The sequence below is a fragment of the Actinoallomurus vinaceus genome, assembly GCF_039542055.1.
In the GTDB taxonomy this organism is placed as follows: domain Bacteria; phylum Actinomycetota; class Actinomycetes; order Streptosporangiales; family Streptosporangiaceae; genus Actinoallomurus; species Actinoallomurus vinaceus.
In genome coordinates this window covers 1-230,686 of the sequence record NZ_BAABHK010000016.1, presented here as the reverse complement: position 1 = coordinate 230,686, position 230,686 = coordinate 1, and the positions used below count along the sequence as shown (strand labels likewise).

General features: G+C 69.7%; 205 protein-coding genes, 2 tRNA genes and 1 rRNA gene (1 of these 208 cut by a window edge). 121 read left to right on the top strand and 87 right to left on the bottom strand.

Features of this window, described 5'->3' with window-relative positions; genetic code table 11:
• The 3 genes from ABEA24_RS41535 to ABEA24_RS41525 all read left to right on the top strand — a co-directional run.
• Positions 1-465, top strand: the 3' portion of a protein-coding gene (locus ABEA24_RS41535; RefSeq protein ID WP_345439016.1) for an alkene reductase. The gene continues 609 nt to the left of window position 1, outside the view; 465 of the gene's 1,074 nt are visible here — the last part of the coding sequence; its start codon lies beyond the left edge, outside the window; the stop codon is at positions 463-465.
• A gap of 130 nt (positions 466-595) precedes the next feature.
• The gene (locus tag ABEA24_RS41530; RefSeq protein ID WP_345439014.1) at positions 596-1,030 is read left to right on the top strand and encodes a hypothetical protein; all 435 of its coding nucleotides are present in this window, start codon (positions 596-598) and stop codon (positions 1,028-1,030) included.
• Positions 1,031-1,197: 167 nt separating this feature from the next.
• Positions 1,198-2,145: a phosphotransferase gene (locus ABEA24_RS41525; RefSeq protein ID WP_345439012.1), complete on the top strand. Its 948-nt coding sequence runs from the start codon at positions 1,198-1,200 to the stop codon at positions 2,143-2,145.
• A gap of 6 nt (positions 2,146-2,151) precedes the next feature.
• Here the strand turns inward: ABEA24_RS41525 and ABEA24_RS41520 are convergent, their stop codons facing one another.
• On the bottom strand, positions 2,152-2,931 hold the full coding sequence (locus ABEA24_RS41520; protein WP_345439010.1) for a putative protein N(5)-glutamine methyltransferase: 780 nt from the start codon (positions 2,929-2,931) through the stop codon (positions 2,152-2,154).
• A gap of 363 nt (positions 2,932-3,294) precedes the next feature.
• On the opposite strand from ABEA24_RS41520, the gene ABEA24_RS41515 reads away from it, so the two are divergent.
• From ABEA24_RS41515 to ABEA24_RS41465, 11 genes are all read left to right on the top strand, one after another.
• On the top strand, positions 3,295-4,236 hold the full coding sequence (locus ABEA24_RS41515) for a glycosyltransferase family 2 protein (RefSeq protein WP_345439008.1): 942 nt from the start codon (positions 3,295-3,297) through the stop codon (positions 4,234-4,236).
• Positions 4,233-5,471, top strand: coding sequence for a GNAT family N-acetyltransferase (locus tag ABEA24_RS41510; RefSeq protein ID WP_345439006.1), 1,239 nt, complete (start codon positions 4,233-4,235; stop codon positions 5,469-5,471). Before ABEA24_RS41515 ends, ABEA24_RS41510 begins: the two co-directional genes overlap by 4 nt.
• A complete protein-coding gene (locus ABEA24_RS41505) occupies positions 5,468-6,385 on the top strand; it encodes a glycosyltransferase family 2 protein (protein ID WP_345439004.1) in 918 nt (305 codons plus the stop codon). The genes ABEA24_RS41510 and ABEA24_RS41505 overlap by 4 nt, the downstream gene beginning before the upstream one ends.
• Before the next feature lie 198 nt (positions 6,386-6,583).
• Positions 6,584-7,351: a polysaccharide deacetylase family protein gene (locus ABEA24_RS41500; protein ID WP_345439002.1), complete on the top strand. Its 768-nt coding sequence runs from the start codon at positions 6,584-6,586 to the stop codon at positions 7,349-7,351.
• 50 nt (positions 7,352-7,401) lie between these two features.
• A complete protein-coding gene (locus ABEA24_RS41495; protein ID WP_345439000.1) occupies positions 7,402-10,866 on the top strand; it encodes a hypothetical protein in 3,465 nt (1,154 codons plus the stop codon).
• Positions 10,797-11,279 carry a hypothetical protein gene (locus ABEA24_RS41490; RefSeq protein WP_345438998.1) on the top strand — a complete coding sequence of 161 codons (483 nt, stop codon included), beginning with the start codon at positions 10,797-10,799 and terminating at the stop codon, positions 11,277-11,279. Before ABEA24_RS41495 ends, ABEA24_RS41490 begins: the two co-directional genes overlap by 70 nt.
• Before the next feature lie 334 nt (positions 11,280-11,613).
• Positions 11,614-11,976 carry a hypothetical protein gene (locus ABEA24_RS41485; protein WP_345438996.1) on the top strand — a complete coding sequence of 121 codons (363 nt, stop codon included), beginning with the start codon at positions 11,614-11,616 and terminating at the stop codon, positions 11,974-11,976.
• A 153-nt stretch (positions 11,977-12,129) separates the two neighbouring features.
• Positions 12,130-12,663: a hypothetical protein gene (locus ABEA24_RS41480; protein WP_345438994.1), complete on the top strand. Its 534-nt coding sequence runs from the start codon at positions 12,130-12,132 to the stop codon at positions 12,661-12,663.
• Positions 12,664-12,706: 43 nt separating this feature from the next.
• Positions 12,707-13,102 (top strand): hypothetical protein, encoded by a 396-nt coding sequence (locus ABEA24_RS41475; protein WP_345438992.1) that lies wholly within the window; start codon positions 12,707-12,709, stop codon positions 13,100-13,102.
• A 315-nt stretch (positions 13,103-13,417) separates the two neighbouring features.
• Positions 13,418-13,852 (top strand): hypothetical protein, encoded by a 435-nt coding sequence (locus tag ABEA24_RS41470; protein ID WP_345438990.1) that lies wholly within the window; start codon positions 13,418-13,420, stop codon positions 13,850-13,852.
• Positions 13,853-14,224: 372 nt separating this feature from the next.
• Positions 14,225-14,557 carry a hypothetical protein gene (locus tag ABEA24_RS41465; RefSeq protein ID WP_345438988.1) on the top strand — a complete coding sequence of 111 codons (333 nt, stop codon included), beginning with the start codon at positions 14,225-14,227 and terminating at the stop codon, positions 14,555-14,557.
• A gap of 18 nt (positions 14,558-14,575) precedes the next feature.
• Here ABEA24_RS41465 and ABEA24_RS41460 read toward each other — a convergent pair whose 3' ends face one another.
• The gene (locus ABEA24_RS41460) at positions 14,576-15,886 is read right to left on the bottom strand and encodes a xylan 1,4-beta-xylosidase (RefSeq protein WP_345438986.1); all 1,311 of its coding nucleotides are present in this window, start codon (positions 15,884-15,886) and stop codon (positions 14,576-14,578) included.
• A 23-nt stretch (positions 15,887-15,909) separates the two neighbouring features.
• On the bottom strand, positions 15,910-17,166 hold the full coding sequence (locus ABEA24_RS41455; RefSeq protein WP_345438984.1) for a cytochrome P450: 1,257 nt from the start codon (positions 17,164-17,166) through the stop codon (positions 15,910-15,912).
• Positions 17,167-17,582: 416 nt separating this feature from the next.
• On the opposite strand from ABEA24_RS41455, the gene ABEA24_RS41450 reads away from it, so the two are divergent.
• The gene (locus ABEA24_RS41450; protein WP_345438982.1) at positions 17,583-18,095 is read left to right on the top strand and encodes a hypothetical protein; all 513 of its coding nucleotides are present in this window, start codon (positions 17,583-17,585) and stop codon (positions 18,093-18,095) included.
• A 227-nt stretch (positions 18,096-18,322) separates the two neighbouring features.
• Here ABEA24_RS41450 and ABEA24_RS41445 read toward each other — a convergent pair whose 3' ends face one another.
• Together ABEA24_RS41445 and ABEA24_RS41440 are read right to left on the bottom strand one after the other, a co-directional pair.
• Positions 18,323-18,805 carry a hypothetical protein gene (locus ABEA24_RS41445; protein ID WP_345438981.1) on the bottom strand — a complete coding sequence of 161 codons (483 nt, stop codon included), beginning with the start codon at positions 18,803-18,805 and terminating at the stop codon, positions 18,323-18,325.
• A 457-nt stretch (positions 18,806-19,262) separates the two neighbouring features.
• Positions 19,263-19,730 carry a hypothetical protein gene (locus tag ABEA24_RS41440; protein WP_345438980.1) on the bottom strand — a complete coding sequence of 156 codons (468 nt, stop codon included), beginning with the start codon at positions 19,728-19,730 and terminating at the stop codon, positions 19,263-19,265.
• 442 nt (positions 19,731-20,172) lie between these two features.
• Here ABEA24_RS41440 and ABEA24_RS41435 point away from each other — a divergent pair, with 442 nt between their 5' ends.
• Positions 20,173-21,111 (top strand): hypothetical protein, encoded by a 939-nt coding sequence (locus ABEA24_RS41435; protein WP_345438978.1) that lies wholly within the window; start codon positions 20,173-20,175, stop codon positions 21,109-21,111.
• A gap of 252 nt (positions 21,112-21,363) precedes the next feature.
• On the opposite strand, the gene ABEA24_RS41430 is transcribed toward ABEA24_RS41435, so the two are convergent.
• Positions 21,364-22,071, bottom strand: coding sequence for a glycoside hydrolase family 16 protein (locus ABEA24_RS41430; RefSeq protein ID WP_345438976.1), 708 nt, complete (start codon positions 22,069-22,071; stop codon positions 21,364-21,366).
• Between the two features lie 171 nt (positions 22,072-22,242).
• On the opposite strand from ABEA24_RS41430, the gene ABEA24_RS41425 reads away from it, so the two are divergent.
• A complete protein-coding gene (locus ABEA24_RS41425; RefSeq protein ID WP_345438974.1) occupies positions 22,243-23,037 on the top strand; it encodes a mechanosensitive ion channel family protein in 795 nt (264 codons plus the stop codon).
• Between the two features lie 168 nt (positions 23,038-23,205).
• Here the strand turns inward: ABEA24_RS41425 and phoA are convergent, their stop codons facing one another.
• The 4 genes from phoA to pabB form a co-directional block, all read right to left on the bottom strand.
• Positions 23,206-24,564 carry an alkaline phosphatase gene (gene phoA, locus ABEA24_RS41420; protein WP_345438972.1) on the bottom strand — a complete coding sequence of 453 codons (1,359 nt, stop codon included), beginning with the start codon at positions 24,562-24,564 and terminating at the stop codon, positions 23,206-23,208.
• Positions 24,565-24,799: 235 nt separating this feature from the next.
• Positions 24,800-26,083, bottom strand: coding sequence for a serine/threonine-protein kinase (locus ABEA24_RS41415; RefSeq protein ID WP_345438970.1), 1,284 nt, complete (start codon positions 26,081-26,083; stop codon positions 24,800-24,802).
• Between the two features lie 818 nt (positions 26,084-26,901).
• Entirely contained in the window at positions 26,902-29,625 is a 2,724-nt protein-coding gene (locus ABEA24_RS41410; RefSeq protein ID WP_345438968.1) for a helix-turn-helix transcriptional regulator, read from the bottom strand.
• Positions 29,626-29,742: 117 nt separating this feature from the next.
• Positions 29,743-32,328 carry an aminodeoxychorismate synthase component I gene (gene pabB / locus ABEA24_RS41405; protein WP_345438966.1) on the bottom strand — a complete coding sequence of 862 codons (2,586 nt, stop codon included), beginning with the start codon at positions 32,326-32,328 and terminating at the stop codon, positions 29,743-29,745.
• 139 nt (positions 32,329-32,467) lie between these two features.
• Here pabB and ABEA24_RS41400 point away from each other — a divergent pair, with 139 nt between their 5' ends.
• Together ABEA24_RS41400 and ABEA24_RS41395 are read left to right on the top strand one after the other, a co-directional pair.
• Positions 32,468-33,079 carry an RNA polymerase sigma factor gene (locus ABEA24_RS41400; RefSeq protein ID WP_345438964.1) on the top strand — a complete coding sequence of 204 codons (612 nt, stop codon included), beginning with the start codon at positions 32,468-32,470 and terminating at the stop codon, positions 33,077-33,079.
• Positions 33,076-34,071, top strand: a complete 996-nt coding sequence (locus tag ABEA24_RS41395) for a CU044_5270 family protein (protein WP_345438962.1) — start codon at positions 33,076-33,078, stop codon at positions 34,069-34,071. Before ABEA24_RS41400 ends, ABEA24_RS41395 begins: the two co-directional genes overlap by 4 nt.
• Positions 34,072-34,287: 216 nt before the next feature.
• On the opposite strand, the gene ABEA24_RS41390 is transcribed toward ABEA24_RS41395, so the two are convergent.
• Positions 34,288-35,196: a helix-turn-helix domain-containing protein gene (locus ABEA24_RS41390; RefSeq protein WP_345438960.1), complete on the bottom strand. Its 909-nt coding sequence runs from the start codon at positions 35,194-35,196 to the stop codon at positions 34,288-34,290.
• Between the two features lie 216 nt (positions 35,197-35,412).
• Here ABEA24_RS41390 and ABEA24_RS41385 point away from each other — a divergent pair, with 216 nt between their 5' ends.
• Positions 35,413-36,177, top strand: a complete 765-nt coding sequence (locus ABEA24_RS41385; RefSeq protein ID WP_425551300.1) for an SAM-dependent methyltransferase — start codon at positions 35,413-35,415, stop codon at positions 36,175-36,177.
• A 12-nt stretch (positions 36,178-36,189) separates the two neighbouring features.
• Here ABEA24_RS41385 and ABEA24_RS41380 read toward each other — a convergent pair whose 3' ends face one another.
• Positions 36,190-36,984: an SAM-dependent methyltransferase gene (locus ABEA24_RS41380; RefSeq protein ID WP_345438956.1), complete on the bottom strand. Its 795-nt coding sequence runs from the start codon at positions 36,982-36,984 to the stop codon at positions 36,190-36,192.
• Between the two features lie 125 nt (positions 36,985-37,109).
• Between ABEA24_RS41380 and ABEA24_RS41375 the strand changes: the two genes are divergently transcribed.
• From ABEA24_RS41375 to ABEA24_RS41340, 8 genes are all read left to right on the top strand, one after another.
• Positions 37,110-38,093: an SMP-30/gluconolactonase/LRE family protein gene (locus ABEA24_RS41375; protein ID WP_345438954.1), complete on the top strand. Its 984-nt coding sequence runs from the start codon at positions 37,110-37,112 to the stop codon at positions 38,091-38,093.
• Between the two features lie 127 nt (positions 38,094-38,220).
• Positions 38,221-38,640 carry a UDP binding domain-containing protein gene (locus ABEA24_RS41370; RefSeq protein WP_345438952.1) on the top strand — a complete coding sequence of 140 codons (420 nt, stop codon included), beginning with the start codon at positions 38,221-38,223 and terminating at the stop codon, positions 38,638-38,640.
• An 882-nt stretch (positions 38,641-39,522) separates the two neighbouring features.
• Positions 39,523-40,710 (top strand): WXG100 family type VII secretion target, encoded by a 1,188-nt coding sequence (locus ABEA24_RS41365; protein WP_345438950.1) that lies wholly within the window; start codon positions 39,523-39,525, stop codon positions 40,708-40,710.
• Between the two features lie 125 nt (positions 40,711-40,835).
• Positions 40,836-41,900: a S8 family serine peptidase gene (locus ABEA24_RS41360; RefSeq protein WP_345438948.1), complete on the top strand. Its 1,065-nt coding sequence runs from the start codon at positions 40,836-40,838 to the stop codon at positions 41,898-41,900.
• A gap of 29 nt (positions 41,901-41,929) precedes the next feature.
• Entirely contained in the window at positions 41,930-42,238 is a 309-nt protein-coding gene (locus tag ABEA24_RS41355; RefSeq protein WP_345438946.1) for a hypothetical protein, read from the top strand.
• Positions 42,239-42,473: 235 nt separating this feature from the next.
• The gene (locus ABEA24_RS41350; RefSeq protein ID WP_345438944.1) at positions 42,474-42,989 is read left to right on the top strand and encodes a hypothetical protein; all 516 of its coding nucleotides are present in this window, start codon (positions 42,474-42,476) and stop codon (positions 42,987-42,989) included.
• Positions 42,990-43,022: 33 nt separating this feature from the next.
• Positions 43,023-43,391 (top strand): YbaB/EbfC family nucleoid-associated protein, encoded by a 369-nt coding sequence (locus tag ABEA24_RS41345; protein ID WP_345438942.1) that lies wholly within the window; start codon positions 43,023-43,025, stop codon positions 43,389-43,391.
• A gap of 202 nt (positions 43,392-43,593) precedes the next feature.
• On the top strand, positions 43,594-43,956 hold the full coding sequence (locus tag ABEA24_RS41340; RefSeq protein ID WP_345438940.1) for a hypothetical protein: 363 nt from the start codon (positions 43,594-43,596) through the stop codon (positions 43,954-43,956).
• Positions 43,957-43,970: 14 nt separating this feature from the next.
• On the opposite strand, the gene ABEA24_RS41335 is transcribed toward ABEA24_RS41340, so the two are convergent.
• The 3 genes from ABEA24_RS41335 to ABEA24_RS41325 form a co-directional block, all read right to left on the bottom strand.
• Entirely contained in the window at positions 43,971-44,804 is an 834-nt protein-coding gene (locus ABEA24_RS41335; RefSeq protein ID WP_345438938.1) for an NmrA family NAD(P)-binding protein, read from the bottom strand.
• A 361-nt stretch (positions 44,805-45,165) separates the two neighbouring features.
• Positions 45,166-46,119 carry a penicillin acylase family protein gene (locus tag ABEA24_RS41330; RefSeq protein ID WP_345438936.1) on the bottom strand — a complete coding sequence of 318 codons (954 nt, stop codon included), beginning with the start codon at positions 46,117-46,119 and terminating at the stop codon, positions 45,166-45,168.
• A 281-nt stretch (positions 46,120-46,400) separates the two neighbouring features.
• Positions 46,401-46,814 (bottom strand): hypothetical protein, encoded by a 414-nt coding sequence (locus ABEA24_RS41325; RefSeq protein WP_345438934.1) that lies wholly within the window; start codon positions 46,812-46,814, stop codon positions 46,401-46,403.
• 324 nt (positions 46,815-47,138) lie between these two features.
• Here ABEA24_RS41325 and ABEA24_RS41320 point away from each other — a divergent pair, with 324 nt between their 5' ends.
• Positions 47,139-47,615, top strand: coding sequence for a hypothetical protein (locus ABEA24_RS41320; protein ID WP_345438932.1), 477 nt, complete (start codon positions 47,139-47,141; stop codon positions 47,613-47,615).
• A 276-nt stretch (positions 47,616-47,891) separates the two neighbouring features.
• On the opposite strand, the gene ABEA24_RS41315 is transcribed toward ABEA24_RS41320, so the two are convergent.
• From ABEA24_RS41315 to ABEA24_RS41305, 3 genes are all read right to left on the bottom strand, one after another.
• A complete protein-coding gene (locus ABEA24_RS41315) occupies positions 47,892-49,019 on the bottom strand; it encodes an NAD(P)/FAD-dependent oxidoreductase (RefSeq protein ID WP_345438930.1) in 1,128 nt (375 codons plus the stop codon).
• Between the two features lie 245 nt (positions 49,020-49,264).
• Positions 49,265-50,158 carry an RNA polymerase sigma factor SigJ gene (gene sigJ, locus ABEA24_RS41310; protein ID WP_345438928.1) on the bottom strand — a complete coding sequence of 298 codons (894 nt, stop codon included), beginning with the start codon at positions 50,156-50,158 and terminating at the stop codon, positions 49,265-49,267.
• 121 nt (positions 50,159-50,279) lie between these two features.
• On the bottom strand, positions 50,280-51,866 hold the full coding sequence (locus ABEA24_RS41305; protein WP_345438926.1) for an alpha/beta fold hydrolase: 1,587 nt from the start codon (positions 51,864-51,866) through the stop codon (positions 50,280-50,282).
• Between the two features lie 280 nt (positions 51,867-52,146).
• Between ABEA24_RS41305 and ABEA24_RS41300 the strand changes: the two genes are divergently transcribed.
• Together ABEA24_RS41300 and ABEA24_RS41295 are read left to right on the top strand one after the other, a co-directional pair.
• On the top strand, positions 52,147-52,857 hold the full coding sequence (locus tag ABEA24_RS41300; protein ID WP_345438924.1) for a hypothetical protein: 711 nt from the start codon (positions 52,147-52,149) through the stop codon (positions 52,855-52,857).
• 119 nt (positions 52,858-52,976) lie between these two features.
• Complete coding sequence (locus ABEA24_RS41295) at positions 52,977-54,218, top strand: hypothetical protein (protein ID WP_345438922.1); 1,242 nt, start codon at positions 52,977-52,979, stop codon at positions 54,216-54,218.
• Here ABEA24_RS41295 and ABEA24_RS41290 read toward each other — a convergent pair.
• Entirely contained in the window at positions 54,193-54,819 is a 627-nt protein-coding gene (locus ABEA24_RS41290; protein WP_345438920.1) for a LysE family translocator, read from the bottom strand. The two genes, ABEA24_RS41295 and ABEA24_RS41290, sit on opposite strands and share 26 nt — an antisense overlap.
• A gap of 106 nt (positions 54,820-54,925) precedes the next feature.
• Here ABEA24_RS41290 and ABEA24_RS41285 point away from each other — a divergent pair, with 106 nt between their 5' ends.
• The 4 genes from ABEA24_RS41285 (at position 54,926) to ABEA24_RS41270 (ending at position 58,552) form a co-directional block, all read left to right on the top strand.
• Positions 54,926-55,495, top strand: a complete 570-nt coding sequence (locus ABEA24_RS41285; protein WP_345438918.1) for a CGNR zinc finger domain-containing protein — start codon at positions 54,926-54,928, stop codon at positions 55,493-55,495.
• Positions 55,496-55,751: 256 nt separating this feature from the next.
• The gene (locus ABEA24_RS41280) at positions 55,752-56,636 is read left to right on the top strand and encodes an ABC-three component system protein (protein ID WP_345438916.1); all 885 of its coding nucleotides are present in this window, start codon (positions 55,752-55,754) and stop codon (positions 56,634-56,636) included.
• Complete coding sequence (locus tag ABEA24_RS41275) at positions 56,620-56,871, top strand: ABC-three component system middle component 6 (protein WP_345438914.1); 252 nt, start codon at positions 56,620-56,622, stop codon at positions 56,869-56,871. The genes ABEA24_RS41280 and ABEA24_RS41275 overlap by 17 nt, the downstream gene beginning before the upstream one ends.
• Entirely contained in the window at positions 56,861-58,552 is a 1,692-nt protein-coding gene (locus ABEA24_RS41270) for an ABC-three component system protein (RefSeq protein ID WP_345438912.1), read from the top strand. Before ABEA24_RS41275 ends, ABEA24_RS41270 begins: the two co-directional genes overlap by 11 nt.
• Here ABEA24_RS41270 and ABEA24_RS41265 read toward each other — a convergent pair.
• Positions 58,546-59,754, bottom strand: coding sequence for an exonuclease domain-containing protein (locus ABEA24_RS41265; RefSeq protein WP_345438910.1), 1,209 nt, complete (start codon positions 59,752-59,754; stop codon positions 58,546-58,548). The two genes, ABEA24_RS41270 and ABEA24_RS41265, sit on opposite strands and share 7 nt — an antisense overlap.
• A gap of 411 nt (positions 59,755-60,165) precedes the next feature.
• Between ABEA24_RS41265 and ABEA24_RS41260 the strand changes: the two genes are divergently transcribed.
• Positions 60,166-60,453: a hypothetical protein gene (locus ABEA24_RS41260; RefSeq protein WP_345438908.1), complete on the top strand. Its 288-nt coding sequence runs from the start codon at positions 60,166-60,168 to the stop codon at positions 60,451-60,453.
• A 116-nt stretch (positions 60,454-60,569) separates the two neighbouring features.
• Positions 60,570-61,271, top strand: coding sequence for an alpha/beta hydrolase (locus tag ABEA24_RS41255; protein WP_345438906.1), 702 nt, complete (start codon positions 60,570-60,572; stop codon positions 61,269-61,271).
• Positions 61,272-61,358: 87 nt separating this feature from the next.
• Here ABEA24_RS41255 and ABEA24_RS41250 read toward each other — a convergent pair whose 3' ends face one another.
• Positions 61,359-61,847: a GNAT family N-acetyltransferase gene (locus ABEA24_RS41250; protein WP_345438904.1), complete on the bottom strand. Its 489-nt coding sequence runs from the start codon at positions 61,845-61,847 to the stop codon at positions 61,359-61,361.
• A 160-nt stretch (positions 61,848-62,007) separates the two neighbouring features.
• Here ABEA24_RS41250 and ABEA24_RS41245 point away from each other — a divergent pair, with 160 nt between their 5' ends.
• The 6 genes from ABEA24_RS41245 to ABEA24_RS41220 all read left to right on the top strand — a co-directional run bounded on the left by ABEA24_RS41245 (position 62,008) and on the right by ABEA24_RS41220 (position 72,922).
• The gene (locus tag ABEA24_RS41245) at positions 62,008-62,625 is read left to right on the top strand and encodes a hypothetical protein (protein WP_345438902.1); all 618 of its coding nucleotides are present in this window, start codon (positions 62,008-62,010) and stop codon (positions 62,623-62,625) included.
• 139 nt (positions 62,626-62,764) lie between these two features.
• Positions 62,765-64,564, top strand: coding sequence for a hypothetical protein (locus ABEA24_RS41240; RefSeq protein ID WP_345438900.1), 1,800 nt, complete (start codon positions 62,765-62,767; stop codon positions 64,562-64,564).
• A 75-nt stretch (positions 64,565-64,639) separates the two neighbouring features.
• Entirely contained in the window at positions 64,640-66,139 is a 1,500-nt protein-coding gene (locus ABEA24_RS41235; protein ID WP_345438898.1) for a TIGR02677 family protein, read from the top strand.
• A 170-nt stretch (positions 66,140-66,309) separates the two neighbouring features.
• Positions 66,310-67,434, top strand: a complete 1,125-nt coding sequence (locus ABEA24_RS41230; protein WP_345438896.1) for a TIGR02678 family protein — start codon at positions 66,310-66,312, stop codon at positions 67,432-67,434.
• A complete protein-coding gene (locus ABEA24_RS41225; RefSeq protein ID WP_345438894.1) occupies positions 67,431-71,594 on the top strand; it encodes a TIGR02680 family protein in 4,164 nt (1,387 codons plus the stop codon). Before ABEA24_RS41230 ends, ABEA24_RS41225 begins: the two co-directional genes overlap by 4 nt.
• Positions 71,591-72,922 (top strand): TIGR02679 family protein, encoded by a 1,332-nt coding sequence (locus ABEA24_RS41220; RefSeq protein ID WP_345438892.1) that lies wholly within the window; start codon positions 71,591-71,593, stop codon positions 72,920-72,922. Before ABEA24_RS41225 ends, ABEA24_RS41220 begins: the two co-directional genes overlap by 4 nt.
• A gap of 5 nt (positions 72,923-72,927) precedes the next feature.
• Here ABEA24_RS41220 and rho read toward each other — a convergent pair whose 3' ends face one another.
• The 4 genes from rho to ABEA24_RS41200 all read right to left on the bottom strand — a co-directional run bounded on the left by rho (position 72,928) and on the right by ABEA24_RS41200 (position 76,526).
• Positions 72,928-74,727 carry a transcription termination factor Rho gene (gene rho / locus ABEA24_RS41215; protein ID WP_345438890.1) on the bottom strand — a complete coding sequence of 600 codons (1,800 nt, stop codon included), beginning with the start codon at positions 74,725-74,727 and terminating at the stop codon, positions 72,928-72,930.
• A 178-nt stretch (positions 74,728-74,905) separates the two neighbouring features.
• Positions 74,906-75,262: an SH3 domain-containing protein gene (locus ABEA24_RS41210; RefSeq protein ID WP_345438888.1), complete on the bottom strand. Its 357-nt coding sequence runs from the start codon at positions 75,260-75,262 to the stop codon at positions 74,906-74,908.
• Between the two features lie 203 nt (positions 75,263-75,465).
• Positions 75,466-75,879: a hypothetical protein gene (locus ABEA24_RS41205; RefSeq protein ID WP_345438886.1), complete on the bottom strand. Its 414-nt coding sequence runs from the start codon at positions 75,877-75,879 to the stop codon at positions 75,466-75,468.
• A 56-nt stretch (positions 75,880-75,935) separates the two neighbouring features.
• On the bottom strand, positions 75,936-76,526 hold the full coding sequence (locus ABEA24_RS41200; protein ID WP_345438884.1) for an ATP-binding protein: 591 nt from the start codon (positions 76,524-76,526) through the stop codon (positions 75,936-75,938).
• Between the two features lie 349 nt (positions 76,527-76,875).
• Between ABEA24_RS41200 and ABEA24_RS41195 the strand changes: the two genes are divergently transcribed.
• Together ABEA24_RS41195 and ABEA24_RS41190 are read left to right on the top strand one after the other, a co-directional pair.
• On the top strand, positions 76,876-78,570 hold the full coding sequence (locus ABEA24_RS41195; RefSeq protein WP_345438882.1) for an SWIM zinc finger family protein: 1,695 nt from the start codon (positions 76,876-76,878) through the stop codon (positions 78,568-78,570).
• Between the two features lie 640 nt (positions 78,571-79,210).
• A complete protein-coding gene (locus tag ABEA24_RS41190) occupies positions 79,211-81,634 on the top strand; it encodes a lamin tail domain-containing protein (protein ID WP_345438880.1) in 2,424 nt (807 codons plus the stop codon).
• Positions 81,635-81,833: 199 nt separating this feature from the next.
• Here the strand turns inward: ABEA24_RS41190 and ABEA24_RS41185 are convergent, their stop codons facing one another.
• Positions 81,834-83,843: a hypothetical protein gene (locus ABEA24_RS41185; protein ID WP_345438878.1), complete on the bottom strand. Its 2,010-nt coding sequence runs from the start codon at positions 83,841-83,843 to the stop codon at positions 81,834-81,836.
• Positions 83,844-84,088: 245 nt separating this feature from the next.
• Between ABEA24_RS41185 and ABEA24_RS41180 the strand changes: the two genes are divergently transcribed.
• A complete protein-coding gene (locus ABEA24_RS41180) occupies positions 84,089-84,214 on the top strand; it encodes a hypothetical protein (protein WP_345438876.1) in 126 nt (41 codons plus the stop codon).
• 103 nt (positions 84,215-84,317) lie between these two features.
• Here ABEA24_RS41180 and ABEA24_RS41175 read toward each other — a convergent pair whose 3' ends face one another.
• Positions 84,318-85,913, bottom strand: a complete 1,596-nt coding sequence (locus tag ABEA24_RS41175; protein WP_345438874.1) for a phosphodiester glycosidase family protein — start codon at positions 85,911-85,913, stop codon at positions 84,318-84,320.
• A 308-nt stretch (positions 85,914-86,221) separates the two neighbouring features.
• Here ABEA24_RS41175 and ABEA24_RS41170 point away from each other — a divergent pair, with 308 nt between their 5' ends.
• The gene (locus tag ABEA24_RS41170) at positions 86,222-87,418 is read left to right on the top strand and encodes a phosphorothioated DNA-binding restriction endonuclease family protein (RefSeq protein ID WP_345438872.1); all 1,197 of its coding nucleotides are present in this window, start codon (positions 86,222-86,224) and stop codon (positions 87,416-87,418) included.
• 15 nt (positions 87,419-87,433) lie between these two features.
• Here ABEA24_RS41170 and ABEA24_RS41165 read toward each other — a convergent pair whose 3' ends face one another.
• Both ABEA24_RS41165 and ABEA24_RS41160 read right to left on the bottom strand, forming a co-directional pair.
• Positions 87,434-87,604, bottom strand: a complete 171-nt coding sequence (locus ABEA24_RS41165; protein WP_345438870.1) for a hypothetical protein — start codon at positions 87,602-87,604, stop codon at positions 87,434-87,436.
• Positions 87,601-88,143, bottom strand: a complete 543-nt coding sequence (locus tag ABEA24_RS41160; protein WP_345438868.1) for an ATP-binding protein — start codon at positions 88,141-88,143, stop codon at positions 87,601-87,603. The genes ABEA24_RS41165 and ABEA24_RS41160 overlap by 4 nt, the downstream gene beginning before the upstream one ends.
• A 315-nt stretch (positions 88,144-88,458) precedes the next feature.
• On the opposite strand from ABEA24_RS41160, the gene ABEA24_RS41155 reads away from it, so the two are divergent.
• From ABEA24_RS41155 to ABEA24_RS41130, 7 genes are all read left to right on the top strand, one after another.
• Positions 88,459-89,325: a helix-turn-helix domain-containing protein gene (locus ABEA24_RS41155; RefSeq protein ID WP_345438866.1), complete on the top strand. Its 867-nt coding sequence runs from the start codon at positions 88,459-88,461 to the stop codon at positions 89,323-89,325.
• Between the two features lie 10 nt (positions 89,326-89,335).
• Positions 89,336-89,503, top strand: coding sequence for a DUF397 domain-containing protein (locus ABEA24_RS53830; protein WP_425551298.1), 168 nt, complete (start codon positions 89,336-89,338; stop codon positions 89,501-89,503).
• Between the two features lie 2,148 nt (positions 89,504-91,651).
• Complete coding sequence (locus tag ABEA24_RS41150) at positions 91,652-92,257, top strand: restriction endonuclease (RefSeq protein WP_345438864.1); 606 nt, start codon at positions 91,652-91,654, stop codon at positions 92,255-92,257.
• Positions 92,258-92,742: 485 nt separating this feature from the next.
• Positions 92,743-93,579 carry a vWA domain-containing protein gene (locus ABEA24_RS41145; protein ID WP_345438862.1) on the top strand — a complete coding sequence of 279 codons (837 nt, stop codon included), beginning with the start codon at positions 92,743-92,745 and terminating at the stop codon, positions 93,577-93,579.
• A 4-nt stretch (positions 93,580-93,583) separates the two neighbouring features.
• Positions 93,584-94,369, top strand: a complete 786-nt coding sequence (locus ABEA24_RS41140) for a hypothetical protein (protein ID WP_345438860.1) — start codon at positions 93,584-93,586, stop codon at positions 94,367-94,369.
• Positions 94,370-94,371: 2 nt separating this feature from the next.
• Complete coding sequence (locus tag ABEA24_RS41135; protein ID WP_345438858.1) at positions 94,372-96,474, top strand: AarF/UbiB family protein; 2,103 nt, start codon at positions 94,372-94,374, stop codon at positions 96,472-96,474.
• A 562-nt stretch (positions 96,475-97,036) separates the two neighbouring features.
• Positions 97,037-98,041, top strand: a complete 1,005-nt coding sequence (locus ABEA24_RS41130) for a hypothetical protein (protein ID WP_345438856.1) — start codon at positions 97,037-97,039, stop codon at positions 98,039-98,041.
• A gap of 89 nt (positions 98,042-98,130) precedes the next feature.
• On the opposite strand, the gene ABEA24_RS41125 is transcribed toward ABEA24_RS41130, so the two are convergent.
• Positions 98,131-100,032, bottom strand: coding sequence for a DNA/RNA helicase domain-containing protein (locus ABEA24_RS41125; RefSeq protein WP_345438854.1), 1,902 nt, complete (start codon positions 100,030-100,032; stop codon positions 98,131-98,133).
• Positions 100,033-100,333: 301 nt separating this feature from the next.
• Between ABEA24_RS41125 and ABEA24_RS41120 the strand changes: the two genes are divergently transcribed.
• A complete protein-coding gene (locus ABEA24_RS41120; RefSeq protein WP_345438852.1) occupies positions 100,334-102,205 on the top strand; it encodes a DNA/RNA helicase domain-containing protein in 1,872 nt (623 codons plus the stop codon).
• 79 nt (positions 102,206-102,284) lie between these two features.
• On the opposite strand, the gene ABEA24_RS41115 is transcribed toward ABEA24_RS41120, so the two are convergent.
• The 6 genes from ABEA24_RS41115 to ABEA24_RS41090 form a co-directional block, all read right to left on the bottom strand.
• Positions 102,285-102,992: a hypothetical protein gene (locus ABEA24_RS41115; RefSeq protein WP_345438850.1), complete on the bottom strand. Its 708-nt coding sequence runs from the start codon at positions 102,990-102,992 to the stop codon at positions 102,285-102,287.
• Positions 102,989-104,941 carry a hypothetical protein gene (locus tag ABEA24_RS41110; RefSeq protein WP_345438848.1) on the bottom strand — a complete coding sequence of 651 codons (1,953 nt, stop codon included), beginning with the start codon at positions 104,939-104,941 and terminating at the stop codon, positions 102,989-102,991. The genes ABEA24_RS41115 and ABEA24_RS41110 overlap by 4 nt, the downstream gene beginning before the upstream one ends.
• On the bottom strand, positions 104,941-105,738 hold the full coding sequence (locus ABEA24_RS41105; RefSeq protein ID WP_345438846.1) for a hypothetical protein: 798 nt from the start codon (positions 105,736-105,738) through the stop codon (positions 104,941-104,943). The genes ABEA24_RS41110 and ABEA24_RS41105 overlap by 1 nt, the downstream gene beginning before the upstream one ends.
• Positions 105,739-105,842: 104 nt before the next feature.
• Entirely contained in the window at positions 105,843-106,544 is a 702-nt protein-coding gene (locus tag ABEA24_RS41100; RefSeq protein ID WP_345438844.1) for a Crp/Fnr family transcriptional regulator, read from the bottom strand.
• Positions 106,545-106,712: 168 nt separating this feature from the next.
• Positions 106,713-107,744 carry a G1 family glutamic endopeptidase gene (locus ABEA24_RS41095; protein ID WP_345438842.1) on the bottom strand — a complete coding sequence of 344 codons (1,032 nt, stop codon included), beginning with the start codon at positions 107,742-107,744 and terminating at the stop codon, positions 106,713-106,715.
• A 963-nt stretch (positions 107,745-108,707) separates the two neighbouring features.
• Positions 108,708-111,350: a hypothetical protein gene (locus tag ABEA24_RS41090; RefSeq protein ID WP_345438840.1), complete on the bottom strand. Its 2,643-nt coding sequence runs from the start codon at positions 111,348-111,350 to the stop codon at positions 108,708-108,710.
• A 214-nt stretch (positions 111,351-111,564) separates the two neighbouring features.
• On the opposite strand from ABEA24_RS41090, the gene ABEA24_RS41085 reads away from it, so the two are divergent.
• Complete coding sequence (locus ABEA24_RS41085; protein WP_345438838.1) at positions 111,565-113,886, top strand: hypothetical protein; 2,322 nt, start codon at positions 111,565-111,567, stop codon at positions 113,884-113,886.
• 211 nt (positions 113,887-114,097) lie between these two features.
• Positions 114,098-114,703 carry a hypothetical protein gene (locus ABEA24_RS41080; protein WP_345438836.1) on the top strand — a complete coding sequence of 202 codons (606 nt, stop codon included), beginning with the start codon at positions 114,098-114,100 and terminating at the stop codon, positions 114,701-114,703.
• A gap of 3 nt (positions 114,704-114,706) precedes the next feature.
• Here ABEA24_RS41080 and ABEA24_RS41075 read toward each other — a convergent pair whose 3' ends face one another.
• The gene (locus tag ABEA24_RS41075; RefSeq protein ID WP_345438834.1) at positions 114,707-115,228 is read right to left on the bottom strand and encodes a hypothetical protein; all 522 of its coding nucleotides are present in this window, start codon (positions 115,226-115,228) and stop codon (positions 114,707-114,709) included.
• 291 nt (positions 115,229-115,519) lie between these two features.
• Between ABEA24_RS41075 and ABEA24_RS41070 the strand changes: the two genes are divergently transcribed.
• Both ABEA24_RS41070 and ABEA24_RS41065 read left to right on the top strand, forming a co-directional pair.
• A complete protein-coding gene (locus ABEA24_RS41070) occupies positions 115,520-116,914 on the top strand; it encodes an MFS transporter (RefSeq protein WP_345438832.1) in 1,395 nt (464 codons plus the stop codon).
• A gap of 88 nt (positions 116,915-117,002) precedes the next feature.
• Positions 117,003-117,743 (top strand): NADP-dependent oxidoreductase, encoded by a 741-nt coding sequence (locus ABEA24_RS41065; protein ID WP_345438830.1) that lies wholly within the window; start codon positions 117,003-117,005, stop codon positions 117,741-117,743.
• Between the two features lie 57 nt (positions 117,744-117,800).
• Here ABEA24_RS41065 and ABEA24_RS41060 read toward each other — a convergent pair whose 3' ends face one another.
• Entirely contained in the window at positions 117,801-118,391 is a 591-nt protein-coding gene (locus ABEA24_RS41060) for an HD domain-containing protein (protein ID WP_345438828.1), read from the bottom strand.
• A 337-nt stretch (positions 118,392-118,728) separates the two neighbouring features.
• On the opposite strand from ABEA24_RS41060, the gene ABEA24_RS41055 reads away from it, so the two are divergent.
• Positions 118,729-119,217 (top strand): cupin domain-containing protein, encoded by a 489-nt coding sequence (locus ABEA24_RS41055; protein ID WP_345439125.1) that lies wholly within the window; start codon positions 118,729-118,731, stop codon positions 119,215-119,217.
• Positions 119,218-119,338: 121 nt separating this feature from the next.
• Here the strand turns inward: ABEA24_RS41055 and ABEA24_RS41050 are convergent, their stop codons facing one another.
• Together ABEA24_RS41050 and ABEA24_RS41045 are read right to left on the bottom strand one after the other, a co-directional pair.
• Entirely contained in the window at positions 119,339-120,364 is a 1,026-nt protein-coding gene (locus ABEA24_RS41050; protein WP_345438826.1) for a CU044_5270 family protein, read from the bottom strand.
• Entirely contained in the window at positions 120,361-120,909 is a 549-nt protein-coding gene (locus tag ABEA24_RS41045) for an RNA polymerase sigma factor (protein WP_345438823.1), read from the bottom strand. Before ABEA24_RS41045 ends, ABEA24_RS41050 begins: the two co-directional genes overlap by 4 nt.
• A gap of 183 nt (positions 120,910-121,092) precedes the next feature.
• Here ABEA24_RS41045 and ABEA24_RS41040 point away from each other — a divergent pair, with 183 nt between their 5' ends.
• From ABEA24_RS41040 to ABEA24_RS41030, 3 genes are all read left to right on the top strand, one after another.
• Entirely contained in the window at positions 121,093-121,620 is a 528-nt protein-coding gene (locus ABEA24_RS41040; protein WP_345438821.1) for a hypothetical protein, read from the top strand.
• A gap of 262 nt (positions 121,621-121,882) precedes the next feature.
• Complete coding sequence (locus ABEA24_RS41035) at positions 121,883-122,395, top strand: hypothetical protein (protein WP_345438819.1); 513 nt, start codon at positions 121,883-121,885, stop codon at positions 122,393-122,395.
• Between the two features lie 155 nt (positions 122,396-122,550).
• A complete protein-coding gene (locus ABEA24_RS41030) occupies positions 122,551-123,288 on the top strand; it encodes an SAM-dependent methyltransferase (protein ID WP_345438817.1) in 738 nt (245 codons plus the stop codon).
• Positions 123,289-123,343: 55 nt separating this feature from the next.
• Here ABEA24_RS41030 and ABEA24_RS41025 read toward each other — a convergent pair whose 3' ends face one another.
• Entirely contained in the window at positions 123,344-123,844 is a 501-nt protein-coding gene (locus ABEA24_RS41025; protein ID WP_345439124.1) for a TetR/AcrR family transcriptional regulator, read from the bottom strand.
• 36 nt (positions 123,845-123,880) lie between these two features.
• Here ABEA24_RS41025 and ABEA24_RS41020 point away from each other — a divergent pair, with 36 nt between their 5' ends.
• Entirely contained in the window at positions 123,881-124,978 is a 1,098-nt protein-coding gene (locus ABEA24_RS41020) for an MFS transporter (RefSeq protein ID WP_345438815.1), read from the top strand.
• A 4-nt stretch (positions 124,979-124,982) separates the two neighbouring features.
• Here the strand turns inward: ABEA24_RS41020 and ABEA24_RS41015 are convergent, their stop codons facing one another.
• A complete protein-coding gene (locus ABEA24_RS41015) occupies positions 124,983-126,494 on the bottom strand; it encodes a glycoside hydrolase family 76 protein (RefSeq protein ID WP_345438813.1) in 1,512 nt (503 codons plus the stop codon).
• Positions 126,495-126,604: 110 nt separating this feature from the next.
• Between ABEA24_RS41015 and ABEA24_RS41010 the strand changes: the two genes are divergently transcribed.
• Entirely contained in the window at positions 126,605-127,903 is a 1,299-nt protein-coding gene (locus ABEA24_RS41010) for a hypothetical protein (RefSeq protein ID WP_345438811.1), read from the top strand.
• A 160-nt stretch (positions 127,904-128,063) separates the two neighbouring features.
• The gene (locus tag ABEA24_RS41005; RefSeq protein ID WP_345438809.1) at positions 128,064-128,219 is read left to right on the top strand and encodes a hypothetical protein; all 156 of its coding nucleotides are present in this window, start codon (positions 128,064-128,066) and stop codon (positions 128,217-128,219) included.
• An 84-nt stretch (positions 128,220-128,303) separates the two neighbouring features.
• Here the strand turns inward: ABEA24_RS41005 and ABEA24_RS41000 are convergent, their stop codons facing one another.
• Positions 128,304-129,506 (bottom strand): FAD-binding oxidoreductase, encoded by a 1,203-nt coding sequence (locus ABEA24_RS41000; RefSeq protein WP_345438807.1) that lies wholly within the window; start codon positions 129,504-129,506, stop codon positions 128,304-128,306.
• Between the two features lie 293 nt (positions 129,507-129,799).
• Here ABEA24_RS41000 and ABEA24_RS40995 point away from each other — a divergent pair, with 293 nt between their 5' ends.
• Together ABEA24_RS40995 and ABEA24_RS40990 are read left to right on the top strand one after the other, a co-directional pair.
• The gene (locus ABEA24_RS40995; protein ID WP_345438805.1) at positions 129,800-131,182 is read left to right on the top strand and encodes a vanadium-dependent haloperoxidase; all 1,383 of its coding nucleotides are present in this window, start codon (positions 129,800-129,802) and stop codon (positions 131,180-131,182) included.
• A gap of 7 nt (positions 131,183-131,189) precedes the next feature.
• Positions 131,190-131,738, top strand: coding sequence for a DUF6529 family protein (locus ABEA24_RS40990; protein WP_345438802.1), 549 nt, complete (start codon positions 131,190-131,192; stop codon positions 131,736-131,738).
• A gap of 68 nt (positions 131,739-131,806) precedes the next feature.
• On the opposite strand, the gene ABEA24_RS40985 is transcribed toward ABEA24_RS40990, so the two are convergent.
• Positions 131,807-132,382 (bottom strand): hypothetical protein, encoded by a 576-nt coding sequence (locus ABEA24_RS40985; protein WP_345438800.1) that lies wholly within the window; start codon positions 132,380-132,382, stop codon positions 131,807-131,809.
• Between the two features lie 71 nt (positions 132,383-132,453).
• Positions 132,454-135,834 carry a phosphodiester glycosidase family protein gene (locus tag ABEA24_RS40980; RefSeq protein WP_345438798.1) on the bottom strand — a complete coding sequence of 1,127 codons (3,381 nt, stop codon included), beginning with the start codon at positions 135,832-135,834 and terminating at the stop codon, positions 132,454-132,456.
• Positions 135,835-136,239: 405 nt separating this feature from the next.
• Between ABEA24_RS40980 and ABEA24_RS40975 the strand changes: the two genes are divergently transcribed.
• Positions 136,240-137,703, top strand: coding sequence for an FG-GAP-like repeat-containing protein (locus ABEA24_RS40975; RefSeq protein WP_345438796.1), 1,464 nt, complete (start codon positions 136,240-136,242; stop codon positions 137,701-137,703).
• A gap of 106 nt (positions 137,704-137,809) precedes the next feature.
• Here ABEA24_RS40975 and ABEA24_RS40970 read toward each other — a convergent pair whose 3' ends face one another.
• The gene (locus ABEA24_RS40970; protein WP_345438794.1) at positions 137,810-139,693 is read right to left on the bottom strand and encodes a sensor histidine kinase; all 1,884 of its coding nucleotides are present in this window, start codon (positions 139,691-139,693) and stop codon (positions 137,810-137,812) included.
• A gap of 148 nt (positions 139,694-139,841) precedes the next feature.
• On the opposite strand from ABEA24_RS40970, the gene ABEA24_RS40965 reads away from it, so the two are divergent.
• The 5 genes from ABEA24_RS40965 to ABEA24_RS40945 all read left to right on the top strand — a co-directional run bounded on the left by ABEA24_RS40965 (position 139,842) and on the right by ABEA24_RS40945 (position 144,784).
• Entirely contained in the window at positions 139,842-140,447 is a 606-nt protein-coding gene (locus ABEA24_RS40965) for a response regulator transcription factor (protein ID WP_345438792.1), read from the top strand.
• 188 nt (positions 140,448-140,635) lie between these two features.
• The gene (locus ABEA24_RS40960) at positions 140,636-141,529 is read left to right on the top strand and encodes an alpha/beta hydrolase (protein WP_345438790.1); all 894 of its coding nucleotides are present in this window, start codon (positions 140,636-140,638) and stop codon (positions 141,527-141,529) included.
• The gene (locus tag ABEA24_RS40955) at positions 141,529-142,551 is read left to right on the top strand and encodes an aldo/keto reductase (RefSeq protein WP_345438788.1); all 1,023 of its coding nucleotides are present in this window, start codon (positions 141,529-141,531) and stop codon (positions 142,549-142,551) included. Before ABEA24_RS40960 ends, ABEA24_RS40955 begins: the two co-directional genes overlap by 1 nt.
• Before the next feature lie 27 nt (positions 142,552-142,578).
• Positions 142,579-143,829: an alpha/beta hydrolase gene (locus tag ABEA24_RS40950; RefSeq protein ID WP_345438786.1), complete on the top strand. Its 1,251-nt coding sequence runs from the start codon at positions 142,579-142,581 to the stop codon at positions 143,827-143,829.
• Between the two features lie 127 nt (positions 143,830-143,956).
• Positions 143,957-144,784, top strand: coding sequence for an SAM-dependent methyltransferase (locus tag ABEA24_RS40945; protein ID WP_345438784.1), 828 nt, complete (start codon positions 143,957-143,959; stop codon positions 144,782-144,784).
• Positions 144,785-144,808: 24 nt separating this feature from the next.
• Here ABEA24_RS40945 and ABEA24_RS40940 read toward each other — a convergent pair whose 3' ends face one another.
• Entirely contained in the window at positions 144,809-145,732 is a 924-nt protein-coding gene (locus tag ABEA24_RS40940) for a CU044_5270 family protein (RefSeq protein WP_345438782.1), read from the bottom strand.
• Positions 145,725-146,297 (bottom strand): RNA polymerase sigma factor, encoded by a 573-nt coding sequence (locus tag ABEA24_RS40935; RefSeq protein ID WP_345438780.1) that lies wholly within the window; start codon positions 146,295-146,297, stop codon positions 145,725-145,727. The genes ABEA24_RS40940 and ABEA24_RS40935 overlap by 8 nt, the downstream gene beginning before the upstream one ends.
• 170 nt (positions 146,298-146,467) lie before the next feature.
• Between ABEA24_RS40935 and ABEA24_RS40930 the strand changes: the two genes are divergently transcribed.
• The 6 genes from ABEA24_RS40930 (at position 146,468) to ABEA24_RS40905 (ending at position 151,374) form a co-directional block, all read left to right on the top strand.
• The gene (locus ABEA24_RS40930) at positions 146,468-147,214 is read left to right on the top strand and encodes a hypothetical protein (RefSeq protein WP_345438778.1); all 747 of its coding nucleotides are present in this window, start codon (positions 146,468-146,470) and stop codon (positions 147,212-147,214) included.
• Positions 147,211-148,164 (top strand): J domain-containing protein, encoded by a 954-nt coding sequence (locus ABEA24_RS40925; protein WP_345438776.1) that lies wholly within the window; start codon positions 147,211-147,213, stop codon positions 148,162-148,164. The genes ABEA24_RS40930 and ABEA24_RS40925 overlap by 4 nt, the downstream gene beginning before the upstream one ends.
• Positions 148,165-148,241: 77 nt before the next feature.
• The gene (locus tag ABEA24_RS40920; RefSeq protein WP_345438774.1) at positions 148,242-148,637 is read left to right on the top strand and encodes an ArsR/SmtB family transcription factor; all 396 of its coding nucleotides are present in this window, start codon (positions 148,242-148,244) and stop codon (positions 148,635-148,637) included.
• Positions 148,612-149,091, top strand: coding sequence for an SRPBCC family protein (locus ABEA24_RS40915; protein WP_345438772.1), 480 nt, complete (start codon positions 148,612-148,614; stop codon positions 149,089-149,091). The genes ABEA24_RS40920 and ABEA24_RS40915 overlap by 26 nt, the downstream gene beginning before the upstream one ends.
• Positions 149,092-149,104: 13 nt before the next feature.
• Positions 149,105-149,851: an SDR family NAD(P)-dependent oxidoreductase gene (locus ABEA24_RS40910; protein WP_345438770.1), complete on the top strand. Its 747-nt coding sequence runs from the start codon at positions 149,105-149,107 to the stop codon at positions 149,849-149,851.
• Between the two features lie 116 nt (positions 149,852-149,967).
• Positions 149,968-151,374, top strand: a complete 1,407-nt coding sequence (locus ABEA24_RS40905; RefSeq protein WP_345438768.1) for a S41 family peptidase — start codon at positions 149,968-149,970, stop codon at positions 151,372-151,374.
• Positions 151,375-151,450: 76 nt separating this feature from the next.
• Here ABEA24_RS40905 and ABEA24_RS40900 read toward each other — a convergent pair whose 3' ends face one another.
• The 7 genes from ABEA24_RS40900 to arfA all read right to left on the bottom strand — a co-directional run bounded on the left by ABEA24_RS40900 (position 151,451) and on the right by arfA (position 160,105).
• Entirely contained in the window at positions 151,451-152,119 is a 669-nt protein-coding gene (locus tag ABEA24_RS40900) for a TIGR04222 domain-containing membrane protein (protein WP_345438766.1), read from the bottom strand.
• A gap of 131 nt (positions 152,120-152,250) precedes the next feature.
• Entirely contained in the window at positions 152,251-153,303 is a 1,053-nt protein-coding gene (gene galT / locus ABEA24_RS40895; RefSeq protein ID WP_345438764.1) for a galactose-1-phosphate uridylyltransferase, read from the bottom strand.
• A 27-nt stretch (positions 153,304-153,330) separates the two neighbouring features.
• Complete coding sequence (locus ABEA24_RS40890; RefSeq protein WP_345438762.1) at positions 153,331-154,365, bottom strand: LacI family DNA-binding transcriptional regulator; 1,035 nt, start codon at positions 154,363-154,365, stop codon at positions 153,331-153,333.
• A gap of 16 nt (positions 154,366-154,381) precedes the next feature.
• Positions 154,382-155,626 carry a multiple monosaccharide ABC transporter permease gene (mmsB, locus tag ABEA24_RS40885; protein ID WP_345438760.1) on the bottom strand — a complete coding sequence of 415 codons (1,245 nt, stop codon included), beginning with the start codon at positions 155,624-155,626 and terminating at the stop codon, positions 154,382-154,384.
• On the bottom strand, positions 155,623-157,170 hold the full coding sequence (gene mmsA / locus ABEA24_RS40880; protein WP_345438758.1) for a multiple monosaccharide ABC transporter ATP-binding protein: 1,548 nt from the start codon (positions 157,168-157,170) through the stop codon (positions 155,623-155,625). The genes mmsB and mmsA overlap by 4 nt, the downstream gene beginning before the upstream one ends.
• A gap of 65 nt (positions 157,171-157,235) precedes the next feature.
• Entirely contained in the window at positions 157,236-158,369 is a 1,134-nt protein-coding gene (chvE, locus tag ABEA24_RS40875) for a multiple monosaccharide ABC transporter substrate-binding protein (RefSeq protein WP_345438756.1), read from the bottom strand.
• Positions 158,370-158,563: 194 nt separating this feature from the next.
• Positions 158,564-160,105, bottom strand: coding sequence for an arabinosylfuranosidase ArfA (arfA, locus tag ABEA24_RS40870; RefSeq protein ID WP_345438754.1), 1,542 nt, complete (start codon positions 160,103-160,105; stop codon positions 158,564-158,566).
• A gap of 177 nt (positions 160,106-160,282) precedes the next feature.
• Here arfA and ABEA24_RS40865 point away from each other — a divergent pair, with 177 nt between their 5' ends.
• The 9 genes from ABEA24_RS40865 to ABEA24_RS40825 all read left to right on the top strand — a co-directional run bounded on the left by ABEA24_RS40865 (position 160,283) and on the right by ABEA24_RS40825 (position 170,634).
• On the top strand, positions 160,283-161,332 hold the full coding sequence (locus ABEA24_RS40865) for a LacI family DNA-binding transcriptional regulator (RefSeq protein ID WP_345438752.1): 1,050 nt from the start codon (positions 160,283-160,285) through the stop codon (positions 161,330-161,332).
• Positions 161,333-161,484: 152 nt separating this feature from the next.
• Entirely contained in the window at positions 161,485-162,642 is a 1,158-nt protein-coding gene (locus ABEA24_RS40860) for a mandelate racemase/muconate lactonizing enzyme family protein (RefSeq protein WP_345438750.1), read from the top strand.
• Entirely contained in the window at positions 162,639-163,643 is a 1,005-nt protein-coding gene (locus ABEA24_RS40855) for a zinc-dependent alcohol dehydrogenase (RefSeq protein WP_345438748.1), read from the top strand. Before ABEA24_RS40860 ends, ABEA24_RS40855 begins: the two co-directional genes overlap by 4 nt.
• 11 nt (positions 163,644-163,654) lie before the next feature.
• On the top strand, positions 163,655-164,611 hold the full coding sequence (locus ABEA24_RS40850; RefSeq protein ID WP_345438746.1) for a PH domain-containing protein: 957 nt from the start codon (positions 163,655-163,657) through the stop codon (positions 164,609-164,611).
• Entirely contained in the window at positions 164,611-166,008 is a 1,398-nt protein-coding gene (locus ABEA24_RS40845) for an aldehyde dehydrogenase (NADP(+)) (protein ID WP_345438744.1), read from the top strand. The genes ABEA24_RS40850 and ABEA24_RS40845 overlap by 1 nt, the downstream gene beginning before the upstream one ends.
• Positions 166,009-166,055: 47 nt before the next feature.
• Positions 166,056-166,128 (top strand) — tRNA-OTHER (locus ABEA24_RS40840).
• Between the two features lie 16 nt (positions 166,129-166,144).
• On the top strand, positions 166,145-168,877 hold the full coding sequence (locus tag ABEA24_RS40835; protein ID WP_345438742.1) for a transcriptional regulator: 2,733 nt from the start codon (positions 166,145-166,147) through the stop codon (positions 168,875-168,877).
• A 183-nt stretch (positions 168,878-169,060) separates the two neighbouring features.
• On the top strand, positions 169,061-169,660 hold the full coding sequence (locus ABEA24_RS40830; protein ID WP_345438740.1) for an RNA polymerase sigma factor: 600 nt from the start codon (positions 169,061-169,063) through the stop codon (positions 169,658-169,660).
• Positions 169,657-170,634 carry a CU044_5270 family protein gene (locus tag ABEA24_RS40825; RefSeq protein WP_345438738.1) on the top strand — a complete coding sequence of 326 codons (978 nt, stop codon included), beginning with the start codon at positions 169,657-169,659 and terminating at the stop codon, positions 170,632-170,634. Before ABEA24_RS40830 ends, ABEA24_RS40825 begins: the two co-directional genes overlap by 4 nt.
• A gap of 310 nt (positions 170,635-170,944) precedes the next feature.
• On the opposite strand, the gene ABEA24_RS40820 is transcribed toward ABEA24_RS40825, so the two are convergent.
• Positions 170,945-171,487, bottom strand: coding sequence for an SMI1/KNR4 family protein (locus ABEA24_RS40820; protein ID WP_345438736.1), 543 nt, complete (start codon positions 171,485-171,487; stop codon positions 170,945-170,947).
• 94 nt (positions 171,488-171,581) lie between these two features.
• Here ABEA24_RS40820 and ABEA24_RS40815 point away from each other — a divergent pair, with 94 nt between their 5' ends.
• Positions 171,582-172,451: a YwqG family protein gene (locus ABEA24_RS40815; RefSeq protein ID WP_345438734.1), complete on the top strand. Its 870-nt coding sequence runs from the start codon at positions 171,582-171,584 to the stop codon at positions 172,449-172,451.
• A gap of 50 nt (positions 172,452-172,501) precedes the next feature.
• Here ABEA24_RS40815 and ABEA24_RS40810 read toward each other — a convergent pair whose 3' ends face one another.
• The 3 genes from ABEA24_RS40810 to ABEA24_RS40800 all read right to left on the bottom strand — a co-directional run bounded on the left by ABEA24_RS40810 (position 172,502) and on the right by ABEA24_RS40800 (position 175,295).
• Positions 172,502-173,407 (bottom strand): FAD-dependent monooxygenase, encoded by a 906-nt coding sequence (locus tag ABEA24_RS40810; RefSeq protein WP_345438732.1) that lies wholly within the window; start codon positions 173,405-173,407, stop codon positions 172,502-172,504.
• A complete protein-coding gene (locus tag ABEA24_RS40805) occupies positions 173,337-173,687 on the bottom strand; it encodes an FAD-dependent oxidoreductase (protein WP_345438730.1) in 351 nt (116 codons plus the stop codon). Before ABEA24_RS40805 ends, ABEA24_RS40810 begins: the two co-directional genes overlap by 71 nt.
• A 132-nt stretch (positions 173,688-173,819) precedes the next feature.
• Complete coding sequence (locus ABEA24_RS40800; RefSeq protein ID WP_345438728.1) at positions 173,820-175,295, bottom strand: MFS transporter; 1,476 nt, start codon at positions 175,293-175,295, stop codon at positions 173,820-173,822.
• 58 nt (positions 175,296-175,353) lie between these two features.
• On the opposite strand from ABEA24_RS40800, the gene ABEA24_RS40795 reads away from it, so the two are divergent.
• The 7 genes from ABEA24_RS40795 (at position 175,354) to ABEA24_RS40765 (ending at position 181,942) form a co-directional block, all read left to right on the top strand.
• A complete protein-coding gene (locus ABEA24_RS40795) occupies positions 175,354-176,007 on the top strand; it encodes a TetR/AcrR family transcriptional regulator (protein ID WP_345438726.1) in 654 nt (217 codons plus the stop codon).
• A 275-nt stretch (positions 176,008-176,282) separates the two neighbouring features.
• Complete coding sequence (locus ABEA24_RS40790; protein ID WP_345438724.1) at positions 176,283-177,545, top strand: alginate lyase family protein; 1,263 nt, start codon at positions 176,283-176,285, stop codon at positions 177,543-177,545.
• A 90-nt stretch (positions 177,546-177,635) separates the two neighbouring features.
• Complete coding sequence (locus ABEA24_RS40785) at positions 177,636-177,866, top strand: hypothetical protein (RefSeq protein ID WP_345438722.1); 231 nt, start codon at positions 177,636-177,638, stop codon at positions 177,864-177,866.
• Positions 177,867-177,961: 95 nt separating this feature from the next.
• Complete coding sequence (locus ABEA24_RS40780) at positions 177,962-178,807, top strand: dolichyl-phosphate beta-glucosyltransferase (RefSeq protein ID WP_345438720.1); 846 nt, start codon at positions 177,962-177,964, stop codon at positions 178,805-178,807.
• Between the two features lie 71 nt (positions 178,808-178,878).
• Positions 178,879-180,915 (top strand): glycosyltransferase family 39 protein, encoded by a 2,037-nt coding sequence (locus tag ABEA24_RS40775; protein WP_345438718.1) that lies wholly within the window; start codon positions 178,879-178,881, stop codon positions 180,913-180,915.
• A 143-nt stretch (positions 180,916-181,058) separates the two neighbouring features.
• The gene (locus ABEA24_RS40770) at positions 181,059-181,478 is read left to right on the top strand and encodes an SRPBCC family protein (protein ID WP_345438716.1); all 420 of its coding nucleotides are present in this window, start codon (positions 181,059-181,061) and stop codon (positions 181,476-181,478) included.
• A complete protein-coding gene (locus ABEA24_RS40765) occupies positions 181,475-181,942 on the top strand; it encodes a MarR family winged helix-turn-helix transcriptional regulator (protein ID WP_345438715.1) in 468 nt (155 codons plus the stop codon). The genes ABEA24_RS40770 and ABEA24_RS40765 overlap by 4 nt, the downstream gene beginning before the upstream one ends.
• Here ABEA24_RS40765 and ABEA24_RS40760 read toward each other — a convergent pair.
• Positions 181,923-183,236: an alpha/beta hydrolase family protein gene (locus ABEA24_RS40760; protein WP_345438713.1), complete on the bottom strand. Its 1,314-nt coding sequence runs from the start codon at positions 183,234-183,236 to the stop codon at positions 181,923-181,925. The two genes, ABEA24_RS40765 and ABEA24_RS40760, sit on opposite strands and share 20 nt — an antisense overlap.
• Before the next feature lie 414 nt (positions 183,237-183,650).
• Between ABEA24_RS40760 and ABEA24_RS40755 the strand changes: the two genes are divergently transcribed.
• Both ABEA24_RS40755 and ABEA24_RS40750 read left to right on the top strand, forming a co-directional pair.
• The gene (locus ABEA24_RS40755) at positions 183,651-184,196 is read left to right on the top strand and encodes a hypothetical protein (RefSeq protein WP_345438711.1); all 546 of its coding nucleotides are present in this window, start codon (positions 183,651-183,653) and stop codon (positions 184,194-184,196) included.
• Positions 184,197-184,285: 89 nt separating this feature from the next.
• Complete coding sequence (locus ABEA24_RS40750; protein ID WP_345438709.1) at positions 184,286-185,059, top strand: L,D-transpeptidase; 774 nt, start codon at positions 184,286-184,288, stop codon at positions 185,057-185,059.
• Between the two features lie 59 nt (positions 185,060-185,118).
• Here ABEA24_RS40750 and ABEA24_RS40745 read toward each other — a convergent pair whose 3' ends face one another.
• From ABEA24_RS40745 to ABEA24_RS40715, 7 genes are all read right to left on the bottom strand, one after another.
• The gene (locus ABEA24_RS40745) at positions 185,119-186,162 is read right to left on the bottom strand and encodes a trypsin-like serine peptidase (protein WP_345438707.1); all 1,044 of its coding nucleotides are present in this window, start codon (positions 186,160-186,162) and stop codon (positions 185,119-185,121) included.
• A gap of 35 nt (positions 186,163-186,197) precedes the next feature.
• Positions 186,198-187,823, bottom strand: coding sequence for an ABC transporter ATP-binding protein (locus ABEA24_RS40740; RefSeq protein WP_345438705.1), 1,626 nt, complete (start codon positions 187,821-187,823; stop codon positions 186,198-186,200).
• Between the two features lie 542 nt (positions 187,824-188,365).
• Positions 188,366-189,808, bottom strand: a complete 1,443-nt coding sequence (locus ABEA24_RS40735; protein WP_345438703.1) for a serine hydrolase — start codon at positions 189,806-189,808, stop codon at positions 188,366-188,368.
• A gap of 225 nt (positions 189,809-190,033) precedes the next feature.
• A complete protein-coding gene (locus tag ABEA24_RS40730) occupies positions 190,034-190,843 on the bottom strand; it encodes a hypothetical protein (RefSeq protein WP_345438701.1) in 810 nt (269 codons plus the stop codon).
• Positions 190,844-190,845: 2 nt separating this feature from the next.
• On the bottom strand, positions 190,846-192,135 hold the full coding sequence (locus ABEA24_RS40725; protein WP_345439123.1) for a VWA domain-containing protein: 1,290 nt from the start codon (positions 192,133-192,135) through the stop codon (positions 190,846-190,848).
• 144 nt (positions 192,136-192,279) lie between these two features.
• Complete coding sequence (locus ABEA24_RS40720; protein WP_345438699.1) at positions 192,280-194,307, bottom strand: protein kinase domain-containing protein; 2,028 nt, start codon at positions 194,305-194,307, stop codon at positions 192,280-192,282.
• Positions 194,308-194,438: 131 nt separating this feature from the next.
• Complete coding sequence (locus tag ABEA24_RS40715; RefSeq protein ID WP_345438697.1) at positions 194,439-195,410, bottom strand: DUF5954 family protein; 972 nt, start codon at positions 195,408-195,410, stop codon at positions 194,439-194,441.
• Between the two features lie 196 nt (positions 195,411-195,606).
• Between ABEA24_RS40715 and ABEA24_RS40710 the strand changes: the two genes are divergently transcribed.
• The 4 genes from ABEA24_RS40710 to ABEA24_RS40695 all read left to right on the top strand — a co-directional run bounded on the left by ABEA24_RS40710 (position 195,607) and on the right by ABEA24_RS40695 (position 198,647).
• Complete coding sequence (locus ABEA24_RS40710; protein ID WP_345438695.1) at positions 195,607-196,035, top strand: protein-tyrosine phosphatase family protein; 429 nt, start codon at positions 195,607-195,609, stop codon at positions 196,033-196,035.
• Positions 196,036-196,144: 109 nt separating this feature from the next.
• Positions 196,145-197,086, top strand: coding sequence for a hypothetical protein (locus tag ABEA24_RS40705; protein ID WP_345438693.1), 942 nt, complete (start codon positions 196,145-196,147; stop codon positions 197,084-197,086).
• A 222-nt stretch (positions 197,087-197,308) separates the two neighbouring features.
• On the top strand, positions 197,309-197,710 hold the full coding sequence (locus tag ABEA24_RS40700; RefSeq protein WP_345438691.1) for a hypothetical protein: 402 nt from the start codon (positions 197,309-197,311) through the stop codon (positions 197,708-197,710).
• 46 nt (positions 197,711-197,756) lie between these two features.
• The gene (locus ABEA24_RS40695) at positions 197,757-198,647 is read left to right on the top strand and encodes an SCO6745 family protein (protein ID WP_345438689.1); all 891 of its coding nucleotides are present in this window, start codon (positions 197,757-197,759) and stop codon (positions 198,645-198,647) included.
• A gap of 29 nt (positions 198,648-198,676) precedes the next feature.
• Here the strand turns inward: ABEA24_RS40695 and ABEA24_RS40690 are convergent, their stop codons facing one another.
• Entirely contained in the window at positions 198,677-200,053 is a 1,377-nt protein-coding gene (locus tag ABEA24_RS40690) for a serine/threonine-protein kinase (protein WP_345438687.1), read from the bottom strand.
• A gap of 334 nt (positions 200,054-200,387) precedes the next feature.
• Between ABEA24_RS40690 and ABEA24_RS40685 the strand changes: the two genes are divergently transcribed.
• The 4 genes from ABEA24_RS40685 to ABEA24_RS40670 all read left to right on the top strand — a co-directional run bounded on the left by ABEA24_RS40685 (position 200,388) and on the right by ABEA24_RS40670 (position 203,387).
• On the top strand, positions 200,388-200,990 hold the full coding sequence (locus tag ABEA24_RS40685; protein WP_345438685.1) for an RNA polymerase sigma factor: 603 nt from the start codon (positions 200,388-200,390) through the stop codon (positions 200,988-200,990).
• 2 nt (positions 200,991-200,992) lie between these two features.
• Positions 200,993-201,985 (top strand): CU044_5270 family protein, encoded by a 993-nt coding sequence (locus tag ABEA24_RS40680; RefSeq protein ID WP_345438683.1) that lies wholly within the window; start codon positions 200,993-200,995, stop codon positions 201,983-201,985.
• Between the two features lie 460 nt (positions 201,986-202,445).
• Positions 202,446-202,898, top strand: a complete 453-nt coding sequence (locus ABEA24_RS40675; RefSeq protein ID WP_345438681.1) for a hypothetical protein — start codon at positions 202,446-202,448, stop codon at positions 202,896-202,898.
• A gap of 9 nt (positions 202,899-202,907) precedes the next feature.
• A complete protein-coding gene (locus ABEA24_RS40670) occupies positions 202,908-203,387 on the top strand; it encodes a hypothetical protein (protein WP_345438679.1) in 480 nt (159 codons plus the stop codon).
• Positions 203,388-203,534: 147 nt separating this feature from the next.
• On the opposite strand, the gene ABEA24_RS40665 is transcribed toward ABEA24_RS40670, so the two are convergent.
• The 3 genes from ABEA24_RS40665 to ABEA24_RS40655 all read right to left on the bottom strand — a co-directional run bounded on the left by ABEA24_RS40665 (position 203,535) and on the right by ABEA24_RS40655 (position 205,877).
• Positions 203,535-204,791 (bottom strand): MFS transporter, encoded by a 1,257-nt coding sequence (locus ABEA24_RS40665; RefSeq protein ID WP_345438676.1) that lies wholly within the window; start codon positions 204,789-204,791, stop codon positions 203,535-203,537.
• A gap of 6 nt (positions 204,792-204,797) precedes the next feature.
• Entirely contained in the window at positions 204,798-205,265 is a 468-nt protein-coding gene (locus ABEA24_RS40660) for an iron chaperone (RefSeq protein WP_345438674.1), read from the bottom strand.
• Positions 205,266-205,421: 156 nt separating this feature from the next.
• The gene (locus ABEA24_RS40655) at positions 205,422-205,877 is read right to left on the bottom strand and encodes a carboxymuconolactone decarboxylase family protein (protein ID WP_345438672.1); all 456 of its coding nucleotides are present in this window, start codon (positions 205,875-205,877) and stop codon (positions 205,422-205,424) included.
• Between the two features lie 181 nt (positions 205,878-206,058).
• Between ABEA24_RS40655 and ABEA24_RS40650 the strand changes: the two genes are divergently transcribed.
• Positions 206,059-208,542, top strand: coding sequence for a tetratricopeptide repeat protein (locus tag ABEA24_RS40650; RefSeq protein ID WP_345438670.1), 2,484 nt, complete (start codon positions 206,059-206,061; stop codon positions 208,540-208,542).
• Between the two features lie 75 nt (positions 208,543-208,617).
• On the opposite strand, the gene ABEA24_RS40645 is transcribed toward ABEA24_RS40650, so the two are convergent.
• A complete protein-coding gene (locus tag ABEA24_RS40645) occupies positions 208,618-209,241 on the bottom strand; it encodes a DUF6199 family natural product biosynthesis protein (RefSeq protein WP_486303934.1) in 624 nt (207 codons plus the stop codon).
• A 247-nt stretch (positions 209,242-209,488) separates the two neighbouring features.
• On the opposite strand from ABEA24_RS40645, the gene ABEA24_RS40640 reads away from it, so the two are divergent.
• Entirely contained in the window at positions 209,489-209,950 is a 462-nt protein-coding gene (locus tag ABEA24_RS40640; RefSeq protein ID WP_345438666.1) for a hypothetical protein, read from the top strand.
• Positions 209,951-210,038: 88 nt separating this feature from the next.
• On the opposite strand, the gene ABEA24_RS40635 is transcribed toward ABEA24_RS40640, so the two are convergent.
• The gene (locus ABEA24_RS40635) at positions 210,039-210,914 is read right to left on the bottom strand and encodes a helix-turn-helix domain-containing protein (RefSeq protein ID WP_486303933.1); all 876 of its coding nucleotides are present in this window, start codon (positions 210,912-210,914) and stop codon (positions 210,039-210,041) included.
• Between the two features lie 195 nt (positions 210,915-211,109).
• Here ABEA24_RS40635 and ABEA24_RS40630 point away from each other — a divergent pair, with 195 nt between their 5' ends.
• The 3 genes from ABEA24_RS40630 (at position 211,110) to ABEA24_RS40620 (ending at position 216,026) form a co-directional block, all read left to right on the top strand.
• Positions 211,110-211,520 (top strand): hypothetical protein, encoded by a 411-nt coding sequence (locus ABEA24_RS40630; RefSeq protein WP_345438661.1) that lies wholly within the window; start codon positions 211,110-211,112, stop codon positions 211,518-211,520.
• On the top strand, positions 211,517-214,387 hold the full coding sequence (locus ABEA24_RS40625) for a tetratricopeptide repeat protein (RefSeq protein WP_345438658.1): 2,871 nt from the start codon (positions 211,517-211,519) through the stop codon (positions 214,385-214,387). Before ABEA24_RS40630 ends, ABEA24_RS40625 begins: the two co-directional genes overlap by 4 nt.
• A 112-nt stretch (positions 214,388-214,499) precedes the next feature.
• Positions 214,500-216,026 carry a serine/threonine-protein kinase gene (locus tag ABEA24_RS40620; RefSeq protein WP_345438655.1) on the top strand — a complete coding sequence of 509 codons (1,527 nt, stop codon included), beginning with the start codon at positions 214,500-214,502 and terminating at the stop codon, positions 216,024-216,026.
• A gap of 176 nt (positions 216,027-216,202) precedes the next feature.
• On the opposite strand, the gene ABEA24_RS40615 is transcribed toward ABEA24_RS40620, so the two are convergent.
• From ABEA24_RS40615 to ABEA24_RS40605, 3 genes are all read right to left on the bottom strand, one after another.
• Complete coding sequence (locus ABEA24_RS40615; RefSeq protein ID WP_345438653.1) at positions 216,203-216,439, bottom strand: hypothetical protein; 237 nt, start codon at positions 216,437-216,439, stop codon at positions 216,203-216,205.
• A 147-nt stretch (positions 216,440-216,586) separates the two neighbouring features.
• A complete protein-coding gene (locus ABEA24_RS40610; RefSeq protein ID WP_345438651.1) occupies positions 216,587-217,024 on the bottom strand; it encodes an ATP-binding protein in 438 nt (145 codons plus the stop codon).
• A gap of 63 nt (positions 217,025-217,087) precedes the next feature.
• Entirely contained in the window at positions 217,088-217,372 is a 285-nt protein-coding gene (locus tag ABEA24_RS40605; protein WP_345438648.1) for a hypothetical protein, read from the bottom strand.
• Positions 217,373-217,463: 91 nt separating this feature from the next.
• On the opposite strand from ABEA24_RS40605, the gene ABEA24_RS40600 reads away from it, so the two are divergent.
• On the top strand, positions 217,464-218,312 hold the full coding sequence (locus tag ABEA24_RS40600; protein ID WP_345438646.1) for a helix-turn-helix domain-containing protein: 849 nt from the start codon (positions 217,464-217,466) through the stop codon (positions 218,310-218,312).
• A complete protein-coding gene (locus tag ABEA24_RS53825; protein WP_425551297.1) occupies positions 218,312-218,431 on the top strand; it encodes a DUF397 domain-containing protein in 120 nt (39 codons plus the stop codon). The genes ABEA24_RS40600 and ABEA24_RS53825 overlap by 1 nt, the downstream gene beginning before the upstream one ends.
• Positions 218,432-218,521: 90 nt before the next feature.
• On the opposite strand, the gene ABEA24_RS40595 is transcribed toward ABEA24_RS53825, so the two are convergent.
• Together ABEA24_RS40595 and ABEA24_RS40590 are read right to left on the bottom strand one after the other, a co-directional pair.
• Positions 218,522-219,025 (bottom strand): ricin-type beta-trefoil lectin domain protein, encoded by a 504-nt coding sequence (locus ABEA24_RS40595; RefSeq protein ID WP_345438644.1) that lies wholly within the window; start codon positions 219,023-219,025, stop codon positions 218,522-218,524.
• 318 nt (positions 219,026-219,343) lie between these two features.
• Positions 219,344-219,592, bottom strand: a complete 249-nt coding sequence (locus ABEA24_RS40590; protein WP_345438642.1) for a hypothetical protein — start codon at positions 219,590-219,592, stop codon at positions 219,344-219,346.
• Here ABEA24_RS40590 and ABEA24_RS40585 point away from each other — a divergent pair.
• A complete protein-coding gene (locus tag ABEA24_RS40585) occupies positions 219,570-220,337 on the top strand; it encodes an alpha/beta hydrolase (protein ID WP_345438639.1) in 768 nt (255 codons plus the stop codon). The two genes, ABEA24_RS40590 and ABEA24_RS40585, sit on opposite strands and share 23 nt — an antisense overlap.
• Positions 220,338-220,461: 124 nt before the next feature.
• Positions 220,462-221,040 carry a snapalysin family zinc-dependent metalloprotease gene (locus ABEA24_RS40580; protein WP_345438637.1) on the top strand — a complete coding sequence of 193 codons (579 nt, stop codon included), beginning with the start codon at positions 220,462-220,464 and terminating at the stop codon, positions 221,038-221,040.
• 5 nt (positions 221,041-221,045) lie between these two features.
• Here the strand turns inward: ABEA24_RS40580 and ABEA24_RS40575 are convergent, their stop codons facing one another.
• Positions 221,046-221,960, bottom strand: a complete 915-nt coding sequence (locus tag ABEA24_RS40575; protein WP_345438635.1) for an SDR family NAD(P)-dependent oxidoreductase — start codon at positions 221,958-221,960, stop codon at positions 221,046-221,048.
• A 113-nt stretch (positions 221,961-222,073) separates the two neighbouring features.
• Here ABEA24_RS40575 and ABEA24_RS40570 point away from each other — a divergent pair, with 113 nt between their 5' ends.
• Positions 222,074-222,745, top strand: coding sequence for a TetR/AcrR family transcriptional regulator (locus ABEA24_RS40570; protein ID WP_345438632.1), 672 nt, complete (start codon positions 222,074-222,076; stop codon positions 222,743-222,745).
• Positions 222,746-222,838: 93 nt separating this feature from the next.
• On the top strand, positions 222,839-224,671 hold the full coding sequence (locus ABEA24_RS40565) for a glycoside hydrolase family 15 protein (RefSeq protein ID WP_345438629.1): 1,833 nt from the start codon (positions 222,839-222,841) through the stop codon (positions 224,669-224,671).
• 73 nt (positions 224,672-224,744) lie between these two features.
• On the opposite strand, the gene ABEA24_RS40560 is transcribed toward ABEA24_RS40565, so the two are convergent.
• From ABEA24_RS40560 to ABEA24_RS40550, 3 genes are all read right to left on the bottom strand, one after another.
• A complete protein-coding gene (locus tag ABEA24_RS40560; RefSeq protein WP_345438627.1) occupies positions 224,745-225,317 on the bottom strand; it encodes a CHAP domain-containing protein in 573 nt (190 codons plus the stop codon).
• 93 nt (positions 225,318-225,410) lie between these two features.
• Positions 225,411-226,460: an LLM class flavin-dependent oxidoreductase gene (locus ABEA24_RS40555; RefSeq protein ID WP_345438625.1), complete on the bottom strand. Its 1,050-nt coding sequence runs from the start codon at positions 226,458-226,460 to the stop codon at positions 225,411-225,413.
• A 195-nt stretch (positions 226,461-226,655) separates the two neighbouring features.
• Positions 226,656-227,108: a Fur family transcriptional regulator gene (locus tag ABEA24_RS40550; RefSeq protein WP_345438623.1), complete on the bottom strand. Its 453-nt coding sequence runs from the start codon at positions 227,106-227,108 to the stop codon at positions 226,656-226,658.
• Positions 227,109-227,717: 609 nt separating this feature from the next.
• On the opposite strand from ABEA24_RS40550, the gene ABEA24_RS40545 reads away from it, so the two are divergent.
• Both ABEA24_RS40545 and ABEA24_RS40540 read left to right on the top strand, forming a co-directional pair.
• Positions 227,718-227,945, top strand: a complete 228-nt coding sequence (locus ABEA24_RS40545; protein ID WP_345438621.1) for a hypothetical protein — start codon at positions 227,718-227,720, stop codon at positions 227,943-227,945.
• Positions 227,946-227,997: 52 nt separating this feature from the next.
• A tRNA-Lys gene (locus tag ABEA24_RS40540) sits at positions 227,998-228,073 on the top strand.
• A gap of 112 nt (positions 228,074-228,185) precedes the next feature.
• On the opposite strand, the gene ABEA24_RS53820 is transcribed toward ABEA24_RS40540, so the two are convergent.
• Entirely contained in the window at positions 228,186-228,452 is a 267-nt protein-coding gene (locus ABEA24_RS53820; RefSeq protein ID WP_425551296.1) for a DUF6406 domain-containing protein, read from the bottom strand.
• Between ABEA24_RS53820 and ABEA24_RS40535 the strand changes: the two genes are divergently transcribed.
• Positions 228,370-228,912, top strand: a complete 543-nt coding sequence (locus ABEA24_RS40535; protein WP_345438619.1) for a PDZ domain-containing protein — start codon at positions 228,370-228,372, stop codon at positions 228,910-228,912. The two genes, ABEA24_RS53820 and ABEA24_RS40535, sit on opposite strands and share 83 nt — an antisense overlap.
• Before the next feature lie 119 nt (positions 228,913-229,031).
• Here the strand turns inward: ABEA24_RS40535 and ABEA24_RS40530 are convergent, their stop codons facing one another.
• From ABEA24_RS40530 to rrf, 4 genes are all read right to left on the bottom strand, one after another.
• A complete protein-coding gene (locus ABEA24_RS40530) occupies positions 229,032-229,292 on the bottom strand; it encodes a hypothetical protein (protein WP_345438616.1) in 261 nt (86 codons plus the stop codon).
• Complete coding sequence (locus tag ABEA24_RS40525; RefSeq protein ID WP_345438613.1) at positions 229,289-229,708, bottom strand: integrase core domain-containing protein; 420 nt, start codon at positions 229,706-229,708, stop codon at positions 229,289-229,291. The genes ABEA24_RS40530 and ABEA24_RS40525 overlap by 4 nt, the downstream gene beginning before the upstream one ends.
• Before the next feature lie 23 nt (positions 229,709-229,731).
• A complete protein-coding gene (locus tag ABEA24_RS40520; protein ID WP_345438611.1) occupies positions 229,732-230,238 on the bottom strand; it encodes a hypothetical protein in 507 nt (168 codons plus the stop codon).
• Between the two features lie 323 nt (positions 230,239-230,561).
• A 5S ribosomal RNA gene (gene rrf / locus ABEA24_RS40515) occupies positions 230,562-230,678 on the bottom strand.
• Between the last annotated feature and the right edge of the window lie 8 nt (positions 230,679-230,686).

Below are 230,686 nucleotides of genomic sequence, written 5' to 3'. Positions count from 1 at the left end.
TTCGCCGTCGAAGCGGTCTCCGCGACCGTCGAGGCCGTCGGTGCGGCCAGGACCGGCATCCGTCTCTCCCCGGGCGGGACGTTCTGGGGCGTCGAGGACACCGAGGTAGCCGAGCTCTACGCCGCGCTGCTGGCCGAGCTGGCCCGCCTCGACCTGGCCTACGTCCATCTCGAGGCCACCATCGACGAAGAGGTGCTGGTCGGCCTGCGCCGTGCGTGGCCGGGCACCCTCATCATGAACCCGGTGCTCCCGATGGGACCGAAGCAGACCGGACGGGACGACGCCGACCACTGGCTCGAGCTGGGCGCCGACCTCATCAGCTTCGGTCGCGCCTTCATCGCCAATCCCGACCTGGTCGAACGGCTGCGCACCGGACTTCCTCTCGCCCCGGTCGACGAGGCCACGTACTACCAGGGCGGCGACGCCGGCTACCTGACCTACCCGGCGTACCAGCACACGGCCTGACGCCGGCCCGCAGTCGGTGAGCGGTGGCCGCCAGGGCCAGGCCGCACGGTCAGTTGATCTTTCGTTGGTCGACAAACGCCACTTATGCTTCTGCTGCCCCAAAAGTCACAAGATGGAACGGATGCGCCAGATGCGTAGGTTTAAGCAGAGGGCGGTGCTCGCCCTCTCCGTCGCGGGCATGCTTGCCGGGTCGGTGGCCGTGAGTAGCCCGGCGGAGGCGGTGGCGACACCGGCCGAGGCGTGCGGCAGCAACTATCACGAGATCGACCACCACGACCTGGGTAGCGTCGCGACCATCCACCTGCTGTACAACGGGTCCACGGACTGTGTGGTCACGTCGAAGAAGGTCAACCTCGGGACCCCCACCCACGTGCTCGCCGCGATCGCCAAGGTGAACTCCGACGGCTCGTATTCGTACATCAACGACCCGCCGTCAACCGACACCAAGTACGCCTACTACGCAGGCCCGGTGAGGGTGTACGCGCCGCACTCGTGCATCTCCTGGGGAGGCGCGGCAGACCCCGGCTGGGTCATGTGGTACTCCCAGCCCTCACACTGCGGCTGATATCGCCGAACACACATACCGGGCCACCCGCGGCTCCATGATCATGCACGTGATCATGGAGCCGAGGATCCACCTCGTCCGCGCGACCATCGCCTGAGCGATCGGCCGCCCGGGCCGGGCGGGAAAATACTTGGTGCGATCGGTCGGGCCGCTCGTATCGTTGCCCCGTGCTGAGCGACTCCTTGCCCGTGGTGGGCACCGAAGCGCAGTTCGCGGCCGTGCGCCGGGACGAGGGACGGCTCCGGCCGGGGGTCTTGGCACTGTGTCGTCGGCTTGGGCGGCGCGACGTCGAGGTCACGCGTTTTCCGGACGGCTCGCTGCCCGTCTACGCCGTCGGGGACCGGTACGTGCTCAAGCTGTATCCACCGATCGACCAGGAGCGCTGGAAGACCGAGGATCGGGTGCTGCGCACGATCGACGGACGGCTGCCGGTGCCCACGCCTCGCGTCGAGGAGTCCGGCGAGTTCGGGGACTGGCGGTACGTGCTGATGACGCGGCTGCGCGGCGAGCCGCTGACCGAGGTCTGGCCGCGCACGAGCGAACGCGACCGCGACCGGCTCGCCGAACAGCTCGGCACCGCCCTCGCCGCCCTGCACGAGATCCGCGTCCCCGCGCTCGGGCCGCCGGATTGGCGGAGATTCCTCGCCGACCAGCGGGACGACTGCGTCGAACGCCAGCGCGCCCGCGGCCTCGACCCGCGCTGGGTCGCGCAGATCCCGGGGTTCCTTGACTCGGTCGCGCTTCCGCCGTCATCACCGGTGCTGCTGCACACCGAGGTCATGCGGGAGCACCTGTTGGTCGTCCCCGGACCGGACGGCGGATGGTCGCTGTCCGGGCTGTACGACTTCGAACCCGCCATGATGGGCGACCGGGAGTACGAGTTCGTCTCGGTGGGGCTGTTCGTCTCCCGAGGCGACGCCCGTTTCCTGCGCCGCCTGCTCACCGCGTACGGGTACGGCGACCGGCTCGACGCGGCGCTGCAGCGTCGCCTGCTCGCGTACACGCTCCTCCACCGCTACAGCGACCTGTCCTGGTACCTGGAGGAGCTGCCCGACCCGCCGGTGCCCACACTCGACGCTCTCGCCGCGCGCTGGTGGTCGCTGGACACGTCCTGACCCGCCTCATCCGCAACCGGCTGTTCCGATGACGACCGTCGCGTCCGTGTCCTCGCAGGAGGCCGCCTGGGCGGATAGCCCGCCGCGGGCGAGGGCCTCCAGCGCGGTCGGCACCTGGCGGTCGCTCGTCTCGGACAGCAGCACGCCGCCCGGCGCCAGCCAGTCGCGGGCCTCGGCGGTGACCCGCCGGAGAACGTCCAGGCCGTCCGTGCCGCCGTCGAGCGCCACCCGTGCCTCGTGGTCGCGGGCCTCCGCGGGCAGCAGGGCGACCTCGCCGGTCGGGACGTACGGCACGTTGGCCAGCAGGACGTCGACGCGCCCCCGCAGCGTCGCGGGCAGCGGGTCGTACAGGTCGCCCTCGTACGCCCGGCCGTCGACGGCGGCGAGGTTGCGTCGGGCGCAGGCGACGGCGGCCGGATCGATGTCGGCGGCGTGTACCTCGGCCGCGCCGAGTTCCGTGGCCAGCGCCGCGCCGAGCGCTCCCGAGCCGCAGCACAGGTCGACGATGAGGGCACCCGGGCGGGCGAGGGCGGCGGCCCGCCGGACGAGGAACTCCGTACGGCGGCGGGGCACGAACACGCCCGGGTCGACGGCGACGCGCAGCCCGCGGAACTCCGCCCAGCCGAGGACGTGCTCGAGCGGCAGGCCGGCGACGCGCCGGTCCACCATCGCGGCGAGTTCGTCCGGCGTACGCGCGGTGTCGATCAGCAGCCGCGCCTCGTCCTCGGCGAAGACGCAGCCGGCGGCCCGGAGACGGGCGACGACCGTGGAAGGGGAAAGCGACATGAGAGCCTTTCGGGGAGACCGAAGGGTGCTCTCGCTCTCAGCGGGACCGTGCGGTCGGATGGTGAGAGCACCCTGCCTGCGAAGCGGGAATGGGTCTCACCTCCTCAGAACGTGGCCAATGCCGGAGACGGCAACTCTATCCGTGCCGGCGTCGTACGCGCAGCCCACCTCCGTTGCGGATTCCGGAACGCCGCTTCGGTCACGGCTCCGTCACCCAGAGGATCCATCCGGCTGACGTAGGCCGGGTGCGTCAGGCGGGGGAGGGATTTCCGCGCCGACCGGCCGACCATCGATGGTGTCAATCGACCTCGGCAGGCGGACTCGTTCCCTCCGAGCACCCCCTGCCAAACCGGGGGCACCACCATGCACGAGCCGGACTCCCTGCACCGCGCCGGCGTACGCTCCGGCGCGCTCCTGCATCACCTGGACGCGGCGCGTCACCGCGCGTCCTGGCCGACCGTAACCGCCGTCATCCCCACCCTCAACGAAGCCGACAACCTGCGATGGCTCCTGCCCCGGCTCTCCGGGGTGGACGAGGTCATCGTCGTCGACGGCGAGTCCTCGGACGGGACCGTCGACGTCACCCGGCGCCTGCGACCGGACGCCGTCGTCATCAGCCAGCCACCCGCCGGGAAAGGTGCGGCGATGCGGGCCGGCTTCCAGGCCGCGACGAGCGACGTCATCGTCGCCATCGACGCCGACGGCAGCATGGACCCCAAGGAGATCGACGCGTTCGTCGCGCTGATCTGCTGCGGGTTCGACGTCGTCAAGGGTTCCCGCTACTGCGTCGGAGGGGGCTCCGACGACCTCACCCGGCTGCGCCGGGCCGGGAACCTCTGGCTGACCAGGCTCGCCAACATGCTGTACGGCGTGCGCTGGACGGACCTGTGCTACGGCTACATCGCATTACGCCGCTCCGTGGTCGACCGGCTGGGCCTGGCCGCCGACGGGTTCGAGATCGAGACGGAGCTGTGCGTCAACGCGATCACCACGGGGCTGCGCATCGCCGAGATGCCGAGCCATGAGTTCGACCGCAGGTCCGGCGTTTCCAAGCTGAACGCCCGCCGCGACGGCCTCCGGGTGCTGCGCACGATGGTCCGGGGACGGCGGGGACCGGCGAACCGCCGGAACGCGCGGGCTCGGACCGGCCGGAACCTGCCGGGTCTCGAGCCGACCGGCCGGAACCTGCCGGGTCTCGAGCGGACCGGTCTGGGCGTGCCGGGCCTCGACCGGGCCGCCCGCGAGCCGTCCGCCCTGGATCAGGCCCGCCTCGAGCAGGCCGGCGTGGAAGGGGCCGCCGGGTGAGGTTCGACATCGCACGCCCGGACGAGCTCGGGGAGCCGGAGCTGGCGCGCTGGCGCGCGCTCCAGGGCGCCGGCGCGGCTCTCGGCAATCCGTTCCTCGCCCCGGAGTTCACGCTCGCCGTGGGCCGTTTCCGGGACGACGCGCGCGTGGCCGTGCTCAGCGAGGGGCCGCGGATCGTGGGATTCCTGCCGTACGAGCGGCACGCGCTCGGGCTGGGCCGACCGATCGGCGCGGGACTGACCGACTGCCAGGGTCTCGTCGGGCCACCGGACCTGGAGTTCGACGTGCGGGCGCTGCTGCGCGCCTGCCGCCTGTCGGTCTGGGAGTTCGACCACCTGCTGGCCGAGCAGGCGGCGTTCGCGGCGTACCACGCGGAGAAGCGCGTCGAGCCGGTGATGGACCTGACCGCGGGCTTCGCCTCCTACGCCGACGAGGCGCGGAAACGCTCGCCCAAGACGCTCAAGACCGTCCGGTACAAGGAGCGCAAACTCGGCCGTGAGGCCGGCGAAGTGAGCTACACGTTCGACGAGCGGGACCCGGCGGAGCTGCGGCGCCTGATGGCGTGGAAGTCCGCCCAGTACCGCCGGACGGGCCGCACCGACCGGTTCGCCGTGCCGTGGATCACGGCGCTGGTCGAGCACCTGCACGCGACCGGCGTCGGGGTGCTCAGCGTGCTGCGCGCCGGGGACCGGGTCGTCTCGGCCCACCTGGGCCTGCGGGCGGGGCCGGTGATGGCGGGCTGGTTCCCCGCGTACGACGTGGAGTTCGGCCGGTACTCCCCCGGCATGATCGGCCATCTGCGGATGGCGGAGGCGGCGGCCGACGCGGGGATCGGCTGGATCGCCATGGGCCGCGGCGGCCGGGAGTACAAGGACTGGCTGAAGAACGCGGAGTTCCCGATCGCCGAGGGTCGCGCGGCCCGCGTCTCGGCCGCCGCCGGGCTGCACTGGATCCGGGAGGCCCCGATGCGCCGGGCGCGCAGCGCGGTGCTGGCCAACCCGGCGCTGTACGCGGGCGCGGACCGGGTGCTGCGGGCGTACGCCCGGCTGCGCCCCGGCGGCGGAGCGGCGAGCCGACGAGCGAGCAGGAGGCTGGGGGTGGGCCCCCGACAGGGGGCTGGAGAGCAATACGCGGCCGGCGAGGGACGAGCCGTCCGCGCAGGGAGTGAGGAGGAGAGCGCGACCGGAAAACGCAGCGCGCCCGCCCCCGTGCCCGAGGAGGGGAGCGCGGCGTGAAGGTCTCCGTGATCATCTGCGCCTACACCGAACAGCGCTGGGACGACGTCCTGGCCGCCGTCGCGTCCGTACGGGCGCAGCGGCTCGCACCGCAGGAGATCATCCTCGTCGTCGACCACAACGAGCCGCTGCGGGAACGCCTCCAGTCGGCGCTCCCGGACGTCCGGGTGATCCCCAACACCGGGCGGCAGGGGCTGTCCGGCGGCAAGAACACGGGCGTGGCGGCGGCGCACGGCGACGTGGTCGCGTTCCTCGACGACGACGCGGTGGCGGACGCGGAATGGCTGTCCGTGCTGGCCACCGGGTACGCCGATCCGGACGTAGCCGGGGTCGGCGGCCGTACGCTGCCGCTCTGGCCGTCCGACGCGCCTCGCTGGTTCCCCGACGAGTTCGCGTGGGTGGTCGGCTGTACGTACCAGGGGATGGTGGCCGGCCCGATCCGCAACCTCATGGGCGGCAACGCCTCGTTCCGGCGGGCGGTGTTCGACGTGGCCGGGGGCTTTCGCAGCGGCATCGGCCGGGCGCCCGGGAAACGGCCGCTGGGCTGCGAGGAGACCGAGTTCTGCATCCGCCTGCGCCAGGCCGCGCCGGAGACGGTGCTGCTGTTCGACGACCGCGCGGTCATCTGGCACCGCGTGCCCGGCGAACGCGCGCGCTTCGGGTACTTCCGCACCCGCTGCTACGCCGAGGGGCTGTCGAAGGCGATGGTCACGCAGAGCGTCGGGGTCGGGGACGGGCTCGCCAGCGAACGGCGGCACGCCCTGGTCGAGCTGCCGCGCGGCGTCGGGCGCGGAATGCGCTCCGCCGTCGCCGGCGACCCGGCCGGGCTCGTACGCGCGGGCGCGATCGTCGCCGGGCTCGCCTTCACCCTGTCCGGGTACGCGGCCGGCTCCTTCCGGAGGTCCCATGCATGACGCCCACCCCGCCACACCTGCTCCCTCGGAAGGCCCCACAGGCGACGCCCGACCCGCCGCGAGGTCCCATGGCCGACCCCTGCCCCACCGCACCGGCTCCGGCGAAAGGTCCCACGAGTGACACCCACCCCGCCACATCGGCTCCCTCGGGACGTTCCACGGGCGACGCCGGCCCCGCAGTCTCCCCCGGGAGGTCTCGTGGGTGACGCCCGACCTGTGCCGATCCTGATGTACCACTCGATCGGGGGCTCCGATCGGCTCGCGGTGCGGCCGGAGGCGTTCGCCGAGCAGCTCGCCTACCTGAAGGACGGCGGCTTCACCCCCCTCACCTTCGGCGAGCTCGTACGGCGGCGGCCCACGACAGGCCGGCCCGTCGTGCTCACGTTCGACGACGGGTACGCCGACTTCCACGAGCGGGCGCTTCCGCTGCTCGAGCGGTTCGGGTTCCCCGCGACGGTGTTCGTCACCACCGGCTGGATCCGGGACGCCGGGCGGTACGCCGCCGGGAGGCCGCTCGGCCGGATGCTCAGCTGGCGGCAGGCCGAGGAGATCACGACGTGCGGGGTGGAGGTCGGCGGGCACGGGCACAGCCACGCCGAGCTCGACCAGCTCAGCGTGGCCGTGCTGCGCACGGAGCTGCTGCGGAGCAAGCGGCTCCTGGAGGACCGGCTCGGCCGGGCCGTGACGACGATGGCGTACCCGTACGGCTACTCCAGTGAGCGCGTCCGGCGCGAGATGCGGGCGGCGGGGTACAGCGCGGCCTGCGCGGTGGCGAACGCCCTGCCGAAGCGGGACGGCGACCCGCTGACCGTGCCCCGGCTGACGATCCGGGCCGGCACGTCCCTCGCGGCGTTCGAACGGGCCCTGCGAGGCCGAGGGTTCCTGGTCGACCACGCGCTGACCAAGGGGTACGCCGTGGTCCGCCGGTCCCGGTACGCGGTGCGACGCCTCCGAGGATCCGTGTGACGCGTCAGAAGTCACTTGCGCGGGCGGCGGAAGAGGCGACACTGGAGCCCATGGCGGCCCTGCGGAGCGAGCTGGCCAATCCGCTGTTCCGCAACGCGTACGCCCTGATGATCAACGGTGGGCTCACCGGCGTGCTCGGGCTGGGCTACTGGCTCCTCGCCGCGCGCTTCTACCCCGCCGCCGAGGTCGGCCGCCAGTCCGCGCAGAACCAGGCCATGATGTTCCTCGGCGGCCTGACGGCGCTCAACTTCATCCTCATCCGGTTCATCCCGGAGATGGGTCAGAGCACGAGCCGCCTCGTGCTGCGCACGTACGTCGCGGGCATCGCGGCCGCCGCCACCCTGGCCGCCGGGTTCCTGCTCACACTGCGGTGGTGGGGCCCGACGTTCGCGCACCTGTCCGGGCTCGGCGCCGGGGTCTTCTTCGTCGCCTCGGTCGTCTCGTGGAGCCTGTTCACCGCCCAGGACGGGGTGCTCACCGGGCTGCGGCACGCCACCGGGGTGCTCGGGAAGAACACGGTGTTCGCCGCCCTCAAGCTCGTGCTGCTCGTCGCCCTGGCCGGGGCGCTGCCGCAGGACGGGATCGCCATCTCCTGGGTGCTGGCCGCGCTCCTGCTGCTGATCCCGGTCGAGATGCTGATCCACCAGCGGTTCATCCCCCGCCACGTCGCCGCGACCGCGGGCGACCGCCCGGTCCCGACCGGGGCGGAGATCGGCCGCTACATCGCCGGCGACTACACCGGAACGCTCTTCTACTACGCCCTGTGCAACCTCGTGCCCGTCGTGGTCGCCGCGCGCCTCGACGCCCGTACGAACGCGTTCTTCTACCTGGCGTGGGTGCTCGGCGCGACCGTGGACGTGCTCGCCGTCAACATGGCGACCTCGCTCACCGTCGAGGGAGCGTTCGACGCGGGCGGGCTCGCCGCGGCCTGCCGCTCGGCGCTCCTGCGGATGACGCTCATCCTCGTGCCGGTCACCGTGGTCCTCCTGTTCGGCGCCTCGACGGGGCTGTCCCTGTTCGGCGAGGGATACGCCCGCCACGGCGCTCCGCTGCTGCGGCTGCTCGCCCTCGCCACCCTGCCGAAGGCGCTGATCGAGGTGTACATCGGCGTGCTGCGGGTGCGGCGGCGCACCCGGCGGGTCGCCGTTCTGCAAGGGGTGCGGTTCGCCGGGGTGCTGGCGCTGGTCCTGGCGCTGCCCGGTACGACCGGTCCCGGGTACGCCGTTCTCGCGGTCAGCGTCGCGCTCGCGCTGGCCGTGGCTCCGGCGCTGCTCCGGGTGATCCGCACCGCGACGCCCACGCCGACCGGGACGCAAGCACCGACGGCGCCGGAGATGGAGACGACGCCCGCGCCGACCTCGACCCCCGCGCCAGAGGCGACGCCCACAGCAGAAGCGACCCCCGCGCCGGAGACCGTGCGCCCGCCGGCGGAGCGGACCGCAGCGGAGGCCGCGCGCGCACCGGTGAAGCGGCCCGCTCTGCGGCGACGTGCCGCACGGGCCGCGTCCTGGCCGGCCTGGGCGCTGTTCGCGGCCGGGCTCGGCCTGTACTGGATCCCGCTGCGGCACGTGCGGCTCGCCCACCTGACCGGGTACGGGCTGATCTCGGTGCTGCCGGTCGCGACCCTCGTCGGCGCGGCCCTTCTCGTCGCGGCGTTCTTCGTCACGCTGTGGCTGGGCCGCCCGCGCCGGGTGCTCCTGCTCCTGCAGCTCGTGAGCATCGTCGTCGCCCTGCACGGCCTGGCCCCGGCTCTGGAGCCGTACGCCCGGCCGGAGACGGCCTGGCAGCATTACGGATTCGTCGAGTACATCGGGCGGACGGGCGCGGCGGACTACGCGCTGGACGCGAGGTTCAGCTGGCCGGGGTTCTTCGCGTTCGTCGCCTTCGTGACCCGGGCCGCCGGCCTGCGCGACCTGGAGCCCGTCCTGCACTGGGCGCCGGTCGCCGCGCAGCTGCTGTACCTCGCGCCGCTGTACCTCATCCTGCGGGTCATGCGCGCGAACTGGCGCGCGTGCTGGTTCGCGGCGTGGCTGTTCGTCGTCGCGGACTGGGTCGGGCAGGACTACTTCAGCCCCCAGGGCTTCACCTACCTGTTCTACCTGCTGTTCGTCGGCGTACTGCTGAACTGGTTCCGCCCGCCGGCGCGGCCCGCCGCGTGGCTGCCCCGGAAGGGCCGGGTGCGGACGTTCCTCGTCGGGCCGATGGCGTCCGGGGAGCGGCCGCCTGTCGACGCCCCCGTCGGCACCCGCACCGTCCTGGTGCTGTTCCTGGTGGTGATCTTCGCGGTGACCACCGCGAGCCACCAGCTCACGCCCTTCGTGACCCTGTTCACCTGTGCCGCGCTGGTGGTCGTCCGCCGGAGCACGGCGCGGGGCCTGCCGGTCCTGCTCGCCGTTATGGTCGCCGGCTGGGTCGGCTTCATGGCGACGGCGTACTGGGCCGGGCACATCGGCGACCTGTTCTCCGGCGCGGGCGACCTGCTGTCCAACCTGACCGGCGGCGTCGCCGGCCGGGTGAGCAACGGCAGCCAGAGCCTGGCGACGATCCAGACGGTGCGGATCCTCATCGCCGCCACGCTCGTGGTCCTCGCGGTGTCCGGGGCGGTACGGCGGCGGCTGCGCCGCCTCGACGACCGGGTCGCGCTCGTCCTGCTGACGGTGCCCTTCCTCGCTGCGGGCCTGCAGAACTACGGCGGCGAGATCGCCCTGCGGGTGTACTTCTTCATCCTGCCCGGCGCCTGCCTCCTGGCGGCGTACCTGTTCTTCCCCACGACGTTCACGGCGACGCGCCGCACCCTCGCGGTCTGCGCCGCCGCCGTCTGTGGGTTCCTGCTGGCGGGCGGCTTCCTGTTCGTCCGGTTCGGCAATGAGACGTTCGAGCAGGTACGCCCAGGCGAGGTGCGGGCCTTCGAGGCGATGCTGCGGCAGACCCCGACCGGCGTGATCAACGTGGTGTGGCAGGCGGACCCGAACGACGACGCGGGCTACTTCCCGATGATGCCGTGGGGCGCGCGGGCGATGGAGCGCTTCGACTACACGGCGGTACGCGCCACGGCGAACCCGTCCGACATCTCCGGGATCATCGCGGCGCTGGGGGCGCGGCCCGGCGGCTACTTCGTCACCACCCGGGCCAACGAGGCGTACAACCACTACAACTACGGCCTGCCCGCCGGGTACGCCGACCGGATGCGGGCCACGCTGGCCGCCGCGCCGCAGCTGCGTCCGGTCTTCCTCGACGGCGACGCCGCCGTCTACGCACTGCGGACGCCGCCGCCCGGCACACCCCCCGCGCCGACCGCGGCGGGTCGCCTCCGGTTCGGCGCGACGAGCTGGACCCCTCTCGGCCTCGTCGCGCTGCCCCTGCTGATCGTGCTGCTGGTCGCGCGGGAGGTCGTGCGCCTTCGGGTCCCGGCCGGCGAGGAACGGCGGCTACGGCTATTCACCCCATGGATCGCTATTCTCGTCATCACCGTCGGAGCGGTCATTATCGAGCGCTTTCTGGCATTGGGGTCGTGATGCGAAGGCGACGGATTTTTGCGACATGCAGTTCATTCCTCATCGCCGGCCTGACCGCCACCGCCCTGCTCCTGCCGGATGCGTCACCGGTCGCCGGCCCGATGGCATCGGCACTCGCCTTCGTGACGCCGGCCTTCTGCACGGCCCTGCTGCTCACCGGGCTCGATCCGGCGGCACGGGCGATTCTGTCCGGTACCGCCGCGATCGCGCTGAATGTCGCCGTCGCCGAGGTGATGCTGGCCGGCTCGATCTGGTCGCCGCGCGGCGGGCTGATGGCCGTCGCGGCGGGCTGCATACCCCTTTTCGCCCTGGCCGTCGTACGTCGCCGGAATAACCGGGATTCGGGGGAAATGCGGATGGCGGGGCCGACCGGCCCCGATGACGACGACGAGTCCTGGGCCTTCGACCGCTGAGCACGGCGACCCAGGGTGTACGCATGGGGTCCTGAACTTAGCGCCGAGACGGTGTGCCGTCGTCGGCGACACACCGTACGGGGCGGACTCCAGAAGCAGATCCGGGCTCGCTCTGAGGATCTCGCCGTCCATTTCGTGGCCGATGTCGATCTAGCCGGTGCTACGCCCCATTAAGTCCGGTTTTTTGAATTCGGTCTTTATTGCCATCTTACCCAGGTCTTAGCTCCGCGAGAAAGTGCGCGGGAATGTTACAAACAACGGCGTCCACCCGAAACACGGGGAGCAGCGCCGTTTCGTGAAGGCCATCGCGCCATTCCGAGATAAGGAGACCGACGTGCTGAAGAAGACGTTCGCCATCGGCGGCCTGGCAATCGCCGCCGCCGCGGGTGCGATTCTCACCAGTTCGCCGTCGTCCGCCCAGGTTCCGACCTGGCACGACGGCGGTGGCTGGAGCAGCCACCACTTCCGCTTCTTTTCGCACCACCGCAACTTCAACGCGAATGAGAATGAGTTGTTCAACCGTATCCGCGTGCGGATCCGGAACCGGAACAACAACATCGCGATCGCGCGTAACGACCAGGCGCAGGCCCAGCGTGAGAACCAGCGGCAGTTCGAGCGCCAGCAACAGCGGCAGGAGTTCGAAGACCCGCCCGCCGGGGTACGCCGCGGCCTCACTCCGGGCGCCCCTGGCGTCTGAGCCCAGCGGGGTCTGATCCTGGGCGGTGAACGCCGGCATCACGCGACGATGGCTCGACGAGCCACGCGGTGACGGCCGCCTACCCGTCCGGTCCGGAATGGGCGCCGGGAACGGCTCCGGCGCCCTTCTCCCCGACGACGAAAGGAGATCGGCGTGCTGAAAATGAAAAGCGCCTCTCTCGGCTTGGTGGCGTCCGCGGTCGCCGGCGTCTTGCTCACGGGTTCGCCGGCGAACGCCCAGCCCGACCTGGCCGGCTACTGGCACCACCACAGCTCTCATCGCTTCTACCACAGTCACCGGCACATTGCGCTGAACCACAACCGTCCGCGCATCTTCATCCGGATCTTCATCTACAACCGCAACAACAACATCGCGATCGCCCGGAACGGCCAGGCCCAGGCGCAGCGCGAGCGACAGCGGCAGTTCGAGCGGCAGCGGCAGCGGCAGGAGTTCGAGGATCCAGGCGCGGCCATGAGCCGCCCCGGCGCCCCGGGCACCTCGAGCGCTCCCGTGAAGACGTCGAGCGCGCCCTCGACCACGCAGGCCACGCCGACGACCCAGGTGGCCCGTCCGCAGGTCGCCGGCGGGCCGAGCGCCGTCCGCGAGCAGGCACCCGGGACCGCTCCGCTCCGGCAGAGCGCGAGCGCCGATGAAGCCTCCGGGGCCGGTTCGTCGCAGACGCCCTGACAACCCGCCACACCATCCGATTCAGCACTGACAGGAGATTGAGATGTCGAAGAAGACGTACATGCTGGGCGGTCTCGTGATCGCCTCGGCTGCGGGCGTGCTCCTCAGCGGCTCGCCGGCGTCCGCCACGCCCACCTGGGGCGGCGGCTGGGGTGGCTGGGGCCACTCACACCGCTTCGCTGCCTTCCACCGGCACAGCAACTTCAACGCGAATGAGAACGAGCTGTTCAACCGCATCCGCATCCGGATCCGCAACCGCAACAACAACATCGCCATCGCCCGGAACGAGCAGGCCCAGGCCGAGCGGCAGAACCAGTTCGAGCGGCAGCGGCAGCGGCAGCGGCAGGAGTTCGAGGACCCGTACCGCGGCACCACTCGCGCGCCTGCTGCGCCTGCCGCAGCCGCCGCGCCCGCCGCGCCTGCCGCGCCTGGCGCCTGACGTGGGATGACGTGACGTCCAGCGGCGCGGTCACGTCGACGGCTCGGACCGATGGCGTGCGGTGACCGCCCGAATCTCCGGAGACAATAAGCAGCCTTTTCGGACAAACCATGGCATTAGCCACTAGGTAAAGAGTCGCCGACAGAACGACCAGCCCCGGGGCAGGAGTGATTACTCCCGCCCCGGGGTTTCGTCGTTTTATAAGCACCTTACTACTCGATTGCCATGTCAACAGCAATGTCGGGAAAGTACGCCTATGGCGCTCAAAACGGGCGCTGATGGCCATCGGGCCATTTCCGGCAACAAGGAGTTGACGTGCTTAAGAAGACAAGCGCCGCCGGCGGTCTGGTCGTCGCTGCCACCGCAGCCGGCATCCTGCTCACCGGTTCGCCCGCGTCCGCCCAGGTTCCCACCTGGCACGGGCACCACCGCTGGAGCTCCCACCACCACAACAGGAACGCCAACAGGAACGTCAACGTGAACAGGAACCGGATCATCGTCCGGGTCCGCGTCCACAACCGCAACAACAACATCGCGGTCGCCCGCAACGACAATTTCGGCTTCCGCTTCCGCCGCCACCGCGACTTCGACCGGGACTGCTGCTTCCGCAGGACCCGGTTCCGCGACGACGATGACGGCTTCATCGGTCGCCGCCGGTTCCTCGATGGGGACCGCGACGGCGCCCGGGCCGTCATCCGCGGCGATGACGTATTCGCCCGCGCCGGTGACGCCCTCGCGTTCGTCGACTGACCGGATTTAGGCCGATTCGTCGCCCATACCGCTAGCGACGGCGACGGTCGGCGTCGGGATAGCCGTCACCTGAGCCGCACGGCGGGGTGACAGTCACCGCACGGGGCGCCGGAGTGGCCACTCCGGCGCCCCTTTCCACTCCGACCCTTATTCGCGACCGGCCCAAAAGGCCCGTTCCGTGGAAGGAGTTCGATGTGCTGACGAAGAAGAGCGCCGTTCTCGCCCTGGTGAGTGCGGCGACCGCAGGCGTGCTGTTCGCGGGAACGCCCGCAGAGGCCCGGCCGGTACCCGCCCGAGGCGGCGTCACCAGCGCTCCGGCTGACCTGTCGAGCGGCCCGGCCCAGACCGCCACCGGAAGCACCCTGGTGCCGAGTGACCACCATCGTCGCCGCCACTTCCGGCACCACCGCTTCCGGCACCGCCACTTCCGCCGTCATCACCGACGGTGGTGGCGGCATCATCGCCGTCACGGCCGGGGTTGGTGGTGGCGGCATCACCGGCGCCACTTCCGACACCACCACTTCCGGCACTTCCGCCACCACCACTTCCGCCACCACCGGTTCCGGCCGTTCCACCGCCGCCACTTCCGCCACTTCCGGCACGGTGGCATGGGGTTCCGCCCGTTCCACCGCTTCGGACACGGTGGCATGGGGGGCGGCGCGTTCCACCACTTCGGGCACGGCAGGCGCTGAGCGCGGAACGTGAACGACGATCGCCGGGCCGCTATCGATCCAGCCAGCGGACCTCGTACGGAGCGAGAGTGAGTTCGGCTCCGCCGACTCGCGCGGCGACCCGGCGGTCGCTCACGTTGACGACGACCGCCCGCTGCCGCTGGGCGAGCACGCGGACGTGCGCGTCGGTCGCCCGCAGGTCGAGCAGTTCCGTACCGGCGGGGAACCATCGGGCGAAGTTCTGGAGAAGGGTGAGCATGCCTCCGGGCGCACCGCCCGTGCGCACCAGTGTGCTGATCCACAGGCAGCCCTGGCAGCGAGCGTCCTGGGCCTCGTTGTTCCAGTACAGGACGGTGCTGACGCCGGTCCGGGCGAACTCGATGAGCGCCGCCGCGTTGATGGCGATGCGCTTGTTCTCGGCCCACGGGAGGCTCTCCGGCTCGACGTAGTACTCGCTCCACCAGATCGGCAGCGTCGTCTTCGACCGCAGCCAGGCGTCGATCGCGTCGAGTTTGCCCAGCGCGGTCACCTCGTCCGGGTAGACGTCGCGGTCGTCGCTGGCCGTGGGCCCGTCCACCGCGATGAAGTCGGCGCCGTGCTTCTGCGCCAGCCAGTAGTCGACGGCGTCGATGACGCGCTGGTCGATGCTCCCCCAGGGGCCGCGCACCGACGACTGATGGCCCTGGACGAAGCTGTACATCGGGATGTACGGACCGCCGACCTGGATGCGCGGGTCGACCGCCTTAACGGCGTCGTAGACCGCGTTGTAGAAGGCGGTGAAGTCCTCGTACCTCCAGCGGTCGCCCTTCGTGTCGAAGAAGCCCTTGAGCTCGTTCCAGACCGCGAAGTGGCGTACGTCCGGATAGCGCCGCGCGACCGCGGCGGCCAGCGCTGCGTAGTCGCGGTAGCGCTCGGGCGTCGGGGCGACCTCTAGTCTGCTCCAATCCGTCTCGCCGGGCCGGCCACCCTTCATCCAGTCGGGCGCGCAGCACAGGGTGATGACCGGAACACCCCCGGTCTTCCGGATGTAGGCGATTCGCTGGTCGAGCGTGCGGAAGTCGAAGACACCAGGGGACGGCTCCGGGTTGCCCGCTCCCCACCCCATGATGTGCTGGTTCTGCAGGACGGGCTGCCGCGCGATCGCGGTCGCGGCGGTGCCGCTGGCCGGTCCCGTGTCGGCGCTGTAGTCCGTGTGCGTGAAACCCCACACGGGCCAGTCCGACACGCCGCGGGCCCCGACGACGCCGAGCGGGCGCGCCTCCGGCCGGTCGTTCGAGGACGCCGCGCGCCTGACCGCGAAGCCGAGGGTCGCGATCAACGCCGCGGCGACGGTGGCGCAGAGGACCAACATGGGCGGGCGCATGCGAAGGACCACGACGATTCGCCTCAGATCTCGTACGACAGCTGCTTGATGCCGTTGTCGAAGCCGGAGAGCAGCGGCTCCGGCTCGCCGGTCGCCCTGATGCCGGGCACCCGGGCGAAGAGCTCCCGGAACATCGCGGTGAGCTCCCGCCGGGCGAGATTGGCACCCAGGCAGAGGTGCGGTCCCGGGCCACCGAAGCCGACGTGCGGGTTGGGATCACGGCGGATGTCGAAGACGTCCGGGTCCACGAACACGTCCTCGTCCCGATTGGCCGACAGGTAGAACAGCACCACCTTGTCGCCTTTGCGATAGGACTGGCCGTTCATCTCGTAGTCGCAGGTCAGCGTGCGCCGGAACTGAATGATCGGCGAGACATACCGGACGATCTCCTCGATCGCCCCGCCGATCCGGCCGTCGAAGTCCGCCATGAGCAGCGCCCGCTGGTCCGGGTGGTCGGTGAACAGTTTCAGCCCGTGCGCGAGGGCGTTCCGGGTCGTCTCATTGCCGGCGACGAGCAGCAGGTCGAAGAACGCGCCCAGCTCGCGCAGCGACAGGCGCTCGTCGTCGACGTCCGCGTTGACGAGCGCCGATACCAGGTCGTCGGCCGGCCTGCGGCGGCGCTCCCGGCCCAGGCGCGCGACCAGGCGGTGCAGGACGAGGATGGCCTTGACGTTTCCCGCGAGGAGGCGGAGCGTGCGGAGCCGTGCGACGTCGCCCCGGACCCCGGAGTACTCCGTCATAGCGTCCACGCAGGCGGCGACCTTGGCGTGGTCGCGCTCGGGGATGCCCATCATCGCGCAGATCACCCGGATCGGGAGGCGGGCGGCCACGTCGGCCACGAAGTCGCCCGAGCCGCGGTCGAGGACGTCGTCGACGATCGCCGCGGCCGTCGCGGCGATGTGCTCGTCGATCAGGGCGAGCCTGCGGGGGGTGAAGGAGCGGGAGACGATCCGCCGGAGCCGGGCGTGTCGCGGATCGTCCATGTTGACCATGGGCCGCCCGAAGAGCAGGACGACCCACGGCGGGGGCTCGGGCGAGGTCGCGGCGGGCTCGCTGCTGAACACCTTCGCGTTGCGGCTGGCATGCACCACGTCGGCGTGGCGGACGAGCGCGTAGAAGCCCCGTCCCGACCGGACGAACGGCACGCGCTGTTCCTTGACGAAGACCGGCCGGTTGTAGGTTCTTAACCGGGCGAAGACCGCGAGCCGCTCGTCGGCGGCGCGTGCCCAGAACGCCAGTGCGGCAAGGTCGACGTCGTGGTACTCGTCCCGGGTTCGCATGAGACCCCCATCGTGGTTCGCGTGCCACCTTGTTGGACGCTAACCCGCAACGCCCCGGTTCGCGGGCCCTGCGGCCGGATCGCGCCACCACCGGCGTGCCCTGCCCTCTCGGCTGCCGCCGCCTGCGCGAAGCGTCGTACACCGCCTTTAATGAACACGATCCTCGGTGTAGTACGGGAAATAGGAATGCCCATTCGATCCGTTCCTGAACACCTTGGTCAATCTCGACATACCCGCATACAGTAGCCGCAAGAATGCCATCAAAGGATTTGACTTAAAGCATCTTCGTCGAGAAGTTCGGCTCGACGTTAATTCTGACATCCTCTGGTTTCACGGGCGCATCCCAGGGGATGACCATAGCGGAATATGGAACTCGAAATCAGGCTACCCGACCCCTAGAGCCATACGATTATCCCGTGTTCAGCGAAGACAGCGATTCTACCTTAAGGGGGCAAGCGAGCACAATGAGCGTCAATAGAGCAATAAAAGCTTCCATACCTGCTTTTATACTTGTAGGGAATATCGCTTTCGCAGTGAGCGCAGCAGATGCGGCATCAGCCACATCAGTGATCCGAACACCGGCAATCATTCACGGCGGCTGTTGCCGGTCACATCGAAATTTGATTTCCGATCGCAACATCACACCACAACGCCAGAATATCGTCATTACCAACAAATTCCAGATCCACAACACCAGTAACAGCGAAAACGAACAAAGGCAACGCCAGAGGACCGATCAGGATCAGAAGCAACGCCAGAGGGCCGACCAGAATCAGAGGCAACGCCAGAAGATCGACCACGAGAAATTTGGCGTCTCCTCAGCGTCCAGCGCCGCCGGTGGTGGCGGGGGCGGTGGTGGCGGAGGTGGCGGCGCGGACGATGAAAGAGCCGTAAAGAAAACAAACGACACCGGCGCCGACGACGAATAGCGAGCGCAGAGGCGCCCTCCCCTACCCGGGACCTCCGATGGTCGGCCGCCTCAAGGCCGCCGGCTGAGACATCGCCCCGACCAGAATCCACTCGCGAGCGGGTAGGAGGCCACCGCGGGGCGTGGCGGCTACACTCCGTCGACGAGGGGCCCGCACCGATGATCGATGCAGGCCCCTCATGTCGCGGCCGCAGGTGCCGGTCAGACCACTGACCATCGCACCCCCGCCTACGGCGCCCCCACAGCGTCGCTCTCGTCGCCGTTTGAGCGCTTCTTTTCGTTCTTGTTGTTGTTCCTGTTCTTGTTTTCGCTCTTCGAGTCGGCCCGCTGTCGCTGCAAGTTGTTGTTCTCGGTGTCGGTCCTCTGGTTCTGCTTGTTGTCGTTATCGTTGTCGTTTCTCGACTGCTGCTGCTGCTTCTGCTTCACGATGATGACGATCTTCCGCCCGTCATCGTGACCGCCACCACCCCCACCCCCACCACCGCCGCCACCGCCGGCGGCGGAGGCCGAGGAAGAGCCCCAACCGGCGGCGGCTGCGGCCGCCCCGCCACCACCGCCGCCGCCACCGCCACCGCCGCCGCTGATCATTTGCTGGGGCGCGACACTGACGGTCGCGGCTCTTGCAGTGCTGGCGCCGCCGACCGCTGTGGCGGCCGCCATCGCGAGGGTCAAAGCAGACACCGCACCCGCCATACCTATGGATTTCTTCATTCGGACTAATCCCTCCTCGACTTATCCGCGACACTCCAGGCTCTTATAGAGAGCACCATCGGATTCATCGCATGATTGAAAGGTCGATCCATTAAGGGCCTACTTGGCGATCACATCTTATGATCCGCGTATGTGATCCCCGGGAGTCAAGTCCGTGAAACCGCCAGAAGCCAAGTCCGTGAACTCATGGGATGCAAGATTTGATATATCCGAAACCGCACAACGGGCACAGTATGCAGACAAAGGGCATTCGTGCATATTTCTCACGTCGGCGCTTAACGTTGCGACGCGGACATATCCGGTGATAGGGCCGACCGACGGCGATACACCAGCGGTGCGCGAAAAGGCTCACCCTCCGGTGATCCACTCATGACCAGACGGCAATCGGGCCCGCACCGACGGCCGGTGCGGACCCACGCATGCCGACACCCATGCGGGTGACAGTTCAGATCACCACCTACACACCCGGCGCCCCCACTACCGGAGGCGCCCCGACCGGAGGCGCACCCGGTCCGTCGGAGCGGCAGCTCCCCCAGAAGACGCAGATCCGGAGCTTCTTCTTCTGCTCGTTCTTGTTCCAGTTCCAGCTCTTGCTCTCTGAATCAGCCTTCTGCTCCTGCTTTTGATCGTTGTCCACCTTGAGGTGCTGGTTCTGCCAGTTGTTGTTCCTGTTGTCGTTGTCGTTGCGCGACTTCTGCTTCGCCTCGGCCTTGCTGTCGTTGTCGTTGTCGTTGCGCGACTTCTGCTTCGCTTCGGCCTTGCTGTCGTTGTCGTTGTCGTCACCACCATGCTGAGAAATGATCCGCTGCGTCGCGACGCTCACGGTCTCGGCGCCGGCAGGAGCAGTCGCGCCCATCGCAACGGCAGCCGCGCCGGCGAGGGTCAGGCCAGACAGGGTAAGTGCCAGGTACTTCGATGTCTTCATGAAATTAACCTCTCATCCAGTGACGTGTGATGACTCATGCCCCATGCAGACCAGATCCTGATTCGATGATACGAGCTCTAGTAGATCCGTTAGCGGGGCTACCGATGAATCGTGGCGCATGGTCCGCGTATGTGATCCCCGGGGGTTAACTGCACGAAACCACGAGATGCGAGATTTGACATCGTCCAAAAGGCGCTTAAAGGGAGCCGATATAAGTAACTTGCCCTATTGCGCCCAATATCCACATATGTCCAGGTAGTGACGACTCCTGACAATCGTGTACGCCCGGTCCCTGACGCGTGAGCCTCCCGGCCATTGGAAGACGTTGCAAATGTTGGTCAAGAGTCAGAAACAAGCGATGAGCGAGCAGCCGTCATCATGTCGGCGCATGCTTTTCTAGGATCGGCGATCTTGCGACGGTAATTCATCACGGACATTAGCCATGTCCGCTATTGCCCGGGAGGGCTTGATGGGTTCTTCTGTTCGAATAGCCGGCGGTGTAGCGGCTGGCGTGCTTTCGGGCGCGGCACTGGCGGCGATGCCGTCGACGGCACAGGCGCAGCCGGCCGCGGAGCCGCACCGGGTCGTTACAGTGCCGTGCAGTGGCTCGGCGCTGGGTACTGCCGTCAAGGCGGCCAACGTGATCCCGGCCACGCTGCGACTCGCTCCGAAGTGCTCCTACAGGATCACCGCCACATTGACGGTCAGTGGGGACGTCGCCCTTCTCGGAGGGCCAGGCACGGCGATCACACCGGCAACGGCTTTCACCGGGCGTCTCCTCGACGTCACCAGCACCGGCAAGCTCAGTGTTCGAGGGATCTCCATCCTGAGCGGCACGGGCAACAGCGGGGACGAGGGCATCGGCATCCGCAACGCCGGCAACCTGGTGCTGAACTTCGTCACCATAAGCGGCAACACGGCCAACAACGGCAGCGGCGCCGGCTTGTCCAATCTCCAGAACGCCACTGCGTCGATCGCCCATACCCTCATCGTCGGGAACAACGCCACCGGAAGCTCTGCTGCCAGTACCGGCAGGGGCGGCGGCATCATCAACGGGGGCAACCTCACGATCACCGACAGTCGCCTATTCGCCAACACCGTCGAAGACGGCGGTGGCGCCATAGACACACTGCCGACCGGCACCACGCATATCGTTCAAAGCACTCTCGACCACAACGTCGCCGCAGGGAGCGGTGGCGGCGTCTTCAATTCCGGCACCACCTCGCTCGACCACACCCTCATCGTACGCAACCACGCCGACGTGAGCGGCGGCGGGATCTTCCAGAACAGCGGCACCATCACGGTGAACCAGTCGATCACCAACGACAACACACCCGACAACTGTGCCCCTCCGAACTCCGTTCCGGGCTGCACCGGGTGACATCTCTGAGGTGACACGAATCAAGCAGACAGCAGTCTGAGCGGGTGGCGGGGACACCCTCGGCGACTTCCGGTCTCACGTGGATGGACCAGAAGTGCACCAGCGGCGAAACGAGGACCCGGATCCATTACGGTCCGGGTCCTCTTGCATGTGGCAATCGGAAGAAGCGCCCGTGGAGGACAACGGCCGCCCGCGCGGCAATTTACCGGAATTACTACGGTTTCGGCTGGCACGGGCGGCCACGCACGGGGCTCAGCGATACACGCGGACGTAGTCGACCTGGAGCGTCGAAGTCCTCCAGGCGGGCGCCGGCTTACCGGCCGCTCCGCCGACCGCCACGTTGAGGATGATGTCCGACCAGGAGCCGGCGGGCACCTTGTATGCCTTGGTGGCGTACGTCTTGCCGTCGACGAGGAACGTCACCTTGCCCGCCCGGTATCTGGCCTCATAGACGTGCCACTTCGTGGCGTCCAGGCCACCGTAGGCCCCGCCCGCGCCCGAGCTGGAGGTGTGGACGTGGTACTCCGGAGTCCAGCCGCCGTCCAGACCGTTCTCCATGAGGTCGATCTCGCCGTACTTCGGCCACTGGGCCTCGGGCCGGCCAAGGGTCCAGATCGCGGGCCAGGCGCCCCGCTGGGCACGGCTCATCCGCGCGCGCACCTTCATGTCTCCGGTGGTGAACGTGAACCTGGAGGCGAGGCGCGCCGAGGTGTACGCGCGGTTCTGATACCTCTGCTTGAGCGCGGAGATGGTCAGCACGCCGTTCTTGACGGCGGCGTTCTTACCGCTGGTCGTGTAGCACTGCAGCTCCTGGCCATTTCCCCAGCCGCAGCCGGTCTGCCGGGTCCACTTGGCCAGGCCGCCCTTGAACTCCTCGGCGAACACCAGGCTCGATGCATGTGCGGGCACTGCCGGAATCAGAGCGCTCATCATGACGCCCGCGGCGATGGTTCGCCTCATCTCTCTCCTCCGGGGAAAGGAAGATCATCTTCGCCGATGATCTTCGCAGCCTGATTCCGTCCGGGTGGCGCGAATGATCCGAATGACGGTGATGATCAGTGGCGAACCCATATCCCCCACTCGGTACGGTTGGCGGACGACGACTGGAACGCGTTCGTGAAGGGGATGCGGGTGAACGAGCTACACCTGGCCGAACAGATGGCCAAGGTGCGGACCCGGGCTCGGCCGTGGCGTTCGATCTTCGCGGCGGTGCTGGCCGTCCTCGCGATGGCCGGGTCGATCCTCGCCCGGCAGCAGGCCCGGGCGCCCGGTCAGCGGCTGCCGTGGCAGATGGCCGCGGTCGGCTGCGCGGTGGTGTTCTGCATACTGGCCTTCTCCGCGACGCTCGGGCTGTCCGGCCGGGTGCGGGACCTCATGCTGCCCCGGATCGGCAACAGCCACGCCACGATGGTGCGGCTCGTCCTGGTCCTCGTCGGCGGCCTGACCACTCTCGTGCTCACGTTGCAGCTCTTCGGCCTGCCCGTCGGGCAGCTCGTGCTCGGCGGCGCCCTGACCGGGGTACTCGTCGGAATCGCGGCGCAGCAGACGCTCGCCAACCTCTTCGCGGGCATCATCCTCCTGCTGTCCAGACCCTTCATCGTGGGCGAGGAGGTACGGCTGTCGTCGGGCCCCCTGGGCGGGGAGTTCCAGGGCACGGTCCTGGAGATCGGACTGACGTACGTCCGGCTCCAGGCCGATGACGGTGACTACCACCTGCCGAACGCCCAGATCCTTTCCGCCGCCGTCGGCCCGCCGACCGCCACCGAACCCGAGACGACGGTGCCCCCGGGGGCCGCGGCCGACCCGGGCCCTGCCGCCGGCGCGGTGGCGGGGGCGGAGGCCGTGGCCGGAGCGGAGGCCGTGGCGCAGGCGGGCACGGAGGGCGATGCACAGGGTCACGGCGGAGGGCCGGCCGCCCAGCGGTGACCGGCCTCGGCACCCGAGCCCGCCTCCACTGACGGTCTCAGTGATCGACCGCCGAAAGACGGCCTCCCGGGCATCAAAGGGACTCCCGATGCTCGGGAATCCGTCTGAATCGTCCCGAACGGCGAAGGGCCGGCCACCGCACGGTGGCCGGCCCTTGCAAGGGGTGACTCAGTGGCGCACGCCGAGCGCTCGGCTCAGCGTGTGGAACAGGTCGGTCTGGTCGGTGACCCCGACGACGTTCGCGGCCTGCGGGCCCTGGGCGGCGATCCGGACCTCGGTGCCGGTGTGCTCCTGCGACTGGCCCGGGGTGTTGGTCGCGTAGTTGATCTTCATGTTGCTGCCGTCGGCCGTGATCAGCGTCGCCGTCTGACCAGGGCTCTGGGCCTCGAGCGGGATGATCTGGCTGGTGTGCCCGTGGTCGGCGGTGACGACGACGAGGGTGTCCCGGTGGTGGCGGGCGTAGTCGAGAGAGGCCTGCACCGCCCGGTCGAACTCGACGTTCTCCCCGATCTGGCCGCACGGGTTCGCGGCGTGGTCCTGCTTGTCGATCGAGGCACCCTCGATCTGCAGGAAGAAGCCCTTCTTGCCGCGCTTGGACTGCGCGTCGAGGAGACTGATCGCCTTGTTGGCCATGTCGCGCAGGTGCGGGCCGCTGAACTGGGCGTTCGGGGTGCACTTGGCGGGGTCGGTCCCGCCGACCTTGGCGAGCGGACCGGTCCACTCCAGCGGCATGTTGCCGTCGGCGAACAGCCCGAGCACCTTCTTGCCCGGCTTCGCGGCGGCGAGGCCGGCGGCGTCGCTGACGACGTTGTAGCCCGCGGCGGCGGCCTGGTCCAGGACGGTCTTGCCCTGGAACTGACCCGCCTTGATCGTCTGCGCGAAGCGCGCCTTGCCGCCACCGAAGTAGACGTCGGCGCCGGTCTGCACCTGCTGCTCGGAGATCGAGCCCGGCCCGCCGTTCACCTTGTCCTGCTGCGGGCACTTGGCCATGTCGGCCGGGCCCTCACAGGACCGGTCGGCGACGTGCGCGGACAGGACCGCCGGGGTCGCGTCGCCCAGCTCCGCCGTGGTGACGTCGCCGGTGCGGAACCCGGCCTTCTTGGCCAGCTCCAGGACGGTCGGCTGCGGCTTGCCGTCGGGCGTCACCGAGATCGCGCCGTTGTAGGTCTTGTGCCCGGTGGCCCAGCCGCTTCCGCTGGCGGCGGAGTCGGTGACGTAGTCCGGCTTGCTCGGGTCGCTCTTGTTCACGGCGTACGTGGTGTACTCGCCGGTCAGCGGCAAGGTGTCCAAGGCCAGCCGCCCTGCGGCGCCCTTGGCGTAGTTACGGGCGATCGTGATCTCCGAGTCGCCCATGCCGTCACCGATGAGCAGGATGACGTTGCGGGCCTTGCCGCCCTTGATCGCGGAACGGACGGCGTCGGTACGGTCGCCGCCGGACGCGAAGGTCGGCATGGCCGCCGCAGTCAGCGCACCGACGGCCAGCGCCGCGATGGCACCCCGGCGGATCAGCCTCGACGATGAGGTCATGTGACGGTCTCTCCTCAGCAAATAAATCGCAAAATCCCCTGCTTGCGGGGGATACGCCATCAGGCCGGGATGGCGGCGTAAGCCGCGAGAGGTGACGGAGGGGTGAACGCGAGGCGAACTCCTCCGGCGGCCATAGACGGCGACCGGGCCGACGTCACCACCGGCCCCCACGCCGACGACCAGCGGGAACGCCGAGCCGCCGATCAGGACGCCGATCAGGACGCCGGGCGCCCGATCAGTGGTGCTTACCGCCCCCGTGCTTCTTCCGGTGTGTTGCGGGGCGTTTGGAATGCTTCGGCTTGACCGTGGGGTGGGGGGCCGGCTTCCGGTGGACGGTCGGCGACGGGTGCGAGATCACGGGAGCGGCCGGCCCCGAGGACGACGGGGTCGGGCGGTGCGGGCTCGTCGGCCGGGCGAACCATCCCACTCCCCCGGCCAGCAGCGCGATCGCCAGGCCGCCGACCGCCAGCGGGAGCGCCCGGCTTCGCCGAGCCGGCTCGTCGGGCACCGGTACGGACAGGATCTGCGTCGAGCCGCCGACCGGATACCCCGGGCCGCCGACGGGGTGCTTCGGCCCACCGGCCGGATCCCCCGGTCCGCCGGACGGCCCCATCCCCGGGAACGACGCCGACCCGGGCAAGGGCGGCATCGGGACGCCGTCCAGCCGGGTTCCGCCCGCCACCGTCACCCCGGGGTCGGCCCGCAGCCGGGCGGCCCGGTCGGCGACGGCCACCGCGCCGGCGGGCCGCATCGCCGGGTCCTTCGTCGTCAGCGCGAGGATGAGGTCGCGGACGCCGGACGGCACGGACGGGGGCAGGGCCGGAAGGGGCGCGTCACGGTGCGCGAGCAGCACGGCGGTCGGCGGTCCCTCGTACGGCGGCCGGCCGGTGAGCATCTCGTACGCGATGATGCCCAGCGCGTACAGGTCGGTGGCCGCCGTCGCCTGCCGGCCCGTGGCCTGCTCGGGCGCCAGGTACAGCGGCGTGCCCATGAGCATGCCGGTCCGCGTCAGCGGGATGGCGTCCACGGCGCGGGCGATCCCGAAGTCGGTGATCTTGATGGAGCCGTCGCGGCCGACCAGGAGGTTCCCGGGCTTGACGTCACGGTGCACGAGCCCGGCGGCGTGCGCCACGGCCAAGGCGGCCGCCGCCGAGCCGAGGACCTCAAGCACGCGGTCGAGGTCCATCGGCGCGTCCCGGGCGATCGTCGCCGCGAGAGACTCGCCCTCCACGTACTCCATGACGAGGTACGGCGGCTCGTCTCCCCGACCCTCGTCGTAGTCGAAGACCTGGGCGATACCGGGATGGGACAGGGCCGCGGCGTTCTGCGCCTCCCGGCGGAACCGGTCGCGGAACTCGGCGCTGTCGGCGTACTCGCCGCGCAGGAGCTTGACCGCGACCGGACGGCCGAGCGCGGTGTCCTCGGCGCGCCAGACCTCCCCCTGCCCACCGACGGCGATGCGCTCGACCAACCGGTAACGGTCGCCGAGGACCGTGCTGGGGCCGAATGTCATAGTCATCGTTCGCGCCACGATACAGACACAGAGCGCCATGAATCACCCGGTCGAGCTCGGGCCGGTGCGCGCCGGGCGCGTCGCCGGAGGTCACCGGTGTCCCGGCCCCGAACGCGCGTCAGGGGCGTCCCGATGGCTCGGGGCGCCCCTGGCGTGTGCCGGGAAGCCCGGCGATCTCTAGTCCGACTTGTTCCGAGGGCACGAGTTGGGGACCCCGCCCTCGGATCTGCGCTTGCGAGGACGACGTTAGCGATGGTGACGCCGGGCACTCCTGAGTACCAGCGACTCATCTTCCGGCGGACCGATACGCGCCGATTGAGTCGCAGAGACCACGCGAATGAGCAACCGAACGCCGGACGGGGCTGTGACCTCCCCATGGGAATGACCCGATGTCTCGCGGTAAACGTTAGTGATCCTCACTAAGACGCGCTTGAGCCGCAGGACCTAATTCCCGCCGGGACTCCGGGTCCCCCGCGTCGGCAGGGACCCGACGCCGCCCGGCTCCGACACGTCCCAGCTCCCCCACGCACGGCCCGCCGGACACTCGCTCGGCCGAAGCCACGCGAGTCACGTGTCCTCCCCGCGCGGTCGCTCGGCCGGGTCACGCGTCCACCCCGGGCGCTCGGCCGGCCGACGCCGTACGGGTCACACGTCCACCCCGGGCGCTCGGCCGGCCGACGCCGTACGGGTCACTCGCCCACCCCGGAAACCCGCCCGGCCGACGCCGCTCGGATCATGCGCCGGCTGGGCGCTCGACCGGCCGAGATCGCACGGATGACACGTCCGCCGAGTGGTCGCTCGGCCGGAGGCCGTTTGGTCGCGCGTCAGCCGAGCGTGCTCAGGTCCAGCTCGCTCAGCTCACTGCGCGAACCGACGCCGAGCTTGGGGAACGCCCGGTACAGGTGGTTGCCGACCGTACGCGGGCTCAGGAACAGCTGGGCCCCGATCTCCCGGTTCGACAGGCCCGCCGCCGCCAGCCGTACGACCTGGCTCTCCTGCGGGCTCAGCAGGCCGGCCGGACCGGGGGTAGCGGAGACGGCGTCCTCGCCGGAGGCGCGAAGCTCGGCGCGGGCGCGCTCGGCCCACGGCGCCGCCCCGAGGTGATCGAACATCTCGAAGGCCGCGCGGAGGTGTTCGCGCGCCTCGGCGCGGCGCCGTTTCCGGCGGAGCCACTCCCCGTAGAGGAGCTCGGCGCGGGCGTGCTGGAAGGGCTGGTCGGGGATCACCTCATGCCCGTAGAGGCGCACCGCCTCCGCGTAGTAACGCTCGGCCTCGTCGTCCGGGACGAGCAGTGCCCGGCACCGGGCCACCACCGCCGCGGACCACGGCCGCCCGATCGCGGTGGCCCAGCGGTCGAGCCGGTACATCGGCTCCTCGGCGTAGTCCGGCAGTCCGGCGCGGGCCGCCGCCTCGATCACCTCGGGGGCGGCGTACAGCGCGACGGTCTGGTGCCGGCGGCCTCCGTTCCAGATCGGGCCGAGTCGTTGGAAGGCCGGCAACGGACGGCGGCGGCCGAGGTGCAGCAGGCCCGACGCCCATGACGCCATCACCCGGCCGGCCTCGCCCGCCCCCTCGGCGCCCCGGACCAGCCGGTCGCAGAGCTCGTCGTCACCCTTGATCGCCGCCAGCCAGGCCACGACCCCGCCGAGGTACTCGACGCGGTGGGCCTGCCCGATGTCGCGTGCGACGTCGAGGGCCTCGGCGGCGGCCGAGGCGGCCTCGTCGAGCCGGCTGCGCAGCATGTGGGACTGGGCGAGCAGCGCGAGCGCCTGCGGCAGTACCCCGATCAGGCCGTGCTCGCGGCAGTGGGTGACGGCCGCGGCCGCCAGCTCGACGGCGCTCACCTCGTCGCCCATCATGAGGCTCAGGGACACGGCGAGCAGGCGCTGGTCCATGTCGTCGTCGGGCGCCGCGCGCAGGGACGCGACCGCGTCCCGGACCGAGCCGAGGTCGTCGACGACCTCGTCCGCCAGCACGGACGCGACGGTGCTCATTCCGCGCGCGACCCTGTCCTCGCCGATCTCCCGCAGGCCGTCGACGACGGCCGAGGCGAGTTCGGCGTCGCCGGCGAACGACGCGTTCCGGCCGGCCTGGTGCAGCATGCGGGCGGCGCCCGTCGCGTCGACGGCCCCGAGCCGCCGGGCTCCCTCGACCATGATGCGCCCGGCGCAGCCCGGAGACCCCCGCTCGAACTCGACCGAGGCGCGAACGCGGTCGATGCGTGCGCGGGCCCTCGCGTCGTCGGCGAACGGCAGGGCCTGGTCGGCCAGGGCCGTCGCCCGGCCGAACTGCCCGGCCTGGATCGCGAGCTCCGCCGCGGACGACAGCCGGCAGGCCGCGCGGCGGGGGTCCGAGGTGAGCTCCGCGGCGCGTTCGTACGCCGCCGACGCCACCGCCGCGCCCTGGCGCTTCTGCGCCCGGCGGGCGACGATCTCCAGTTCGTCGGCGACCTGGTCGTCCGGCCTGGTCGCGGCGGCGGCCAGATGCCACGCCCGCCGGTCGGCGTCCTCGGGCCGCTCCAGGACGCCGGCGATCGCCCGGTGCGCGGCGACCCGCCGGGCGTACGGCGCGCACTGGTACGCGGCCGCCCGGATCAGCGGGTGCCGGAACGCCACTGTGGTCGTCGACACGTGGAGCAGGCCGGCCCGTTCCACCGCCTCGAGGTCTGCAGGGGTGGCACCCAGCCGCTCGGCCGCGCGCAGCACCACCGCGACGTCTCCGGTGTCGTCGGCGGCGGCGGCGAGCAGCATGGCCCGCGCCGCCTCGGGGAAGCCGTTGATCTGCCGCTGGAACGCCTCCTCCACCCGGCTCGACGGGGGCGCCCCGTCGACCGCGAACGCGAGGGGTCCCAGCCGGCCGGATCGCTGGTCAGGGGTGAGCATGTTCGGCAGTTCGATGAGCGCGAGCGGGTTGCCGGCCGCCTCCTGGAGAATGCGCTGGCGGACCTGCGGGTCCAGGTCCCCGGCGTACTGCGCGAGCAGGTCCTCGGCCGCCTCCGGGGTGAGCCGGCCGAGCCGCAGCTCCGGGAGGTCCGTGCCGGTCAGCGCGGGCGCGTCGTCCCGTACGGCGAAGATCATCGCGACGGCGTCGGCCTCCAGACGCCGCGCGGCGAACGTCAGCGCGTCGGTCGAGGCGCCGTCGAGCCACTGCGCGTCGTCGATCAGGCAGAGGACGGGACGGTCGTCGCCGAGGTCGGACAGCAGGGTCAGCACCGCGAAGCCGATGAGGAACCGGTCACGGACCGACGCCTCGCCGAGCCCGAACGCGCTGCGCAGCGCCTCGGCCTGCGTGGGAGGCAGCCGGTCGACGCGGTCGAGCACAGGCCGCAGGAGAAGCTGCAGCGCGGCGAACGGGAGTTCGCTCTCCGACTCGACCGCCCGTACCTGAAGCACCCGCATCCGGGACGCCTCGGCGGCGGCGTGCGCCAACAGGACCGACTTGCCGATGCCCGCCGCGCCACGCACGACCAGCGCCCCGCTCCGTCCGGACCGGGCCGCGTCCAAGAGCCGCGAGATCTCCCGCTGCTCCCCCGAACGTCCGTACAGCATCGACCTCTCCCGGCAGTTGCGCGCCTATGGACTCAAAGGTCACGGCCGTTGCTGTGATCTTAACGATCAGTTATAGGAAGTGGTGGGATTTCGCCTCATACGGCGGATCTCGATGACTCAATCGGAACCCATGGCGGTACTCAAGCCGAGAGCGGCTGCCATCGCCCGCGACTTCACCAGCGTCTCCTCGAACTCCGCGGCGGGATCGGACGCCGCGACGATCGCACCGCCCACGCCGAAGCCGACCATCTCGGGCGTGATCACGATCGTACGGATGACCATGCCCAGGTCCACAGCACCGCTGAGGGAGAACCAGCCGAGCACGCCGGAGTACACGCCGCGCGGCCCCTCCTCCAGCCGGTCGATGATCTCCATGGTGCGCAGCTTCGGCGCACCGGTCATCGACCCGCCCGGGAACGCCGCCCGTACGCAGTCCACCGCCGAAATCCCGGGCCGCAACGTGCCCCGGACGGTCGACACCAGCTGATGCACCGGGGCGTACGACTCGACCGCGAACAGGCGCGGGACGTGGACCGAGCCGACCTCGCAGACGGTGCCCAGGTCGTTGCGCACCAGGTCGACGATCATCAGATTCTCCGCGCGGTCCTTCGCGCTGTCGCGCAGTTCGCGGCGGAGCGCCGCATCCTCCTCCGGCGTTGCGCCGCGCGGCCGCGTGCCCTTGATCGGTTTGGACTCCACGACCCGGTCGGCGCCGACGGTCAGGAAGCGCTCCGGCGAGGCGCTGAGCACCGCGACGCCCGGGAAGTCCAGCAGCGCGCCGTACGGCACGGGACTGATCCGGCGCAGGAACCCGTACGTGCGCAGCGGATCGACGGACACCCGGGTGACGGCCATGTTGGTCAGGCAGATCTCGTACGACTCGCCGTCGCGGATCTCCTGGTGACACTCGGCGATCCGCTTGAGATAGGCCTCCTCACCGTGCCGCAGCACGTACGGCACGGCCGGCACATGATCCGGCGTGGACAGCACCCGGCCTGGTACGGACCGCATTCGGTCCGCCGCGGACGGCCCGCCATCAGCTGCGGACGACGCGCCATCAGGTACACGCGGCACGCCATCAGCTGCCGACGGCGCACGATCAGCTGCGGACGGCATGCGGTCAGGCGCGGACGGCGCAGCATCAGCTGCCGAGGGCAGACGATCAGCTGCGGACGGCGCGCGATCAGGTGCGGACGTCCGGCGTACGCCGCCGACTGGCAGGAGGCGGAGCCGGGCCTCGGTGGCGTCGAGCCACGCCGCGGCGCGCGGGTCGTCGCCGCCCTCGCCGAGGCACAGCAGGAAGCAGGAATCCTCCTCGTGGTCGATCACGACGGCGCGATCGGCGAAGAGCAGGGCGGCGTCCGGCGTCGGAGCGTCGTACACGTCGGCGCCGCCGGTCTCGGCCTTCAGCTCGTAGCCGAGATAGCCGACGTAGCCGAGGGCGAAGTCGAACGGCAGGCGCTCGTCCGGAGGCAGGGCGCGCTCCCGGAGCCGGGCGTCGAGGTAGTCGAGGAACGGCCCGGGGGCGAGCTCGACGGGCCGGTCCGGGCGGTGCACGCGTACGGTGCGCTCACGCGTCCGGTACGTGACGAACTCCGCGAGCGGCCCGGTGCCGTCACCCATGATCGAGAAGCGTGACCCGACCCCGGCTCCGGCCGCCCCGTCCAGCCAGAAGCTCCGCGAACGGCCGGCGAACAACTCACGGTAAGCGGTCTCCGGATCGGGCGCCCGATCGAGCCGCCGCACCTCGAGCCGGTACGGCGGCTCGGACCGGGAACGGACGGCATCCCCCGGGACCGCCTCAGACCGGGGCCCGGCGGTCCCCTCCGGAGCCACCTCAGACCGGGACCCGGCGGGATCTCCCGGGATCGACTCGGACCCGGCCTCAGCGGCACGCCCCGAAGCCACCTCGGATCCGGACGCGGCGACGTCTCCCGGGACCGCCTCAGACCCGGCCCCGGCGACACCTCCCGGAGCCACCTCGGATCGGGGCGCGGCGGCGACCGCCGGAGCCGACTCGAGCCCGGAGCGGGCGGCGAACGCCGGAACCGCCTCGGGCCGGGCCTCGGCGGCGGCCGCCGAGGCCGGCTCGGCACCGGGCGGGGCGGCGGCCGGTCCCGGCCCGGGCCGAGGAGGGCCGCTGAGGTCGCGGAAGTTGGCGAGCAGTTCGCGGCCGTACTCGGTGCCGATCGACTCGGGGTGGAACTGCACGCCCCACAGCGGCCGCGTCCGGTGGCGTACCCCCATGAGCACCCCGTCGGCCGTCCAGGCGGTGGCCTCGAACTCCTCCGGCAGCGAGGTCACGGCCAGCGAGTGGTACCGCACGGCCGTGAACGGCGACGGAAGCCCGGCGAACACGCCCTGCCCGGTGTGGTGGATCGCGGACGGCCGGCCGTGCACGGGCTCCGGAGCGTGCTCGACCACGCCGCCGAGTAGCTCACACATTCCCTGGTGGCCGAGGCACACGCCGAGCAGGGGCAGGTCCCACTCACGGATCGGGCGGGCGCTCACCCCGAAATCCCGCTCGCGATCCGGGCGTCCGGGACCGGGTGAGATGACGACGTTGTCGAAGTCGCGGGGGTCCAATGCCGCCCAGTCGACGTCGTTGCGTACGACCACCGGCGGCCGTCCGTTCACCTCGGCCAGCAGGTGGAAGAGGTTGTAGGTGAAGGAGTCGAAATTATCGATCAGCAGTGTTCGCATCGAGACTCCGGAACCCCCTGTTCAGTCGCATGGTATGCGGTGCCGCACATGGGTGGCGTCCGCTGGAGCCGGGTGGGAACTCGTCCGGGCGATCCGGGTGATAGCGGGTGACCATGGTCCACACGAGACCGGAGACCGGATGAGAACAGAGCCGTACGGGGCCGCGACAGCGGGGCGGAGTATCGACGACGCCACGCTGATCGAGCGGTCCCTGCGAGATCCCGAGGCGTTCGCGCAGTTGTACGACCGCCATGCCCCGCACATCCATCGTTACGTGACCCGCAGGCTCGGGGCGGGAGCCGCCGACGACGTGGTGGCCGACACGTTCCTCGACGCATTCCGGCAGCGCGGCCGGTACCGCTCCGACCGGGCGGACGCCCGGCCGTGGCTGTACGGCATCGCCGCGAACCTCATCGGGAGGCACCGCCGCGCGGAGACGCGGATGCTCCAGGCGTGCGCCCGGGCGGGGATCGACCCGGTCGCGGAGAGCTACGCCGACCGCGTCGACGACCAGGTGGCCGCCGCGGCCGTACGGCGGCCGGTCGCCCGGGCGCTCGCCGCCCTGTCCCCGAAGTACCGCGAGGTCCTGCTGCTCATCGCCTGGGCCGACCTGTCATACGAGGAGACCGCCGAGGCGCTCGGGATCTCGATCGGGACGGTCCGGTCGCGGCTGCACCGGGCCCGCAAGAAGGTGCGCGAGGCGCTCGGCGGACAGGACCCCACATCCAGCATTGAGGAGATCGGCAAATGAACGACCTGGATCTGGTTCGCGAGATGCGCGCTGACGCCCCGGAGCCGTCGGCCGACCAGCTCGCCGGCGGACGGCGACGCCTGCACGCCGCCATCCACTCCCCGGCCGCGTCCGCGGCACGCTCGCGGCCCGCCCTGTTCCGGCGGCCCGCGCTCCTCGCCGGCGGCCTGGCCGTCACCGCCGCGGCCGCCGCCGTCGCAGCGACGGCCGGCGGATCCGGGCCGGACGGCCATGTCACCACCCGGCCGTCGCCGCTCCGGCTGACCGCGGCCACCGAGGTGCTGAACAAGGCCGCGCAGACCGTCGAGAAGCAGCCAGAGCCGGTGCTCAAGCCACACCAGTGGATCTACTACAAGTTCTCCCAATACGGCCGCGGCGCCGGCGTGAAGACCGATGAGTCGTGGGAGCGGCTGGACGGTATGCAAGATGCCGACGTCATGGGCTCAAAGGTCGTCGTCCATCGGAAGGACAAGGCGGCCGAGCCGAAGGAGGACACACCTCTCGGGGCGTACCAACTGCTCGCCTCGTTGCCCACCGATCCCCACGCCATGCTCGCGACCCTCTACGACAAGGTCGGGTCCAAGCCGGGCTCTCCGGGTTCGAGCCGAGATGAGCGGGCGTTCGAGAACATCCAGCAACTGCTGTGGAACTCCGAAGCGGGTGCCCCGCCGCGCATCCAGGCGGCGCTCTACCGGGCCCTGGCGCAACTACCCGGCGTCAAGGTCCAGGCCAACGTCGAGTACGCGCCCGGGCGAACGGCCATTGGCGTCTCCGACCGGCCGGACTCCGCACTGCTTCTGGACCCGAAGACCTACCGGATGATCGGCTCGGCGTACATCAGCACCGGAGCCCGTCAGTCCAAGGCGCGTACCCGGGATGGAGCGCTGAAGAAGGGATACTCCCCAGATCTCCCGGTCCAGCCCGCCGGCACCGTCCTTTCCGCCGTCTTCCGCAGCACAGTGACCTTCGTCAGCGCTCCTGGCAACCGCTGACCGGCGACTCGTTCGGAAAGGCGTCGTCACCGCCGTCACGTACGACAGCGGGACCGACATGGAGCGCTCGGTCGTCCAGCACTGGGACGGCCGGGCCTGGCGAACGGTCGGCCCGACCGGTGACAATCAGAACCTTCGGCGGTCCAGGCCGGTCGCACGTGGGTCGACTCCGTCACCGGCTACGTCCGCGGCAACGTGAAGTGGAAGTCGACCTGATCAGGTCTCGCGGAGGATCCGATGCAGGATCTTCACCGAGGCGTTCGGCGGCTCGGCCTCGATCACGACGCGGTTGAGCACGTGCCAGTAGTGGTCGACGTCCGCGGTCTTCGTGGCGTAGACGGCGTTGGTGAGCTGCTCGAGGTAGACGACGTCGTGGATGTCGTCCTCGGGGAAGCGCAGCAGCGTGATCGGGCCGCCGGCCGCCGCGTGGCCGCCCGCGCTGAACGGCATGACCTCGATCGTCACGTTGGGCAGCTCCGCCACGTCGATGAGGTGGCGGAGCTGGGCCCGCATGGTCGCCGCGCCGCCGATGGGGCGGCGCAGCGCCGCCTCGTCGATGACGGCCCAGAGCTTGGGCGGGTTGGGCCGGTCCAGCAGGAGCCGCTGCCGCTTCATCCGCAGCGCGACGCGACGGTCGATGGTGGTCTCGGAGTGGTCGCCGTGGGCGAGGCGGACGACGGCTCGGGCGTAGTCGGGCGTCTGCAGCAGGCCGGGGACGAACTGCACCTCGTAGGTGCGGATGACGCTGGCGGCCTGCTCCAGCCCGAGGTAGTCCTCGAACCAGCGGGGGACGACGTCGGCGTACTCCCGCCACCACGGCGGCGCGGTGGCCAGTTCGGCGAGGGTCAGCAGGGTCATGCGCTCGGCCTCGTCCTCCACGCCATAGAGGGTGAGCAGCTCGGCGACGTCACGCTGCTTGAAACCCCGCCGCCCCAGCTCCAGGCGGCTGATCTTGGAGTGCGACGCGTGGATCGCCGCTCCGGCGCTCTGGCAGGTGAGGCCCCGGGCCTCGCGCAGCCGGCGCAGCTGGGCGCCGACGAGCATCCGCAGCACCGTGGGGCCGGCCTGACGATAGGCCAGCAGAGCGCTGCCGGCCACGCCACCGCCGAGGGGGACAGTGACCATGCCGCCTCTCCGCTCCACAGTCGTCGCCGACATTGATCGCGTTCGAAGCCTCTCACGATAGCCTCGGCCGTGCGAACCGGATTGGTCGGTTTGCCCTATGGCATCCCCCCGCGGCATCGAGGAAAGGTTTTCCCCGTGACCGACGAAGCGCCTGCACCTCAGACCCCCGGAACCGCCCCGTCTCCGTCCGACCGGCAGCCCCCTCCCGAGATCGACATGACCGTGCCGCACTCGGCCCGGATCTGGAACTACTGGCTCGGCGGGAAGGACAACTATCCCGTCGACCGCCAGGCCGGCGATGAGTTCCGGGAGATCTTCCCCGGCATCGTCGACGCCGCCCGCGCCGTCCGGCACTTCCTCGCCCGCGCGGTCCGTCACCTGGCGGGGGAGGTGGGGATCCGGCAGTTCCTCGACATCGGCACGGGGCTGCCGACGGTGGACAACACCCACGAGATCGCCCAGCGGGTGGCGCCCGAGACGCGGATCGTCTACGTCGACAATGACCCTCTCGTGCTGGCGCACGCCCGCGCCCTGCTCACCAGCACGTCCGAAGGCGCCACCGACTACATCGACGCGGACGTGCGCGACCCCGACCGCATCCTGGAGGCCGCCGCCGCGACGCTGGACTTCGACCGTCCCGTGGGGCTGATGCTGCTCGGCATCATGGGCCACATCGACGACCGGGAGAACCCGCACGGGATCGCACGGCGGCTGCTGGACGCCCTGCCGTCCGGCAGCTACCTGGTGCTCAACGACGGCACGAACACCGACCCGAAGCGCCGGGAGGCGCACGATCGCTACAACAGCGGCGGCGCGATCCCGTACCACCTGCGCTCGCCGGAGGAGATCACCCGCTTCTTCGACGGCCTGGAACTCCTGGAGCCCGGCGTGGTGCCGGTGTCCCAGTGGCGTCCCGAGCACAGTCCCTTCGGGCTCCCGCCCCGGGTCGAGACGCTCGGCGGCATGGGCCGCAAGCCCTGACACAGAGGACGGTCAGGGCTTCCGGCCGACACCGCCGTACACCGGCACCTCCTCGACGGGAGCCGTGGCCTCCGGGCGCCACAGCGGGCACGACACCACCCCCGGCTCGACGAGTTCGAGGCCGTCGAGGAACCCGGCGATCCGCTCCGGGCTGCGAAGGTTGTACGGGACCGCGCCGCCGGCGTTGTACTGACGGGTCGCCTCGACGTACGCCTCGTCCGTGTCGGTCCCGTCCCGGACCGCGAGGTGACTGCCGGGCGGAAGCGGGTCGAGCAGCCGCCGTACGATCGACCGGGCCTCGTCGTAGTCGGCCACGTGGGCGAGGACCCCCATCAGGATGACCGCGACGGGCCGGTCGAAGTCGAGCGTCCGGGCCGCGGCCCTCAGAATCTCCTCCGGCTCGTGCACGTCGGCGTGGACGAACTGGGTCGTGCCCTCGGGCACTCCGGTGAGCAGCGCCCGGGCGTGCGCGAACACCAGCGGGTCGTTGTCCACGTACACGACCCGCGTCTCGGGCGCCACGCGCTGCGCCACCTCGTGGGTGTTGTCGACGGTCGGCAGGCCCGAGCCGATGTCGAGGATCTGCCGGACCCCCGCCTCTGCGACGAGGTGACGGACGACGCGGCCGAGGAAGCGCCGGCTGACCCGCGCCAGGTCGACGATCTGCGGGAACAACTCCCGGACCCGGTCCCCGGCCTCCCGGTCCACCGGGTAGTTGTCCTTGCCGCCCAGCCAGTACCCGAAAATCCTTGCCGAGTGGGGCACCGTCGTGTCGATCTCGGGCACCGGGGATCGTTCGTCGGACATCGTCGCTCCTCCGCTGGTCGGGTCGACGCCGTCAACGTAACCCCGCCGTCGGTGGCGATCGGGCCGGTACGGCCACAGGTGGCCGGAGGCGCTTAGGGCGGCCGGTAGAGGTCAAGCAAGGGATCATGAACAGAGCAGCGATCCTGTGCGGCATCACGGTCCTCGCGAGCGCGCTCGGCACCCCGGCGTCCGCGTCGACGCCCGCCCCGGCGCGGACGGCCACCTACACGATCCCCGGCGACAAGGTCTTCCCGGAAGGCGTCGCCGCCGACGCGGCGAGCGGGGTCTTCTACGTCAGCGGCACCACCGACGGGACCATCTACCGCGGCCGCCTCGACCGCCCAGGACTGGAGGTGTTCCTGCCCGGCGGTACGGACGGCCGTACGACCGCGATCGGCCTCAAGCTGCGCGCGGGCCGCCTGTACGTCGCGGGCGGGGCGACCGGCCAGATGTGGGTGTACGACACCCGGTCCCGCGCGCTGGTCCGCCGCTTCGACACCGGCCTGCGCAGTGGCACCTTCGTCAACGACGCGGCCTTCGACCGGGCCGGAAACGCCTACTTCACCGACTCGACCGCGCCCGTGCTGTGGCGGGTCCCGGCGTCGGCGGTGCGCACCGGCGGGGCGACCGCTCCGGCCCAGCGCTTCCTCGACCTCACCGGCACCGTCGTACGGTACGAGTCCGGATTCAACCTCAACGGCATCGCCCCCGAGGCGGACGGCCGCCACCTGCTGACGGTGCAGAGCAACACCGGGAAGCTGTTCCGGATCGACCTGCCGACGCGGAAGGTCACCGAGGTCGCCGTCACGGGAGGGGCGCTGACCACCGGCGACGGGCTGCTGCGGCTCGGCCGGCGGGTGCTCGTCGTCCGGCACATCGCTACCGCGACCGAGCACGTCGAGGGCGTCGTCGCGCTCACGGTCCGCGGATCGACCGCACGCGTCCGGTCCACGTACACGGACCCGACCTTCCACTGGCCGACGGCGGCGGCCCCGGCGCGCGGCCGCATCCTCGTGGTCAACTCCCAGTTCGACCGCAGGTCGGCCGGCCAGCCTCCGACACTCCCCTTCACCGTCAGCGGCGTCCCCCTTCACCGCATCACCTACTAAGGAACAGCCGGCGCGCCTAACGGACAAGGCCCCATCCCTTTCCGGATGGGGCCTGACCCACGCGCCTAGGCGAGTGGGTCCGCTCCTTCGCCCACCGGGCCAAGGAGATCGCGGCGTCGGCCAGGCCGTGTCGTTCCTGCATGAGGTCGACGCCATCAACCGCCGCCGCCGCGCCCGTACGGTCGACCTGGTTCGCGAACTGCTCGGCGGCCGGATCGCGGCCTCGGGCGCGGCGTTCAAGCCGAACTCCGACGACATCCGCGACGCGCCGGCGCTCGACGTCGCCCGTACGATGCACGGCCTCGGCGGGCACGTCCGGGTGCTCGACCCGGCGGCGCTGCACAACGCCCGGCGCGCCTACCTCGAACCGCGGCACGGCGACAGCGCGCTGGACGTCGCCCACGACGCGGATGTGGTCGTCCTGCTGACCGAGTGGGCGGAGTTCCGGGAGATCGACCTGGAGGCCCTCGGCCAGGTCGTCCGGCACCGCCGGATCGTCGACGGCCGGCACGCCCTGGACGACGACGCCTGGCCCTCCGCCGGCTGAGAGTACCGCGCCCTCGGCCGCAACTGAGCGTCCGCGCTCCTCGTCCTAGCGCCGAATGGGAAGAGGCGGTTACCGGGACGAGGAGACGCGGCGATGGGGAGTGGCGGGTGCGGGCTCCCCTAACTTCGAACTGCTGACTTTTCGCCTCTATTACGGACACTCGCCCGATACTTACGCGGTTGTGCGTCACGCATGCTTACGCTAGTTTTACTTTGCTTGACACAGCCAGAAGCAGCGCATCAGGGGGCCGATGCGATGACGCATCCGAAGAATTCAGCGGGGACTTCGCACCTTCCGCCGCTCGATCCTCCGTCACAGTCCCACCCTGAATCTGCGCCGAGCGACTTGCCCTCACTGCTCGCCCGGCCGATCACATCCGGATCGCCGACGACTCACCCGTGGGGCCAAAGGCCATGGCCAAGCGACGGCAAGGAGAAGATCAGTCCGTCCGTACATCGGGACAGACTACGAGAGCTGGCCCGTCGGCTACAGCGAGATCTCAATCGCTATGAAAGGCTCGCAGGTCACCTCCGCCGGGCCGGGAACCTGAACGCCGCCGACATCGGGCAATGGCAGGCCGCTCAGGATCTCCACACGACACACCAGGAGGCGCACGGGGCCCTACGCCAGCTGTTCGACGCGCACGTGAACGCGTATGCGAGTCTCATCGCTCGGATCAATCAGACGGCCCAGGCGTACGACGATGCGGAATGGGAGACCACCACAGCGATTCGGAAGATCGAAGGTGACATGCACCACCCCGAGGCCGATCCGGCCGCCGTCACCTCAGACGGAGCTCCGAAGCCGCTCAACTATTAGATAGGAGGGCCGCTGGTGCCATCTGAGGTAACAAGCGCGGGAGTTCAGGCCGCCGCCCCCAGGGTGGGCGACGTTCAGTATGGCGCGCAGACGATCGAGAACTGGGCCAAGGCGACGAGACCGGGTCGCGTGGCGGCCAGCGGCAAGGCGTTCAACAACTTCGGCGAGGGCTTGCACGAGTCCCTCGAGCTCCTGTACCGCACCGCCCAGGACCTCGCGGAGGTATGGGGCGGCGAGCCGTCGGCGACTGCAGCTCAAACCCAGCTGCAGCAGTTGTACGTGTCGGCCAAAGAGATCGGTGAGGCCAGTAAGAGGGTCGGTGGTGCGCTGCGGCAGCACGGCGAGGCGGATCTGCCGAAGCTGAAGGCCTACTTCAGCTCGTCGGAATGGACCCAGATAAAGAACAACTCCACGCCGGTCCAGATCACCGGGGTGCGCCCAGGACCAGGCGGGTCTCTCGCCCCCCAATACGGCATGGGAAGCGCGGATGAGGCGGCGGCCAACAAGCTCGGCGAGCACAATGGCACGATCTCTGCCGCGTACACCACCATACCCAAGTGGTACTCCGTGACGCTCCCGGTGGCCTGGGACCGAGGAGGCCACAGCAACGTCCCCACGCATGGACCAACCTCACCCGGCGGCGGTGCTCCTTCGGGCTCACCAAGGCTCGGAGGGGGCGGAGGAAAGCTGCCAGGCGGAGGAAGCCTCCCACACCCACACGTGCCCAAAATGCCGACCCCCAGCGACGGCACGGTCCCGAGCGCAAACGGGAACGGCACTCAACTGTCGGGACTCCAACCGGGGGGCGGGACGCCGATGCCTCCTGGCCTGCCCAGCGGTCCGACGCTGGATCCAGGGATTGCGCGTGGCCCGCTGTCAGGGGGGGCCGGCCCAGGTGGCGGCGTGTTCTCGCCCGGCGTCCCCGGGCCGGGTTACTCGTCCGGCCCCGGAGTGGTACCTCCGGTCGGTGGTCGCGGGATCGGCGGAGCGGAATCCGCGGCCGAGGCGGAGACGGCGGCTGCTCGTAACCTCCAGCGAGGAGCGGCGGGCCAGGTCGGCATGGTCCCGTCCGGCGGCGCGGCCGGTGACAAGAAAGAGCGCCAGCGAACCACCTGGATGTCCGAGGACGAAGAGACGTGGCAGCCCAGCGACATTCCGGAGGTTCCCGGACTGATCAGCCGGCCGCCGGCGACGCGTAAAGCCGAACCGGATGAGGACCTGGACTTCTACGAAGAAGAACTCGATCTTTAATGCTCCGACTTCGTCGATCGGTGATGGCAACGTCGATTCTGTCAGCGATGCTCATCATCGGGCCGGCCCCCGTCGGAAGCGCAGCCGGTGCCCGGTCCGACGAATGGTGGCTGGACAGTTGGGGGATGGAGAAGATCTGGCCGGTCACCAGGGGAGCCGGCGTCACCGTCGCCGTTCTCGATTCCGGAGTTAATGCCGGGCTTCCGGAACTCGCGGGGGCTGTGCTGCAGGGTGGCGACACCACAGGTGGCGACTCAGACGGGCGTAAGGATCTCGACGACGAGCACGACGGCCACGGCACGGCCATGGCCGCGTTGATCGCGGCGCGTCCGCAGGCTGACGGTTTCGCCGGCGTCGCGCCGGAAACTCATATTCTTCCGGTACAGGTCAGCTATGGGCCAACCACTTCCGTCGCACAAACAGCGCTGGTACGCGGCATCCGTTTCGCGGCCGACCATGGAGCTCAGGTCATCAGCATATCCCTGGGCATGAATGGCGAGATGATCCCGAACCACTGCCCGGACGACCTCCAGGCAGCGATCGCTTATGCCGCACAGCGCGATATCGTCGTCGTCGCCGCCGCCGGGAACTCCGGCGACGAATTGAACGATCACGAGTACCCGGCCGCCTGCGCCGGCGTCGTGGCCGTGGGAGCCGTGGATTCGGCCAACAGGCCGTGGTCGAAGACCCAGCGCCAGGATTACGTCACGGTCGCCGCTCCTGGTGTCCACATCGGATGGCTTGCCTCGAGCGGAAAGTACTACCCGAACGGATGGGGCACCAGTCAGGCCACGGCATTGACCGCTGCCGGGGTTGCACTGGTCCGGTCGGTAAATCGCTCGATGTCGGCGCGGACCGTCGTTCAGCGAATGATCGCGACCGCGAATCCCACCGCGAATACTCTTCCAGACAGCCGTACAGGTTACGGGGTCTTCCGGATTCACCGCGCGTTGGACACCGCTGACTTCCCGGTCAGAGCCGACGCCCCGAACCCCGTGTATCAGCGGTTCGATCAGTGGATGGCCAGGCAGCGAGGCTCCTCCTCCCCGAGCAGCAATGAGCATCAAGGAAAAGAGAAGAAGCACCATTCACTCTCGATAGTGTACAAGTATGGTGCAGTTTCCGCTCTTGCTGTTGCCGTGATGGGCATCTTGGTCGGCCTTTACCGTCGGAGACGTGTCGCCGGTTAGCGGTGGCCACCGATAAGGAGTTCAATCAAATGACGTCTAACCGCGACCTATGGGTCCGCGACATTAGCATGCTGCGCAAATTGGGCAGCCATGACATGCAGAGTGTCGCCGACAATGTCGGATCACGCTCAAAAGAGGTCTCCTCCTACAAGCTGGACTCTGCCGCGTTCGGGGAGTTCGACTCACTCCGCTCAGAGATTGAGAGCACCTACGACAACGCGTGGAAGACGCTGCAGGAAAAATTGCAGAAGGCGCACGAGGGCCTCGCCGAAACCGCCCACGGGTTGGTCAGCATCGCCGATCACTACGCGAAACTCGAACGCACAATGTCTCACTAGGGCGTCGAGCGACGTCGAACCGATCGAATCAGCACTCGAAAGGAAGAGCGTGAATCTAGGCGAACTCCAGAGGCTGGCCAGTCTCAGCGGACTTCCGCTACTGGACGCCACCGCCCAGGTGACGGGACAGCCCCTACCCTCGAAGGCCGCAAAGCGTCTTACCTCACTACAGCCGAACTCTTTGGACTCTCTTACCGGCAAATGGAAGGAGACGGCCAATCGTCTCACGGATCACGTGAATGAGCTGCAGCAATCCGTGGCGACGATCCTGAGCAACTGGAACGCACCCGACAGCTTCGATCAGTATTCCAGCGAAATGCATCAAGCGTTGGACCACCAGAGAACCGCGATGAACGACCTCAACGGAGTGATCGATAACCTCAAGACCGCACTCTCCACAGCCAAGCAGGATACGTTCGACCGCTTCGAGATTGTTGCTGCTGCCCTCATAGGAATCATCCTCGCCGCACTGGCCTCCGTCACCATCGCTATCGTCACCGGAGGCACCATTCTGGCGGGATGCGTGGCTGCCGCGATTGCGCTCCTCATGGCATTGATAGCATTTATTGCGGCTCGCGAAAAGAGCCTACATAACGAGACTAAAACGCTACACTCGCAGATCAACCAGGTCAACAACCTGCTCAAGGGTCAGAACCTTCGAGAGGTCACGCCGCCACCGCCTCCGTCAATCAATTGGGACGGGTATCACTCGATTCACGAGCCGATTCCCACCGTCGAGGGCAGAGGCTAGAGCCGGCACGGAGCGAGGGTAATCGAGTCACCAATGGAACGCTACGAAGAAGAAGGCGTCCTCGCACGCCGCGACCAGATCCAAAACCTCGCAAACGAGTTGAAGAAACGCACATTCGTGGCCAGGTCCGAGGATGGTCTCGTCAAGGTCCGCGCCTTGGGCACTGGCGAGATCATCGGGCTCGAACTGGATCCGCGGATCTATCGCACACCTAACGCGGACGAACTCGCTGCTACGATAGTCAGAACGATTCAGAAGGCTGCTTCAGGAGCCGCTCGAGCGCACCTGAAAGGCCTGGAAGAAATAACCGGTGGGGCTTCTGGGTCATTTCAGGACCTTCTCAAGAACGCCAATGAACTGGCCGACAAGTTGTTCAAAGAGGCCGACGACCTTCGGCGCTGACGGTGTCGGCGACCATTGCGGACAGGAGTAGGAGTCCCGATTGCCACGAGAGACGGCAGCCGAGTTCAAGGTTAGGGCGGATTTCTCGCCCCTGCGATGGCTGATCCCCCTCTTCCCATTGGGAATATCCGCGATCACGATTGCGTTCGCCTACCAACTGGTTAGTGAGGACGGGTTTCGGTTCACGACTGGGGACGTACTGATGTTCCTGGTGGGCGCTCTCGCCCTCATCATGCTGAATTTGGTCATCAGTGGCATCTTCGCCCGGCGACCATTCGTCCGAGCGGATGACCATTCCCTGTCATTCCGCTCTCCCGGGGCCCTATCGACCAGTTATACCTGGGATCAGGTCAGGCGTATTGAGCTGCTCTACGACATGACGCTCAACCCGCCATCGCATGCTTTCGCGGTCAGAGGCGACGCCGGCCGCCCGGACAGCGTCATGAAGTTGCTCCACTTCTCGATGCCCGCGGAGACGATCCTCCGCAACCTGCAGCAGGTTGCCCCTTCAGAGGTTCAGTTCGTGTCCAAGGAACCTCCCGACAGGCCGCTCTTCCAGGAATAGTCCGCCCGGACGCCTCAGCGGAAGGCGTCGGCGTGTTCGACGGCCCACTCGCGGAACGTCCGCGCTGGCGCTCCGGTGATCTCCTCGACCGTGGAGGTGACAGCGGCGGGCTGGTCGTCGGCCCCACTCAGTAGGGCATCCACGAGCACGGGAGGCCAGCCGTCGGCCAGCATCCGCTCCCGCGCCACATCGGCCGGAGTCTTCTCGAAGCTCAGCGTACGGCCGATGGCCTCCCCGATGATCTGTACGCGCTGGGCCGTGGTCAGCGCGTCCGGGCCGGTCAGGATGTGCTTCGCACCAACGTGCCCGTCCTCGGTAAACACGCGAGCCGCAACGGCGGCGATGTCGGCCTCATGGATGATCGCCTTGGCGCCGGCGAAGGGATAGCGGACGACATCCCCGCCGCGAACCTGCTCCGCCCAACCGAGCGAGTTGGCGGCGAACGTTCCCGCCCGCAGAAACGTCTGCTCCAGACCGCTCTTCTCCATGAGCCGCTCCATGTCCGCATGGAACTGGTTGATCAGGTCGGCCTGACGTTCGGCCCCATCGTCCACGCCGAGCGAGGACAGATAGACGACGCGGCGGGCATGCCGCCCGATCGCCTCGATCACACCGGGTGCTTCCTCGGCCGTCAGGGACGGCCAAACGAGAAACACCGACTCGACGCCTTTGAGTGCACCTTCCAGGCTTTCCGGATCAGCCAGGTCCCCCGCGACGGCCTCGACCCCCTCGGGGAGGTCCGCCGCTCCGGGATCACGAGTGAGAGCACGGACCGGGACGTCCGCCGCCAACAGCCGAGTGACGAGGTGTCGACCGACATTGCCGGTCGCTCCAGTGACCAGGATCATGAGATTCCCCCAAGGCGGATCGTTTGCCGTCATGGAGGACCGTACGACCTCAACATAGGTTGAGGTCAACGTCGCGAACCGCTCCGCCAAGCCGTACCAGCAGCCTCCGCACTGCCTTCAGGACCTCCTCTAGACGAGCAGTGGAAAACGGACAGCCGGATCGGCCGTTGAGGACAGTGGACCTACGCGGCCGGAATCGCGTTTCACCTGCGAGAACGGCGGACGCCCTGTCGCGGCGTATGAGGCGACAGGGCGTCCGCCGCCGCTGCCCGGAGGCGAACGCCCACCCGGACGGGTTCCGCCCCCGGGTACTCCCCGTCTGAGCAGTACGACCTCGGCGGTCCGGGGCGGCGTCCGCCCGTCAGCCGGTGACGCGGGTGGTGCGGTACTGCGGTTCGGCGGCGATCTCGGTGTCGGTGAACCGCTCCAGCACCCACTGCTTCTGGGAGAACAGGCGGGTCTGGTCGGTGTGGTGCGGCGAGGTGGGGTTCGCCGACTCGGAGTAGGTCAGGATGGTCGATGCCCGTGGCCCGGCCGGGGTGAGGGAGACGGCCATGATGAAGCTGGAGCCGAACTGCACGTCGGGGTAGGTGCCGTCGGCCAGCACCATGCCGCCCTTTCCGCGCGTCGCGTCCCGGCCCAGGCCGTACGCGTTGCTGCCCGCGTCGGCCTTCGGCAGGACGGGGACCTTCGCCCGCGCGGTCCGTCCAGCTGACGGTGGGGTGGCGGTGGCGATCTGCTGGATGGCCTGCTGGGCGCCCTCGAGCTGGGTGACGTGGTACAGGTCCCGGTAGACGTCCAGCTCCGTCATCGGCCGCACCCATGCGGCGCCGCGGCAGGTCGGGTCCGGCAGCCGGGAGACTCCGGTGTCGCGGAGGTAGCGGTTGTAGCCCGCGACGTACCCGCGGACGAGGTCACGCACCTCCCGCGTCGGCCCGAGCGGTGCGGGCTGCGCGATGAGCCGGCGCACGGCATCGGACCGCAGTTCCGCCTGGTTGTACACATCGCTGGCAAGGTTCGTCGTGCGGGTCAGTGGGTCGTCGGTCTGGGCATCCGGCCGGAAGTACCGTGACCGCTCACCGGACAGCGTCACCAGCCGCGACGCCATCACGCACAGGTTGTCCTGCGCGAACGCGTACCCGTGTCCGAACCCCAGACCGCCGTAGTCCGCCGCCTTGATGTGCGGGATCCCGTACGAGGTCCGCCGGATCTCGGCGTGGTACGGCCCGGTCGGCGCGGCTTCCGCCGACGCCGTGAGAGCGACCGGGAGGGCGGTGAGCGACGCCACTGCGCCTGCGACGAGCTTCCATCTCATGGAGATCACCTCCCGCCCATCGTCCGAGGGGCCGGGACGCCGCGCATCGCCCCATTGACGGGTTCTGCCTGTCCCTCGGATGGACGACGCCGGTCGTCCTCAGGACGAGATCCGGCTCCCGGCAACCGACCACGGTCGTATATCGACTCAGTCCGGGCTCACTGGGCCGCGGACGCGGTCACCGATGTCGCGGGATCGAGCACCTGAACAGTGCGACCTTCGCCACCGTTTCTGGCGACTTCCGGGGGTGGCCTGATGCGGCGCTGACCACGCAGGGCCGGTCAGTGGCGGCCGAGGGGGCAGCGGGCGTCCCGGTCGCGGTTCGGGCAGCAGACGACGGCGAGGTCGACGTAGTTGCCGCCGGTGAGCCACCAGGCCCAGACGACGTCGTTGCCCCGCTGGAGGGTGTCGAGGGCGATCGCGGCCAGGGCCTGTACGTCCGGGGCGTGCCGCTGCAGCTCGGGGTGCAAGAGCGATGACCGGGTCTCGGCGTACTGCCGCTCCAGCCAGGCGACGGCCTCCACCGGGTCGTCCCAGGTGGCCTTGATGAAGCGGGCCGGCTTGGCCAGCCAGGCGGACGTGCGCTCGGGCGGAACCGGCGAGGTCTCGAACCCGACGCCGCCCGGCGACCGTACGGCGTCGAAGGTCTGAACGGCCTCCCCGGGCCCACGATAGGCGTACGCGTGGAAGTGCACGTGGCCCCCTCACCTGGCGGCGGCCTCGAGGCGGACGCCCAGGACCACCGCCCGTGCTCATGGGTCGCTCGCCGCGTCTGCCCAGTGCCACATCACGCCGTTGAGCTGCTCTTCCATGGTTTCATCTCCCCCAGAAGGAGGGATGCGCCGCGCCGGCTGATGAAGATCCCCCGACCGGCTCATGAGCACCTATCGGGCGTCCGCCGCGTCCTGTCGGCGACAGCGTGCTACGCCCCGGATCCGGCGAGAGACGACGCGTCTGGGAGACTGTGCCGATCTTGCAGTCGTCCCCGGGAGTCCTCGCCCGTGCATCGTCGCGCCCTTGTGTTCCTCCCACTCGCTCTGCTCGCCTTGAATGCCTGCCGCGACGGTTCCGAGCCCGGCGCCGCCTCGAAGGCCGCCCCGTCGTCTTCCGCGGCGAGCCCTTCCGCGAGCCCCACGGCGACCACTCCGACCCCGGCCCTGACGCATGCCAAGTCGCACCGGCCCGCTACCCCGTCGCGCTCCGCCCATACGCCGGCGCTCGCCGGTCCGGGAAAGAACTGCGGAACGATCCAGCCGCCGGGCAACGGCCCCACCGCCGTGGTCGGCGTGCTGAAAGGACGCGTCGCCTGCGCGACGGCGATGGCCGTCTTCCGCACCTACTACCGGACGGACACCCCGAAGCAGGGCAGCGCAGGCGTGGCGACGGTACGGGGCTGGCTCTGCGCGAGTAACTCGGCCGCCCAGACGAACATCACCGGCCGGATGTCCACCTGCCGGACCTCGACCACAACGGTCAGCGCCGACGTCATTCCCTGACGCCCGTCCGCGACTCCGGCCACCAACGCCGGAACGCCGGAGCCTCGAGATTCGCGGCCGACCCACCGTACGGACCGCCGACCCGCCGTATGGACGGCCGGTTCGGCGTACGGACGGCCGGTTCGGCGTGGCCTTTCGTCCGTTCTTCGTCCGTACGGCCCCTGGCCGGCGCCGGGTGACGTCGGCGCGAGGCCGATCGGGCTTCGCGCGCTCAGTGCCCCGGGCGGGCGATCGCCGCGTCGGCCGCGCCGGATCTCCGGCGCGGCCGATCCGGCCTCAGGAAGGGCCGCCACCGGGGGTCAGCACGACCATCGCGGGATGGCGTTGCGCGGCGAACGCCCCCCGTACGATCACCTCCTTGTACAGGGCGGCGATCCGCCCGGTGAGGATGAGCTCCAACGGTCTGTCGTCGGCCCGCACGTACTGCACCAGGGCGTCGTGTCGCCCCAGGCTGATGCACTGGTTGACGTACCGGAACGTGAACGGCCCCGGCTCGCGCCCGGCCAGGTCGCGGCCCACCGCGCGCGCCACCTGCCGGGCGGACGGCAGCGCGGTGGCGCACGCCATGCGCAGCTCCTGCCCGTCCGGCCGCCGCAGCACCGCCGCGTCGCCGATCGCGTACACCTCCGGGTGCGACATCGAGCGCAACGCCGAGTCGACGACCATCCGCCCCTGCTCGTCCACCGCGAACCCCGCGTCACGGGCCAGCGTGGACGCGCGGAACCCGGCGGCCCAGACGACGACGTCCGCCGGGACCTTCTCACCGTCGGCCAGCGACAGGCCGTCCGCGCCCACCTCGGTGACCCGGGCGTCCTCCCGGACGTCCACGCCGAGCCGGGCGAAGACGCTTCGCAGGTGCCTGCGGCCTCGTTCGGACAGCGCCGGGCCGAGCCGGCCGGCCGTCACCAGGCGCACCGTCCCCCGGGGCCGCGTCTCCCCCAGCTCGGCGGCCGCCTCGATCCCGGTCAGCCCGCCGCCGACCACCGCGACGGTGCCGTCGGCGGCGAGCCGCTCCCGCAGCCGTTCGGCGTCCTCGGCGGTGGCGAGCGGGTAGCCGTGCTCGACCGCCCCGGGCACGGCGCCGGCGTTCGACCCGCTGCCGAGCGCGTAGACGAGGATGTCGTAGCCGAGCCACCGCCCGTCGTCCAGCTCGACCGCACGCTCCACGGCGTCGATCGCGGTGACCCGGCCCACGACGAAGTCCACGGGCTTACCGTCGAGCAGCTCCGCGATCGGCCGCGTCCGTATCCGCTGCCCGGTCGCGACCTGGTGCAGCCGTACGCGCTCCACGAACCGGTCGCGGGCGTTCACCAGCGTCACCCGGGCGTCCCGGTGCCGCGCCGTCAGCCCGGCCGCGACCAGTCCCGCGTAGCCCGCGCCGAGAACCAGAATGCGCGCCGTCATCTCGCTCTCCCCTCTGTCGACGATGTGCCGTCAAGGGGGTGACTGGACAGCCGTGCCGTTTCGTGACGGTCGCGCCTGGTGACCGTGCTCACACCCGCCGCGCCGCGGTCACGGCACGCTCACGTCTCGCACGCTCGATCCCGTTCACACCCGCCACTGCGACGCGGGGTGTCCTACGCGCTCGGCACCGCCCGCTTCTGCCTCACGCTCGGCACCGCCCGCTTCTGGCTCGCGTTCGGTGCCGCTCACGCCTGCCGGGACTCCGCGTGGGTCTCCTGCGCCGACGCGTACGCGAGCTTGTCGGGGTTGAGGACGCCGCGTACGCCGACGATCCGGTCTCCGGCGAAGTCGAAGCAGACGATCAGGTACAGGTCGCCCGCCTGGTGCACCACGATCGCGGGTTCGCCGTTGACCGCCCGGATCGACACCTCGATGCCGACCGCGCGCGGGTGGTTGGCCAGCCCGCAGTACAGGCGCGCGACCGGGGCCGCCCCTACGACCGGGTGCCGCGCGGCCGAGGTCTTGCCGCCGCCGTCCGACCAGGCGACGACGTCCTCGGCGAGCAGCCGCTCCAGCCCGGCGACGTCGCCGTCCCCCGCCGCGGCGACGAAGCGGCGCACGATCTCCTCGCGGTGCCCGGGGCGTTCGGCGAACCGCCGCCGGTGTTCGCCCACGTGCTCGCGGGCCCGCCGGTAGAGCTGCCGGGCGTGCGCCTCGTCGATGTCCAGCACGTCGGCGACCTCCCCGTGCCGGTAGCCGAACGCCTCCCGCAGCACGAACGCCGCGCGCTCGGCGGGCGTCAGCCGCTCCAGCAGTACGAGCACGCCGATCGACAGCGACTCCCGCTGCTCGACCGTCTCGAGCGGGCCGAGCCGGCCGTCGTCGGTGAACACCGGTTCGGGCAGCCACGGCCCAACGTACTTCTCCCGGCGGGCGCGCGCCGAGGTGAGACGGCTCAGGCACAGGTTCGTGACCACCTTGGTCAGCCACGCCCCCGGAACCTCGACCGGCCCGCTCGCCTCCCACCGCAGGTAGGCGTCCTGCAGCACGTCCTCGGCCTCGGCGGCCTCCCCGAGCAGCCGGTACGCCAGGCCGAACAGCCGCGACCTGTTCTCCGTGAACTCAGCGAGCTTGTCCATGATCCGCCAGGGGTCGTGCCGACCTGCCGCGAGCCGCCCTGCTCCACGGCAGATGAGGGGTCTCCAACCCTATGCCCGCGTCGCCGGCGACGACTGTGACGCCGACCCCCGGTCGGCCGCCTCACGCGTCCGGCGCCGCCCCCAGCGGCTCCGGGGCGCCTGTGCACTGTCCGGCGTCGGGGCGTCCGGTGTTGAAGAAGGCCACGATGTGAGCGGCGCATCCGGACACGCTGACGGCGGAGGCGTGGACGTCGTCGCCGACGGTCAGCACCGTCCCGCCGATCAGGGCCTGCATCTGCTTCGTCCACACGTACGGCGTCGTCGTCTCGTACCGATGCGCGGACAGTTCGAGCGAGCCGCCCCCGGCCGTCAGCCGCCACGGCCGTACGGGGAAAGGCCATCCCGCACACGTCGGCACGATTTCGGCGTGCCGGCTGGTGACGGGGTAGCGGGCCAGACGCCGCTGGTAGGCGGTCCACGCGGAGGCGAAGTCACGCCGCCCCGCTTCCTCGTTACAGACCGTCGCCCGGAACATGGCGTTGTCGTCCCCTTCGGACGCGCCGGACGACGGGTTCAGCGTTCGGAAGATCCCCTCCAGCGCGGGCAGGGCGACGGGGCCGGGCGCGTTCGTCAGCTCCCTGAGCGCCTCCGCGGCCAGTGCCCAGTGGCGGCTCGCCTGGGACGCCAGGTCGGCGATCACGCCGCCGTCGATGAAGGCGTGAGCGTACCTCTGGGGATCGGCGTCATAGGCACGCTGCAACCGCAGTACGGCGGTCCGGACCGCTTCGGGCGTGGTGCCGAGCCCGTACCTGGTGTTCCGCTTCGCGATCCACGCGGCCTGGCGGGAGAAGTTCTGCTCCTTGGCCTGAGCGGTGGTGTCGGCGTAGGCGTCCAGCCGGAAGTCCGGTCCCATCACGCTGTCCAGCCACATCCGGGCCACCTGGTGCGGGAACAGGCTGCGGTAGTGCGCGCCGAGCGCGGTCCCCCACGAGGTGCCCAGGTAGCTGATCGTGGTCTCCCCCAGCGCGGCGCGGATCTGATCGAGGTCGCGCGCCACGTTGGCGGTGGTCAGCTGGGAGAGGAAGGCCGGGTCGTGTTTCGCGCACGCCTGGTTGGCCGCGACCTGCCGGGCGTACGCCTGCCGGGCGGCCTGCTCGGTCAGTGGCCCGTGCGACGGTGCGCCCGCACGCGTGAGCTCCGGGCAGTCGACCGTGGTGCTGCGGCCGACTCCGCGAGGGTCGAACCCGATGAGGTCGTACCGCTCGTTCAACCCTGCGTTCGTCGGGCTCCGCATGATCAGCTTGACCGGCATCAGGTAGCCGCTGGCGCCGGGGCCGCCGGGGTTGAGCGCCAGGCTGCCCAGCCGATGCGCCGGGTCGGTCGCCCGCAGCCTGGTCACCGCGATGCTGATCTTCCGCCCGTTCGGCTGGTCATAGTTCAGCGGTACGCGCAGGGTCCCGCACTCCATGCGGGCCATGAGACGCCGCCGGCCCATGGGCGGGCCGAACCCTTCGGAGTCGGCGCCGCCGTACCGCGCGCACGCCTGCCAGGTGATGCCGGCGGCGCGGTAGGCCGGCCTCGCGTCCGCGGGGGTGGTGGCGAGGGTCACCAGAGCGGCCGAGCCGATGATCGGCACGCCGGCCGCCGCGAACAGGCGTTCGCGGCGGGTCTTGTGTTGCGATGATGCAGGGGACAGGGGCCGTGACATGAGGATGCTCCTCAGGGGATCTTGTGGAGCACGCCCGTCTCGTTGACCGCGCCCGGCGGCGCGGCCGTTCACGAGCGGCACTTCTCCGCGATGGTCAACTATTTACGCCATCCGGACATCTTTGGACAAATATTGACATAGCGTACCAGCACCCCTGACCTGGTCGTTTCCGCGCCGAAGGGGCGCGAGGGGCACCGCCGCGCAGTCCAGGCCACTTCAGGTGGAACCCCGGACGAACGACCAAGGTCTCACTCGCGTTCGCATCGCGAGAAGGGATCTCATGGACGCGCCATCGACGGCCGAGCTGCTCGGCAGAATGTTCCGCGAGGGACACGGCATAGCGGCCCACCAGGAAGGGCCGGCCGTCCGGCTCCCGGAGGCCGCGCTCACCGTGGCCGTCGGCACGCCGGAGGTGCAGCCCAACGGTCTGGTCGTCCGGCTGCCCATCGGGATCGGGCACCCGGCGTGGGGTGACACGCCGGCCTGGGACCAGTCGGTCGGCATCGCCCGTGAAGGGGTCCATCCGGTCGCCGAGGCGCTGAACGGCTGGCTGCACAACGTGTTCCCGGTGTTCGCGGCGTTCGCCCTGCCCGGCAGCGAACTCGCCGGTCACGTGCACACGGACCTGAAGTTCGACGGGCAGCGGGCGCTGCGGATCCACTACGGTCCACTGGCCATGCGCGACTTCGGCGGCCTGGGCGAGGCGACCAAGCGGGCCGCCGTGGACCGCCCGCCGTCCACCGTGGTGGCCGAGCGGCTCTTCGGCGGCTACGCGCTCCCGGACCGGCCGGTGTGGTGGTACTCCTTCTGCGCCCGCATGCCGAACGGCCCGGTCGACGAGGTGACCCTGTTGAACGGCGACGCGAGCGAACAGCTGACCGGCATCTCCGACCACCTGCCCTGGGAGGGACACGGCTCCCTGAAGTCGTGGGCCCTGGCCGTGCCGGCCACCGACGAGGTCCACCGAGCCGAGGTACCGATCGGCCGCTGACGCGGCACACGTCCCCGAGCACGGGCTCCGCTCGCGGGGCGGCAGCAGCCGTGCGGCCGGATCGGGCCACGGACCCGGCGAGCCGTTCGTTCCGGCGGCACTGGCCCGCCTGAAGAAGGGTGAGCACGATTCAGAGGCTGAGGCCGGGTGGGCACGCGCCGAAACCCTCTACCCAGCCCCGGGATACCGTCACTACGCTGCTCGGCGTGGCGCCTGCGAGGCCGATCCGGCTTATCCTGCTGGTAATCACGGCACCGATACGGTTGGCGAGGACCCTACGACCAATCGCCAGGATCGCTATAACCATAGCCATCACAGTTGGAGCGTTGATCTGGGGCTTTCATCTAAAGCCCCATCGCGAACTCTTCCCCGGCACGATCACTGCCCCGTTCCTCGATGTGATGGCCACACGCCCAGGCGTGGATGCCACGATCACTCAGGCATCGATTTTTTCTGAGGCGGCGCATTTCGATCTCACCGTTACCGTCCCTCCCGGAGATGCCGCCACAATCTATGTTGAGATATCGGGGATCAACTTCGATACCGAAGCGGGACCAATCCACCCTCAGCCGGACTGGCACATCGCCCCACAGTCCAGTGGCGACTACTCAGCAGGTAATGCGCGTACGCTCCGGCCAGGCTCGTACATCTTGCGCTACCAGATAGCATTCGACGACTGCGGCTGTTACAAGATCGCTGAGGCGTACGTACTCGCTCGCCCTCTCGCGCTTGACCCCTTGCTACAGATGCCAGCGAAGTCGACCAACGGGGACGTTACGATCACCAAGACGGTTTCTGATCAGGGCGGCAGTCATCCCGGGCGGCCGTCCGGGAAATATTTCGCGACCAGCCTTCAGACCATCGACAGGGACGTCGTCAACCTCTTTAGCGTCCCCAACCTCTCGTCCAATCTAACCACGATAGCGGCGAGTCCTGCGAGCCCTACGTCACCAGAGGACCTTGCATGGCAATGGGACAATGTTTCGCAGGCCAGCGTAACGGCCCTGGATGGCGAGAAAAAGGATGATTCAGATAACAACTCTTTCTACGCCGGAATAATGCTTGGGATCGCAGGATCTGGCGTCTTTGCCCTGATCCCCGAGACCTCCCTGCTTCTGCGACGACGACAGAGAAAGGCCAACGCGCCGACCGCGCCGACCGCGCCGACCGCGCCGACCGCGCCGACTAACGCTATACCGGACACCAAGAAGCCTCCTGTCGCAAAGTACGGATTCTTTGTTGCGGCCGGCGCTATTTTTGGCCCTGGCGGGCCGCTACATCTCTCATCGCACCAAAAGACGATGAAACAAAGGACCCTCCTACTCGCCAGGGGGATTAAGAGAGCATCTCGGTCACGATGACCGCCGCCAGCGCAAGGTAGGTGACCCCGGCGGCGAGCGTCATGATCAGGGCGGCTCGGCCGCCAGGCCTGGCCAGTTGGCGCAGCCGTCCCGCCGCGAGGGCGACGACGCTGTCGACGCAGAGTCCGACGGCGAGGAACAGCACCCCCAGCGTCAGCAGCTGTGAGCCGGCCGAGGAACTGTCGGAGCTGACGAACCCCGGGAGGAATGCCACGAAGAACACGAGGATCTTCGGGTTGGTGAGGTTGGCGATCAGGCCGCGCAGCACCAGACGCTCGCCGGCCCCCGCGGGTGCGTCCCCATGTGGCGCGGCGCGCAGGGAGCGGAAGGTGTCGAAGCCGAGCCAGCACAGGTAGGCGGCCCCGGCGAGGCGTACGGCGTCGAACGCGGCCGGCTCGGTCCGCAACAGCGCGCTGAGCCCGATCACCGAGCCGACTGTCCACAGGGCCATCCCCATGGCCATGCCGACTGCGGACTTCACACCGGCACGAGCCCCCCAGCCGAACGAGGCCGCCACGATGAAGGCCATGTCAGGGCCGGGTGCCAGACAGATCACCAGCACCGCCGCGAGAAAACCGGGCAGGACCGCGGGGTCGATCATCGGGCATACCACCCTTCTGTAACGGGATGCTGCCATCCATGACGTTACGCCGATCTCTTGAGATATGTAACGGGCAGATTCGATTCGCTGCGTTACAGTGAGATACATGGCTTCCCGTCCCGCGCCGACTCTGGTCACCCCCGCGCCGCTCGCGTTCGTGGTCGAGGTGATCAACAAGTGGGGGTCGGTCCCTCGCGAGGTGGCCGGTGAGCGGGAGACGCCCTTTCCGTCGCTACGGGACCTCGCTCTGGAGCACGGGTTCCGCCTCGACCCGGCGACCGGCGCTCTCAGCGACGAGAGCGTGGCCCAGACGGCGGATGCGCTCTACCCGCTCTTCGACACGCCGGATGTCGGGGCCTTGGTGGACCGCGTGAACGAAGTCCTCGGCCTCAGCGCGGTGAGACCGTCCCTTACCCGAGCAAGCGACGGGATCGCGGAAGGCTGGATCACCAACGCACCCGACTGCCTGCTCGCCGCGTGCACGCTGGCGCTCCACCATCACCTGCTCGCCTGGGGTGACGGATCTCGGCTCGGGCTGTGCGAAGGAACGCGCTGCGCCGATGCCTACGTGGACTCCTCGTCGGCGGGCCGCCGCAGGTTCTGCTCCACGACCTGCCAGAACCGTAGCCGGGTTGCCGCCTTCCGCGCCCGACGACGCGGCACGAAAACCGCCTGACCCCACCCGCCGCCGGCGAGCGGGTAACGGTCTCCCTTATCGTCCGCGGTTTCCGACCCTTATGGCGTTCAGAATTCCGTTACCCGGAAGGCCTCAACGACCGTACGGCGTTCACTTACTATTGGGGAAAACGCCTGATCAGGGACACGTTGTGGCAGGCAGTATGGAATGCGAAGCCAGTGTGACCTTCGTGTTCTCCGAGGAACCGATGAGCTCAAATGACGATCAGGACAGAGCATGGTTCCACAGCCAGTTCATGTCTCTATCGGTCAGGAAGACCGGATTCGAGTGGCAGGCGTTCGTCAACGATCTGATGCACGCGGTGCATCCCGGCGAGTTCATGGCGGTCGACCCGACCGGACGAGGCGACAAGGGCTGCGACGGATGGGTCGGCGGGCTCATGCTGGCCTGCTATGGCGCGACCAACCCGAATCAGCGGAACGTCACGAAAAAGGTTGAGAGCGATTTCGCCACCGCCGTGAAGTTCTGGAGCGACAGCATGGACCGCTGGGCGTTCGTGCACAACAACGCGAACGGGTTGCCCGAGATGGCGGCACGGGCCGTCATCGCGCTCCGGCGGCGGTATCACGGCTCCGTACGCGTCGAGGTGTGGCCGCCGCAGGTCCTGTGGAACCACTGCGCGTTCCTGCCGCGACGGCATCTCGCGACGATCATCGGCTCGCCGCCGTCCGACCATCCCGCCGGGATGACGTACATCGCACGCTGTGTCGAGTCCCTCGCCCGGACCCGCCTGCGGACGGATCTGGACCCCATTCACGAGGTCGTCTACGGCAAGATCGAACACAACGGCTTCGGCACCGAAGTCGCCGAGTTGATCAAGCGGTTCCAGGTGCACACCGGCCACGTGAACTACTACTTCTCCTATGCCTCGCCCGGTGAGCAGGCGCAGGTGTCGGAGAATCTCCAAACGCGTTTCGCGGGTCACCGTGCCGTCTACGACTCCTCCGACGCCGTGTTCCACGCGCTCTGCGACGACCTGGTCGAGGAGGCGTTCGGTACCGGCGGCTACCCCGACAGGGCCCAGCAGCGCAGCGCGGCGCTCATGGTCGTCACCCATTTCTTCGAAAAATGCGAGATCTTCGAGGCGCCTGAGGTGCAACGGCATGCTGCTTCCTTCTAAATCCGTACCGGCCGACCAGGCCCTGCTGGCGGTCGGCGCCCAGATTCTGGTCCAGCTCGAACAGCCGGGAAGCGTCAGCGCGGTCTGGGATCGGCTGCAGGAATGGCGCTCGGCTCATGCCGTCGAATCCGCGCTGCCCTTCTGGTGGTTCGCGCTTGCCCTCGATGTCCTCTACGCGATCGGCGTCGTCGATCAGCGTGACGGCGAGCTGATGAGGAAGAGCCGTGCTGCGTGAGCTCACGGGCGACCTGCCCGCGTTCAAGGCCGCCCGCTTCACCGACGGCCTGAACGTCGCGGTCGCGCACCGGACCCCCAACGCGGGGACCAGCAGGAATCCGGTCGGCAAGACGAGCTTTGTCCGGCTCCTGGACTTCCTGCTGTGCTCCGACGTCCGAACCGGACACCCGCTGCGCCGTACGGACCTGGCCCACGCGGAGTTCGGCCTCACCCTCGACCTGTCCGGCGGGCCGGCGACGATCGTCCGGACCGGCGACGACCTCGGGGCGGTGCGGCTGGACGAGGAGGTCATGAGGCTGGCGAAGGCACGTTCCCTCCTCGGCACGGGGTTGTTCGGGATCTCCGGCGGCGGCAACGAGCCGTCGTTCCGGTCCGTCATCGCCTACTACGTTCGGGACGTCACGGTGGGCGGATTCGTCTCGCCGACCGAGACGTACCGCAAGCAGCGCGCGATCGACACGCAGCCCGCCCTCGCGTACCTGTTCGGCCTCGACGTCGATCTGGTGGCGAAGGTCCGTGAGGTGAGCGAGACCGACCGGAGCCTGCGTGAGCTGCGGAAGGCCGCCAAGGAGTCGATCCTGGGAATGACCCTGGGCCGGGGCAACGACCTCGATGCCCAGATCCGGACCCTGCAGATCCAGCGCGAAGCCCTCGCGAGCGACATCGCGGAGTTCCGCGCGGCGGACCGCTACGCCGAGCACCGCGCGCGCGTCGACGAGCTCAGCAGGCGGATCCGCGGCATCAACGACCACCTTGTGGTCGTCGAGCGCAACGTCAACGACATCGAGAAAGCGATCTCCGAGGACGACGACGGCGGTCCCGGCCACGACTTCGTCCGCGACGTGTTCGATCAGGTCAACGTCGTGCTCCCCGACCTCGTCACCCGCCGCTTCGAGGAGGTCCGGGCGTTCCATCACTCGATCGTCGCGAACCGGCGCCGCTACCTTCAGGCCGAGCGCGCCCGGCTGTCACGCGAGACCGCACGCGAACGCCGGGAACTCTCCGACCTGGACGAGGAGCGCGCCGAGCTGATGCGCCTGCTGAAGGCGGACGGCGCGTTCGAGACGTACGGGGAGCTGCAACGCCAGATCTCCGTGATCGATGGCCGGTTGAGCGAGCTCATCGAACGCCGCGCCATCGTCGACCGCTGGGAGAACACCAGCCGGCACCTGCGGCTCCGCTCCGCGGAGCTCACCCTGCAGATCAGCGCGGATCTGCACGATCGGCGCGACCACATCGTCGACATCGCGCAGCTGTACGCCGGGTACGCCTACCGTCTCTACGGCGACAGCCGGCCCGCGGCGCTGACCATCGAGGCCAGGAAGTCCGGCTACAAGTTCGTGCCCACCATCGGCGGGGACACCACCCACGACGTCCAGGCGATGGCGCTGTTCTGCTTCGACCTCTGCATGGCGGTCACCGCGAAGCGCGTCGGTCACGGCCCCGACTTCCTCGTCCACGACAGCCATCTCTTCGACCACGTCGACTCCCGCCTCGTCGCCAGGGCCCTCGGACTCGCCGCGGACACGTGCCGGGAGGAGGGGCTGCAGTACGTCACGGCCCTCGACTCCGACCGGCTCGACGCCGCGCTCCGGGAGAGCCCCGGACTGAACCCGCACGTGTGCGCCGAGATGACCGACGAGCGGGAGGACGGCGGCCTGTTCGGGTTCCGCTACTGACCGGTCAACCGCAGGAAGGTGCCGGTCGTCACGATGGGGATGCCGTAAATCCGCGCCCGGCGTGCCTTGCCGGAAAGGGTGTCGGGGTCGGCGGCCACCAGCAGGGCGACCTCCTTGGTGACGCGCGGGTGCGGAACGTACCCGGCCGAGCGGGCCCGCGCCTCCAGTACGTCCCGGCCGAGCTCCGCCTCGCCGGTGAACGCGACCCGGTCTCCCGGCTCCAGCCGGAACCGGTCGAACGGGCGTACGGTGCGTTCGAGTGCCCGCGTCACCGATTCGGGGGGCAGCTCGAGCAGCCCGGCGACGCCGACGAGTTCGTCGCGCCGGGCCGGCGTGACGGCACCGTCGACCAGAGCCGCCCGAGCCAGGGCGGCCAGATAGTCGTGGTGCAGCCGGTAGAGGTCGGCGCGGCCCAACCCGACGGCGGCGGCGAACTCCACCAGCGCGTCCGCCTGGGTCGGTGAGATCCGGCGATCGAGCAGCACCCGGTCGAGCAGGCCGAGGTAGGAGTCGGCCACGGCGGGCTCCGGCACCCGTGGCATCCGGTCGAGGATCCGGGCCAGGAAGTGCCCGTCACGCTCGGCCGAAACGCCGCGCCGGACCGCGGTCGCACCCGCGTCGGGCAGGTCGGGCCACCGCGCGGACGCCGCGGTCTCGAGCAGATCCCGCCAGGGAACCCGCCCCTCCGCGAGCCCGAGGTAGTGGCGGAGCAGCCCCGCCGCCGCACGCGCGTCGACGAGCGCGTCGTGATGCCCGCTCAGTGGTACGTCGGCGAGCGCGCAGCATCCCGCCAGGTTCCGCGGCGCCTCGGGCATGAAGTGCGGCGCCCACCTCATCGTGCACACGCCCACCTCGGGAGCGAGCGGAGCCGAGGCGCCGAGCCGGGTGAACTCCCCCGAGATGAACAGCGCGTCGAAGGCCAGATTGTGCGCCGCCACGACCCGCCCCCGCAGGAGCGCCGCGATCGTCCCCGCGACCTCTTCGAACGCGGGCGCGTGCCGAATGTCCGCGGCGACGATCCGGTGAATCCGCCGGGGCCCCAGGTCGCGCCCGGGGTTGACCAGCGTCGCCCACTCGCCCGTGACGTCCCCCGAGGCGTCCAGCTGCACGATGCCCACCTCGATGACCCGGTCGTGCCAGTCGGGTCGCAGCCCGGTCGTCTCGACGTCGACGACCGCATAGCCGTACGGAGCTGTCGCCATCGGTCCGCCCTCCATCGGTGAACCCGCCTTGAGGATCCCCCGCCCCGCCCGCAGCCGACATGGCGGCACCGCCACTCTGTCGGCACGCGCGATCGGCGCACGCCCCCGCGGCTGCCGAGGAGGCCGGGCACCGTGTGTATCGAGGCTTATCAGCCCCGAAAGGCTGCTCAATGCCGCAGAGCATGCACGCGGGTTACCTGCGTACGAACTTCTTGGTAGGGGCCGCCGGTACGACACTCACCTCATTGGCGAATCGATAACTCTGCACTGAGGTTCCGCCGGACCTACTATTTTAAAACAGACTTACCGGACACTGGCCCTATTTGATGACTAACAAGGGGAGTGTGGGATGTAGCGCTCAAAACGGGCGCAGTGGCCTTCATGGCTATTTCCGGTAAGTGAGGAGATGACGTGCTCAACAAGATCAGCGCTGCCGGCGGGCTCGCGCTCGCAGCCGCCGCCGCAGGCCTCATGCTCACGAGTTCGCCCGCGTCCGCCCAGGTCCCGACCTGGAAGCACCGGCATCACGGCCACAGCCGCAACGTCAACATCAACCGGGTCTCCGTCGGGGTCAGCGTCCACAACAGCAACAACAACGTCGCGATCGCGGACGATGGCTTCCGTCGCGGCTGTGGGTGGCGCTGCGGCGGGGGCGGCTGGGGCGGGGACGACTGGGGTGGAGACGGCTGGGACGACTGATGGCAGTCGACGCATCATCGTTCACGCGAATTTAATACTCTCCAAAACCTGAATAATTTTTATCCGAAATACTAAAGGGGGTGGTGCCGAAGGATTCGGACAGAAGGGTTACCGGTATGGGTTCCGACGCAACGTTCGTTCTGGTGCACGGCGCATGGCACGGTGGGTGGTGCTGGGACACGCTCGGCAGGCGGCTACGCGAACTCGGCCACACGGTTCGGGTGATCCAGCAGCTGCCCAGCGCCGGCCCGAACCCCGCCGAGCTCGGCGATCTCCGGGCGGACGCCGACCTGCTGCGCGCGGAGCTCGACGCGGGCGGAGGCGATGACGGCGTCGTGCTGGTGGGGCACTCCTACGGCGGGATGGTGATCTCGGAGCTGGCCGGTCACCCCGCCGTACGACACGCGGTCTACCTCACGGCGGCCTTCCCACACGAGGGCGAGTCCCTGTTCGGCCTTTTCGGTACGGACGCGGACTGGGTGGCTCCCGGCCCGGGTGAGACATTGCGCGTCGTCGAGGACAGGGCGGTAGAGGTCTTCTACCACGACTGCGAGCCGGCGATCGCGAAGGAGGCCGCCGCGCGGCTGGTGTACCAGTCGCTCGCATCCGCCGCCACGCCGAGCACATGTTCCGGGTGGGGACCGATCCCGACGACCTACGTCATCGCCACGGAGGATCAGATCCTCACCCTGGAGGTTCAGCGGGAACTGAGTCGGCGGGCGTCCAACATCATCGAGATCGCCTCGAGCCACTCCCCGTTCCTGTCGATGCCCGACACCCTCGCCGACGTTCTCACCGGCATCGCCTCGTCGACCTGACCCCCTGATCCACCGTGGGCCGGGGCCGTGGTCGGCGATGACGTGACGGGTCACCCGGAATCAGCGCTCTATCGGTCGATCGCCCGATCACAGGGCGCGATGCATCATGTGCAGCCCGACGTAACCGTTGTCCGGGTGCCGGAAGCCCTCCGGCACGGTGCCCAGCACGGTGAAGCCGAGCGACTCGTACAGCCGTACGGCGTGCACGTTCGTCTCGACGACGGCGTTGAACACCATCGTCCGGAAGCCCACCGCTCGCGCCCACTCCAGCGAGTCGGCGCACAGCGCCCGGCCGACGCCCCGGCCGCGGTGCGCCGGGTCGACCATGTAGCTGGCGCTCGCCACGTGCGCGCCGTTGCCCTGGCGGTTGGCGTACATGTTCGCCGTCCCGAGCACCACGCCCGCGTCGTCAACGGCGACGACCGTACGGCCCGGGGCCGGCACGAGCCACATGCCGCGGCCCTGCTCCTCGTCGAGGTCGAGCGGGTACGGGAACGTCTCCCCCGCCGCGACGATCTGGTGGAAGAACGGCCAGATGGCAGGCCAGTCGGCCACGGTGGCATCCCTGATCAGCACGCCGACCAGAGTAGAAGGCGGCGGCGTCCCGCCGCGTGGTCGTGAGACCGATCAGTCGGGTCGCGTGCCGGCGATGGCCATCGACCGCTGTGGTCGCCCGACGTGGGGCAGACGGTCCGGACCAGCTCCGGATGTCCGTTTATGACTAAGCTCCCGCCTCATGTCCATTCGCTTCAACCAGACCGGCTGGGATCAGCTGAAGCCCGGCGCCTGGCGGAACTCCGACGGCGACATCGCCGAGCTGCACGGCTTCGACATCCCTCCCAACCTGGCGGCGCCGCTGGAGGACCTGGACGCGCTCCGGCGCGACACGGTGGCGCGTACGGCCGCCTCCGGCGGAGGCCTGATCGAACTCGACCTGGTGACCCTGCACGGCCTCCCCGCGTTCCAGCAGATCGTCAAGCTGCCTCTGCCCGACCGGCCCGGCGTGGCCTACATCCCGTCCTTCACCCTGCCACGGGCCGACCGCAGCCTGGTCTTCAAGTTCCTGTGCGTCGAACAGGGCGTGACCGGGATGCGGGACGCGGCGGCGTTCGACCGCTTCATGGCCGACCACGGGAAGGGCCGTACGCCCGACGAGATGATGGGGTACTGGGCCCAGCACCCGTACGCACCCGAGGTGCAGGGCGGCCTCCCCCGCAACTGGTCCGAGGACCCGTGGTGGGACCAGCACTTCCCCCAGCATCCGCTGTCCCGCGCCCGCCGGCTCCTCCAGACCATGGCCCCGACGGTCGAAGTGCACCCGGACTTCCACGCGGCGCCGCCCTGGCGCGGCTAGGCCCCGCCCATACGGGTCTCGCGTCGCAGGTGCGAAGCCGCCGCGCTCCGGCGGGCGGCTCGCATCCAGTGGCCAAGGTCTCGCCGGGAACCTCCGCGATTTTGCGATCTTTACCATGGAACGTTCCTAGGATGCTCACATGGCGGAGATCATCGACTACGGACGGTTCGCGGAACGGCTCGCCCAGGAACGGCCGCGCTGGGAGTTGCTGGACGAGGTACAGCGCGAGTGGGGATACGAGGATCCCGGCGGCGAACCCCTCGTGACGCGAGAAGGCGAGGCTCCGGGGTACGAGCTCGACGAGTCCGATCCCATCCCGGCGGCGCTCGTGGAATGGTGGGACTCCCCCGTCAACTCCTTCGCCTTCCGGCCGCGCCTGTACTGGACGCACTCCCAGTGGCCACCGTCCGCGCCCGACTCGGTCGAGAATCCGCCGGATGACCAGATCCGCGTCATCATGGCCGAGTACCAGTACGTCAACCAGTGGGGCTACCTCGCCTCCGAGGCGCACCTTCCCGACCCGAAGGTCATGGTCAACACCCATGAGGGCTGGGTGGTGCAGAGCCGGTCGATCTCGGAGTTCTTCCTGCAACTCGCGATGGAACGGCTCCCCGCACACTTCGGCTGGACCCTGCGGGTCCGCCGTACGGTTGTGGACGGCGACCCCGCGATCGTCGAGCGGCTCCAGGCGTCGTACCGGGATCTGGGCCTGCCGCCGTGGCAGGAGATGGGCACCGACGCCCTGTCGTACGGGGCTCCGGACGCTCTCATCCGCCACGGCCGGGGCCCGGGCGCCGACTACGCGATCGTGATCCAGGGCCGTACGCGTAAGGCCGTCGTCCAGGTCGCGGAGACCCTGGGCCTCACCTGGACGGACAAGGAGTTGGGGGCGCCGAGCGAGGTGCCGTCTCCCGTCGAGGACCTGGGCCCCGCGTCCTTCACCGAGGGCGGCACCGACGACCGGCTCCGCTGGATGGCCATCTCGACGGCGGCCACTCCGCCGGCTACGGCCGTCCCCGACGTTCCCGGGCTCCGTGAGCTGCCGGGACGTACCGTGGCCGCCGCCGACCAGGACGGAACGACGGCCGTCGCGGGAGACTCCACCGGCCGCGTCCACGTCTGGGCGACCGACGGCTCGGAGACAGCGGACCGGGCGCTGCATCGCGCGCCGGTGACCGCCGTCACCTGCTACCGGCGGGAAGGCGGCGACCGCGTGGTCATCAGCGGCGACGCCCATGGGGTGCTCCGGCATTGGGCGACCGCCGGCGAACCGTTGCGGGGGGCGTTCGCCCGGCGAAGGTCACCGGTCGCCGCGCTCACGTCCGCGCGCCTGGAGACCGGCCCGGCCCTGGCCGCTGCCTGGGCGGACGGGCTGACGCGAGTCTGGGACCTGCGCACCATGGTTGTCGCGGACCTGCGGATCGGGACCGGCATCGAGAGCCTCGCCCTGGCCTCCGACGGTGTGCTGTACGTGACCACCGGCCAGGGCACCGCGGCACTCCGGCTCGACCTGGACCGGCTGTGGCCGAACCGCAGGCTGCGGCTACGCCTGGACGAGATCGACTGGGCGTCCCTCTGGACGAAGCGCGGCCCCGGGCACGAGATCCCCGGCCTGATCGCCAAGGTGGCCGGCGACGACGAGGACACGGCCCAGGCCGCAGTCAAGAGGCTCTACGAGCTCCTCGTTTCCAAACACGATTCCGTCAAAGCGGCCGCCCCTGCGGTGCCGTTCCTGGTCGAACGGATGCTCATCCCCACCAACCGGGCGCGCAACACCCTGCTGCTCCTCATCGCGGACATCGCCGACGGCCCCGGCGAGGAGCGCGACGCGGTCATCGCCGCGGTCCCCTCCCTGCTTCACCTGCAGGACGACGAGCACCCGTCCATCCGATGGGCGGCGGGAGAACTCGTCCGCATCTGCGGCGTCCCGACCGCCTAGCCGTACGGCCAGATCGGGCCGCATACTCGGCGAGCCGTCCATTCCGGAATGGTTCGGCGCGTACGGTGGCTGACCGTGGAGGGAGATCTGGAGCGGCTGACCGCGTACACCTACCTCACCGTGCCGGACCGCGCGGCGTACATCGCGATCATGCGGGTGTTCACCTCGACGCTGCTGGCGGATCTGTCAGCGCATGACCTGGCCGAACGTCTCGACGATCGGTTCCCTGTCGAGACGGTCGCCGCGAAGCTGGACGCGCTGACGACCTGGGGGAATCTCATCCCCAGCTCCCGGCCGGTGAAGGCGGGCAGCATCCGGGAGTACCACCGGGTCCGGTCCCGCTATCAGCTGTCCGCCCTCGGGGAACGGATCCAGCGGCAGGCGGACGAGATCCTCGTCAACGCCGACGCCGCGCGCGAGGTCAGCCGGGAGCTGCTCGCCCTCGTGGCCCGAGGTCTGGCCGAGCTGGAGGAGTCGACCGGGCGGCCGGGCGGTATCGATCCGCGCGATGCGCTGGACCGCGTCTCGACGCTCTTTGCGCAGTTCAGCCAGTTCGCCGACTCGGTTCGTGACTTCTACGCCTACCTCGGCCAAGTGATCTTCCGGTACGACCTGGACGGTGCGGAGTTCACCGGGTTCAAGGAGCTGCTGCTGGACTACGCAGAGACGATCACCGATGAGGTGGCCCTGTTCGCACCGCAGATCGAGGCGAGCATCCAGGGGCTGTGGCCGCGGCTGCCGGCCCTCCTGCGGAGCATCGACGCGGCGGACCAGGGCCTCGCGGCCCTCCAGGACGCCGACGTGCGGATCCAGCGGAGCCGCGGCCGTGAGCTCGGCGACTGGGCGGGGCTACGCGCGTGGTTCTTCGACGACACCGGCCAGGGCAGTCAGGTCGACCAACTGCGCGACGCGACGTTGCGGGCCTTGCAGGCGCTGCTGGCCAACGCCAAGCGCATGATCCGGTCAGCGGGCGGCGGGCTGTCCCGGCGGCGTGACCTGATCCGGCTCGCGCAGTGGTTCGACGGCGCCGACGACGCGACCGCCCATGACCTGTTCGTCGCGGCGTTCGGGCTCTACGGGGCGCGTCACCTCGGCGTCGCCCCGGACACCGACCAGGACGTGCCGGCGACGACGAGCTGGTGGGACGGGCCGGCCGCCCGCGTACCCGTGGCCCTGAAGGAACGCGGTTCGCGTGCGCCCCGGGGCCGTACCGCCGGGCCGGAAGACTACGGGGACCAGCGGGCGAGGCTGCGTGAGCAGGCGGAGGAAGAGGCCCGGCGGCAGCGTGCCGCGGCCGCCGAACTTCGCGCGGCGGGCCCGCGGCTCGGCGACGTACGGCTGTCGGGCTCGGCCACCCGGCTGTTCCTCGACCTGCTCGCGCGCTCCCTGGCGGGGGCGCCGCCGAGGTTCGACGACGCGGAGACCGCCGACGACGACCTGGACGTCCGGCTCCGCCTGATCCGTACGGCCAGCGCCGCGACCGTCGTCCACGGAGCGGACGGCGACCTCGTCCTCGACGGGCTGCGCGTCGACCTCGGTGCCGCCGCGCGTCCGGACATGGAGGCGGCCGGATGAGCCCAGGGATGAGCGAGCGAATCGAAAGCACAGCGCGCCCGGTCACTCCTCCGACGCCGGGAGGTCGGCCGGGTGGGTAGGTCGGGCAAGGAGCGAGGCCGCATGAGCAAGCAGAGCGAGCGAATCAAAAGCACAGCGCGCCCGGTCACTCCTCCGACGAAGGAGGCCTCTTGACCGACTTCGCCGACGAACTGGCGGCCGAGCGGCGCACCGCGGCCCGGCTGCTGCTGCGGGAACCCCTGGTCACCCCGGAGACGCATCCTGAGGAGTTCCCGCTGATCCGGCGGCACGCCGACGAGCTGGCCCGACAGTTCGGGCAGTTCCTGGGGTATCGGCTGGTGGTCGAGCCCGGTTTCGCGCGGCTGCTCAAGGCAGGTCTCGGCCATGACTCCGGCCGGTGGCTAGAGCGCACGTCGGGGGCGCCCTTCACCCCTCGGACATACGCCTATCTCGCGTTGGCGCTGTCGGTCCTGGTCACCGCGCCCGAGCAGCTGCTGCTGTCGGAGATCGTCACCCGTACGCGGGCCGCCGCCGCCGAGGCCGGCATCGACCTGGGCGAGCCGAACCGCATCGTCGAACGCCGCGCGCTCGTCGCAGCGCTCAAGCAGCTGATGACCTGGCACGTGCTGGCGGAGGACGAGGGGTCGGTGGAGTCCTACTCCGGCGACGGCACGGCCGAGGCGCTGCTGACCGTCGACCGGGAGATCGCGCGGCGCCTGGTGAGCGGGCCGATCGGCCGGGCCGCATCGCCCGGAGAGCTGATCGAGCTGGCCGCCACGCCCGAGCACGCCGGTGCGCGACACGCCGTACGGCGGCGGCTGGTGGAGACCCCGGTCGTGTACGTCGGCGAGCTCACCGACGAGGAACGCGACTGGCTGCGCCGCAACCAACGCCGCGAGCAGCGCACATTCGAGGAGTTCCTGGGCCTGGACGCCGAGATCCGGGCGGAGGGCGTCGCCCTGCTCGATCCGGCCGGGGAGCTGAGCGACATCGAGTTCCCCGGCACCGGCACCGTGCCCTGGGCCGCGCTGCTCGTTCTCGAACGCCTGGTCGCCGAGCTCACCCCGGACGGCGGCTCCGCCGACATCCCCGACCGGCGGATCGAGTCCGTGCTCGCCGAGCTGGTCGACCGCCACCGTAAGGCGTGGGCGGAGCGGTACACCGACGCGCCCGAGCTGCTGTACCAGGCCGTCACCGACCTCCTGCTGCGCATGCGCCTGATCGTCCGGTCCGGCGACGGGAACCTACGGCTGCTGGCCGCGGCCGCCCGCTACTCCCCGGAGGTGACCACGTGACCCCGTTGCCGAGGAACCCGCACCGGTTCCGGCTGGCTCGCGCCGGGATCCACCAGGTGTGGCAGTACGACGAGGAATTCCTGTTCGGCGGCGGGCGGCTGCTGCTGCGCGGCAAGAACGGCGCCGGCAAGTCCAAGGCCCTGGAGATGCTGCTGCCGTTCCTGCTGGACGGCGACACCCGCAGACTCGACGCCGCCGGCGGCGGCAAGACGACGCTGAAGTGGCTCATGCTGGACGGCTGGACGGCCGGCACCAACCGGCTGGGCTACCTGTGGGTCGAATTCGCCCGGACGACCGACGACGGCACCGACGAACGCCTCACGCTCGGCGCCGCGGTCCGGGCATCGAGGACGACGGGCGAGGCGAAACCGATGTTCTTCGTGACCTCACTCGCCGTCGGCGACGACCTGCCGCTGCACGATCCGACCCGCCGTCCCACGCCCGCCGAACTGCGGGACCTGGTCGGCCCGGAGAACTGCTTCGACCGCGCGGCCGACTATCGCGCCCGCGTCGCCCGGGACCTGTTCGGCCTCACCGACCTGGCACGGTACCGGAACCTCGTGCACCTGCTGTACGGGCTGCGCCGGCCGACGATCGGCGACCGGATCGAGTCCGGTGAGCTGGTGAAGGTGCTCAGCGACGCCCTGCCGCCACTCGACGACGAGGTCATCGACAAGGTCGCCCGCAACCTCGACGACCTCGACACCGTGCGCGACGAACTGGCGCGGCTGGAGCGGACCGACGCCGCGCTGACGACGTTCCTGACCGCCTATCGCGGCTACCTGCGCGGCGCCCTCCGCGGCCGCGTCGCCCAGGTGAACGACGCGCTGGGGCGCCTGCGCGAACGACGGCGCGCGGCCGGCGACGCGGAACGCACCCTCGCCCGGCTGAAGGAGAACGAGGCCCAGGCGGAGGACCGGGTGACGAGCCTGGAGCAGATCCGCGACGCGGCCGACGCCGACCTGCGGGCGCTGCGGGAGAGCGCGGCGTACGGCGCGCTGAACGACCTGCGGGAGAAGCGCAACACCGTACGCGCCGTGGAGGACGCAGCGCGCAGCGCCTGGACCGCCGCCGAGCTGGCCCGCCGAGGTGAGGCGACCGCGGCGGACCGGCTCGCCGCGGAGACCACCGAGGTCGCCCGTGACCTGACCGACCTGCGCGGTTCGCTGCGTGACGCCCGCATCGGCAGCCGGGCGTGCGGGATCGACGAGGCGCTGCTGGGAGAACCGCCCGCCGCGACGACCGCGACGCTGGCCACCGCGGCCACCGAGACGATCGCCGATCCGGACGGCCGCGACCACGAGGCCGTACGCCCCGGCGCCGAGACGCTCGGCGAACGGACGGCCGCGGAGCTGGCGACCTGGCGGGACGGTCTGGCGGAGGCCGCCCGGGTGGCCAAGGCGCGGCAGCGCGCCGCGGACGCGCTCACCGAACGGCTGAAGGAGGTCGCCGTCGCGGAGAGCCGAGCGGCGGCTCTGCGGCAGGAGGCCGAGCGGCTGGAAGCGCAGCTGAGCGGGGCGCAGGAACGCGAGCGGGAGCGCGATACCCAGCTGGTCGAGGCGTCCGCCGCCTACGCCCGGCTCGTACGTGAGTGGGCGGACCGGCTTCCGGATCCGGCCGCGGTGCAGGCTCTCGTGGCACTGCCCGACGAAGACGACGAGCTCCCGATCGCCGATCGCTGCCTCGACCGGGACGTCGCCGATGCCGTCGCGCAGTCCGCGCACGAGGTGACCGATCCGGTGCTCGCGGCCTGCGACGCCGAACGCGACGAGGCGGTCGCCCGCGAACGCTCCATCGCCGCCGACCTCGCCGAGTCGCGTGCCGAGCGGAGCCGCTGGGAGCAACGGTCCGATCCCGAACCGCCCCGCTCCCTGTACGCCACCGCCGACCGGCCACTGGGCGGCGGCGCTCCGCTGTTCCGGCTGCTGGACTTCGCGGACGGGCTGTCCGACGCCGACCGCACCGGTCTGGAGGCCGCGCTGGAGGCCAGCGGGCTGCTCGGCGCCTGGGTGTGCGCCGACGGCACCGTGCTGGCCACCGACACACGTGACGTCCTGCTGCGCCCGGGAACGCACGTCGCGGGGCCGAGCCTGGCCGACGTGCTCCGGCCCGTACCCGGCGAGGGGGTAAGCGCGGCCGGTCTTGAGGGGCTGCTGCGCTCGATCGGGCTGGGCGAGACGGAGACGGCGTCCAGCTGGGCGGCCGTGGACGGCCGATGGCGGCTCGGCGTGGCCCACGGCGCGTATGGGAAGGACCATCCGGAGTACGTCGGCGCGGGCGTCCGGGCGGCGACCCGGCGGCGCCGCATCGCGGCCCTGACCGAGCGGATCGAGGAGCTGGAGGCCGCACTGGAGACCGCGCGAACCGCGCGTGCGCGGATCGAGGAGCGGCGCGACACGCTCCGCCGGGTGCTGCGCGACGTTCCCCGGCCGCGCGCCTTCACCGACGCGTGGACGACGTACAAGGAGGCGGTCGCCGAGACGGGACGACTCACCGCGGGCCTGGCGAGTGCCCGCCGCGCGGCCGAGGAGACCCGTGCGGCCGCGGTGAAGCTGCGTACCCGCGCCGAGGCGCAGGCCGGCGCCGACGCCTTGCCCGCCGACCCGGACGACCTCGCCCGGATCCGCGCCGAGCTCGGCACCCTGCAGGCACGGATCGGCACGCTCAGCCGCGACGCCGCACGTGTGCTGGATCGGCTGTCGGCGCACCACGCGGTCCGCGGCGGCTGGGAGAGGGCGCGCGCCGACCGTACGCAAGCCGAGAACGGCTACGCGACCGCACGGGGGGCGCTGGCCACCGCACAGCGCGAGCTGGCGCTGCTGGAGGAGTCCGTCGGCGCGAGCGAACAGGAGATCCTCGCGAAGGAACGCGAGGCCCAGGACCGACTGGACACGGCGACACGCGGGCTTCCGCCGCTCCGGGCCCGGCACGACGAGCTTCGCCAGGACCGGATCGAGGCCGGCGTACGGCGCGAGAACACCCTCACCGCACTCGGCGAACAGGAACAGATCGTCGTCGACGGCGGTGTCCGGCTGCGGCGTCCGCTCGGCCTGTCCGGCCTGCCGCTCGCCGCCGCGCTGGGCGATGTCGAGGAGCCGCTGCGCGCCTACGACGCCGCACAGGACGGCGACGTGCGCGCACGGATCAAGGCCCTCAACGCCCTCGCCGAGGACATCGGTACCCGCCTCGGCCCGGCCTCCGCCGACGTCAGCGACTCGCTGATCCTCCGCCGGGGAGAGGAGCTGCGCGACAACCTCGCCGGCGGGTACGACGCGGGCGTCGACGAGGTGGACGGTGTCAAACGGTTCGCCCTGCACGACGACACCGGAGCGCACGACGTCGCCGTCGTCGGCACACGCATCGGCGCGGCCCTCGCCGAGGCCCGGCTGCGGCTGTCCACCCGGGAGCAGGAGGTGTTCGAGCGGTACCTGCTGGGCGAGCTCGGCGACCACCTGTCCCGGCAGGTGCTCGCCGCGCACAACCTCGTCGCGGCGATGAACGAGACCCTCGAGGAGGTCCGCTCGTCGCACGGCATCGGCACCCGCCTCGTGTGGGAACTGCCGGCCGGAGCCGACGCCGACATCCGGGCGGCCGTCGAACTGCTCCGCCGCCCCTCGGCACTGCGCACCCGCGACCAGTCCGCCCGGCTCCGCGACGCCCTCCGCCGCCGCATCGAGGACGCCCGCCGCGCCGACCCGTCCGCCGGATACGCCCTGCACCTGCGTGCGGCACTGGACTACCGGGCCTGGTACGGCTTCCGGGTGAAGGTGACCGACGCCGCCAACCCCGACCGTGAGCGTGTGCTCAGCCACCGGACCGCGCTGAGCCAGGGCGAACAGCGTGTCGTGTCCTACCTTGTGCTGTTCGCCACCGCTGCAGCCCATTTCTCCTCGCTCAGCGACGCCGCCCCGGCCGCACCGCGTCTCATCCTGCTGGACGACGCGTTCGCCAAGGTCGACGAACCGACGCACGGGCGGCTGCTGGGCCTGCTGGTCGAGCTGGACCTGGACTTCATCATCACCAGTGAACGCCTCTTCGGCTGCTTCGCCACCGTGCCGAGCCTGCACATCTACGAGTGCCTGCGCGACCCGCACGTCCGAGGCGTGGCCACCGTCCACTTCATCTGGGATGGCCGCCACAAGCGACTGGTGAGCACGTGACCGCCGCCGAGCCGGAGCCCGGGATGACCGCCGCCGAGGCCCGGATGACCGCGCGGACGCGTGCGTGGCTCGACCAGCCCGCGCTCGCCCGGTTGTGGGACCGGCTGCGCGACCGCCTCGAACGCAACGGCCTGCAGGTACGCGGCAGACTGCGTCTCGACGGCGTCACGGCCGCCGAACGCGAGGCCCTCGCCCTGCTCACCGGCCGCCCGTACGCCGGAGACACGGTGTCGATCTCGCTCGCCGACCTCGACGCGCAGCTGCGCACTGGCGCGGCCGAGCGCGGCCTCGTCGAGGTCGTCGCGGAACTCCGCGGCCCGCTCACCGACCGCCCCGCCGCCCGCGACGCCCGCCGGGCTACCGCAGAAGCGATCTGGACCGCCACGGACGACGCGCTACGGTCCCGCGGCCTGGCCGACGCGGCCTGGTCAAGGCCGTGGCTGGACGAGGTGCGGCGCGCCGGCACTCTGGCCCGGCTCGCCCCGGACAATGGGAAGCGGCTGATCGTCCAGGCCGTCGACGTCATGGCGGTCCTGACCGGCCCGGCGTCCCCGGATCCGGCGGGCATGCCAGGGCGCGGCGAACTCGCCGAACGCGTAACCGGTACCGCGCACGGCCTGGACGACGGCACTCTGCTGTCGCGGATCGTCCTGCGTGCCCTCGCCCGCTCCCTCGAGCTGCCGACGCCGCAGGACGCCCGCTCCCGGCGCGAACTGTGGGAGGCGGCCGGTGTGGCCGTCGACCGCGTGTCGACCACGGTTCTCACGCTCGGCCTCGAGCCCCTCGGCGACGAATCGGCCGTGCGGCTGCTCCGCGACCGCACGCGGGCCGGCTTCGAGACCCACCTGACGCTGCGCGACCTGACCCGAATCACCTGGCGCCTCGCGCCGGACACCGAGGTCTTCGTCTGCGAGAACCCACGCGTCGTCGAGGCCGCCGCCGACCGCGGCTGCGTTCGCCCGCTGGTATGCGCGTCCGGCAACCCGACGACCAGTGTGCTCACCCTGCTCGACGCCCTCCATGCCGCGGGCGCGCGCCTCGCCTACCGGGGCGACTTCGACTGGCCGGGGATCGCCATCGCCAACCGCATGATCGGCCGGTACGCCGCTCGCCCGTGGCGCATGCGAGCGACCGACTACGAGCAGCACGTCGCCACGGCCCGCGACCGGGGCACCCCACTGCCGCCCTTGACCGGCACTCCCGTCGACGCGCTCTGGGACCCCGAACTGACCCCCGCCATGACCGCCCTGGGCGTCGCCGTCCAGGAGGAGTCGGCCCTCGAACGCCTCCTCACCGACCTGATTCCTCCCTGCGAGTCGCCTCAATAAGCCGGTCATCCACCGGAGGTCGTCTTGGCGACCTGCAGCAGGAACTCGGCGTTGGTCTTGGTCTCCGCCAGCTTGCCGAGCAGTAGGTCGATGGCCTGCCGCCGGTCCATCCTCCTGAGGATTTCGCGCAGGCGCGAGACGATGGCGTACTCCTCGGTACCCAGCAGGATCTGCTCCTGCTGGGTACCAGAGGCGTTGACGTCCACCGCGGGGAAGATCCGGTGGTGGGCCAGGTCGCGGTCCAGCCGGAGGCGCATGCCGGCGAGCCGACCGAGTTCCTCGGCGATGGTCTCATCCACGCGGGAGCCCGTCTCGACCAACGCGGTGGCCATGATGGTCAGTGAGCCGCCGTCCTCGATGTTCCTGGCGGCGCTGAACAACGCCTTGGGCGGGTGCAGCGCGATCGGGTCGAGCCCGCCCGGCAGGACCCGGTCGGAGGCCGGAGCCGCCAGGTTGTAGGCCGTGGTCAGACGGGTGATCGAATCGAGCAGCACAACGATGTCGTGTCCCCACTCGACCAGGCGCTTCGCCCGCTCAAGGGCGAGCTCGACGACGGCGATGTGGTCTCCGGCCGGGCGGTCGGAGGTCGAGGAGATGACCTCGCCCCTGATCGACCGCTGCAGGTCGGTGACCGTCTCCGGTGGCTCGTCGACCAGGATGACCATCACGTGGCACTCGGGGTTGTTGCGGCCGATCGCATCGGCGATGGTCCGCAGAAGCGTCGTCCGGCCCGCTTTCGGCGGGGCCAGGATCAGTCCGCGCTGGCCCTTGCCGATCGGGCTGATCAGGTCGACGATCCGGGTGGTGAAAAGGCCCGGGTCGGTCTCCAGACGCAATCGCTCCTGCGGGTACAGAGGGGTCAGTCTGGAGAACTCGGGGCGGCTCATCGCCTCGTCGGGGTCCATCCCGGTGACCGCGTCCACCTGCACCAGCGGCTTGAACTTCTCAAGCCGCTCGCCCTCGCGCGGCAGCCGAACGGCGCCGGCGACGACGTCACCTTTGCGCAGGCGGTGCTTGCGGACCTGAGACAAGGAGACGTACACATCCTGGGAACCTGCCAGGTAGCCCGAGGTCCGCACGAAGGCGTAGTTCTCGAAAATGTCGAGTATCCCGGAGATGGGGACGAACCAATCGTCCTCGCTGATCACCGGGTCGGCGTCGGCGGCGCGGCCGAAACGGCGACGCCGCGGAGCGGCCGCGGCCGCCGGCTCCGCGTCGGGCACGGCTTCGGCGGGCGTCGGCGCGCCTTCCGGAGCCGCCTCTGTGGCCGCGCCGCCTGTGTCGGGCTCCGGCTCCCCCTGCGGCGGCGCCTCATTCCCCGGGCCTGCCGCGGTCTCCGGCGCGGACTCCTCCGCCGCCGCCCAGGACCGATCTCCGGCGGGCGCGTAGAGGCTCATGACCTCGTCCGCCACCGCATGGGCGCCAACGGCGCGCAGCAGCAGCTCCATCGTTTCCAGGGCACGGCGGACCTCGCTCGCGGCGAAAGGTTCGTTGTGCGCCCAACGGTTCCTGGTTTCGCGCAGCTCACCGGCGTAGGACCGGGCCGACCGAAGTAGCGCACCATCGAAGACCTGCCACCGGAACACCAGCATGCGCAGCTGCAGCGCGGGGTCGGTTATCGCCAGCCGGCGCGCATGGCCGAACCGGGCGCGATCCTCGGCTTCCAAGGCGGTCAGCCAGTCCTGGCCATCGACGGCGCTCATGCGCTCATCCACGAAGGGGCCCAGCCCCTCCGCGAGCAGCTGAAAGCCCCTGCCGAGCAACTCAGAGCCTCCGCCGACCGACTCCGGGTTCGATGCAGCCACTGTCCCCTCCGCCCCATCCCGGAGTACGCGCGAAGCGTCCGGAGCCACCGGTTGGCCGGCAGCGCTCAAACGCTAACAACTCTGGTCAATAACGACCATCAACGCTTCGAACGAAGGGGACCCCGACGGTTAGACGAATCGCTAACCGCCGGGGTCCCCTTTAGAGACGACGAGCGGATCAGACCCTCTTCAGGTAAGAGGAGTAGACCCATCCCCACTTACCGGTGTTGGCCCCGCTGGTCACCTTGCCGTAGGTCCAGACCTTGTCGCTGACGCCGATGCCGTACGACGGGTCGTACTTGCACGTGCCGTAGAACTTGGTCCCTGTGGTGAGGAGGCCCAGGGAGGTGTAGGAGGTGCTGGGTCCTTTGCGCAGGCGGACGGAGGTGGTCGTCTTGTACGTCGCGTCTTTGATGTTGACGGTGCAGGTAGAGGATCCCGCAGCGTTCGCAGCGGAGGCCGTGGCGACCACTCCGCCGAGAGCGACCACGCCGGCAACGACCGCCGTCACGGCGCTCTTCTTGTACTTGTTCATGCCTTCTTCCAAGAATCGATTGGCACGTTCCAAGGGAACCTAACATCCGAAAAGTTCGCCTTGATCAGCGCCCCCCGATCTTTCGGAACCGACTCCTGGCGTCACTCGTCTCGCTGACGCGAGCCAGCACCGCGATAGGGAATCTGATAAGCGCCCTGAACCAGAGGGGCCCATAAGTCCGGTTCGAGGGCAGAGCCGCCGGTTCAGCGGCGGCCGAGTGGGCAGTGCCCGTCCTGGTCCCGGTTCGGGCAGCACACCACGACCAGGTCGACGTAGTTCCCGCCAGTGAGCCACCAGACCCAGACGACGTCGTTGCCCCGCCGGAGGGTGCCGAGGGCGGTTGCGGCCATGGTTCGTACGGTCGGCGCGTGCCGTCGCAGCTCCGGGTGGGCGATCGACGGCTCGATCTCGGCGTACTGCCGCTCCAGCCAGGCGACCGCCTCCGCCGGGTCGTCCCAGGTGCCCTTGATGAAGCGGGCGGGCTTGGCCAGCCACGCGGCCGTACGCTCAGGCGGGACCGGCGAGGTCTCGAACCCGACCCCGCCCGGCGACCGAACGGCGTCGTACGGCCGGATGGCCTCACCGGGTCCCTGGTAGCCGTACGCGTGAAAGTGCACGCGGCTCCCTCCCATGGGCGCGGCCCGGGACGATGCTCGAGGCCGCCATCCTTCGCTCACCGCCGGCCCGTCTCGACGACGGCGACGAGCACGCATGCCTCACCGTCCTCGCCCGTGTAGCCGCCGCACCGTGTCGCCTTGATCCACGTCACGCCGCTGAGCTGGTCTTCCATGGCTTCACCTCCCTCCAGCCGTGGCGTGGGACACCGGCTCCGGGCGGGAGAGGATGTTGCGAGCCGCCGCGAAGACGGCGTGACCGTACGACCCTGGTCGTTGCCGTGCCAGCCCCAGCTGTCGGCGAGGAGCGCGACCGTACGCAGACCGCGCCCGCACTCGGCGAGTTCGTCCGCGTCGGCGACCGTCGGCTCGGCGGGCCCGCCCTGGTCGGTCACGGAGATCTCCGTACGGCCGGCGGCTTGGTAGACGTCGATGGCGAAGGAGCCGCCCTGCCCGGAGCGGGTGTGCCGTAATGCGTTCGCCACGAGCTCGCCGGCGGCCAGCAGGACCTCATCCCGCCGAGGTCGTTCGGGCAGGAGCGTGGCGACGAACGCCCGTACGGCGTGGGCCTGGTCGGGGCGGCCGGGGAACACCGCCCGCCAGTACATGACCGGCGCGACGACGGCCGGCTCCGAGAGCGGGAGAAGCATGGACACCTCGTGGGGTGGTCGATCGGCGGCGTACCGCCGGAGTGCTTCTCAGCTCACAGGAGGCGCATGCTCCATCGCAGTTGGTAGGCGGAGGTGGGTGCCCGGAACCACGATTCGCACGCGAGGCCGCAGCACGTCATCGCTCGGCGAGCACCACGCCAGGGCGTCACCGGGCCGAACGTTCGGCCGTCGGCCCGTCCCGCCGCGACCGCCGAGGGTTCTCGTGGTCAGAACCCCGAGAACCCTCGGCAGGAGTATCGCCCTCCCATGCTCGGCCCAGGAGATCCTCGCCCGCCGGTGCCGGTCGTTCCGCTGTCGGAATCGACCGCATTCGGTTTGATGGTGCCCCATGGTCAGCGTTTCAGCGTTCTCGGAGGGCGATCTGCTCGCTCTGGCGGGTGAACGGTCGTTCGCCAGGGCTCAGGGATACCTCGACGCGGTCGCCGATCTGGAGGTGACCGCGACCGGCGTCACCGCCACCGTGTACGGCGGAGACGAGTACGAGGTCACCTTGACCGTCCACTCCGGCAAGGGCCTGTCCGGAGCATGCGACTGCCCGTACGGAATGGAAGGTGCCTTCTGCAAGCACTGCGTCGCAGTGGGCCTGGTCGTACTGAGGCAGCGCCTTGACCTCGGTAGGGCACGAGCCGCCGCGACCAGTAGTGGTCGGCGGTTGGACGCCTGGCTGGAGGCGCTGCCCCGTGATCGGCTGCTCGCCCTCCTGCGCGAACAGATCGCCGAGGATCGCAACCTGCGCCGCCGCCTCGAGGTGCGGGCCACCGCCGAGCAGGCGGGGGCCGACATCGACCTCGCCGCCTTGCGCGCTCAGATCATGAGACTGCTCGACACGGCGCCGTTCGGCCGGTACGGCTACGTCGAGTACGGGGACGCGGGCGCCTATGCCGCGCAGGTCGAGGAGGCGGCGGCCGCGCTGCGTTCGCTGACCACCGCCGGAAACGCGTCTTACGCCATGACGCTGGCCCGGGAGGCGATCGAGCACCTCGGCAAGGTGTACGGGCAGATCGACGACTCCGACGGCGCGCTCGGCAAGGCCGCCGACGCCCTGGCGGAGGCCCACCGGGAGGCCTGCGCCGCCGCCGACCTCGACCCGGTGCAGACCGCCGAGTGGCTGGCGACCCACATGCTCGGCGAATGGTCGCACGTGCCGGAGTTCGATCTCGGTGACTACTGGGCCCTGCTGGGCGACGCCGGACGGGCCAGGTTCGCCGAACGGGTCGTCGAGGCGTCGCGACGTGACCCGTCCGGCTGGGCCCCGAAGTATCTCAAGCAGCAGATCGCGCGAGCCCAGGGTGATGTGGACGCGTTGGTCGCCGCACTCGCGGCCGACCTCGACCCGGTCGGCAGGACGCATCTGGCCATCGCCCAAGAACTCGACCGCGCGGGACGCAGTGCCGAGGCCCTGGAGTGGGCCGAGCGCGGGCTGCGCGACACGGAACGGCAGCCCTGGATCGAAGACCGGCTGGCGGACTATGTCGTCGACCGGTACCAGCAGGAGGGTCGGCTCGCCGACGTGGTCGCCGTACGGAGGGAACGGTTCCGCTCGTCACCTTCACTCGATGACTACCGGAAGCTGCGTGACGCGGCCCGGACCGCCGGCTGCTGGGACACCGAACGCGCGGCCGCCCTGGACCTGCTCAGTGAACGTACGTCGCCGCACGACGCGGAGCCGTACCACGGCGGATCGCTGCTGGTCGATGTGCTGATCGACGACGGGGAGGTCGACGCCGCGTGGCGGGCCGCTGAGGGGCGGGCGAACGAACGGCAGTGGCTGGCCCTCGCCGATCTCGTACGGGGCGAACGCCCGGCCGACGCATTGGAGGTGTACCGGCGCGCAGTCGAGCTGCGCACGCAGCGCACCGGGGACGGCAACTACCGCGAGGTCGCGCGGATCCTTCTCCTGGCCCGCGATTGCCACCGCCAGTTGGGCGCCGATGAAGAGTTCACCGCGTACCTCGCCGCCCTGCACACCGCTCAGAAACGCAAGCGGAATCTGATGAAAATCCTGGATCAGCATGGTCTCTAGGGCGATCGTCCAAGACCATTGCGACGGACGCTCTTCGGCCTCGTCGACGTACTTGCCGACGAGGCGCCGCGACTCGGCTTTCGCGGCGCGGGTGACCGGTGGCTCAAGCGCTTTGCGGAGCTCCGGCTCGTATCCGCTCGTCATGAATTCCGCACCCGACAAGCCGTCGGCCTGCCCCTGAGCCGCCTCGTCGACGGTCGAGCGAGGCCGTGACCGGTGGTAGTCGCGAATCTGACGGATCGCCACGGCCGACCGGCGAGGACCTGAAGGAGACCGGCTGCCCGCGCGCAGGGCTCGAAGGACCGTTCCCTGCACGATGTCGTCGACGTCCGGATGGCCGTTCGCCGACCCGATATGGCGAAGCGCGCCAGCCACTTGCGGCCACGCCGTAGGGTCCGTAGCCGAGCCGCCGATCCCCGTGACGTCGATTTGGTGGAACCAGGCACCGGCCATTTCCGTGACCGCCCGATCACTTTACGTTCGACGGTTACCGTGCTGATCCTCCGGCCGGAGACTCTCGCTCGTGCGCACCGGCAAGAGTCGACGACCCGTTCGCGAAAAATACGCTCGCCCGCCATTTCCTCGCGGCCACCTCACCACCATTATGGTGGCCGACACAAAACGGTCATCGGAGGATCTATTGCGCGCCCATGTCTTGTCCGGGCTTACGAGGGCGACCGCGGGAGTCGCCGTCGGCGGCCTGGCGCTCGCCACGCTGGTCGCCGCCGGCGACTCACCGGCGTCCGCCACACCGGCGACGTCCGTAGTGGTCAATGAGGTGTACGGCGGCGGGGGGAACTCCGGCGCCACCTACACCAACGACTTCGTCGAGCTCACCAACCGGAGCGACGCGGCCGTCAGCCTGGACGGCTGGTCGGTCCAGTACCACTCCGGTGGAGCGACCGGCTCCTGGCAGGTCACCCCGCTGAGCGGCTCGATCGCGCCGGGCGGCTTCTACCTCGTCGGTGAGGCGAAGGGCGCGGGCGGTACGCAGGCGCTGCCGGCGACGCAGGCCACCGGGACCATCGCGATGTCCGCCACCGCCGGCACGATCGCCCTGGTCCACGGCACCGCGGCGCTGACGTGCGCGGACTCGGCAGCGTGCCAGAGCGCCTCGGTCGACCTCGTCGGCTTCGGCACCGCGGCGCTCAACGAGACGGCACCGGCGGCGGGTGCGTCCAACACCGCCTCCGTACAGCGAAGCGGCAAGCCGGACAGCGACGACAACTCCGCCGACTTCAGCGCCGGCGACCCGACGCCCGGCGCCGCGAACGCAGGGAGTGGAGGCGGCGGTGGCGGCGGTGAGCCCGGTCCGCTGCGCATCCACGACGTCCAGGGTGCCAACTGGCTCTCGCCGCACGACAGCGAGAAGGTCACCAACGTGCCCGGCGTCGTCACCGCGATCCGGTCGGCGGGCAGCAGCAAGGGCTACTGGATCCAGGACCCGACGCCGGACGCGAGCCCGGCCACCAGCGAGGGCGTCTTCGTCTACAGTTCCTCGCCGGGCGTGGCGGTGGGCGACTCCGTGCTCGTGTCGGGCACCGTCAAGGACTACTACCCGCTGTCCAGCGGCGACACGGTCCAGAAGACCTCCAACCTGTCGGTGACCGAGATCAGCGGCTCCACCGCGTCCGTGCTCTCCCACGGCAACGCGCTGCCGCCGGCCGAGATCATCAAGCCGGACACGGTCCCCGCCACGTACGCCCCCGACCTCGGCGGGGCCAACATCGAGGCGACGCCGATCGACCCGGCCCGCTCGGCCCTCGACTTCTGGGAGTCGCGCGAGGGCATGCGGGTGGAGGTCGACGACGCCCGGGTGGTCGGTCCGTCCAACAGCTACGGTGAGCAGTTCGTCACCACCAAGCCGGCGCAGGCGACGACGTACCGCGGCGGCACGGAACTCCTCGGCGAGAACGCCGTGCCCTCCGGCCGCATCGAGGTCGTGCCCACGGACGGCAGCAACCCCGGCGTCTCGGTCGGCGACGTCCTCCAGGGCGCGACGGCGGGCCCGGTCGACTACTCCCAGTTCGGCGGCTACACAATCGCCGCGACCCAGGTCGGCACGGCGCAGCACAAGAACCTGCCGCCCGTCGTCGCCACCCCGCAGAGTCGCAAGCAGCTCGCGGTCGCGACGTACAACGTCGAGAACCTCGCGCCCGGCGACTCCGCCACGAAGTACGCACGGCTCGCCCAGGGAGTCGTGACCAACCTCGCCAAGCCCGACATCGTCGCGGTCGAGGAAGTACAGGACAACAGCGGCGCGACCGACGACGGCGTGGTCGCGGCCGACCAGACGCTGACCAAGCTGACCGCGGCAATCGTCGCGGCGGGCGGCCCGAAGTACGCCTGGCGCGAGATCGACCCGGTCAACGACAAGGACGGCGGTCAGCCGGGCGGCAACATCCGGGTGGTGTTCCTGTTCAACCCGGCGCGCGTGTCCTTCGTCGACCGGGGCTCGTCGTCGGTCGACCGCTCGACCACCCCGACGTCCGTCGAGAAGCTCAAGGGCAAGCCCGCTCTGAGCCTGTCGCCGGGCCGGATCGACCCGGCGAACACGGCCTGGGACTCCAGCCGCAAGCCGCTCGCGGGCGAGTTCCGGTTCCGGAACAAGCCGGTGTTCGTCGTCGCGAACCACTTCGCTTCCAAGCTCGGCGACCAGAACGCGGACGGCCGCTACCAGTACCCGGCGCAGTCGTCGGCGGTGCAGCGCGCGGCGCAGGCGACGGAGGTGCACGCCTTCGTCCAGCGGATCCTGAAGGTGGACAAGAAGTCCGACGTGGTCGTGCTCGGTGACCTGAACGACTACCAGTTCAGCCCCGCGCTCGCAGCGCTGACGACCGGGTCCACCAGCGGGCACGGCAGGCCGATCCTGACCGACCTGATCGGCACGCTTCCGGAGAACGAGAGGTATACGTACGTCTACGACGGAATCTCGGAGGTGCTCGACCACATCCTGGTGACCCCGCGCACGCACGGCGTGCAGTACCAGGTGGTCCACGTCAACGCCGAGTACACGAACCAGACGAGCGACCACGACCCCCAGGTCGTACGCCTGAAGCCGTGAGCATGTCGGCCTCGTAACGCACGCGGCGGTCACCTCGGCTCCTCGGCCGGGGTGACCGCCGCTGCCACTGCTCTTCGGTCGACTCGACATCCACCCCGCGCACGGTCGGCGCGCGGCGACCCCCGCTCCGCGGCGTCAGAGCCTCCCCCTATCCCGGGGTGGTTCACGCTTCACCGCCCCGCAGGGCCGCGGGAGAGCGTCATCGTGGCCGGTCCCCAGCGTGCCCATTGCCGAGGGGAGTGGTGTGCCGTCGCTGCCTTCGTGTGCGGTGCAGGCCGAGGATGAGGACGAGGACGAACATCAGGAAGAGGGCCAGAGCGAGGCCGGTGGCGACGTGCCAGTGGCTGGCCTTGGACGCGAGCCGCTTGCCCCGGGCGCTGCCGGTCTGCTGATCTACGGCGATGGAACGCGTGGTCAGGACGACGTCGTTGCCGTCGCCGCCCCGGTAGCTGATGTGCAGCTTTCGTCCGGCGACGGTGAGGGACGTGCCCTCGGGCAGACCGCGGAACGAGCCCGAAACCGGTTGCGTGCCGGTCGTGTCGACGAGGGTGACCTGGCGCGCGGTCCTGGAGACGGTGCCCGGGGCGATCACGAGGTTGCCGTGCACGGCGACCCGGCCGGTGACCGTCAGAGGAAGGCGGCCGAGCTTGAGTGTGCTGCCCGCCGCCTGGCTGAGGCCGGTGAAGGTCTGCTTTCCGGCGCGGGTGAGGTCGAGGCCGGCGCCGGGCTTTGTCAGCGCCACCCCGCTGCTGTTTGCGAGCGTGCCGCCGCGCAAGGCCAGTGTGCCGCCCGCGACCGTGGTGGCGCCGGTGTAGGTGATCCGCCCGGTCAGAGTGGTGGTGGACCTGCCCGCCTGGGTGAACGAGCCGGCGCCGCTGATACGCGACAGCGTCAGCGCGGTCTTGCTGTTCTGAACGACCAGCACACCGTTGTCGATGATCCTGTAGTACGACGACCGGGTGCGCAGGGAACCGTCGCCGCCGGGGCCGCCGGTGCCGAGCCGCAGGACGGCGCCCCGGCCGATCGTGGTGGCGCCGTCGTAGTTCTGCGGCGCGGCGAAGGTCACGTCATTACCGCGGGTGCCGGCGATGACGACGTCGCCGAGGCCCGGCGCCGAGAGGGTGTCGTGGTAAATCCCGCCCGAGATGGGCGCGCCGAGGCTCACCGGGCCGTTGTAGTCGAAGGTCAGCCGGGACCGCGTCCGGGCCTGGTGCATGTTGATATAGACCGTGTTCTTGTTGCCGGGCAGGAAGAACCGGTGATGGGTGCCGTCGCCCCACTGCACGTTCGCGCCTTCGATGTTGACACCGCGTTTGTTGTCGTTGTGCGGCACGACCCTGAAGTTCAGTGCTGGATCACTGAGCCAGGGGTTTGCATCAGAACCTCGGTCGGCCCAGCTGTAGACGCCGGTCATCACCACCATGCCACCGGGCCTGGAGTGGAAGTTGATGTCGTTGCCCCAGTTCCGCGAGTCGTAGTCGGCACCGTCCACGAGCCGCCGGCCCAGGGGCATGTCGTGAATCGCCGATCCCTGGTTCACGATCTTCCGTACGTTCGGCAGCCGCGTCATATAAGTCGTGGCGCCGAACTGAATAACGGTGCCGTTGTAGAGCACCCCGGAGAACGGATGGTCACCGGCGAGCACCAGACCGGGCCAGGTGGCGCGGCGGGCGGAGATGAAACCGGAGCCGCTCATGATCCCCAGGTGGAGCGCGCGGTGCACCGCGACGTCCAGGTGTCCGTCCACCCTGATGTTGAGATGGTTGAGCGTGAGCCCCGGCCGCTCGTCGAAGTGCCCGATGACCCCGCTCGCGCCGGGGCCCGGGCCGTACTGCAGCGTGGCCCCGCGATCGACGATCACCGCCGGCGGATCCGGGTTCGAGATCGTGGTGACGGGATGCGGCCCGCCGGAGGTGGTCACCTTCTCCCGCCGCTGAGACGGCGGGATCAGGAAGTCGCTGTCCTTGGTGAGCACGAGCGTGCCGGTTCCGGTGACGGTCAGCGTCCCCACACCGCCGATGACCCCTGAGTACGTCGTCGTACCACCGGTCAGCCGCACCACCGCGTCGCCGGCGAGGGTGACGTTCCGATCCGCGTAGATCGCGGCGGTGATGTCCGCTGGGACCGCGACCGCTCGCGCCGCGGGCGCGCCCGGAACCACCCCCAGGACGACGGCCGCCACCACGCACGCTGTCTTCGTCAGCCACATGCTCGGGAGACGTGGGCCACGGTCGCGGATAACCAGAGCGCCCCTATGATCCACATCACTCCTCGTCGGCCGCCGAGGTCTCGCTGACCCCATCCGGGCCCGGCTGCCGGCGGAGCTGAGCGAGCCCGGGTCCGCGAGCATACTGGCCACCGAGGTCGGCCTGCCCCGTCGATGAGCGCGTACCGGCCGATGCCGACCGTTCGAACGCCGACGACATCTCCGGGTTCGAGCCGGTACCGCTTCAGGTGCTCGACCACATCCTGGTGACCCCGCGCACCCACGACGTGCAGTACCAGGTGGTCCACGTCAACGCCGAGTGCACGAGCCAGGCGAGCGACCACGATCCGCAGGTCGTACAGCTGAAGCCGTGACCACGCCGACCTCGTGACGCACGCGGCGGTCACCTGGGCCTCGGTCGAGGTGACCGCCGCTTGTCACTGCTCGGTCAGTGTGAGCGTCCCGCGCTCTGCCGGATCACTGCGGGAGAACCTGCACGGTGTCGCCGACAGGGCGTTCGCCGGTCGCGTCGGACGGCTTGTTGACCAATGTGCCGTTGACCGCCATCGCCGTCGACCCTCCGCCGTCGAGGTTCAGCGCGTTCACCGCGCCGAGCCCGCGCATCAGCTCTGCGGCCTCCTGAAGTGTCGCGCCTTCACTGACACCCGGCGCGCGGCCGTCGACGGTGACGAGAATGAGCCGCCCCCGGGCGTCCGTGCCCGCGAGGGTCCGGGGCTGGCGCTGTTCCGCCCAGGCGTAGCCGAAGGACAGGTCCGCCGGATCCATGAACCCCTCCGTGGCGGCGTCGATCGCCAGGCGCCCGTCGCGTACGAGAATCGGCCCGGCGCTCACGATGCCGGTCTTGCCGGTCAACGGCACAGCCTTACCGGACGAGTCCCGGACCCGCTCGTCAACGATCAGCCGGCGCCCGACGACAGCGTGGGCCTTCAGCCACGTCGCGGCCGTCCCGATCCCCTGGAGCACCGAGCCCCCGGCCGGGACCGTACCGCCGCCGCCCGTTCCGACACTGACCACCCGGCCTCCGTGGTCGAGCACGGCCTGGGCGCCGGCCCCGGTGGGCAGGTTCGCCCCGTAGTGAGGGGTGAACAGCACGAGATCGTCGGCGCTGGTGCAGGTGAAATCCTGACGTGGGAGTTCGGTCGGTGACGCTCCCGGGCGGCCGCAGTCACGGATCTTGCCCGGCACCCGGTTGATGCCATTGACCGCGTACGACGCCGCGCCATCGCGGACACTCGCGCGCGAGACGAGGTTCGCGACGCGGCTACGGTTACCGTTGTTCTGCAGGATCAGAGCGGCCCGGTTGCCGGCGGACTGGGCGTCGAGAGTGCCACCGTAGGCGGCGAGGCCCGACTGCGTACCTTGGACGCCGTCGGCGTCAGAGGTGATGAAGAAGCCGCCGTTGACCGCCAGGACGGAGCCCGCCGCGCGAGCCTGTGCGGAGGTCGTCACCCGCCCGGCGACCGCAGCCCCGTGATCGGCGACGACGCTGCCGTGGAACCGCTTGGGGTCCACGATGCCGACGTGGACGCTCTCCCGGTCAGGCGCCTGGTCGACGTCGTAACCGGTCCATTCGACGGCCGGGTGCAGGCCGGCGGAGGTGACCGCGGTCGCCTGCTTTTGCGCGTCCGCCTGGGCGGCGAAACCGCCGACCCGCACGCGGTACCCCTCGGTGCCATGCGGAGTGTCGGAGAAGGCGGGCCACGGCACCTGCTCGGTGCGTGCGTCGATCCCGGCCGCGGCCAGCTGGGCGACGGTCTTGGCGGCCCACTGGGCGTCTCCGAGCTCCGCCCAGGTAGCGGCGCCGGTCAGCCGGTTCACGGCCGGAGCCTGCACGGTCACGGTCCACATGGGACGCGCCTGCGGTACGGAGACCGACGCGGTACGGACCTCCACCCCAGGAACGGGCGACGTGGAGGTCCACGTCACCGTGGCCGATTTCCACGGCAGCGCGTTCGCGCCCGACGGCGTAGCCGCCGTGGCCGGTCCGGCGACCGCCGTCGCGGACGCGGTGAGCAGGGCCATGCCCGCGACAACCCATCTGGAACGCGCCACCGATGACCTCCATGTAGACATAAGGGATTATTCGCCGCACAGTCGACCGCTCCGGCCCTCTCGGCGGGAAATGAACAGCCCACCACCAGGTGAACTGCCTCTTAACGCTGCAGCGGAGGATCGGCTTCGCCCCTTCGGCACGGTGCCGCAGTGAAACGCCGTCGGCCTTCGGCCGCTCGGAGGCTCCGGCCAGGAGACGGTGTCCCTGAGCGCCTTTGAAGACTCGTCCGGACCGGCATCGGCCCGCCGGGCGGTCCTGCTCTGCAGCTCGCGCCGCTTATGTCAGATATCGGGCGTACGGTGCGATCGTGGCGCTCCCCGACATCACGCGCGAAGCGGTCCTCGCCGCGATCGCCGAGTGTGACCGCATGGGGCGGGACGCTTTCCTGGACAAATACGGCTTCCGGCGCGCCCTGCGTTATCGGCTCCGGTACAACGGGACGCTCTACGATTCCAAGGCCATCGCCGGAGTCGCCCACGGATACCTGCCCGGCGAGTCTCCGCTGAGAGACTTCTCCGGCGGCATCGGTCACGCGGTCACCGCCCTGCAACGGCTCGGGTTCGAGGTGATCGACGAACATACCGCCCGTCCGACACCGCAGACCATCGACGAGGTCGTGGCGACAATCGGTGACCTACAACGAGCGCTGGTCGCCAGCAAGCCGATGCTGAAGCAGGCCGTCGTCCTGCTGTGGGCGATCGGGCGCGCCCGCGCTGGTGAGGACCGCCTTCTGAACTGGGCCGACACCGTCGCCGCTCTAACCCCGTTGCTGGACGAACACCGCCGAGACGGCGAACGCCGCCAAGGCAGATCGGACTACCCGATTGCCGCCCTTCACCACGCGGGGCTCTGGGACCTGCGCGGCCGCACCGATGTCCCACGAGCCCACGGGGACTCTGCGGTGAAGGGCTGGTTCGCCGAGCACACGCCCGACGGCGGCCTGCCGCAGTCGGTGTACACGCTCGCCCGCCGGGACGGCATCGCGAGAATCCGGCTCATCGAGGCCATCACCGCACGTTTCCTCGACGATTACGACGAGAGAGAACTCCTCACCGCTGTCGGGCTTTACGACAAGGACGTTGCGTCCGACGAGGACGCCGTCGGCAATGCGACCGACGATCCCAAAGCCGAGTACGCCCGCCGGTGCGAACTGGTCGCCCACCGGGAGGCACGCACCAATGGGCAGCGCCGGACCAGGACCGTCAACGACCCGATCCGAAACGGCCTTGCTCGAAGCGCGGTCCTGCTCCGCAGCGAAGGCCGCTGCGAGAACCCAAAGTGCGCGCAGCCCGCTCCCGACATTAACGATCGCGGAGAGCCGCTGCTGGAAGTCGACCACATCGTCCAGCTCAGCGATGGTGGCCGCGACCTGCCTCTCCAGATGATCGCCCTATGCCCGAATTGCCATCGGGTCAAGACGTACGGACGTACCCGCCACCAGCTCATCCCGGTTCTGACGCAGACGGCGCGTGACCTCCACGACCAGTGGCTCACGACCGACTGACTCGACAGAGCCCGATCACATGTCGCGCCCGTCAGTCTCGGCGAGCATCCGCCTCGCGTCGTCTACGTACTTATCGATCAGCCGACGCAACTCGGCGAGTTCGGCCTCGCGGCGCGGGTGACCAACGATCGGCAGCTCGAGAGCCTTTCGCAGCTCGGCAAGCTCTCGCTCATACTCGCTGGTCATGGCTGATCGGCCGCTAGGTCCCAAGGTCGCGTGCAAGCTGGGTCGCCGTCGGCACCGTTCGATTGCTGCCGCCCGTCGCCCTGGCTCATCGGCCGGTGAACGTCATCGGGGACTGCGCCAGACTCCTCCGCCGCGAAGATCACGGTGACGGTACGACCAGCGTCGTCACCGTGCCAGCCCCAGCTGTCGGCGAGGAGTGAGATGGTACGCAGGCCGCGCCCGGATTCAGCGAGGTCGTCGGCGTCGATGACGACCGGCTCAGCCCGCCCGCCTTCGTCAGTGACCGAGACAGCGGTGCAACCCGCGGCGTGGCGTATGTCTACGGTGAACGCTCCGTCCCGGCCCGAGTCGCTGTGCCGCAGTGCGTTTGCGACCAGTTCGCCGACCGCGAGGAGCACTTCATCGAGACGCGGACGGTCTGGAAGCAGAGCGATAACGAATTCCCGGACCACGTGGGCCTGATCCGGTCGGCCAGGAAAGGTCCGACGCCAGTACATGGTCGGCGCGGTCATGGCCGACTGGAAGAGGTCGGAAAGCATGGTCACCTCGCGAGAAGTCGTCGCCAACGACCCTCCAGGCACGTCGGCATGCTTCTCAGCACACACTGGGCTTCATCGGTGGCACAGGCGGTCAGTGACGGCTCACGCGTGGAACCGTGATTCGCACGCGTGGCTCATGAACAGCCCTTCCTCGCACGTTTCGGGCTGGTGCGTACCCGAGCCGAACGTTCCCGTCGAGCACTATCCGCGCCCTCAACCAGGCGAGGCATCCAATGATTCCGGAGCGTGTTCAAAAGACACGTGCTGTAATCGAACTTCAAAGCCCCTGTGATCAACGGCCCGCGGAGGTCGACGATGAGCAGCCCGTTCGTCCGCCGCCGACGGCTCGCAGCGGAGCTGCGCGCCCTACGCGAGGCACGCAGCTTAACCGCAGATCAGCTGGCCTGCCTGATCCACCAATCGCGCATGAAGATTTCGAAGCTGGAGAACGCCCACATCCGCCCGGACCTCGCCGACGTCATGAAGATCCTCGATGTCCTCGGCGTGACGGGCGAGAAGTGGCACGAGATCGTTCGCATCGCCCGCGACGCCGCCGAACGCGGTTGGTGGGATTCATACGGCGATGCGATGGGTGACCGCCAGCGGCTGTATGCCGACATCGAGTCCGGGGCAAAGACGATCCGCGAGTACCAGCCCGGCACCATGCCCGGCATCCTGCAGACCCCGGATTACACATGGGCACTGATCGAGCACGCCAAGGCCGAAGGTCCCATCACCTATATCCCCGAACGCCTCGTCGAGGCCAGGCTCCAACGCCAACGCACCGTCCTCCGCTCAGGCGGCCCGAGGTACGAGGTGATCCTCGATGAGGTTGGCCTCCGCCGCTTCAGCGTCCCACCCGACGTCATGCACGACCAGCTCCACCACGTCATTAAGATCGTCGAAACTCAACCGCACGTGACCGTACGGGTATTTCCCCTGGTTACCGGCATGGCCACCAGCCTCATGCCTCGATCGCAGTTAATCCTCTTCACGTTCCCGGATGCCTGCGACCCTCCGATGGCGATCGCCGAAACCGTCTCCACAGACATTTTCCATACGGAGCCCAGCGAAGTATCGCGGCACCTCGGCAGGTACGAGTACGTACGAGGTACCGCGCTCTCGGAAGTAACCAGCCTCACTTTTCTCAGCGAGCTTGCCGACCAGATCCTAACGAGGTAGGACTTCGCGTATGGCCACCAACTTCACATACTGGCGCAAGTCGCGCCGAAGCGAGCCGAATGCCTCGTGCGTCGAAGTAGCCTGCGTGAGGAGGGAAACGCTGGGTAACCGCGAGGTACCTCCTGACAGGGAAGCCCATCTACACTCGCCGCTCGATAGCACTATTCCCGACCGTTAAGCTTGCAGGTCAGGCACACATCCTGCTGCACAGCCGGAAGAAGCCGGCTGAGCGAGACGGGGCTCAACGAAGGCGAGCCGACAGTCTTACGGTCCGACTCCGCCGCCAGTGGCATACCGAGCCGAGGAGGGAGCACGAGCTCTTTATGGCGCCGCTCGGCTATGTGTCACACCCTCGGACTTCTACTGTTACCTGCACAACACAGATACGGTCACGCCGGGAAGATGTCTTTTTGTGCCCGAAAGCTGGACGTCCGGCAGCGCCGGCAGCTCCATCTAACGCTTAAGCCACTAATTTGTCACTCGCACGACTGAACACCTCAAATGCCACCTTAGCCCACCCGGGTAGACGGTTACAGTATGCGCAGCACAGGCAACTCGCGATCATTCATGTTGCGCAAAATAAGGGGGCCAGGTGTCTTCGCAGGGTTTCAGACCGACCTATTCACGGATTGACGCTGCCGACCTTATCGAACATGCGCCAGTTATTCCGCATATACCCGAGAGAGTGGCCCGGCTCTCCGCTAGCATTTTCTGCTTCGTTGCATGTCTGCTACTGAGCTACGTTGGAGCAAAGGCCATCAGCGTCTGGTCGTTGATAGTTTTACTGCCAGCATCTGCGTGGGTATCGGCATCTGTAGTCGATTGGGTAAATGCTACTTTCTTGATAGAAGTAATCCATCAATTCCTGAAGTCATTTTGGCGACGACCTCCGATGATTTATAATGCACCGAGTCGTCGTGTTACTTCGGCAAGCAGCATCGTTGCGGGATCACTAGCTTTTCTCGAAAAGGAGTACAAGCAGCTCACCAGCGAACATCGCTCAGCGCATGGCAGGTCCGCCAAACCTCCCCAAGTTCCCTATCGCTTAGTGGTGGCTTCCTATGAGATAAGTGGAAATCAGCGACTCGTAGCCTTTTCTGACGGAACGTCCGCGACATGGTATCGAACAAGTAGCGTCATTGTAGCACCGATGGAGGCCAGACGGTGGCATAGCAAACGGGAAAATCAAGGAGGAGCCGCTCTAGCACTTAGCGATATAATTCACCTGATCTACAAAGAAGGACCTAGGCATAGGGTTTGCGATATCCGTACACGCCTCCATGGACACCCTGAAGCAGACATCGATCGTGCATTCAATGCCGCTAAGTGGTGGCGACTGATCCGGGAAGATGCCCATCTTGCTATTCATCTCACGGAAGCGGGACAGCATTGGCATCTCGCAACCGCAAACCACGAGGCAGCACGAATCGCAGAAAGGAAGAACATGTCGAGTCGCTCTGGCGGCGGACCACAGTTTAACATCGGAAGTCTGTCTGGGGTATTTTACTACGCAGGCCAAAATATCTCAGGCAAGCACTCTCACCACATACGACACGGCCAACCGTCCGATAGTCAACTCATTTCATGCTTGCAAGAGGTGCTCGATTCGCCGGATGTCCCATGGTCAAACCCAGAGCTTTCGGACGTGCGACAAGTGATGGAAAAGGCGATTACACAACAGAACCCACATATATTCGAGCTAAAGCAAGCGCTCATGAAATTGAGAGACGTGTGCAGTCAAGTCGCTGTAGGGGTACTTGGCAATGGCGCTTACCAGCTACTAAGCCAGTACTTTCTTTAGATCGAAATCGTCCCAGATCGCCGGATGCTCGTCGAGACAACACCACCGCTCCACACTCGCAGAGAATAGATGTAGAAGTTCAGTATGCCCTGCTGAATCGGCTCTCATGACCAGTGCGCTGGCACTCTGGCACTACGTTCGCGCCTGCACGACGATCGTCCTTCGGTCGTGCGAGTCAGGCAACGCGGCAGACGAAGACCCCACTGCGGATTTCCCCAACTCATCGGCCCCGGGCCGCTGGCGCGGCAGTTGGCGGACTTCCCACAGATCTACACAAAAGATGAGACCTCGCTACCCACGCCTGCCTGGCCGATAGCTGTCAGATCATCGCCCAACACATCTGATGAACGAGCGGCCGCGGGGCGAGGTCCACCGATTTTGGTCACGTCGGCGTAACGGTGGCCGCTACAAGACAACTAGACATGTTCGTACGCGTTGTGCTCGTATAGCATCTCCAGTACGGAGATCGGAGAGCCCCTCGTTCCGGCTACGCCGGTCCGGGTCCTGTCACTTCTGGAGATATCGGTGCCCCGCCGCAGACGGCGCAATAAAGTTAATCTTGGCTGCATTGGAGCCGTTGCAGGACTTTTCACACTAGGGATTCTCCTGCAGAGTACCGCCGGCCAAGTCTTCGTCGGCATTGGCGTGCTTGTCGGTGGCGGTTCATATACAGCTATCGCTCTAAACAAGAAGGTAAAAAAACAAGAAGCGGCGCGCCTATGGGCTATTCGTGCGCAAAGCGCGGAGACCTATCTCTTTATGACTCCAAAGGAGTTCGAGCACGCCCTTGCATACTTGTGCACGCGAGATGGCTGCCACAACGTGCGCATTGTCGGAGGTGCTGGCGACCTTGGGGCAGACGTAATCGCAACGACCCCTACCGGTGAGCGCCTAGTAATACAGGCGAAGCGCTATGCACGCAGCAATTCCGTAAAAGGCCCCGACCTGCAGAAATTTGGTGGCACCTGCTACGCGGTGCACCATGCCGATGTGGCGGCCGTGGTAACGACGTCCAGGTTTACGGCACAAGCAAAGCAATACGCAGACCACATGAATATCAGGTTGTTTGGCTGGCAGGAACTTGGGGCCTGGGCATCACGAACGGGACCGGCACCATGGATGATCGGTTAGTCACCCCCTTGCTCACCGCCGTTCGCAACGCCCTCGCCACTAGGGCCGCCAGGCTTGTGCCGGGTGGAACGTGTAGGGCTGAGGACGCCGGTGAGACCGATCTCTTGGACACCATCGTGGACGAGACGCCGGCGTCCCAGCACCGGCGGGCTTGACGCACGATCGCCCCCAGACCCGCGTCACGTCACGGCACCCAGCCAGGTCACCGACCGAGTGCGCACCAACACCTTTTGTCGGAGGCTTCCGGAACGAGCACGTCGAAGATCTCTATACGGCTCTCAACCGGATAGAAACAGACCGGGACTGACCCAAAACGTCACCGTTATGTGACCGATCGGCCGTAACAGCATCACATGCGAGAGAGATCTCGTCCGGGAAGGACACTCGGGCCGACTGCGCTGTCGATCGGGAAACGGGAAGTCCGTGAGTTTCGGGACAAAGACTAGTACCATCTATATTCGCTCTCACCCCCGGAGGAGTCCTTAGTGCCGTATACCGCCGAGATCAGCCGTGCCAACCCGACCTGCTTTGTCTTTCTGGTCGACCAGTCAGCGTCGATGAGCGATCCGATCGGCGGGGAGGTACCTCAGCAGAAGGCTGACGTTGTCGCTGACGCGATCAACCGGCTCCTCACCGAACTCTCGGTGAAGTGCGCCAAAGAAGAGGGCGTGCGGGACTACTTCCATGTAGCGGTCGTCGGCTACGGTGCGACAGTGGAATCGGCCTATCGAGGCGCACTCGCCGGGCGTGACCTCGTGCCTCTCAGCGAGGTCGCCGACAACCCGGCCCGTTCGGAGAACCGCAACAAGAAGGAGCCGGACGGAGCCGGCGGCCTGGTCGAGACCACCATCACGTTCCCCATCTGGATGGACCCGGTTGCTCGGAACGGAACTCCAATGTGCCGTGCGCTATCGTACGCCGAAAAGCTCGTATCTCGCTGGCTGTCCGAGCACCCCGGCTGTTTTCCGCCGATAGTGCTTAACCTCACCGATGGTGAGGCAAACGACGGCGACCCCAGCGGCCCGGCTGCGTCTATCCGGGCGCAGAGTAGCGCCGATGGTCCGGTTCTTCTCTTCAACCTGCACGTCTCCGACGGCGGAGGCACTCCTGTCACATTCCCCGACTCCGAAATCGGGTTGCCCGACCAGTACGCTCGGCAGCTGTTTGAGATGTCCAGTCCGCTTCCGTCGCACATGCGCAGTTACGCCGCGCAACTTGGCTACCAGGTGAGCGATGCCAGTCGCGGCTTCGTCTACAACGCCGACATCGCCTCTGTCGTACAGTTCCTCGACATCGGTACCCGCGCCACCGACCTTCGGTGATCAGATGCGTACGAGCGTGGCTACCTTCTCCACCCATAAGGACGGCGGCGCAGCGGCGGACTACGAGGACGCCGCCGCCTCCAACCCGTCCGTACCTGATGATGATGAAGTCCCTGGCGAGCAAATTACGGTAGCGGTCGCCGACGGCGCGTCGGAGAGCCTGCTGGCGGGCCGATGGGCCCGTTTGCTCGTGGAGGAGTTCAGTCAGGCCGAACCGTTGACCGATGGCTCGGCGTTCGCCGCCATTGCCATACGCGCCGCCAAACGGTGGCGCGGCGTCTATACGACGTACGTCGATGAGAGGCTGGCCGGCGGCAGGCCGATTAGGTGGTACGAAGAGCCCGGCCTAGCCCGCGGGGCTTATGCCACGCTGCTCGTAGCGCATTTCACCGAGTCAGGCGGCTGGAACGCCGCCGCGCTCGGCGACAGCTGCCTATTCCAGGTACGTGACAATCACCTACATGCGGCATTTCCGCTGCAGTCCGACGCGGACTTCAGCATACGGCCGGACCTACTCGGCAGTCGGGATCCTGATGCAGAGCTGATCGCCGAACGCGCCACACTGATCAGCGGCGTGTGGGAGCAAGGAGATCAGTTCTTTCTATGCACGGACGCACTCGCGGCCTGGTTCCTCGCCGCCCATGCGTCCGGCGAAGCGCCGTGGGCGGTCCTCGGTGACCTGGGCACCGACGCAGGTCCTGGCAATTTTGATTCCTGGGTCACCGGGCTGCGCATAAACGGCCGAATGCGCAACGATGACGTGACACTTGTACGAGTGCACATGTGGTGAGCATGCGACAGTTCCCTACTGGCAGCCGTTATGTCGATGCGCTACAGAACACTACCCTGTGCTTCAGCGATCGAGATCTTCGCGGTGCCCGGCCCAAACTGGATAAGCTGGGCAGGCCCAAGCCTATATCCGGCAACTTCGCAAGCGTCTTCGAACTCACGTCCGCCGACGGCAGCCGTTACGCCGTGAAGTGCTTCACTCGGGAGGTTCCCGACCAAGAACGCCGATACCAGGCGATCAGCGACCATCTCGCAACGGTCGGGCATTCCTGGAAGGTCGGATTCGAATACCTTGCCCAGGGCATCCTAGTATCCGGGCAGCGGTACCCGATCCTCAAGATGGAATGGGTTTCGGGGATCAGCCTAACCCGCTGGGTCGAGGATCATCTGCACGACACTGCGGCCCTCAAGGAGATTGCCGACCGTTTCGCCGAACTGTCCGGGCAGCTGTCCGCGGCGGGCATCGCCCATGGTGACCTGCAGCACGGAAATCTTCTCGTCGCGCCAGGCGGCTCGCTGCGGCTGGTCGATTACGACGGAATGTATGTGCCAGCGCTCGCCGGTCTGGCCCCGGCTGAGAAAGGGCACCGTAACTACCAGTCCCCGCGTCGAGCCGACACTGACTTCGGGCCGGAGCTGGACCGGTTCTCTTCCTGGTTGATCTATCTGTCGCTCGTGGCCCTCGCGGCGGATCCAGCGCTCTGGCATCAAATGCACGAGCCTGGCGGTGAATACCTTCTCCTCGATGGCAGCGACTTCGAGAATCCGAGCGCATCTCTACGAATGCCCGCGCTCCTCGCGCACCACAGCGACCAAGTCCGCGAACTCGCCGAGCAGGTACGTAACCAGCTTGGCTTGCCGCTCTCGCAGTTGCCGGAGCTATCAGCGGTCGCCGCTACGGTCGCTGCTCCAGCGCCACCTCCCCCGCCTGCGGCGCCACCGCCGAGGGCGACGTCCGGGCCGCTGCCAGACTGGATGGCCGGGCATGTCCCGTCTACGCCGCCACGTCCACCGGTCAGCTTTGCGGGCTCTCGCCCGTTCTTTCGTACAGCGTTGTGCCTCCTCTCTGTTGCCTGCGCTGGCCTTCTGGCGCTATTCGGCCTGCCGGGTGTTGCCGCAGCCGTGGCACTGGCGTCCTCCGGTACCGGATTCCTGACGCTCTTCTTCCGTCGACGAGCAGAGGCGGTAGATAAGCGACGAGCGCGGACACACCTGGCTGAGAACAGAGCGCGATTCGCGGGTCCCCGCCGAGAGCTCGCCCGTCTGGAACGGGAGCGCGACGGCTTCGAGAAGACGGCGGCCGTGCGGGTCGCATCGTTTACCTCTCGCCAGAATGATTTGCAAAAACGCCAGCAGGACGAACTAGCCCGTATCGAGCGGCGTTTGCAGCGGCGGCTCTCAGGCATTATCCGGGGGCTCGGGGACCTCTCCAGTAGGAGGAACCGTGAGCTGGCAAACGAGCTTCGGCAGATCCAGGATCAATACCTGCACGCACAGCTCGCCCGGATCCGCATCACGCCGGGCCAGATCTCGGGCATCGGCAAAGGGGCGGTAGAGAAGCTGAGCTGGGCGGGCATCACCACCGCTGCGGATTTCGTAGGCGTTCGACTCGTCACCGGTTCCGGGTCGTACGGGAACACGATCGCGTTCCTCCAACTGGCCCGTGGCGGCGAGATCCGGGTCGACGGCATAGGAGAAGTAAAGGCGACTAGCCTGCGGGTATGGCGGGAAGCTCACGCACAATCGGCCCGCCTCACGCAGCCCACTGTATTGCCCCCCGACCGGCAGAAGGTTATCGTCGACCGATTCGCGGCGCAGGAAGGCACGCTGAAAGCCGAGCAGACGACCGTACAGTCGGAGGCTAACGCACAGCGGCAAGACCTCGCTGCCCAGGTTGCCACGGATCGCGCCGCATTGCTCGCCGAGCAACGCCGGGCAGAGAACGAGATCGCGACTCGACGCGCCGACATTAACCGGGGCATCGCCGATCTGAGGGCGAGTACCTCCGTCGGTCTCGCTCAGCTTCAGAACACCGAAAAAGAGCTCGCTCGCTACCGGCGTATAACGTTCGTTCGGTTCCTGGCCTTTGCTCTGATGGGCCGGTAGAACTGACCGTTAATGGGTTAAGGAACGAAGACTACTGCCTGAATAACTCTCGGTACTTAGAAGACGCATGAAGGCTCCTCGATCGATGAGAGCGACCGGTCGGTCCCACCCTCGTGCAGTCCTAGTGCCGGTCTAGGCAGGCATCCCGTCGTCACGACACCTTGGAGAACTTCGCCGCATGCCATCAGAGGCGGCTCTGATGCCTCACCCGTGACGTCGCCCGTGTCACTTCGTGGGGCGGCCAACCTACCAAGCATGGTCACCACGTTCAGCTAACGTGCCGTATCAACACGGCCGACTGGCCGGCGACGGCGCTCATCCGGTCCAGACGGCGGTAGCCAACAGGCAGGGTGTACGGGCCATCCAGGCGCACGCGTCTTCCATCACTATCCGGGCGGAATGCCTGGTCAGCGCTCCTCACCGCGACAAGACCAATGGGCCGATGTCCGGACCGCCAGGACCCATTGCAGATGAGCCCACCAGACCTCAACGTGTCATAACATGCATGCCTAAGTCCGATATGCCAGTCTGTTCCCTCCGCAGTGTCGAAGGGACAGCGCCAATGCGTGTGATGCTCCAACCTGCAAGTCTGGCCACGCCTTCCGTGCGCCAGCACTACGAGGACACCATCCAGAGCCTGGTGGACCTCGCGGCCCACGCGGCCCTCCTCGGCGACGAACTGGGCGTCCTTCAAGCTCTCTACCCCAACGGATACGCACCGATGTGGGGGGTAACCCCTGGCCTGAACAACGCCAATGTCTCCAAGTACCAGAAGCTCAGCCAGGGCGACTATGTCTTCTTCTACGGAGGAAAGCGTCTCTATCTCGGGGGATTGGTGACGCATACTTTCCACAATCCTCAACTGGCCGAGGAGCTTTGGGGTCGGAACAAGAACGACCAAACCTGGGAGTATATGTACGCCCTTGACGACTTGCGGGGATGCGACATTCCCATCGAAGAGGTTCGGGAGTGCCTACCGAACGTTAAGAGCCCCGACTACATCGTCCAGAACCCGTATATGGCCGAGGGCGAGGGCGCCGACAACCTGATCGAACTCGCCCAGATCGACATTGGCGATGTCCCATCCGTCGGTTCCGAGCCGTCACCAAGCGACCCCGAAATCGTCTCAGACTTGGTATTTGACAAGGATCTGGAACGTCGTGCGTCACGCGCCGAACGACGCGAACAGCCGACGCTGAAGAAGGCCCTCTTGCCAGGGCTGGCCGGCGAGTGTGCACTATGCGGACGTACTCTTCCACGCCGATTCCTGTGGGCCGCCCACATCAAGAAGCGAAGCGAGTGCTCCGACGAAGAACGCAGAGACCTGAGTAATATTGCTATGCTTGCATGTATCCTTGGGTGTGACGCCTTGTACGAACATGGTTATATAACCGTCGCATCCGACGGTACGCTCATCGTCAGCAAAGCAGCCCAGCAAGACTCCGTGGTCAACGAACACATTGAGCGATATCTCAAGGACCGCACTGTCTCATGGTGGTCCCCTGAGCGCGAGAAGTACTTCGCATGGCATCGGGAACACACGTATCGCGCAGACCTACCGTCCTGACCTGCCAGCGAAACGATATAATAACGCTAATGAGCCGATAATTCAAATCACTTTATTAAAACGACGATTGTCCCTGGGCGTGGACGGCCTCAGTACTGTCGGCGTGGCGACGGCAGCGCCGGAACGCCGAGCCTGGCGAACATAGAACCGGTATGACGGTCGGTGGAGTACAGGACGGCACCGCGCATGCCCCGGGTCGCCAGGACGCGATAGGTGTTACGGATCAACTGATCGAAGTAGCGGGCGCCGTTGACAGCGGAATCCCTGTTGGCTCGGCGGTCGCCCTGCCATCCGTTGGCGGTCCACACAAGGTCTTGCCCGAAGATGACACCGGCGTAGTCGTACTCGAAGCCTTGAGCGGTGTAGATGCAGCCGATCTGACCGAAGCCGGCCTTGTCGGTCGCCCACAAACTCGAGGGAGGGATGCCGTTGATCCGGCGCTCCGCCTTGGAGTTCCACGGTCGATACCAGTCGTCGATCTTCACATCGTTTGCCAGCGTCCCGTCAGAGCGGGGCCGACTCCAAGGCCAGCAGAAACCCGCCGCTATCCGGGCGCTGTACCCTTCCTTCATACGCTCACGGAGGAAGTTCTCCATGGCGGATGGCGTCTGGGCGAGATACAGGTCGAAGGTATCAACCGGTCGCCAAGGCTGAGGGCCTCCCGGGGCAAGGCCCAAGAGGCGCTCGATCCAGTCGACGTATTCGGGACAGCCTCCGCAACGGAACTGGTGGCGCAGGTCGATTTGATGGGCACGGATGCCCATCCGCGCAGCGGTTTTCCGGATGAGCTCGACCGAGCCAACTTCTCCAGGGCGGACCAGTTGGTGCTCGTCGAGCAGGAACACCGGGACGCGGGCAGCCTCTATCAGCTCCTCCACCTGCGGCCGAGACGACGCCGAATGGTCCTGGAAGCGGCGAGAGGTCTCCCGCACACGGTGGGCTTCGTCGGCAATCAAGACGTCCAGGTCGTTGGGAACGACGTCGGCGAAGTTGTTGAAGTAGGCGAACCCGCGCCGCGCCCGCCAGTTGACCGCGCCAACGTTGTCTCGCAGCGTCTGTGTGAAGGAACGACTACCGGTAGCGTGAACAGCACGAACACCCTGGCGGTTCAAGGATCCCAACAGCTCCACCGCGATCACGCTCTTACCGGTGCCTGGGCCGCCAACGATCAAGACGACCTCCTTTTGGCCTCCCTTCTTGCTCTTGGTCACCATCGCCCGAACGTAGTCGCAGGCTTCGCGCTGCTCGTCCAGCAGGGGGAACACGGATCGCTCCCGGATGCTCTTGCTGACCGCCGACATCAGGCCCTCAGTGGGCAATACCGGAGCTTCCAACAGTTCCTCGGCATAGTGCGCCGACTTCTCAGGCGAGAGCGCCGCCTGAAGGGCTTTTTTGAAGCGCTCTCGGTCGTCGCTTCCCAGCAGCAGAACAGAGTGATCCATCTCGTGGAAGGCGCTCAAGCGCTGGACGTTCGGCTGGATCGGGGTGAGGACATCGCTCGATGCCTCGTGCATATTGACGATGCAGCGGATCTTCGCTTCCCGGAGCAGAGGAACGTAGTCCCTCAGGACCTGACGGTACCCCCACACCTGGTTCACAGGATGGAGTCGAGGATTGGGCCCGGGGACTCCGGGCGCATGGACGAGCTCCGAGTCGGGCTCCGGCCATACCCGGGACCACTGCTTGTTCTCCACGACGACTACCGACATCTCGCCGTCCTCCGGGGACGAGCCGACCAGGACCATGTCCATACGCACGTCAGTTATCGGAGTCTTTAGCTCCACGAGCACCTGAACATCGCCGAGGCCAGCCTCCAGCAACACCTCCACCACGGTGGGGATGCTGTTGACCCAGGATGCGACCTCGCTTCGATGCGGTGCTTCGCCGAGCATCGCGACGAAGCGTTCCGCCAGCACCTCGCGCAAGTTGCCAGTGGGGATGAGCTGGGCAAGTTCACGAGCGGTTGCCTGGTACAGACAGCGCGAAGCCACGGAGCCACTCCTTCGACACGATGGGTCGGCCAGCCCAGGAGGCAGACGACAGTCGAAGGTAACGAATCAGGACGACACCCCGTAATACACCGAGAACCACACTCTCCGTAGATTCGACACTATTCGGACAAAGTTGCTCCCACTGATGTGCGGAAAGGCTTGTCGGCGGCCTCAGCGCGCCCTCGGCCCGCTGTAATCTCGTCAGTCGTAGGGATGCGGCCCGACGGGCTTCTGCTGATCGGCTCTGATCGCGGACATGCCCCCACCCGCACGAGTTCTTCGTGCTGCCTGGGGGAAGTTCGTGACGGCGCTTCGGGTGTCCGCCGAGAGTCTGGTCGGCTCACCGATGGAACGACAGCTCGCGGGGATCCTCTCCGATCACCTCAAGGCAACTACGGGCAGGTACCCGTCCGCGTCGGAGAAGAAGTCGTGGCCGCGGAGCGTGCCGGTGCTCGCGCGCGACCTCATCGAGGCGGGCCTCGGCGACGTCGAGATGCTCATCGAGTATCAGCTGCCGCTCACCAGCAAGCGAGCCGACGTGGTGCTCGCGGGCGTCGACGCGCGCACCGGTGGCGACGCCTATGTCGTCGTCGAGCTGAAGCAGTGGAGCCAGGCCGACCTGTACGAGGACGACGAGCATCTGGTGCTGGTCGAGGGGTTCCACCGCCCCCTCGGTCATCCGCTCCTGCAGGTCCAAGGCTACTGCGAGCACATCGCCGACTTCATTGGTTCGCTGAGCGAGCACCCGGACGCCGTCCGGGGTGTCGCCTATCTCCACAACGCGGCCGATCTCGACGTCCGGGACCTCTTCGAGCTGTCCACCACCGAGCGCACCAGGCTGTTCACCAAGACCCGCCGCGGCGCGTTCCTCGAGTACCTGCGCGCGCAGTTCGCTCCGCAGAGCGGGGCCGGCGCGGCGGACCGGTTGCTCGACAGCGCGGTACGCCCGTCGAAGCAGCTCCTGAAGCTGGCCGCCGCCGAGATCAAGGACCGCGAGCAGTTCACGCTGCTCGCCGAGCAGCGGCTGGCGTACGACCTCGTGCAGCACGCGGTGCACAAGGCCCGCACGTCCGATGCGAAAGAGGTCGTCATCGTCACCGGTGGGCCGGGCAGTGGAAAGAGTGTCATCGCGCTCTCCCTGCTGGGTGACCTCTCCCGGCAGGGATACACCGCGCTGCACGCGACCGGGTCGCGGTCGTTCACGCAGACGATGCGCCGCCACGTGGGCAAGGGCTCGTCCCGCGTGCAGAACATGTTCAAGTATTTCAACAGCTTCATGAAGGCGGACAAGAACGACCTCGACGTGCTCATCTGCGACGAGGCGCACCGTATCCGTGAGACGTCGGAGAACCGCTACACCAAGGCGACGCAACGGACCGGGCGGCCGCAGGTTGACGAGCTGATCGCCGCCGCTCGGGTGCCGGTGTTCCTGCTCGACGAGCACCAGGTGGTGAAGCCCAACGAGATCGGCACCGTGGAGGCCATCAAGTCGCACGCCGCCTCGCTGGGGATCCGGGTGCACCACGTCCCGCTCGACGGCCAGTTCCGGTGCGGCGGCAGCCGCAAGTACGAGGACTGGGTGCTGCGCCTCCTCGACCTGGAGCCCGGCGGCCCAGAGAAGTGGACTGGTGATGACCACTTCGAGGTCCGTCTCGCCGAGTCACCGTGGGAGATGGAGAACCTCCTACGCAAGAAGCTTGAGGAGGGCTACTCCTCGCGGATCTCGGCCGGCTACTGCTGGCCGTGGAGCGATGCCGTTGATGGCGGTCTCGTCGACGACGTCCGGATCGGCGACTGGGCCAGGCCGTGGAACGTCAAGGGCAACCGTGCCGTGGGTGACGCGCCGCCGAGCGCGCTGTGGGCGACGTTCGACGGCGGCTTCGAGCAGGTCGGCTGTGTGTACACCGCCCAGGGCTTCGAGTACGACTGGTCGGGCGTCATTCTCGGCCCCGACATCGTCGCCCGCAACGGCCAGCTGGTCACCGTACGGGAGGCCAACAAGGATCCCGATTTCAAGCGGCGTTCCGTCACCGACCTGCAGTACGCCCGGCACATCCGCAACATCTACAAGGTGCTGCTGACGCGCGGCATGGTCGGCACGGTCATCTACGCGGTCGATCCGGAGACACGGGAATTCCTCGCCGACCTGCTCGCTGCGAATCTCGGGGAATGATCTCCCGGCCGCAGTACGGGGCATGGAGCCCACTCATGGAAGAGCCGGAGGATCATCCGAATCGACCCTCCGGCTTTTCCTATGAGGCCCTCAGCTGGTCGGCGAGGTCGGGGCGGCCGAAGTTGGTCATGATGTAGCCGACGCTGTCGATGAGGCGTTGCCGGTCGACCGCCTCCAGACCGGCGAGGAACTGGTGCAGCAGGTTCGCGACGTGCATGAGGTCGTCGCCGCGTCCGGCGCCGGAGGTGGTGAGGGCGGCGAGCCGCTCGAAGGCGGCGTCCATGTTCGGGAGCTTCTCTAGCCGTTCCGGGTGCCCGTCGAGCCACCAGACGCAGGCCATCACCGGGTCCGCGAAGACGGTGTCCCTCAGGAGGCGCCAGTGCTCCGTCTGCGCGCGGTACCGGTCGTGTTCCTCGGCCGCCCGCCTCGCTTCGGGGTCCACGCTGAGCGCGGCCGACGCGTTGACGACCAGCACGGACGTGCCGGGGACGGGCAGGGGCTGTGCGAGCTGGGCGTTCAGCTGGAACTGTGCCGTGGTCAGGTCCAGGACGGACATCGGGGCGGTGACGTCGGCCGCGCGGGCGCAGACGTGCCGCTTCGCGGCCTCGGCGTCGCCGGCGCCGGTGGCCCGGTGCTGCCACGCCACCTCGATGCTCGCGTCGAACCAGATGCCGGGAAGGTTGCTGGGCAGCCGGGTCGGGAACCGGGCGTGGTGCACGCCGCCGCGGTCGAACAGGCTGCTGAGCAATCGCAGGAAGCCGGGTCGCTCGTCGTACGGGGTGGTCATGCCGCACCTTTCCTTTCCGTGGCCGGCGCGAGGGGATCGGCCGATGACGCGATGGAGATGACCGCTTGCCGGAGGGCCGTTCGTGTTTCGCTGCCGTCGGCCCGGTCGTGCCACTCGTTCACGGCCCGTACCAGCCGCGGCAGGTACCGTGCGTCGCCGTCGGCGGCTCGGCCGAGGACGCCGATGACGGTGTGGGCGCGGGTGCGTCCCGCGTCGCCCGCCCGTAGGGCGAAGAGTGCGTCGTCGAGCCAGGCCGCGATCACCTCGCGGGTACGGTCGGCGGTGGCGGGGTTGATGAGGGCGGCCTGCCAGCCTTGGCTGAGCATCGACGTGAATCGGCGGGACCGTCCGGACGCCGCCTCGTCGAGCATGGTCAGGCGGCCGTCCGTGTCGCGGGTGGCCACGATGTCGAGGAAGGCGCCGCAGAAGGCGGTCGCGCTCTTCGGACTCTTCGCCGACGTCACGACGACGCCGAGCACCCTCATGCGGTGCTGTTCGTTGCCGGCGAGCCGGGTGACGGCCTCCCGTACGGCACGGCGTACCTGTTCGGAGTCCGCGGCGGCCAGGTGGCGGAGCCTGGTGAGGGCGTTCTCCGGGTAGACGCTGCCGTACTGGCCGCATGCCTCCGCGATGGCGCTCAGTATCGCGTCCGGTCTCCGTCTGTCGTAGGCGCAGTCGTACATCCAGCGGCGGGTCCGCCTGCCGATGCCGGGGGCGAGCGCGGCCCGGACGAGGGCTTCGACCGCGAACGGTCGAGTGCCGGGGGCGGCCGCCCAGTCCGCCGTCGCCTCCTGGATGAGGACGAGGTCGCGCTGCCGGTCCGCCAGATCCGCCAGGGTCCGTGCCAGGCGGGCGAGGACCGCATCGTCGCCGGTGCGCAGCCGACCCGGCAGGGCCGTCGCCCACGTTCGCATCTGTTCCTGGACCAGTGGATAGACCTGCCACGTGTAGTCGAGGACCGACGTGGCGAAGGCCGGCTTGGCGAAGCGTACGGTCCCGTCGGCGTCGCGGGTCACCTCGGAGGCGGCGGACAGGCCCCGGACGCCTGCGCCTGCGAGGCCCCGGCCCTCCCCCGGCCCGAGGTCCAGCAGCTCGCCCAGCGCCGTCGCGGCCTCGTACACGACCGCTTCCGGAGCGCCCTCGAGCATGGCGACGGTGATGAGGAGCACCCGCGTACGGAGGTCGAGGTCCGGCTTCGCGAACCGCTCCTGCAGGTAGGTGTCCCAGTTCCGGTAGGCATCGATGAGGTCGCCGACGGCGGTGTCGTCGCAGCCGCGGAGCGCCATGGTCTTCGTGATGAGGGATACGAGGCGGCGGACGTCTCCGGGCAGGGCGTTCTTGACGAGAGGTTCCAGCTCCGGCCTGGCGCGCCACCACGCGGCCTCGTCGAGGCCGGTCTCGGCGTCCAGCATCGTACGGAACACCCGCTCCGGCTCGGGTGCCTCCAGTTCGACGCCGATGTCGGCCAGGAACGTCCCCGGGTCCCGGCGGACGTCCCGGGTCGTCCAGACGGCCAGGGCGGAGCCCTGTTCCCGGAGCCGTACGACATGGTCTTCCAGGTCTACGCCCGGGCCGAGGGAGTCCGCGTTGAAGAGGTATCCGCAGCCGGGCTCACAGGGCAGAGCGCCGTCCTCCTCGTCCGGGGCGAGCTCGCGAAGGGTGAGGCCGCGCTGCGCGAGCAGGTGGACGGCGGTCGTACGGCGGCCGGTGCCCTCCTTGCCGATCAGCGCGACCGCGTTCCGGTGGCCCAGCACCTCGGCCGCGCGGTCGCGGCCCCGCGGAGGGACGTACGCGCGCAGCAGCGCCTCGATGCGCTCGCCGTCGAGCCGGCGCGCCCTGATGAACTCCTGAACGTACTGGTAGACGGTGACGTTCTGCCGCAGGTCGCCGCCGATGGTGTTGCCGTACGCGACGGCACCGGCGTTGTCGATGACATTCGGTTCGGTCATCACCGGTCTCCGCCGACGTTCTGGCTGAAGGAACCTCCCACCGTGTTGTGGTTGGCGACCGCGCCGCGGTTACCGATGATCGCTCCGGTGCCACCTGTGGGCGTCGCCGGTGGGTTGGAGTCGGGCCGGGCCGGGTCCCCCGAGTCGTCACCGGGGTGGCCGTGCGACGGCTTCGGGACGTACAGCCATGCTCGCTCGGCGAACACCTTTCCCTCGACGCGCGCCTCGACCGGGGCGAGCCGGGACGGGTGCAGCTTGGTGAAGTGTTCCTGGACGAAGCTCTCGAACACGTGCTGGGAGATGATGACGGCGACCAGTGTCACGTCCGGGTTCGAGTCCTTCAGCGCCTCCCGTACGGGTGTGGAGTCGAGCAGCCGGTGCGCGTCGTTCATCGGCTTTCCCTTGCCATCGGTACGCAGGCCCTGGCCGCTGTCCGGGAGCAGTCCGGCGTGGATGCTGACCCGCAGGCGCATGCGCAGGTTCCGGTCGACCGCGCTCAGCCGCCGGTCCTCTTCCTCCAGCACCTCCTGGAGGACGTCGGGGAAGGGGGAGACGAGCGACGGCAGCCATCGGGGGTCCGTGCCGATGACGTGACCGTCTCCGGTGTCCTGCGGGAAGCGGGCGTCCTTCCATGCTTCGGTGAGCCCCGACCGCGCGAACGCCTCCTCCAGGACCTCGGGGATGCGTGCGCTGAGGTACGGCTGTCGGCTGCTCGGGTTCCCGGTGAAGGACTTGGTGTCGACGCCGACGATGGCGCGGTACTCGTACGGGTGAGCGGCGAACGGATCGGGGGTCACGGCTCCTCCTTCGCGACGGTGGTCCGCCTCATGGGGTTGCCACAGTCTCTGGAGAGCCGGCGCTCAGAACCGTCCAGAAATCGACAGAACGAGAGTAAGCCGCGTCACTCCGCAGTCATCGGCCAGGCATCCGCGTGCTCGGCCAAGGCCTCGAGTCTTCGCAAGTCGCGGATGATGACGCGGCGGCGAGCGGTGCTGACGACACCGAGGGCGCGCAGGCGCTGCAGCTCGCCTGCCACGGCGCTGCGCGACAGACCGAGGCACCTGGCGAGATCGTCCTGGGAGAGGCGCAGGTTCAGCGCCACCAGGCCGACCACGGCGTCGCCGCTCTGCGCGGCCATCCGAAGCAGTTCCCGGGCCACCAGCCGACCGGCGGGCAGCGTCGCCTTCTCGGCCCAGCGGTCCTCGCGTTCGCGTAACCGGCCGAAGGCGTGCCGGAAGAGGACGTCGTTGGAATCGTGGACGGTCATCAGCTCACGGAACCGCCCGGCCGCCAGGACTGTCGTCTCGCAGCAGTCGAGCGCGGTGACGGTCGCCGATCGCGGACCGCCGGCGAGCGCGGAGATGTCTCCGACGACCTCACCCGGCCCTCGGACGGCGAGGAGGAGCTGGGATCCGTCGCTCTCGTCCCTGGTCACCTTGATCAGGCCTGCCACCAGCGCGAGGACGAAGCCACCAGGCTCGCCCTGTCGCACCAGGACTGCACCGGGCTTGTAGCGGCGTATGTGACCGTCGTCGATCAGAGCCCGCCAGGCTTCGTACGGAAGCAGTCCACCCAGTCCGCTCAGCCGTCGCCCGTCTGCCACTGGACCTGGGCCCTCCCGAGAAGAGACAACCGCGTGTCGACATCGTGCCTCTACTTCCCGAGCCATGGAAGGTCTCACCCGGCAACGCAGGATCCGACGTTCATGGCCACCACCTGTCGGCAAGCGGCCACCTTGGCGGCTCTGGCAGCGTAGACCTCGGCCGGCGTATCAGGAGCCGCAGGAATCCCACTTATTGTTCCATTGGGCCAGATACGCGCCCTCATTCTTCACCTTGGAGATGAACTTGACCGGCTCCGACAGCTTGATGCTGTTGGCCCTCATGTTGTATTGCCACACGTTCTTGAAAACGAAGTCCTCGCCGTCCTGCCTCCCGTTGGAGAATCCGGCTTCATGGGTGTGGCTGTATCCCCCATGCGGCTTGCGCAGCATCACGGGTTTCTTGCCGACCGTCGTACGCTCGACAATCTGTTCTGCGGTGGATCCGTCGTAGAAGGCCGATGAGAGGTAGCTCCCCTTCGGCGTGTCGATCGTGCCCCAAGGGCCGAGATCCGCGGCCTTCTTCGTGCGGTAGTTGTAGAAGTTGAACGAGACCTGCTTCTTCGGCGCGTAGTAGCTGATGCCGGCGAAGATTCGATCTCCGGCCCGGACTTTGAAATTCTTGATTTCCATCTCCGGCAGGCTGTTCTTCGGATCGGCGCTGAGCACCTCCCACCACGCGTAGTCGCCGTTAAGCCCTTTGCCAGCGTTGTCTATACCGTTCTGCATCAGACGGCCACTGTTGATTCCGCCTAGACCAGACCAGAGGTTGTACGAGGACGCGTGCTTGCAGACACTGTCAAATTTCGGCTCGTCGAAGACGTAGGAGGCTCCGGTGAACGCCGGAGCGCTCTTGACCTTCTTCGCCACGGCCCCCGACCAGATCGGGGATGAATCGATCGAGTATTTCGGGGCCGCCGCATGGACGTTCGTCGCACACATGTCGGGGACGACCCAGGACGACACGTGGGCATACATCTGCTCCCACAGCTTACGCTGCGTCGCTGATTTCGGCCGGGGATACAAGCCGTAGCGCTGGATCTCTGCATCGGACGCGATTACCGGATTCCAGGTCTTCGGCGGCACGGTGACCGACATGCGGCCGCCGTAGACGTTGTACACACGGGTCGTGGACGAACTGGCCGAAGGCGTCGCCGAACGCCTTCCTGCGGTGTCCGTGTAGTACGTTTGGACGATCGGCACCTGGCGGCACTCTGAAGCGGCATCATTATTTCTGCTCGCCTTCGGTGCGGGAGTCGCGGCCGTTAGTCCGACCACCGAAAGCGCTACCCCACTTACCGTTCCCCACGTAGAACGTCGCATCCGTTTCCCCTCGCGCGTGTAATCGCACGCCCGCCTGGCATCGCGTCGAAAACCTCGTACCGCCAGAGCAGGACAAAATCCGCGATCAACACATTAGCCCGCAAGATCGACTAAATTAGTACCTGGCCAGAAGCGGACGGGCGCCTTATCGCACGGCCTGGCCGAAAGGGCTAATCGGAGTCGTCCTCAATTCGCCGATACGACGTGGATCGGCAGCAGGGCGCAGTGATCCGTCCCAGAGGGTCTGGGCGAGGTCACGTCACCCGTTCCCTCAGCGGGAGGACACGGCGGGCCGTAGTGGATGTCGAGCCCGGCACTGCCGGGCCGGACCGCCTGGTACTCGACAGTCCGGCCATCCGTGCTGCGGGAGACCTCCCGGAGCACTCTTGCATCGTCGCTGAAGGGCACCGGCTCGCCGGCTCGAGCAACGGCTTTGATTCGCTGGCCGACGTGGAGGGTCTCCGTCGGCTGAGCGATGTACTCGTCACTGCAGTGGCTGGCCGCAATGTCCCTGCTTCCGACGACGAAGACCACCTTCGGCGGCGGGCAGGTGCTGACGTAAGGCCTCTGCGCATGAGAGCAGGCCACGAGCGGGGCCGCAGTCGCCGCGAGAAGGACCGCCGCAGCGGAGCGCCTACGCATCGCGGAGGACCACTTCGAACATCGCCTGTCTCTTTTCACATCGACCAACGGAAGGGACTGCGGCCGCCCGCGCTCACTCGGACGAGGATCGCGGGCGGCCCCTTATGCCCCATAGATACGTCTGTCGCCATCTTGCGGCATGGCCTCCGAATTGACGAGCGCTTCGCGTAAGACCGGCGGCCGAGTCTTCGGCCGAACTCCTCATTCGGTCACCACCTTCCGGCCGTGCCGAAGGTCGATGACGTGCGTCAGGTCGCCGACCGTGATGGTCATCTCGGTGTCGCCCTCGTGTACGCGGCACAGCGGGTTGTCGATGTGGTGCGCGGGGGCGACGCGCCCGTCGGCGTCGAGGTCGGCGGCGCGGCCGTCGACGGTGAACGGGCCGGTCCAGTCGAGGGCGAGGACGGAGCCGTGCCGGGTGCGGTAGGTCACCGAGTCGGCCGTCCACTCGGGGCGACCGAGTGCGGCGACGAAGTCGCCGAAGGATCCGTCGGTGGCGCGTCGGCCGATCGTGCACACCCAGGCGCGGCCGGGGCCGACCGGGCGGAGTTCGGCGTTCGCGTCCGGTCCGGCGGCCGTGATCCGTACGCCGCCGTCGGTGGCCAGGGCGACGTACCCGTCGCCGCGGCGGGCCGCGATCCAGTCGCCGGTCTGCACCCATTCGTCGGTGTGCGACAGGGGGAACCACGCGTGGGTGTGGCCCATCGGGTCGTCGGCGGGGATCCGGTAGAGCGCCAGGACGGTGTCGTGGTGCTGGCGGGCGCGGGGCAGGATGCGGTTGCCCGTCCAGGCGCCAGGCCGGGCCGAGGAGTGCACGGCGGCGTTGGCGGGGTGGGTGACGAAGATCTGCGTCTCCGGGCCCAGCGTCGCGCCCCAGATGTGTTCCTGCAGGCCGGGCAGCCCGGAGCGGTAGTCCTCGACGCACGACAGCATCGCGTCGGGCGTCTTGTAAATGACGCAGTTCGACTCGTACGGCCGGGAGAGCAGGTCGTGGTGGAAGCGGTACGTTCCTGCATTGCGCTGGCGGCCGAGCCACTCCTCCGGGATGCTGCGCGCGGCGGCGCGTACGGCGTCGGGGACACGGCAGCGGCGGGCCGTGGCGAGGACGGTCGCGGGGAGCACCGCGTTGTTGAGTGCGCCGACGCCCCAGACCACCCACATGATGGGCGCGGTCTCCTCCAGCCGGGACGACCGTAGCGTCTGCACGTACGACCGGCCGTGCGCGGATCCGTGCACGCCTCGCCAGGAGTTCGCGGCGAGCATGAACAGCAGCTTGTCGAGCAGGCCCGCGGCCATCTCGACGAGCGCGGTGTCGGCGCAGAACTCCACGAGGGAGGTCAGCGCGAGCGTGTCGATTGCCAGGTACGCGTTCGAGTCGAACTCGCTGAACCCGCCGGCGAGCTTGCGCGCGATCCATTCGCGGACCAGCTCCCGGCCGTGCTCCGCGTGCGCGGCCCCAGTCCACCCGGTGTTGGGGAACACCTCGTCGGTGAACGCCTCACCCGCGAGGATCTCCGCGGTGTGCCACACGAGCTGGTGGTTCTCGGTGAAGTAGCACATGGCGTCCAGACCCGGCTGGTCGATCCAGTACTTGAAGCCGGTCAGCGCCGTACGGACGGTGTCGCGGAGCCCGGGGGGCCAGCGATCGGCGGGTACGCGGTGCCACAGGTTCATCAGGCCGACGGCCTCGAAGTCGGCGCAGTCGGCCCGATTGTCGATCATCCAGAGCGCGCGGTCGAGGTTCTCGGCGCGTACGACGGCGGTGGGGTCGAGTTCGGCGCGGGCGAGTTCGGCGGCCGACGCGGGGATCCCGGCGGCGTGGGCGAGGAGTTCGCCGCGCCATCGGGCCGGTTCGCCGACCGGCTCCGCGCGGTACTCGCGGGGCAGCACCGCCACCGGCAGTTCCCGGAACACCGGGGAGCGGTCGTCGTCGAGCGCGACGCGCAGGGTCACCTCGCCGGTCGAGAGCGCCGAGGCGTTGCCCGCCTCGTGCGCGGCTTCGGCGGCCGACGCGAGAGACAGCCGGGCCGTTCCGTGGTCGTCGAGCCGGAGCCGGGCCGTACGGTCGTGCCAGCCCACTCGCAGCGCCGCACCCAGCGGTCCGGTGAGGGGGACCTCGCCGGACGTGTCGCCCCAGATGGGCGCGGCGATCGTATCGAGGACCTGGTCGGCGATGGCGGCGACCCGCTCGTCCGCGCCCGGGCTCGGCATGACGACCCGTACGGGGAGGCCGTCGACGCGCAGCCGCAGCACCTGGCGGCACTCGCGGAACGCGACCTGCCAGGACGCCACGACGATCGGCGTCGTGCCGGACGGCAGCCGTACCTCGACCGCGCGTTCGGCGGGTTCCATGTAGGTCACCGTGTCGTCGGCGGACACGCATTCCCCGCCGACGTACAGCAGCGTCGGGCCGGTGCAGGCGAGCCGCAGCACGCGGCGTTCGGCCTGGTCGACCTCGAGTACGCAGGCGGCCAGGGCGAGGCGGTACTCCGGGGTGAAGCAGAAGTCGCTCCAGTCGACGAGGCCGTCGGCGGCGGTGTGCACCCGCCGCCAGTGGTCCTCGTGGGTGATGCCGGTCGGCCCGGTGTACGACACGGGGCCGCCTTCGACGACCTCGGGCAGGTCCTGGTCGCGCTGCAGGGGACGCCGGGCGTACAGCCGGCGTTTCAGCGGCGCGACGTCGGGTCCGTTGGTGAGCACCCAGCGGCCGTCCGGGCCCCAGGGAGATCCGTCGGCGGTGAGCACCTCGTGGAGGTCGTCGGCCGGTTCGCTCCAGGCGCCGGCGATGAGCCAGTCGCGTACTGTGCGGCGTTCGTCAAGCGGGTGGATGGTCCGGTTCGGCATGGGTCCTCTATTCCGTCCGGTCGCGGAAGGGCTCCCGGGATCCCCTCACCGACGGCCGCAGGAAGTCGGCGACGACAAGATCGTCCTGGTCTTCGTATTCGTGTCTCGGGCGACGAGTGATAGCCGTACTGATCGAGGGGGCTGCGGTCGTGGGCATACGCCGAGTCCGCCTGCTGTCCGGTAACGGCCAGCGTATGGCGGTGGATCATTAAAGGTGCCGGAGCTCGCCTGGTATCAGCCGCCCATCGTCGACGCCGCACGGTCGGTCCTGCGTTCGGAGGAGATGCAGACCGCCGTCGTGAACACACAGATCAGCGAGAAGGAGCTGATCGAAGCGGTGGTAAGCGCGGCTCCGAAGCTGATCTGCAGCGAGGAGGTGGACCTTGTCGGGAACATCCCGCTGTCGGAGGTCCTGCTGTCGCTCGCCGTGGCCATCGTCCGGACGGTACGCGCCCGCCCGAAGGGCATCGTGGCCTTCATCGCCGTCGCCGGGCTTGTGGACGCCGCGATCGCGGTGACTCTCGGATGGTTCGGTCTGGCCATCTCCACTAGTGCTCTGGTCCTCGGTGGCCTCGGGCTGTCGGCGGTCAGTGCACTGCAGATCGGCCCTAGTGAGTGGCGTCTCGATGACGTTTCGAAACAGGACTTCCAACAGCGGGTCCTGGCGCCGTTCTTGCGTGAGCAGATCAGCGTGTTCACCGACGCGCCCGAGTACCAGCGGTTCTTTCATGTCACGAGCGTGCCGAGCCTGTCGGATCTGGGCGGTCGCGAGCAGATCGCGGCAACCACTGCTCGCGAGCGCCTCACCAAGGTGACCAGTGCCATGCTGACGGGGAGTATCGCGCTCTCGGGGCCTCGCGGCGCGGGTAAGACCACACTGTTGCGCGGGTTCTGCGACAGTCGCTTTGCGGGGCCCAATGCTCCGGAGCTTCGGCTGATGGTGTCGGCACCGGTGGTCTACGACGTCCGGGACTTCGTCGTTCACCTGTACAAACAACTTTGCCTCGCGGTCGCGAAGAACGGAGTCGATCAGGGCAGGTTGCTGGCCCGAAGGCCGCGGCGGAGTCGGCTCCGCGCGGCGTTCGCCGCGATGTTCTTCACGGCCGGTCTGGCAATGCTCGCGAGCCTGGTCGTTGAACACGCCAGCCGCGCACAGATCGCGCAGGGCACCTACCTGTTGCTCGGTGGCCTGCTGACGCTCCTGGGCGGGATGTCGGTGGTGCAGCCCTATCTAGTGCAGATCAGCGGCGACGGGCCCCTGGTATCACGTCCCCACCGTGTGCTCACCACCCTGCTGTCCTCGGCCGCCGCCGTCTCAGGTGTCGCGCTGCTCGTCTGGACCCTCACCGAACGGCCGCGGCGTATCACGCTGCCGAGCACCCAGTCGCTTGTGGCGTTCGTCGGCTCACTGCTCATCGTCGGCGGCTTTTTCGTGCTGACTCTTCGAGCACGCCCGAAATCCCAGGAACGCGCTGCCTCCTTCGAGGACGAGGCCCGGCAGAACCTGCAGCAGCTGGAGTTCCTGCAGACATTCTCCACCGGCTACTCAGGAACCCTTGCCGTACCCGGAGGAGCCCAGCTCGGCAGGACGGTCGGCAAGCAGCTCGCCCAGCAACGGCTCTCGCTTCCGGAAATCGTGGATCAGTACCGAGAGTTCGCGTCCAAGGCCAGCGGCTGGTGGCGTGAGTTGCATCGTGGTGAGGGCAAGCTGGTCATCGGGATCGATGAGATCGATAAGATCCGCGACGCGTCGTCTGCGGAACAGTTCATCAACGACGTCAAGGCGATCTTCGGAACGCCGAACTGTCTGTATCTCGTGTCCGTCTCCGACGAGGCGTTGATCGGGTTTCATCAGCGGTCCCCAGCCCTACGTGCGGCCGTCGACACCGCTTTCGACGAGATGGTCCGGGTGGAGCGCCTCAGTCTGACCGATGTTCGCGAACTGCTGCGCCGGCGGGTGGCGGGGATCTCCGATCTCTTCATCGCACTGTGCCATGTGCTCTCCGGCGGGCTCCCGCGCGATGTTCTCCGTACGGCTCGCGCACTCGTCGAGGTCCGCTCAGGCGAGCGAGGCGAGATCACCGACATGAGCGCCGCATTGATCGCACGCGAAGTGTCACTCATCAAGCAGACGCTGTTGCGCGACATCACGGGCGACGACAAAGTGTCCAACCGTCAGAGCCTGATGAAAGACCTCGTCGATGAGACGTGGCCGACAGACCTGATGAAGGCGGCCCACGAATACGCGCGAACCGACGATGACCCGACGTCGCGCTGGCTTTCGATCACCCTGTACTACCTGGCGACCGTCGCCGAGGCGTTCGGGCCTGGCCTGGACAAGACGATTGAGGGCTTGGACGCTACCGAACTCCTGGCACGCGCGCGTGCCATGCTCGGAATCGACGCGGATATCGCCGGTGAGTTGGTATCCCGCTTCCGCAGCGAGCGGGGTCTGTCTTTGCTCGGACGCCCACGTCGGCGCGGGATCCGGCTCGCTGCGGCGCTACCGTGGCCGCGGGAGGCGGGGCGTGCATGAAATCGGGACCTTCGCGGCTGCGCTGAACGGCGATGACGTTGCGCTGAGGAGACTCGCGGAGCCGGATGGCGTCGTGTGCGTCGCCGCTGAGTTGTCGAGCGTGTTCCTCGTCGAGACGGCCGTCGACGGGACAGAGGCGGGAACGCTCGCGGTCGTCGGTGGTGACGGAGGAGGCACTGTCTCTGTCGTGCCGCTGCCTCGGTCGTTCCAGGTGGACCGCATCGGCCACGACGGCGAACACTTCGTCCTGACCAGCGCCGATGGGCGTTCGGTGCGCGGCACGCCGCAGCAGTTCACCGCTCCGAAGCTCCTGCCCCGTGAGCACAACCCGTCGTACGAAGAGCAATTGGAAGAGTGCTTTCTGGCGACCCATCTGCTTCCGGGCGGACGGTCACGGCCAGGCACGTCCGCGCCGATCGGCCCGACGCTGGACGGCTCTCACATCGACGACATGACCCAAGGCCCCGTTGTCGTCTCGGCCGCCGGCCAGGAACTGTGGGTGAGCTTCGATGGCTCCGGGCCGGAGAAGGTCGCCGAACTTCGCCCGCACGCCCGTCGGCTGGTGGCGGCGTTCGACCGTATCCGCCGCGACGGGATCGATTTTCTGTGGGCCACCGGCGCGGACGGTGACGAGCCCGATGAGGAAAAGGCCCGCTTCGCGGCCGGGATGCTTCCCGACTCCTTGGTCGTCTACCGCTCGGGTGACTTTGAGGTCCATTTCGACGACGTCGACGGCCGCTACTTCCCCGAGGGCTATTGGCCGGCTGTCCTCTACCGCGCCGACATGACGCCCGTCGCCGTCACGGTGGAGTCTTGACGGCTAATAGGAGCCGGCGAGCGCGCGCTGGGCGGTGTCGAAGATGAGCGAACGGGCGGACTCCGCTGGAGCGTGGGCGCCATGAGGCAGGAACACGGCGTGGTCGCGGAAGCAGTAGCGGGCGGTCGACCATACCTGCCACGCCATGTCACGAAGTGGTGCTCCACGGCGGAAGCCGCGCATGCGGACGAACCCGACGACGAGGCAGACGAGGCCCGGCCCCCAGACCGGGATCGTCATGAACAGGGGCGCGATGACGGACGCCCAGGCCGGGGCGGAATTCGTCTCGCTGTGGCGTGCCCCCAAGGAGACCAGCAGGAACAGTGCTCCAAGCGGCACGCCGATCGCCGTGAGGATCACACCGGTGGTGACCATGCCGCGCGGCGGCCGGGGCCGTGGGAGGTCCAGCAGCTGCGCCAGGGACGTGCTCGACACGCCGTACGCGCGGTAGCCCCGGACGTACGCGTTGGAGTGCGCCGTCTGGGAGGTGACGATGCCAGGGACCGGTTGGATCTGGTCCGTCATCTGGCAAAGCGGGCAGGCGTTCGACGCCGGGCCGAAGTCCATCCGTGAAACCCCCACAACGATCCGCCGAATTCGGTCACGGGTAGACATATCAAACAAAGATCCTCAACGACGACCGCAGAGGCCTCGCCGATGCGAACGCTCAACAGGCTTCTTCGCCACCGCCTCGGCGCGGTCACCGGCCGACCGAGGCGACCTCACCGTACGTCTCAAATCATGGACAGACTGTGGCGGAGACATCGCTCAGGGTGGTTTCATGCGCCCGCCCCCTGACATGTGAGGAGTCCTCCCATGGCCCTGGACGCGGACGCTCGTTCCATCGCCGCGCGGCTCGACCGGCTGCCGGTGACGCGATGGCACTGGGCGCTGATCGTCGTGGTGGGCCTGGGGACGTTCTTCGACCTGTACGAGGTGTTCCTCGGCGGGGTGCTGGGAGCCGTTCTGACCGAGCAGTGGCACCTGGGCACCAACGGCAAGTCGCTGGTCATCGCGTCCGGGTTCGCCGGGATGTTCGTCGGCGCGATCGGACTGGGCGTGGCCGCCGACCGGTTCGGCCGGCGGCGGATGTTCCTGGTCAACCTCGGCCTGTACTCGCTGCTGTCCCTGCTCACCGCCTTCGCGCCCGACCTTGGAGCGTTCCTGGTGCTGCGCTTCCTCGGCGGTCTGGCGCTCGGTGCCGAGTTGACGCTCGTCGACACGTATGTCAGCGAGTTCATGCCCCGCCGGGGTCGTGGCCGCTACCTCGCCTGGGCGTACACGATCGGCTTCTGTGGCGTGCCCGTCGCCGCGTTCCTCGGCGGCCGGTTCGTCGCAGAGGAACACCTGCTCATCGACGGTTGGCGGTGGCTGCTGGTCGTGGGTGCACTCGGCGCCCTGGTCGTGTGGGTGCTGCGCAGCCGGCTGCCGGAGTCACCGCGCTGGCTCGTCGCCCAGGGCCGTACGGACGAGGCCGAAGAGATCGTCGCCCACGTCGAGGCGACCGTGGACGGCCCGCTGCCCCCGGTGGCAGCGGACACGGAGGCACCCGCCGCGCGGGTCGGCATCGGGGAGATGTTCGCCGACGAGTACCGACGCCGCACGGTCATGCTGTGGATCTTTCAGGTGCTGCAGACCGTCGGCTACTACGGGTTCGGTTCGCTCGCGCCGGTGGTGCTGCACGCCAAGGGGTTCGACGTCGTGCAGTCCTTGGGGTACGCGGCCGTCAGCTTCATCGGCTACCCCGTCGGGTCGGCGCTCTCCATCCCCATCATCGAGCGCGTCGAGCGCAAGACGCTGATCATCGGGTCGGCGCTGGTCATGGCCGCGTCCGGGCTCGTGTTCGGGTACGGGCGCGACACCGCGCTGATCGTGGCCGGCGGGTTCGTGCTGACCTGCGCGTCGAACGTGTTCTCCAACGCCTTCCACTCCTACCAGGCCGAGATCTTCCCGACGGGCATCCGCAGCAGCGCGATCAGCATCGCCTACTCCCTGTCGCGGGCCACCTCGGCGGTCCTGCCGTTCGTCGCCCTGCACGCGCTAAAAGACCTGGGCGCGGGGGTCGTCTTCACCGGTTCGGCGGTCGTCCTGGTACTGCTGTGCCTGAACGTCGCGGTGCTCGGGCCGCGTAGCACCGGCCGCAGCCTCGAGACGGCCGCACGCCCGGCCGACGCCGACCCGGAACGACCCGCCGACGGCGCCTCGGCCTGACCACGCCCGACCCGTACGGAGTGCCTGTGGGCCGGACCCGGGCTCGCAGGCCGGTCCCGTACGGCGTCAGCGGACGGGCTCCGGCTCCATGGCGGCCCGGTCGTCGAACTCCCGGCGGGCTCGCAGGATCCGGCCCGGCGACCAGGTGTACGGCGCGGTGCTCCCGCCCAGTGGCACCTACGCCGAGTACGCCATCGCCCCGGAACACGCTCTCGCAGCCGCCCCGTCGAGCCTGGACCTCGTCCACGCCGCCGCCCTGCCTACCGCGGTGCTCACTGCCTGGCAGCCGCTCGTCCGCGTCGCCGGTCTCAGCGCCGGGCAGCGCGTCCTCGTGCATGCAGCGGCCGGCGGCGTCGGGCACCTGGCCGTGCAGATCGCGAAGGCGCGCGGCGCGTACGTCATCGGTACCGCTCGCCGCGACAAGCATGACTTCCTGCGCGAGCTCGGCGCGGACGAGCTCATCGACTACACCACCACCGACTTCACGACCGTCGCCCGCGACATCGACGTGGTCCTCGACCCGATCAGCGGCGAGTACGGGCCCCGGTCGCTGCGGACGCTCACCCCGGACGGTGTCCTCCTCGACGTCCGTGGCACCGGTCCCGACCGGACCGAGACCCGCGAACAGGCTCAGGCCCGCGGTCTGCGCTACGTCGAGTTCGGCTTCACTCCGTCCGGCGACGACCTGCGCGAGGTCACCGACCTCGTCGAACGCGGCGCCCTACGGGTCATCGTCGACCAGGTCCTGCCCTTGGAGGACGCGGCAAAGGCGCACGAGCTCAGCGAGACCGGCCGCGTCAAGGGCAAGATCGTGCTGACCGTCGGATGACCACACGACGTACGGCCGGACCAGTAGCCGCCCCTGAAGACTTCGGCGGGCCGGTCGTCATCCGCTAATCGGATGGGCCGATTGGAAGGCGAGGCGGCGGTCGGCTTCGGCGGCGATGGCGGTCAGGAGGTCGTCGAGGTCGAGGAACGCCTGCCAGGTCGCCTGGCCGCTCGCCGCCGCCAACCGGTCGACCACCTTCTGTTCTAGGTCGGGGACGCGTTTGCCCTTCCAGACCTTGTCGGCGAGGCTCACCAGCAGATCCTCGATCGCAATGTCGGGCTCGGTCCAGGCGGCATGCGTGCGGGCGAAGCGGGCCAGGCGCTCCTCCACGCCATGGTCGAGGAGCAGGCGATGCCCGGCCTCCTCGTGTACGGATCCGGGACCGGACAGTTCGGCCGTGTGGATCACTTTGCCGATGTCGTGCGAGGCCGCGCCGAAGAGGACCGCTTCCCGGTCGACGGCCATCTCGCCGTAGCGGAGATCGAGCCATCCGAGGATCCGGTGGGCGACGTCGTGTACGGCGCGCAGGTGGGCGGCGAGTCGTGGTGGGGCGTGTAGTTCGCGGAGCAGGTCCTCGACGCGTGGCGGAAGAGGGCGCAGGTCCGGGCCGGGATCGGTGAAGGCGCGCTGCAGAACGGTCGAAGCCACCCGGTCACGGTAGCCACCGATTCCCGTCCCCGCCCGCCTGAGCGCTCCACGGCCGGCTGCTCACGTCGCTCGTTCTGCTGGCGCGGGCCGGTGTCACGGTGAACCCGTCCACCGACGACGAGCGCGAGCTGCTCAAGGACGTCTGCGAGCACGCCAAGGCGAGCCCTCGTAGGCGACACCGCCGCCAGGCCCCTGCCGTACGCCGCCCCGGCCCCCAAGATCGAATAACGGTCAGGTCGTGGCAAGATCGTCTTATGCGGACATATAGGCGGCTAAGCATTGATTTGGCTCCCCCACGCCTGGGTCACGACCGCGTCGAGTTCGCGGGCGCGTGACGATGGCCGTTGAGGAGAACGGAGCGACCGGCCCGGCGCTCCGCCCGTACGTTCTGGCCCCGGGTGAGGGGGCGATGGCGGCGGCGCCCGATGGCTCCGTCATGCGGCTCAAGGCCTCCGGTGAGTCGACCGGTGGCGGTCTCGGGATGGTCGAGGGCATGGATCCGCCCGGCTTCGCGACACCCCTTCACGTGCACGGCTTCGCCGAGCTCTGGTACATCCTCGACGGCCGCTACGACTTCTACGTCGCCGGCGAGTGGCTGTCGGCCGAGGCCGGCGGGGTGGCGTTCGTGCCCGGCGGGCTGGTACACGGCCTGCGCGCGGGACCGGAGGGCGGGCGCAAGCTGACGATGATGCTCCCCGGTGGGCCCGAGGGCTTCTTCCGCGACGTACACAGCATCATCGAGGCGGACGCGGTGACGCCGGAGAAGATCCGGGAGCTGGGAGCCGAATACGGCATCAAGCTGATCGGTCCCCTTCCAGAGGACTGACCCCGCGACGCTCGACGTGCGCCTCACAGCCCGCGAACGCGCTCCTCTCGGCGCGGTCAGACGGACTGGCGGCCATCGCGTCGATCCCTCACGCGACGGCCGCCCGCATGTCCTGTCCCCGCTACGGCCTCTTGGGTGAACGCTGTCCGGGATGGTCGACGACCCCGGCCGCGAGGAGTGTCGACAGGCTTTCGACGGTGCCCTTCTTGATCATCGCGCCGTCACGGAACCTGTGGTCCTTGACGACCTTGAGTCGCTCGCCGCGGTAGGCGTACGTGGTCGGGTCGAGCAGGATCTCGTTCGCCGACCATTCGCCGGGGAGGCTCTCGATGACGGCGAGCGCGGGCCGGCCCTGGTCGTCCACTGCCGCCTTGTCCACCGTCGCGCCGGGGATCTTCGCCATGGCGCGGTAGGTGGCGGCCTCCAGTCCAGGCGGCAGTACGCCGACGTTGAGCACGGACGTGAGGGCCGCCCATGCCTTGGCGTCAGGACTGTTGGACTCACCCGGGGTCTGCGTCCTGCGCGCCCAGGCGAGCAGCGCGTCCGGGTCCCGGGGCAGAACGGTCAGCGCGGCGTAGTCGTTGGGGAAGGGGCCGCTGCCGGTCGGAGAGATCACGAGCTTGCCGTGATCGAACCTCGCCCACCGCTTCCCGTCGGCCCGCATCCAGTACTGGTCGATCTCCGTCTTCTGCGGTGACGTGGGGGTCCATACGTTGCCTCGGCTCGGAGCGTCGATCGAGGCGGACCGGAGCTCGGTGTAGATCCACTGGGTGGGCCGGGGAGGGGTGACCGCCCGGTGGTCGGCGGCACCCGCGGCGTGGTTCAGCGCCACTTGGGCGTTGGCGACCGAGCTCCCCGGCAGACCGGGGAGGACCGCGCGAGGGTTGCCGTTCCTGTCCGCCCCGCCCAGGCTCTGGGCCACCGTGAGCCCGGCCGCGATCGCCACCGCCAGGCCTCCGGCCGTGACGAGCCGTACACCGGCCCGCCGAGACGGGAGCCGGCGTGGGGTCGCCGGAGCATCAGTGCCGGTCACCCGTGTGAAGGCGGCGCGACCGATGGCGTCCCGTCCGGCGCCGGAGAGGGTGCCGCGCGGGACCGGGTTGGCCGGTGCGAGCAGCCGGCGAACGTCCTGGAGGTCTTCGTTCATGATTGGCGACTCCCCTGCAGTGATGTGATGGGCGGGCGATGGCCCTCGGCGTCGAGTTCGGCGAGCACGGCGGCCAGCCGCCGCCGGGCGCGGTGCAAGCGCACCGAGAACGTCTTCACCGAGCACCCGGCGACGATCGCCGCGTCCTTGGGATCGAGTTCCTCCCAGCCGACGAGTTGGAGGGCCTCGCGGTCGCGGGCGGACAGCCGCCGCAGTGCCGCCCCGATGCGTCCGCTCTCGACGAGCCCCGTCGCGACGTCCGCGACCGGCGCGTGGCGGTCGCGGTCGTCCCGCAGCCGCCCCCACAGCAGGCCGCGCCGCCGATGGCCGCGTGCCTCGTTCGCCAGTACGTTCCGTGCGACGTTCAGCAGCCACGGGAACGGGCGGTCCGCCGGTAGGTCGTTCCGGCGCCGCCAAGCGATCAGGAACGTCTCGGCGGCGACGTCACGCGCCGTCTCGTGGTCGACTCTCCTGGCCGCGTAACTCAACACGTCGTCGTAGTGCGCGTCCCACAACTCACCGAAGCCGTCATCAGCGTCCGGCACGCCGACTCCCTTCTCTCGGGTCTTCCTCGCCCCGAGATGTCCGGCACTCCGCGTTTCCCTACATCTCCACGGAAATCCGCTCGTGGTCGGCGACGGCGTGGTGGATGCCGGGATAGGTCCCTTCGAAGGACCTCCGGATTAAGGTGCTAATGGATGTACGGGTCTTCGACGGGGAGAGTGCTCATGCCATACGCGTTGGACGCCGTCCTGGTCCGGGTCATCGGCGCGGTGAACGTGACGGCCTTCCGGCTCTCCCGCGGGCGCGTGGTGCTCTACCGGTTCAGGGGGACGCCCAGTGTGCGGCTCACCCAGATCGGCGAGGTCCCGGTGCTGGATCTTCTCATGGTCGCTTACCTGCGGGACGGCGAAGACTACGTCCTCCTCGTGCCCGCTCGCGCGCCCGAGCCCGAGTGGTTGCGTGACGTGCGCGACGCCGCGAGCGTCACGCTCGAGGTCGAGGAGGGCTCCGTTCGCTCGGCCGTCTCGGTGGTCGGCGCAGGAGAGGCGGACGCCGAGGAAGTGCGGCGGCTCCGCGAGCAGGCGCACGACGGCGCGACGACACGGGAGGTGGACGCCGACGTCTTCCCGGTGGCCGACGGGGCAGAGCGGTCCGCGGTGGCGGCCCGGCTCCTCAAGGGTGCCTCGCTCGACGAGAGATACGACATGAGGAAGGCCCGCCTGGTGCCCGTGGCCCGCCTGAAGGTGCGATAGACGTCAGGCCCGACGCGATCACCGCCCTTCCGGGCGAGCCGCCCTGACCGCGCACCGATTCGCTGTGCAATACCCTACCGTTACAAATTGGCGCGGACTCCATATCCAGCGACATTCACACCACCAGAATAATTCATTTCCCCTTCGCCCCGGCGATGCGACCTTCCAGGTCCTGCGACGAGAATTTAATCTGGCCACGCAAGGTCGGTGCCGCACCGCGTCATTTCAGACGGGCGAAAGGGGACGAATGATGCTCGCCAGGATGTCGATGGGGCCAGTCGCGATCGCACTCACCTGCAACCTCGTCGGGGCGGCGTACGCTCCCGGAACACCGATCCCCCGCCCGGACGAGCCGACCCCGCCGCCGGACTCCGCACAGGAGTTCGCGGGCACAGAGCCGGCGACCGCGAGAGTGGTGGAGGGCTGCTGGTTCAGCGCCCATAAGCCTTTCGTGCTGCACACCAGGGACCGGTACATCCACGGAGAATCTCAGATAACCAGGTGCACCACTCCGGCCCCCGTCTACTGCCACCTCCAGTCACGCCTGCAGATGTGGGTCCCCTATACCGGCCAATGGGTGCAGAAGGGCGAATGGGCGGACGCCGGCTGGAAGCCGTGCCGACCCGGGATCACGCTGACGCCGTCCTATAGATGTCCAAGCCACTCGACCGGGCACGAATTCATCACGGACAGCTGGCTGACGATCGTCACTCATCAGGCCGGGTCGGCGTCGAATTACGTGAACAGCCCTCGCGAGCGGTTCGCCTGCAGCTGACCCCGCAGCGGAGCGGCGAATGCTACTTCGCCGGTACGACGCGGGCTCTGGGTTCACGCTCGGGCGCGGTCGGTCTCATACCGCCAGGACATGGCGGTCTCCCCGTGGCAGAAAAGCAGGTGTCCACTGGCCTCTGGTCGTGTCAGGCTCCGGCGGTGAACCGTGAACAGATCTCCAGGCTTGCCCATGCGGACCATCCGGTGGCGGCACCGCTCGACGACGACTCGGTGCGCCGGCTGCTGGAACGCGGCATCCCGCGGGGCGACGCGCGCGTAATCGATCTCGGCTGTGGCGGCGGAGAGTGGCTCCTACGTGCCCTGACCGCCCATCCGCAACTGCAGGCCGTGGGTGTCGACATCGCTGAGAGCTCGCTGACACATGCTCGTACGACCGCGAACGCCCTCGGCGTACAAGACCGCCTCGTCCTCCACCACGAGGACGCCACAGCCTTCACGGCGTCACACGAGTTCGACCTGGTGCTCAGTGTCGGGGCCACGCACGCCTTCGGTGGCCTGCTCCCCACCCTCGCGGCGGCCCGTAAGCACCTGGCTCCCGGCGGACGCGTCCTGGTCGGTGACGGCTACTGGGAGCGCGAGCCCTCCCCCGCGGCCGTGGAGATGCTCGGCGAGTTCGCCGACCTGCCGACCACGATGGACGGTGTCATCGCCGATGGATGGACTCCCGTCTATGGGCACATCAGCACACGCCAAGAGCTCGACGACTACGAATGGGCCTGGACAGGCTCGCTGGCCTCGTGGGCCCTGGACCATACCGACGATCCGGACAGCGCCCAGGCGCTCGCGGCGGCCACCACCCACCGCGACGAATGGCTGCGCGTCTACCGGGACACCTGGGGCTTCATCTGCCTGATCCTGCGCCCGACGTCAGACTGAGTACGGCCGCTCCGTCTTCTCCGCCCGCCCTGACAGCCGTCCGGTTCCGGGTGCATCAACCGGCGACGAAGGTGGCGCGAAGCAGGTGGGCCATGTGCTCGCCGGCCTGCTCGGGGGTCCAGCCGCGGTCGATGAGCAGCGTCTCGCTCACCCCGTTGGAGATCAACGCCAGCAGCATGTCGGTGGCGGTGTCGACCGTCCAGCCCTCGGCCAGTACGCCTTCCTCGTCGAGCCGCCGGATGAGCGCGCGGTTGGTCTCGTACCGCCAGTACATGGCGGTCTCCCAGTGGCGGGCGGCGTCAGGATCGGTGCCCGCGGCGCGCTCGACGGCGCGGGACACCGCGAGGATGCGCGACATGAACGCGGCGTGCCGGCGCGCGAACTCCTCCAGCGCGGTGACGGCGTCGGGCGCGTCACCGACCGGGGCGAAGCGGCCCTCGATGTCCTCGACCTCGTTGACATGGTCGAAGAGCGCGCTGAGCAGGTCTCCGCGTGACTTGAAATGCAGGTAGACCGCGCGGCGGGTGACGCCGGCGCGTTCGGCGACGGCCGCCATGGTCACGGCGGCGGCGCGCCTGCCCTCGGCTGGCTCGTGGCGGCGCGTGTCTCGCAGGGCGGATTCGCCGGGATCCTGTTTGCCCTGATCCCGCTGATCGCGATGCGTGCGGTACGGCCGGAGATGGCCGGGCGCGCGAGTGCGCTGATCATGACGCTCGGCCCGCTCGGCGCCGTCAGCGGGCCGGCGCTCGGCGGCATCATCGTCGGGGCTTGGGGCTGGCCGTGGATCTTCTACCTGAACCTGCCGATCGGGGCTCTGGTCATCGTGATCGCGCTCGTCCAGATGCGGCCCGACGGTCCGCTGGGCGCCCCGGACCGTACGCTGCTGTTCGAGACGGCGGTGCTGGGCGTCGCCGCGGCCGCACTGTTGCTCGGCCTGTCCCTCTCAGCCGGTCACGGGCTGCCCTGGCTCGCGCTCACCGCCACGGCGGTCGGCCCGCTGGCGATCTGGTGGCGATCCGCTTCCAGCCATGCCGTACGGGCCCTGATGCGGACGCCGGGCGTCGCGGCGCCGGTGAGCCTGGTGCTGCTGAACGCGGTGACGATCTCGCTCGTGGAGTTCATGGCGTCCTTCTATCTCCAGCGGATCCTCGGCGTGTCCGCGGCCACCGCGGGCACCACGGTCCTGGCCTTCGCCGTCGGCAACGTCGTCGCCGGGCCGATCGGCGGCTTCCTCGGCGACAGGTGGAGCGCCTCCCGTACGGCGCGGGCCGGCGTCCTCATCACCGCCGTCGGAACGTCGTTGCTGGTCCCGCTCGGTACGGACTGGCACCCGGCCGACGTGGGGTGGCGGCTGGCCATCGCCGGCATCGGTACGGGCGTCTTCGCGGGCCCGAACTTCGCCCTGGTCATGTCGAACGCGCCCGACGCGCTCGGTGGCACCGCGGGCGCGGCGCAGAGCCTCGCCCGCCAGCTCGGCTTCTCCCTCGGCCCGGCGCTGGCGACGACGGCCTGGGCCCTGTCCGGGTACCGGCTCGGCGGCATGCGCGCGGGCATGGCCGTCGCCGCCGCGTGCGTCCTCATCGGCCTGCTGCTCCGGACGCGGACCGGGACGGTACCGGCCGGCCGCCCCGCCGACCTGGGAGGCGACGCGCCGGCCCGCCCCACCCGGAACGAACCGGCGGACCGATGAGACGTCAGCCGCTGCTCGCGGCGGCTGCGGCGTTCATCAGGTCGAGGGCGCTCTGCTGCCGGGCCGCGTCCGTCGAGTCCAGCGGGCCCGCCCAGTGGTAGCCGTACTGGTCGAGGGCGTTGCGGTCGTGGGCGTAGGCCGAGTCCGCCTGCCGGTTCAGGTAGGCGGTGTACGGGTGGTCGCCGAGTGCCTTGTTGAGCACGGCCAGCCCGCGCGCGTACACGCCCTTGAAGGACGGGCCGTCGCCGCCACCGTTCGACTGGGGCTCGCCCGGGTCGGCGAGGATGCCGTTCGGGTTGAGGGCCGGGTTGGTCGTGGAGGCGTCGGCGAGCCGTCTGGCGTCGGTGAGGAGACTTGAGTCTCCGGTGGCTCGGTACAGCTCGGCCAGGCCGTTCAGGACGACGCCCTGGTTGTAGGAGTAGACCGGCTGCCCGTTGTTCTTGCAGGTCGACAGGTCCAGGCCGTCGTTGATCAGGTTCGCGGAGTTGATCATTCCGGAGGCCTTGAACCAGGACCACTCGTTCTTCGCCCGGTTCAGGTACGCCGTGTCGCCGGGGATGCGGTTGTGCAGGGCGGCGGTCAGCTGGAGGTACAGCTCGTTGGCGATGGCGTTCTTGTAGTCCTTCTGGGTGCGCCACCAGACGCCGCCCCCGCACACGCTGTCGGAGTACGAGGTCATCCAGTCCGCGTCGGCGCGGGCGGTGTCGAGGTAGCGGGTGTCGCCGGTCAGGTCGTACGCGTCGACCCAGGCCAGGCCCCACCAGCCGGTGTCGTCGAGGTAGTCGTTGCGGAAGTTCCCGCCCTGCGCGGAGCGGTTGGCGTCATAGGTGGTGGCGACCGCGTACTGGTAGCTGCCCATTCCGGCGATCCGGATGTTGTCGATGATCGCGGTCAGCGCGTTCGCGGAGTTCCACCAGTTGGTGGTGGTCCACAAGCCGGTGCCGTTGTCGTAGTACATCATCAGCGCGGTCGCCGCGGCGGTCGACCGGTTTCCGGCGTTCCAGGTCGTACGGGCCCAGGGGGTGCAGGCGACCTCGGCGCGGTCTCCGGCCTTTCCGCAGGCGCGTACCGCGCCGACGCCCCGGTTGTTCCAGTCGTCGACGTTGTACATGAGGGTGCGCCAGCCGCGCTGGCCTGTCGGGACGGTGGTGTCGCCGAGTTTGCTGCCCTGGCTCCAGCTCCGGCCGCCGTCGAACGAGCGGTCCAGCCACACCTCGTCGGCCGGATTGCCGTTGTCGATGCTGCCCCAGGCCATGTCGTCGGCGTCGTCGAGATGGAGGGCGATCTGCCGGGAGTAGATGGTGGCCGAGACGGGTGAGCGGTCGCCGGCGGCCAGCGCGGGGTCGCGGCCGTCGCAGTACTTGTCGCAGATCGACGCGGCGGCCGCGCTCGTTCCGGTCAGTGCGGGGATGGTGGCGGTGGCGGCGAGTGAAGCGGTCGCCAGCAGCCGGACGAATCGGCGGATCGATGGGCGGGTGGGACTCTGGAGACCTGTGGCGAGGCGGGGGATCGACATGATCGACTATTGATCACACTGTGGGTCAGGTCAATGGTCACAGTGGACGTCTGAGCCTTCCCGATCAACTCACCGTGGACCGTCGGTGACGGGTGGCACACTTCGTCGCCATGGACATCGACGAGATGCTGCGCTGCCTGGCCGAGGCCGACTCCGGACGGCTCCGGCCTGAGCTCTGCGACGGGCGCTACGCGGCCGTTCTGTACGACCCTGACGAGCCCTCCCTTGAGGAGGACGACGAGTTCTGGGATGAGGACGAGCCGTTCTACGGCCACGTGGTCGGCGAGGCCTCATCGGTGTACGGCGCGCTCGACCAACTGGCGAGCGAGTTCGCCGGCTACGACGCCGACACGACCGAGGAGATCCTGGAGGAGTACGAGGACGTGGACGAGTTGGACGGGATCCAGACGGCGGAACGCCGGCTGCTCGCCCTCAGCGCGCTCGGCTGCCTGGGGCCGATGGACATCGTGACCGACGACCACTGGAACGAGCATTACCTCGGCAGAGCGCCTGTCCTCTTCGCCGGCGCCCGCTTCGTCTTCCTCGCCAGCGCCGCGCCGCCGCACCAGGAGGAGGCCTGTGCCATCCTCGAACTCCAGCCGACCGGCACGCCGTCGCCCGCCGGCCGGTCCCTCATGAACGCGAACGACGCGGCGGCCGTCGCGGCCGCCCTCGCCGACGGCGCGGAGGTCAACGCGCTCGACGAGCGCGGCATGTCCCCTCTCCACCACGCGGTCGCGCACCGCCGCCCGTACGCGGTCGCGGCGCTGCTCGCCGCTGGGGCCGACCCCGCCCTGCAGGCCGGATTCGGCAACGCTCCGCACTTCGCCGCTCTCGTCGGCGGCGAAACCGTCAAGGCGGCCACCGCCCGTATCGAGGACGCCGACCACTGGCGCATCCTCCACATGCTGGTCGAGGCCGGGGCACCGGTGAACGCGGGCGACCTGACGGGCACGACGCTGCTCGACCTCGCGATCGCGACGCGCCCGTACCCGGAGGAGGCGATCCGTTACCTGACCGACCGCGGCGCCCACACCGCCCACCTGGCGAGCATGCCGCTCACCGGACTCGTGAGGAGCCTGCCCTACCACTCCACCGCGAGCCTGGAGATCCGGCTGAACGAGGTGAGGTTCCTGCTCGACTCGGGGACGAGCCCCGACGGCGCCCTGCACGCCCTGCTCGGCTTCTACGGGTATTACGAGCGAGAGGTGTCCAGCGAGATCCTCGTCGCCTTCGTCGACGAGATCCTCCGCCACGGTCCCCGCGACACCCCGGACGACAGCGGCCACACCGCCCTCGACCGGGCCGAGGCCCGGGTCGCCAACGGCAAGCACCCCAATTACGAGCCGGTCGTGGAACGCCTCCGCGCCCTCCACTCCCACGGGGATCAGGTCGGACTCGGCTCTTGACCCCACAGTGACCAGGTCAACGGCTCCTCCAGGCAACCGGATCGCCGGTCGCCACGGCGGCGCGGGCGACTCGTTGGAGTTCGCGGCCTTGTCCCCCCGCGCTGCGAGCGACGTTCCAAGCGCTAACCTCCCGACGCGACGTCACGACGGAGGGAACACCATGCACCTGTTCTGCGCCCAGTGTCTCCGGGAGGGGCTTCCCCTGCCCAGCTTCAAGACCGAGATCCGCGCGCGTAGGCCGGAGCGGGCGAAGTACGCCATCACTGTCGCCAATGGTGATGCGCTCTGCATCGAGCATGTTTCGGAGGGCATCTGAGGCGCCCACCGACCGGCGAGGCCTCCCGGAGCGATTGGTGCGGTCAGGTGCGTGGGTCGGCGGCGTGCGGGAGCCTGCGACCGGTCAGTCCGGGCGAACGTTCTGGTTGAGCCGGAAGAGATTGTCCGGGTCGTACTGCCGCTTCAGCGCGGCGAGCCGATCGAGATTGTCGCCGAACGTCGTGCGCATCATTCGGTCGTGCTCCTCGTACGCGCCCGGGAAGTTGAGATACTCCGCACCGGTGGAGAAGGGTGCGAGCGCGGCGTACACGCCGCGGGCCCATTCGACGCAGGCCTCGTCGTCTCGGGGGCTCTCCCAGTTCGCCTCGATGCCGAGCAGGAACGGCGCCGAGCGGTCGCCGAACGCCGTATCCCGGGCTCCTGGACGACTGAGCATTCCACCCAGTTGCCACACGTCGAGGGTGCAGTGGGGCGATGGGCTGATCTCGTTCCGCTTGACCAGCATGTCGATCAGCTCGTCCGGCAGCCCGGTGAGGTAGCGCGACTTCCAGTAGTAGCGCATGGTGTGTGCCGGGTAGTCCTCGTCGAAGAACCGCTGTACGTCCAGGTACGGCTGCACACCGGAGAGGTCCGCGATCGGTGAGCCGATGTCACGAAGCGGCCGTAGTTCGGCCTCACCACGCGCGGCGTCACCGCTGTGCATGGCCACGAAGACCACGATCGGGGTGCCGTGATGCTCTGCCGGGATCTCCTCGATCTCCGGGGCATGCCAGAGGATCGCGAACGAACTGATCTCATCAGGAGCGGTCACGGCCCACTCCCCGTAGGAGCGCAGCACCGCGCGAGCGTCCGCGCCGGCGTGCAGCACTTGGGCGAAGTACACGTCAGGGCCTACCGGGTAGGCGCGGAACTCGAACGAGGTGACCACCCCGAAGTTGCCGCCACCGCCCCTGACCGCCCACAACAGGTCCTGATCGTGCTCGGTACCGGCCGTGACGACCTCGCCGGCCGCCGTCACGAGGTCGACCGAGATGAGACTGTCGCAGCTCAGCCCGTATTTGCGACGCAACCATCCCAATCCGCCGCCCAGGGTCAGGCCGGCGATTCCGGTCTGCGTCACGACGCCCATCGGCACCGCCAGCCCGAGAAGTTCACCGCCTCGATGACATCGGCGGTCCCGGCACAGCTGACGATGGCGGCCGGCCGCCTGTCGACCATGCCATTCCACACCGCGCGAGCCTCGTCGTATTCCGAGTCCCCACGGCCGGACAAGCCGTCCCCGCAATCGTGGCTCAAGGACCTGGAACACATCCTGATCTGCAGCCATGTCGTCCCCCACGGCGTCCATACCCGGGGCCGTGCGGCCGGAAGACACCCTGCTCAGCGCCGATGGCGCCGGTGACGGCGATCGCGATGATGCCGCCACCGATGGTTTTTGGATAACCCGGGCGGGTATCGGCCCTGGTAGCTCGATATATGCGACTAACGACGAAGCGACTCACAATTTTCCTCCGGTTGACCGACAGTTTCACTTCCGCTAGCCGACAAGAGGACGTCGTGGGAATAATCGCTCTCTCAATACTGCGGAGAATCCAGCGCCGTCCCATGCTCGCGCTCGCGGTGGCCGCTTTCACCATCGGCGCCCAAGGCGCCGCGACACCCACCGTCCATGCCTCCCCACCCGAGGGCAGCGTCGTCGAGAGCGCCCCACAAGGCAACGTGGTGATCGAGTGGAACCGGACACTGCTCGCCATCGTGCGGTCTACGCAGACGAAGCAGTCTCACGTCCACCCGACCCGCAACTTCGCGATCATGAGTGCGGCCGTCTATGACGCGGTCAACGCGATCAGCCGGGCTCACCCCGTCTACGGCATCACCCTCACCGCACCACGGGACGCCTCACGCCCCGCCGCAGCGGCCACCGCCGCGCACGACACCCTCGTCACCTTGTACCCGGGCCGGAAGGCCGAGCTCGACCGGCAGTTGACCGCCGATCTGGCCACCGTTCCCGCCGGCCACGCGAAGCAGGAGGGCATCCGGGTCGGTTCCCAAGCGGCCCGCGGCATCCTCGCCCTACGTGCGCACGACGGCGCCGATGCCCTACCACCCCCGTACACCACCACCGGCAGACCCGGCGACTACCGGCCGACCCCACCGGGTCTCAGGCCACCGGAGTTCACCGGCTGGGGCAAGGTGACCCCCTTCCTGCTCCCCACCGGCCACCAGTTCCGTCCGGCCGCACCCCCGGCACTGAGCAGCACCGCGTACGTGGCCGCCATCAACGAGGTCAAGAGCGTCGGCGCCGCCCACAGCACGACGCGTACGGCGGAACAGACCACGCTCGCCAAGCTCTGGACCGCTCCGATCCAGAACTACTGGTACGACATCGCCCAACAGGTCGCCCTCGCGCGCCACAGTGACCTGGACCGGTCGGCGGACATGTTCGCGCTGCTGAACCTCACCATCGCCGACGCCACCATCGGCGTCTACGACGCCAAGTACACCTACCGCTTCTGGCGGCCGATCACCGCCATCCGCCTTGCCGAAGGCGACCCGCGGATCAAACGCGACCCCACCTGGACCACGCTCGTCCCGACCCCGCCCGACCCGTCCTACCCGGGGATGCACAGCGCGATCAGCACTGCGGCGGCAACGGTACTGACCGCCTTCTACGGCGACCGCAACGCCTTCACCCTCACGTCACCCGCCGCGCCCGGCGGCGCACCGCCCTACGCGAATCGCTACACCGGCTTCAGCGCCACCGCGACCGAAGCCGGACTCAGCCGCATCTGGGGCGGCGTGCACACCCGCCTGGACCACCAGGCCGGCAACGGACTCGGCGCAGCCATCGGCCGGTACACCCTGGGCCGGCTCGAACTCACCACGGCCACGCCGGCTCCCCCGCCCGGGAAGACCCCGTACACCGGTCCGGCCAAGCGCCTCGGCGTCGCGGTCCACGACGCCGAACTCGGCGAGATCATCGCCCCGGCCGAGGAGAGGTAGGGAGCAGATGATTGGGAGCAGCACGAGGAGGCCGGCCGGACAGCGGCTGGCGGCAGCCGCCGGGCTTGCGCTCGTCGTGGCGGCGGCTCTCTTCGCGTTCGGCCGGACGCACACGCCGAATTACGACAGCAGTCTGTTCGGACGCCGCGGCGGCGACGCGAACCTTCTCAAGGCCGAGCTCGGCACCGCACTGCAATGTCTGGCGTTCTTCCAGCTGATATTGGCGCTGTGGATGTACCGGCGGCTGCCCGGAGCCGGAGCCGCCCCACGCCGGGTGCCGCTCGCCCATCGCATCGGCGGAGCCGTTCTGTTCGTGCTCTCCCTGCCCATCGCCTACCACTGCATCACCGCGTACGGGGTGCAGACGTACAGCGCCCGGGTCGCTCTGCACTCCATCGCCGGGTGTTTCTTCTACGGCGCGTTCGCCGCCAAGGTGCTCATCGTCCGCAGCCGGTACCTGACCGCCTGGGCGCTGCCACTCGCCGGCGGCGCCCTTTTCTCCTTCGTCGCGATCCTGTGGCTCTCAGGGGCGCTCTGGCAGCTGACCCGCCCTTAGCTTGCCGTTCAACCTGCCTGCCCGAGTCTGCTGGCGAGCGTGGTGTCGCTGCAAAGCCGCGGTCGCGATCAATTCTCGCTGTTTCCGCGCGGGCGAGAACACTCCGCGGGGGTTCCGTCCAGGTTGGTGCCGTTGTCACCGGGCCGGATCCTGCCCTGCCAGGAACTGATGGGCTGGGTGGTGCCGCGTTCGTGCAGCCATCGCGACACCTGCACGAGCTCGTGCGCCGCCTCCAGTGGCGAGTCGCGAAACCCGCGGCTCATCTCCTCAATGGTGTGAATACCGCAGTCGAACTCCGGAGGGTGGATTACCTCGATGGACGCTTCGACGAGCCAGGGCGGGCCCCAGCGAAGATCCCAAGCACATCTGCGCGGGAAGGACATCCCCGCTCTGAAGCTCACTTCGCCCACCTCAACCATGCCGAAGACGCCGGCGGCCTCGAACCCGCCCGACCGGACATACTCCAGGCCGCTTCCGGTCCGCCCGCCCAGACCGGCTCGCACACCGAGGTGATCGGCCAGGTCCCCGATCAGACCCTCGGCCTCGTCCAGCAGCTCCATGACCCGTTCTGACCCGAGCGCGTCCGGAAACACCCAGCGGAGGTCGCCGTCGGCCAGCGCGACGGTGTCATAGCCGTCATACACGGCTCAAGTCTGACAGACCAGTCCCCGGTGACGCTGCGTCGCCGATCGCCTGGCCATCACGAACGCGCGGATCAGGTGCTCGGGTCGATGGTCACGGTGGCGGACTTGGTCTGGGGGCCGGAGGTGACGGTGACCGTCAGCGTGCCGGGGCGTACGGCGGTCAGGGTGCCGGTGGTCGGGTCGAGGATGGCCAGGACGTCGCGGCGGTGGCGGGCGGCCTTGGCCTCCTCGGGTGACGAGGTCACGACCAGGCCGGGGCCGCCGCTCCACGTCACGCTGGCCGGGTAGCGGAGCGGGAACCTCAGCCCGAAGCCGCTCGTCACGCCCGTCGCGGCGACCTGCCCCGACCCGCCGACGGCGAGCCGCTCGGGGGCCGACAGTTCGATGCCGTCGATGAGCGGCCGGCTCTCGGCCTCCAGCCAGTCGCGCGTGCCGGGATCCGGCAGGCCCGCCCGTACGCGCCCCGGGTGGGGGTCGACGCCGACGCGCATCCAGCCGAAGAAGCCGCCCTGGTCCGGTGAGCTGTACGGGGTCTTGCCGACCGCGGGGGTGTTCACCTCGAGCACCCCGTCGGCGCGGGTGACGGCGGCGGTGTGGGCGTGGCCGTTGAACAGCGCCACCGGCTTGCCGGACTCCTCCCGGAACGCCGCCAGCCAGCGTTCGACGAGGCCCGCCTCGAGCTGGTCGGTCAGCTGGGAGTCGCCGGCGCCGGACGGGTCGTGCGGCGGGTGGTGGAACAGGACGGCGACGCCCGTGACGGAGCGGTCGGTGGCGGCCTTGTTCAGCTCGTCCTGGAGTGCGGGGATCTGGTCCCAGTCGGAGGTGCGCAGGCTGCCGGTGTGGGAGTCGAGCAGGATGAACCGCGTGCCCTTGTGGTCGAACACCTGCCGGGTCTTGCGGCCGGTCGCGCTGACGAAGTTGTCGAGCCCGCCCGAGCCCAGGCCCGCCTCGTGGTTGCCCGGCACCCAGTACACCGGCAGCGTCGCCGGGACGTGGTCCTGCAACAGCCGCTGAGCGAACGCGAAGTCCGCCGGGCCGTCGCTGTCCACGAAGTCGCCGTTGACGAGGATGAAGTCGGGCCGGGCGGCGACGGCCTGGTCGAGGGCGGCGGCCGCCTGCTTCGCGGGGAAGGAGTCGGCGCCCGCGGCGGCGCTGACGTGCAGGTCGGACATGACGGCGTACGTCCAGCGGTCGGCACCGACGCCGCGCTGCTGCAGCACGTACGGGTCCGACATGGGCGCCTCGCGGCTGTCGGGCTGCTGGCCGACCTGAGCGGCGAGGGCGTCGAACTCCAGCTCTCCGGCGTCCTTCTTGTCCTGCGCGGTCTCAACGACGTAGATGTTCAGCAGCGTGATCGGGGTGGCGAACCCGGCGGGCAGGGTGCCGCTGACGCGCCGCCAGCCGGTCCAGTCGACGCTGAGCGCGAAGGTGAACGGCACGTTCGTGGTGCCCTGCGAGCGGAGGGTCGCGCGCAGCCAGTGCTCCTTGCCGTCGCCCTTCACCCACAGCGCGAGACCGCTCGCGCCGCTCGGCAGGGTGAGCGCGGTGGGCTGGACGACGGCGTACCCGGCGGACGTGCTGGGCTGGCCGGTGAAGTCGTACGTGAGGCGCAGCGCGTGGTTGTCCGACGGCGCGCCGGGGCGGTCGGCGGCCTCCACGGTGGCGACCTTGGCGGTGCCGCGGGCGGCCGACGCGCTCCACTTCTCGTCCGGCTCGAACTCCGCCATGGACTTGTCCACGAGACCGACCGACACGGGGATCTTCGCGGTCACGCCGCGGACGGTCGCGGTCAGAACCGTGCCGGTGCCGGTCGCACCGGGCTTTCCGGTGACCTTCAGGTCGCCGTCGGGTTCGGCGGTGACGTCGATGGCGTCATGGTCGTAGGTGAGCGTGACGTCGCGCGGGGCGACGGGCGCGCTGAAGCCGTCGGCGTCGTACCCGGTGAGCCCGACGTCCATCGGCGTACCGGGGGTCAGGGTGGCGGCGCGGCGGGTGAAGGCGAGCCGGTGCAGCGGGCCGAGGACGCGCAGGTCGTGCTCGCCGCGCGCGGACCCGGCGCGGGCCCGCAGCCGGCCGGAGCCCGGGGCGAGGGCGTGGAAGACGCCGCCGCTCACCCGGCCGAGCCGCCTCGGCGCGGCGTCCCAGGAGACGTGGCGCCCGCCGATCGGCACCGCCGCGTACGTCTCGTCGTACCCGGCGGCCGTGACGTCACGGGTCAGGCCGGGGAAGACGCGGTCGGCGCGCGGCCGTACGTCCAGCCCCTGCAGCGTGCCGGAGCCCTTGCGGCTGAACAGGCCGACGCCGTTCGGCACGGGCCGCTCGCTGCCGTCGGAGGGGGTGTTGACGACGCTGACGCCCGCGTCGCCGGGGCGGCGGGCGACGGCCTCGGTGGAGCCTCCGCCGTCGAGCATGTACGCGTCGCCGGCGCCGAGGCGGGCCATCAGCCGGGCCGTGTCGTCGAAGCTCAGCCCGGTGGAGAAGCTCGACGATCCATCGATCGCGACGAGGAGGAGCCGGTGGCCGCCGTCGCTCCAGCCGATGGCGGTGCGGGGCTTGAGCGCGTCGTTGCCGGTGCTCGGCGGGAAGTCGATCGCCTTGCCGTCGCGGACGAGCACCGCGCCGCTGCCCAGCGCCATCTTCAGCTTCGTGTTCGGGGCGAACGAGATCGCCGCCGCGTCGCCCGGCTTGGCGGCGGCGAGCTGCCCGGCGGCGGCGCCGCGGCCGAGGAGGACGAGGCCGTCGTCGGGGACGGGCGTCGTCGTGAGGTGGTCGTTGACGGCGGTCACCTTGCCGCCCGCGACGATGAGCTCGGTGTACGGGCCGGGGTCGCGGATGAGGGTGCGCAGGCCCGGCCCCCACTGCGGGGTGAAGGCGTCGATGCCGTCGGCGGGCGCGCTGGAGGAGTTGAGCGCGGCGAGGGGGCGTTCGACGCCGGCGATGGTGGCCGTGCCCTGGATGGCCAGGTCGGCGAGGTGGGCGAGGCCGTCGGTGCCGATTGCCGCGACGGTCGACGGCTGGCTCGTGCCCTTGCGGACGGCGCCGCCCTGGATCTCGGGGCCGATGGCGGCGTTGGTCTCGGTGATGTCGAAGTAGTCGCCGTTGACGGCGGCGACCGCGCGCTGCTCGTCGGCGGCCTGCGCGAGCGGCCGGGCCTCGCTGACCTTGCGGCCGACGAGGTCGACGCCGACGGAGTGGTTCCGCAGGTCGGCGCTGAGCACGTGGACGCGCGTCCAGCCGGTACGGCCGAAGGTGTCGAAGGTGGTGCGGACGATCCCCGGGGCCACCGGCTGGTCGACCCGGTCGGCCTCGATCGACTCGCCGGGCACGGCGGTCTGGTAGGAGGGGGCCGGGATGCGCGGCGGCCCCTCTGCCCGGGCCGGAACGCTCCAGGCGGGTGCGCCGAGAACGCCCAGGGCGAGGGCGCCCGCGGTGAGCAGGGATCGTACGCGCATCGAGGCCTCCGTGGGGGTGCCGCAGGAGATTAACGCGCCGGCCGGGTGATCACTAACACCGATCTTGACCGGTCGTGGTCGGCCAGATGAACTTCTCCCGCCGCGGTGAACTTCCCGGGCGGTGCTGCCACGCATGATCACTGTCCGGTACGATCCGGTTGCCGGTCATCCGGGTGATCTATAGAGGTCCGCCCGGTTTCAAGGTGACCGGCGTTCGACGTCCGGCCTGTCCTTGGCGCGCCGCCTTCCCCCGAATTCCGTGGATCCGTAACCGGCGCGGCGCCGTCCAAGATCCCGGCCGGTATCCGACCGGCTCCCGCCGTGACCGGCGTGGCCCCGACCTCCAGCGGTCGCGGCGCCTCCGCACCGGACACGGCGACCCGGTAGTGAACGTGAGGAGATTGCATGAGGTCTTATCGCCGGCGGGTGCTGCCGATCGGCTCGGTGGCGGCCCTCATCCTGGCGGGCGGAGGTCTCACGGGCACGGCGAACGCCGCGCCGAAGCCTCCGCCGGGCGCGAACCTCGTCGCCAAGCCGGGCGCGCGGGCGATGGCACCGCAGGTCACCGCGTCGGCAGCGGCCGCCGCTCCGGCGTCGGCGAAGCTGTCCCTGAAGGGGCAGTATCAGAAGACCAACATGAACTGCGTGCCGACGTCGTCGTCGATGAGCCTGTCGACGTTCGGCGTCAGCGTGAGCCAGGAGACGCTGGCCAAGAAGATGGGCACCAGCCCCACCAAGGGCACGACGGGCGCCCAGGCGCGGCCCGTGCTCAACTCCTACGCCGACCCGCTCGGCTACTCGTACGGCTTCGCGGACGCCCGGACGGCCTCGAGCCTGATGGCGAAGGTCTCCTACGACGTCGGGGTGCTCAAGCGGGCGCCCGTGCTCGGCGTGTTCATGGAGAAGCTGCCGTGGAACTCCAAGATGAGCGGCAAGAATGTCGGGCACGCCATCGTCGCGTACGGCTACAACCGCACCGCCGGGACCATCACCGTCTTCGACCCGTGGAAGTCCACCGGCGGGACGCACACCATCTCGGCCAAGAGCCTCGCCGCGGACATGCAGTCGTACGGGATGTACCTGGTCACCGCGCGCACCGACGTGGGCCTGTCGACGCTGGGCAACCAGACCGGGGACAGCTCGGCCGACGCCGTGGCGGTCGACCGGGCCACCGGGAAGCTGTGGCTGTACCCCGGTCCGAAGTTCACCGTGTCCGGGCGGAAGCTGATCGGCAGCAGCGGCTGGAACGGCATGACCGAGCTCACCGGCATCGGCGACCTGAGCGGCGACGGTAAGGCCGACCTCGTCGCCGTCCGCAAGAGCGACGGCACCCTGTGGGTCTACCCCGGCGCCACGAACGCCGTCGGCACGCCGATCAAGATCGGCAACAGCGGCTGGAACAACATGACCGAGCTCACCGGCATGGGCGACCTCACCGGTGACGGCAGGGCCGACCTCATCGCCGTGAGCAAGAGCGACGGCGCCCTGTGGCTCTACCCCGGCAAGGTCAAGGGCCTGGGCGGCCGCGTGCAACTGCGGGCGAGCGGCTGGACCGGCATGGAGAAGCTGACCGGCGTCACCGACATCACCGGAGACGGCAGGCCCGACCTGATCGCGGTGCGCAAGTCCGACGGCACCCTCTGGGTCTACCCGGGCGGAACCCGTTCCCTCGGGACGGCCAAGCAGCTCGGCTCCGGTTGGGGCGGCATCCGCTCGCTGACGCTGACCGGCGACATCACCGGCGACGGCGCCTCCGACCTGGTGGGCGTCGAGGCGAGCACCGGCATCATGTTCGTCTACCCGGGCCGTACGACCGGGTTCGCCGCCCGGCAGCAGCTGACGACCGGCTGGAACGGCTCGGCCGGCTGAGCCGTACGCCGAAGGCCTGAACGGGCGCGGTGCCGCGAGGCGCCGCGCCCGTTCCCGTACACGGCCACCGACAGCTCGGGCTCGGGCTCGCGAAAGCCGGTGCGGCTCAGGGCTGCGGGGACGCCGGCCCAGGAGTGCCGGCGAACTCGGCGACCAGCTCGAAGCGACCTCCTGGCCGTGCTCCGGCGGTGAGCCGCCCCCCGGTGCGTTCGGCCAAGCCCGTCAAGCCCGTGCCGCCGGTGCCTGGTTCCGAACCCACGGGTGGGGGCTCGGCCGCGCCGTCGTTGACGACGCGCAGCCGGACCGTGTCGCCCGCCGGGGTGACGGTGATGTGGCAGGTTCGGGCGGTGCTGTGTCGTACGACGTTGGTGACCGCCTCGCGCAGCACCGCGGCGACCGCCGCGTCCACCTCGGGCGGCAGGGTGCCGGTCTCGACGGTGGCGGCGGCCTGGATCCCGGCGGCCTCCAGGACGGCGTGCGCCGTGGTCAGCTCCTGGTCGAGGCGCAGCCCCACGGCCGAGTGGGCCACTGATTCGAGTTCGGCCAGTGCGCGCTCGACCAGGGCGGGCAGCGCGGCCAGCTCGGCGCGGGCACGGACCGGGTCGGTCTCCAGCAGCCGCTCGCACAGCTCTCCCCTGAGCACCACCGCCGACAGGCTGAAGGACAGCAGGTCGTGCAGGTCGCGGGCGATGCGGGTGCGCTCGCGGATGAGGGCTTCGCGGGTCAGGTCCCGCTGGGCCTGGTGCAGCAGGACCACCAGGTTCGACAGCCGGATCAGGGCGTAGGAGACCCAGGTGAGGATGGCCATGGACACCAGGAGCCCCGCCATCCCCGCCAGGTTGGGCACCGGCGGCGGGTAGAAGAGGAGCGGGATGTACAGCGCCAGCGCCACACCGGTGATCACCAGAGAGCGCGGTGGCCGCATGCGGGTGAGCACCAGGCCCAGGAAGAAGGGCCACAGGTTGGCGATGGCGCTGAGGTCCCAGAGCAGGTAGCTGAACGGCATGGCGGGGACGCCCAGCAGCAGCCCGAGGAGGATCAGCTGCTTCCGGGACGGCTTCATCAGCAGCAGGACCACTCCGGCCGCGCAGATCAACGGCGCCATCAGCAGCAGCGTCCACGGCCGGTGGTAGGTCGCGACCACGCCGACCAGCTGGAGCGACGCATCGCAGATGAACACCGCGGCCAGGGTGAGGCGTGCCACCTTCGGCGACTCGATCGGCGCCGGCAGGGCGGGCGAGACGCGGTAGTCGGCGGCCGTCGCGCGGATGTCGGTCAGCGCCTGCCGGACGGTCGCGACGGCCGCGCGGAGCCGGTCCCGCGCGATCTTCGGCTCGGCGTCGACGGCCTGTGCCAGCCGCACCAGGACGGCCCGCAGGTGAGCGCCGACGATCGTGCGCAGTTCGCCGTCGACCCGTAGCCGTTCGCGCAGCAGCTCCAGGCGCGCCAGATCCCCACGGGCCGCGTCGAGCCGGGCCACCATCGCCACCAGGGCGTACAGCCCGAAGATGATCAGGCCGTCATTGGCGGTCTTCTGCGCCCTCATGATCGCCGACAGCGCGTCGTCGCCGGCCCACAGTCCGGCCACGTCCGTAGCGACCAGGATGAGCCCGAACAGCGGCCAGGCCGCCCTTCCCCGGAAGGCGCACAGCGCCGCGACCGCCAGTGGCCACGGCAGCCAGTCCCAGTGAGTGCCCGCGACGGCGAACGGCACCGCGTACAGCGACACCAGCGCCGCCAGCAGGCCGTCCCGGACCCGGCGGCGATGCGGCCCGGCCAGCAGCACGACCAGCGGCGGATAGGGAGCCATCGTGACGAGCGCGACCGACCACGACAGTCCTTCCTCCAACGCCGCCAGCAGCCGGACGGCCATGATCAGGCCGAGCGCGGTCCACATCATCAGCCGCACCAACCGCAACTGCGAATCCCCGGCGCCGCCCGACCCGTCGTCTATCGGGTCGTTCTCCGCCGCAGCAACCGAGGTCCCCACCAACCACGTCTCCCCTGGCCCCTGACATCACAGAATGTCGGTTAACCGGACATTAGTGGCGCTGCCCTCCCCGTACCACAGGCTCTCCGCCGCCACCTCCGTCCCGACGCCGGCCGTCGAATCCCTTGCCGCTGAGGTAGTGTTCGGCGTGATCAAGATTCTGCTCGCCGAGGACGTGGCGCTGCTGCGTTCGGCGCTGGTGGAACTGCTGTCCCTGGAGGACGACCTCCAGGTGGTCGCGGAGCTCGCCTCGGGCGCGCTCATCGTGCCGACCGCGCTGGACGTCCAGCCCGACGTGGCCGTACTCGACATCGACCTGCCCGAGGTGGACGGCCTGGCCGCCACCGAACAGCTCCGCGAACGGCTGCCCGGGTGCCGGGTGTTGATCCTGACCGGTCTGAACCGGCCGGGCCAGCTCCGCCGGGCGCTCGCCGCCCACGTAGCGGGGTTCCTGCCCAAGGACGTACGGCCCGCCGAACTCGCCGATGCGATCCGGACCGTCGCCTCAGGCGGCCGAGTGCTGGACCCTGCGCTCACGGCCGCGGCCCTGGAGGCGTCGGCGAGCCCCCTGTCGCAGCGGGAGACGATGGTGCTCCGCATGTCGGCCACGGGCGCCTCCCCCGTGGAGATCGCCGAGCGGCTCTTCCTCACCCCGGGGACCGTCCGCAACTACCTCACGTCGGCGGCGGTGAAACTGGACGCCCGGAACCGCGTCGACGCCATCAGGATCGCCACCGACGCGGGCTGGATCTGAGCCCGGCGGCCACCCTGGCGGGACGTGGCTGGAGATCGCTCATCCGGGGGCTTTTATGAAAAAGTCACATCTCAACGGGTGATGAAAACGCTATCGAGCCACCTCCCGGACCTGCGACTCTTCTCCGCGGCGCAAGCCGCGCGGTGCCCGAAAGCACCGTTCGAGCAGGCATGAGCGTGAGGGGATTCGTGGTTTTGATAGAGAAGGTCGAGTTCAGCAGCGACGGGTATCGGCTGGCCGGTGACCTCTACCTGCCCGAGCCGGGGACCGTGCGCGGCGGCGTGGTGCTGACCGGCCCGTTCTCCGGGGTGAAGGAACAGGTGACCGGCTATTACGCGGAGCGGTTCGCACAGCGCGGATATGCGGCCCTGGCCTTCGACCACCGCAACTGGGGCGACAGCGAGGGTGAACCGCGCCGGCATGAGGACGCCACCGCGAAGGTGTCGGACCTGCGCAACGCGGTCGGCTTCCTGGCCGCCCGGCCGGAGGTCGACGCCGAGAAGATCGCGCTGTGCGGGGTGTGCCTGGGCGGGATCTACTCGGTGCAGCTCGCCGCCTTCGACCCCCGGGTCAAGGCCGTGGCACTGATCGCGGCCGCCTACAACAATCCCAAGCTGATCCATGACCGGTTCGGCGCGGAGAACTTCGCGGCACTGATGGACCAGTTCGCGCGGATAGCGCAGCGGCAGTCCGACACGGGCGAGATCGAGTACTGGCCCGCCGTCAACCCCGAGGGCATGCCTGCGGGAAACCCCGGCCCGGAGCCGTTCGAGTACTACGGCACCGAGCGCGGGGCCCGGCCCGGGTGGGAGAACCGCTGCACCGCGCTGTCGGTGCTGCAGGAGCTGACGCTGGACGTCGACTCCTTCCTGCCGCTGGTCGGCGCCCCTCTGTTGATCGTGCACGGCAGCGGCGACCAGGCCATTCCCGTGTCCGACGCGGAGGCCGCCTTCGCGGCGGTGCCCGAGCCCAAGGAACTGCTGCTGCTCGACACGAGCAACCACATCGACCTGTACGACGACGACCGCTACGTACTGCCGGCCATCGAGCGGGCCGTGTCCTTCTTCGACGGGAGTCTGTGATGCGGTACCGACTGCTCGGCCGCACCGGACTGCGGGTGTCGGAGGCGTTCCTCGGAGCGATGACCTTCGGACAGGACTGGGGATGGGGCGCCTCCCTGGAGGAGTGCCGCAAGATCTTCACCGCCTACGCCGAAGCGGGCGGGAACGTGGTCGACACCGCCAACCGGTACACCGAGGGCAGCAGCGAGAAGATCGTCGGGGAGCTGCTCGGCTCCGACCGCGACCGCTTCGTCCTGTCCACGAAGTACACCCTGACCATGGACGGCACCGACCCCAACGCCGGCGGCAACCACCGCAAGAACCTGGTCCGCTCGGTCGAGGCCAGCCTGCAGCGGCTCGGCACCGACTACATCGACCTGCTGTGGGTGCACATCTGGGACCCCGACACCCCGATCGAGGAGACCATGCGGGCCCTGGACGATCTCGTCCGGGCGGGCAAGGTGCTGTACACCGGGATCTCCGACGCGCCCGCCTGGCTCGTCGCCCGTGCGAACAGCATCGCGGAGTTCCGCGGGTGGACGCCGTTCGCCGGGCTCCAGCTGCCCTACAGCCTCCTCAAGCGCGACATCGAGCGGGAGCTGCTGCCGATGGCCTCGGCACTGGAACTGTCGGTGGCCGCGTGGTCGCCGCTGGCCGCCGGCGTCCTGGCGGGCAAGTTCACCCGGGGCGGCGCCGACGGTCCCTCCCGGGTCGACCGGGCCACCGTCTCCGAACGCGACCTCACCATCGCGCGGACGGTGGACACCGTGGCCGACGAACTCGGCGTGTCCTCATCGCAGGTCGCCATCGCGTGGACCAGGGCGCGCCGGCCCTGGATCCACCCGATCCTCGGCGCCCGCAACCTGGAGCAGTTGACCGACAACCTCGCCGCGGTCGATCTGGAACTCCCCGAAGAGGCGGTGACCCGGTTGGACAAGGCCAGCGCGATCGAACTGGGCTTCCCGATGGAGTTCATCGCGGACACCACCGACTTCGTCTACGGGCCCAGCGGAGAACGGGTCGACGGCCGCCGGCCCCGCTGACCGACCCACACTGAAGAGGAGCCTCCTGTGAGGTCTGTTCGTCATGCCTTCCTGACCAGAGTCCGCCTACTCTCCACGGCCACCGCGGCCGGTGCCGTCCTGGCCACCGTGCCCGCCACGGGCGGGTACGCCGACGGCTGCGATCAGGCCTGCCAGATCGACTGGGCCTGGGCGGCCCAGCGGCAGAACACCCTGCCGCGCACCGCCTTCTACGATGCGCCCAGCCCACTGCCGTGGGCGCCGAGCGGGACCCTGATCCGCGCGGAGACCACCTCCGACTACGTGGTGGAGAACAAGCCGGTCAAGGCCGTCCGGGTGCTGTACCACTCCCGTACCTCCCAGGGCCGCGACGTGGCGGTCTCCGGCGTCGTGCTGGTGCCGCAGGACCGCCCACGCCCGGTGGGCGGCTGGCACGTCGTGGTCGACGCACATGGGGCCAGCGGCATCGGCGTCGACTGTGCGCCGTCGCTGATGCGCGACCTCTACCACGGCGACCAGATGGTCCGCTTCCTGGAGCAGGGATACGTCGTCGTCGCCCCGGACTACGCGGGCCTGGGCACGACCGGTCGCCCGGAACTGGTGAACAAGACCGCCGAGGCCGAGGACATCGCCGGGGCGGTGCGGTCCGCGCGCCAGGCCGTGCCCGGCCTGGCGCGTAACTGGGTGCTGTGGGGACATTCCCAGGGCGGCGGCGCGGCACTGGGCTTCGCCGAACGCCAGCTGAAGCGCCCGGAGCCGGGCTACCGGGGGGCGGTCGTCACCTCGCCCGCCGCCGATCTGCCCACGCTCGCCGCCCACGTCGCCACGACCGTCCCGTACGGCGGATTCGCTCCGCTGCTGGCCCAGGGTGCCGCCTACAGCAACCCGAAGATCGACGTCGGACGCCTGCTGACCCCGGCCGCCCTGGCCCGCCTGGACGCCGCCCGGAGCGGCTGCCTGGGCGTGACCACCGCGGTGTACGCGGATCTGACCGGGTCGGCGCTGGTCCAGCCGGGCTACGCCGGCGACCCGCGCTTCACCCGGTACCTGCGCGACAACAGCCTCGGCCGGAAGCGAGTCGCCGGCCCGGTGCTGTTCCTGCAGGGCGGCGCGGACACCGTCACTCCCGCATCGGTCAACGCCAAGGTCGCCGCCGGACTCCGCAGCACGGGCTCCCAGGTCACCTACCGCGTCTACGACGGCCTGGAGCACGACACTTACGGAGGTGCGACCGGCATCGACGACGGCGCGATGCCCGACATCCTCGCCTGGGTCAAGTCCCGCTTCGCCACCCGCTGAAGCCCGCTCCTCGGTGGCGTGCCGGGCGCGGTGCCGCGAGGCGCCGCGCCCGTTCGCGTCCCTGCCCGGCCGCGGGAACAGAACGATCTTCACATTCGTTGCCCCGACCGACGGTGATCGACCACGAATGAGGGAAACCGTGATGGGCGACGAGGAGATCCCGGTTCACGACCTGCGTACGAACCGGCCGACCCCGGCGCGGATGTATGACTACTACCTCGGCGGCAAGGACAATTTCGCCGTCGACCGGGACGCGGCCGAGCAGGTCCTGGCCGCCGCACCCGAGGTGCGCGTGCTGGCGCGGGAGAACCGCGCGTTCCTCGGCCGGGTCGTGCGCTTCCTCGCGGGCGAGGCGGGCATCCGGCAGTTCATCGACGTGGGCACGGGGCTGCCGACCCAGGGCAACGTGCACGAGGTCGCGCAGTCCGTCGCGCCCGGCACCCGCGTCGTGTACGTCGACAACGACCCGATCGTCCGCGCCCACGCGAAGGCGCTGCTGCCCGACGACGGCACCACCGCCGTGGTCGAGGCGGACATGCGCGACCCCGGCCCGATCCTCGACCACCCGCAGACACGCCGGCTGATCCGCTTCGACGAGCCGGTCGCGGTGCTGTTCATGTCGGTGCTGCACTTCATCGCCGACGAGGAGGACCCGTACGGCCTCGTCGCGGCGTTCCGGGACGTGTCCGTGCCGGGCAGCCACCTGGCGCTGTCCCACATCACACCGCCGGAGCAGGGCGCCGACGGCGCGGCGTCCGCCGCCGACGTCTACAAGAAACGCGCCACCTCCCCGGCCATCCTCCGCTCACCCAAGGAGATCGCGGCGCTCTTCGACGGCTACGACCTGGTCGAACCCGGCCTGGTCAACCTGCCGAAGTGGCGGCCCGACGACCCCGCCGCCGTACGGGACGCCGAGTCCATCTGGATGCTCGGCGCCGCCGGCCGCAAGCGCTGAGCCTGCGGCCAGCGGCTTCCGGCTTCAGCCGCGGCCCGGGGGCAGGGGTTTGTGCGGGGTGACCTTGGGCAGGGTGTTCGTCCACTCGGCGGCGAGGACCGTGACGCGGTGGTACGAGGCGGCGCTGGTGGTACCGACGCTGCGCACCAGGGAGGTCGCCGGATCGAAGACCAGCGTCTCCTCGTCAGCGGTACCGCTGTTGATGACCAGGCCACGTCCGCCCTTGACATTGCCCGTGCTCTTGACGTTCGGAAGCGCGGCGAGAGCCCGGAACGCAGCGGCGCGGACCTTCGGCGGGGCGGGGTACTCGTAGAGCAGTTCGATCATCGCGTGCGGGACGTACGTCGGTTCGGCGCCGGTGGGAAGCCGGCCGGTCTTGGAATGCCTGATGGAGTCGTTGATCCACGCGGTCAGGCCGTCCCCCGTGATCGGCAGCCGCTGCAGTTGGTCGAAGGTCAGCTTGGTGAAGGCGATCTGGAAGGGCGCCCAGTTGCCCCCGCCATTGTCGTTCTTGACGACGGGGCCGCTGCCCGCCCGGCCCCACGACGCTCCGTCGCGCCGGGTCCAGGAGTCACCCAACGACCGGTATGCCTTTGACGTGCGCTTCTTGGCTTCGTCGATCGTTTTGACGTGCCAGTAGGTCCCGGACCCCGCCGGCCGGGCCTCCGCGGTGGCGGCGGCCGCGAGGAGGATCTGCCGGCTCGACAGCTTGGTCGGGGGACTGTTGGGGTTCGCGGTGGGTGCCGTCGAGTCGGAGGACACGACGACCACGGCGGTCGCCGCGGCCGCTGCGGTCGCGCCGAGAGCGATCACCGGCATGCGGATCCGGCGCCTGCGGGCCACCGGTCCGCGCATCCTTTTCTGCAGCCGGCGCCGCCCCCGGTCCACCGCCTCGCGGGACATGTCCGGCGCCGCCAGCGTGGTGGCGAGCATCTGCAGGTCATCCATGGAACGCCTCCTTATTGAGCACTTTCTGGAGCTTCGTACGGGCGCGGCTGAGCCGGGAGCCGACCGTGCCCGGGGAGATGCCGAGCGCCTCGGCCACCTCCTCGTAGCTGAGCTGGGCAAGGGCGACGAGCAGCAGGACGTCGCGCTCGCCCCGGGACAGCCCGGCCAGGGCCTTGGCGAGCTGCGGCTGCATGCGCTGCGCGGTCACCGAGGCGGCGACCCGGCCGTCGTGGGGTTCGGCGGCGCGCTCGCGGCCCATGCGGCCCAGCGCCTGGTAGTGGCGGGCCTCCTTGCGCCGGTGCTGGGCCACCAGGTGCGTGGCGATGCCGAACAGCCAGGGCCGCAGGTTGCCGCGGCCGGGGTCGAACCGGTCGCGTCGGTCGAACGCCACGCAGAACGTCTCGGCGGCCACGTCCTCGGCCGACTGCGCGTCCAGCCTCCCGGCCGCGTAGCGATGAATGTCCTGGACATAGCGGTCGTACACGGCGGTGAAGGAGTCGGGGTCCGCGCTGAAACGGGCGGCGAGCTCGGCGTCGGACGCCTGCTCCCCCACGTCGGCGGTCACCTTCTCGTCTCTCTCATACGGCTTCCCTCCGGGTGGAGCGGTCAACGATCACCCGTACTCCGTCGCACGCGCGAATCGTCTTCCGTGGCCTTTCCAGGACGGGACAGTGCGTCGGCGGTCTCGACATAATGGGGTTCGGCCGTCGGCAGAGCGGGCAGGAGGCTCGGCGCGTGGATTCGTCGTTTCCCATCGTCCCAACCGGCGACGACCGCCCGCTCACACGGCGCGGCGGCGGGCTGGAGCCCACGCAGCCCGGCACGGCCCCGCTGCACCAGGCCGGAGAGATGGGCCTGGACTCCGGGGAGAAGCTCCGCCAGGAGTGCTGGGAGATGATCGGCGGGCGCACCCGGGAGCGCCTGACCGAGCTGGCCGGCGGTGTCATCGACTGGTTCGCCCGCCGTGACGCGTCCAGCCCCGACGGCCGGCCGTACGCCGTGGTCTTCGGCGACCGGGGCCTGACCATCGCCGAGCCGCGGATCAACACCGAGCATCGCCCGGTCTACGCCGTCTCGGGGTTCCTGTTCGAGCCCGGGTCGCTGCGGCATGTCCGCGTGGACCACCGGCCGCCGCCGTACGCACCCGGGTCCGGTCCCGCCCTGGGGTCCGGGCCGAGGCCGCCGGCCCAGCAGATCGCCGGGCTCGACTCCGCCGACCGGGGGCTGCTCGGCAACCTCCCGCCGCGCGCGCAGGAGCTGCTGCAGACGCCGTTCACCTCGGGGCAGGGTGTGCTGCGCTGCAACTGGGCGTACGAGGGGTTCGAGCACCACCTCAACATGTTCATGGTCTGCCTGGCGGGGGCGCGTGACGTCACCGTCGCGTCCGGCACGAAGGTGATCCCCGCCGGCCATACCGACGCGACCGCGCACTGGTCGCTGACGTGCTACCGGGCCTCGGTGGCACGCCGCATGGGCAAGTGAGGCCCGCGGACTTCGCCGAACTCTCGGGGCACGACGCGTACGACCTGCTCGGGGTCGGCCCGGACGCGACCCAGGACGAGATCCGGCGCGCGTACCGCGCCCTGGCCAAGACCGGGCATCCCGACCTGGTCGCGGACGCGCGGGCGAAGAAGGCCGCCGAGGAGCGCATCCGTCTGCTGAACGCCGCGCGCGACGTCCTGCGGCACCGCCGCGCCGCCTACGACGCCTTCCGCGCCACGCCGCCGGAGCCGGAGCCTGAACCCGAGGAGATCATCGACGATCCGTGGGCGGGTGCCGCACCCGGCGCCCCGCCTCCGCAGGACCCGTGGGCGAACGCCGACGTCGGTCCGCCCCCTTCCGCGGACCCCTGGGACACCGCCGATCACGGCCCGCCCCCGCCTGCGGCCCCGTGGGACACCCATCCCGGCCCGCCACCGCCTCCCCCGACAGTTCCGCCTCGGCCCCGGTTCGTCCGGCCGGTGCGCCGGCGGCGCTCGATCGGGGCCAGGGTCGGCATCGGGTGTTCGGTGGCGTGGGGGATCGTGTGGTTCGGCGGGGCGCTCGTCCTCATCCTCTCGGCGCTCTTCCCCGATCGCGGGCCGCAGCCGTCGGTGGTCGTTCCGGCGAAGTTCGCGGGTACGTGGCAGGGGACGGTGACGGACTCCGCCAAGAAGAACGGCACGCACGCGCGGTGGAAGGCCGAGGTCACGCTGCACTCCGGCAAGCACTTCGGCGAGGTGCGCTACCTCGACGGCAAGTGCGCCGGCACGGCCGTACCGATCTCCTTCGACCAAGGCCGGCTGACGGTGCACACGCCGTTCGGGCCGTCGATGACCGGCTGCGACGTCGGCGACATGCACCTCACCCGGCGTAAGAGCCCCAAGCTCGACGTCGTCTACTACGACAAGAACGGCAAGGTCACGGCGTCCGGCGTGCTCGCCCGGCGCTGACTCCCCGCGCTCCCTTGACAGGGCCGGAGTGCGGACCGATTATTAACCTACTCGTTCTAAAACAAGGTGGTTATGAAGTGGCCGACGACCGGATCAGCCTCGTGTTCGCGGCGCTCGCGGATCCCACGCGGCGCGCGATCCTGACCCGGCTGACCCGGGGGGACGCGACGGTGGCCGAGCTGGCCGCGCCGTTCGACGTGTCCCAGCCGGCGATCTCGCGGCACCTGAAGGTGCTGGAGAACGCCGGGCTGATCTCCCGGACCCGGCGCGCGACGGCCCGGCTCAGCCACCTGGAGGCCGAGCCGCTCCGCGAGGTGACCACCTGGCTGGCCCACTACCAGCGGTTCTGGGACGAGAGCCACGAACGGCTCGACGAGCTGCTCGCGGCGCTGCAGGGCCAAAGAGGAGACGGCCGCACGGACGCGACCACGACGAACGGAGACGACCATGGCCAAGACGCAGATCACCGCTGAGCCCGGCATCCCGCAGATCGTCATCACGCGGGAGTTCGAGGCACCGCGCGACCTGGTGTTCCGGGCGTACAGCGACCCGGAGCTGATCGTGCGCTGGCTCGGCCCGCGCGAGCTCACCACGCGGTTCGACCACCATGACCCGCGCGACGGCGGCCGCTGGCGCTACGTCAGCACCGACCCGGCCGGCAACGAGCACGGCTTCCACGGTGTCTTCCACGGCGAGCCGTCGATCGAGGGCATCGTGCAGACCTTCGAGTACGAGGGCGTGCCCGGCCACGTCGCGCTGGAGACGGTGACCTTCGAGGACGTCGACGGCCGGACGCTGGTGCGCACGGTGTCCAGCTTCCAGTCGGTGGAGGACCGCGACGGCATGGTCGCCTCCGGGGCGGAGAGCGGCATCCGCACCTCCGATGAGCGCTTGGAGGAACTCCTCGCCGAGCTCCAGGGCAGCTGACATGGCGGCCGGGATGCTCGAGGGGAAGAACGCCGTCATCTACGGAGGCGGCGGGGTGATCGGCGGCGCGGTGGCGCGGGCCTTCGCCCGGGAGGGGGCGCGCGTCCACCTGGCCGGGCGGACCGCGGCGAGGCTGGAGGCGGTCGCCGAGCCGATCCGCGCGGCCGGCGGTCGGGCCGAGACCGCGGTGCTCGACGCGCTCGACGAACGGGCCGTCGACGAGCACGCCGACGCGGTCGCGGCGAAGTTCGGGAGCCTGGACGTCTCGTTCAACGTCATCGCGCACGGCGACGTCCAGGGCACGCCGCTCGCCGAGATGTCCCTGGCGGACTTCGAGCGGCCGGTCGTCACCGCGGTCCGGACGACGTTCCTGACCGCGCGGGCGGCGGCACGTCACATGATGCGGCAGCGATCGGGAGCGATCCTGATCTTCGGCGGGTACGGTCCGCCGATGCCGCGTCTCGGCGGGCTGCTGGTCGCGTTCGGCGCGCTGGAGTCGCTGCGGCTCAGCCTGGCCTGCGAACTCGGCCCGTACGGGGTGCGCGTCGTCACCCTGCAGACCGGCGGGGTGCCCGAGACGCTGCCAGAGGGCTTCGAGGGCCGGGACGCGATCGTCGGCGACATCGTCGGGAAGACCATGCTCGGCCGCGCGGCGACCCTGGAGGACGTCGGGAACGTCGCCGCGTTCGCCGCCTCCGACCGGGCCCGTACGATCACCGGCTCGGCGATCAACATCACCTGCGGCTCGGTCCCGGGCTGACCCGATCACCCTCCAGGGGTACGCCGGATCCGGTTCTGCGGGGTGACGCGGCGACGACGGGCGTCTTCTTAACCTGACGGCGTTTTGATCGAGAAGCCGAGACGAAGGAAGACACCGTGCGGAAGCCCGAGCACCGCAGGAGAATCCCGCGCAGAGTCATGGCCACGGCCGTCGCCGCGACCCTCGCGCTGACGGCGGCCGTGCCGCCCGCCGTCGCCGCGAGCACGCCGGGCCCGGTCGACGGGGTGTGGACCTCGGACGGGTACGCCACCGTCCTGTCCATCGACCACGGCCGGCTGCGCGCGTACGAGACGACCGCGGTGAGCTGCGTCCCCGGGTTCACCGCGCAGCAGACCGGGCCGGTGGGCTCGGGCGGCAGGGTGACGTTCACCGACAAGGACGACGACGTCATCCGGGTCTGGCGCGACGGCCGGGGCGGTCATCTCACCATCGACGGGTCGGCCGGCGTCCGGGAGCTGCGCCGGACGGCCGCGCTGCCGGCCCGGTGCGCCCGGCCCGCGCCGAAGGATCCGCGGGCGACGTTCGACGTGTTCTGGCAGACGTTCGCCGAGAACTACCCGTTCTTCGCCGCCAAGGGGATCGACTGGGACGCCGTGCGGCGGCGCTACCGCCCGCAGGTGACCGCCGGGACCTCCGACGACCGCCTGCTGTCGATCCTGGACGCCATGATCGCGCCGCTGCACGACCTGCACACGGGCATCATCGCCGGGGGCAAGAGGCTCTACCACGTACGCCCCGGCACGATAATGCCCCTGCCGGACTACGACGCCAAGATCAAGGCGTTCATCGCCAAGCGGGACACGCCGCTGCAGGACTTCGCCGAGGGCCGGATCTCCTACGCCGACCTGCCCGGCCGCCTCGGGTACCTGCGGATCTCCGGCTTCGGCGGCTACACCGACGCCGACACCTACGCCTCCAACGCCGCCGAGCTGGACCGCGCGCTCGACGCCGTGCTCACCCCGGCCCGGACGACCGGAGCCGGCAAGCTCCGGGGGCTCATCATCGACCTGCGCGTCAACGGCGGCGGGTCGGACGTCCTCGGGCTGCGCATCGCCTCCCGTCTCACCGGCCGCGCGTACACGGCGTACGCGAAGCGGGTCCGCAACGACCCGAAGGACCCTGCCGGGTTCACGCGACCGCAGCCGATCCGGGTGAACCCCGCCCACGCGCCGCTCTACCGGGGACCGGTCGCGATCCTCACCGGCGGCTCCACCGTCAGCGCCGGGGAGACCTTCACCCAGGCCCTCATGGACCGCCTCCCCCGGCCGGTCCGGATCGGCGAGAACACCCAGGGCGTCTTCTCCGACATCCTCGACCGGCGCCTCCCGAACGGCTGGGCGTTCGGGCTGCCCGACGAGGAGTTCCTGACCCGCACCGGCCGGACCTTCGACGGCCCCGGCATCCCGCCGGACGTCCGCACTCCGGTCTTCACCGACGAGGAGTTGGCGAAGGGCCGCGACTCCGCCTTCGACCGCGCCGTCGCGCTGCTGAGCCACGGCTGAAGCACGGCCAGCGCCTGTCTCAAAGCCCCGCCGCGCAGTAGGACAGCGGGGCTTTGAGGCAGACCCTAAGCGCGGCTCACCAGCCACTGCCACCTCCGTCCGAGCCGCCCGAGTCCCCGTACCCGCCCACGTCGAAGCCGCCGGCGTCCCCGTAGCCGCCACCGTCCGAGTAGCCGTAGACGGACGGATTCATCCGGATGGGGGCGTGCAGGGGGTCGACCGGCCTGTCGCGCTTCGGGTTGATCAGCGGGGAGTGCGCCGGCGGCGCGTACACGTGCGTCTCGAAGATCATTCGGAGCTCCTCGTCGGCGATCCCGGGCGTTCCCTTGACCGCGACCCGTACAAGGCCGTCCGCCGCCTCGGCCAGTTCGCGCCGCAGCGAACGGCTCCGCGTGTTCCGGCGCCGCCGCAGCGTGCTCATCCGGGAGTGCGGAAGGAGCCCGTCGGCGCGTAGCCTCCGGCCGATCTCCGCGACGGCGGGGGACGCGGCGATCAACGCCCGGGTCAGGCCGAGGACCCGGCCGACATCCGGGATGACGGCCAGCACGGTCGTCTCGACCGGATCCGGGGTGGTCGTCTCGGTCGGCTCCGCCGCGGGACGCTGCTCGGCGTACACGCGGTGCCGGTCGGGTGTGATCCGGATGCGCCCGTCCGTGTGGAGGGCGACGAGCGCGACCATCGCGACGCGGTCGGGTCCGGCGAAGAGGTAGGCGATCTCGTACGGGGACAGGTCGTGCTCCGGCACGGGCGGCCTCCATGCGGGGTCGAGTCCAGCCCCCCGACATCTGTTGGACGCGCCCGGCCGCGCTGCGGTTTCCTAGGGCGTGTCCGGTGGGTCTTGTTCGTAGGACGAAGATCCGCCGGACGCGCCCTGGCTCAGAGCTCGCGGAGGCGGGCCGCGGCGGTCTCGGGGAGCACGTCGTTGATGTACGCGCCGCCGCCGGTCTCGGCCGTGGCGAGGAACTTCAGCTTGTCGGCGGTGCGCTGCGGCGTGTAGACGCGGGCGCACAGGTGCGCCAGGCGGCGCGAGCTACGTGCCGGGGCCTGGTACCAGCAGGCCATGTACGGCGTCGCGTGCTCGTACAGGGCGTCGAAGCGGCGCAGCACGTCGGCGTACAGACCCATGAGCTCATCACGCGTGGCGGCGCCGAGGGCGGGCAGGTCGGGGACGCAGAAGCGCGGCGCGACGTACACCTCGTACGGCCAGCGGGCGGCCTCCGGCACGTAGGCGAGGAAGCGGTCGGTCTCGGCGACGACGCGGGGGCCGGCGGCCTCGCGGGCGACGACGTCGCACATCAGGCACCGGCCGTGCTCCTCGCGAAACCGCTCGGCGGCGGCCAGCATGCGGCGCGGGACCGGCGGGACGTACGGGAAGGCGTAGATCTGGCCGTGCGGGTGCGGGAGGGTCGCGCCGATCGCCGCGCCGCGGTTCTCGAAGAGGAAGACGTACTCCACGTCGGGCCGCTCCCCGAGTTCGGTCGTACGGTCGGCCCAGGCGCGGCCGACGGTGGCGAGCCGCTCCGGCGGCAGGGTCGCGAACGAGCCGTCGTGGTCGCTGGTGAAGCACAGCACCTCGCAGCGGCCGCCGGCCGGGCCGCCGAGGGAGGGGAAGCGGTTCTCGAACGACACGACGTGGTAGTCGGGGGCGGGGATCTCGCTCAGGTGACCGTCGCGGGACGGGCAGAGGGGGCACTCGCCGGGCGCCGGCTGGTAGGTGCGGTTCTGCCGGTGCGCGGCGACGAGGACCTCCTCGCCCTGCAGCGCGTCGTACCGCAGTTCGGCGGCGGGCGCGTACGGGGGCAGGTCCCGCCGGTCGGGAGTGGAGCGGTCCAACCCGGGCACGTCGTCGAAGTAGATGATCTCTCTTCCGTCCGCGAGCCGCACGGACGTGCGGCGGTCGGACGCGGTGACGGCGTGGGCGGAGGACATCGGGGTTACCTTTCGCGGAGCCATGGGTCAGGCGGGGGCCCGGCCGGCGCTGCTGCGGCTGACCAGCTCAGTAGAGATGATGATCTTCTTGTCGCTGCGACGGCCGCTGTCGATCTGTTCGAGCAGCAGGTTAACGCTGGACCTGCCGACGGCGGCGAAGTCCTGGCGAATCGTGGTGAGCGGCGGGATGAAGTACGCCGCCTCGGGGATGTCGTCGAAGCCGATGACGCTGACGTCGTCCGGCACGCGACGGCCCGCCTCGTACAGGGCCCGCAGCAGTCCCAGGGCGTTCTGGTCGTTGGCGGCGAACACCGCCGTGACCTCCGGGTCGGCGGCCAGGGCCAGGCCCCGGTCGTACCCGGATCCGGCGCTCCAGTCGCCCGGGAGGGTCGGCGGCACCGGCGCCCCGGCCTCCAGGAGCGCGTCCCGCCAGCCGCGGTGGCGTTCGCGCGCCTCCAGCCACGACGGCGGGCCGGGCAGGTGGTGGACCGTCCGGTGCCCGAGGTCGAGGAGGTAGCGCGTCGCCGCCTTCGGCCCGGAGTACTGGTCGACGCCGACGGCCGGGACGATCGTCTCGCTCTCCATCACCACGAGGGGGATGTCGGAGGGCAGGTGTTTGGTGGTCTGGGTCAGCGGGACGTGGCCGGGGATCACGATGAGCCCGTCCACGCCCTGGCCGCGCAGCCGCTCGGCCGCCTCGCTGATCGAGCGCTGGCTGGCCGACTGCAGCGCGATGACGCTGGTGAAGTAGTCGGCCTGGCGGGCGCAGCGCTCCATCTCGCTGATCATCGACGCGGGCCCGTAGAGGGTCGCGTCGAAGCTGACCACGCCGAGTGTGCGCGAGCGGCCGGTGGCCAGGGCGCGGGCGAAGGCGTTGGGCCGGAAGTCCAGCTGAGCGGCCGCGGCCAGGACCTTGGCCCGGGTCTCCGAGCTCACCCTCGGGTGATCTTTGAAGACCCGGGACACGGTCTGGTGCGACACCCCGGCGAGCTTGGCCACATCCCGGAGCCCGGGGCGAGCCGTGACCCGCGCGTCGCCCCGCTCGCCGGGGGTTGCGGTCATCTGAGCGTTCCCGGCTTCACCGGGAGGTGCCGGCGCGGCGCTTGGCCCAGACGTCGAACGCCACCGCGGCCAGCAGCACCAGGCCCTTGATCAGCATGACCCGCTCGCTCGGCGCGCCGAGGAGGGACATGCCGTTGTTGATCACGGCCATGATGAGACCACCGGTGATGGCGCCGACGACCTTGCCGACGCCACCCTGCACCGCCGCGCCGCCGATGAACGCCGCCGCGATCGAGTCGAGCTCGAAGTTGACGCCCGCGGTCGGGCCTGCCTGGTTGAGCCGTCCGGCGAAGATGATGCCGGCCAGCGCGGCCAGCACACCCATGTTGACGAACAGCCAGAACACCACGGACTTGGTCTTGATCCCGGACAGCCGGGCGGCCTGCAGGTTGCCGCCGAGGGCGTAGATGTGCCGGCCGAAGACCGCGCGGGTGGTGACCAGGGTGTAGGCGAGGACCAGGACGGTCAGCACGATGAGCACGACCGGCAGGTTCTTGAACCGCGAGAGCTGCACGACGATGAACATCACGACGAACGCGGCCAGCGCCATCTTCACGATGAACAGCGGCAGCGCCTCGACCTTCTGGCCGTAGCCCGCGCGGCCCTGGCGGGCCCGCCACTGGGTGAGCACGATGCCCACCACGGCGATCACGCCGACGATCAGGGTGAACAGGTCGCCGCCGCCGAGCGGGCCGAGGCCCACGTTGCCGAAGTACCCGGGCAGGAACCCGTTGGCGAACGTACGAACCTGGTCGGGGAACGGGCCGATGCCCTGGTTGCCCAGCACGGTGAGGGTGAGGGCGCGGAAGATGAGCATGCCGGCGAGCGTCACGATGAACGCCGGGATCTCGAAGTAGGCGATCCAGTAGCCCTGCCACGCGCCGATCACCGCGCCCGCCACGAGGGTCAGGACGACCGCCAGCGGCCAGGGCACGTGGTGGTTGACCATCAGCACGGCGGACAAGCCGCCGGTGACGGCCACGACCGAGCCGACCGACAGGTCGATGTGGCCCGCGATGATGATGAGGATCATCCCGATCGCCAGGATCAGGATGTAGGAGTTCTGCACGAGAACGTTGGACATGTTCTCCGGCGAGAGCAGGTCCCCGTGCGTGAGGATCGCGAACAGCGCGACGATCAGCGCGAACGCGACGTAGATACCGCTCTGCCGCAGGTTGACGGAGAAAATCCGGTCGGACACGCCGCGGGACGGGGGCGGTGCCTCGCCCTTGTCCGGGCGGGCCGGTGCGACGCTGCTCATGAAACTACCTGCTCCTCGTCGTAACGGGTCATGTACTGCATCAGCCGCTCCGGGGAGGCCTCCTCGCGGGAGACCTCACCGGTGATACGCCCGGCCGACATCGCGTAGATGCGGTCGCAGATGCCGAGCAGCTCGGGCAGCTCCGAGGAGATGACCAGCACGGCCTTGCCCTGGTCGGCCATCTCGTTGATGATCGAGTAGATCTCGTACTTCGCGCCGACGTCGATGCCGCGGGTGGGCTCGTCGAGGATCAGCACGTCCGGGTCGGTGAACAGCCACTTGGACAGCACGACCTTCTGCTGGTTCCCGCCGGAGAGCTTGCCGGTCACCGCGGCGACGGTCGGCGCCTTGATGTTCATGCTCTTGCGGTAGCGCTCGGCGACCTGGGTCTCCTCGTTGTCGTTGACCCAGCCGCGCTTGGCGAGCTTGCGCAGCCCCGCGACGGAGACGTTGCGCTTGATGTCCTCGATGAGGTTCAGGCCGTACCGCTTGCGGTCCTCGGTGGCGTACGCGATGCCGTGCTTGATGGCGTCGCCGACCGACTTGACGCGGATCTCCTTGCCGTCCTTGTAGACGTGGCCGGTGATGCCGACGCCGTAGCTGCGGCCGAACACGCTCATCGCCAGTTCCGTACGGCCGGCGCCCATGAGGCCGGCCAGGCCGACGATCTCGCCGCGCCGCAGCGTCAGGTTGGCGCCGTTCACGACGAGCCGATCGTGCTGGGTGGGACTGCGAACGGTCCAGTCCTCGATCCGCAGCACCTCCTCGCCGATCGTCGGCTCGTGCTCGGGGTAGCGGTGCTCGAGGTCGCGGCCGACCATCCCGGAGATGATGCGGTCCTCGGTGACGAGGTCCTTCTCCATGTCGAGCGTCTCGATCGTGCGGCCGTCGCGGAGGATCGTGGTCGAGTCCGCGATGGCCTTGATCTCGTTGAGCTTGTGGGAGATGATCACGCAGGTGATGCCCTGGTCGCGCAGGCCGCGCAGCAGGTCGAGCAGGTGCGCGGAGTCGGCGTCGTTCAGCGCCGCCGTCGGCTCGTCCAGGATCAGCAGCTTCACGTCCTTGGACAGCGCCTTGGCGATCTCGACGAGCTGCTGCTTGCCGACCCCGATGTCCATCGCCGCCGTGACCGGGTTCTCGTCCAGGCCGACGCGGGCGAGCAGCTCGGCGGCGGCGGCGTTGGTCTTGTTCCAGTCGATGAGGCCGCGGTGGGCCCGCTCGTTGCCGAGGAAGATGTTCTCGGCGATCGACAGGAACGGGCTGAGCGCCAGCTCCTGGTGGATGATGACGATGCCGTGCTTCTCGCTGTCCCGGATGTTGGAGAAGCGGCACAGCTCGCCGTCGAAGTGGATGTCGCCCTCGTACGAGCCGTGCGGGTAGACGCCCGACAGCACCTTCATCAAGGTGGACTTGCCTGCGCCGTTCTCACCGCAGATCGCGTGGATCTCGCCGCGCCGCACCACCAGGTTCACGTCCTGCAGCGCCTTGACGCCGGGGAACGTCTTGGTGATCCCGCTCATCCGCAGAATCGCGTCGTCGGTCATGTCGTGCCCTTCATGTCACGCCGGAAGGGCGGGCGGTGCCGTCGGCACCGCCCGCCCTCGATCCGCTACTGCAGCTGCTGCTGGGTGTAGTAGCCGGTGTCGATGAGGGTCTTCTGGACGTTGTCCTTGTAGACCGCGACCGGCTGGAGCAGCTCGGACGGGACGACCTTGACGCCGTTGTTGTAGTCCGTGGTGTTGTTCACCTCGGGCTTGCCGCCCTTGAGGACGGTGTCGGCCATCTTGACGGTGACGGCCGCGAGCTGGCGGGTGTCCTTGTAGATGGTGGCGTACTGCTCACCCTTCATGATCGACTTGACCGAGGCGAGCTCGGCGTCCTGGCCGGTCACGACCGGGTACGGCTGGCCGGAGGTGCCGTAGCCGGCGCTCTTGAGGGCGGACAGGATGCCGATAGACAGACCGTCGTACGGGGAGAGAACGCCGTTGACCTTCGCACCGCCGGTGTAGGCCTTGGTGATCAGGTCCTCCATGCGCTTCTGCGCGGTGGCCGGGTCCCAGCGCAGGATCGCGACCGTCTTGAAGTCGGTCTCCTTGCTCTTGACGACCAGGGTGCCCTTGTCGATGTAGGGCTTCAGGGTGGCCATCGCGCCGTTGAAGAAGAACGTCGCGTTGTTGTCGTCCGGCGAGCCGGCGAAGACCTCGATGTTGAACGGACCCTTGGCGGTGCCGTCGGAGCCGTCCTCCTTCTTCAGGCCGAGGCCGACGAGGAGGGAGGTGGCCTGCAGGACGCCGACCTTGTAGTTGTCGAAGGTCGCGTAGTAGTCGACGTTCGGCGACTTGCGGATCAGCCGGTCGTAGGCGATGACCGGGATGTGCTTGTCGGCCGCCTCCTGCAGCTGCGTCGTGATGGCGGTGCCGTCGATCGAGGCGACGATCAGAAGCTTGGCGCCCCGGGTGATCTGGTTCTCGATCTGGTTGACCTGGGTGGGGATGTCGTTCTCGGCGTACTGCAGGTCGACCTTGTAGCCGAGCTTCTCCAGCGAGGTCTTCAGGTTGTCACCGTCGTGGATCCACCGCTCGGAGGACTTGGTCGGCATCGTGACGCCGATGAGCGCGCCCTTGGCCGAGCCCGCGCCCGCCGCGCCCTTCTTGTCGGCGGTCTTCGTGCTCGAGCCGCAGGCGGTCATGGCGAGGGCCATGAACAGGCCCGTGGCCATCGTGGCCATCTTCGTGATCTTCATATCTCACCTTGGGTGACACGGGGGTTACGGCGGGAAGAGGTTGGTTACCACTGCTTTGCCGGAGTGTTAACGGTCACAAATCCGATGTCAAGACACAGTTCGGCAACGCGCCTGTCTCGAAACAGTCCAGCTGTCGAGCGTGTGACCGGTAACATCGCAGTCCTTCCTGGGCTTCTGCGAGAGGGGCCGGAGGGTCAAACGTGAAGCCTGATCACGTTCCACGAGACCGGCGGAAGCACCACGGTCACGGTGCCGCCCTCCACCCGGACCTCCGGGTTGGCCCGCGGGACGACGCGCAGCGGATCATCTGCGGTGTTCCGGGCGTACGGATCCGAGTCCGCGAGCACGGTCGCCTCCACAGCGCCTCCCCGACCAACCGACCCCGACCGACCTCCCGGTTTCACCGCGCCGAGCGCGCGGACGTCGACGTCGACGGTGAGGCTCTGGTCCACGGACCGGTTGATCATGAAGATCGTGGTCTCGCCGGTCTCCTCGTCGCGGGTCGCCACGGCGTCGAGCACCGGCACCTCGCCGTACGCGGCCGTCTCGTACACCGGGCAGACCGGCTCGACGCGCAGCACCTCACCGGCGGCGTACCGGGACGCCTGGGCGAACGGGTGGAACGTCGTCTGCCGCCACGCCCGCCCGCCGGGCTCGGTCACGATCGGCGCGATGACGTTCACGAGCTGGGCGAGGCAGGCCGCGGTGACCCGGTCGCTGTGCCGCAGCAGCGAGATCAGCAGCCCGCCGAGGGCGACGGCGTCGGCCAGGTGGTATCGGTCCTCCAGCAGCTGCGGTGCCACCGACCAGTCGCTCGGCCCGCCATAGGCCACGTGCCGGCTCATGTACCAGATGTTCCACTCGTCGAACGAGATGTTGATCTTCTTGCGGCTGCGCAGCCGGGCCCCGACGTGGTCGGCGGTGGCCACGACCGACGCGATGAAGTGGTCCATGTCGGTCGCGCTGGCCAGGAAGCTGCCGAGGTCGCCGTCGCGCTCTTCGTAGTAGGCGTGACACGAGATGTAGTCGACGTGCTCGTACGCCTCCTCGAGCACGGTCGCCTCCCACGCGCCGAAGGTGGGCATGCTGGAGCTGGAGCTCCCACAGGCGACCAGTTCGAGATTCCTGTCGACCATGCGCATCGCCCGCGCCACCTCGGCGGCGAGCCGGCCGTACTCCCGGGCCGTCTTGTGCCCGATCTGCCAGGGCCCGTCCATCTCGTTGCCCAGGCACCACATCGTGATCCCGTACGGGTCCTTCGCCCCATTGGCGATCCGCAGGTCCGACAGCCGGGTCCCGGACGGGATGTTGCAGTACTCCAGCAGGTCGAGCGCCTCCTGGAGGCCGCGGGTGCCGAGGTTGACGGCCATCATCGGCTCGACGTCCGCCTTGCGCGCCCAGCGCACGAACTCGTCGATCCCGACATGGTTGGGCTCGAGGCTGTGCCAGGCGAGGTCGAGGCGCGCGGGCCGCGACTCGACCGGCCCGATCCCGTCCTCCCAGCGGTACCCCGACACGAAGTTGCCGCCGGGGTAGCGGACGGTGCTCACCCCGAGCTCCTTGGTCAGTTCGAGGACGTCGGCGCGGAATCCGTCGTCGTCCGCGCTCGGGTGGTCGGGCTCGTAGATGCCGGTGTACACGCACCGGCCCAGGTGCTCGACGAAGGTCCCGAAGGTCCGGCGGTTGACCGGCGCCACGCGGAAGGCGGGGTCCAGCGTCATGCGTGCCGTCAGCACACTCGTCTCCTTAGGTCGCGGGCAATGACCTCAGGACAACCAGTGTTAACGCTAACCATTCGCTGACGTCAACGGTTGACTTCTGGCTCGTTATCGCTAACACTCCTCGGCAATCTGGTAGAAACCTGGCGAGGTCATGGGAGGCCTCGTCGTGCGCCCGGGCAGGGGGAGGTGACCGTGAGCGGCGACCTGGTGCGGCCTGCCGGTCCGGGTTCCGGCAGAGGTTCGGGCACCGTGGTGATGGCGGACGTGGCGAAGCTGGCCGGCGTCTCGCCCATGACGGTGTCGCGGGTGCTGAACTCACCGGCACGGGTGCGGCGCGAGACGCGGCTGCGCGTCCTCGACGCCGTGCGCGAGCTCGGCTACCGACCCAACTCCGCCGCCCGGGTGCTCGCCACGGGCCGTTCCGGCGTCCTCGGGGTGGTCGGCTTCGACACCACCCTGTACGGTCCGGCGTCGATGCTCTTCGGCATCGAGCAGGCGGCGCGGGAGACCGAGTACGGCGTGACCATCACCAGCCTCGCGGCGCTGACGCAGCGCAACGTGGCCGAGGCCGTGGACCGGCTGCGCGGTCAGTCCGTCGACGGCGTCATCATCATCGCCCCGCACGTCCCGTCGGTCGACGGGCTCGCGGACGTGTCCGCCGGCCTGCCGGTCGTCGCCGTGGGAGGCGGAGACGGCGGCGTGATCCCCGTCGCAGCCGTCGACCAGTACGCGGGCGCCGCAGCGGCAACCCGCCACCTGCTCGACCTGGGTCACCGGACCGTATGGCACCTGGCCGGCCCGAGCGACTGGCTGGAGGCGGGCGCCCGTCGGCAGGCGTGGGAGGACACCCTTCGCGCCGCGGGCCGGGAGGTCCCCCCGGTCGTCTTCGGCGACTGGAGCCCGCGCAGCGGCTATGAGTTCGGCAAACGGCTGGCCGGCGACCCCTCGGTGACCGCGGTCTTCACCGCCAACGACCAGATGGCGGTGGGCCTGATCCGAGCCCTGCACGAGGCGGGCCGCCGCATCCCCGGAGACATCAGTGTCGTCGGCTTCGACGACGTCCCGGAGGCGGCGTACCTCAGCCCGCCCCTGACAACGGTCGGCCAGGACTTCGGCCAGGTCGGCCGGCACGCGCTCCAGCTCCTGCTGGAACGCATCGGCGGTGCCCCCGCGGAGGAGGACCGCCGGATCATCGTCGAACCGGAGCTCATCGTGCGGCAGAGCACGGGCCGCCCCGGTTGACGGACCTCGTCCACCTTCGACCCTTGTCCAGCTCGACCGTCTCGACGGACGGCACGAATGATAGCGCTAACACACCTGATCACCGCTTTCCCGATCCCGCAGCGTCACTGGCGCGGCCGTCCGCTGGGCAGTATCAAGTAGGGAGACCCTCTATGAGAATCACCCGTGTAACCACACATGTCGCCGGCACCCCGTGGCGCAATCTCACGTTCGTGCAAGTCCATACCGACGATGGGCTCGTCGGCGTGGGCGAGGCGCGGATGCTGAACCACACGGACGCGCTCATCGGCTACCTGGCCGAGGCCGAGGCCAACCACATCGTCGGCTCGGACCCGTTCAACATCGAGGACCTCGTCCACCGGATGAAGTACGGCGACTACGGCCGCGCCGGTGAGATCGTCATGTCCGGCATCGCCTGCGTGGAGATGGCCTGCTGGGACATTGTCGGCAAGGCCCTCGGCCAGCCGGTGTGGCGCCTGCTCGGCGGCAAGGTCCGCGACAAGATCAAGGCGTACGCCAACGGCTGGTACACCGTCGAGCTCACCCCCGAGGCCTTCCACGGCGCCGCCAAGAAGGTCATCGAGCGCGGCTACCGGGCGCTGAAGTTCGACCCGTTCGGCGCTGGCACCATGGAATTGGACCACGCCGAGACGATGCGCGCCGTCAGCCTCGTCGAGGCGGTCCGCGACGCCATCGGGGAGGAGGCCGAGCTGCTCGTCGAGATGCACGGCCGGTTCTCCCCGGCCACCGCGATCCGCCTGGCGGGCCTGCTCGCGCCGTTCAACCCGAGCTGGATCGAGGAGCCCTGCCCGCCGGAGAACCTCAAGGCCCTCGCCAAGGTCTCCGCGCACACCGACCTGCCGATCGCGACCGGCGAGCGCATCCACGACCGCATCGAGTTCCGCGAGCTGTTCGAGCTGCAGGCCGTCGACATCATCCAGCCGGACATCTCCCACATCGGCGGCATCGGCGAGACCCGCAAACTCGCCGCGACCGCCGAGACGCACTACGCCATGATCGCCCCGCACAACGTCGGCGGCCCCGTGCTGACCGCCGCCAACCTGCACCTGGGGGCCTGCACCCCCAACTTCAAGATCCAGGAGCACTTCAACGACTTCGCCGACTCGGCGATCAAGGGCGTGGCTCCGGGCCTGCCCGAGGTCGTCGACGGGTACTTCGCGCTGCCGGAGGCCCCCGGCCTGGGCGTCGAACTGGACCTGGACGCGCTCGCGGAGTTCCCCCGCCAGCGCGCCAACTTCAACCTGTTCGCCGAGGGCTGGCACAAGCGTGACGGGGCCGGGTCCAAGTGAGCCGATCCGTACTCCTGGAGCAGCCGGGGCGCTACCGGCTGGTCAAGGGAGAGGTTCCGACGCCCGGGCCCGGCGAGGTGCTGGTCCGCGTCGCGGCGGCGGGCATCTGCGGCAGCGACCGCGAGCTGTACGAGGGCGGCCGGCCCGAAGAGTACTGCACCTTCCCGATCGTGCCCGGCCACGAGTGGTCGGGCACGATCGAAGAAGTCGGGCCCGGCGTCGACCCGGCCCTCGTCGGCCGGCCGACGGTCGGCGAGGGCTTCGTCAGCTGCCAGGTCTGCGAGCGCTGCCGCGCGGGCGAGGGCAACCTGTGCCTCGCCGGCTACGACGAGATCGGGTTCACCCGGCCGGGCGCCTTCGCCGACCACCTGATCGTGCCCGCCCGCCTGCTGCACCCGCTGCAGGCGGGCACCGACCTGCGGGCGGCCGTGCTGCTCGAGCCGGCGGCGGTCGCGGCCGCCGCCGTGCTCCAGGCCGCTCCCCTGCCCGGGGAGCGGGTCGGCGTCGTCGGCGCGGGCACGCTCGGGCTGCTGACGATCCAGCTGCTGGCCGCGTCCTCCCCCGCCGAACTCGTGGTCAGCGACCCTCGCGCCGGCCGGGAGCCCGTCGCGCGGGCGGGCGGGGCGACGCGCTACTTCCACCCGGACGAGCTCGGCGAGCTCGACCTCGACGTGGTCGTGGAGACCGCCGGCGCCCGCGACTCGGCGGCGGCGTCCACCCGGCTGCTGCGCCGGGGCGGCCGGCTGGTGCTGACCGGCATCCCCGGCGTCGTCCCGGAGATGCTCTCCCCCTCGACGATCGTCGAACGCCAGCTGACGGTGTTCAGCGTGTTCGGCGCCCCGTCGGCGGCCTGGGCGCACGCCGTACGGGCCTTCACCGCCGGCCTGCTCGACCTCGGGCCGCTGGTGACCCACGAATTCGCCCTGGAGGAGTACGCCGACGCGGTGGCACTTCTCGGGCAGGGCGGCGACGACGTCGGCAAGATCATTCTGAAGCCATAAGGAGAAGTGTGATGAGCGTTCCCCGGTACCCCGGCGAGCACCTGCTCGACCGGTTGGGCATGCCCGCCCGCAGTGCCGCCCCGGCCGGCTCGGAGGCCCGGTTCCCCGACGGCGGGAGCTGGCGGACGGAGCTGCCGTCCTGTGAGGGGCCGGAGGTCCTGGCCGCCGCCTTGGAGGAGGCCGACCGCTACGAGGTGCCGCTCCACCGCATCAGCCAGGGCAGCGGCGTCTGGATGCTCACCGACGCCGAGATCACCGAGATGGTGAAGGCGTGCGAGGAGCGGCACATCGAGCTGTGCCTGTTCGTCGGCCCGCGCGGCACGTGGGACATCGGCGCGGGGGTGAAGGCGTCGTCCGGCGGTTCGGGCCCGCGCGCCCGTGGCCGTGACCAGCTCGCCCAGTGCGTCGAGGAGGCCGAGCGCGCCGTGGCGCTCGGCGTGAAGTGCCTGCTCGTCGCCGACGAGGGCGTGCTGTGGACCCTGCACCGGCTGCGCGCCGCGGGCGTGCTCCCCGCCGACGTCACCTTCAAGGTGTCGGCGCTGGTCGGACCGGTCAACCCGGCCGCGTACGCCATCTGGGAGAAGCTCGGCGGCGACTCCATCAACGTGCCCAGCGACCTGACCATCGGGCAGATCGCCGAGCTGCGGGCGCAGAGCGCCGCGCCGATGGACTTCTACGTCGAGGCCCCCGACGACCTCGGCGGGTTCGTCCGCCTCTACGACGCGGCGGAGCTGATCCGCTGCGGCGCGCCGATCTACCTGAAGTTCGGCCTGCGCAACGCCCCCGGCATCTACCCGGTCGGCCGCCACCTGCGCGACGTGGCCGTCAACACGGCCCGCGAGCGCGTGCACCGCGGCCGCCTCACCCTCGACATCCTCGAGCGCCTCGGCGCCGACGGCGGCATGTCCCCGCTGGGCTCGCGCCTGCCCGGTGACCTGAACCGCTTCCCGACCGACGGAGACCTGTGATGACCCTGCTGTACGGAGTCGACCCCCGGACCGGCGAACGCCTGGAGCCCGGCGTGGAGGAGACCTCCGCCGAGACGGTCGCCGCGCTGACCGAGGCCGCGGCGAACGCCGCCCGCCCGCTCGCCGCGCTGCCGCTGCCCGAGCGGGCGGCGCTGCTGGAGGCGGTCGCCGACGCGCTCGACGCGGCCTCCGACGAGCTGGTGGCGCTGGCCGACGCGGAGACCGCGCTCGGCTCGACCCGCCTGACCGGCGAGGTGGGCCGGACCACCGGGCAGCTGCGGCTGCTGGCCGGGGAGGTACGCGGCGAGGGCTTCCAGCGGGACACCGCCGAGCCCGGTTTCGTACGGGCGCTGCTGCCGATCGGGCCGGTCGCGGTGTACGCCGCGAGCAACTTCCCCTTCGCGTTCTCCGTCGCCGGCGGCGACACGGCGTCAGCGTGGGCGGCGGGCTGCCCGGTCATCGTGAAGGCCCACCCCGGCCACCCGCGCACCTCGGTCCGTACCGCCGAGATCGTCACCGAGGCCCTCGTCAAGGCGGGCGCGCCGGAGGGGACGTTCGCGATCGTGCACGGGTTCGAGGCGGGCCTGGCCCTGATCAAGGACCCGAACATCAAGGCGGCCGGGTTCACCGGCTCGGTGCGCGGCGGCCGTGCGCTGTTCGACGCCGCCGTGAGCCGCCCGGACCCGATCCCGTTCTACGGCGAGCTGGGCAGCGTCAACCCGGTCTTCATCACCGAGGCGGCCGTCGCCGCCCGCGGCGAGGAGATCGCGCGCGGCTACGTCGGCTCGTTCACGCTCGGGTCGGGACAGTTCTGCACGAAGCCGGGGCTGGTGTTCCTGCCCGCCGGGCACGGGCTCGAGAACGTGCTGGCCGAGGCCGTCGCGCCGATCGAGACGCCGGCGCTGCTGACGCCGCAGATCGCGGACGGGTTCCGCAGCGGGGTGGAGCGGATCGCGGGCGAGACGCGCACGGTCGCCGAGAGCGCCGGCGCGCACCTGTTCGCGGTGACCGCGGAGGAGTTCGCGGCCCGGCCGGAACTGGCGGAGGAGTGCTTCGGCCCCTCGTCCATCATCATCGAGTACTCCTCGGAGGATGAGTTGCACGCCGCGGCCGCCGCCGTGCCCGGCTCGCTCACCGCCACCGTCCACGCTGAGCCGGGCGACGCCGACCTGGCCCGCGAGCTGGTCACCGAGCTGTCCCGGCACGTCGGCCGCGTCGTCTACAACGGCTGGCCCACCGGCGTCGCGGTCAACCACGCGATGCAGCACGGCGGCCCGTGGCCCGCCACCACGTCCCCGCTGCACACGTCCGTCGGCACGGCCGCGATCCGGCGCTTCCAGGTCCCGGTGACCTTCCAGGGCCTGCCCGAGGAGGTGCTCCCGCCGACCGTGCGGTGATATATCCCGTTGCCGGAGTGATCATCCGCTTCGTACCCTGACGCCATCGGCGTGTAGCTCAGCAGCAGAGCACCGGGCCTTTAATCCCGGAGGGCGCGGGGGCGGCACCCGCCACGCCGGCATGGACCGTCCCGAGGTGCGCATCGGCACCGGATACCCGTTCTGGCAGCTGGCGAAGGCGTTCACGACCGCGTCGAGCCACGAGGACCCCACGGCGCGGAGGCGCGCAGGAGAGCGCCTCCGCCGCTGGGAACAGGTCATGCGCGGGATGACGGACGGCACCCTCACCATCGGGTCGCGCACCCCGGTCGCCGGCCTCCCGGTGTGGGTCACCCCGGAGGTCGTACGCGGCGGGTTCACAACGGGCGAGGCCGCCGCGGGCGGTCCCCTCCTGCCGCACGAGACCGAGACCGCCCGCCGGGCCGGCGTGCCCGCCGGGCGGTTCGCGCTGTTCCGCCACCACCTGACCGACGCGGGGTTGACCGAGCTGTACGCGCTGCTCGACAGCGGCGCGTACGAGGTCGACCTGCCGGAGGAGGCGGCGCTGCTCACGGCCGCGTGGCTGCTGCGATCCGGCGACCGGGACGCGGCACTGACCCTGCTGGAGACCATCCACCCGTTCGCCGACCGGCTCCGCTTCGCGCCACGCCCGGTCGCCGTGTCGCGTTCGGTCGCCACTGGGCATCCGGTCGCCACTGGGCATCCGGTCGCCGCGCCGCCGCGCAGCGACGCCGTCGCAGATCGCGAGACGGTCGCGCACCGGGAGACGGCCGTCCACCGCGAGACGGTCGTGCATCGCGACACCGCCGTACACCTCGACGCCGTCGCAGACCGCGACACGGTCGTGCACCGGGAGACGGTCGGCGAGGTGCGCGCCGCCCTCGAACGCCGCCGCCCGCACCGCGCCGTCGCGGCGATGAACGAGGCGCTCACCGTCTGGAACCCTTTCGCCGACGAACTCCTGGCGCACTGGCTGGAGACGGTCGCGCCCGGCCCCGTCACGGCCGCCGAGCCCGAGAGGGCAGCGGCCGCGGAGCCGGAGAGTGCTGCGGGCGCCGAGCCTGGAGAGGCGGCGGCCGTCGAACCCGAGAGGGGTGCGGGCGCCGAGCCCCAGAAGCGGGCTGCCGCCGAGCCCGGGCGAGTCGCTGCCGCCGAGCCCGGGCGAGTCGCTCCCACCGAGCCTGGGCGGGTCGCTCCCACCGAGCCTGGGCGGGTCGCTGCCATCGACCCCGGGCGAGGCGGGGCCGTCGGCCCCGGTGGGGTCGCCGCCTCCGAACCGGAACGGGTCGCGGCCCCTGAGCCCGGGCAAGTCACTGCTGCCGACCCCGGGCGGGTCGCTGCCGTCGCGCCTGGGCGGGTCGGTGCCGTCGAGCCTGATGGCTGGCGGGAGCGTGGCGCCGAGCTGCTCGCGCGCTACCAACACCTGGCCGCTGTCCACACCCTGTGCACAAAGCATCGGCGCCCGAAGGAGAACCCCGCCATCCTGCGGACCGCGCTGGAGGAGACGGTCGCGGGGCACGACCTCACGCCCCGGCTCCGCGGGCTGCTCCAGCACGCGGTGGACTCGATGGTCCGGCGGCGCGGCCTCCCCGGCTCGCGGGAGCACACCGCGCTGCGCGACGCCCAGGCCGTCACGGCCGCCCGCCCGACTCTCCACGCACTCGCCCAGATCCTCGTCGCGCGCCTGGCCGACCTGCCGCCGGACGCCGGCCTGCCGTCCGTCGACGACCTGGTCACCCCGGTGACCGAGGAGGAAGCCCGTACGGGCGCGGCCAGGGGCAGCGAGATTCCCGGCGCGCTCCGGCGCATCGTCGAGCGGGCGCTCAGCGCCCCGATCGCCACGCTCGTCGAGCGCGGTGTCGTGCCGTCGGCCGAAGTGCTGGCCGAGCTCGTACCCCAGCTGGTCTCCGTGACGACCGCCGAGGCCTACGAGGACCCGGCCCTGCGCACGCTGATGGCGGCGGTGTACCGCGCGTTCCGGAACCGGCGGTCCCTGCTCCTGCTCAACCTCGAGCACCAGGTCCGGCTCGAGGAGCTGCCCTGGGTGGCCGCGGTGACGCGGTACCGCTCCACGACGAAGAGCGGCGGACAGGCGCGGACCGCGCTCGTACGCCTCGGGGAGCTGACGCTGCAGGCCTTCCCGGGAACGATCCTGCCCAACCCGCTGATCCAGGAGCTGACCGCGCTGGCCCGGCAGGCTCGACTCGACGTCCCGTTCACGGAGGAACTGGCCGCCGACATCTTCGAGGACACCTTCACCCCCAAGGTGGTGCGCGCCGCCCGGCTGGCCGCCGACGTGCTCGAAGGCACACTGTACGAGCGGTACTACGGCATCGACTACGCGGCGGTCCGCGCCCTCGACGGGCCGGACGCGTTCGCCGCGCTGTGCCGTGACCGCGCCGGCGACCGTACGGGCGGCTCGTGGGTCGCGGCCAACGGCATGGTGATCGAGCAGTCGCAGCTCCTCACGTCGCACAACCTGGCCGCACTCGTCCATCCGATCGGCGTGGACCCGTCCGGAGGCTGGCCGGAGCTCGCCCGCCGGGCGTTCACGACCGTGTGCCGCCTCGTCACACGGATCCACGGCAACCCGCGCCCGCTGAGCACCATCAAGGACGCGGCGTACGCCTGGCGGCACACGCTGTTCTTCCTGTCCCTGTGCGGCTTGGAGGACCAGATCGCCGTCATCGCGTGGATCCAGGAGGAGACCCGGCGGCACCCCGAGCACGTCGTACGGCGGCTCGCGCCGGCGCTCGCCGGGCTGCGGCACGTCCTCGTCGGCGGCGGCCTCGACGACGGCACCGCCCCGAACGCCCGCCGCCTCCTCGGCTGGAGCACGGGCGGCCACTGGATGCGCGCGATCTCGTAGAGGCTCCGTCGAGCGCCGTCCACCCCAGCTCGGCCGACGCTCGTCGTGTGCCCGCATCAGCGTCCGTGTGAGTCGCGTGAACCTGGTCGGACGGAAGCGGTGATCAGTAGTGAAGGGTCGCCGATACGAAGGGTTTCCGATGATCACCACTTCCCCGTTGCGACGGTGGGCACCTTGCCCGCGGTGACGGCTTCTTCTGATCCGCCGTACCCGGAGCGGTCGGATGCCGAGTTGATCGCCGAGTCGCACGAGGAGCCGGAGGCGTTCGCGGCTCTGTTCGACCGCCACTGGCCGACTCTGTACCGCTATGTCGCGCGTCGTCTCGGACGAGAGGTCGCCGAGGACCTGGTCGGTGAGGCGTTCCTGACCGCGTTCGAGCGGCGGCGTCGATTCGACTCGCGGTACGCCGACGCTCGGCCGTGGTTGTTCGGGATAACCACGAATCTGATCTCCAAGCATCGCAGAGCCGAAGGTGCCCGCTACCGGGCGCTGGAACGCACTGGTCGGGACGTGACCGCCGAAGGGCCGGCGGAGCGCGTCACAGCGGCGGTGTCCGCGAGGGCGGCTCGTCCGGCGCTCGCGAAGGCGTTGGCGAGCCTGCCGGCACGTGACCGCGACGTCCTCCTGTTGGTCGCCTGGGCGGACCTGTCGTACGAGGAGACGGCAAGCGCCCTGGACATCCCGATCGGGACTGTCCGCTCACGACTCAACCGGGCCCGCCGGAAGGTGCGGGCGGCCCTCGGCGACACCAACCCGCTTCTCGTAGAGGAGGCGTTCTCATGAAGGACATGAAGATGCTCGCCGAGATGGGCGAGCACCTGGACGGCGAAATGCCCGCAGCCCTTCCGCGGCAACGACAGCTCTTGCTCGAGGCGACGCGTGGTCGGCGCCGCCGGGCCAGGGGAATCCCCCGCCTGCGGCTGGTACTGACCGCGGGGGTTCTTGCCGGGGCGGCCGCTGCCGGTCTCGTTGTGGCCGGTACCGGCTCCGGCGAACGGCATCTCACACCGCCGACCATCCAGTTGGACAGCGCTTCCGTCGTCTTGGACAAGGCGGCGACGGCCGTGTCGGCACGGTCGTACCGCGTCCCCCTGCCTCGCCAGTGGCTCTACATCAAGACGGCCGAGTACGGCGCCAACACTGCCGGCGGGAAGCGTCCCACGTTCGACCAGTACTGGATCCGCTTCGACGGCCGGCAGGAGGCCGTGATCGAAGGCGGAAAGCTCGTCGTGGACGACAAGGCGGCCGGCGGCGGCAGCGACGAAGGCACTCCCCAGGGCGCCTCTGCTCTGTTGAGGTCGTTGCCCACTGAACCGCAGGCCCTCCTCGCAGCGCTTTCCAGCAAGGTCGGTGCCGAGCCTCGTGGAGACTCCGGGCCGGGCCGCGACGGCCTGTTGTTCGCCAACATCGTGCAGCTCATCCGGAACGCGCCCGCCGGCGTTCCGCCGAAGATCCAGGCCGCGCTGTACCGGGCCATCGCCACACTGCACGAGGTGCGAGTGGACACGAACGTCGTGGACGGCCTCGGCCGGCGCGTCATCGGCGTGACGCAGGGAACCACCGGCAGCTTCGTGCTGATCAATCCCCAGACCTACCAGGTCCTCGGCATGCAGAACGTGTGGGGCGGACATCCGACCCCGACCGAGTCAATGCTGGCCAAATACAAGAAGGCGAACCTCAGGCTTCCCGTGGGCACCGTCACGTACGGCTACGTGACCGTGACCACCGCCGTCGTCGACCACGCCGGCCAGCGATGACATCGGCCACGGCATTCCAGAGATCGGAACCTTTCTCAATGCGACGCATCAGATCGAAGATCTTCGGATCCTCTGTCGTTCTCCTCGCCGCGCCGACCACAGGATCCGCTTCGCCGGTCGCGGCCACAGCGGCGACGAAATCCGGTTCGCCCAGTGACGGCGATCCTTCTCCCGTGATCGCCCGCCGCGATCAGCCGGCCGAACGCGGATAGCCGCTCTGACATCCGGGTCGGAAGATCAGGACGCCGCGCGCGTGAGTGTGCGCCCGCGACGCCCGCCCTGGCCCACCCGACCCGGACTGGGCCTCCGTTCACCGGCACATCGCGTCGATGCGCTGTGAGAAGTCCGGAAACTCCGCTCGCGCCGCCGCCACGATCTCCGCGGCGGAACGACGCCTCCCCGGCGCGTGCCGCTCGGCGATCGCCTGGAACGCCTCGTTCGGCTCGACTTCACGATCCGGGTCGTCGAATACCTCCGCCGGCCCATGACCGAGCGCGAACAACCAGAGCAGGTCGCCGAGATCGCGCGCAATCACGCCGCGCTCGCCCTCGGAACCGATGTAGACGACAGGCTGGTCGATGATCGGCGCACCGGGCCGAATCAGCCAGAAACCCGCATAGTCGCCTGCTCCGGTCGCGCCGAAGAAGCGGAATTCGCTGCCGTCGACCTCTTGGTTACCGGTCCACAGGCGAAACCACCAGGCGGTCTTCTCAGGCGCCTCGAATCGTTCGTACGGCTCGAAATCACAACCGCTGGCCTCGTCGGTCTCTTCGTCATAGTCCCATTCGAAGCCGACCGCGACCACCTCGGCCAATGCGATGGGCAGGGCCAGATCTCCAGGCGTTTCCGTCACGCCGAAAGACTAAACCAACCTCACACACCCCGTGCTCGATCCAGTGCTGCGGGCCCTGGGCGTAACCGTCACCCCCGGCTGACATGATCACCGCATGATCAGTCTTCCCGCCCTCAGCGCATTGGCGCACGAGCGGCTGCCCGCGAAGCTCGCGGAGCGGTTGTGCTCTCTGCTTGAGCCGCGAGGTCGGATCCTCTCACCAGCCCGCCCGGGAGACGAGCGGGTCGGCGTCCTCGGCGGCGAGCCCCTGCTCCCCGAGGGAGTCGACTGGCCGGTGTGGGAGGGACACGGCCCGCTGTCCTTCGTCGCCTCGCTCGACTGTGGTCCGCTGTCGGCCACCGACACCGGACTGGACCTGCCGACGACCGGCACGCTGCTGTTCTTCTATTTCGACGGACAGGCCGACGACTACGAAGCGTGGGTCAATCCCTCGGTACCCGAAAGCCGTCCCGGCGCTCAGGTCCTCTACGTTCCCGCCGAAACGCCCGTGCTCCCGCGTCCGACACCGAACGCTTTGAAACCATACCGGCGAGTGCCGCTACGCGCGGATCCTGCGGTCCACGTCCCGCAGCTCACCCATTACGAATTCTACGAACCGCTCGGCCTCGACTACGAGTCGGTGTCCACCGATCCCACGTATGTAAAGTTCCAGGAGGACGTGTGGAACCTCCGGAAAGCCCGCCACCAGGTTGGTGGAGATCCCCATTCCATCCAGGGCGAGGTCGAGTACGAGGTCGCCGACTTTCCGGAAGATTGGGACCTGGACACGTTCAATCCCGACAATCCACACTTCGACGATATTCTTGATACGGCGTCGCAGTGGCGGCTTCTCGCGCAGTTCGCCAGCGACCAGGATGCCGACATGATGTGGGGTGACGGGGGCGCCCTCTACTGGCTGATCACCTCTGAGGACCTCGCAGCCTGCCGCTTCGATCAAGCCCGCTTCACTTGGCAATGCCACTGACCTTTTGCCGGAGCCCGGACCGATCGGCCCGGGCCGCGGTGGTTCTGTCGTTAGGGGGCGGTCCAGCCCACGATCGGCGCGGCCGCTTTGGCGAAGGACCCGGCGGGGGTGAGCCCGAGCAGGGTGTTGCGGATGGATTGTCGCCGGCCGCCGCCGAGGTCGGCGCCGAACCTGGCGGTGACGGCCGACAGCCGGGCGATCCGGCGGCACCGTGGCCGGCGGGCCTGGTCGAAGGCGGCCAGTGCGGCGGCCAGATCGCCGCCGGCGGCGACCGGTGCCGCGACGAGGCGGCCCACGCAGACGCCATCTTCGAGGGAGGAAGACGCTCCCTGACCGGAAGTGGGCAGCATGGCGTGGGCGGCGTCGCCGACCATGACGACCCGCCCACGGCTGTAGCCGCCGAGCCCGCCGGGCAGGTGGTAGACGTCGTGGCGCATCAGCTGGTCGGCGGCGGTGGCCGCCACGATGGCCTGGACCTGCGCGGACCATCCGGAGAAATGGTCGCGGGCCGCAGCCGGCTCGTCGCTGAAGGAGGCTCCCTCGGGGTGCCGGAAGTACCCGTACCAGTAGATCTCGCGGTCACTGATCCGAACAGCACCGAACTCCGTACCCGGTCCCCATACCTGGAAAAGGCGGCCGTCGGAGGCGGTGTCGGGGATGACCGCCCGCCAACTGGTGCTGCCGCTGTAGCGGGGGCGGGCGTTCGGGAACAGCTGCTGCCGGACGGTGCTGCGAACGCCGTCGGCGGCCACGGCCAATTCGCATTCGCTGGTGTCTTGCCCTGTAGCGGTCCGCCAGGTGACGGCGGCCGGCTCGCCGCCGGGCTGACCCGGCCGGACCTCGGTGACCTCGGCGCCGGTGACCAACTCGACGCCGTCGGCGGCGTCAGCCGCCTGCCGGAGGGCGGAGTGCAGGCGTTGCCGGTGAATGCCCCAGATCGTGGTGGCCGTGCGCACGTCCGGTGTGTTGGGGGATCCGCAGTAGCCAGCGGCCGCCCGGATCCTGAAAGCCCGCGGGGACGGTCTCATGGCCGGCGGCGCCTACGGTCTCACCGACGCCGATGGCCTCCAGGGCGCTCATCCCGTTGCGGGTGATGGCCAGGCCCGCGCCGACCTCCCCGAAGGCGGGCGCCCGTTCCAGCACCGTGACCGCCCAGCCCGCCTGCGCGAGCGAGACGGCCGATGCGAGCCCCGCGATTCCGCCGCCCACCACGATCGCCGTCAGCCGCTCAGCCACCGGCCCTCACCTCTCCACGCCGACTCTCCTAGCGGGGAAGCCGACACGATGCCTCGTTGGACACCGCCAAAGTACTACGCGTTGTAGTACATGGGCTTGCGGGGGTTTCGTCCACACTCCGCGCTCGCGCGGTCAGCCCGATGACCTGGCGGTCGTGGGACGGAGCCGGCGGGAGATGAGCATTCCGCCGACGGCGAGTAGGCCGGTCAGGATGAACACGCTCAGCAGGGCGGTCCGCATCGAGGTGCCGTGGTTCTCGCTGAGCGCGATGGCCCCTCCACCGAGCCCGGCGATCACGGCGGTGGCGAAGGTCTGGGCGAGCTGAAGGGCTCCGCTTGCCTCACCCTGCCGCTCTGTTGGGGCCTGCCGCAGGGTTTCGGTCGTGGATGCGTTGAAGCCGACGCCCATCCCCAGACCACCGATGGCCCATCCGAGCACGGCGATCCACGACGGCAGCACGGTGGACAGGGTCGCGAGCGCGCTCAATACGACTCCGGCGAGGAGAACGGCGAAGCCGCAGACGGCGGAAGCGACGCGCCCGGCACCGTCGGCGTCACGTTTGGCTTGCAGGGCGGAGCCGGCGACCCAGGTGATGGCTCCTGCGGACAGCCCGAGCCCGGCCATGGTGGCGTCCATTCCGCGCAGTTCCCGAAGGCCGAGCGGAAGGAATGCCTCGGTGCCGAAGTAGGTCCCGCACATCAGGGCCCGGACGGTGACACCGGCCCCAAGACCAGGCCGGGCGCTGAGAGTGCCCTCAGGCGTCACCCAGCGGAACGCGGGCACTGTGATGGCGATGCCGATGATGGCCAGGACGAGCAACATGGCCGGGTTCGTCAGCAGCAATGCCTGGAGGAAGAGGCCGGTGCCCAGGGTGAGCAGGACAGCTCCGCCCGGTGGACGTTTCCACCACGGAAGCGCGATGACGGGGGCGCCGGCGCTGTTCGGCCGGTGCAGTGCGCGCAGCGGGGGCAGGGTGAGCGCGGCTGCGGCGGCGATGATCGGCAAGATGATCAGAAACACCGTACGCCATGTGGTGCGGTCGGCCAGCGTGCCGGTGATGGCCGGGCCGACGAGGGAGGGAATGGTCCACGCCGACGACAGCAGGGCGTACATCCGGGCCCGCAGCCGTTCGGGGTAGGCCAGGCCGATCACGGTGTAGGCCATGGCCATCACGGTGCCCACACCCAGCCCCTGGACGAAACGACCGACCAGGAAGACCGGCCAACTGGGGGCGGCGCCGGCCACCACGCAACCGGCCGCCAGGGCCGGCATGCCCCATGCCATCGGGCGCCAGGGGCCGTGACGGTCGGCGGCCCGCCCGGAGAGGACGGTACCGATGACATTGGCCAGCATCAGTGCGGACAGTCCCCAGCCGTAGGCACCAAGGCCGTCGAGGTCTTCGGCGATGCCGGGCAGCACGGTGGCCACCCCGAGTGACTCGAATGCGACCACGCCGACTGACAGCAGGACTCCGAGGGTGAGTGCGCGATAGGCGTTGCCGAAGACTCTCTCACCAGCGGGGGTGTTCGTCGCCGGCTCAGGAGAGGGGACCTGTTCAACGGCATGGTCGGCAGAGCTGTTCATCGATTCGCCGCGGCTGTGGGCCATGGCGACCCCCCTTGTTACATTTCGTTCCGGATCGGAACGTAAACCATATACTCTGTCCATGGCCCAGACAACGAGGAGGACCTCGAACGGCACCGCTCGTGGCGGTGGTGGGAGACCCCGTGACCCACGCATCGACGACGCGGTTTCGCGAGCGGTCATCGAAATCCTCAACGAGGTCGGCTACGGCGGCCTCACGATGGAAGGGGCGGCCGCCCGCGCCGGAACGAGCAAGCCCGCCATCCGTCGCCGCTGGCGCTCCCGCCAGCACCTTGTCGTGGGAGCCTTGGCCTCCACCTTCGGCACCGCACCGACGCCTGACACCGGCTGCACTCACTGCGACCTGATCGCTGGCATCAGCACTCTCAGCGACGCTTTCACCACCGCCATCGGCCGCAGGGCACTGCCTGCGCTCGTCGCCGATCTCACCGACGACCCCGAGCTGGAGAAGGAGTTCCTGGACGTCTTCTTCCATCCGCGCCGCGCCACCACCGCCGCCGCGCTGCGGCGCGGCATCGACCGCGGCGATATCCGACCCGACGCCGACATCGACCTTCTGCTGGACATGCTCGCGTCGACCACGTACTACCGCGTGCTCTTCGGACATCTCCCCATCACGCCCCAGCTCGCCGAAGAGGTCGTGTCAGTGATCATGGCCGGTGTCGCCACCGAGCGATGGCGAAGAGATCACGCAGATGAAGGATCCTCGCCGTGAGGAGTGGCAGCCACGCTTCCCCACTCATCCGTCGCCCCGGGCCCGGAACCTGCCGCGACCGAGTGGAGTGCCGCCGCTACGCGGGCCAGCCCGCTGCCTGAACGATTTGCCGAGGGTTTCCGGGGCTGGAGCACGGAAAACCCTCGGCGGAAACCGTGGCCATACTCCGAACTGCGCAAATCCACCGATCTCTGCGTCAGGCTGCCGGAAATCGTTATCGCCGTGCGGTCGGGATCGTCTCCTGAGCGAGAGCATCGACACGGGTAGGAGACTTCATGGAGCAGAGTCGGATCAGCCGGCGGGGTGTGCTCGGGCTGACGGGCGGTCTGGCGGTCGCCGGTGTGGCCGGGGTGGCGGGAGCCGGGTTGCTCGACGGCGGGCGCGTCACGGCGGGCAACGCGGGCGCGAAGGTCACGGCCGCTCCGGTGAAACGGTTCGCGCATCCCGGGCTGCTGCATACGAGCGCCGACTTCAAACGGATGCGGACCAAGGTGCGCGCGGGCGCCGCGCCGTGGAAGGCGGGCTGGAAGGTGCTGGCCGACAACCGGCACTCCCAGAGCGGCTGGAAGCCCAACCCGCAGGCGACGGTGTACCGCGGCGGCGGTTCGCCGCAGAACTACGTCGTCCTCTACAACGACGTCCACGCCGCCTACCAGAACGCCCTGCGGTGGAAGGTCACCGGAGAACGCGCGCACGGCGACACGGCCCGCGACATTCTGAACGCATGGTCCGCGACACTGAAGACCGTGGCGGGCAGCGCCGACCGGTTCCTGGCGGCCGGGATCTACGGGTACCAGTTCGCGAACGCCGCCGAGCTGATGCGCGGCTACCCCGGGTTCGACCTCGCGCGGTTCCAGAAGATGATGCGCGAGGTCTTCTACCCGATGAACGACGACTTCCTGAAGCACCACAACGGCGCGCTCATCACGAACTACTGGGCCAACTGGGATCTGACGGCGATGTGCTCGGTGCTGGCCATCGGGATCCTCTGCGACGACCGCGCGAAGGTGCAGCAGGCGGTCACCTACTTCAAGACGGGCGCGGGCAACGGCTCCATCCGCCACGCGGTCCCGTTCCTGCACCCCGGCGGGCTCGGCCAGTGGCAGGAGGCCGGGCGCGACCAGGGGCACGCCACACTCGGCATCGGGCTCATGGGCACGTTCTGCGAGATGGCGTGGAACCAGGGGTACGACCTGTACGGCTACGACGGCAACCGGTTCCTCAAGGGCGCCGAGTACGTGGCCAAGTACAACCTCGGGCACGACGTGCCGTTCACACCGTACGTCTGGAAATCCGGCGTGGCGGGCACGCATGGGCGCACCGTGACCCAGACCGAGGTGTCGCCCTCCGCCCGGGGCATCGTCCGCCCGATCTGGGCCCTCGTCTACAACCACTACGTCCGCCGCCGCGGTCTGCACGCGCCGTACACCAAGGCGATGGCCGCCAAGGTGCGTCCCGAGGGCGGCGGCGGGAACTACGGCCCGAACAGCGGCGGCTTCGACCAACTCGGCTTCGGCACGCTGGCCTTCACCCGGTAGCGGCCCCGACGGCGCCGCACGGCTCGCGGCCTGCCGATCGGTTCCTGGAAGATCGTCGGAAGAAGCCGGTGATCACCGGGAAAAGCAGGCATGACGCGAAAAACCCTCAGGCGTTGCGGCGCCGTCGTCAGGGCCTTCGGACCGGCTCAGTGCCGACACGATCACCCAACCCGTCCCCGAGCCCGGGAGGACGACGCCACGCTGATCGCGGCGTCCCGTGACGAGCCGGAACGGTTCGCGGAGCTGTATGACCGGCACGCGGCCGCGATCCAGCGGATGGATCTTCTGGCGCTGATTGGTCGGATGCCTGATGGCACCTGAAGCGTTCGTGAACGCCGTATGAGAGCGGCCGCGCGGACGCGGCCGAGCTCTCACGCAGACCTCATGGACGTGTCAGTCCGTTCACAGTCCGATTCGTGACCGTGGATGCCATGAGCGACCACCTCAACCTCACCGCGCAGGACATGCCCGTCCGCCCCCTCCGCAGGTCGTCCCACGTCCTGGTGGAGGTCGTCATCCCGGTCTACAACGAGGAGCACGTCCTCGCCCGGAGCGTCGGCCGGCTCCACACCTACCTGACCGGCACGTTCCCGTACGCCTTCCGCATCACGATCGCCGACAACGCGAGCACCGACCGGACCTGGGACGTCGCCATGCGGCTCACCCAGGACCTGCCGCACGTCCGCGCCGTCCACCTCGACCAGAAGGGCCGGGGCCGCGCCCTGCGGCACGTCTGGGGCCTGACCGACGCCGACGTCGTCGCGTACATGGACGTCGACCTGTCCACCGACCTCGACGGGTTCCTGCCCCTGGTCATGCCGCTGGTGTCGGGGCACAGCGACCTGTCGATCGGCTCGCGCCTGGCGCGCGGCGCCCGCGTCGAGCGCGGGCCGAAGCGCGAGATCATCTCCCGCTGCTACAACCTCCTGCTGCGGACGACGCTTCGCGCGAAATTCTCCGACGCCCAGTGCGGGTTCAAGGCCGGCCGTACCGAGACGGTCCAGGCGCTGCTGCCGCTCGTCGAGGACCAGGCCTGGTTCTTCGACACCGAACTGCTCGTGCTGGCCGAACGCAGCGACCTGCGCATCCACGAGGTCCCGGTCGACTGGGTGGACGACCCCGACAGCCGCGTCGACATCATCCAGACGGCACTCGACGACCTGCGCGGCATCGCCCGGGTGCGGCGGCGCATCCGGCGCGGGGAGTTCCGCGCCCCGGTGCCGTCCCGGCGACGGCCCGCCGCCGCCCGCGCCGCGGCCTGACCCCCTCACCGCCCCTCCGCACAGGAAGACCCACCCGGATGACAACGCACCTGCCCCCGTCCGCAACCCCGATGACGACACACACGCCCCCGTCCGCCGCACCGACGACGCGCCTCTCCCCGCCCGGCGCCCCGATGACCCGCGATCCCGCCGGACGGCACTGGCAGCGCGCCCCCGGCCCGTACGGCCGGGCTCCGCTCGAGCGGCGGCCGCCCTGGGCGCGCCCGGCGCTGTGGGCGATCCTCGGCCTGGCCGCGGTCCTGTACGGCTGGCGGGTCTGGTCCCTGTCCGGCAACTCCTACTACTCCGCCGCCGTCCTGTCCGGGGCGCACAGCTGGAAGGCCTTCTTCTTCGGATCGCTGGACGCCGGCAGCTACATCACCGTCGACAAGCCGCCGCTGGCGCTGTGGATCCCGGCGCTGGTCGCGCGGGTGATCGGCGTCAACGGCTGGAGCCTGGTCGGCCCGCAGGTCGTCATGGGCGTCGCCGCCGTCGCGGTGCTGTACGCCACCGTCCGCCGGAGCTTCGGGTACCGCGCGGCGCTGATCGCGGCGCTCGTGCTGACGCTGACGCCGATCACGGTCGCGATCGACCGGGACAACAACCCCGACACGCTGCTCGTCCTGCTCCTCGTGCTCGGCGCGTGGGCGCTGCAGCGGGCACTGGAGTCCGGCCGGCTGCGCTGGCTGCTCGCCTGCGCGGCGTTCGTCGGGCTCGGGTTCAACACCAAGATGATGCAGGCCTACCTGGTGCTGCCCGGCTTCGCGCTGGTCTACCTGCTGTGCGCGAAGGGTTCGACGGTCCGGCGCATCGGTCACCTGGCCGCCGCCGGGGTGGCGCTCGCGGTGTCGAGCGCCTGGTGGATGCTGATCGTCGACCGGTGGCCGGCGAGCGACCGCCCGTACATCGGCGGCAGCACGAACAACACGGTCTGGGACCTCGTCATCGGCTACAACGGCCTCGGCCGGATCTTCGGCCAGTCGGCCGGCGGCGGCGGTGCGGGCCAGGGCGCGAACTTCGGCGGCACGTCCGGTGCCGGCCGGCTCTTCAACCAGATCATGGCCGGGCAGATCTCCTGGCTGATCCCGTTCGCCGTCATCGCGCTCGTCGTGGCCGTCGCCCTGCGCGGCCGGGCGCCGCGCACCGACCAGGCCCGGGCGGGGCTGCTGCTGTGGGGCGGCTGGCTGGCCGTGCACTACGCGGTGTTCAGCTTCGCGCAGGGCACCTTCCACCCGTACTACTCGACCGCCATGGCGCCCGCGCTGGCCGCGCTGGTCGGTGCCGGCACGGTGGCGATGTACGAGGCGCCGCGCCGCTGGTCCTGGGCGCTGCCGCTCGCGTTCGCCGTCACCGGCGGGTGGGCGTTCGTCGTGCTGCGCCGCACGCCGAGCTGGCACCCGTGGGTCGCCTGGCTGGTCGCGGCGGCCACGGTCGCCGGCGTGGCCGGACTCGTGATCGCCCGCCTCGCGCCGCGTACCCGGACCCGGCTCGCCCTGGGCGCGGCGGCCGTCGGCCTGGTCGGATCCCTGGCGGGACCCGCCGCGTACGCCACCACGACGGCGTTCGGCGGCACCGGCGAGAACGGCACCAACCCGACGGCCGGGCCGGCCACCTCGGGCGGCATGGGCGGCATGGGCGGCGGGCCCCGGATGAGCGGCCGTTCGATGCCCACCGGAATGAAGCCTCCTACGGGCGGGACACCCCAGGGCGGCGCGCCGTCGGGCGGCATGGGAGCGCGCGGCGGGCCCGGCGGTGAGGTGAGCGCATCGCTGATCTCGTTCCTGGAGAAGAACCAGGGCGGCGCGACCTGGCTCGTCGCGGTCTCCAGCGCGCAGAGCGCGTCGTCGATCATCCTGCAGACCGGCAAGCCGGTCATCGCGATGGGCGGTTTCACCGGCAGCGACCCGGCGATGACGGTCGCGAAGCTGAAGCAGTACCTCGCGGAGGGCAAGCTGCGCTACGTCCTCGTCGGCGGTGACAACCGGGGCGGGAACACCGCGGTCACCGACTGGATCAAGAAGAACATGACGGTCGTCAAGTCGACCGAGTACGGCGGCGGCAGCACGTCGAGCTCGACCGGCCAGACGCTGTACCGCTACAACGGCTGACGCTCTCTTCCGTACCGATCCGTGGCCCGGTCTCCACAGCCTGTGGAGACCGGGCCACGGTTTTCCGGAGATACTGGGTGGACAGATAGTCTTCGCGCAGACTAAATTTCCGCCTACATCCCCTCGCGGAACGGAGTACGGACATGTGGGAGTACCAGCACACCGCGGAGACGGTCGCGACCCCGGAGACCGTCTGGCGACTGTGGGCCGACGTGCCCGGCTGGCGGTCCTGGAACGCCGAGATCGAGAAGGTAGAGATCGACGGCCCGTTCGCGGTCGGGTCTCAGATCACCATGACGCCGCCCGATGACGAGCCGATCCTGCTGAAGCTGACCCAGGTGGAGGAGAACGCGCTGTTCGTCGACCAGATGGACGCCGGCGACTTCACCGTCACGACCGTGCACCGCATCGAGCCGCTCGGCGACGGCCGCAGCCGGATCGTGTACCGCACGGAGATCGACGGGCCGGCCGCCGACCAGGTCGGCCCGCAGCTCGGCCCGGCGATCACGAGCGACTTCCCCGAGACCGTCGCGGCCCTGGTCCGGCTGGCCGAGGCCCGATGACGCACCATCCCGACGACAGCCCCGGGTTCCTGCTCTGGCAGGTCACGCTGCGCTGGCAGCGGGAGATGACCGCCACCTTGGCCCCACTCGGCCTCACCCATGTGCAGTTCGTCCTGCTGGCCGCCACCTGGTGGCTGAACACCCATGGCGAGGAGCCCAACCAGCTGGCCCTCGCCCGGCGTGCCGCCACGGACATCAAGATGACGTCGCAGGTGCTGCGCAAGCTCGAGGAGAAGGGCCTCCTGGAGCGGAAGGTCGACCCCGCCGACACCCGGGCCCGGCGGCTGCGGGTCACCGAGCGGGGCGCCGAGGCGGCTCGGACGGCGATCGCCGCGGTCGAGGCGGCCGACGCGGAGTTCTTCCAGCGAGTGCCCGACCCGACGGCGCTCCTGGGGATCCTCCGCCCCCTGGCCGCGCCGCCGGACGAGCCGAATACTCAACCGATCAGGCGGACAGGTGGGTGAACCAGTCGACGATCGCCGCGGTCCCGCTCACCGCCGTCCCGAGATGACGGGATCCCTCGTAGTCGTGGGGGCCGAGGTCGATCGGCGTGAGGTTCACTCCGCTCGCGCGGAACGCCGCCCGGCAGTGGTCGGTGTTCGCGGTGACCGCCTGCTCGTCGCCCGCGGCGTAGTACAGGCGGATGGGCGCGTGCGGGACCCAGCCGGTGCACGTCCCGTCGGCGACCCGCAGCGCCGCGGCGAACGCTCCGGTCGGGTGTTCCAGCATGGCAAGACCGCGCGCGGTGAGGAGGGGAGGCTGATCGCCCGGCTGCTGCGGATCCCCGTAGAGCCTGTCGGGCAGCGCGGCGAGCATCTCCTGGCCCGGGGTCGTCCCGCCGAACAGCCGCTCGACCTTGTCGGCGTACGGCGCCTGGAACACCTCGTCGGGAGAGTCGTAGAGGTGGTGCAGCCGGTTCCAGGAGACGAGCAGGTAGGCCGTGTAGGCCACGGCGAGCTTAGAAGGAATCTCCTGGCCCGCGAGGAGCGCCGGGATCTCGGCGTCGCGGAAGGCGTACCCGCCGCTGATCGGCGCGACGGCGCCGAGGCGGTACCAGCGGTCGGCGCCGTTCTGGAGCGCCCGCGCGAGCCCGAGGGCCGCCGACGCGCCCTGCGAGAAGCCGGTGACCAGGACCCGCCGCTGCGGGACCATCCCCCGGCGGGCCATGTACGCGCGGGCGGCGCGCAGCATGTCCAGTGACGCGGTGGTCTCGGACGGGACGTCCATCCACGGGTGGGTGCCCGGCCCCTTGCCCAGTCCGAGGTAGTCGGGGGTGACGGCGGCGAAGCCCGCCGCGCCGAACGTCATCGCCGGAGCGAACGAGAAGTCGTCCCTGCCGATCGAGGGGGCGTCCTCCTTGTAGCTCTGGGTGCCGTGGGTGAAGGACACGATGCGGGGCCTGCGGTCGCCGTTCCGCGGCAGGACGATCAGGCCGCTGGCGACGGTCGGCCGGCCCTTGGCGTCCACCGTCCGGTAGAGCAGGCGGCACAGCTCAACCCCGTACCGGACCAAGGCCGATGTGAACCTGGCCTTGGCCAGCGCGGTGCGCACCTCGTCGGCCGAAAGGGTCCGAAGCCGTACGGGCTCTGCGGCAAGAGTGCCCCGGCCGGTGGCCGGTGTGACGGACTCGGCGGCCGGGCAGGCATCCGCCGGCGCAGCGGTCGCGCGAATCGGGGTGAGCGCCGATCCGGTGAGGGCGAGTCCGGCGCAGACGGTCGTGACGAGGGCGACGGCTCGCCGACTTACGAGTGATCTCATGGCATCGACGCTAGGGACGCGGCCGGTCGCGTCCCAGCCGGTAGACCCCAGTACGAGGGGGTGTATCCAGCCCCCTGGCCGGGTGCACGTAACCTCCCGTGGCGCTTTCGGCCATCTAGCCGTCACGGGGGCGTGCATTGTGACCGGCCAGTCAGACATATCACGAAGCGGCCAGAAAACCAGCTGGTCAAGGGCCGATTGCTGCAACTCGACACCGGTGGAGGCGGGTTCGTGACGCCCCGCAACGCCGCCGTCACCGGGGATCCAGCGGTGATAGCACCCGATGCGGGTGAATAGTAAAGGGTCCTCCATTAATGAGACATAGGTGGTATCTGACCGATAGTGTGCCGCCTGCGTCGTTGATGGAGAACCTCACGGCGCACACCGACCTACTTCCTTTACTGGAGGTCCTGCATGCGCCTGAACAAGGCGACACTGACCTTTGCCGGTACGGCGGCCGCCCTGGCCGTCACGACATTGACCGCCTCCCCCGCGTGGGCGTGCAACGACCGCGACCCCGCCCTCCGACTCGAGGCGAAGTGCGGCACCAATGGCCAGCCGAACTGGTTCGTCATCAACCCCAACCGCTGGGGCGCGGTGCCTTTCACCTGGTCCGACAACCAGCACGGCCAAAGCGACTCCAAGATCCAGGCACCCGCGGGCGGCGGCGTGGCGCTGCCGACCCACGCGTCGGTGGTGAAGGTCGTGGCGTACCGTCCCGACCGCAGTGACCTGCCCGTCTGGCAGCGGCACGGCGCGTACAGCGTGAAGCACTGCGTCGGCGCTCCGAAGCCGTCGAAGCCGGCTCACCCTCACCCGTCGGCGCCGCCGAAGAAGCACACCCCGAAGCCGACCCCGACGAAGCCGAGTACCGCGACGCCGTCGCCGACGACCTCCGCTCCCACGGGCGAGGCGCGGCCGGCGACGCCGGTCAAGGCGCAGCCGAAGTTCACCGGCTGACGTCCGAACGTTCGCAGACGGCCCGGGAAGGCGCGTTCCCGGGCCGTCCGCCTGTCGTCCACTTCGTGATCTTCTAAGGAGCGGAACCGATGTCCATCAGCTCGGCCGTATCGGGGCCTCGCTGGGCGGCCGCCGCGATCGGCGTCGCCCTCGGTATCACGCTGACCGGCTGCGGCGGCGGCTCTGCCCGGGGCGACAAGACCGCTCCGGCGGCCGGCGCGAACTCCCAGGCGGCCGACGCCGAGCAGGCGAAGCTGGGCGAGGCCCCGAGCACGATCGCCACCGCGCGTACGAAGACCGTCGAGATCTACCAGAACCCCGGGGACGCGTCGCCGAGCATGCGACTGCAGAACCCGAACCCGGACGGTGTCACCCGGGTCTTCCTGGTCATCGGCAGCAAGCCCGGCTGGCTGCACGTCCTGCTGCCGGCGCCGCCGAACGGCAGCCAGGGCTGGATCGCCGAGAAGGACGTCACGACCGCGAAGACGAGTTACTGGGTGCAGGTCCAGCAGTCGGCGCACCGGGTGAAGGTCTACCAGGGCAAGCGCGTGGTCATCGACACGCCCGCCGCGATCGGGAAGGCCGACACCCCGACCCCGGGCGGCCGCTACTACATCGCCGAACTCCTGCAGGCCCCGGACCCCAAGGGGGCGTACGGACCGTACGCCTACGGGTTGAACGGCTACTCGACGACGCTCACCCAGTTCAAGGGCCAGGACCCGATCATCGGCATCCACGGCACGAACGAGCCGAAGTCGCTGGGCAACTCCGTCAGCCACGGCTGCGTCCGCGTCGGCAACCCCGTCATCACCAAGATGGCCAAGATGCTGCCGCTCGGCACCCCGGTCCAGATCAGCGCCTGACCGCCGGCGCCGGGGCCGCCGCGGACGGCGAGCCCCGGCCGGAGGGACGACTCAGCCGGTCACGCCTTCTCGGCGGCGCGGAAGGTGGCCAGCACGCTGGCGCCGAAGTACGGCCCGTAGCTGATCAAGCTGACCGTGGTGTGCGCCGCGTGGACGGAGATCTGGTAGCCGCTGCCCTTGGTCACGTTGAACGTCTTGAACCAGGGGCCGCCGCTGGAGCCGCCGTTCATGTCACAGGCCATGCCGTGGGGCATGACGCCGGCCGGGTCCGTGACCTGGGAGCCGCTGCAGTACTGCAGGGTCTGGCCCTTGTTGCCGTTGGCCGGGTATCCGAACAGGTAGCCGGTGGGCCGGTCCGGGGTGTTGAACACGATGCCCTGGCCACCGACGACCGACTGGATCTTACGGTTGTTCAGGGGCTTGAGGACGATCGCGCCGAAGTCGTACCGGCGGTCGCGCACCCACTTCCCGGAGCTGTCCTTCTTCATGTACTCGGGGGGCACGAACTGCTTTCGCACGGCGAACTTCCCGTACGGCGCCTTACCGTTCTTGTAGCCCGGTACGAAGACGAGCTTCGTCGTCCAGTTGCCCTTCGGGGTGCGCAGCGCGTGCGCGACGGTGATGGCCACGTCGCCGTCCTTGCTGGTGACGACGTTGGCGGAGGCGACGAAGCTGCTGCCGTCGTCGCCGCGGCCGAACAGCTTGCCCGCCGTCTTGGCGACCAGGCCGCCGCGCTTCCAGGTGGCCTGCTTCTTACCGGCCGCGCTGACGCCGCCCGACGCGGTCCGGGTCGCGGCGGCCGACGGCAGGACGGGGTCGACGGTCACCGGCGCGCCGCCTGCGGGCTGCGCCGTGGCGCGCAGCGTCCGCTCGGCCGCCGAACCGGCCTCGTCCGCGAGCGGCTTCGCCGCCTTCATGCGCTCCGGCGTCCAGTACGCGGCCACGCTCGCGTCGTCGAGGGCCGTGTACCCGACCACCGACGGGGTGTGACGCGTCACCGTGGCGGACTGCGGCCGTGCCGAGGTGGCGGAGGAACATCCGGACGCGACCGTGCCGAGGACCGCGACCGCCATGACGCTGCCCATGAGTCGGGGGGAACCCAATGACACTCCTTGTGAGGGGGATGTGATCGGGCAGCCTAGGGCAAACGCGCGAGTTGTGGATCATCAACGGTCGAAGTAGGGCGAAGGGTGACGACCTTGTCGGCCTCGGGGGCCAGGTGCAGGTCGTGCGTGATAAGGATGGTCGTACGGTCGGCCATCAGCCGGCGCAGGGGCTCCAGCACCCGGCGGGCGGTCGACGCGTCCAGGCCGGTGGTCGGCTCGTCGAGGATCAGCACCGGCGCGTCGCGGACCATCGCCCGCGCGATGGCGATCCGCTGACGCTGCCCGCCCGACAGCAGCCGGCCGCGCTGCCCGACCGGGGTTTCGTAGCCGTCGGGCAGCGCGGTGATGAAGTCGTGGGCGTCCGCGGCGCGCGCCGCGGCGACGATCTGCTCGTCGGTCGCGCCCGGCCGGCCGTACGCGATGTTCTCGCGCACCGTGCAGGGGAAGAGCATGGTCTCCTGCTGAAGGACGGTCACCGTGTCGCGCAGGGTCGCCAGCGACAGCTCGCGGATGTCGACGCCGTCGAGGCGGATCCGCCCGGCCTCCGGGTCGTGGAAGCGCAGCAGCAGCTTGGTGATCGTGGACTTGCCCGACCCGCTCGGCCCGGTCAGCAGGACGAGTTCCTCCGGGCCCGCGCGGAACGACAGGTTCGCGAGGGCGGGCCGGTCGGCGCCGGGGTACCGGAAGGTGACGCCGTCGAACGCCACCCGCCCGCGCCGCGCGGCCCGGGTGCGGGCGGCCGGACGCTCGGCCACCGCGGGCCGGGTCTCCATCAGCTCCACGATCCGCTCGGCGCTCGCGGTCGCCTCCGAGGCCAGCAGGTTGACGTGGCCGAGGCTCTGGATCGGCGGATACAGGTACCCGAGGTAGGCGGCGAAGGACAGCAGGCCGCCCAGCGTGACGCGGTCGGCCGTGAGTTCCCACGCGCCGAAGCCGAGCACCACCAGCACGCAGACCGTCTCGATGACCTGCACCAGCGGCTCGTACAGCGCCGCCAGCCGGGTCTCGGCCATCTTGGCCTCCAGCCAGGACAGCCCCTCCCGGTGCAGCCGCCCCCGTTCGGCGCGCTCCCGGTTGTACGCCTGGACGAGCGCCTGATTCGACAGGCTCTCCTCCACCACGCTCGTGATCGTCCCGCTGCTCTCCCGCTCCCGTACGGCGGCGTCCCGGAACCGTGAGGTGAAGTTCCGCACCGCGACCCAGAACAGCGGTGCGACGGCGAACGACACCAGCGCCAGATCCCAGCGGACGTACAGCGCCGCCCCGGCGAAGAACACGGCGCTGACCGCCGCGGTGACGGTCTGGATCACCCCGGAGGCGACGAACTGCTCAATCGCCTCGATGTCCCCCGTGAGGCGGACCATGAGGTCGCCGAGCCGGCGGTTGTCGAGGAAGTCCGGGGACAGCCCCTGAACGTGCGCGAAGACGGCGTCGCGCAGCCGCAGCAGGAACCGCTCCCCGACGAGGGCGGTCAGGTAGCTCCCGCCGAAGGTCGCGACGCCGGTCAGCACCGCGACCTCCAGCCAGATCAGGGCCGGGGTCCAGAACGCGTGGAGGTCCTTGGCCGCCAGCACGCGGTCGGTGATGTCGCCGAACAGCCAGATCGCGACGACCTCGCAGGCCGCCGACAGAATCAGCAGCAGCGCTCCGACGACCAACCACCGGCGGAACCCTCGCGTATACGGCCAGAATCGGCGGAACGCGTCCTTCGCGGAAACGCCGGAAGAACTCGATACGGCGGGCGTCCGATGCATTTCTTCCTCTTCTCAGAGCACGAGAAAAGGGAGCCGGCAGGCCACGCCCGCCGACTCCCTCACCCCCCGTTAACGCTGGTCAGTGCTTGGGCGGCGGCACCGGAAGCGGCTTGCCGTGCTTCTTGTGGTGCTTGCGCGGCGGCTTCGGAGCCGGCTTCTTCTTGGGGGGCAGCGGCACGATCTTGCGGAAGCTCATTTTCGAGTCCTTTCTTTCTCCGTCGCCGTTCGGCGCTTACGAGAAAGACATTAGGGGTCCCGATTGAGAGCTCCCGAAGACGCACATGAGAGCCGATTAAGATCCGACTGAGACGCGTTCTGAGACCGGACGGCGACACCCGCGCCCTCGACGAGGAGCCGGAGTGGCGAGTACGGGGCAAGGACGAGGGCCGCCGTGCGATCGCACGGCGGCCCTCGTCATGCCGCTCGGGAGCGGTCAGCCTCGCGTACTACCGACCGTGCTTGGCGGCCTCGTACTTGTCGATGGCCAGGCCGAGCTGGGCGTACTTCTCGGTGTAGGCCACCGGGTGCGCGCCCGGCGCCGTCGGCGGGCGATTCGGGTCGACGTACTGGTTCCCCAGGTTGGAGAAGATCGCGACGATGTAGTTGCGGCCGTTCTTCCCGGGCAGGTTCCGGACGATTCCGGCGTCGCCGCCGGAGTTGGAGACCAGGCCGGTCTTGTGGGCGAAGGTCACCTCGGCCTTGGCGTTGCAGGGCCGCACGTCGTGCGCGTAGGCGTCGCCGTCGACCGTGACCGTGCCGTCGGCGGCGATCCACCGCTGCGGGGTGACCTGCGGGATGCCGGGGGCCGGGTAGTCCGCGCCGCACCAGTCCGTGGTGGACAGCACGTCGTTGAAGCCCTGGTCGCCGAGCTCCTTCTTGAAGAACTCCCGCGAGGACTTGCTCAGGACGTCCCGGGTGACGGCCTTGCCGTTCGGAGCCGTCCAGACCTTGCCGGGGGCGCCGTTGATCAGCGTGAGCAGCTTGGCGGTGTCGAGGGAGCTCATCGTGACCGGGTTGCTCCAGTGCCCGCCGTTGGCCGGGTTGGTCCCCTTGACCTGCATCGTCTCCAGGCCCAGGTCCTGGAACGTCTGGTTCAGGTCGTCGACGGCGTTGTGGTCCCACAGCATCTTCAGCAGCGCGCACGAGGCCGGGTTGGAGGACCACGTCAGCGAGTCGTCGACGTACTGGCGGATGGTGTTGCTGGTGGCCCCGCCGCACAGGCTGCTGGTGGCCGTCGGCTGGTAGCTGTAGGTGTCGTCGAGCTTGATGACGCCCTTGTCGACGAGCCGCAGCACCCCGAAGTTGATCATCAGCTTCAGGACCGAGGCCGGGTAGGGCAGCATGAAGTCGGTCGAGGCGTTCTCCCGGCCCGGGACGATGTCGATCGTGCCCTGAGCGTGGTTGGTGTACCAGCCCGAGTCGTCCCACTGCCGCCAGCGCACATCGCTGGTGTGGAAGTTCTTGTCCACCGACACGACCTTGCCGTGCGGGTACTGCGGGCTCATCAGCACGGTGCCCGACGACACGGGCCGGTTGTGCTTGTCCAGTTCGATGACGGTGGCATCGATCTGCGGCTGCTGGGAGATCGGCTGGGCGTCCGCGGCGGCGGCCAGCAGACGCGCGCGCTGCTTCGGCGTCTGCGCGTCCTTGTCGACCGAGTTGGCCTTGAGCGTACGGGCCTGCGCACTCGTCGTGACCGGAGCCGTGTCGAGGACCTCCTGGAACTTCAGGCCGTCCATCGTCTGCTGCAACGTGGTCGCGATCGACTTGGCGGAGGTGTCGGCGCTCGTTGACTTGGCCGACTGAGCCGGCGAGCAGGCCGATCCCATCAGCGCGCCGACGGCGACGAAACCGACAAGGCTCCGCCCCCATATCCGAGATGTTGGCATGATCGTTACGGTAACGAAGAGATCGTTTAGTTATGACCGAAACACGGATTTCGACGATCCTGTTACAACGCCCGGACGAACTGGCCGTGTGACCGCCGAGCGGACCGTACGACCCGCGTTACTGCGCCCAGGCGAGCAGGCCGTACGACCGCCGAGCGGGCCGTACGGCCGTGTTGCAGCAGCCGGGCGAGCGGGTCGTACGGCCGCGCCCGCCCGGACGGCGAATCAGGAGAACCAGCGCCGGGGGTGGCGGGTCAGGCTGTAGCCGGCGACGCCCATGGCCGCGGCGAGCACGCCGCCGCCGATCGTCCACCACCACCGGGTCGACGGCCAGGAGAACCAACTCTTGGCGCGCTGTATCGGCTTCGGCGCCGAGCTGACGGCCGACGGCTCCACCGAGGGCGCGGCCTCCGGGGCGGTGGTGGCGCCCGGGTTGACCGCGGGAGCCAGCGGTGCCTTCAGGTGCGCGCCGGACGGCTCGGCGTTCCCGTTCTTCGCGCTGATCCGCAGCCGTACGTCGACCGGCAGGCCGGCGCCCTGATCCGGCAGGCCGACCGCCGACAGCCGAACGTAATAGGTGCCCGGCAGCGGGTCGCTGGACCAGGGCTCGGCCCAGGAGCGGATCTGCCGCAGCGTGCAGTGCAGTTCGGCCTTGGCCGTGCCCGGCTGCGCGGCGACGGTCTGCGGTCCCTCGGTGCAGGCCTGACGGCGGCGCAGACCGTCGAAGACGTCGACGGTCCAGGTCGCCGCGCCGGCGCGGGACGTCTCGGACGGCAGCGTAAGGGTCACGGCGACCTGGTCGGTCTGACCCGCCGCCGCGGCGAACTGCCAGTACAGGTAGTCGCCGGTCGACGCCGACAGCCGCGCGGTCTGCCCGGGCCGTACGGTGGTGGCGGTGAGGAACGAGGTCCCGGCGGTGCCGATCGTCCGGCGGGGTTTGGGCGACGCCTTGCCACCGGCGAAGGCGGGCCCGGCGGTGGCCAGCGCGAGAGCGGCGGTCGCGACCGGAAGGCCCAGGAGCGGCGTTACGCGCACGGTCAGTTCTCCTTCCAGATGGCGATCCGCCAGCGGGCGAGCCAGCCGAGGATCAGTCCGGCGACGAGGCCGGCGGCGGCGAGCACGACGAGCAGGAGCCAGCCGCGGCCGAGGTCCGGGCCGCTCGGCGCGGGCGAGGAGGGCACCACGTCGACGGTGAGTTCCAGCGGCATGCCGGGGGCCGTGCGCACGCCGGGTGGTGCGGAGAAGGAGTTGCTCACCACGAGGCAGACGGTGCCCGCCGGGGACGCGCTCGCGGAGGGCGACGCGGAAGCCTCCTGGCCGGACGGTTCGCCGGAGCGCTGGTCGGACCAGCGCAGGCCGGTGGACAGGACGTCGGTACGGCCGCTGCCCGCGTCCGTACCGCGAACGAGCTCCTGGCCGTCCTGTGATGTCGCCCGCAGCAGTACCCCGTAGTCGGGGTTCAGCCTGCGGTCGAGCCCGACGCTCACCGAGGCGCGCAGCTCCTGTCCGGAGGACACGGGCACCCGGTAGACGCGGTGCTCGCCGAACTGCTCGCGGTCGGTGTAGACGCCGGGCGACAGCACCGGGGCGTTGGCGCACTGCGCGCCCCCGGCCACCTGCCGGGGCGTCTTCTGATACGTGCTGCCGGCGCGGCGGACCAGCTGGTTGAGGCGGCTGGTGAGCTGCTGCTGGTGCTGGACGGTGGTGTACGTTCCGCCGGTCGCGTTGGCGATGCAGGTCAGCTGCTGCTGGACCTTCTGATTGGGGTTGAGGCCGAGCGTGTCGATGACGAGGTGGATGCCCTGCGCGGCGAGCTCGCGGGCGACGTCGCACGGGTCGGGCGGCGCGCAGGTGTCCTCGCCGTCGGTGATGAGGACGATCCGCCGAGTCGTCTCGCCGGCGCCCAGATCCTTGGCCGCCGCCCGCAGCGCCAGCCCGATCGGGGTCCAGCCGGTGGGACGCAGCGTCGCGATCGCGGCCTTCGCCTCGGTCTTGTTCATGGGGCCGACCGGGCTGATCTGCTCGGTGTCCCTGCAGCCGACGGTCTTGGAGCTGCCGGGGTAGCGGTAGCGGGACCCGAGGACCCGGATTCCCAGCTGCGTCTCGCCCGGCAGCGCGTCCACCACTTCGTCGAAGGACTGCTGCGCCGCCGAGATCCGGCTTCGGCCGTCGATGTCCTTGGCACGCATCGAGCCGCTGACGTCCAGGACGAGCTCGACCTTGGGCGGCTCGGTGGCGGTGGCCTTCGCGGCGGAGGCGGGTGGAACGCCGAACATCGTCAGGGCGGCCAGCAGGCACAACAGGCCGGCCGCGAACCGTCGTCTCATGATCACCCGAGGATCCTAATGATCACGAACCGGCATACTAAATCAGGCGGAAGACGGATCAGACGCGCTCGACGGCCCTGCGGATCACCGGTCGGATCCGCGCTGGTGACGCGAGTCCGCGACGCCGGAGATCGGCCTGGGTGGTCACCCGAGGCTCCAGACGGACACCGAGCCGTCCTCGTACCCGGCGACCGCGACGGGCCTGCCGTCGAGCATCGTGGTCGCCAGCGACGTGACGGCGGAATCGCCGGTGAACGGGCCGCCGACCGGTTTCCCGGTGGCGAGGTCCCACAGGCGTACGGTGTGGTCCGTGCCGCCGGCGATGATCACTTGCCGGCCGCCCAGGGAGGCGACGGCGACCGCGTGGGCGGCCATTCGGATCGCGGCGCCGATCCGATCGCCGGTCGCCAGATCCGAAACCTGAATCGTCGAATCGTCACCGGCGGAGACGACGACCTTGCGTGCGCCGATGGCACCGATCGCCACGGAGTAGACGTATTCGCTGTCATGGGCGCTGTGTCCGGTGAAGGTGGCGCCGACCTGGCGCCCCGACTTCTGTTCGTACACCCGCACGGCCGATCCGTAACCGCCGTCGACGACGACCTGCCGGCCGTCCTCCAGCCTGGCGAACGCCAGCGAGATCACCTCCGCGTGGGTGTCCAGCTGCGGGGTGACGGTCCTGCCGGTGGCCGGATCCCAGGTCTGTACGGTCGTGTCGAAACTGCCGGAGACGACGACCGGCCGACCGTCCACCGTGCCGAACGCCACCGACGTCACGCCGTTCGTGTGACCGGAGAAGGCCTTTCCCGTCTCGGAGCCGGTCGCGAGGTCCCACATCCGCAGGTAGTCGTTGCCCTCGCCGCTCAGTTGGATACCGGCGACGACGACCTGCCGGCCGTCGACGGCGCCGACCGCGACCGACTGCACGCTCAGCGCTCCACGGGCGGTCAACGAGCGGCCGAGCGCACCGGTCGCGAGATCGGCCACCTTCACGGTGTCGTCACCGCAACCGGCCACGATCGCCGGATGGCCGTTCACGGTCGTGACCGCCATCGAGGTGACACCGGCCGGCCGGGGGCGACACGCCTGGAGACGGCGGATCGCGGTGCCCGGAGAGGGCGGATGGGTCGCCGGAGGCGAGGACGCGCCGTGACGGGCGACCGGAGGCAAGGACGTGCCGTGGCGGACCGCCGGGCGCTCGTCACGGCGGTCATGCGCGAGCAAGCGCGGCACGGCGAACCCGAGCGCTACCACGGCGACCAGCGCGGTCGCCCCCACCGCGAGCAGACCACGGCGGACGCCACGCGTGCCACCGGGCGCCGGCCCGGCACTCCGTCCACGGTCCGGCCGGCGGGTGGTCGCGTCCGTCTCGGTCGCCTGCGGTACCGGCATGGCGCCGCTCTGGATGGCGTCCTCGATCGCCCGGCCGATCCCGGCCGTCAGCGACTCCGACGCGGGCCGCGGCGGTGCTTCGGGAGCCTGTTCGGCCGTGGTGGAGACCGTCGCCTCGCCTGCCGCGACGCGTTCGAGCACCGCACGGATGTACTCCGATCCAGGGCGCTGCGAAGGGTCCTTGTCGAGCAGCGCGGAGAACAACGCGGCGAGGTCGGTGCCCGCTCTTCTCGGCGGCGGTGGCGACTCGGTCAGCACGGCGGCGATGCCGGCCTCGTACCTGTCGCGTTCGAACGCGGCCGTGCCTTCGGACGCGTAGTACAGCGTGGCGCCGAGTGCCCACCAGTCGGTCGCGGCGTCCCCGCGGTCTCCCCGGACCTGTTCCGGCGCCATGTACGCGGGTGAGCCGAACAGCGCTCCGGTACGCGCCGGGGCCCGGCCGCCGGCCATCCGCGCGAGGTCGAAGTCGGCGAGCTCGATCCGGTCACCCGGCAACAGCATGACGTTCGCCGGTTTCAGGTCACCATGCACGATGCCGGTTCGATGAGCCTCGTCCAGGACCTCGAGCAGCGCGAGCCCGATCGCGGCGACCCTGACCGGCGGCAACGGGCCATCCCTGTCGACGGACTCCGCGAGGGTCGACGCCGAGACGAACTCCATGATGATCAAGGTAGCGCCACGCCTGGAGATCACAGGGTGATTCGTGACGGCGGGATGCTCTTGCGTCAGACCGCGGTGAACTCGACACCGGTCGCCCTCGTGGGCGACCGGGCACGGCACGGACAGAACGTCCGCAGGGCCTGGGACGGCTCAGGCCTGCGACGGCGCACTGTAAGCAGGTGAGCCGCGACGCCGCGTAAGCCAGTGAGTCGCGTACGCCGGTGCGCCGGTGCGTCGACGGGCGAGGATGCTCAGGACCGTGACTGGGTCCCGTGCATGCCGTACCGCTCCTGGTCGGACGGGCGCGGCCCCTCGGGGCCGTCGCGGCCGACGCGGAGCATCCGCGAGACGCGGACGATGCGGAACCTGCGGTCCAGCACGGCGAACTCCGGCCCGCTCATCTCCTCGATCCGCTCCGCGGCGTCCTCCCACTCGGCGATCTCCTCGGGGTCGGCGGGATCCCCCTGGAATTCCAGGAGCCGGGGCAGCAACTCGCTGAAATACCTCGCCAGATGGGTGCGAGCCTGGTCGGGACCGTCCGCGCCGGTGAGAGGGTCCCAGGTGTCCCCCTTGATCTCGACGACGGTGAAGGTGGGCGGAAGGACGACCACACCGGGATGGGTGCGGATCGCGTGGCGGGCCTCGAGCTCGACCGTCTCGGGCACCGTGCCGGGGATGGGCAGGTGCCCGACGAGGTTCAACCGCAGCTGCGCCTCCCACTGCCCCGCCGGCGCCCGCGGGTCGATGAGGTGGTCCTCCAGGAAACGAGCCTCGTCCGGAGGGTCGGTGTCGGTCGGCCTCGGCGGCTCCATCACCCGGCGTCCGATGAGGGTGAACTTCTCGATCCGGATCACTCGATAGCGACGGTCCCCGATCTCCCACTCGTCCTTGGGGAGCTGCGCGCCGTCCTCCGGGTCGAGCCGACCGGCCACCGCGCGCATCGCACCGGCGATCTCGGGGTCCTTCTCCCGCTCCTTCGCCTCGATGCGCAGGCCGGCGGCGAGGCTGTAGCGGGCGCCCTCTGGATCCATCGCCCCGACGCAGCCGATGCGCCATTCGGTGCCCCGCTGCACGGCGTACCCGAAGTCGGGCGCTCCGGCGGGGAGAAGCTTGGGGTACATCCGGATGCGGTCCCCGAGGTCGCTGTCCCGCATCGCGGCGACCGGGTCGAGGTCGGCGACCACATTGATGTGGTCGAACCCCGGCATTAAGGGAAAGGACATGCCCCCATCCTTACCGCAGATTCCCGAGCCCGCATCGATTTCGGTGAATCAACGGGAAAGCAGGGTCATCATCGCAGCTCACACTGCCACTAGCCCGAAAATAGCACCTTCCAGAGAAACAACTGATTCGCGCGATATATCCAGTTAATGCCCGATAAGCGACACCGGTCAAAGAGCCGAACGCTATTCTCATTTCATGATCACCATGTGGGAGCCCACCGTCGTGGGAGTGCTCCGGCTGCCGTCGGGCCGGCTCGTCCGCGGCCGGGGACTCCGCCGCCCGCTCCCGGACGGACCGCCGCCCATGTACGGGCTCTACCTCCTGGGCCACGAACCGCCGCCCGTTCCGTGGGAGGCGCGCTGGCTGCGCTGGCCGGACTTCCGGCTGCCGTCCGACCGCGCCGACGCCGCCGACGCGCTCCGCGAGGCCTGGACGCGCGCCGAGACCGAGCGCGTCGAGATCGCCTGCGGCGGCGGGTACGGACGGACCGGGACCGCGCTCGCCTGCCTCGCCGTGCTGGACGGGGTGCCGGGCCCGGAGGCGGTCACCTACGTCCGGGAGCACTACGCGAAGCGCGCCGTCGAGACGCCCTGGCAACGCCGCTACGTCACCCGCTTCGAGTGACGGACTCCGCACCGACCACTCATCGGACGCATGACGTTCGACCGGCATTCACTACGGAACGGTGCGATCTGGGCACAAAGCAAATGCAAGATCGTCTACGATCCCGCCCGTGATCAAGAGCAAACTGATCGTTTCGACCGCCGCGTTCGGCGCCCTCGTGGCCACCGCCCTCCCCGCGCAGGCCGCGCAGAAGCTGGAATGGCAGCGCGTCGGCACCGACATCACCGGCGGCGTGAGCGGCATGGCCCTCGTCGCGGGCGCGCCCGTCGGCCGCGGCCGGGCGGATGTCGTCATCGTGCGCGACAACAAGGCGGACGGACAGAACCGGATCTCCACCGTACGGCTCAGGCCCGGCAAGGCCCCCGTGGTCACCCCGCTGACCTGGAAGGGCACCCTACCCAAGGACGTGGAGGCGATCGACGCCGTCCCGGGCCGCAAGAACCACTACATCGCACTGGCCAGCGAGGGCACGGCGTACCACGTCGCCATCGCCGGCGGCACGGCCACGGTCCAGGGCGCGCCCGTCGCCCTCCCGGACCGCAAGAGCGGCGACAACTATGAGAGCTTCGCGCTGTACCGCAACTCCGTCGGCAAGCTCTTCGCCGTGTGGGCGACCCGCGGCAAGAACGCGGAGAAGGCCGTCGTCCGCACTGCCACGGCGAAGGTCGGCAAGACGAGCCTCAGCATCGGCAAGACCGCCGACACGGACAAGTTCGCCGTGCCGTTCCCGAGCGCGAACGAGGTACGGCACGTCAGCGACCTGAAGGTGCTGAGCGACGGCACCGTCCTGGTGTCGTCGGCGCAGGACCCGAACGACGACAACGGCCCCTTCAGCTCGGCCGTCTACAACGCCGGCAAGCTGACCATCAAGGGAGGGCGCACGCCCGTACTCCACCTGAAGAAGACGGCGAGCCTGAAGCCGCTGCGCAAGTTCACCAAGAAGGACGACCGGAAGGTCGAAGGCATCGTCGCGCTGCCCGGCGGGCAGGCGATCTGGGGCACCGACGACGAGAACCTCGGCGGATCGGTGACCTTCGACAAGCTCCACTGACGGCCTCGGGCGTGTCCCGGTAGACGGGGTCCGGCCGCATCCGCCCGGCGCGGGGCGGTCCCGGCCGGGCCCCGGTCAACCGGCGCCCTGAGCGGAGCCGAGGTCGACCGGCTCGTCGAACTGAACGGCCCCGTCCTTCTGTCCCCCTTGAGATCGACCCGTCGGCCGTCGCGGGCGACGGCCACCGGCGGATGATCGATCGCGCCGCTACCATGCCGGGAAATGGACATCTTCGCCGAGGTCAAGCGCCTTGATCTGCCGCTCGGTCAGTATGTGGTGTTCGGCAGCGGCCCGCTGATGGCGCACGGCATCCGCGATACGGCCGATGTCGACCTGTTCGTCACGCCGAGCCTGTACCGGACACTCAAGGCCGATGGCTGGGCGGAGAAGGAACTCGCCGGGCCGAACGGTGGGCTGTACCTGGTCCGCGGTGTCTACGAGGCATACGACACCTGGCCCTGTGGGGACTACGACCCGACGCCCGAAGCGATCATCGCGGCAGCCGACTTCATCCAGGGCGTGCCCTTCGCACCGCTGGCCGAAGTGCTGAAATGGAAGCGGGCGTTCGGCCGGCCGAAGGACGTGGCCGATGTCGAGTTGATCGAGCACCACCTGCAGGCGTGAACCGCAAGAGATCACACTACGCACCGCCGTACGCGAGGATGTGATCATGGCGCCCGACACCTATTACCTGCAGGCCGCCCGCAGGATGTGGCAGCAGTTCGAGCCGGTTCACGCACTGGTCTACTACGCGCCCGAGGTATTCGAGGAGTTCGCGGCCCTCGGGTACGACGTGGCGACCCGATGGCCGACCTACTTCCCGCTGCGGGCGGCGCCCCTGGGCGCGCCCGGTCCGGAACGGGTGTCATCGGCGTTCTACAGCTTCAGCCCGCAGATGGTCGCCGAGCACGTCGCCCCCGCGTGGACCGTCGCGAGCTCCGACCAGGTGCTGGCCGCCAGGCTGCGCGGGGTCGACCGGCTCTTCCGCCGGCTGATGGGCGACCAGATCGGTACGGCCGAGTTCGCGGAGACCGCCCGGCTGGTGCGCAGGGTCGCCGAGGCCGCCGACACCGCCGGCCGGCCCTTGGCGGCCGGCAACGCCGACCTTCCCTGGCCCGACGAGCCGCACCTCGAGCTGTGGCAGGCGATCACCATCATCCGCGAGCAGCGCGGTGACGGTCATGTCGCCGCGCTGCTCACGGGCGGCCTGGACCCGTGCGAGTCCCTGGTCTCGTTCGCCGCCATCGGTGCCGCCCCGGTCGAGACGTTCGGCAGCCGCCAGTGGACCCCGGAGCAGTGGGAGGCGGCCGCGGACCGGCTGCGGTCGCGCGGCTGGATCGACGCCGACGGCAAGGCCACCGACCTCGGCCTCGAGGGCCGCGACCAGGTCGAGCGGCTCACCGACCGGCTCGCCGCCGGGGCCTGGACGGCACTGAGCGAGACCGAGATCGACCGGCTCGTCGAACTGAACAACCCCATCCTCACCGCCGCGCTCCTGTCCGGCCTCCTCCCCGGGACCAACACGCTCGGCGTCGCCACCGTCCAGCCCCCCAAATGGTGATCATTCGCTGAACGGCCGGCGCGGCGGCGCTAACCGGATTCGGTCGTTGTCGGAGAGGGCGTAGGCGATGGCGTCGATGCCGGCGATGACGGAGCCGCCGGGGAGGACCCATGCGGCGGAGCCGGCGATCCAGGAGTGGATGAGCCGCCGTGGCCACCCGGTACCCCTGGCCTGCCCGCGTGCCCGGTACGCGGACGCCGGACCCGGCCTGGCACTGGCGAGCCGGGCCCGGCGTGCGCGCCGTCCACAGACCCAGAATGCGACGCACCCGGCCGAAACGACCGCGGCCTCAGCACGGCCGGTACGGGGGAAATCTCCCGGCTCTGCGGCGTGGCGGTACGGTCGGGATCTGGCGGCGTGTCCCGCCCCGCATCGCGGCCTCCGACAGTGATGGCGGCGGCGAGCACAGTGACGAGCACTACGGGTACGGACACCATGGCCAGTGTCCTCATCCGCCGCGAACGTCTGGCGCCACCGGTGGTGAGCTCGGCATCGGGCGTCGGGCCGGGGTTCGTGGCGGCTGCGGGCCGCGCCGCACGGCGAGCAGCGACGCCGCCGGAGGCTCCGTTCGCCGGACCGGGGACAGGGAGCATCGCGGTGCCGGGCTCTGGTGGACGCGCTGTAATGGCGCGGTCGACCGAGCCCAGTCGAGAGACGAGATCGCCGGCGGTGGGGCGGTCGGCGGGGTCCTTGACGAGCGCGGCCTCGACCAGGCTGCGGAGGGGCTCGTCCAATCCGTTGAGCAAGGCCGCCGGCGATATGGCCTGTCGCCCGAATTCATCAGCGTCGGTCCCGGCGAACGGGCTACGGCCGGTCGTGGCATAGCCGATCAGGCAGCCCCAGCCGAAAATGTCGGAAGCGGGACCTCCAAGACCGCCGGTAACGCGCTCCGGTGCCGCCCATTCCGCGCTGTCCGCCGTCGCCTCGATCTCGGCGGACCTGTCTGAGGCGGAACGTTCCTGGGCGATACTGAAGTCGATCAGCCGAGGGCCGTCGGCCGCCAGCAAAACATGGCCGGGCTTGAGATCACAGTGGGCCAGCCCCGCCTGATGGATGGCGGCGAGTGCCCGGGCGACCGCAACCGCCAGCGCCCTTACCTGCGCGGGCTCCAATAGGCCGACGTCCTCGACGAAATCCTTCAGTGAAGGTCCCTCAACGTACTCGGTGATGAGGTAGGGCCGAGTCTGGTCGGTACCATCGACCAGCACCTGGACCGTGTAGGAGGACGGAAGACGCCGGGCACAGGCCACCTCCTTCCGGAGACTGTGCCGTACCTGAGCCTGCCCGGCGTTCTGGGCCTGTACGGTCTTGACGGCCACGAGACTTCCGCAGCCATCACGTGCCAGGTAGACGACGCCTGTCCCGCCTGATGCCAGTCTGCCGGCCAGTCGGTGGCCTCCGATCACAGCCGGATCATCGGGCTCCAGCGGTTGCACACCCGGGGGCAGGAGTGCGCGCCTGAGAGCCTCCGGCGTTATGTCCACGAGAGCGCCTTCCCGTCGATGACGGACATATGGGCACTAGATAGTGCCAACCCAGCGGAGTCAAATGCAAGCAAAAAGTCACAATCAAGAAAAACCCACTCGGGTGCTCGGAGGGCGCTCGTACGGTGATCCGGACCACGCGGAGACCATGACGGGCGGGCCGGATCCCGTGGCATGAACCCGGGCCGCGCCGTCGGCCAAGGAGAGGTGACCCACCCGGTGCCCGCAACGGGCCCAGACGAAGGGACACCTCTCTATGGCCGCAGCGCCACCACGCTCGGAGGCCGCGTCCTCGACCGACGTCGATGACGCGCGCCTCATCGAGCGGTCGAGGAGCGACCCCGAGCTCTTCGCAGCGATCTTCGATCGTCATGCCGGCCGGCTGCGCGGATACGTCGCGCGCCGCCTCGGCCCCGACGCCGCCGACGACGTCGTCGCCGACACGTTTCTCATCGCCTTCCGCCGCCGGGCACGCTACGACCTCTCCCGTACGGACGCGGCGCCGTGGCTGTACGGCATCGCGACCAACCTGATCGGCGAGCGGCGCCGGGCCGAGGTACGGATGTACCGCGCGTACGCCCGGTCCGGAGCCGACCCGCTCACCGCCGAGGGCCACGCCCAGCGGGTGGCCGACGCCGTCTCCGCCGAGGCGGAAAGCCCACGCCTGGCCGCCGCGCTCGCGTCGCTGAAGAAACGCGACCGCGACGCGCTGCTCCTCTTCACCTGGGGCGACCTCTCGTACGAGGAGGTCGCCCGCGCGCTCGACGTACCGATCGGCACGGTGCGCTCGCGCCTCAACCGCGCCCGGCGGAAGCTGCGCGCGGCCCTCGGTACCCCGATGACGACGAGTGAGGACTGACCATGAGTGAACTGAACACACTGCGCCGGATGCGGGCATCGCTGGCCGAGCCCGAGCCGATGCGGCTCGCCGCGGTCCGGTCGCGGGTGACCACGCGGTTCGACGAGCGCGGCCCGCGCGTCCGGCTCCCACGCACGGGCGTCCGGATCGTGGCCGTCGGCGCCCTGGCCGTCACGATCGCCGCCGGGGTCACCGTCGCGCAGAACCTCGGGGGCGTCGACGAGAACGGCCACCGCCGTACCGGTATCCCGGGCCTGCCCGCCGGCCCCGTCGCCTCCGCCGCCGAGCTGGCCCATCGGGCCACGGTCAAGGCGGCGAGCGAACCCACCTGGAATCCGCGCCCGGACCAGTGGACCTACGTCAAGGAGATGCTCGCGACCTCCTCCGCCGGCACCGCCGGGTCCCTTGCCGGGCGACCCGACCGGCGCATCACCGCCGAACGCTGGATCCGGGTGGACGGTATGCAACGGGCGGCCAGGGAGAACGGCGGACGGCTCGAATCCAGGCCGACCACGCCGATGGATCGCTCGGCCGTACCGCGCACCGACTACACCTACCTCCGGTCGCTGCCCACCGACCCGAAGGCACTATTGGCCCTCGTCTACAAGGAGTCCGCGTCCTTCCCGCTGAGCCGGGACACCGCAGCGTTCACCGTGATCCAGGATCTGATAAGGAACAGCGTCCTGCCGCCGAAGCTACGTGCGGCACTGTACGGCGCGCTGGCCGCGATCCCGGGCGTGCACTTCGCCAAGGACGTGACCGACGTGGCCGGACGCCACGGCGTGGCCCTCTACCGGATCGACGAGGGCTACCTGCGCACCGACGTCATCATCGACCCGACCACGTACGCCTACCTCGGGCACCGCGCCATCGCCGTGAAGGACCACACGTCGACGGGCGGCGACGGCACGGCGCACTTCGCGAAGGGCCAGATCCTCGGCTGGTCCGCCCAGCTGGCCACCGCGATCGTCGACCGGCAGGGAGCCCACCGATGAGAATCAGACGCTGATCCACGCGTACGGGATAACACGCTGACGGAGGAGAGAGGCCCCGCCCCGGTGCCCGTACGGCCCGGGGCGGGGCCCTCTGGCGTAGGCGTGTCAGCAGGATATGGTCCGGCCAGATCTCTTTTATGGGGCGTATGGCACGTTGGGCCGATGGTTTTCTCGGTACGGTCAGAAACATCTTGATCACGATTGGTCTACCGTCAGTACGCCGAATTCCGACGGATCCGGCGGCACCATTCCCGGCTCTCGATCAGCGGATGCCGGAGGAAACCATTGCTGCCTTTCGCGAGAAGCAGAGATGAGCGAGAGATTCGAAAGACCTGAAACAGCAGGGGTTCCAGCGAGCGCAGGAGCCTATTCCGGTGCCGCCACCGGTCCCGAGGACGTCGGCCGACTCGCCGCACAGAGGGGATTCGGCCGCCTGATCGACGTTCGTCGGGAGATCTCGATGACCGGCGCGCTGGTCATGGGCATTGGAACCGCGGTCGGATCGGGAGTCGCGATGTGGCTGCTCTCGCTGATCCCCGGCGCCACGTCGATGTTCTCGTGGGTCCACTCGGTGGCGCGGATCTTCGCCCTCGTGTTCTTCTTCGCGATGGTCTGGGGCATCGTTATGGCGGTGCGCGGGCTGTTGGTCGGGTCGCGGGCCTGTTTTCTGTTCGAGGGTGGGCTCATCGCCAAGCGCAGGACCGGGCCGGTCGCGGTCGCGTGGCCGGAGATCACCGCGCTGAAGACCGTCTACCGGCGGAACCAGGGCAACGAAGGAAAAGTCGCCGGCTATCGGGTCGAGACGCCAAACGGCACGGCGTTCGCCGTTCCGCTCGTCCTGGTCGACGGACGGGACGCCTTCATTGACCGGATCGTCGGCCACGTACGCGCCCTCGGGCGCCCCATCGAATGAGCAGACGAGATGACAGAGCAACAGCCCGGCGCCGTGCCGCCCTCACCGGACCCTTCATCGCCCCAGCCCGCGGCCCCGTACCAGGGTCCCCCGCCACAGGGCGGCGGCTACCAGGCGCCGTATCAGAATCCCCCGAATCAGGGGCCGTCTTTCCAGAACCCGCCGGACCAGGGTGTTCCCTACCAGGCTCCGCCCCAGAACCCGCCCTACCAGGCTCCGTACCAGAACCCGCCCTACCAGGCGCCGAGCCAGGGCGCGCCGTATCAAGGGGTCAGCGACGGGCAGCGCAGGATCTGGGAGACCAAAGGCAAGCGCGGCATCGGCTTCGGCGTGGCGTGGCTGCTGGCCGGGCTGCTCATCACCGCGATCACGTACTCGAACGCGTCCGGATCCAGCGGCGGGGTCTACATCGTCGCCTGGGGGCCGATGGCGTACGGGGTCTACCGCATCATCGCCGGAGCCCTCATGCTCAACAAGAGCAAACAGTAGCGTCCCGGCCGAGACCGGGTGCCGTCTGACGGCCTCGGCGCGGCGTCAACAGGCGGCCGGCGGACCGAAGAGCTCATCACGGCCGAGCAGTCGATCCGTCGGCCGCCACGCGACGCCCATGCCGCCGCGCCGCAGAGGCGGCTCACATCACGGACGTTCCGCCGCCCGCGTCAGCACGCTCCAGGCGGCCAGCGGGGCCAGCAGCAGGGTCAGGAGGCCGGAGAGGACCAGGCTGGTGTGGACGCCCGTCAGGGCGATCAGCGGGCCGCCCGCGAGCAGGCCGAGCGGGGCGGCGACCGTCGAGCCCGTCGTCCAGAGGGTGACCACCGGCTGCTGCTCGGCGGGGCGGAGGCCCGACTGCAGGAAGCTGTACGCGACGGGGGTGAACGGGGCCCAGATCAGGCCGCCCAGGCCGAAGGCGACCATGGCCGCGGTCTGATTCCCGACGCCGGCCAGCGCGATCGGGCACAGCGCCCACAGCGCGATGATCGCGATGAGCAGCGGGCGCTGCGGGAGGTCGCGGAGCCGGTCGACCAGGCCGGCGCCCGCGAGCGCCCCGACGCCCAGCGCGGTCCAGAGCAGACCCAGGCCGGACGCGCCGGTGTGCAGCGTCCCCCGTACGTACAGCGGCAGGGCCACCTCGATCGGCATGTAGAGGAAGTTGAAGAAGAAGACGACCACGAGGAGGCGCCCTGCCACCGGCCGCCGCCGCAGGATCCGCCACCCCGACTCGCGCTCCGGACCTGTTCCGTCCTCCGCGTGGACGGCCGGCGTCCGCGGCACGCAGCGCAGCAGCGACGCCAGCAGGATCAGCGCCCCGCACGCGTCGGCGAACAGCGCCCAACCGGCACCCGCCCACGCCACCAGGAGCCCGCCGGCCACCGGCCCGATGACGAGCTGCGCGAAGTTGCCGCCCAGCCCGAGGAGACCGTTGACGGCGAACCGGTCCGCGTCACCCACCATCGAGGTGGCCAGGAGCCGGCGGCTGCTGGAGCCCGCCATCCGGCAGGTGCTGCCCAGCAGCAGCCCGCCGACCAGCACGGGCAGCGTGAGCCGGCCCGCCACCGCCAGCACGCCCAGGCCGGTGAGCGTGACGGCGCGCAGCACACAGTCCGCGAACAGCAGCCGCCGCGGCGGCACGGAGAACCGCCCCAGGCTGATGGCCAGGGCGAGCACCGTGGACAGCAGGAACGGCGCGGCCTCCACCATCCCGATCGCGAGCGCCGCGTCCACGGTCCCGTGAACGGCCAGCGTCTGCACGGGCATCGCGACGATCAGCATTCCCGTGCCGGCGTTCGCCAGCAGGTCACCCAGCAGCAGGCCGGCCATCCGCCGGTTGCGCAGCAGGACGTCGCGGTACGAGCTGTTCGCCGCGGCGGCCGCGGTGTCGGCTGCGGTGGACACGTGGCCTCAGCTCGCCGCTTGCTTCACGAGTTCGCCGATCCTCGCCTCGGTGTCGGCGGTCAGCTCGGTCAGGGCGAAGGCGGTCGGCCACATGGTGCCGTCGTCGAGGTTCGCCACATCGTTGAAGCCTAGGGTCGGGTACCTCGACTTGAACTTCTGCGCGCTCTGGAAGAAGCAGAGCACCTTGCCGTCCTTGGCGTACGCGGGCATCCCGTACCAGAGCTTGGGCGAGAGGGCCGGGGCGGCGGCCCTGATGATCTCGTGCAGCCGCTCGGCGATGACACGGTCTGCTTCCGTCATCTCGGCGATCTTCGCGAGCACGTCCTGCTCGCCGTCCGCCTTGGCCTTGCCCGGGCTGCGGCGCGCGGCCGTCTTCAGCTCCTTGGCGTGCTCTTTCATCGCGGCTCGTTCTTCATCGGTGAACCCGTTGAACTTCTCGTCGGCCGCAGTGGGGCTCTTGGCGGTCTGGTTCATGGTTGGAATCTCCTTGTCGGTGAGTCTCGGTGGGGACGGCCGCCTTGGAAAGGCGACCGTCGTGGCGGCGGCTTCTCCGGCTTCGCTTAGAATCTCGCGGCGATGAGGCTGAGAGATTCCGGCCCCGGGCGGCGGGTCATGCGGGACCGGCACCCCTCATCCCCAGGCGCCGGCGATCTGCCGGGTCGTGGCGTTGAGCCGGTTGAACAGGTTGGTGACGCCGATCATCAGGACGATCGCGGCCAGCTGCTTCTCGTCGTAGTAGGTGGCAGCCGTGTCCCAGACCTCGTCGCTCACCGCGTCGGGACGGTCGGCCAGCCGCGTCGCGGCCTCGGCCAGCGCGAGCGCCGCCCGCTCCTCCTCGCTGAAGTACGGGGTCTCCCTCCATGCGGCGACCGTGGCAAGCCGCTCGTCGCTCACTCCGGCCTTCCGGGCCGTCTTGGCGCCGGCGTCGACGCAGGCGCTGCAGCCGTTGATCTGGCTGACCCGCAGGTGCACCAGCTCCAGCGTCTGCCCGTCCACGCCGCCGGAGTGCACGGCCTTGAAGATCTCCTGGATGGGCTGCATCGCGCCGGACAGGACGAAGGCGGGGTTCTGCATACGGGACTGCATCTCGGATCTCTCCCTCTTTCGGGCCGGTGCCCCGTTCCCCCGGGGCGTGACTCCATCACAGCCGGGCGGGCTCGCCCTGACGATGGCGATGGGACACCGTGGGACAGCTGAAACGGCCTTGACCAGCGGCGACTCGACCGGGAAAGATTCCGCCGAAGCGGGACAGGGAGGCAGGGGAACGGTGGTCGCACAACAGGGGACGGCGAAGGCCGTCCCGCAGGACGAGCTGGCCGCCCGCCTGCGCCTGCTCCAGGAGCTGTCCGGGCGCGGCGTACGGGCCCTCGCGCGGGACACGGGCCTCAGCTCGTCGTCGCTGTCGCGCTACCTCGGCGGCCAGACGGTGCCGCCCTGGACGGCGGTGATCGCGCTCTGCCGCCTCGTCAAGCGCGACCCCCGCCCGCTGCGCCCCCTGTGGGAACGGGCCTCGGACCCCCTGCCGGCGCCTCCGAAGACCAGCCGCCAGGTCCAGCCCCCGTCGCCGCCCGCCGACGCCCCGCGCCCTCCCCGCAACGATCTGCCGCGCGACGTGCCCGACTTCACCGGGCGCGAGGCCCAGTTCGCCGCCGTACTCACCGCGGTGGACGACAGCCGGGTGGTCGCCGTGGACGGCATGGCGGGCGTCGGCAAGACCTGTCTGGCAGTGCACGCCGCGCACCGGCTCGCCGCCGACTATCCGGACGCCCAGCTCTATGTGGACCTGCACGGGTTCACCGAGGGGCGGCAACCGCTCGATCCCGACCGCGCGCTGCGGACGTTGCTCGCCGCGCTCGACACCCCCTCCGAGAAGATCCCGCAGGAGGGTGGCATCGAGCCGCTGGCCGCCTGCTGGCGCTCGGAACTGGCCCACCGGCGAGCCGTCGTGGTCCTCGACAACGCCGCCGACGCCGACCAGGTCCGCCCGCTGCTGCCCGGCGCAGGCCCCACCGTCGCCCTGATCACCAGCCGCAACCGGCTGCTGGGCCTGGACGAGGTGCCCCCGGTGTCGCTGGACGTGCTGACCCCGGAGGAGAGCGCCGAGCTGCTGGCCCGTGCCAGCGGCGACCCGGGCGGATCCGACAGCCGGTTGGGCCGCGACCCGGATTCCGCCGCCGAGGTGCTGCGGCTGTGCGGCCATCTGCCGCTGGCCCTGCGGCTGGCCGCAGCGCGGCTGCGGCACCGGCCGGGCTGGACCGTGGGCATCCTCGTCGAGCGGATGGCGGAAGGCGCCACCGAGTTCGACACGGCGTTCGCCATGTCCGTACGACAACTGGACCGGGCGCAGCGCCGCTTCTTCCGGTTGCTGGGCCTGCTGCCCGGCTCGACCTTCGACGAGTACGTGGCGGCGGCACTGGCGGACACACCGCTGCGCAGCGCCCGGGCGATGCTGGAGGACCTGCTCGACGCGCACCTCGTCCAGCAGCCGGCGGCCGGCCGCTACCGGTTGCACGACCTGGTGCACCAGCACGCGCGCCGGGCCGCCGCCGAGCAGGACTCACCGGCGGAGCTGGAGCAGGCGCTGGGCCGGGTGCTCGACTACTACGTGCACGCGGCGGCCGCCGCCGACGCCGCGATGTCGTACCTGTCCCCCATCCGGGAGGTCTCCGCGGGCCGGCCGCCGGCCGAGCTGCCGACGTTCACCCACAAGCACGCGGCACTCTTCTGGTTCGCCACGGAGTACACCAACCTGATGGCCGTCTTCGACGCGGCGGTCGCCGCCGGAGCCGACGTACACGTGTGCGAGCTGCCGCGTTTCATGCGGGCCTTCTTCGCGCGGCGCTGCGGCACGACGCACCTCAACGTCCTCTTCGAGAGGTCACTGGTCGCCGCGCAGCGCCTGGGCGATCCGCTGCAGCTGGCCGAGGCGCACAGCGACCTGGGCTTCGCCCGCTACAACGCGGGCCGGATGGCGGAGGCCGACGCCGCGTACGAGGCGGCGGCACCGCTGGTGTCCGACGTCGGGGACACCCTGTCGGAGGCCGAGCTGACCATGCGCCGCGGCTACCTCAGGTGGGACGAGGGGTACGTCGAGGAGCCGCTCGAACTCTTCCGGCTGGCCGGGAAGCTGTACGCGGACGCCGGCTGCCCGATGGGCACGGTCCACGCGACCGCGTGCGAGGCCTGGGCGATGCTGCAGCTTGGGCACCGCGAGGAGGCGGCGCGGCTGGCCCGCAGGGCACTGGACGTCCCGCACGCCGACCCCGCATGGCCGCCCGCGCTGACGGCCCGGATCACCCTCGGCGTGGCCATCGCCCATGAGGAACCCGACGAGGCCGCGGAGCACCTGCGGCGGGCGCTGGCGCTGGCGCGCGAGGACGGACACAAGCACAACGAGGCCTGGTGCCTCAACTGCCTGGGCGTCGCGCTGCGGCAGATGGGCCGGTACGAGGAGGCGCTGGCCAGCCATCGGCAGGCGTTCGCGCTGCTGGACGAGCTGTTCGAGGAACACTGGAAGATCCATTTCCTCAACGGCTACGCCGAGACCTGCCGGCTGGCGGGCCTCCCCGAGGAGGCCCTGCGGCTGCACCGGCAGGCGCTGGAGCTGGCCCCGAAGCTGGGCTACCGGTACGCGGAGGCACTCGCCCACGAAGGGATCGCGGCCGTACTCGACGAGACGGACCCGCCGGCCGCCGCCGAGCACCGCGCGGCAGGGCAGGCCATCCTGCAGGAGCTCAAACCGGGGACCTGAGCAACCGTGTGGTGACGCCGGGCCGCGCGGAGGTCGGCCTGCACCGGCGGGGACGCATGGACATCCGATCCAAGATCATGGGCAGGGGCCTGGGATCGACACGATGGGGTCGGCCGGGCCGGGTGCCTTGGTCGGTGCGTCGGGCGGCAGGTTCAGGCAGAAGGTCTTGCCGTCGGCCAGCGTCAGAGAGACGAAGTCAGGATCGGTGGGAAACGTCACCGTGGCACCGGGCTCGACGGAGGCGGCGACCTGCCCGGCGAGCGTGCGCGGTCTCCGGTCCTGTTTGAAGCTCAGCTGCAGGATCTTCTGCGTGATGTCGTTCGCCGTCGCCATGTCGCCGCCGCCGCTCGCCTGGGCCGGTACCGAGGCGGACGCCTGGGCCGCCTGGTCGGCTCGGTGCTGATCGGCGCTCTGGTGGTGAACGAAGGCCACCAGACCTCCGGTCAGCGCGAAGATCGCCAGTGCGCCGACCACCCAGCCCATCCGTTCGGCGGAATAGGCGGCATCGCTCGGCTCAACGGCATCCGGATCGCGGTAGCGCCAAGCGGTGAACGACCACCAGCGCTTTCTCGGGTCGATCAGGGCGACCAGCAGCATGGCGACCCCGAGGGTCACTCCTGCGGCTACCGGTATGCCGAGACCGACGTTCGCCCCCGGATAGCCACCGGGTGGGACATAAGCCGTGATCTGCTGCCGCATGGCGGGACACTACCCAGACGGCAGGCCGCGGCCGTCACCGGCTTGGTCGCCGCGTGGTCCACGACTGGTCCGACATTGGTTCGAAGCCTGGTGCCTGGTGTCCTGGCCGAGTCAGGCTCGTGCCCGCATCGCCCCAACAGGGTGGTCGCTCGGCTTCCGGGACTGATCGCGACCGCCAGGGCGAGCGACTCGGATCCGGCCCGGATCTGGAGTTCCGCAAGTATGGAGTGGAAGGTGCGAGCGCGGCATGACAAAAGCGATCAAAGGCCGGCGCCTGGGAGCCATCCTCGGTGGCACGCTATTGCTGGGTCTCTCGTTCTTCTCACCCGGCTCTTCGGCCGCAGCCGCGACCGGCGGGTGTAACCCGCACATCAAGGTCAACGGATGGGACGTCGGCGTCTGCATCAGCGACCGCGGCACATCATCCCCGAGGCGGGTGTTTCCCGACGTCTACCTCAATCAAGTCGGCTCTGTGCCGAGCAACTGCACGATGTACATCGAGCTATGGAGTGACGACGGACTCGAGCTCGCGCGCGATGATGGTCACCCATGCGTCGCACGACAGGCGTCGTACCAATACACCAGCGGAGGCGGTCTCGTCAGCCTGAACATAGACCAGTGCTACCGAGGGCTGCACACTCACGCTTTCTACTACATCGGTTCAACGGTCCACATCGGCGACAGCCCGCACATCGACTATGGATGCTGATTCGCACGGCCCGATTGCCGACGGCTGTTCGGTGGTCGGCGGGGGCCGCTTGGTAGCCGGTGCCCGCCACGGCCTCGGCGGGGACCGGCTACCAGGCGACGTCGGCGACACCGACGAGCAGGGGTTGGTCGTTCTCCGCCCAGATCTGCATGCCGATCGTTGTCACGTGGTCCACGGCCGGTACCGTCCACACGACCGTCGACCAGCCGCCCTTATCGGGCAAGGGGGACTCGGTCTGCTGGGTACCGGCCCCTTGGTTCTCCACCGCCCAATGATTGGCTCCACGGGAGTCGTGGACCAGGAAGCTGACGCCGCCCTCTTGCGGGCCGGGCACCCACAGGTGGAGCGTCACTTTCATGCCGGCGCGCAAGGTTTCCAGGCCGTGCGAGATCCCCACGGCCGAATAGCCCTTCGACGCCGACGCACCCGTGACGGTGACCAATTCCGCGGGATGGTCGTGGTAGGTGATGCTCGTCGTCCTTTGGAGCCGGGCCACCTGCGGTCCGTAGAGCACCCACCACCGGTTGGCGCCGTTTGCGAAGTTCATCCGGAGTCGGGGTGCCGGGCCTGTGGTCTTACGTGCCAGAGCGAGTCCTCCTGCCGCCAGCAACAGCAGCACCACGATCAACACCAAGCGCCGTCGCCACCGCTTCGGCGTCGAAGGCCCGGCCGGCCGTACCGGCTCGACCTCGGCAGCGGACGGCGTGAGCTCGGACTCGGCGGTGGGCGCCGCCGAGTCCGGTGCGTGGACGAGCAGGTGCGCCGCTTCGGTCTCGGCGAGTTCGGCGAGCGCCTTCTTGCGAAGGTCGCGGAGTTGACCGCCGGCCACGTGCAATTCCCGCTCGTAGCCGATGACAATGTCCTCGGGCGGGATGCGCCGTCCGTATTCATAGTCGACCAGCGTTCCGTGACCGCTCAGACCTATCCGGCGCGCCAGCTCCCGCAGCGAGATGCCGCCGGCCACGCGGTGACCTCGTAACTCCGCGCCGAGCAGACGGGCGGACTCGTTGTCCTTCCGAGAACCCGCCACAGCAAGCCCCCCGAGGAGTCGTCGACCGGAACCACAACCAGAGTCACGCTAATTGATCACGATGGTAAAGACCAGATCCGCACAGTGGCGATGCGAGACACCGGCCTACGCCGGTGTGAGGAGGATTCGATGGATCCGGTGCTGAAGACAGCGGGCACGGCGATCGTCGGCGCGATGGCGACCGACATGTGGCAACAGGCGCGAACGTCCGTTGTGCGACTGTGGCGGCGGGCCGACTCGGCGCACGCCGACGCCGTGGCGAACGAACTCGAAGAGGTCCGCGCGCGCATGCTGGCCGCACGTTCGGACGGCGACGACGACACCGAGCAGGCCCTTGCCGGCCTGTGGCGGCTGCGCCTGCAGGACCTGGTCCGTCAGGATCCGTCGCTGGCGGACGAGTTGCGGCGGGTCGTCGATGAGGAGCTGCTGCCCACGCTTGGCCCGGCTGAACGGGCGCGCACCGTCCTGATGTACGGGACGGCCTCCGGCCACGGGCGCGTCTACCAGTCCGCCAGGGACCAGCACATCAACCAACGATGAGCAGGGACCGCTCCGAGAACGGCGGTGAGCCGCCGGTCATCCGCATGAACGCCGTGGCGACCGACCACGCCACCATCTACCAGGCCGCGGGCGACATCCGCATGGAACCGCCCGCGTACCGCCTGGAACCGCTCCGGACGGAACCGCACGCGCTCGGCCCGGACGAGGCGCGCCTCCGGCCGAGCGGACTCCTGGCCGCCCGCCGACGAGTGGTCGACTTCACGGGGCGCACCGCGCAGCTTCGCCGGCTGACCGGCTGGCGGGACGGTCCTGAGCGGGCCGCCGTACGCCTCGTCAGCGGCGCGGCCGGACAGGGAAAGACGCGGCTGGCGGACCGGTTCGCCCACGCGTCGGCCGAGGCGGGCTGGCAGGTGCGCGCCGCGCGTGGCGGCCGTGCGTCGTCCCGGCACCGCGAGCGCACGCCCGCAGCGGATGAGAGCGCGGACCGGCTTCTCGTTCTCGTCGACTACGCCGAACGCTGGATCCTCGACGACCTCATCGGCATGATCGATGACCTGGCCGGGCAGGAGTGGAGCCGCGTACGGGTCCTGATGCTGGCCCGGCCCGCCGGTCTGTGGTGGTCCGGCCTGTCGCATCGGCTGGAGAACGACCTCGACGTGTCGGCCGAGGTCATGCCGTTGCCCGTGCTCGCGGCGTCACCCGAGGAGCGCCTGGCCGCCTTCACCCGGGCGCGTGACCGCTTCGCCGAGGTGATGGGCGTTCCCGACGCGGATACGGTGCGTCCGCCGGACGGGGTGGCCGACGATGAGGCGTACGGCGTGGCGCTCACCGTCCACATGGCGGCGCTGGCCGCCGTCGACGCGCATGTGCACGCTGAGACCGCTCCGGACGATCCCTCCCGGCTCTCCGCGTACCTCCTCGACCGGGAATCCGACTACTGGCGCGAACTGCACGCCCACACCGATGGCCTGCCGACCGTCGACGTCCACACGATGGGCCGTACGGTCTTCAGCGCGTCGCTCACCGGCCCGCTCGGCCACGCCGAGGGTACGGCGGTCGTCGAACGGGCGGTCCTGGCCCGTGAGCCCGTGGCCGTACAGCGGATCCTGGACGCGCACGCGCACTGTTACCCGCCGCAGGATCAGGCCACCGTGCTGGAGCCGCTGTACCCCGACCGGATGGCCGAGGACTTCATCGCGCTGCGCATCCCCGGCCACGCGCTCGGGTTCGGGTCGGACGCCTGGACGACGACGGCGCTGCCCGCCTTGCTGGCGGCCGGGACGGACGACGACACGCCGCCGTACGCCCGGCAGGCGGTCACCGTCCTCATCGAGGCCGCCGCCCGGTGGGAGCACGTCGCCCGGACGCAGCTGTATCCGCTGTTGCGCGAGCGCCCCCGGCTGGCCTTGGCCGCCGGAGGCGCCGCCCTCGTCACCCTCGCCGGGCTGCCGCACCTGGACCTGGCCGTCCTCGAGGCGATCGAACCGCACCTGCCCGAACACCACGTGGATTTCGATCTCGCCGCCCTGGCCTGCGCCGAGCGCCTGACCGAACACCGCCTCGCCGTGACGAAGGACGTCGCCGAACGGGCGAAACTGCATCGGGACCTCGGTATCCGCGAGGGCGTCGCCGGCCTGCGCGACCGGGCTCTGACGAACTTCGAGCGGTCGGCGGAGCTGTTCCGCGAGCTCCCGGAGCCGCGGGCCGCCACGATGCGCGCCGACCACGCGTGGGCGCTGCTCAACCTGGGCATCGCGCTGACGCATGAGGGACGGCACGCGGACGCGTACACCTCGCTGCGGCAGGCGGTGAACCTGATGGCGGCGGCGACCGCTGATCCCGTCGCCGCCGGGGAAGGTCTGGCCACCAGCCTGGACACGCTCCAGGTCACCATGGCGCACATGGGGCGGCGCCGGGAGGCGCTGAAGTTGGCGTATCTGGTCGTGGAGGCCTGGGAGACGCTGCCGAAGAAGAGTGCGGAGTCGTACGCGCGACTCGGCCGGGCCTACCTGAACCTGGGAAACCGCCTGGCCGGCCAGGGTTCGCACTCGCAGGCGAAGGCCGCGACGAGGGACGGCCTGGAGATCTTCCGCCGCCTCGCCGCCGACGATCCGGACGCCTTCACGCCGGACCTGGCCCGTGCGCTCGTCAACTGGTCCGCGGACCTGATCCGTGCGAATGAGAGGACCAAGGCACTCGAAACGGCAGAGGAGGCCGTACGGCTGTACCGGGCGATGGCCGAGACGAACCTGCCCGCGTTCCAGGTCGACCTGGCGAAGTCTCTGGTCAATCTGGGGGCGATGCGCGGCCTCCTTCGGCTTTACCGGGCCGCACGTGACCGCACCGCCGAGGCCCTGTCCGTACTCGGGAAGCCGCCCGCGTCCGCGTCGGCCGCGTACCGCGCGGTGCGTGCCGTCGCCTTGGCCAAGCTCGCGTTCTGGCACGCTCATCTGGACAACGCCGAGGACGCCGCCGCGTACGTCCGCGAGGCGATCGACCTGAGCCGGACACTGAAGCGGACCGACTCCGTGGACGACCGCGACCACGTCGCCGGCGCGCTGATGCCGACCGGCTACATGCTCGCCGTTCTCGGGCGGCCGGACGAGGCGCTGCTCGCCATGGAGGCGAGCGCGGACATGTACCGCGAGCTCGCCACGGCGGACGAATCATTCAAGGCATGGGCGGTGAGGGCCGCAGACTCCCTCGCGACGGCCCGAAGGATGAGCCCGGCGGACTACGGCGCGATGATGGTCGGGCTGCGTCCCGAGTTGGAGGACGCGATCGGGCCGATCGGCGACCTGCCCGACGCGGCGCTGGCCCCGGACACGCCGCCTCTCTCCCCCGCGCCACCGATGAAGCGCGTCCAGCCCAGGAAGCAGTCCCGTCGATGGCGACGTAAGCCCTGAGACAGGGACCCGGGACCGGGCCAAAGGTGCCCGATGACTGGTGCTGTCAAGTTCGACTTCCGGATAGCCGCGATCACCGGTATGAAGGTAGCGGCGGGGAGGAGGTCGACCGGTGGGCCTGACGGCGCTGCAGACCGGGGATCCGTTACGGATCGGACGTTACCGGCTGGTTTGCCGACTCGGGTCGGGCGGGATGGGCACCGTCTACCTGGCTCGTGGGGCGCGCGGCACCGATGTGGCGGTCAAGGTGATGCGCGCCGAGGTGGTCGGCAATCCGACGATCCGCGCCCGGTTCGCCCGGGAGGTGCAGGCGCTGACTCGGATTCAGAGCCCGTGCATCGCCCGGGTCCTGGCGGCCGACCTGGCGGCGGACACCCCGTACCTCGTCACCGAGTACATCCCGGGGCCGACGCTCGCCGAGCACGTGGCCGCCGCCGGGCCGCTCCCGCCGCCGCTGCTGCGTACCCTCGCGATCGGGCTCGCAGCCGCACTGCCCGTGATTCACCGGGCCGGCGTGGTGCACCGCGACCTGAAGCCGTCGAACGTGATCCTGGCGGCCGACGGGCCGAAGGTCATCGACTTCGGCATCGCCGTGCCCGAAGGGGCGACGGCGCTGACCGAGAGCGGCGCGTTCATCGGCACGCCCGGTTTCATGGCGCCCGAGCAGGTGCGCGGCGCGGCGGGCGCGGCCGCCGACGTGTTCAACTGGGGGCTGACCGTGGCCTACGCGGCGACCGGCCGCCCACCGTTCGGCACCGGCAGCCTCGATGTGGTCTCCTACCGGATCCAGCACGACCAGGCCGACCTGTCCGGCGTACCGCCGGAGGTCGCCGGGTTGGTGGCGGCGGCGTTGGAGAAGGATCCGGCCGCCCGGCCCACCGCCGAGCGGCTCCTGAGGCTGCTGGTCGCGCCGGACGCCCGCGCCCCGCTGGACGCCGCCACCGCGCTGCTGTTGGGTACGTGGTCGTACCGCAGCCCGCTGCCACCGCCGAAGCGGCCCCGCCCGCCGCGCCGCCTCGGCCGCATGCTCGCGCCGGTGGGCGCCGCAGTGGTGGTGGCGGCGTTGGCCGCCATGCTCCTGTTGCTCCGCGATGGCAGGGGCGGCGGTCCGGCGCACGCGGGCGGCGCCACCCCGACGGCGTCCACCGCGGTGAAGGGCTACGCTCCTTGGTCCGGCGCTGACCTGGCCACCGGCGAGACCGCCGAGAAGATTACCTCCGGCTCGTGCTTCGTCCAGTCGGTGGCCGTCCAACGGGCAGACGCCTTCCGCTGCCTGGACGGCAACGACATCCACGACCCGTGCTTCGCCACCGATGCCCTCGACAAGGTCGCCTGCCCGGTGTCGGAGAACCCGTATCGCGTCATCGTCCTCACCCTGGCGCGGCCTCCGACGCGGCCGATCATCACGACGCCGGCAGAGCCCGATCCGTGGCTGCTGGTCCTGCGGGACGGCGCGCGCTGCGTCCCCAACACCGGGCAGGCGCCGTGGGTCGGCAACGATCGCGCCAACTACTACTGCAACACGGGCGGAACGGTCTATGGCTTCCTCGACCGCACCCGCCAGCCGTGGCAGATCCGCTACCTGCCGAAGGGTTCCAACGCCATCACCACAGTGCCCGTGCTCACCGCGTGGACCTGAGGGGTATCGCACCCAGGGTGCGCCGGAAGCGTAGACGAGGTACACGGCTCGGTTGGCCTGATCGACGCGATAGCGTACGCGGCCGCCGGCGGACCGAAGAACACGAACTCGGCGCCTACGGTCTGCCGGTCGAGGCGAGGTGACCGTGGGATCTCACGGCTGACCGGTGGTGGCCCTCAGCCGGAGTTAGCGATGAGCAATCCAAGGGCCGCCGCGGCCAGGATCGCGACGAAGATGACGACGGCGCGTACATCGCCTCGCCTTCCGCCGCCCGCACTGACGATGGGAAAGCCTGGACCGCCGTTGCCGTCGGCGCCGTGATGGTGATGGTGATGGCCGCCGAACCCGCCATGGTGGTGACCACCGAACCCGCCGTGGTGACCTCCGCTGTACCCGCCGCCGTCGTGTGACATCGCGTGGCTCCTTCCCGTTTCGGATTGGACGCCGCGACGATCGGCAGAGTTCCCCGTCCACATTCGATGAATCGCCCCACCGCGGACCGCTCGCACACAAAGCGGCTTCGTGATCTCCGCTCACCTGCGGGAATGCCCCCTGGAGGCTCACTTTGTGTGCGTACGGGTTCGACTGTGATCCGCGCTCGGGCGGCGTTCGAAGGTAGCGCGGACGGTCTTGCCGGTCGGGGTGGGGTGGATGGTGACGCGGGCGAGTTCTTCGGCGATCCACAGGCCGAAGTGGCCGACCTCGCCGGGAAGGTCCTGGATGGGCAGGTCGGGTGAGGTGTCGGTGACGTCGAGGATGACGGTCGGCTCGGGCTCGGTCCGTACGGTGACGGTGAGGGTGACCGGGGGTGCGCCGTGGGCGATGGCGTTGGTGACCAGTTCGCTGGTGACCAGGACGGCGTCATCGACCAGGTCGGTGTGCCGGCCGGTCAGTACGGTGCCGACCAGGGCGCGGGCGGTGATGACGGCCGCAGGGTCCTCGTCCAGGCGGCAGGACCACTGCCGCTGCGGGGCCCGGGTGTCGTTCTCGGCGAACATGGCGTACCTCCGTGGGGGCGAAGGCCGTGACGACCGGGTGCGCGGCCGTCGCGGCAGGGTTTGTCAGCGACCGGGGCAGCCGAGAACCCGGATGATGCGGGCGGTGGCGATGTCGAGGTTGTCGACATGGGCGATCCGGACCCCGAACGACCAGCGGAACCACCACAGCCCCGCCCGATCGGGCCCCACGGTGATGTCGTCGTTCAGCGGCGGAGCGGACGGGTTCACCACCCGCACTAATCCAGCCTCACCCGCCGAGGGGATAACCCGCGCATGCCACCCTTCGCTCCGCAGCCGCTCCGCGAGCGCTTCGAGGTAGGCGTCCCCGCCCGGAACCCGGTTATCCACATTTGCCCCCGCTCCGTAGTTGAGTCGTGACACTATGTGTTCGATCGCACGCTAGACCAAGAACCGTGATCTCACAAGTGAAGGGGCCACAATGAGTGCGTCACTCGTACTGCGACGTCGACTCGCTGGAGAGCTGCGAAGCTTGCGCCTGCAAGCCGGCCTCTCGCAAGAGGAGGTCGCGACGTACCTGGACGCCTCCGCCTACAAGATCGTCCGGATCGAGAATGCGCAGAGTTCGATCGGCATCAGCGACCTACGCCAGTTGCTGACCCTCTACAAGGTCGACGCGGAGACCCGCGAGCGCCTTATCGACCTCGGACGCAACGCGCGAAAGCGCGGCGGATGGTGGTCCTCCTACCGCGACGTCCTCCCCGGCCCATACGTCCAACTCGAAGCCGAAGCATCGCTGATCAGCAACTACCAGCCGAGCATCATGCCCGGCCTCCTCCAGACCGAGCAGTACGCACGCGCCGTCATCCGCGCGTCCAGCCGGACGATCACGCCCGAGGAGGTCGACAGACGAGTCGCGGTGCGATTGAAACGGCAAGAGCGCCTTAGGGATCCCGAACACCCGCTGGAGCTCAACGCGCTCATCGACGAGGCGACGCTGCGCCGGCAGGCCGGAAGCGCCGAGGTAATGGTCACGCAGCTCGAGGCCCTGATGGAGGCGACCGCACTACCGAGCGTCAGCCTGCGCGTTCTTCCGTACGGTGCAGGGATCTACCCAGGGATCGGCTACCCGTTCGTCATCCTGTCGTTCCCTGAGCCCGTCGACCCGGACGTCGTCTTCTGCGAGGGTCATGCGGGCGAGCGGTACTTCCACGATGCTCAGGAGGTGACCGGCTTCCGCGCGGACTTCCTGAACATGACTAAGACCTCCCTGGACCAGCAAGCCTCGCTTACTCTGATCAAAAGGACGATCAGGGAGATACGAACATAATGGCTGGCGTCTCTTGCTTCACCTGGAGAAAAAGCAGTAAGTCAGACACCAAGGGTGATCAGTGTGTCGAGGTCGCCATGGTGATACCTCGGGACCTCACCGAGCGCCCGCGAGGGTAGGGAGCCGCCGGTTCTGAGCGACCGAGAGCCCCTCTCCTCCTGGCACGTGTCCGTACCGCCGGAAGCGAGGGGCTCGGGCTGATCAACCGCTCAGGAGGAGGACCGGGTCCAGAGGTCGCCCTTGGCTTTCGGGTTGCACTTGACTACGAGCAGGTAGTCATCGTGGTTGAGGGCGAGGCACTTGTTCGTCGCCAGGCTGACCAGCGACATTTTGTGAGTAGCGATCTTGGCCCACTTCCACCGCTGCGTCTTGTCCTTGTAGCTGCACTTCTTGGAGATGGCGAACTGGCTGTTCCTGAGGGCCAGGCAGTTGCCGGGGCTGATCAGGCTGTGGAGCGACTTGTCGTTGTCGAGGATCCACAGCTGGTGCTTGATGTCCTTGGTGTTGCCTTTGTGGCACGTGATCCGGCGGATGGCCTGGTTGCCCGCCTTCGTCTTCGTGTCCAGGCACTTGCCCGACGCCACGTTCCTGTACTGATAAGAGGGTATCTGCACGTGGACGTCGGAGGCGGGAGCGGCCGATGCGGCGGAGGCCGCTCCGACGAGCATCGTCCCGGCGGCGGCCACGGCGAAGGTCACCCGTTTGAAGTTCACTGGATTTCCCTTCGGAACCTCCGGAGGCGCACGACCACCCGGAGCTTGATCATTTTCGGGGGATCGTAGCCGGGGCATCCACGTAAGTAACGGCCTTACCTGGGAAATGGGACTACAGGCCTATGCAGGGATGATGCGCTACAGTCCCCCGCACTAATTCCGCACGAGCCGTCCGCCCCACGAACCACGGCCCTTCCGCCGCGTCAGGGGCCCTCGCCCGGCAGGGGCCGATCTTCAATCGGCGGAGATCGGCCAGTACGGTGGAGGCGGTTTTCCTTCGTGGGCCGACGCGGCCCGGCTCGGGAGTGATCGGGTGGCTTACCGGTGCGGGGCACCGCAGGTGGTGTCGGTCGTCGGGGCGTTGTTGCTCGTCGGAGTGCTGAGCGGTTGCGGGTCCGGTTCGTCGTCGAAGAGCGCGGAGCCGCCCAGGGCCGCCAAGGCGGCGAGGACGGCCCCGGCGTCGCGTGCTCCGGCGGTCGCGATGCCGACGGGTCCCGCGGCGCACTTCACCGTTGCCCGCCGTACGTCGGCCGGGCCGGTGCTGATGACGCGGCTGAAAGGGCTCAAGTCCGGATGGACCGGGAAGGTCTGGGTCTGGCTGCCGCCGCAGTACAACGATCCGCAGTACGCCAGGACCGGCTTTCCGGTGGTCATCCTCCATACGGGCGGCAACGGCTCCGGCTACAACTACTGGTCCAATCCGAAGGTGCTGCCGGCCCAGGAGGACGACGTGAGGTTGGCCGGTGCGGGCAAGGCCCATCCGTTCATCATGGTGATGCCCGCCCTGCAGCCGTCGTCGCACCAGGACACCGAGTGCAGTGACATCCCAGGCCACCCGAAGATGGGCACCTGGATGGGCGAGGATGTTCCAGCGTTCATCCGCGCGAACTTCCGTACGCTGAAGAGCCGCGACGGCTGGGGAACGGCCGGGGCGTCGTCCGGGGCCTTCTGCGCCGTGAAGCTGGCCGCCGAGCACCCCGGCGATTTCAAGGCCGTCGTCTCGTGGGGCGGCTATTTCCAGCCCGACACCGATCTGCACTGGTCGGCGAAAGGGCGCCGGGCCAACAGCCCGGACCTGATGCTCGAGAGGACCCGGCCCGACCTCCGGTTGCTGCTCATCGCCGGCGGTTCTCCACAGTCCCGCGATGAGGTGCACCGGATGAACGCGCTGGTGAAGCTGCTCCAGCCGCCCACCGTCGCCACCACCTACATCCAGCCGAACGGCGAGCACTTCACCAAGGACCTGAAGAAGCTGGTCCCGATGATCCTGGAGTTCCTGTCCGCGAATATGCGGGGACCGACGAACGGCTAGGGGTAACTGGCCGGTTTTCGCCATATGACCACTCTTGTTGAAAAGCCCGTACGCACATAAGCTCGGGCCGACCTTGATCCGGGACACGCGACGACGCGTGGCCCGCTAGAGGAAGGCCCCCGCCATGTCGTACCGCACCGCCGCCTCCGTCCTGATCGGCACCGGCACGCTCGCCCTCTCGGTCACCCTGATCCCCGCCGCGAGCGCCTCGGCGCCGGCCCCTCACCAGCGGGCCGCACTCGCCACGACCACCCTCTACTACGACGACAGCCAGGCCGCGGAGTTCAAGAGCGCCGTGGTCGCCGGCGCCAACTCCTGGAACGCGAACGTGACGAACGTCCGCCTGGTCGAGGCCACCGCCGGCCAGCGGGCCAACATCAAGATCATCGCCTTCGATGGCTGGCCCCAGTCGACGCTCGGGCCGGTCCGCCCGGGCGGGAGCGCCGGGACGGTGTGGTTCGGCCGGGAGGCGGTGGACGAGGGGTACAACACGATCCGCATCGCGGCGCACGAGCTCGGGCACAGCCTCGGCCTGCCGGACAACAAGCCCGGCCCCTGCTCGTCGCTGATGTCCGGCTCGACCGGCGGCGTCTCGTGCACGAACGCCACCCCCAACGCCTCCGAGCGTGCCGCCGTGGAGCGCAACTACGCGAGCTCGGCGGCGGAGCGCCTCGCCAGTGGCCTTGTAGTCGACGCTCCGTAGCCTGGTCACACCGGGAACGTCACTCCGGTGAGTTCTTCGGAGACGGTCCACAGGCGGCGCTGGACGGCCGTGTCGTGGGACCGCCCGCTGGACTTGACCAGCGTCGGGTTGCCCTTGACCTGGCCGAATCCGTCCGGTCCGTAGTACTGACCGCCCTGCGCCTTCGGGTCCGTCGCGGCCCGGAGGGTGGGCAGTGCGCCCATCGCCGCGCTCTGGGCGAGCAGTGGGCCGAGCGCCGTCGCGAGGGCGCGGACGATCGCCGGTGCGTTGCGCCCCAGGTCGGTGTTGGCGCCGCCCGGGTGGGCGGCCAGCGCGATCGTCTCGCCCGTGCCGGACAACCGGCGTTGCAGTTCGTACGTGAACAGCAGGTTCGCCAGCTTGGACCGGCCGTACGCCGCGACCCGGCTGTAGGACCGCTCCGACTGCAGGTCGTCGAAGTCGATTTCAGACCGGATCCGATGGCCGACGCTGCTGACCGTCACGACGCGGGAGCCGCGCACCGGCAGCATCGCCTCGAGCAGGAGGCCGGTGAGCGCGAAGTGCCCCAGGTGGTTGGTGCCGAACTGCAGCTCGAACCCGTCGCTGGTGGTCCGCTTCGGGGTGTACATCACCCCGGCGTTGTTGATCAGTAGGTCGATCGTCGGGTGGCCGGCGCGCAGCTCGTCCGCCGCGGCGCGGACGGAGTCCAGCGAGGAGAGGTCGAGGCGCCGGACCGTGACGTCCGCGCCGGGAGCGGCGTCGGCGATCCGGGCGGCGGCCTGCTTGCCCTTGTCCACGTCCCGTACCGCCAGAACCACCGACGCCCCCCGTACGGCGAGGGCCTTGGCGGTCTCGAAGCCGAGGCCGGTGTTGGCGCCGGTGATCACCGCGACGCGGCCGTGCTGGTCGGGCACGTCCTCGGCGGTCCACTTGTCTTTCATGATCCCTCCAAGATGGGATGCGACGATCAAGAGACCATCGGTCTGTTATCTCCCGCCAACGTAAGAGACCGGCGGTCTGCTGTCAAGAGACCGGCGGTCCGTAGGATTGGGCCATGACGTTCCAGCGGGCGCGCAGTGAGGAGCAGCGGGAGATCCGGCGGCGGGCGATCCTCGACACCACCGCCGCGATGCTCGACCAGATGACCGTGAACGAGGTCACTCTCAACGAGCTCAGCCGCCGCGTCGGCCTGGCCAAGTCCAACGTGCTGCGCTACTTCGAGTCCCGCGAGGCGATCCTCCTGGAACTCCTGGACCGGGCGTGGAAACAGTGGATCGACCGGCTGGCCGAGCGGCTCACCACCGACGTCGACCCGCAGGGCACGCCCCGCCGGCGCGGCGACCAGCTCGCCGCCGCGCTCACCCGCTCCCTCGCACCCGAACGGGTGCTCTGTGACCTGCTCAGCTCCCAGTCCGGCGTCCTGGAGCACAACGTCTCGGTCGAGGTCGCCGCGCGCTACAAGCGGGCGACCCTGGACAACGTCACCGCCATGGCCGAGCTCGTCCGCCGCCACCTGCCCGAGCTCGGCGACCAGGCGTTCATGGTCTGCGGCGCCACGTTCGTGCTGGTCGGCGCGCTGTGGGTGCACACCCGTCCCTCGGCCAGCGCTCTGGCCGCCTACGAGGCCGACCCCTCCCTGGCAGCGCTGCGCCTGGACTTCGCCACGGCCCTCGAGGAACTGCTGGCCACCCAGATCACCGGAGCCCTCACCCGTACGGCGTCCTGAGCCGCGCCGCAGCACGCGGGGCGGTCTAGTCTGGAAATCGGCAGGTCAGCGACCTGGACCACGGCGTGGTCCTCGGGGGAAAGGGCTGCTGCGATGGCCGAACCGACGATGTACCACGGCCCCGGCGGGCCCTCTCGCTACGCGCCGATCGCCGAGCACGGGCTGATCGGTGACCTCCGTACGGTGGCTCTGATCGACACCCACGGCACCGTCGACTGGTACTGCTGCCCGTCGTTCGACGCGCCCAGCGTCTTCGCCGCGATCCTCGACGCCGACCGGGGCGGATGCTTCGAGCTCACCTCCATCGCGCCGGCCAGGACCAAGCAGTTCTACTTCCCCGATACCAACGTGCTGATCACCCGGTTCTTCACCGAGGACGGGGTGGGCGAGATCCAGGACTTCATGCCCGTGTGCGATGTCAACGAAGTGGAGCGGCACCGGCTGATCCGGCGGGTGATATGCGTGCGCGGGACCATCCCGTTCCGGGCCCGGGTGGCCCCTCGCTTCGACTACGCCACCCGGCCGCACACCGTACGGATGCTCGACGGCACGACGCTGTTCGAATCCGACACGCTGTCGCTCGCGCTGACCTCCACGGTGCCGCTGGAATGCGATGGCATGGACGTGCGGGCGGATTTCAAGCTGTCCGAGGGCGAGTCGGCGGTGTTCGCCCTCGACCGGGTCGGCGACACGATCGCGCCGCGCTGCTGCCCGCACGCCGAGGCCGAGCGGGAGTTCACCGACACGGTGGCGTACTGGCGGCGCTGGCTGTCGGCGTCCCTCTACCGCGGCCGGTGGCGGGAGATGGTGCACCGCTCCGCGCTGACTCTGAAACTGCTCACGTACGCCCCCACCGGCGCGATCGTCGCCGCGCCGACCACGAGCCTGCCCGAGCGCATGGGCGGCACCCGCAACTGGGACTACCGGTACCTCTGGGTCCGCGACGCAGCGTTCGCCGTCTACGCGCTGCTGCGGCTCGGCTTCACCGAGGAGGCCGCGGCGTTCATGACCTTCCTGTCCCAGCGGGTCGACCTGCGCGATGAGGGGCCGTCGGGACCGCTGCAGATCATGTACGGCATCGACGGGCGCACCGACCTGCCCGAACGCGAGCTGCCCCATCTGGAGGGCCACCAGGGCTCGGCGCCCGTACGCGTCGGCAACGCCGCCGCCACCCAGCTCCAGCTCGACATCTACGGCGCCCTGATCGACTCCATGTACCTCTACGACAAGTGGGGGAAGCCCCTCTCCAGCTGTGCCTGGGACGCGGTGTCCTCCCTCGTCGAATGGGTCTGCTGCAACTGGGACCAGCCCGACGAAGGCGTGTGGGAGACCCGCGGCGGGCGCAAGAACTTCCTGTACTCCCGGCTGATGTGCTGGGTGGCGATCGAACGGGCCATCCGCATCGCCACCCACCGCGGCCTGCCCGCCGACCTGGTGCGTTGGCGGGAGTGCCGCGACGCGATCTACCGGCAGATCATGCGGCGCGGCTGGTGCGAACGGCGGCAGGCGTTCGTCCAGCACGAGGACGGCGACGTCCTCGACGCCGCCGTCCTGATGATGCCGCTGACCAAGTTCGTCGCCCCAACCGATCCCAAGTGGCTGTCGACCCTCGACGCGCTCACCCAGGAGCTGGTGTCCGACTCGCTGGTCTACCGCTACAACCCGGAGGCCAGCCCCGACGGCCTGACCGGTGAGGAGGGCACCTTCTCCATCTGCTCCTTCTGGTACGTCGAGGCGCTCACCCGCGCCGGACGCCTCGACGAGGCCCGGCTGGCCTTCGAGAAGATGCTCACCTACGCCAACCACCTCGGCCTGTACGCCGAGGAGATCAGCCACACCGGTGAGCAGCAGGGCAACTTCCCGCAGGCGTTCACCCACCTGGCCCTGATCAGCGCCGCGTTCAACCTCGACCGCGCGCTCGGCTGACCGCCCCATGGCGCCCCGGATGGGGCGCTTGGGCGTGCCCTGCCGCGCGGAGATGTCGGCGCCGCGCAGAATGTCAGCCCCTCCAGCAGGAGTCGCCGCCCGCCACGAGCGGCACGCGGGTGTCCGGCCAGGCCGGATCGGCGAAGCCGAGAACGTCGGACGTCCGGCGCCCCCGAACGGCGCACCAGCCGTTCAAGGTGTTGAATTCGATCGAGACGATCGAGCCGTTTCCATTGTCCTGCAGCACCGCACCGACATGCTCGGGATATCCGGTTGAATTGAAATCGAAAAAGGCGATCCGGCCACGGGCCGGCTTTTTCGTCGACCGGCCGATCTCCCGCCAGTGCCCCCACCACGACGGCACCCGCGCCCACCGCGGGTCCACGCCGCCGAGGACGAGGACCTGGTTCGTCCTCCAGGCGCACCACAACAGGCCCATGGCGCAGAAGTCACCGGTACGGTGGCCGCGGTCCCCGACGAGCTCGGCGAACCAGTCGCCGTATTCCGTACTGCCGTCCGCCCGCAGCCGCGGACCGACCTGGCTCTTTGCCATTGCCAGAAAGGCTTCGCTACCAGCCATCTTCCCCCTCCCCGTGCGTGAATAATGACAGGGAGCAACAAATACGGTCAGTATCGTGACGGACACTGTGCGCTCGATCGGCGGGTAAGACGCTGATGACGCCAGCGAGAGCGAATCATCACCGGCCCCCGTACGGCCGGGCTCGACGCAGGCGGGCGCTCATCGGTCTCGGAACCGGGTGCGCAGGCGGGGCAGGACCTCGGCACCGAGCCGGGCGATGTTCTCCCGGGTCCGCTCCGGGGCGCCGGCGCCTTCGACCATGAGGATCAGGTGGCGGATACCGGTGCGTTCGACCGTCGCCGCCATGGTCTCCACGCAGTCCTCGGGAGTACCGACGGGGTGGATGCGGCACAACAGCTCCGCGTACTCGTCCGGGTCGCGGGGCCGGTACGGCCGGTCGTCGACGGGAACGTAGCCGGCCAGGCCGGGGCGCAGCCAGCGGGGCAGTTCGGCGCGCAGCGTCCGCCGGGCCTCCGCCCGGGTGTCGGCGACGTACGCCACGGCGGCGGCCACGTGGTCCACCGGCGCGCCCTCGGATCCGGCGGCGGCAACGTCATCCGCCCGTGCGCCCTCGGATCGGGCGGCGTACTCAGCGACCATCGCGCGCCTGCCGTCATCGCCGATGTGCAGTCCGAGCAGCATGGGCAGGCGGCGTTCGGCGGCGAGCGCGACCGTGGCGGCCGAGGTGCAGGCGACGACGACCGGCGGAGACGGGCGCGTCCCGGGGCGCGGCACCATCGGCACCTCGCGGAAGGCGAACGTCGGCCCCGCGGCCGACAGCCGGGGACGGGTCAGCCCGGCCAGCAGCAGATCGAGGCTCTCGGCGAATCCGGACTCGTACCGCGCGAGCCCGGTGCCGAACACCTCCAGATCCACCCACGGGCCGCCCCGCCCGACGCCGAGCCGGAAGCGGCCCCCGGACACCTGGTCCAGCAGGACGGTCTGCTCGGCCAGCGCGACCGGGTGCGCGGTGGACAGCACGCTCACCGCCGTCCCCACCGCGATCCGTTCCGTACGGCCCAGGACGTACGCCGCGAGGGAGATCGCGGAGGGGCAGATCCCGTACGACATGAAATGGTGCTCGGCGAACCAGACGTCGTCGAAGCCGGCCCGCTCGGCGGCGATGGCCGCCTCGACCGTGGCGGACAGCACCGCGCCGTCGCTCTGCCCGGGGAACCGCGCCGCCAGCAAGAACACTCCGAACCGCACTTCCCTCACTCTGGCAGGAATCGCGGGGCGGCGGGGCATGCGTTCGGTGTTCGTCCGTGGCCCTCGTGCACGGCGTGCCGACCGCCGTCGCGGCCGGAGTCGCCGTGATCGCCGTACGGTCGCCGTGATCCGTACGGTCGCCGTGATCTCGTGCGGTCGACGTGATCGCCGTCCCGCACGCTCACGTCGGCCGGATCAGGCGCGCTCGGAGGTGCAGTCGGGGCACAGCCCGAAGATCTCCACGGTGTGGTCGACGTCCGTGAAGCCCGCCTCGGCGGCGACGCGCTCCGCCCAGCGCTCGATCTCGCGCCCTTCCACCTCGACGCTGCGCCCGCACGACCTGCAGGTCACGTGATGATGGTGAGCGCTGCTCTCACACCGGCGGTAGAGCGTCTCACCGGTCTCGTCGCGGAGGGTGTCGACGCCGCCGCCCTCGCTGAGCACCTGAAGATGCCGGTAGACCGTGGTCAGCCCGACGCGCTCGCCGCGGCGGCGCAGCTCGGCGTGGATGTCCTGGGCGCTACGGAACTCCGGCAGGTCGGCCAGAACCTGGCCCAGCGCCTCGGCCTGCCGGGTGCCCCGCACGCGTGTCCCCCGCCCGACGGCCGAGGCCTGTCGCGGAGGGCGGGCGGTCGAATGCGAGGTCATGGGCAGCGCTCCGGCCGGTCGGTCTGCTCGTCGATCGTTCCTCGCACCGTACCAACCTTCCGGCCGACCGCCGCCGTCGACGGCACGCCAGGTCGACGCCGCAGGGTCATCCCTGGTTGTACCTGAACTGTCATCGGCAGTGAGTGGAATACAGCGGGCGGTGTACGTAACCTCGTACGAAGAACACGGACCACCACAACGGCCTGAACGTCGCGGTTGAATTGGGGGATTCATCGGGGGACGCGACGCGAAAGGCGAGCATCCTGAATGCTTGCCGGGCCAACTGAAAGTGAACGTCCGCGGGTAGACCTCTTGGGGGAGGGGTCGGCCCGCGGACGTTCGCATCTCGAGACCCCCGCGACCACCAACCCGCTCCGACCAGCGGATTCAGGTGAGGCCGACAGCGGCGGAGGCGTGGTCGCCGCGGACCCGGCGCGACGCGGTCCGGCGGCGCGGGCCCGGACGAGCCGCACACCAATATCTTCGCGGCAGAATACGGCAGCGAAAAGCCGTACATTCCCCATAGCGCAGGAACCTTCTTGACGGTGACGAGTTCATAATCGATGACGCGCCGATTCCGGTGTTACCGAAAACGATGTCCGGCCGAGCGTGCGGCTCCGCGATTATCGGGCTCATCGAGAGCGAGAATCCGCGGAGGACGCCTGCGCCACGGCGAAGCCGACCGGCACTCATCCGGCCACTCCGCGCCCCGGCCGTCCGCAGCCGTCGCGGAACCGCATCGTCGTACGGCTCGACGAGGTGATCGATGCCGCCCCGCCCGGTGTCCTCACCCTGGGCGCGCCGGCCTCGCTCGGCGGCATCGGGCACCTCCCGTAGCCGGTATTCCTCGCGCGCGGTGTACGGTACCTCCGGTACGCTCGTGGGTAGCGGGGCGTTAGCTCAATTGGCAGAGCTGTGGACTTTTAATCCATAGGTTCTGGGTTCGAGTCCCAGGCGCCCTACCACTCAAATGGCCTTTGACCTGTGGTTTCTTGCCGCTAGCGGATCTTGTGGTGATCATTTAGGGGGCGTGGGTGCTCCCTGGATGCTCTTTGGTCGTGATCTTGTCGGATGCGGTCACCATCGCGGGTTGCGTCGGCAGTATCGGACGTGGCGCAGGCCGAGTGGGCCCTGACCGATACGTTCGCAGCTGAGGGCATGCTCCTCACGTCGGCCCACCGGCGACAGGACGACGACCCAGTCCTTTCTCCCGGCGTTCTCCACGGTCGCGAGCTTCCAGGTTTGATCCCGGGCTGGGAAGATGTCACCGACGGACAGCGTGTATCGATATTCCTCATCGGCGCTGCCGGGCGGTACCGCGACATACGAGCACCCGCGGAGCACCCAAACCTGCCGTTTGGGTTCGAATAACTATGCATCGCACCTACTCCTAACCACGTCACCCGGTGCGGAACTCAACCGTCCCGAGATCCTGAGGGACCGCCGATGTCGACGCGCCGCTGGCGGGAGGTCAGTTCAGCGGCGGCTTCACCTTCGAAGGGTTGACCCTGCCACTCAAGGTGAACATCACCCCCGGGGGCCCCAGGTTCGTTCCACGGCTACGTCGTCAACGCTCCCGGTGGTGCCGGGGTCCTCGTCCGGTACGGTCGATCCCGGGAGCAAGGCAGAAGCCTCGGGGGTCGTGCCGAACGACATCATCACGTCCGTGAACGGGCAGCCGACGCCGACGGTGCCTGTCTTCCGTCAGGTTCTGGCGGGCATGCGCGCCGGTCGCACGGTGCCCGTGGTCATCAACCGCGGCGGAAGCACCACGACCCGCCAGCTCATCTTGGGCAGGGACTGACCAGATGGCCGGTGGGCGGCTGCCCACCGGCCATCCCAACCGGCCGGAGTCGGCAAGGCGGCGTCCGCCCGTGGCGGGCTCATCGAGGGCCTGGCGGCCTCGCCGTGCGAGTTCAGAGATCAGTGTTTTCGGGTGAGTTGGGACAGCCGCGCGGTGCTGTCGCCGCCTGCGGGGGTGCTGGCGCCGACGGGGGTGATGGCTGTGGGTCGGTCGGATTGGCAGCGTTGTTTTTCAGCGACGGTTAGCGGGCCGGTGCGTTGGTAGACGCGGTCGGTAAGGTCGGGGGCGGGGTAGTCCAGGACGGTGTACAGGCGCCACTGGGTGTGCGGGTCGTCGGGGCTCGGCGCGGTGGTGAACCATGCGCTTGCCGAAAATCTCATCCACACAGGTCAAGCGGCATGTTCGTACGCGTTGAGGCTTCCGCCCAGCCGTTCACACCGCCGGGGACGTTCAGGCGGGCGATCTGGTCTGGATCGGTGATCGGCGGTGGTAGCGGACGCAGCGGCCGGGCGTTCGCGATGCCTTGGTGCGGGCGATGGGTGTTGTAGAAGGCCTCGAATTCACCCAGGGCGCGCCGGAGATGGTGCTGGTTCCAGATCAAGGTGCGGTCGAGAAGCTCGCGCCGGCAGGTCTGCACCCACCGCTCCATGAGCGCGTTCATCCTCGGCATCCGCACGCCGGTGAGCACCACCGTGATCCCGGCATCGGCCAGGACAGCGTTGAACAGGTCGGGGAACTTTCCGTCTCGGTCCCGGATCAGATATCGCGCTCGGCACTGGGCATCCTGCAGGTCCATGATCAGGTTCCTGGCGGCTTGGGTCACCCACAAGGCGGTGGGTGCGCGGTGGCGCCCAGAACGCGGATCCGCCGCGTACGGTGCTCGATCACCGCCAGCACGTAGATGCGCGTTCCGCGCAGCGTGACCGTTTTGAAGAAGTCGCATGCCAGCGGGGCGTCAACTTGGGAGCGCAGGAAGGCGGCCCACGTGCTGGAGGTGCGTTCGGGTGCGGGGTCGATGCCAGCGTCCTTGAGTATCTCCCATACGGTCGAGGCGGCGACCTTCTGACGGTGCCACCGCAAGATCGCGGCAGGGGCGACCGGGAAGATCTCAGCCCAGCGGCGGCGGTTCACCAGCCGTGACAGCGCCGTGAGCCAGAGCCGGTCGGTATGACCCCACCGCGGCCGGCCTCCGGCCTGACGGCGCAGTACCTGGTTCTCGTGGCGCAGCACGAGCAACTCGACGTCCTTGGACAGATCCGACCGGACCAGCACCGCCAGCAGCCCGAACAGACACCGCACCAGCCGGTACAGCAACGACAACAGCACCTCGAGATGGTCCCAGCCTCGGCGATGACCCCGCAGCGAAACCCCAGGTCACCGCACGGAACCGAGTTTTCGAGCGAGACAGGCCTGCGCCCGCTGCCCTGACCTCTTCAGAGCCTCCACCAATCCCGGGCCGGATCCCGGAACCTGTGGGCCTACCCTTCCCCACCCGGCTGTTCCCTGGCTACGGGAGCGGGTGAGGCCGGTTGATGGCCGTAGACCATCCCGTGGATGCGAGCGAAGCGAGGCAGCCGGCGTCACCGACCCAACAACGCAGGAAAGCCCGCCGGCGTGTAGCCTGGCGGGCTTTCCTGATATATGTGAATGTCCGGCGGTGTCCTACTCTCCCACACCGTCTCCAGTGCAGTACCATCGGCGCTGAAGGGCTTAACTTCCGGGTTCGGAATGGGACCGGGTGTTTCCCCTTCGCCATAACCACCGAAACGCCTAA

Coding starts and splice junctions, on each gene's coding strand:
- ABEA24_RS41530 (WP_345439014.1), top strand. CDS start 596: ATGCGTAGGTTTAAGCAGAGGGCGGTGCTCGCCCTCTCCGTCGCGGGC.
- ABEA24_RS41520 (WP_345439010.1), bottom strand. CDS start 2,931: ATGTCGCTTTCCCCTTCCACGGTCGTCGCCCGTCTCCGGGCCGCCGGC.
- ABEA24_RS41515 (WP_345439008.1), top strand. CDS start 3,295: ATGCACGAGCCGGACTCCCTGCACCGCGCCGGCGTACGCTCCGGCGCG.
- ABEA24_RS41495 (WP_345439000.1), top strand. CDS start 7,402: ATGGCGGCCCTGCGGAGCGAGCTGGCCAATCCGCTGTTCCGCAACGCG.
- ABEA24_RS41490 (WP_345438998.1), top strand. CDS start 10,797: ATGGATCGCTATTCTCGTCATCACCGTCGGAGCGGTCATTATCGAGCG.
- ABEA24_RS41475 (WP_345438992.1), top strand. CDS start 12,707: ATGTCGAAGAAGACGTACATGCTGGGCGGTCTCGTGATCGCCTCGGCT.
- ABEA24_RS41460 (WP_345438986.1), bottom strand. CDS start 15,886: ATGCGCCCGCCCATGTTGGTCCTCTGCGCCACCGTCGCCGCGGCGTTG.
- ABEA24_RS41455 (WP_345438984.1), bottom strand. CDS start 17,166: ATGCGAACCCGGGACGAGTACCACGACGTCGACCTTGCCGCACTGGCG.
- ABEA24_RS41445 (WP_345438981.1), bottom strand. CDS start 18,805: ATGAAGAAATCCATAGGTATGGCGGGTGCGGTGTCTGCTTTGACCCTC.
- ABEA24_RS41440 (WP_345438980.1), bottom strand. CDS start 19,730: ATGAAGACATCGAAGTACCTGGCACTTACCCTGTCTGGCCTGACCCTC.
- ABEA24_RS41435 (WP_345438978.1), top strand. CDS start 20,173: ATGTCCGCTATTGCCCGGGAGGGCTTGATGGGTTCTTCTGTTCGAATA.
- ABEA24_RS41430 (WP_345438976.1), bottom strand. CDS start 22,071: ATGAGGCGAACCATCGCCGCGGGCGTCATGATGAGCGCTCTGATTCCG.
- phoA (WP_345438972.1), bottom strand. CDS start 24,564: ATGACCTCATCGTCGAGGCTGATCCGCCGGGGTGCCATCGCGGCGCTG.
- ABEA24_RS41415 (WP_345438970.1), bottom strand. CDS start 26,083: ATGACTATGACATTCGGCCCCAGCACGGTCCTCGGCGACCGTTACCGG.
- ABEA24_RS41410 (WP_345438968.1), bottom strand. CDS start 29,625: ATGCTGTACGGACGTTCGGGGGAGCAGCGGGAGATCTCGCGGCTCTTG.
- pabB (WP_345438966.1), bottom strand. CDS start 32,328: ATGCGAACACTGCTGATCGATAATTTCGACTCCTTCACCTACAACCTC.
- ABEA24_RS41400 (WP_345438964.1), top strand. CDS start 32,468: ATGAGAACAGAGCCGTACGGGGCCGCGACAGCGGGGCGGAGTATCGAC.
- ABEA24_RS41395 (WP_345438962.1), top strand. CDS start 33,076: ATGAACGACCTGGATCTGGTTCGCGAGATGCGCGCTGACGCCCCGGAG.
- ABEA24_RS41390 (WP_345438960.1), bottom strand. CDS start 35,196: ATGGTCACTGTCCCCCTCGGCGGTGGCGTGGCCGGCAGCGCTCTGCTG.
- ABEA24_RS41385 (WP_425551300.1), top strand. CDS start 35,413: ATGACCGTGCCGCACTCGGCCCGGATCTGGAACTACTGGCTCGGCGGG.
- ABEA24_RS41380 (WP_345438956.1), bottom strand. CDS start 36,984: ATGTCCGACGAACGATCCCCGGTGCCCGAGATCGACACGACGGTGCCC.
- ABEA24_RS41375 (WP_345438954.1), top strand. CDS start 37,110: ATGAACAGAGCAGCGATCCTGTGCGGCATCACGGTCCTCGCGAGCGCG.
- ABEA24_RS41360 (WP_345438948.1), top strand. CDS start 40,836: ATGGAGAAGATCTGGCCGGTCACCAGGGGAGCCGGCGTCACCGTCGCC.
- ABEA24_RS41355 (WP_345438946.1), top strand. CDS start 41,930: ATGACGTCTAACCGCGACCTATGGGTCCGCGACATTAGCATGCTGCGC.
- ABEA24_RS41345 (WP_345438942.1), top strand. CDS start 43,023: ATGGAACGCTACGAAGAAGAAGGCGTCCTCGCACGCCGCGACCAGATC.
- ABEA24_RS41340 (WP_345438940.1), top strand. CDS start 43,594: ATGTTCCTGGTGGGCGCTCTCGCCCTCATCATGCTGAATTTGGTCATC.
- ABEA24_RS41335 (WP_345438938.1), bottom strand. CDS start 44,804: ATGATCCTGGTCACTGGAGCGACCGGCAATGTCGGTCGACACCTCGTC.
- ABEA24_RS41330 (WP_345438936.1), bottom strand. CDS start 46,119: ATGAGATGGAAGCTCGTCGCAGGCGCAGTGGCGTCGCTCACCGCCCTC.
- ABEA24_RS41315 (WP_345438930.1), bottom strand. CDS start 49,019: ATGACGGCGCGCATTCTGGTTCTCGGCGCGGGCTACGCGGGACTGGTC.
- sigJ (WP_345438928.1), bottom strand. CDS start 50,158: ATGGACAAGCTCGCTGAGTTCACGGAGAACAGGTCGCGGCTGTTCGGC.
- ABEA24_RS41305 (WP_345438926.1), bottom strand. CDS start 51,866: ATGTCACGGCCCCTGTCCCCTGCATCATCGCAACACAAGACCCGCCGC.
- ABEA24_RS41300 (WP_345438924.1), top strand. CDS start 52,147: ATGGACGCGCCATCGACGGCCGAGCTGCTCGGCAGAATGTTCCGCGAG.
- ABEA24_RS41290 (WP_345438920.1), bottom strand. CDS start 54,819: ATGATCGACCCCGCGGTCCTGCCCGGTTTTCTCGCGGCGGTGCTGGTG.
- ABEA24_RS41285 (WP_345438918.1), top strand. CDS start 54,926: ATGGCTTCCCGTCCCGCGCCGACTCTGGTCACCCCCGCGCCGCTCGCG.
- ABEA24_RS41280 (WP_345438916.1), top strand. CDS start 55,752: ATGTCTCTATCGGTCAGGAAGACCGGATTCGAGTGGCAGGCGTTCGTC.
- ABEA24_RS41275 (WP_345438914.1), top strand. CDS start 56,620: ATGCTGCTTCCTTCTAAATCCGTACCGGCCGACCAGGCCCTGCTGGCG.
- ABEA24_RS41265 (WP_345438910.1), bottom strand. CDS start 59,754: ATGGCGACAGCTCCGTACGGCTATGCGGTCGTCGACGTCGAGACGACC.
- ABEA24_RS41255 (WP_345438906.1), top strand. CDS start 60,570: ATGGGTTCCGACGCAACGTTCGTTCTGGTGCACGGCGCATGGCACGGT.
- ABEA24_RS41245 (WP_345438902.1), top strand. CDS start 62,008: ATGTCCATTCGCTTCAACCAGACCGGCTGGGATCAGCTGAAGCCCGGC.
- ABEA24_RS41240 (WP_345438900.1), top strand. CDS start 62,765: ATGGCGGAGATCATCGACTACGGACGGTTCGCGGAACGGCTCGCCCAG.
- ABEA24_RS41210 (WP_345438888.1), bottom strand. CDS start 75,262: ATGAACAAGTACAAGAAGAGCGCCGTGACGGCGGTCGTTGCCGGCGTG.
- ABEA24_RS41200 (WP_345438884.1), bottom strand. CDS start 76,526: ATGCTTCTCCCGCTCTCGGAGCCGGCCGTCGTCGCGCCGGTCATGTAC.
- ABEA24_RS41195 (WP_345438882.1), top strand. CDS start 76,876: ATGGTCAGCGTTTCAGCGTTCTCGGAGGGCGATCTGCTCGCTCTGGCG.
- ABEA24_RS41185 (WP_345438878.1), bottom strand. CDS start 83,843: ATGTGGCTGACGAAGACAGCGTGCGTGGTGGCGGCCGTCGTCCTGGGG.
- ABEA24_RS41165 (WP_345438870.1), bottom strand. CDS start 87,604: ATGACCAGCGAGTATGAGCGAGAGCTTGCCGAGCTGCGAAAGGCTCTC.
- ABEA24_RS41160 (WP_345438868.1), bottom strand. CDS start 88,143: ATGCTTTCCGACCTCTTCCAGTCGGCCATGACCGCGCCGACCATGTAC.
- ABEA24_RS41155 (WP_345438866.1), top strand. CDS start 88,459: ATGAGCAGCCCGTTCGTCCGCCGCCGACGGCTCGCAGCGGAGCTGCGC.
- ABEA24_RS53830 (WP_425551298.1), top strand. CDS start 89,336: ATGGCCACCAACTTCACATACTGGCGCAAGTCGCGCCGAAGCGAGCCG.
- ABEA24_RS41140 (WP_345438860.1), top strand. CDS start 93,584: ATGCGTACGAGCGTGGCTACCTTCTCCACCCATAAGGACGGCGGCGCA.
- ABEA24_RS41135 (WP_345438858.1), top strand. CDS start 94,372: ATGCGACAGTTCCCTACTGGCAGCCGTTATGTCGATGCGCTACAGAAC.
- ABEA24_RS41130 (WP_345438856.1), top strand. CDS start 97,037: ATGCGTGTGATGCTCCAACCTGCAAGTCTGGCCACGCCTTCCGTGCGC.
- ABEA24_RS41115 (WP_345438850.1), bottom strand. CDS start 102,992: ATGACCACCCCGTACGACGAGCGACCCGGCTTCCTGCGATTGCTCAGC.
- ABEA24_RS41110 (WP_345438848.1), bottom strand. CDS start 104,941: ATGACCGAACCGAATGTCATCGACAACGCCGGTGCCGTCGCGTACGGC.
- ABEA24_RS41090 (WP_345438840.1), bottom strand. CDS start 111,350: ATGCCGAACCGGACCATCCACCCGCTTGACGAACGCCGCACAGTACGC.
- ABEA24_RS41075 (WP_345438834.1), bottom strand. CDS start 115,228: ATGACGGACCAGATCCAACCGGTCCCTGGCATCGTCACCTCCCAGACG.
- ABEA24_RS41070 (WP_345438832.1), top strand. CDS start 115,520: ATGGCCCTGGACGCGGACGCTCGTTCCATCGCCGCGCGGCTCGACCGG.
- ABEA24_RS41065 (WP_345438830.1), top strand. CDS start 117,003: ATGGCGGCCCGGTCGTCGAACTCCCGGCGGGCTCGCAGGATCCGGCCC.
- ABEA24_RS41055 (WP_345439125.1), top strand. CDS start 118,729: ATGGCCGTTGAGGAGAACGGAGCGACCGGCCCGGCGCTCCGCCCGTAC.
- ABEA24_RS41050 (WP_345438826.1), bottom strand. CDS start 120,364: ATGAACGAAGACCTCCAGGACGTTCGCCGGCTGCTCGCACCGGCCAAC.
- ABEA24_RS41040 (WP_345438821.1), top strand. CDS start 121,093: ATGCCATACGCGTTGGACGCCGTCCTGGTCCGGGTCATCGGCGCGGTG.
- ABEA24_RS41035 (WP_345438819.1), top strand. CDS start 121,883: ATGTCGATGGGGCCAGTCGCGATCGCACTCACCTGCAACCTCGTCGGG.
- ABEA24_RS41025 (WP_345439124.1), bottom strand. CDS start 123,844: ATGGCGGCCGTCGCCGAACGCGCCGGCGTCACCCGCCGCGCGGTCTAC.
- ABEA24_RS41015 (WP_345438813.1), bottom strand. CDS start 126,494: ATGTCGATCCCCCGCCTCGCCACAGGTCTCCAGAGTCCCACCCGCCCA.
- ABEA24_RS41010 (WP_345438811.1), top strand. CDS start 126,605: ATGGACATCGACGAGATGCTGCGCTGCCTGGCCGAGGCCGACTCCGGA.
- ABEA24_RS41005 (WP_345438809.1), top strand. CDS start 128,064: ATGCACCTGTTCTGCGCCCAGTGTCTCCGGGAGGGGCTTCCCCTGCCC.
- ABEA24_RS41000 (WP_345438807.1), bottom strand. CDS start 129,506: ATGGCTGCAGATCAGGATGTGTTCCAGGTCCTTGAGCCACGATTGCGG.
- ABEA24_RS40990 (WP_345438802.1), top strand. CDS start 131,190: ATGATTGGGAGCAGCACGAGGAGGCCGGCCGGACAGCGGCTGGCGGCA.
- ABEA24_RS40980 (WP_345438798.1), bottom strand. CDS start 135,834: ATGCGCGTACGATCCCTGCTCACCGCGGGCGCCCTCGCCCTGGGCGTT.
- ABEA24_RS40975 (WP_345438796.1), top strand. CDS start 136,240: ATGAGGTCTTATCGCCGGCGGGTGCTGCCGATCGGCTCGGTGGCGGCC.
- ABEA24_RS40955 (WP_345438788.1), top strand. CDS start 141,529: ATGCGGTACCGACTGCTCGGCCGCACCGGACTGCGGGTGTCGGAGGCG.
- ABEA24_RS40945 (WP_345438784.1), top strand. CDS start 143,957: ATGAGGGAAACCGTGATGGGCGACGAGGAGATCCCGGTTCACGACCTG.
- ABEA24_RS40940 (WP_345438782.1), bottom strand. CDS start 145,732: ATGGATGACCTGCAGATGCTCGCCACCACGCTGGCGGCGCCGGACATG.
- ABEA24_RS40915 (WP_345438772.1), top strand. CDS start 148,612: ATGGCCAAGACGCAGATCACCGCTGAGCCCGGCATCCCGCAGATCGTC.
- ABEA24_RS40910 (WP_345438770.1), top strand. CDS start 149,105: ATGCTCGAGGGGAAGAACGCCGTCATCTACGGAGGCGGCGGGGTGATC.
- galT (WP_345438764.1), bottom strand. CDS start 153,303: ATGTCCTCCGCCCACGCCGTCACCGCGTCCGACCGCCGCACGTCCGTG.
- ABEA24_RS40890 (WP_345438762.1), bottom strand. CDS start 154,365: ATGACCGCAACCCCCGGCGAGCGGGGCGACGCGCGGGTCACGGCTCGC.
- mmsB (WP_345438760.1), bottom strand. CDS start 155,626: ATGAGCAGCGTCGCACCGGCCCGCCCGGACAAGGGCGAGGCACCGCCC.
- mmsA (WP_345438758.1), bottom strand. CDS start 157,170: ATGACCGACGACGCGATTCTGCGGATGAGCGGGATCACCAAGACGTTC.
- chvE (WP_345438756.1), bottom strand. CDS start 158,369: ATGAAGATCACGAAGATGGCCACGATGGCCACGGGCCTGTTCATGGCC.
- ABEA24_RS40860 (WP_345438750.1), top strand. CDS start 161,485: ATGAGAATCACCCGTGTAACCACACATGTCGCCGGCACCCCGTGGCGC.
- ABEA24_RS40850 (WP_345438746.1), top strand. CDS start 163,655: ATGAGCGTTCCCCGGTACCCCGGCGAGCACCTGCTCGACCGGTTGGGC.
- ABEA24_RS40845 (WP_345438744.1), top strand. CDS start 164,611: ATGACCCTGCTGTACGGAGTCGACCCCCGGACCGGCGAACGCCTGGAG.
- ABEA24_RS40825 (WP_345438738.1), top strand. CDS start 169,657: ATGAAGGACATGAAGATGCTCGCCGAGATGGGCGAGCACCTGGACGGC.
- ABEA24_RS40815 (WP_345438734.1), top strand. CDS start 171,582: ATGATCAGTCTTCCCGCCCTCAGCGCATTGGCGCACGAGCGGCTGCCC.
- ABEA24_RS40800 (WP_345438728.1), bottom strand. CDS start 175,295: ATGGCCCACAGCCGCGGCGAATCGATGAACAGCTCTGCCGACCATGCC.
- ABEA24_RS40795 (WP_345438726.1), top strand. CDS start 175,354: ATGGCCCAGACAACGAGGAGGACCTCGAACGGCACCGCTCGTGGCGGT.
- ABEA24_RS40790 (WP_345438724.1), top strand. CDS start 176,283: ATGGAGCAGAGTCGGATCAGCCGGCGGGGTGTGCTCGGGCTGACGGGC.
- ABEA24_RS40785 (WP_345438722.1), top strand. CDS start 177,636: ATGACGCGAAAAACCCTCAGGCGTTGCGGCGCCGTCGTCAGGGCCTTC.
- ABEA24_RS40775 (WP_345438718.1), top strand. CDS start 178,879: ATGACGACACACACGCCCCCGTCCGCCGCACCGACGACGCGCCTCTCC.
- ABEA24_RS40770 (WP_345438716.1), top strand. CDS start 181,059: ATGTGGGAGTACCAGCACACCGCGGAGACGGTCGCGACCCCGGAGACC.
- ABEA24_RS40765 (WP_345438715.1), top strand. CDS start 181,475: ATGACGCACCATCCCGACGACAGCCCCGGGTTCCTGCTCTGGCAGGTC.
- ABEA24_RS40760 (WP_345438713.1), bottom strand. CDS start 183,236: ATGAGATCACTCGTAAGTCGGCGAGCCGTCGCCCTCGTCACGACCGTC.
- ABEA24_RS40755 (WP_345438711.1), top strand. CDS start 183,651: ATGCGCCTGAACAAGGCGACACTGACCTTTGCCGGTACGGCGGCCGCC.
- ABEA24_RS40750 (WP_345438709.1), top strand. CDS start 184,286: ATGTCCATCAGCTCGGCCGTATCGGGGCCTCGCTGGGCGGCCGCCGCG.
- ABEA24_RS40735 (WP_345438703.1), bottom strand. CDS start 189,808: ATGCCAACATCTCGGATATGGGGGCGGAGCCTTGTCGGTTTCGTCGCC.
- ABEA24_RS40725 (WP_345439123.1), bottom strand. CDS start 192,135: ATGAGACGACGGTTCGCGGCCGGCCTGTTGTGCCTGCTGGCCGCCCTG.
- ABEA24_RS40715 (WP_345438697.1), bottom strand. CDS start 195,410: ATGTCCTTTCCCTTAATGCCGGGGTTCGACCACATCAATGTGGTCGCC.
- ABEA24_RS40710 (WP_345438695.1), top strand. CDS start 195,607: ATGATCACCATGTGGGAGCCCACCGTCGTGGGAGTGCTCCGGCTGCCG.
- ABEA24_RS40700 (WP_345438691.1), top strand. CDS start 197,309: ATGGACATCTTCGCCGAGGTCAAGCGCCTTGATCTGCCGCTCGGTCAG.
- ABEA24_RS40695 (WP_345438689.1), top strand. CDS start 197,757: ATGGCGCCCGACACCTATTACCTGCAGGCCGCCCGCAGGATGTGGCAG.
- ABEA24_RS40685 (WP_345438685.1), top strand. CDS start 200,388: ATGGCCGCAGCGCCACCACGCTCGGAGGCCGCGTCCTCGACCGACGTC.
- ABEA24_RS40680 (WP_345438683.1), top strand. CDS start 200,993: ATGAGTGAACTGAACACACTGCGCCGGATGCGGGCATCGCTGGCCGAG.
- ABEA24_RS40675 (WP_345438681.1), top strand. CDS start 202,446: ATGACCGGCGCGCTGGTCATGGGCATTGGAACCGCGGTCGGATCGGGA.
- ABEA24_RS40670 (WP_345438679.1), top strand. CDS start 202,908: ATGACAGAGCAACAGCCCGGCGCCGTGCCGCCCTCACCGGACCCTTCA.
- ABEA24_RS40660 (WP_345438674.1), bottom strand. CDS start 205,265: ATGAACCAGACCGCCAAGAGCCCCACTGCGGCCGACGAGAAGTTCAAC.
- ABEA24_RS40655 (WP_345438672.1), bottom strand. CDS start 205,877: ATGCAGTCCCGTATGCAGAACCCCGCCTTCGTCCTGTCCGGCGCGATG.
- ABEA24_RS40645 (WP_486303934.1), bottom strand. CDS start 209,241: ATGCGGCAGCAGATCACGGCTTATGTCCCACCCGGTGGCTATCCGGGG.
- ABEA24_RS40640 (WP_345438666.1), top strand. CDS start 209,489: ATGACAAAAGCGATCAAAGGCCGGCGCCTGGGAGCCATCCTCGGTGGC.
- ABEA24_RS40630 (WP_345438661.1), top strand. CDS start 211,110: ATGGATCCGGTGCTGAAGACAGCGGGCACGGCGATCGTCGGCGCGATG.
- ABEA24_RS40625 (WP_345438658.1), top strand. CDS start 211,517: ATGAGCAGGGACCGCTCCGAGAACGGCGGTGAGCCGCCGGTCATCCGC.
- ABEA24_RS40615 (WP_345438653.1), bottom strand. CDS start 216,439: ATGTCACACGACGGCGGCGGGTACAGCGGAGGTCACCACGGCGGGTTC.
- ABEA24_RS40610 (WP_345438651.1), bottom strand. CDS start 217,024: ATGTTCGCCGAGAACGACACCCGGGCCCCGCAGCGGCAGTGGTCCTGC.
- ABEA24_RS40600 (WP_345438646.1), top strand. CDS start 217,464: ATGAGTGCGTCACTCGTACTGCGACGTCGACTCGCTGGAGAGCTGCGA.
- ABEA24_RS53825 (WP_425551297.1), top strand. CDS start 218,312: ATGGCTGGCGTCTCTTGCTTCACCTGGAGAAAAAGCAGTAAGTCAGAC.
- ABEA24_RS40585 (WP_345438639.1), top strand. CDS start 219,570: ATGACGCGGCTGAAAGGGCTCAAGTCCGGATGGACCGGGAAGGTCTGG.
- ABEA24_RS40580 (WP_345438637.1), top strand. CDS start 220,462: ATGTCGTACCGCACCGCCGCCTCCGTCCTGATCGGCACCGGCACGCTC.
- ABEA24_RS40575 (WP_345438635.1), bottom strand. CDS start 221,960: ATGAAAGACAAGTGGACCGCCGAGGACGTGCCCGACCAGCACGGCCGC.
- ABEA24_RS40570 (WP_345438632.1), top strand. CDS start 222,074: ATGACGTTCCAGCGGGCGCGCAGTGAGGAGCAGCGGGAGATCCGGCGG.
- ABEA24_RS40565 (WP_345438629.1), top strand. CDS start 222,839: ATGGCCGAACCGACGATGTACCACGGCCCCGGCGGGCCCTCTCGCTAC.
- ABEA24_RS40550 (WP_345438623.1), bottom strand. CDS start 227,108: ATGACCTCGCATTCGACCGCCCGCCCTCCGCGACAGGCCTCGGCCGTC.
- ABEA24_RS40535 (WP_345438619.1), top strand. CDS start 228,370: ATGTCACCGACGGACAGCGTGTATCGATATTCCTCATCGGCGCTGCCG.
- ABEA24_RS40530 (WP_345438616.1), bottom strand. CDS start 229,292: ATGAGATTTTCGGCAAGCGCATGGTTCACCACCGCGCCGAGCCCCGAC.
- ABEA24_RS40525 (WP_345438613.1), bottom strand. CDS start 229,708: ATGGACCTGCAGGATGCCCAGTGCCGAGCGCGATATCTGATCCGGGAC.